The 164,707-nt window shown below is 43.4% G+C and carries 175 protein-coding genes, 1 pseudogene and 1 other annotated feature; of the genes and pseudogenes, 61 read left to right on the top strand and 115 right to left on the bottom strand.

The window, feature by feature from the left end; translation table 11 throughout:
- The first annotated feature begins 80 nt into the window (after positions 1-80).
- The 8 genes from RBI_RS09635 to RBI_RS09670 are packed head-to-tail and all read left to right on the top strand — an operon-like array spanning position 81 to position 5,842.
- Positions 81-491, top strand: coding sequence for a hypothetical protein (locus RBI_RS09635; protein WP_038672604.1), 411 nt, complete (start codon positions 81-83; stop codon positions 489-491).
- A complete protein-coding gene (locus tag RBI_RS09640; protein WP_038672606.1) occupies positions 488-805 on the top strand; it encodes a hypothetical protein in 318 nt (105 codons plus the stop codon). Before RBI_RS09635 ends, RBI_RS09640 begins: the two co-directional genes overlap by 4 nt.
- A gap of 33 nt (positions 806-838) precedes the next feature.
- A complete protein-coding gene (gene ureA, locus RBI_RS09645) occupies positions 839-1,519 on the top strand; it encodes an urease subunit gamma (protein WP_038672608.1) in 681 nt (226 codons plus the stop codon).
- Between the two features lie 3 nt (positions 1,520-1,522).
- Positions 1,523-3,235, top strand: coding sequence for an urease subunit alpha (ureC, locus tag RBI_RS09650; RefSeq protein ID WP_038672610.1), 1,713 nt, complete (start codon positions 1,523-1,525; stop codon positions 3,233-3,235).
- A gap of 15 nt (positions 3,236-3,250) precedes the next feature.
- Positions 3,251-3,739 (top strand): urease accessory protein UreE, encoded by a 489-nt coding sequence (locus RBI_RS09655; protein WP_051706758.1) that lies wholly within the window; start codon positions 3,251-3,253, stop codon positions 3,737-3,739.
- Positions 3,740-3,755: 16 nt separating this feature from the next.
- Entirely contained in the window at positions 3,756-4,430 is a 675-nt protein-coding gene (locus RBI_RS09660) for an urease accessory protein UreF (RefSeq protein ID WP_038672612.1), read from the top strand.
- A gap of 36 nt (positions 4,431-4,466) precedes the next feature.
- A complete protein-coding gene (gene ureG, locus RBI_RS09665; RefSeq protein WP_002851818.1) occupies positions 4,467-5,078 on the top strand; it encodes an urease accessory protein UreG in 612 nt (203 codons plus the stop codon).
- Positions 5,075-5,842, top strand: coding sequence for an urease accessory protein UreD (locus tag RBI_RS09670; RefSeq protein WP_038672614.1), 768 nt, complete (start codon positions 5,075-5,077; stop codon positions 5,840-5,842). Before ureG ends, RBI_RS09670 begins: the two co-directional genes overlap by 4 nt.
- An 84-nt stretch (positions 5,843-5,926) precedes the next feature.
- On the opposite strand, the gene RBI_RS09675 is transcribed toward RBI_RS09670, so the two are convergent.
- Positions 5,927-6,394 carry a DUF7832 domain-containing protein gene (locus RBI_RS09675; protein WP_038672616.1) on the bottom strand — a complete coding sequence of 156 codons (468 nt, stop codon included), beginning with the start codon at positions 6,392-6,394 and terminating at the stop codon, positions 5,927-5,929.
- Between the two features lie 190 nt (positions 6,395-6,584).
- Between RBI_RS09675 and RBI_RS09680 the strand changes: the two genes are divergently transcribed.
- The 9 genes from RBI_RS09680 to RBI_RS09720 all read left to right on the top strand — a co-directional run bounded on the left by RBI_RS09680 (position 6,585) and on the right by RBI_RS09720 (position 14,416).
- Positions 6,585-8,864 (top strand): glycoside hydrolase family 95 protein, encoded by a 2,280-nt coding sequence (locus RBI_RS09680; RefSeq protein WP_022286958.1) that lies wholly within the window; start codon positions 6,585-6,587, stop codon positions 8,862-8,864.
- Between the two features lie 30 nt (positions 8,865-8,894).
- Complete coding sequence (locus tag RBI_RS09685; RefSeq protein WP_038672618.1) at positions 8,895-10,607, top strand: glycosyl hydrolase; 1,713 nt, start codon at positions 8,895-8,897, stop codon at positions 10,605-10,607.
- Between the two features lie 324 nt (positions 10,608-10,931).
- Positions 10,932-11,255, top strand: a complete 324-nt coding sequence (locus RBI_RS09690) for a PadR family transcriptional regulator (RefSeq protein WP_002851767.1) — start codon at positions 10,932-10,934, stop codon at positions 11,253-11,255.
- Positions 11,252-11,881, top strand: coding sequence for a DUF1700 domain-containing protein (locus RBI_RS09695; protein ID WP_038672620.1), 630 nt, complete (start codon positions 11,252-11,254; stop codon positions 11,879-11,881). The genes RBI_RS09690 and RBI_RS09695 overlap by 4 nt, the downstream gene beginning before the upstream one ends.
- Positions 11,881-12,705 carry a DUF4097 family beta strand repeat-containing protein gene (locus RBI_RS09700; protein ID WP_038672622.1) on the top strand — a complete coding sequence of 275 codons (825 nt, stop codon included), beginning with the start codon at positions 11,881-11,883 and terminating at the stop codon, positions 12,703-12,705. The genes RBI_RS09695 and RBI_RS09700 overlap by 1 nt, the downstream gene beginning before the upstream one ends.
- Positions 12,706-12,717: 12 nt before the next feature.
- On the top strand, positions 12,718-12,900 hold the full coding sequence (locus RBI_RS09705) for a PspC domain-containing protein (RefSeq protein WP_038672624.1): 183 nt from the start codon (positions 12,718-12,720) through the stop codon (positions 12,898-12,900).
- Positions 12,901-13,129: 229 nt separating this feature from the next.
- Positions 13,130-13,363: a hypothetical protein gene (locus RBI_RS09710; protein WP_038672626.1), complete on the top strand. Its 234-nt coding sequence runs from the start codon at positions 13,130-13,132 to the stop codon at positions 13,361-13,363.
- Positions 13,360-13,557: a hypothetical protein gene (locus RBI_RS09715; protein WP_038672628.1), complete on the top strand. Its 198-nt coding sequence runs from the start codon at positions 13,360-13,362 to the stop codon at positions 13,555-13,557. The genes RBI_RS09710 and RBI_RS09715 overlap by 4 nt, the downstream gene beginning before the upstream one ends.
- Entirely contained in the window at positions 13,544-14,416 is an 873-nt protein-coding gene (locus RBI_RS09720; protein WP_038672629.1) for a glycoside hydrolase family 25 protein, read from the top strand. The genes RBI_RS09715 and RBI_RS09720 overlap by 14 nt, the downstream gene beginning before the upstream one ends.
- A 131-nt stretch (positions 14,417-14,547) precedes the next feature.
- Here RBI_RS09720 and rplQ read toward each other — a convergent pair whose 3' ends face one another.
- The 48 genes from rplQ to RBI_RS09960 form a co-directional block, all read right to left on the bottom strand.
- Positions 14,548-14,889 (bottom strand): 50S ribosomal protein L17, encoded by a 342-nt coding sequence (gene rplQ, locus RBI_RS09725; RefSeq protein ID WP_022286968.1) that lies wholly within the window; start codon positions 14,887-14,889, stop codon positions 14,548-14,550.
- Positions 14,890-14,907: 18 nt separating this feature from the next.
- A complete protein-coding gene (locus tag RBI_RS09730; protein ID WP_022286969.1) occupies positions 14,908-15,867 on the bottom strand; it encodes a DNA-directed RNA polymerase subunit alpha in 960 nt (319 codons plus the stop codon).
- 131 nt (positions 15,868-15,998) lie between these two features.
- Complete coding sequence (rpsD, locus tag RBI_RS09735; protein ID WP_022286970.1) at positions 15,999-16,595, bottom strand: 30S ribosomal protein S4; 597 nt, start codon at positions 16,593-16,595, stop codon at positions 15,999-16,001.
- Between the two features lie 92 nt (positions 16,596-16,687).
- Entirely contained in the window at positions 16,688-17,086 is a 399-nt protein-coding gene (gene rpsK, locus RBI_RS09740; protein WP_022286971.1) for a 30S ribosomal protein S11, read from the bottom strand.
- 14 nt (positions 17,087-17,100) lie between these two features.
- Entirely contained in the window at positions 17,101-17,469 is a 369-nt protein-coding gene (gene rpsM, locus RBI_RS09745) for a 30S ribosomal protein S13 (protein ID WP_022286972.1), read from the bottom strand.
- Positions 17,470-17,498: 29 nt separating this feature from the next.
- Positions 17,499-17,612 (bottom strand): 50S ribosomal protein L36, encoded by a 114-nt coding sequence (gene rpmJ / locus RBI_RS09750; RefSeq protein WP_022286973.1) that lies wholly within the window; start codon positions 17,610-17,612, stop codon positions 17,499-17,501.
- Between the two features lie 60 nt (positions 17,613-17,672).
- Positions 17,673-17,891: a translation initiation factor IF-1 gene (infA, locus tag RBI_RS09755; protein WP_022286974.1), complete on the bottom strand. Its 219-nt coding sequence runs from the start codon at positions 17,889-17,891 to the stop codon at positions 17,673-17,675.
- A complete protein-coding gene (locus RBI_RS09760) occupies positions 17,891-18,190 on the bottom strand; it encodes a KOW domain-containing RNA-binding protein (protein ID WP_022286975.1) in 300 nt (99 codons plus the stop codon). The genes infA and RBI_RS09760 overlap by 1 nt, the downstream gene beginning before the upstream one ends.
- Positions 18,187-18,933: a type I methionyl aminopeptidase gene (gene map / locus RBI_RS09765; RefSeq protein ID WP_022286976.1), complete on the bottom strand. Its 747-nt coding sequence runs from the start codon at positions 18,931-18,933 to the stop codon at positions 18,187-18,189. The genes RBI_RS09760 and map overlap by 4 nt, the downstream gene beginning before the upstream one ends.
- 16 nt (positions 18,934-18,949) lie before the next feature.
- A complete protein-coding gene (locus tag RBI_RS09770) occupies positions 18,950-19,582 on the bottom strand; it encodes an adenylate kinase (protein ID WP_022286977.1) in 633 nt (210 codons plus the stop codon).
- Between the two features lie 38 nt (positions 19,583-19,620).
- Positions 19,621-20,916: a preprotein translocase subunit SecY gene (gene secY, locus RBI_RS09775; RefSeq protein ID WP_038672632.1), complete on the bottom strand. Its 1,296-nt coding sequence runs from the start codon at positions 20,914-20,916 to the stop codon at positions 19,621-19,623.
- A gap of 2 nt (positions 20,917-20,918) precedes the next feature.
- A complete protein-coding gene (gene rplO, locus RBI_RS09780; RefSeq protein WP_038672635.1) occupies positions 20,919-21,359 on the bottom strand; it encodes a 50S ribosomal protein L15 in 441 nt (146 codons plus the stop codon).
- A gap of 15 nt (positions 21,360-21,374) precedes the next feature.
- On the bottom strand, positions 21,375-21,551 hold the full coding sequence (rpmD, locus tag RBI_RS09785; protein WP_022286980.1) for a 50S ribosomal protein L30: 177 nt from the start codon (positions 21,549-21,551) through the stop codon (positions 21,375-21,377).
- A gap of 14 nt (positions 21,552-21,565) precedes the next feature.
- Positions 21,566-22,066, bottom strand: coding sequence for a 30S ribosomal protein S5 (gene rpsE, locus RBI_RS09790; RefSeq protein ID WP_038672637.1), 501 nt, complete (start codon positions 22,064-22,066; stop codon positions 21,566-21,568).
- 15 nt (positions 22,067-22,081) lie between these two features.
- Positions 22,082-22,441: a 50S ribosomal protein L18 gene (gene rplR, locus RBI_RS09795; RefSeq protein WP_022286982.1), complete on the bottom strand. Its 360-nt coding sequence runs from the start codon at positions 22,439-22,441 to the stop codon at positions 22,082-22,084.
- A gap of 18 nt (positions 22,442-22,459) precedes the next feature.
- Positions 22,460-23,011, bottom strand: coding sequence for a 50S ribosomal protein L6 (rplF, locus tag RBI_RS09800; protein ID WP_022286983.1), 552 nt, complete (start codon positions 23,009-23,011; stop codon positions 22,460-22,462).
- Positions 23,012-23,024: 13 nt separating this feature from the next.
- Positions 23,025-23,423: a 30S ribosomal protein S8 gene (rpsH, locus tag RBI_RS09805; RefSeq protein WP_022286984.1), complete on the bottom strand. Its 399-nt coding sequence runs from the start codon at positions 23,421-23,423 to the stop codon at positions 23,025-23,027.
- Positions 23,424-23,439: 16 nt separating this feature from the next.
- Positions 23,440-23,625 (bottom strand): type Z 30S ribosomal protein S14, encoded by a 186-nt coding sequence (locus RBI_RS09810; RefSeq protein WP_022286985.1) that lies wholly within the window; start codon positions 23,623-23,625, stop codon positions 23,440-23,442.
- Between the two features lie 14 nt (positions 23,626-23,639).
- Positions 23,640-24,182, bottom strand: a complete 543-nt coding sequence (rplE, locus tag RBI_RS09815; protein ID WP_022286986.1) for a 50S ribosomal protein L5 — start codon at positions 24,180-24,182, stop codon at positions 23,640-23,642.
- A 16-nt stretch (positions 24,183-24,198) separates the two neighbouring features.
- Positions 24,199-24,522 carry a 50S ribosomal protein L24 gene (rplX, locus tag RBI_RS09820; protein WP_022286987.1) on the bottom strand — a complete coding sequence of 108 codons (324 nt, stop codon included), beginning with the start codon at positions 24,520-24,522 and terminating at the stop codon, positions 24,199-24,201.
- Positions 24,523-24,539: 17 nt separating this feature from the next.
- Positions 24,540-24,908, bottom strand: a complete 369-nt coding sequence (rplN, locus tag RBI_RS09825) for a 50S ribosomal protein L14 (protein WP_022286988.1) — start codon at positions 24,906-24,908, stop codon at positions 24,540-24,542.
- A gap of 73 nt (positions 24,909-24,981) precedes the next feature.
- The gene (gene rpsQ, locus RBI_RS09830; RefSeq protein ID WP_022286989.1) at positions 24,982-25,242 is read right to left on the bottom strand and encodes a 30S ribosomal protein S17; all 261 of its coding nucleotides are present in this window, start codon (positions 25,240-25,242) and stop codon (positions 24,982-24,984) included.
- Between the two features lie 21 nt (positions 25,243-25,263).
- Positions 25,264-25,461, bottom strand: coding sequence for a 50S ribosomal protein L29 (gene rpmC, locus RBI_RS09835; RefSeq protein WP_022286990.1), 198 nt, complete (start codon positions 25,459-25,461; stop codon positions 25,264-25,266).
- Entirely contained in the window at positions 25,461-25,892 is a 432-nt protein-coding gene (gene rplP / locus RBI_RS09840; RefSeq protein WP_022286991.1) for a 50S ribosomal protein L16, read from the bottom strand. Before rplP ends, rpmC begins: the two co-directional genes overlap by 1 nt.
- On the bottom strand, positions 25,892-26,674 hold the full coding sequence (gene rpsC / locus RBI_RS09845; protein ID WP_022286992.1) for a 30S ribosomal protein S3: 783 nt from the start codon (positions 26,672-26,674) through the stop codon (positions 25,892-25,894). The genes rplP and rpsC overlap by 1 nt, the downstream gene beginning before the upstream one ends.
- A 20-nt stretch (positions 26,675-26,694) precedes the next feature.
- Positions 26,695-27,030: a 50S ribosomal protein L22 gene (gene rplV / locus RBI_RS09850; RefSeq protein WP_022286993.1), complete on the bottom strand. Its 336-nt coding sequence runs from the start codon at positions 27,028-27,030 to the stop codon at positions 26,695-26,697.
- 19 nt (positions 27,031-27,049) lie between these two features.
- Positions 27,050-27,331 carry a 30S ribosomal protein S19 gene (gene rpsS, locus RBI_RS09855; protein ID WP_022286994.1) on the bottom strand — a complete coding sequence of 94 codons (282 nt, stop codon included), beginning with the start codon at positions 27,329-27,331 and terminating at the stop codon, positions 27,050-27,052.
- 23 nt (positions 27,332-27,354) lie between these two features.
- Positions 27,355-28,188, bottom strand: a complete 834-nt coding sequence (gene rplB / locus RBI_RS09860; RefSeq protein WP_022286995.1) for a 50S ribosomal protein L2 — start codon at positions 28,186-28,188, stop codon at positions 27,355-27,357.
- A gap of 193 nt (positions 28,189-28,381) precedes the next feature.
- A complete protein-coding gene (gene rplW / locus RBI_RS09865) occupies positions 28,382-28,672 on the bottom strand; it encodes a 50S ribosomal protein L23 (RefSeq protein ID WP_038672640.1) in 291 nt (96 codons plus the stop codon).
- Positions 28,672-29,295 (bottom strand): 50S ribosomal protein L4, encoded by a 624-nt coding sequence (gene rplD / locus RBI_RS09870; protein ID WP_038672642.1) that lies wholly within the window; start codon positions 29,293-29,295, stop codon positions 28,672-28,674. The genes rplW and rplD overlap by 1 nt, the downstream gene beginning before the upstream one ends.
- A gap of 17 nt (positions 29,296-29,312) precedes the next feature.
- Entirely contained in the window at positions 29,313-29,948 is a 636-nt protein-coding gene (gene rplC / locus RBI_RS09875) for a 50S ribosomal protein L3 (protein ID WP_022286998.1), read from the bottom strand.
- Positions 29,949-30,042: 94 nt separating this feature from the next.
- Positions 30,043-30,357, bottom strand: a complete 315-nt coding sequence (gene rpsJ, locus RBI_RS09880; protein ID WP_022286999.1) for a 30S ribosomal protein S10 — start codon at positions 30,355-30,357, stop codon at positions 30,043-30,045.
- 753 nt (positions 30,358-31,110) lie between these two features.
- Positions 31,111-31,758, bottom strand: coding sequence for a hypothetical protein (locus RBI_RS09885; protein WP_038672644.1), 648 nt, complete (start codon positions 31,756-31,758; stop codon positions 31,111-31,113).
- Between the two features lie 248 nt (positions 31,759-32,006).
- Positions 32,007-34,295 carry a cellulose-binding protein gene (locus RBI_RS09890; protein WP_038672645.1) on the bottom strand — a complete coding sequence of 763 codons (2,289 nt, stop codon included), beginning with the start codon at positions 34,293-34,295 and terminating at the stop codon, positions 32,007-32,009.
- 177 nt (positions 34,296-34,472) lie between these two features.
- Positions 34,473-36,683 carry an alpha-galactosidase gene (locus tag RBI_RS09895; RefSeq protein ID WP_038673469.1) on the bottom strand — a complete coding sequence of 737 codons (2,211 nt, stop codon included), beginning with the start codon at positions 36,681-36,683 and terminating at the stop codon, positions 34,473-34,475.
- Between the two features lie 229 nt (positions 36,684-36,912).
- A complete protein-coding gene (gene rplA / locus RBI_RS09900) occupies positions 36,913-37,608 on the bottom strand; it encodes a 50S ribosomal protein L1 (RefSeq protein ID WP_022287003.1) in 696 nt (231 codons plus the stop codon).
- 104 nt (positions 37,609-37,712) lie between these two features.
- A complete protein-coding gene (gene rplK / locus RBI_RS09905; protein WP_022287004.1) occupies positions 37,713-38,138 on the bottom strand; it encodes a 50S ribosomal protein L11 in 426 nt (141 codons plus the stop codon).
- 139 nt (positions 38,139-38,277) lie between these two features.
- A complete protein-coding gene (nusG, locus tag RBI_RS09910; protein ID WP_038672647.1) occupies positions 38,278-38,808 on the bottom strand; it encodes a transcription termination/antitermination protein NusG in 531 nt (176 codons plus the stop codon).
- A 44-nt stretch (positions 38,809-38,852) separates the two neighbouring features.
- Complete coding sequence (secE, locus tag RBI_RS09915; RefSeq protein ID WP_022287006.1) at positions 38,853-39,107, bottom strand: preprotein translocase subunit SecE; 255 nt, start codon at positions 39,105-39,107, stop codon at positions 38,853-38,855.
- Positions 39,108-39,128: 21 nt separating this feature from the next.
- Complete coding sequence (rpmG, locus tag RBI_RS09920) at positions 39,129-39,278, bottom strand: 50S ribosomal protein L33 (protein ID WP_002848320.1); 150 nt, start codon at positions 39,276-39,278, stop codon at positions 39,129-39,131.
- Between the two features lie 736 nt (positions 39,279-40,014).
- The gene (locus RBI_RS09925) at positions 40,015-40,662 is read right to left on the bottom strand and encodes an HAD family hydrolase (protein WP_038672650.1); all 648 of its coding nucleotides are present in this window, start codon (positions 40,660-40,662) and stop codon (positions 40,015-40,017) included.
- Between the two features lie 12 nt (positions 40,663-40,674).
- Positions 40,675-41,559, bottom strand: coding sequence for a YitT family protein (locus RBI_RS09930; RefSeq protein ID WP_038672651.1), 885 nt, complete (start codon positions 41,557-41,559; stop codon positions 40,675-40,677).
- A gap of 70 nt (positions 41,560-41,629) precedes the next feature.
- Entirely contained in the window at positions 41,630-43,198 is a 1,569-nt protein-coding gene (cls, locus tag RBI_RS09935; RefSeq protein ID WP_051706759.1) for a cardiolipin synthase, read from the bottom strand.
- 584 nt (positions 43,199-43,782) lie between these two features.
- Positions 43,783-44,979, bottom strand: coding sequence for a glycoside hydrolase family 5 protein (locus RBI_RS09940; RefSeq protein ID WP_051706761.1), 1,197 nt, complete (start codon positions 44,977-44,979; stop codon positions 43,783-43,785).
- A gap of 324 nt (positions 44,980-45,303) precedes the next feature.
- Positions 45,304-46,551: an SGNH/GDSL hydrolase family protein gene (locus tag RBI_RS09945; protein ID WP_038672653.1), complete on the bottom strand. Its 1,248-nt coding sequence runs from the start codon at positions 46,549-46,551 to the stop codon at positions 45,304-45,306.
- Between the two features lie 112 nt (positions 46,552-46,663).
- Positions 46,664-47,806, bottom strand: a complete 1,143-nt coding sequence (locus RBI_RS09950; RefSeq protein WP_022287011.1) for an ABC transporter ATP-binding protein — start codon at positions 47,804-47,806, stop codon at positions 46,664-46,666.
- Positions 47,807-47,959: 153 nt separating this feature from the next.
- The gene (locus tag RBI_RS09955; RefSeq protein WP_038673478.1) at positions 47,960-48,685 is read right to left on the bottom strand and encodes a pseudouridine synthase; all 726 of its coding nucleotides are present in this window, start codon (positions 48,683-48,685) and stop codon (positions 47,960-47,962) included.
- Between the two features lie 204 nt (positions 48,686-48,889).
- Positions 48,890-49,345: a DUF4830 domain-containing protein gene (locus tag RBI_RS09960; RefSeq protein WP_051706764.1), complete on the bottom strand. Its 456-nt coding sequence runs from the start codon at positions 49,343-49,345 to the stop codon at positions 48,890-48,892.
- Positions 49,346-49,804: 459 nt separating this feature from the next.
- On the opposite strand from RBI_RS09960, the gene RBI_RS09965 reads away from it, so the two are divergent.
- From RBI_RS09965 to aspS, 7 genes are all read left to right on the top strand, one after another.
- Positions 49,805-50,542, top strand: coding sequence for a P-loop NTPase (locus RBI_RS09965; RefSeq protein ID WP_022287014.1), 738 nt, complete (start codon positions 49,805-49,807; stop codon positions 50,540-50,542).
- Positions 50,543-50,650: 108 nt separating this feature from the next.
- The gene (mgsA, locus tag RBI_RS09970) at positions 50,651-51,058 is read left to right on the top strand and encodes a methylglyoxal synthase (RefSeq protein ID WP_022287015.1); all 408 of its coding nucleotides are present in this window, start codon (positions 50,651-50,653) and stop codon (positions 51,056-51,058) included.
- 14 nt (positions 51,059-51,072) lie between these two features.
- Positions 51,073-51,280: a binding site (T-box leader), on the top strand.
- Positions 51,281-51,427: 147 nt separating this feature from the next.
- Positions 51,428-52,021, top strand: a complete 594-nt coding sequence (locus tag RBI_RS09975) for a YdcF family protein (RefSeq protein WP_038672656.1) — start codon at positions 51,428-51,430, stop codon at positions 52,019-52,021.
- A 145-nt stretch (positions 52,022-52,166) separates the two neighbouring features.
- Positions 52,167-53,495: a histidine--tRNA ligase gene (hisS, locus tag RBI_RS09980; RefSeq protein WP_038672658.1), complete on the top strand. Its 1,329-nt coding sequence runs from the start codon at positions 52,167-52,169 to the stop codon at positions 53,493-53,495.
- Between the two features lie 3 nt (positions 53,496-53,498).
- The gene (locus tag RBI_RS09985) at positions 53,499-53,813 is read left to right on the top strand and encodes a hypothetical protein (RefSeq protein ID WP_038672660.1); all 315 of its coding nucleotides are present in this window, start codon (positions 53,499-53,501) and stop codon (positions 53,811-53,813) included.
- Positions 53,813-54,331: a hypothetical protein gene (locus RBI_RS09990; protein ID WP_051706767.1), complete on the top strand. Its 519-nt coding sequence runs from the start codon at positions 53,813-53,815 to the stop codon at positions 54,329-54,331. Before RBI_RS09985 ends, RBI_RS09990 begins: the two co-directional genes overlap by 1 nt.
- A 56-nt stretch (positions 54,332-54,387) precedes the next feature.
- Positions 54,388-56,151: an aspartate--tRNA ligase gene (gene aspS, locus RBI_RS09995; RefSeq protein WP_038673483.1), complete on the top strand. Its 1,764-nt coding sequence runs from the start codon at positions 54,388-54,390 to the stop codon at positions 56,149-56,151.
- Positions 56,152-56,215: 64 nt separating this feature from the next.
- Here the strand turns inward: aspS and RBI_RS14830 are convergent, their stop codons facing one another.
- The 5 genes from RBI_RS14830 to RBI_RS10015 all read right to left on the bottom strand — a co-directional run bounded on the left by RBI_RS14830 (position 56,216) and on the right by RBI_RS10015 (position 62,367).
- Complete coding sequence (locus tag RBI_RS14830) at positions 56,216-56,428, bottom strand: hypothetical protein (protein ID WP_148303599.1); 213 nt, start codon at positions 56,426-56,428, stop codon at positions 56,216-56,218.
- 137 nt (positions 56,429-56,565) lie between these two features.
- Positions 56,566-58,338: an ammonium transporter gene (locus RBI_RS10000; RefSeq protein ID WP_051706769.1), complete on the bottom strand. Its 1,773-nt coding sequence runs from the start codon at positions 58,336-58,338 to the stop codon at positions 56,566-56,568.
- 175 nt (positions 58,339-58,513) lie between these two features.
- The gene (locus RBI_RS10005) at positions 58,514-60,595 is read right to left on the bottom strand and encodes a glutamine synthetase III family protein (protein ID WP_038672662.1); all 2,082 of its coding nucleotides are present in this window, start codon (positions 60,593-60,595) and stop codon (positions 58,514-58,516) included.
- Positions 60,596-60,897: 302 nt separating this feature from the next.
- A complete protein-coding gene (locus RBI_RS10010; protein WP_051706771.1) occupies positions 60,898-61,500 on the bottom strand; it encodes an HdeD family acid-resistance protein in 603 nt (200 codons plus the stop codon).
- Between the two features lie 243 nt (positions 61,501-61,743).
- Entirely contained in the window at positions 61,744-62,367 is a 624-nt protein-coding gene (locus tag RBI_RS10015) for a V-type ATP synthase subunit D (RefSeq protein WP_038672664.1), read from the bottom strand.
- A gap of 283 nt (positions 62,368-62,650) precedes the next feature.
- Here RBI_RS10015 and RBI_RS10020 point away from each other — a divergent pair, with 283 nt between their 5' ends.
- Entirely contained in the window at positions 62,651-63,841 is a 1,191-nt protein-coding gene (locus tag RBI_RS10020) for an IS110 family transposase (RefSeq protein WP_038670590.1), read from the top strand.
- Positions 63,842-64,202: 361 nt separating this feature from the next.
- Here the strand turns inward: RBI_RS10020 and RBI_RS10025 are convergent, their stop codons facing one another.
- The 8 genes from RBI_RS10025 to RBI_RS10060 all read right to left on the bottom strand — a co-directional run bounded on the left by RBI_RS10025 (position 64,203) and on the right by RBI_RS10060 (position 72,255).
- Entirely contained in the window at positions 64,203-65,606 is a 1,404-nt protein-coding gene (locus RBI_RS10025; RefSeq protein WP_038672666.1) for a V-type ATP synthase subunit B, read from the bottom strand.
- Positions 65,603-67,366 carry a V-type ATP synthase subunit A gene (locus RBI_RS10030; protein WP_038672668.1) on the bottom strand — a complete coding sequence of 588 codons (1,764 nt, stop codon included), beginning with the start codon at positions 67,364-67,366 and terminating at the stop codon, positions 65,603-65,605. The genes RBI_RS10025 and RBI_RS10030 overlap by 4 nt, the downstream gene beginning before the upstream one ends.
- Before the next feature lie 13 nt (positions 67,367-67,379).
- Positions 67,380-67,961 carry a V-type ATP synthase subunit E gene (locus RBI_RS10035; protein ID WP_038672670.1) on the bottom strand — a complete coding sequence of 194 codons (582 nt, stop codon included), beginning with the start codon at positions 67,959-67,961 and terminating at the stop codon, positions 67,380-67,382.
- A gap of 19 nt (positions 67,962-67,980) precedes the next feature.
- Entirely contained in the window at positions 67,981-68,289 is a 309-nt protein-coding gene (locus RBI_RS10040; RefSeq protein ID WP_022287029.1) for a V-type ATP synthase subunit F, read from the bottom strand.
- A 1-nt stretch (position 68,290) separates the two neighbouring features.
- Complete coding sequence (locus RBI_RS10045) at positions 68,291-68,740, bottom strand: ATP synthase subunit C (protein ID WP_038672672.1); 450 nt, start codon at positions 68,738-68,740, stop codon at positions 68,291-68,293.
- Positions 68,741-68,884: 144 nt separating this feature from the next.
- Positions 68,885-70,831, bottom strand: a complete 1,947-nt coding sequence (locus RBI_RS10050) for a V-type ATP synthase subunit I (protein ID WP_038672674.1) — start codon at positions 70,829-70,831, stop codon at positions 68,885-68,887.
- 32 nt (positions 70,832-70,863) lie between these two features.
- Complete coding sequence (locus RBI_RS10055) at positions 70,864-71,910, bottom strand: V0D/AC39 family V-type ATPase subunit (protein WP_038672677.1); 1,047 nt, start codon at positions 71,908-71,910, stop codon at positions 70,864-70,866.
- A gap of 33 nt (positions 71,911-71,943) precedes the next feature.
- Entirely contained in the window at positions 71,944-72,255 is a 312-nt protein-coding gene (locus tag RBI_RS10060; protein WP_038672679.1) for a hypothetical protein, read from the bottom strand.
- A gap of 300 nt (positions 72,256-72,555) precedes the next feature.
- On the opposite strand from RBI_RS10060, the gene RBI_RS10065 reads away from it, so the two are divergent.
- Together RBI_RS10065 and RBI_RS10070 are read left to right on the top strand one after the other, a co-directional pair.
- Positions 72,556-73,002: an ACT domain-containing protein gene (locus tag RBI_RS10065; protein ID WP_022287034.1), complete on the top strand. Its 447-nt coding sequence runs from the start codon at positions 72,556-72,558 to the stop codon at positions 73,000-73,002.
- A gap of 52 nt (positions 73,003-73,054) precedes the next feature.
- Positions 73,055-74,293, top strand: coding sequence for a homoserine dehydrogenase (locus tag RBI_RS10070; protein WP_038672681.1), 1,239 nt, complete (start codon positions 73,055-73,057; stop codon positions 74,291-74,293).
- A gap of 45 nt (positions 74,294-74,338) precedes the next feature.
- Here the strand turns inward: RBI_RS10070 and RBI_RS10075 are convergent, their stop codons facing one another.
- Both RBI_RS10075 and RBI_RS10080 read right to left on the bottom strand, forming a co-directional pair.
- Positions 74,339-74,800, bottom strand: coding sequence for a hypothetical protein (locus tag RBI_RS10075; RefSeq protein ID WP_038672683.1), 462 nt, complete (start codon positions 74,798-74,800; stop codon positions 74,339-74,341).
- Positions 74,801-74,844: 44 nt separating this feature from the next.
- Positions 74,845-75,318 (bottom strand): hypothetical protein, encoded by a 474-nt coding sequence (locus RBI_RS10080; protein ID WP_038672685.1) that lies wholly within the window; start codon positions 75,316-75,318, stop codon positions 74,845-74,847.
- A gap of 120 nt (positions 75,319-75,438) precedes the next feature.
- Here RBI_RS10080 and thrB point away from each other — a divergent pair, with 120 nt between their 5' ends.
- Positions 75,439-76,326, top strand: coding sequence for a homoserine kinase (thrB, locus tag RBI_RS10085; RefSeq protein ID WP_038672687.1), 888 nt, complete (start codon positions 75,439-75,441; stop codon positions 76,324-76,326).
- Entirely contained in the window at positions 76,323-76,865 is a 543-nt protein-coding gene (locus RBI_RS10090; protein WP_038672688.1) for a DNA-3-methyladenine glycosylase I, read from the top strand. The genes thrB and RBI_RS10090 overlap by 4 nt, the downstream gene beginning before the upstream one ends.
- A 121-nt stretch (positions 76,866-76,986) precedes the next feature.
- Here the strand turns inward: RBI_RS10090 and RBI_RS10095 are convergent, their stop codons facing one another.
- From RBI_RS10095 to RBI_RS10115, 5 genes are all read right to left on the bottom strand, one after another.
- The gene (locus tag RBI_RS10095; protein WP_038672690.1) at positions 76,987-77,667 is read right to left on the bottom strand and encodes a ribulose-phosphate 3-epimerase; all 681 of its coding nucleotides are present in this window, start codon (positions 77,665-77,667) and stop codon (positions 76,987-76,989) included.
- 29 nt (positions 77,668-77,696) lie between these two features.
- Positions 77,697-79,556, bottom strand: a complete 1,860-nt coding sequence (locus RBI_RS10100; RefSeq protein WP_051706773.1) for a CDP-glycerol glycerophosphotransferase family protein — start codon at positions 79,554-79,556, stop codon at positions 77,697-77,699.
- A 112-nt stretch (positions 79,557-79,668) separates the two neighbouring features.
- Positions 79,669-80,742 carry a galactitol-1-phosphate 5-dehydrogenase gene (locus RBI_RS10105; RefSeq protein ID WP_022287040.1) on the bottom strand — a complete coding sequence of 358 codons (1,074 nt, stop codon included), beginning with the start codon at positions 80,740-80,742 and terminating at the stop codon, positions 79,669-79,671.
- Positions 80,743-80,756: 14 nt separating this feature from the next.
- Positions 80,757-81,461 (bottom strand): IspD/TarI family cytidylyltransferase, encoded by a 705-nt coding sequence (locus tag RBI_RS10110; protein WP_038672691.1) that lies wholly within the window; start codon positions 81,459-81,461, stop codon positions 80,757-80,759.
- Between the two features lie 112 nt (positions 81,462-81,573).
- On the bottom strand, positions 81,574-82,752 hold the full coding sequence (locus RBI_RS10115; RefSeq protein ID WP_038672693.1) for a CDP-glycerol glycerophosphotransferase family protein: 1,179 nt from the start codon (positions 82,750-82,752) through the stop codon (positions 81,574-81,576).
- A 353-nt stretch (positions 82,753-83,105) separates the two neighbouring features.
- Here RBI_RS10115 and RBI_RS10120 point away from each other — a divergent pair, with 353 nt between their 5' ends.
- A complete protein-coding gene (locus tag RBI_RS10120; protein WP_038672694.1) occupies positions 83,106-83,387 on the top strand; it encodes a hypothetical protein in 282 nt (93 codons plus the stop codon).
- A 327-nt stretch (positions 83,388-83,714) separates the two neighbouring features.
- Here the strand turns inward: RBI_RS10120 and RBI_RS10125 are convergent, their stop codons facing one another.
- From RBI_RS10125 to RBI_RS10140, 4 genes are all read right to left on the bottom strand, one after another.
- Positions 83,715-85,538, bottom strand: coding sequence for a UvrD-helicase domain-containing protein (locus RBI_RS10125; protein ID WP_038672696.1), 1,824 nt, complete (start codon positions 85,536-85,538; stop codon positions 83,715-83,717).
- Positions 85,538-87,592 carry an ATP-dependent nuclease gene (locus tag RBI_RS10130; protein ID WP_038672699.1) on the bottom strand — a complete coding sequence of 685 codons (2,055 nt, stop codon included), beginning with the start codon at positions 87,590-87,592 and terminating at the stop codon, positions 85,538-85,540. Before RBI_RS10130 ends, RBI_RS10125 begins: the two co-directional genes overlap by 1 nt.
- A 112-nt stretch (positions 87,593-87,704) precedes the next feature.
- Complete coding sequence (locus RBI_RS10135; RefSeq protein ID WP_038672700.1) at positions 87,705-88,820, bottom strand: HNH endonuclease family protein; 1,116 nt, start codon at positions 88,818-88,820, stop codon at positions 87,705-87,707.
- Between the two features lie 6 nt (positions 88,821-88,826).
- Positions 88,827-89,903 carry an adenine-specific methyltransferase EcoRI family protein gene (locus RBI_RS10140; RefSeq protein ID WP_038672702.1) on the bottom strand — a complete coding sequence of 359 codons (1,077 nt, stop codon included), beginning with the start codon at positions 89,901-89,903 and terminating at the stop codon, positions 88,827-88,829.
- 142 nt (positions 89,904-90,045) lie between these two features.
- Between RBI_RS10140 and RBI_RS14240 the strand changes: the two genes are divergently transcribed.
- Positions 90,046-90,405, top strand: coding sequence for a helix-turn-helix domain-containing protein (locus tag RBI_RS14240; protein ID WP_051706775.1), 360 nt, complete (start codon positions 90,046-90,048; stop codon positions 90,403-90,405).
- Positions 90,406-90,503: 98 nt separating this feature from the next.
- The gene (locus tag RBI_RS10150; protein ID WP_038672704.1) at positions 90,504-91,445 is read left to right on the top strand and encodes a hypothetical protein; all 942 of its coding nucleotides are present in this window, start codon (positions 90,504-90,506) and stop codon (positions 91,443-91,445) included.
- Positions 91,446-91,495: 50 nt separating this feature from the next.
- On the opposite strand, the gene RBI_RS10155 is transcribed toward RBI_RS10150, so the two are convergent.
- The 6 genes from RBI_RS10155 to RBI_RS10170 all read right to left on the bottom strand — a co-directional run bounded on the left by RBI_RS10155 (position 91,496) and on the right by RBI_RS10170 (position 94,270).
- Positions 91,496-91,720: a hypothetical protein gene (locus RBI_RS10155; protein ID WP_242843641.1), complete on the bottom strand. Its 225-nt coding sequence runs from the start codon at positions 91,718-91,720 to the stop codon at positions 91,496-91,498.
- Positions 91,717-91,839, bottom strand: coding sequence for a hypothetical protein (locus RBI_RS15450; protein WP_272111627.1), 123 nt, complete (start codon positions 91,837-91,839; stop codon positions 91,717-91,719). The genes RBI_RS10155 and RBI_RS15450 overlap by 4 nt, the downstream gene beginning before the upstream one ends.
- A gap of 14 nt (positions 91,840-91,853) precedes the next feature.
- The gene (locus RBI_RS10160; protein ID WP_242843642.1) at positions 91,854-92,711 is read right to left on the bottom strand and encodes a hypothetical protein; all 858 of its coding nucleotides are present in this window, start codon (positions 92,709-92,711) and stop codon (positions 91,854-91,856) included.
- Between the two features lie 13 nt (positions 92,712-92,724).
- Positions 92,725-93,147 (bottom strand): plasmid recombination protein, encoded by a 423-nt coding sequence (locus tag RBI_RS15300; RefSeq protein WP_242843643.1) that lies wholly within the window; start codon positions 93,145-93,147, stop codon positions 92,725-92,727.
- A 345-nt stretch (positions 93,148-93,492) separates the two neighbouring features.
- Positions 93,493-93,675, bottom strand: a complete 183-nt coding sequence (locus RBI_RS10165) for a hypothetical protein (protein WP_038672706.1) — start codon at positions 93,673-93,675, stop codon at positions 93,493-93,495.
- A 112-nt stretch (positions 93,676-93,787) separates the two neighbouring features.
- Positions 93,788-94,270 (bottom strand): hypothetical protein, encoded by a 483-nt coding sequence (locus RBI_RS10170; RefSeq protein ID WP_038672708.1) that lies wholly within the window; start codon positions 94,268-94,270, stop codon positions 93,788-93,790.
- A 121-nt stretch (positions 94,271-94,391) separates the two neighbouring features.
- Between RBI_RS10170 and RBI_RS10175 the strand changes: the two genes are divergently transcribed.
- Complete coding sequence (locus RBI_RS10175) at positions 94,392-95,009, top strand: hypothetical protein (RefSeq protein WP_038672710.1); 618 nt, start codon at positions 94,392-94,394, stop codon at positions 95,007-95,009.
- Between the two features lie 19 nt (positions 95,010-95,028).
- Here RBI_RS10175 and RBI_RS10180 read toward each other — a convergent pair whose 3' ends face one another.
- The 3 genes and pseudogenes from RBI_RS10180 to RBI_RS15605 all read right to left on the bottom strand — a co-directional run bounded on the left by RBI_RS10180 (position 95,029) and on the right by RBI_RS15605 (position 95,868).
- A complete protein-coding gene (locus RBI_RS10180) occupies positions 95,029-95,211 on the bottom strand; it encodes a hypothetical protein (protein ID WP_038672712.1) in 183 nt (60 codons plus the stop codon).
- A pseudogene (locus RBI_RS10185) lies at positions 95,208-95,534 on the bottom strand (plasmid mobilization protein). The gene RBI_RS10180 and the pseudogene RBI_RS10185 overlap by 4 nt, the downstream one beginning before the upstream one ends.
- Before the next feature lie 46 nt (positions 95,535-95,580).
- Entirely contained in the window at positions 95,581-95,868 is a 288-nt protein-coding gene (locus RBI_RS15605; RefSeq protein WP_038672715.1) for a tyrosine-type recombinase/integrase, read from the bottom strand.
- Positions 95,869-96,186: 318 nt separating this feature from the next.
- Here RBI_RS15605 and RBI_RS10195 point away from each other — a divergent pair, with 318 nt between their 5' ends.
- A complete protein-coding gene (locus tag RBI_RS10195) occupies positions 96,187-96,657 on the top strand; it encodes a DUF2798 domain-containing protein (RefSeq protein WP_038672717.1) in 471 nt (156 codons plus the stop codon).
- Positions 96,658-97,174: 517 nt separating this feature from the next.
- On the opposite strand, the gene guaA is transcribed toward RBI_RS10195, so the two are convergent.
- Positions 97,175-98,710 carry a glutamine-hydrolyzing GMP synthase gene (gene guaA / locus RBI_RS10200; protein ID WP_038672719.1) on the bottom strand — a complete coding sequence of 512 codons (1,536 nt, stop codon included), beginning with the start codon at positions 98,708-98,710 and terminating at the stop codon, positions 97,175-97,177.
- Between the two features lie 236 nt (positions 98,711-98,946).
- On the opposite strand from guaA, the gene RBI_RS10205 reads away from it, so the two are divergent.
- Entirely contained in the window at positions 98,947-101,010 is a 2,064-nt protein-coding gene (locus tag RBI_RS10205) for an LTA synthase family protein (RefSeq protein ID WP_038672721.1), read from the top strand.
- Positions 101,011-101,174: 164 nt separating this feature from the next.
- Here RBI_RS10205 and RBI_RS10210 read toward each other — a convergent pair whose 3' ends face one another.
- The 3 genes from RBI_RS10210 to murC form a co-directional block, all read right to left on the bottom strand.
- On the bottom strand, positions 101,175-101,882 hold the full coding sequence (locus tag RBI_RS10210; RefSeq protein WP_038672722.1) for a zinc ribbon domain-containing protein: 708 nt from the start codon (positions 101,880-101,882) through the stop codon (positions 101,175-101,177).
- Positions 101,883-102,018: 136 nt separating this feature from the next.
- Positions 102,019-102,606 (bottom strand): transcriptional repressor LexA, encoded by a 588-nt coding sequence (lexA, locus tag RBI_RS10215; RefSeq protein ID WP_022287046.1) that lies wholly within the window; start codon positions 102,604-102,606, stop codon positions 102,019-102,021.
- Positions 102,607-102,651: 45 nt separating this feature from the next.
- Positions 102,652-104,061, bottom strand: a complete 1,410-nt coding sequence (gene murC / locus RBI_RS10220; protein ID WP_022287047.1) for a UDP-N-acetylmuramate--L-alanine ligase — start codon at positions 104,059-104,061, stop codon at positions 102,652-102,654.
- A gap of 158 nt (positions 104,062-104,219) precedes the next feature.
- Here murC and spoVG point away from each other — a divergent pair, with 158 nt between their 5' ends.
- Complete coding sequence (spoVG, locus tag RBI_RS10225) at positions 104,220-104,507, top strand: septation regulator SpoVG (protein WP_038672724.1); 288 nt, start codon at positions 104,220-104,222, stop codon at positions 104,505-104,507.
- 147 nt (positions 104,508-104,654) lie between these two features.
- On the opposite strand, the gene RBI_RS10230 is transcribed toward spoVG, so the two are convergent.
- The gene (locus tag RBI_RS10230; RefSeq protein ID WP_038672726.1) at positions 104,655-105,725 is read right to left on the bottom strand and encodes a GDSL-type esterase/lipase family protein; all 1,071 of its coding nucleotides are present in this window, start codon (positions 105,723-105,725) and stop codon (positions 104,655-104,657) included.
- Between the two features lie 218 nt (positions 105,726-105,943).
- Here RBI_RS10230 and RBI_RS10235 point away from each other — a divergent pair, with 218 nt between their 5' ends.
- The 7 genes from RBI_RS10235 to RBI_RS10265 all read left to right on the top strand — a co-directional run bounded on the left by RBI_RS10235 (position 105,944) and on the right by RBI_RS10265 (position 109,984).
- A complete protein-coding gene (locus RBI_RS10235) occupies positions 105,944-106,876 on the top strand; it encodes an IS481 family transposase (protein WP_038672728.1) in 933 nt (310 codons plus the stop codon).
- Positions 106,877-106,961: 85 nt separating this feature from the next.
- Positions 106,962-107,234, top strand: a complete 273-nt coding sequence (gene yabP, locus RBI_RS10240) for a sporulation protein YabP (RefSeq protein ID WP_022287142.1) — start codon at positions 106,962-106,964, stop codon at positions 107,232-107,234.
- Positions 107,235-107,455: 221 nt separating this feature from the next.
- On the top strand, positions 107,456-107,905 hold the full coding sequence (gene yabQ, locus RBI_RS10245) for a spore cortex biosynthesis protein YabQ (RefSeq protein ID WP_038672730.1): 450 nt from the start codon (positions 107,456-107,458) through the stop codon (positions 107,903-107,905).
- Positions 107,906-108,018: 113 nt separating this feature from the next.
- Positions 108,019-108,378 carry an FtsB family cell division protein gene (locus RBI_RS10250; RefSeq protein ID WP_022287144.1) on the top strand — a complete coding sequence of 120 codons (360 nt, stop codon included), beginning with the start codon at positions 108,019-108,021 and terminating at the stop codon, positions 108,376-108,378.
- A gap of 66 nt (positions 108,379-108,444) precedes the next feature.
- Positions 108,445-108,999: a S1 RNA-binding domain-containing protein gene (locus tag RBI_RS10255; protein ID WP_022287145.1), complete on the top strand. Its 555-nt coding sequence runs from the start codon at positions 108,445-108,447 to the stop codon at positions 108,997-108,999.
- A 32-nt stretch (positions 109,000-109,031) separates the two neighbouring features.
- Complete coding sequence (locus RBI_RS10260; RefSeq protein ID WP_038672732.1) at positions 109,032-109,295, top strand: DUF4321 domain-containing protein; 264 nt, start codon at positions 109,032-109,034, stop codon at positions 109,293-109,295.
- Between the two features lie 17 nt (positions 109,296-109,312).
- Positions 109,313-109,984, top strand: coding sequence for a hypothetical protein (locus RBI_RS10265; RefSeq protein ID WP_038672734.1), 672 nt, complete (start codon positions 109,313-109,315; stop codon positions 109,982-109,984).
- Between the two features lie 163 nt (positions 109,985-110,147).
- Here the strand turns inward: RBI_RS10265 and RBI_RS10270 are convergent, their stop codons facing one another.
- The 6 genes from RBI_RS10270 to RBI_RS10295 form a co-directional block, all read right to left on the bottom strand.
- The gene (locus RBI_RS10270) at positions 110,148-111,914 is read right to left on the bottom strand and encodes a dynamin family protein (protein WP_038672737.1); all 1,767 of its coding nucleotides are present in this window, start codon (positions 111,912-111,914) and stop codon (positions 110,148-110,150) included.
- The gene (locus tag RBI_RS10275) at positions 111,907-112,896 is read right to left on the bottom strand and encodes a M48 family metalloprotease (RefSeq protein ID WP_022287149.1); all 990 of its coding nucleotides are present in this window, start codon (positions 112,894-112,896) and stop codon (positions 111,907-111,909) included. Before RBI_RS10275 ends, RBI_RS10270 begins: the two co-directional genes overlap by 8 nt.
- A 44-nt stretch (positions 112,897-112,940) precedes the next feature.
- Complete coding sequence (locus RBI_RS10280) at positions 112,941-114,992, bottom strand: dynamin family protein (protein ID WP_038673497.1); 2,052 nt, start codon at positions 114,990-114,992, stop codon at positions 112,941-112,943.
- 277 nt (positions 114,993-115,269) lie between these two features.
- The gene (gene araD, locus RBI_RS10285) at positions 115,270-115,959 is read right to left on the bottom strand and encodes an L-ribulose-5-phosphate 4-epimerase (RefSeq protein ID WP_038672739.1); all 690 of its coding nucleotides are present in this window, start codon (positions 115,957-115,959) and stop codon (positions 115,270-115,272) included.
- 151 nt (positions 115,960-116,110) lie between these two features.
- On the bottom strand, positions 116,111-117,685 hold the full coding sequence (locus RBI_RS10290; RefSeq protein WP_038672741.1) for a xylulokinase: 1,575 nt from the start codon (positions 117,683-117,685) through the stop codon (positions 116,111-116,113).
- 21 nt (positions 117,686-117,706) lie between these two features.
- The gene (locus RBI_RS10295) at positions 117,707-119,176 is read right to left on the bottom strand and encodes an alpha-N-arabinofuranosidase (RefSeq protein ID WP_038672743.1); all 1,470 of its coding nucleotides are present in this window, start codon (positions 119,174-119,176) and stop codon (positions 117,707-117,709) included.
- A 122-nt stretch (positions 119,177-119,298) separates the two neighbouring features.
- On the opposite strand from RBI_RS10295, the gene RBI_RS10300 reads away from it, so the two are divergent.
- The gene (locus tag RBI_RS10300) at positions 119,299-120,084 is read left to right on the top strand and encodes a helix-turn-helix domain-containing protein (protein ID WP_038672744.1); all 786 of its coding nucleotides are present in this window, start codon (positions 119,299-119,301) and stop codon (positions 120,082-120,084) included.
- 97 nt (positions 120,085-120,181) lie between these two features.
- On the opposite strand, the gene RBI_RS10305 is transcribed toward RBI_RS10300, so the two are convergent.
- The 11 genes from RBI_RS10305 to RBI_RS10355 all read right to left on the bottom strand — a co-directional run bounded on the left by RBI_RS10305 (position 120,182) and on the right by RBI_RS10355 (position 132,010).
- Positions 120,182-121,177, bottom strand: coding sequence for a diacylglycerol/lipid kinase family protein (locus RBI_RS10305; RefSeq protein ID WP_081856016.1), 996 nt, complete (start codon positions 121,175-121,177; stop codon positions 120,182-120,184).
- 327 nt (positions 121,178-121,504) lie between these two features.
- On the bottom strand, positions 121,505-124,060 hold the full coding sequence (gene polA, locus RBI_RS10310) for a DNA polymerase I (RefSeq protein ID WP_038672745.1): 2,556 nt from the start codon (positions 124,058-124,060) through the stop codon (positions 121,505-121,507).
- Positions 124,057-124,674, bottom strand: a complete 618-nt coding sequence (locus tag RBI_RS10315; RefSeq protein WP_207640608.1) for a transposase — start codon at positions 124,672-124,674, stop codon at positions 124,057-124,059. The genes polA and RBI_RS10315 overlap by 4 nt, the downstream gene beginning before the upstream one ends.
- Positions 124,622-125,638 carry a tRNA (adenosine(37)-N6)-threonylcarbamoyltransferase complex transferase subunit TsaD gene (tsaD, locus tag RBI_RS10320; RefSeq protein ID WP_038672747.1) on the bottom strand — a complete coding sequence of 339 codons (1,017 nt, stop codon included), beginning with the start codon at positions 125,636-125,638 and terminating at the stop codon, positions 124,622-124,624. Before tsaD ends, RBI_RS10315 begins: the two co-directional genes overlap by 53 nt.
- 267 nt (positions 125,639-125,905) lie before the next feature.
- A complete protein-coding gene (locus RBI_RS10325) occupies positions 125,906-126,619 on the bottom strand; it encodes a tRNA1(Val) (adenine(37)-N6)-methyltransferase (protein ID WP_051706778.1) in 714 nt (237 codons plus the stop codon).
- Positions 126,594-127,061 carry a ribosomal protein S18-alanine N-acetyltransferase gene (rimI, locus tag RBI_RS10330; protein ID WP_051706833.1) on the bottom strand — a complete coding sequence of 156 codons (468 nt, stop codon included), beginning with the start codon at positions 127,059-127,061 and terminating at the stop codon, positions 126,594-126,596. Before rimI ends, RBI_RS10325 begins: the two co-directional genes overlap by 26 nt.
- 10 nt (positions 127,062-127,071) lie before the next feature.
- Positions 127,072-127,695, bottom strand: coding sequence for a class I SAM-dependent methyltransferase (locus tag RBI_RS14245; protein ID WP_051706780.1), 624 nt, complete (start codon positions 127,693-127,695; stop codon positions 127,072-127,074).
- Positions 127,696-127,804: 109 nt separating this feature from the next.
- Positions 127,805-128,629, bottom strand: coding sequence for a 16S rRNA (cytidine(1402)-2'-O)-methyltransferase (gene rsmI / locus RBI_RS10340; protein WP_038672749.1), 825 nt, complete (start codon positions 128,627-128,629; stop codon positions 127,805-127,807).
- 3 nt (positions 128,630-128,632) lie between these two features.
- A complete protein-coding gene (gene dusB / locus RBI_RS10345) occupies positions 128,633-129,613 on the bottom strand; it encodes a tRNA dihydrouridine synthase DusB (RefSeq protein WP_038672751.1) in 981 nt (326 codons plus the stop codon).
- A gap of 366 nt (positions 129,614-129,979) precedes the next feature.
- On the bottom strand, positions 129,980-130,690 hold the full coding sequence (locus RBI_RS14970) for a hypothetical protein (RefSeq protein ID WP_038672753.1): 711 nt from the start codon (positions 130,688-130,690) through the stop codon (positions 129,980-129,982).
- 18 nt (positions 130,691-130,708) lie between these two features.
- Entirely contained in the window at positions 130,709-132,010 is a 1,302-nt protein-coding gene (locus RBI_RS10355) for a hypothetical protein (RefSeq protein WP_038672756.1), read from the bottom strand.
- 437 nt (positions 132,011-132,447) lie between these two features.
- Between RBI_RS10355 and RBI_RS10360 the strand changes: the two genes are divergently transcribed.
- The 9 genes from RBI_RS10360 to RBI_RS10400 all read left to right on the top strand — a co-directional run bounded on the left by RBI_RS10360 (position 132,448) and on the right by RBI_RS10400 (position 142,604).
- A complete protein-coding gene (locus RBI_RS10360; protein WP_038671142.1) occupies positions 132,448-133,380 on the top strand; it encodes an IS481 family transposase in 933 nt (310 codons plus the stop codon).
- Between the two features lie 135 nt (positions 133,381-133,515).
- Entirely contained in the window at positions 133,516-134,901 is a 1,386-nt protein-coding gene (locus tag RBI_RS10365; protein WP_038672759.1) for a glycine--tRNA ligase, read from the top strand.
- A gap of 143 nt (positions 134,902-135,044) precedes the next feature.
- Positions 135,045-135,833 carry a TatD family hydrolase gene (locus RBI_RS10370; protein ID WP_167539806.1) on the top strand — a complete coding sequence of 263 codons (789 nt, stop codon included), beginning with the start codon at positions 135,045-135,047 and terminating at the stop codon, positions 135,831-135,833.
- Between the two features lie 9 nt (positions 135,834-135,842).
- Complete coding sequence (locus RBI_RS10375) at positions 135,843-136,802, top strand: glycosyltransferase family 2 protein (RefSeq protein ID WP_038672763.1); 960 nt, start codon at positions 135,843-135,845, stop codon at positions 136,800-136,802.
- A 6-nt stretch (positions 136,803-136,808) separates the two neighbouring features.
- Positions 136,809-137,366 carry an SseB family protein gene (locus tag RBI_RS10380; RefSeq protein WP_038672765.1) on the top strand — a complete coding sequence of 186 codons (558 nt, stop codon included), beginning with the start codon at positions 136,809-136,811 and terminating at the stop codon, positions 137,364-137,366.
- A gap of 262 nt (positions 137,367-137,628) precedes the next feature.
- Positions 137,629-138,351 carry a hypothetical protein gene (locus tag RBI_RS10385; RefSeq protein WP_038672767.1) on the top strand — a complete coding sequence of 241 codons (723 nt, stop codon included), beginning with the start codon at positions 137,629-137,631 and terminating at the stop codon, positions 138,349-138,351.
- 77 nt (positions 138,352-138,428) lie between these two features.
- A complete protein-coding gene (locus RBI_RS10390; RefSeq protein WP_038672769.1) occupies positions 138,429-139,355 on the top strand; it encodes a DMT family transporter in 927 nt (308 codons plus the stop codon).
- 246 nt (positions 139,356-139,601) lie between these two features.
- Positions 139,602-142,043, top strand: a complete 2,442-nt coding sequence (locus tag RBI_RS10395; RefSeq protein WP_038672770.1) for a YfhO family protein — start codon at positions 139,602-139,604, stop codon at positions 142,041-142,043.
- 21 nt (positions 142,044-142,064) lie between these two features.
- Positions 142,065-142,604, top strand: a complete 540-nt coding sequence (locus RBI_RS10400; protein ID WP_038672772.1) for an NUDIX domain-containing protein — start codon at positions 142,065-142,067, stop codon at positions 142,602-142,604.
- Between the two features lie 159 nt (positions 142,605-142,763).
- Here the strand turns inward: RBI_RS10400 and nifJ are convergent, their stop codons facing one another.
- The 3 genes from nifJ to RBI_RS10415 form a co-directional block, all read right to left on the bottom strand.
- Positions 142,764-146,333, bottom strand: coding sequence for a pyruvate:ferredoxin (flavodoxin) oxidoreductase (nifJ, locus tag RBI_RS10405; protein ID WP_038672774.1), 3,570 nt, complete (start codon positions 146,331-146,333; stop codon positions 142,764-142,766).
- Between the two features lie 340 nt (positions 146,334-146,673).
- On the bottom strand, positions 146,674-147,588 hold the full coding sequence (locus RBI_RS10410; RefSeq protein ID WP_022287172.1) for a ParB/RepB/Spo0J family partition protein: 915 nt from the start codon (positions 147,586-147,588) through the stop codon (positions 146,674-146,676).
- A gap of 57 nt (positions 147,589-147,645) precedes the next feature.
- Entirely contained in the window at positions 147,646-148,437 is a 792-nt protein-coding gene (locus RBI_RS10415) for a ParA family protein (RefSeq protein ID WP_022287173.1), read from the bottom strand.
- A gap of 286 nt (positions 148,438-148,723) precedes the next feature.
- Here RBI_RS10415 and RBI_RS10420 point away from each other — a divergent pair, with 286 nt between their 5' ends.
- A complete protein-coding gene (locus RBI_RS10420; RefSeq protein ID WP_038672776.1) occupies positions 148,724-149,590 on the top strand; it encodes a ParB/RepB/Spo0J family partition protein in 867 nt (288 codons plus the stop codon).
- 57 nt (positions 149,591-149,647) lie between these two features.
- Here RBI_RS10420 and RBI_RS14250 read toward each other — a convergent pair whose 3' ends face one another.
- Positions 149,648-150,997, bottom strand: coding sequence for a CAP domain-containing protein (locus RBI_RS14250; protein WP_051706783.1), 1,350 nt, complete (start codon positions 150,995-150,997; stop codon positions 149,648-149,650).
- A gap of 81 nt (positions 150,998-151,078) precedes the next feature.
- On the bottom strand, positions 151,079-152,008 hold the full coding sequence (locus RBI_RS10430) for an NAD-dependent epimerase/dehydratase family protein (protein ID WP_038672779.1): 930 nt from the start codon (positions 152,006-152,008) through the stop codon (positions 151,079-151,081).
- A gap of 225 nt (positions 152,009-152,233) precedes the next feature.
- Between RBI_RS10430 and RBI_RS10435 the strand changes: the two genes are divergently transcribed.
- Genes RBI_RS10435 through rsmG form a run of 7 tightly spaced genes read left to right on the top strand, consistent with a single transcriptional unit; the run spans position 152,234 to position 159,371 of the window.
- Entirely contained in the window at positions 152,234-153,610 is a 1,377-nt protein-coding gene (locus RBI_RS10435; RefSeq protein WP_038672782.1) for an acyltransferase, read from the top strand.
- Positions 153,611-153,626: 16 nt separating this feature from the next.
- Positions 153,627-154,400: a hypothetical protein gene (locus tag RBI_RS10440; RefSeq protein ID WP_038672784.1), complete on the top strand. Its 774-nt coding sequence runs from the start codon at positions 153,627-153,629 to the stop codon at positions 154,398-154,400.
- A complete protein-coding gene (locus RBI_RS10445; RefSeq protein ID WP_038672786.1) occupies positions 154,393-155,346 on the top strand; it encodes a TIGR01212 family radical SAM protein in 954 nt (317 codons plus the stop codon). Before RBI_RS10440 ends, RBI_RS10445 begins: the two co-directional genes overlap by 8 nt.
- Before the next feature lie 12 nt (positions 155,347-155,358).
- A complete protein-coding gene (gene mnmE / locus RBI_RS10450) occupies positions 155,359-156,729 on the top strand; it encodes a tRNA uridine-5-carboxymethylaminomethyl(34) synthesis GTPase MnmE (RefSeq protein ID WP_038672788.1) in 1,371 nt (456 codons plus the stop codon).
- A 36-nt stretch (positions 156,730-156,765) separates the two neighbouring features.
- A complete protein-coding gene (gene mnmG / locus RBI_RS10455; RefSeq protein ID WP_167539804.1) occupies positions 156,766-158,649 on the top strand; it encodes a tRNA uridine-5-carboxymethylaminomethyl(34) synthesis enzyme MnmG in 1,884 nt (627 codons plus the stop codon).
- Between the two features lies 1 nt (position 158,650).
- Positions 158,651-158,833, top strand: coding sequence for a class I SAM-dependent methyltransferase (locus RBI_RS15455; RefSeq protein WP_272481041.1), 183 nt, complete (start codon positions 158,651-158,653; stop codon positions 158,831-158,833).
- A gap of 49 nt (positions 158,834-158,882) precedes the next feature.
- A complete protein-coding gene (rsmG, locus tag RBI_RS10460; protein WP_272481056.1) occupies positions 158,883-159,371 on the top strand; it encodes a 16S rRNA (guanine(527)-N(7))-methyltransferase RsmG in 489 nt (162 codons plus the stop codon).
- 383 nt (positions 159,372-159,754) lie between these two features.
- Here rsmG and jag read toward each other — a convergent pair whose 3' ends face one another.
- The 6 genes from jag to RBI_RS10490 form a co-directional block, all read right to left on the bottom strand.
- Entirely contained in the window at positions 159,755-160,651 is an 897-nt protein-coding gene (gene jag / locus RBI_RS10465; protein ID WP_038672792.1) for an RNA-binding cell elongation regulator Jag/EloR, read from the bottom strand.
- 43 nt (positions 160,652-160,694) lie between these two features.
- A complete protein-coding gene (locus tag RBI_RS10470; protein WP_046439590.1) occupies positions 160,695-162,032 on the bottom strand; it encodes a YidC/Oxa1 family membrane protein insertase in 1,338 nt (445 codons plus the stop codon).
- 65 nt (positions 162,033-162,097) lie between these two features.
- Positions 162,098-162,346, bottom strand: a complete 249-nt coding sequence (gene yidD, locus RBI_RS10475; protein ID WP_022287185.1) for a membrane protein insertion efficiency factor YidD — start codon at positions 162,344-162,346, stop codon at positions 162,098-162,100.
- A gap of 1 nt (position 162,347) precedes the next feature.
- Entirely contained in the window at positions 162,348-162,722 is a 375-nt protein-coding gene (gene rnpA / locus RBI_RS10480) for a ribonuclease P protein component (protein WP_038672794.1), read from the bottom strand.
- 227 nt (positions 162,723-162,949) lie between these two features.
- Entirely contained in the window at positions 162,950-163,084 is a 135-nt protein-coding gene (gene rpmH / locus RBI_RS10485) for a 50S ribosomal protein L34 (RefSeq protein WP_022287187.1), read from the bottom strand.
- Between the two features lie 380 nt (positions 163,085-163,464).
- Positions 163,465-164,397, bottom strand: a complete 933-nt coding sequence (locus RBI_RS10490) for an IS481 family transposase (RefSeq protein ID WP_038672795.1) — start codon at positions 164,395-164,397, stop codon at positions 163,465-163,467.
- Positions 164,398-164,707: the final 310 nt, after the last annotated feature.

Consider the following 164,707-nt stretch of genomic DNA (forward strand, 5'->3'; position numbering starts at 1 on the left):
GCCTGTCGGTTTATAAGGGCGTTGTTTTTTTATTATCACTATGTTAAACTCAGAAAACAATTTTGAAAGGAAGTTTTATTATGGCTTGTTTTTTAGTACCAGCAACAGAAGCGATCGTTACAACTATTGTGGCAAAGGCAGTAAAGTCTCACGAGGCAAAGGCAGAGGAGCAGACAAAGGTCAAAGCTCTTTCGGAGGACAAGCTTCCTCTTTCTAAAAAGATAACAAGGCTCTCAGGCTTTCTGTGGGGCGGCTCAGGACTTTTGGCATTTGAGCATCTGTGGCATGGCGAGATATCTCCGTTCTTCCCATTCCTGACAGCGGCTAACGACCCTTCGGAAATGGCAGTAGCATTCCACGAAATGGCGACTGTCGGAACATCAATGGCTGTTCTTGTGACAGCGGTATGGGCTGTGATGACTGTGGTGTCTGACAAGATACTGAAACGTAAGCCAAAAGAGACTGCAAAGCTGGGCGGTGACGCCGTATGACGCTTCTTATCACACTCATAGCAGCCGTTATCATTACCATAGTATGGTACACATCACCAAAAGCCAGAAAGCTTAAAGTGGGGCTGATGTGCTATATGTACTGGGGCGCATCTATAATGTGGCTCGTGGACGCACTTTTTGAATACAAAGAGCAGGGCGCAGGATATTTCACCCCTGCCACCGCAGACATGATAAACGACAGCTTTTTAGGAATCTGCGTTGTTGCACTCGGCACCGTCGTATGGCTCGGCACTATGCTCATAAGCGACCCTGAGGGAGTAGTAAGAAAAGCCCTTACAGAGAAAAAGCAGTAGATACACTATACTATATAAATAGGAGGAATAATAATGCGACTTGTTCCAAGAGAGCAGGATAAGCTTATGCTCCATTATGCGGGCATGCTTGCCCGTGACCGAAAGGCACAGGGATTAAAGCTAAACTACCCTGAAGCTGTGGCATACATAAGCATGGAAGTAATGGAAAAAGCAAGAGCAGGAGCGTCAGCCGCTGAACTTATGCAATACGGCACAAAGCTTCTTACTGCTGATGACGTTATGGACGGCGTTCCTGAAATGATACGCGAAATACAAATAGAATCCACAATGCCCGACGGCACAAAGCTTGTGACAGTACACAACCCTATCAAGGGTGCAAGCAAGCTTCACCCAGGGGAATTTATCGTTGAGGAAGGCACTGTCAAGCTCAACGAGGGAACAGAAAGCATTGAGCTTACAGTTTCAAACACAGGGGACAGACCTATCCAGACAGGCTCCCACTTCCACTTTTTTGAGGTAAACAAGGCTTTGGAGTTTGACCGCAAGGCGGCTTATGGTATGCGACTTGATATTCCCGCAGGCACAGCGGTAAGATTTGAGCCGGGAGAGAAAAAGACCGTCCGTCTTATACCTATCGGCGGCGACCGCATAGGCTATGGTCTGAATGGTCTTGTAAACGGAAAAATGGACGACGAAAACATCAAGCAGGCAGCCTTTGAAAAGGCTAAAAAGCTTGGCTTCAAGGGGGTGTAGGAAATGATCGAAATATCGAGAAAAGCTTACTGCGATATGTATGGCCCGACAGTTGGCGACAGGGTGCGCTTAGGCGACACTTCTCTTATTGCAGAAGTGGAAAAAGATTTGACAGTTCATGGCGATGAAGCAAAGTTCGGTGGAGGAAAATCTCTCCGTGACGGCATGGGGCAATCCTGCAAAGCCACTGACAAGGAGTGCCTTGACACTGTTATCACAAACGCTCTTATCATCGACAGCACAGGCATCATAAAGGCTGACGTTGGCATAAAGGACGGCAGGATAGCAGGAATAGGCAAAGCAGGCAACCCTGACATCATGAATGGCGTTGACAAAAACATGATAATAGGCGCTTCCACGGAAGCTATCGCAGGCGAGGGACTTATCCTCACCGCTGGCGGACTTGACACGCACATTCATTTTATCTCTCCAACTCAGGTGAGAACAGCCCTTTACAGCGGAATCACCACCATGATAGGCGGTGGTACAGGTCCTGCCGACGGCACCAATGCCACCACCTGTACACCTGGCGAGTTCAATATCCACAGAATGTTGGAAGCCTCAGAAGACCTGCCAATGAATTTCGGCTATCTTTGCAAGGGAAATTCAAGCGACATCACAACTCTTGAGGAGCAGATAAAGGCAGGCTGTATAGGCTTGAAGATACACGAGGACTGGGGCTCTACCCCTGACGTTATCGACCACGCACTTACTGTTGCGGATATGTATGACGTTCAGGCGGCTATCCACACCGACACTCTTAACGAGGGCGGATTTGTTGAAGATACCGTCAATGCTTTCAAGGGCAGGACTATCCACACTTATCACACAGAGGGTGCAGGCGGCGGACACGCTCCTGACATTATCAGAGCGGCGGCGTTCCCGAATGTTCTCCCTTCCTCAACGAACCCTACAATGCCTTACACCGCAAACACTCTTGACGAACATCTTGATATGCTCATGGTGTGTCATCACCTTGACAAAAACGTACCGGAGGACATTGCTTTTGCGGATTCAAGGATACGTCCTGAAACTATTGCCGCAGAGGACGTTTTGCACGATATGGGAATATTCTCAATGATGAGTTCCGACTCTCAGGCAATGGGACGTGTAGGCGAAGTTATCACACGAACATGGCAGACCGCTGACAAAATGAAGAAACAGCGTGGCGCACTCCCCGAGGACAGCGAGCGAAACGACAATTTCAGAATAAAACGCTACATTTCAAAATACACTATCAACCCTGCTATAACCCACGGCGTATCAGAATATGTGGGCTCAGTGGAAGTTGGCAAGGTGGCAGACCTTGTTCTTTGGAATCCTGCATTTTTCGGTGCAAAGCCTGACATGATAATAAAGGGCGGATTTATTTTCGCATCAAAAATGGGCGACGCAAACGCTTCTATCCCTACCCCTCAGCCTGTGTGTTACACAGAAATGTTCGGTGGTCACGGGCTTGCCCTTTCAAGCACCTGTATCACGTTCGTATCAAAATACGCCTACGAGGACGGCATAAAAGAGAAGCTTTGTCTTAAAAGGCAGGTGCTTCCTGTGAAAAACTGCCGAAACATCTCAAAGGCTGATATGGTATACAACAACGTCTGCGGTGATATAAGAGTAGACCCTGAGACCTACACTGTCACAGTTGACGGCGAAGTTATTACCTGCGAGCCTTTTGACGAGCTTGCATTGGCACAGCGTTACTTTATGTTCTAAAGCGAGGAAACAAAAATGATAGCAGAAAAAATATTAGGCAATCTTTCTGAAAGCACCCCCTCTGTAGAAGTAGACACAGTTGAGCTTGATTGGTTTGAAGCCGAGAAAAAGCGCATAAGAAAAACCACCGCAGGAGGACGTGACATAGGCATTGCCATTGACGAAAACCTAAAGGACGGGGATATCATCTATCTTGACGATAAGCTTTGCGTAGCAGTGAAGCTCACAAGATGTCCTCTTATCAAGATAAACGTTCACACTATGCAGGAAATGGGCAGGCTTTGCTTTGAGATAGGCAACAGGCATTTGTCACTTAAAATATCTGAAGACAACGTGCTTATCCCACATGACGAGCCTACAGAAAAGCACCTGAAAAACCTCGGCTTTGAGTGCGAGAACATCATAGGCAGATTTGACGATTTTATCGTCTGCAAAGCTCACGGACACTCACACAGCCACTCCCACGAGCATGGGGAACATCATCACCACGAACATTCACACTAAACGGAGCTGATAAAAAATGACCGATACCGCAGGACTTATGCACATTCTGCAAATATGCGACAGCCTTTTCCCAGTGGGTGCGTTCACGCTTTCAAACGGGCTTGAAACCTACGTTCAGCATGATATCATCACTTCGCCAAAAGGGCTTGAAGAATATCTCCATTCTTACATCTCAGTGCTGCCCTACAATGAGCTTGGTGCGGCGGCAGCGGCATACAATGCAGACGAAAAGGAACTTTGCCGTCTTGATGAGATATACTCTGCGGTGAAAACACCATTTGAGATACGAAGCGGCTCAGAAAAGGTCACAAGGCGTTTTTTCAAAATATGCAACAATGATCGGGAAAGCTTCACAGGGCTTTATAAAAGCCTGACTGAGCAAGGCATATGCAAAGGTCATCAGTGCATCGCCTATGGACTTTATATGCGTGACAATGGCATCGGGCTTTCAGAGGGGCTTGCGGTATACGGCTATTCCATATGCTCCGCCATAGTCACAAACTGCGTGAAGCTTGTACCTCTTAGTCAGCTTGCAGGGCAGAAAATTCTCGGAGAGAGCTTTGAGCTTATATCCTCCGCTTCAGAAGAAGCCCTTTTCACTGATATAAACGATATCGGCATAAGCGGCGCAGGCTTTGACCTGCGTGCAATGCAGCACGAGCGGCTGTATTCAAGACAGTATATGTCATAAGCTATGATTTATATAATATAATAAGGAGTACCAAAAATGAGCTATGTAAAAATAGGCGTAGGCGGACCTGTGGGATCGGGAAAAACCGCACTTATCGAACGCCTTACAAGAGAAATGTCAAAAGAATATTCCATATGCGTTGTAACAAACGATATCTACACCAAAGAGGACGCAGAATTTCTTACAAAAAACTCATGCCTGCCTGCTGACAGGATAGTTGGTGTTGAAACAGGCGGCTGTCCTCACACTGCCATAAGAGAAGACTGCTCAATGAACCTGGAAGCCGTTGACGAAATGGTGAAAAAGCACCCTGACACGCAGATAGTTTTCATTGAAAGCGGCGGCGACAATCTTTCCGCCACGTTCTCCCCTGACCTTGCAGACGCTTCTATCTATGTTATCGACGTTGCACAGGGTGAAAAGATACCAAGAAAAGGCGGCCCTGGCGTGACACGTTCCGACCTGCTTGTTATCAACAAGACAGACCTTGCGCCACTTGTTGGAGCTTCCCTTGAAGTAATGGCTTCCGACTCAAAGCGCATGAGGGGCGACAGACCGTTTCTTTTCACAAATCTCATGAGCCGTGAGGGCGTTTCTCAGGTCATAGACTGGATAAAAAAATCAGTGCTTTTTGAGGATCTGAAATGAACGGCAGACTAAGCCTGTCAACAGCCTTTGACGGACAAAAAAACGTTACTGAGGACTTATATTTCGCTCCCCCTTTCAAGGTGTATTCACCATTTTATGACCAAAAAGGCTGGGCGAAATATATCTCAATGTGTGGCTCAGCAGGAGTATTGGCAGGTGACAAAAACGAGATAAAGCTTTTTGTGGGGGAAAACTGCAAGGTCATTTTCACAGATCAGGGCTATCAAAAGCTTTTCAACACAAACGGCGGCGTATCAAAACAGAGCATAAAGCTTGTTGTGCGCAAAAACGCAAGGCTTTGCTATATGCCCCACCCTATTATGACTTTCACAGGCTGTGAGCATATCTCTATGGGCAAGGTGAACATCACAGAAAGCTCTGAGCTTATTTTCTCTGAGATATACTGCTGTGGCAGAACTGCAATGGGGGAGGAGTTTGGCTTGAAGCGCTTTCGCTCACGCACCGAGATAGCAATTGACGGCAGGGCGGATTTTATCGACAACACTCTTATCGACCCCGCCGCACTGCCCATACGGCAAAAAGGCTTTTTCGAGAGCTTCACCCACACGGGATTTATGTATATCTACACCCCTGACAAGACAATGCTGGAAAGCATTTACCAAGCCGACTACACAGGCGACCCTGACAGCGCACAGCTTTGTGCCACTCACACGGAACGTGGCATAGCCATAAGAGCCTTGGGACGTTCGGGAGAAGAGATTTTTGACGCTTTTCAGAACATTGCAGAAAAAATTCGCACATAAAAACAGCGTATAAAATATTGTTAAACTTTTTATAAATGATAAACAAAACCAGTGAAAGCCTGCTGTGGGCTTACACTGGTTTTGTTATTTCTCACGACAATATTCTTCGTATGCTTCGTCTATAAGAGGTCTCAAGGCGTTGTAGTCATCGTCACCTGATATAAAGCTATAGCACGGCACACACAGATCTTTAGCAGGACAAGTCTTACCATAATCATTAAAATACTGCTTATCGTAATAATTTACCGCAAAGTCACGGACATTGGGTTTTATATCATTCTCACAAAATGCACCGTCCAATATGTGCATAAGATATTCCGCACCGCTCATTTTGCCCTCACGGACCTGCACACAGGATTCCTCGTCACTTTCATCAATAAGCTCGTTAAAACCCCTGTCAATAAGCCACCTTAAAAATAATCCTATATGATTTGACGCCAACAGCCATATTTCTTCCTGCTGTTCCTCCGTGAGCTTGCCCTCAACATTATTTGTTTTCCTATACAGCTTTTCAGTATCGTCCCAATGCCAATCTGCCTTATCTATAGCCATATGCTCTCCCCCTTTTGTTATATACCTTTATTGTATCACAAACTCTCTTTCATGTCAACATTTTCCGAATGCCTCACAAGCACACCCCCTCCCCCCTTGTCAACCCAAACAAAATATGCTATAATATAAGGGATTGTAACCTACAACCATATTAAAATACAGATATATACAGATAACGAAAGGATTAGCTATGGATACTTCCGCACTTCTTTGGTATAAGACCCCTGCAGACGATTGGAACAAAGCACTGCCCCTTGGAAACGGCAGGATAGGCGCAATGGTGTTCTCTCAGCCACTTGAAGAGAGGATTCAGCTCAATGAGGACTCCGTCTGGTCGGGCGGCTTCCGTGAAAGAAATAATAAGTCCGCACTGCCTAATCTCGAAAAAGTGAGAAAACTGCTTTTTGAGGAGAAAATAAACGAGGCTGAAAAAATAATCTATGGCGCTTTCTGTGGCACGCCTGTAAATCAAAGGCACTATATGCCACTTGGCGACATGAACGTTATACATTATAAAGAGAGCGAATGTGACTTCAAGAGCAGAAGCCTTGACCTTAACACCGCTGTCTGCACCACAGAATATGCCATAAACGGCGTTGACTACACAAGAGAAGTGTTTATCTCACAGCCCGATCAGGTGCTTGTTATGCACATAACGGCTTCCGAGAAAAAAGCGATAAGCGTCCGTGTACGCATTGACGGCAGAGATGATTATTTTGATGATAACTCGCCCGTTCATGACAACGATATCCTCTTTTACGGTGGATGTGGCTCAGAGGACGGCATAAACTTTGCCGCTTATATAAAGGTACTCCACAAGGGCGGAAAGGTCTACCCATATGGAAGCTTCATAACCTGTGAGGACTGCGACGAGGTGACTATCCTCCTTGGCGCACAGACAAGCTACCGCTGTGAAGATTACAAGGGACAGGCTGTCTTTGACGTTGAAAGAGCCGAGGAAAAAACCTATGCACAGCTTAAAGCTGACCATATCGCAGACTACAAGTCATACTATGACCGTGCGAATATCTCCCTTTGCGACAACAGCTCAGGTAATTCCACCCTGCCTACAGACGAAAGACTTGCACTTGTGAAAGAGGGCGATCCCGACAACAAGCTTATTGAAATGTATCACAATTTCGGCAGATATCTTCTTATTGCAGCCAGCCGAGAAAAGACCCTGCCTACAAATCTCCAAGGCATTTGGAACAAGGATATGTGGCCTGCTTGGGGCTGTAAATTCACTATCAATATCAATACCGAAATGAACTATTGGTGTGCAGAGAACTGTAATCTCTCAGAGCTTCATATGCCTCTTATCGACCATATCGAGAAGCTCCGTCCAAACGGCAGAAAGACCGCAAGGAATATGTATGGCTGCCGTGGCTTTGTCTGTCACCATAACACCGACATATGGGGCGACACCGCACCGCAGGACTTGTGGATACCCGGAACACAATGGCCAATGGGTGCGGCATGGCTCTGCCTGCACATATGGGAGCATTATCTCTATGTTCAGGACAGAGAGTTTCTCAGCGAGAAATATGACACCCTGAAAGAAGCGGCAGAATTTTTCCTCGACTTCCTTATCGAGGACAAAAAAGGCAGACTTGTTACCTGCCCGTCAGTTTCCCCTGAGAATACCTATCTCACAGCTTCAGGCTCAAAAGGCTCTATCTGCATAGGTCCGTCTATGGACAGCCAGATAATCTATGAGCTTTTCACTGCCGTTGCGGAAGCTTCAAAAATACTTGAAACTGACGGAGGTTTCAGAAAGAAAGTCCTTGAAGCCAGAGACAGACTTCCTGCACCTGAGATAGGCAAATACGGTCAGATAATGGAATGGGCAGAGGACTATGACGAGGTAGAGCCTGGTCACAGGCACATCTCACAGCTTTTCGCACTCTATCCTGCTGACATCATAACAATGCGAAAGACCCCTGAGCTTGCCAAAGCCGCAAGGACTACCCTTGAAAGACGTCTTTCACACGGTGGCGGACACACAGGCTGGTCAAGGGCATGGATAATAAACCACTGGGCAAGACTTTTTGACGGCGAAAAAGTGTACGAAAATGTTATAGCACTTCTTTCAAATTCCACAAGCGAGAATATGTTCGATATGCACCCGCCTTTCCAGATAGACGGAAACTTCGGTGGCACAGCCGGTATCACGGAGGCACTTTTGCAAAGCGAGAACGGCGAGATAATTCTCCTGCCTGCGCTGCCGAAAGAATGGTCGGAGGGCAGCTTCAAAGGACTTTGTGCAAGAGGCGGCTTTGTTATCGACCTTGAGTGGAAAGACTCAAAGATAACAGCCTGCCACATTCACTCAAGGTGCGGAAAGAAGTGCAGGATAGTGTGTGACAGTGTAAAGGTACACACTGCAAGCAGCGAGGTACAGACCTTGTACACAGACGGCGCAGCAGAGTTTGACACGGAAACAGGTAAAACATACACGCTCACATTCTGAGCAAAAGACAAAATTTGAGAGGATATTGAAATGAGACATTATCGGATAATGGCAGCGGCTGTTGCAGCAATTTGCACGCTGTCAGGCTGCGGAGTGCAGATAGGCAGAAACGAGAGCATGACCGCCCCCGAAAAAACATCTGTTGTAACCACAACAAAGAAACAGACAAACGATGACAGCAAGGCTGACGAGCAGGCTTTAAAAAGCTATGAAGAAACAAAGATAGTGGCAAACGCCATACCTTATGTGAAGTTTTCAAAAAGCGTTGAAGCCGAAACAGGCTCAGTTTCAGGCAAGGCGAAAGTAAAAAGCGACCGCAAGGGCTACAAGGGCAAGGGTTATGTGACGAACATTTCCGCTGAGGAAGATTGGTCAAGAGAGATCGAGCTTACCGACTCACAGTATTATAACCTTACCATAACAGTGGCTTCCGATGTGCCGTGCGTGAACGGCATAGCTGTGAACGGCAAAAAGCTTCAGGATTTCTCAGCCAGCGGCTCGGGCAAGTTTGAAAAGGTGACTTTCAAGAACATCTACATAGAAAAAGGCAAGACGGCAATATCCGTTATCCCTGTGGACGGCGGACTTGACGTTGACTGCCTGACCCTCACCGCAAGCGAGGATATATCAAAACTTGACCTTACTATATCAAAGCCTGCTCTTTCAAACAAAGACTCCGACTACAACGCAAAAGCGCTTTATCAGTATCTTTGCGAAAGCTACGGCAAGCAGGTGCTTTTGGGTCAGCATGACACCATCGGCACATCTGCTGAAACAGACATGATATACAAAACCACAGGAAAATACCCTGCAATACGTTTTGGCGACCTTATGCTTGCCACTGAAAAGGACAGCATCACCACCGACACCGAGATGAACATCGCCATGGATTGGGCTTCAAAGGACGGCATAGTGGGCTATATGTGGCACTGGGCTGCCCCTGACGACAAGCGTGAATATTATGCCGACCAGACGGATTTTGACATCAAAAAGGCAGTTACAAAGGAAAATATCGCAGAACTCAGCCTTGAGGATATCAAAAAGCTTCAAAAGGACGGCAAGGTAAGCAAAGAATGTGTTGCTGTCGTTCAGGATATCGACACCGTATCTGAGAAACTCTCCACCCTCCGTGATGAGGGAATAGCAGTGCTTTGGCGACCGCTCCACGAGGCCAGCAACGGCGATTTCTGGTGGGGCAATGACAAGGAAGCCTACAAATGGCTTTGGAAGCTTATGTACGAGCGTCAGACGAAATACCACAAGCTGAACAATCTCATATGGGTATGGTCAGCACAGAATGCCGATTGGTATGTGGGCGACGAATACTGCGACGTGCTTTCCTGCGATGTTTATGACGACGGCAATAAGGACGCACAGGTGAACATAATGCTTTTCCTGCAAAGCATATCAAAGAACAAGCCTATTGCAATGAGCGAATGTGGAAGCTTCCCTGACATACAGAGCATTGCAGACGAAAAAGCCATGTGGGCGTTCATAGGTCAATGGGGCGGAAATTATCTTATGACCGATGACGGCAAGCTTGCTGAAGAAAACAACACCGCCGCCGAGCTTATCAAGACGTATAACAACAATCTCACTCTAACAAGGGATAAGCTCCCCGACTTCACCCACCTTGCAAGTTCCATAAAGGACACGGAAGAAAAATCCGCTGAGAGCAAAAAGAATGATAGCTCAAAGGCTGACAGCAAGACGAAGAAAGAAAATACTTCTAAAGCAGAATAGAAAAAGACCGCTGAGAGAGTTCTCAGCGGCATTTTTATACCCTATTTATCTTTCAACGCCTCAGAAAGCGTCCGCCAGCCAAGCATTGCACACTTTACTCTCGCAGGCATATGGGAAATATCCCTGTGCGCAGAAGCTTCTTCAAGGCTGTCTAGGAATTTTCAGCAAACAATTATTCTAAACTAACTCGCATAAAGTGATGATAACAAAAAAAATTCGATTTTACCCCTTGACAAATAATATTATATGACGTATAATATATTCAACGATATAGTATTATAGATCTATATAATAACCGAGCTTACTAAAGAGAGGAGAGAGTAAATGGGCTTTCCAATAAGTGCAGGACTGCTTGATTCCATGGTACTGTCAGTGGTAGACAGAGAGGATACCTATGGATATGAGATAACGCAGTTCATACGCAGTGCGGTGGACGTTTCAGAATCCACCTTGTATCCTGTACTGAAACGGCTTCAAAAAAACGAGCTGCTTGAAACCTATGACAAGGAATATATGGGCAGGAACAGACGTTATTATCACGTTACCCCAAAGGGAGAAAAAGCTCTTGAAGAATACCGCAGAGAGTGGAAGAAGCATAAGAATATGGTAGACCGTATATTATTAGAAAAAGGTGGAGAAAACACATGAACAGACTTGAGTATCTTACCCAACTGCGCAGATTGCTTGAAGACGGCGGACTTGCCGAAGATGAAATAAATGACGCAATGGGGTTTTATGAGGAGATATTCCTTGATGCAGGTGCAGCCCACGAAGCTGAAACTGCCGCAAACCTCGGCTCGCCCGAAGAGCTTGCCAACAAAATTTTGCAGGACAGTGGCATACACCCACAGGGCGACTCGGTATTTCAAATGGAAGCCGCCGCTGACCCCTCACAGGCTCGTGATACTGACAATAATGTGCCACATAACGGCAATTCTCTCTCAAAGCTTCTTGTTATCATCATCACAAGCCCAATATGGTTCAGCCTTATGTGTGCCTTTGCCGCAATAGCCCTGGCGATACTTTGCGCACTTTTAAGCATAATAATTGCAGTTTTCGCAACAGGCTTCTCCCTTACAATAGGCGGTATAGTAACGCTTTTCACTGTCTATCCCGCAGGCATTGCCCTTATCGGTGCAGGACTTATTTGTATCGGACTTGGAGGCATGATTGTAATGCCTGTTATAAGGTGCATATGGCGTGGCTGTGTAAGCCTTTTCAACAAATTCACAAACTTTGTCCATAGGTTTGTAAGCTCAAAGGCGGTGGCATAATGGCAAAATATGATAACACAGGCGACGTAAAACGCAGACGTTTCCCATTTTTTTTGACGATATTTATTATCGGCATAGTGCTTTTCATTGTGGGCGTGGTGCTTATCAAGGTCACAAACACCAAAAGCCTTGGCAAGCGTTATTCCTACAACGAAACTTTTGACGTTGCCACTATAGATAATATGGAGATCGACTTCTCCGCAGGGGATCTCAACATCAAAAAGAGCAGTGACGAAAATATCCACGTCACAGGAGAAAATCTCCCGGAGAAGATAAATTTCTCGTCATCAAACAGCAAGCTTCAGGTCAAGACCGCCGACAGCCTTTTGCACCTTAAAGGCGGATATATCTCCTTTGACGGAAGTCAGCCTACGCTGACTATAGAGCTTCCTGAAAAAGCGTTTGACACTGTAAAGATAGACGCAGGTGCAGGACAAATGAAGCTTTCAGATCTGACCTGTGAAAACCTCGACATAGATTTCGGTGCAGGAAGCTCAGAGGTCATTAACGTCACCTGCAAAAATGAAGCCGACTTTGACCTTGGAGTAGGAAAAACAGTTTTCAAAGACTGCACTTTTAACGATTCCGACTTTGACTGCGGAGTAGGCGAAACAGACTTTTCAGGAAAGCTTCTCGGCGACGCTGAGATAGACGGCGGCATAGGAAGAATAAATTTTGATATTGACGGCTGCAAAAACGACTATAAGATAAAATCAGACAGCAAAGTGAATATAAATAGCACAACAGAAGAGAACGAGCTTCTCTACAAAATAAAACTTGACATTGACAACGGTATCGGCGAAATTTCGCTTAATTTCAGATAAGGAGTGATAGAAATGGCAAAGCCACTTTACAAATTAAGAGAAGGCAGAATAATTTCAGGCGTTTGCGCAGGACTAGCGGAGTATTTCAACATCGACGTGAACATAGTCCGTATCTGTGCAGTGCTTATAGGCTGTGCAGGCGGTGCAGGAGTTATCGCATATATTGCGGCTGCAATGCTTCTGCCTGAGAGATAAGACCGTACTAAAAACAAAAACCACGGCTGAATGTAAACTCAGCCGTGGTTTTTTACGTCTTAACAAATATCTTTTCTGTTCATGAAAGTATGTGACCAATGCACAAAAGTGCCGCACCAAAACTGTGCAAACAAATGATTTATATTTTAATTTGGCAACAATTATGCAATTGTTGCATTTTTTATGCAACAAAACACCTCTTTTTCGGGATAAGTAGGAGGTGATAAACATGGAAGCAGTAATAGCGGCGTTCATAGCGGCGGCCGCCAGCATAGCCTGCCAGCTTATAATAGCTCGTTCGGGAGCTAAAGAAAACAAAAAATCACAGGAAGCCACCGAACGGCTTATTATATATAGAATAGATAGGCTGGAACAAACAGTTTCCGAGCATAACGCACTCATCTCAAGAATGGCGGCAGCGGAACAAAAGATAACAGACATGGAAAGGGAGAGATATTCATGAAAGAAAAACTCGCAAAGCTCATTGACGTAAAATCGCTTGTCACACTGCTTATGACAAGCGTGTTCTGTATCCTCACGCTGAAAGGGATAGTCAGCGGAGAGCAGTTCATCACAGTTTTCACCGTGGTGATATCATTTTACTTTGGCGTACAGACGGCAAAAAAATCTGGAGGTGACGGCAATGGAAAAAGCTAAGGGCATAGACGTTTCCCATTGGCAGGGAAAAATTGATTTTGAAAAGGTGAAGTCACAGGGTTACAGCTTTGTGATGATAAACGCAGGCTACGGCAAGTACATCAGTCAAAAAGACGAAAATTTCGAGAAGAACTATGCCGCCGCCAGAAAGGCTGGTCTTAATATCGGCACATACTGGTATTCCTACGCCCTCACAGAAGCCGATGCACTTGCGGAAGCGAAAACTTTTCTTGAAGCGGTCAAAGGCAAAATGTTTGAATATCCCCTCGCCTTTGATATCGAGGACGCTTCCCAAAGCGAACTTCCAAACGCTGCCGTAAACAAAATTATAGAAGCTTTCTGCGACTATCTCGAAAGCAACGGCTACTATGCGGCTGTCTACAGCTACGCAAACTTTTTCAAGCGCAAGGTATCAGACTCCGTAAAAAGCCGCTACGACATTTGGGTGGCACACTTTGACGTTGCAAAGCCTGCCATATCAAACTATGGAATGTGGCAGTATACAAGCAAAGGAACTGTAAATGGTGTTTCCGACCGCTGCGATTGCAACTACGCCTACAAAGACTACCCTGCCATAATGAAGAAAAAGTGCCTTAACCTTTACCCTTCCAACGCAATAGATCTCGATACCACAGGCTACAAAAAAGGCGATAAAGGCAATGGTGTCCTTGCACTGAAATATCTTCTTATGCTTGCAAAGAAAAAGGGTATGCACAATATCAACCTTGATAAAAACGATATTTTCGGTGCAGGTACTCAGAAAGCCATGAACAATATACTCAAAAACCACAGCTATTCACAAAACGGCATAGCAGGCAAAAAGTTCATTGACCTCATTGGCAATGAACTTCTAAAATAACCACAAACCATAGCCACACTTGTAGGGGCGAACAACGTTCGCCCGCATATCTTGATACCAATGCCCAAATATAACCACATAAAAAAGGCTGTACCCTTACGGATACAGCCTTGAATGCTATGCAAAATTTATTAAACCAACTGAATGATAGCCATTTCAGCAGCGTCGCCACGACGTGGTCCGATCTTGATGATCTTTGTATAGCCGCCGTTTCTGCCCTCATATGAAGGTGCAATGTTGTCAAACAGCTTCTTAGCTACGTCTTCCTTAGTTACATAAGAAAGTACCTGACGCTTTGAGTGAAGGTCGCCTGCCTTGCCGAGAGTAATCATTTTCTCAGTCATAGCAGCAACTTCCTTAGCTCTTGTTACAGTGGTTTCAATCTTACCGTTTTCGAGAAGATAAGTAACCATAGCTCTGAGCATTGCTTTTCTCTGGTCGCTAGTTCTTCCCAGCTTTCTTGTGCCTGGCATAGATTTTCACTCCTTACTTTAATTATCGTCCTCTGAATTAAGGTCGTAACCCAATGAATGAAGCTTTTCCTTGACCTCGTCGAATGACTTCTTACCAAGGTTTCTTACCTTCATCATTTCTTCAGCAGACTTTTCAATCAAATCGTTAACCGTGTTAATTCCTGCACGCTTCAGACAGTTAAATGAACGCACAGATAAGTCAAGTTCCTCAATGGTCATCTCAAGGATCTTTTCCTTGCCCTTTTCATCCTTTTCAACCATCATCTCTACAACGTTAGTCTCTTCTGAGAGATCAACAAAGAGATTCAGATGCTCGTTGAGGAGTTTGGCTGCCATTGATACAGCTTCCTTAGCGGAGATAGTACCGTCGGTCCAAACCTCCAATGTCAGCTTATCAAAATCGGTGATCTGTCCAACACGGGTGTTGTCAACCGTGAAGTTCACCTTTAATACAGGCGTATAAATACTGTCTACTGCAATAACACCAATAGGGGCGTTAGGCATAAGCGCCTTGTTCTTTTCCGCAGAAACATATCCACGACCTCTGTCGATGACAATTTCCATATAAAGCTTTGCGCCCGGTCCCAAAGTTGCAATGTGCATATCAGGAACAAGAATGTCCACCTCAGAATCTGTCTTGATGTCGCCGGCAGTGACAACGCACTCGCCCTCGGCCTCAATGTAGATAGTCTTAGGACCCTCGCCGTAAAGCTTTGCAGTTAAACCCTTGAGGTTAAGAATGATCTCAGTAACATCTTCCTTAACTCCGGGAATTGTTGATAGTTCGTGGTGTACACCGTCGATCTTTACCGATGTAACGGCGACGCCTGGCAAAGAGGAGAGCAGTACACGTCTCAGACTATTTCCGAGCGTAATACCATAGCCACGCTCCAGAGGCTCGAGAATAAACTTGCCGTATGTTCCGTTGCTCTTTAGCTCGGCTGTTTCGATTTCAGGCTTTTCTATTTTTTCAAGCATTTAAGACCCTCCTGTTTTCAAACTCGATTGTTTTATATGATCAATAACACATACACTTCCAAAAACATATCAAGTATTTCTCCGATACGCACTCTTGAAGAGTGCATACCGTAAGAACCACTATCAATACATTATTTAGAATACAACTCGACGATGAGGTGCTCCTCGATGTCATAGTCAAGGTCTTCCTTAACAGGCATACGAAGAACCTTAGCTGTCTGGTTGTCCTTGTTTACATCAAGCCATGTAGGAGCTGCCTTTGAAGCGTTAGCCTCAATGATCTGCTTGAACTTCTCGCTCTTCTTGCTGTTTTCCTTAAGTGAGATAACATCGCCTTCCTTGATTCTGTAAGAAGGAATGTCAACTCTCTTGCCGTTAACAAGATAATGACCGTGAACAACGAGCTGACGAGCCTCTCTTCTTGTCATTGAAAGACCCATTCTGTATACAACATTGTCAAGTCTTGACTCGAGAAGAGTAATGAGGTTAGCACCGGCCTGACCCTCCATTTTCTCAGCAAGCTCGAACAGGTGACGGAACTGCTTCTCAAGAACGCCGTAGATGAACTTGAGCTTCTGCTTTTCCTTAAGCTGCATACCATATTCTGAAACTTTCTTTCTCTTGTTAGCGTTAGGATCACGCTTTGTTTCCTTAGCGATACCCATAACTGCTGGGCTGATTCCGAGAGATTTACATCTCTTGAGTATTGGTTCTCTATTTACTGCCATGGTAAATACCTCCGTTTTCTAAATGTTATCGGGTCTTAGCCGAATTGCTTACCCGACTTTGAGTAAACTACAAACTCAAATTGTCTTATAAACTATACACGTCTTCTCTTTGGAGGACGGCATCCATTGTGAGGGATCGGAGTTACATCCTTGATAAGTCTAACTTCAAGATCCTCAGACTGCAAAGCTCTGATTGCAGCCTCACGGCCAGCACCAGGTCCCTTTACAAAAACTTCAACTGTCTTAAGGCCATGCTCCTTAGCAGCTCTTGCAGCAGTTTCAGCAGCTGTCTGAGCAGCGAATGGAGTAGACTTCTTAGAACCTCTGAAGCCGAGTCCGCCGGCAGATGCCCAAGAAATAGCATTGCCCTGCATATCTGTAATAGTTACGATAGTGTTGTTAAAAGTAGACTGGATATGAACCTGTCCCTGTTCAATGTTCTTTCTTTCACGACGACGACGAATAGTAGTCTTCTTCTTAGCCTGAGCCATTGTTCACACCCTCCTTACTTCTTCTTATTAGCGATTGTCTTTACAGGACCCTTACGAGTTCTTGCGTTGGTCTTTGTTCTCTGACCTCTAACTGGGAGACCTCTTCTGTGACGAAGACCACGATAACAACCGATTTCTGTCAATCTCTTGATATTGAGCGCAACATTTCTTCTGAGGTCGCCCTCAACAGTGATGTTATGGTCAATATATTCACGCAATTTAGCTACATCGTCCTCAGACATATCCTTAACTCTTGTGTCAGGATTTACGCCTGTTTCATTAAGAATCTTAGTAGCAGTTTTCTGACCTATACCATAGATATAAGTAAGAGCAATTTCAATTCTCTTATCCTTTGGCAGGTCGATACCAGCAATACGAGCCATTATTTAGCTGCACCTCCATTATTGGTTTGTTAGCCCTGACGTTGTTTGTGCTTAGGATTCTGGCAGATTACCATAACCTTGCCTTTTCTCTTGATTACCTTGCACTTCTCGCAGATAGGCTTAACTGAAGGTCTTACTTTCATTGAAATACCTCCTTTGAATTTAGCGACAAGAATTAAAAATTCTTAAACTTACGGGAAAGCTTACTTAGCTCTCCATGTGATTCTTCCCTTTGTCAAGTCATACGGTGACATTTCGACCGTTACCTTATCTCCGGGTACGATACGAATATAATTCATACGCAGCTTACCCGAAATATGAGCAAGGATTTTATGACCGTTTGAAAGTTCTACCAGAAACGTTGCATTTGGCTTAGCCTCAATTACCGTTCCCTCAAGTTCGATAACGTCTTCCTTTGACATTAAAAAACCTCCCCATCTAAAAGGTTTTGGTCTGCTGTAACACGGTTTGGGTCAAAACCTTGTATCAGCCGTCTTAATTTCCTGTTTGTCAGCTCATCAGTGCTGATGTTGACGCCCGCAGGTGAAATGTGTTTTATGTTTTTACGCTTTGGCTTTTCGAGCTTACGCTCCTTGCCGTCTGCGATATACACAAAACCGCCGCTGGCAGCTACCGCAACAAAATATCTGCCCTTATCACGGCCTGCGTTCGCAAGCACCACTGAACCGATCGGTATATCTACAACGCTTTTCTCCGTCATACTTTGGTCAGGATAACTGCCCCGTCAGGAGTAACTGCGATTGTATGCTCAAAATGAGCCGCCCACTTTCCGTCTTTTGTCTTGACAGTCCAACCGTCAGGCATTGTCTTGATATCAGCCGTACCCATGTTTATCATAGGCTCTATGGCTATTACCATACCTGCCACAAGTCTGATTCCGTGACCAGCCTTGCCATAGTTTGGAACTTCTGGATCTTCGTGCAGGTTTTTGCCCACACCGTGACCAACGAACTGTCTTACAACGGAGTAGCCGTTGTCCTCATTGTATTTCTGAATGGCCGCACCCAAGTCGCCAAGTCTAACGCCCGGCTTTACCATATCTATTGCAAGATACAGACTTTCTTCGGTGGACTTCATCAGAGCCTCTGCCTCAGGGGAAATCTTGCCTACAGCAAAGGTCTTGCAGGAATCTCCGTGATAGCCGTCAATGTAAGCACCAACGTCTACTGAAACTATGTCGCCCTCGCAAAGCTTGCGTGGGCCGGGGATACCATGGATTATCTCATCGTTGACGGAAATGCAGGCTGAGCCTGGAAATCCGCCGTAGCCAAGGAAGCTTGGCTTTGCACCATGAGAAGTGATATATCTGTGAACGACTTTATCAAGCTCGTAGGTAGTCATACCCGGTCTGATAGCCTCGCCCGCAGCGATCAATGCTCCGGCGGTTATTGCGCCCGCCTTCTGCATTTTTTCGATCTCTTTATTGGATTTAACGCATATCATTAAAAACGCCTCGGATCTATGCCTTAACAGCTTCGAGAACAAGCTTTGAAGTGTCCTCTACCTTATCCTGTCCCTCAACAGTAACGAGCTTACCCTGCTTACCGTAATAATCTTTAAGAGGAGCGGTTGATTTGTGATATGTCTGAAGTCTGCTGATAACTGTTGCAGGTTCGTCGTCCTTACGGATAACGATCGGCTTTCCGCAAACATCGCACACGCCCTCTACCTTTGAAGGCTTGAAAGCTGTGTGGTAAGTAGCACCACAGTCGAGGCAAACTCTTCTGCCTGAAAGTCTCTGCTGGATAGTCTCGTCAGGAACATATATCTCTATGACCTTGTCTATCTTAACGCCCATAGCGTCAAGAGCCTCAGCCTGAGGAACTGTTCTTGGGAAACCGTCCAGAATGAAACCGTTCTGAGCGTCAGGCTCAGCGATCCTGTCCTTAAGGATACCAATTACGATATCGTCTGATACAAGGTCGCCTGCGTCCATAGCAGCCTTAGCCTTGAGACCGTACTCAGTGCCAGCCTTAACAGCAGCTCTGAGCATATTGCCTGTAGAAATAGTAGGAATGTTCAGAGCCTTGCAGATGACCTCAGCCTGAGTTCCTTTTCCCGCACCGGGAGCACCTAAAAGAATGATATTCATTTTTAACTCCTTTTTATCTCAAACGTAAAGCCTATGGTTTATTCAAGGAAGCCCTTATGATGACGCATCATCATTTGAGATTCCATAGTTCTTGCAGTTTCAAGAGCAACTGATACAACGATAAGGATCGAAGTACCGCCCATTGCAATATTCATCTTTGTGATCGAAGTGAAGATAATAGGGAAGATAGCGATTATTCCGAGGAACACAGCTCCTACCAATGTTATCTTTGACAGAACCTTCTTAAGATAATCGGAAGTTGGTCTACCAGGTCTGATACCAGGGATACCGCCGTTGTTCTGTCTGAGGTTGTTTGCGATCTCAAGTGGGTTATACTGCATTGAAACATAGAAATAGTTGAAGCCGATTATCAGCACAAAGTACAGACAAGCGTAGAACGGATGAGTGTACTCGAACCAGTGAAGGAAGTGATCGTAGAAGCTTCCGCTCTTTGGTTCAATGAACATTTTGAGTGTTGAAGGCAGTGACATGAAAGCCATTGCAAAGATGATAGGCATAACGCCGCTCATTGCGATCTTGATCGGAATAAAAGTATTCTGACCGCCGTACTGTTTTCTGCCGACTACTCTCTTAGCGTACTGTATCGGTATTCTTCTTTCAGCCTCGTTCATAAAGATGATAAAGCCTATCATCAGAATGAATACAACAAGGATAGCAATTACGAGAATGATGTTCTTAGCCTCGCCTGTCTTCATGTAATCGAACAGACCGATAACTGCTGAAGGACCTCTTGCAATGATACCTGCGAACAGGAGCATTGAGATACCGTTTCCGATACCCTTCTCGTTTATCTCGTCACCAAGCCAGATCGTCAGTGACGCACCTGCTGTAAAGCAAGCGATAATAACTATCTCAGCGAATATCTTGCTAAAGCCCTCTGTGTAAACACAAGCACCCGCTTTCTTCATGGTGAGGTAATAAGCCCACGCCTGGAAGATAGCAATAGCAAGTGACGCATATTTTGTTATCTTGTTAAGTTTCTTTCTACCCTCAGGACCTTCCTTCTGGAGTCTTTCCAGCGGTGGGAGAGCGTAGGTCAGAAGCTGAATGATAATTTGTGCATTGATATAAGGTGAAACGGAGAGCGCCAAGAGAGTAGCTTTTGAAAAGTTACCTCCTGACAGAACGTTCAGATAGCTGAAAAAGTCACCTGACGAAGCACTCTGTTCAAACCATGCTGACAATGCGACTGAGTCAAGGTAAGGTACAGGAACTGTACCGCCGACTCTGTAGATGATGATGATGAAAAAAGTAAATAGAAGTTTTTTTCTTAATTCCGGAACTCTCCAGGCATTACGAAATGTCTCTATCACAATTACATCACCTCAACCTTCCCGCCTGCCTTTTCAATCTTTTCCTTAGCAGCTACTGAGAACTTAGCAGCCTTAACGGTAAGGTTTTTAGTTAATTCGCCGTTTCCGAGGATCTTGACGCCGTCAAGTTCCTTCTTGATGATGCCTGAAGCTTTAAGAAGCTCAGTATCAACAACTGTGCCGTCAACAAATCTATCAAGATCAGATACATTTACGATAGCATACTTTGTTGCGAAAATATTGTTGAATCCACGCTTAGGGATTCTTCTTGCGAGCATTGTCTGTCCGCCTTCAAAGCCCGGTCTTATTCCGCCGCCGGAACGAGCCTTCTGACCCTTGTGTCCCTTGCCTGCGGTCTTTCCGTTACCAGAACCGTGACCTCTGCCCTTGCGCTTGCTCTCCTTTACGGAGCCTGCAACAGGTGATAATTCGTGCAGTTTCATTCAGATTGCACCTCCTTATGCTTCAGTTACTTTAATAAGATGGGAGATAACCTTTACCTTTCCCTTTGTCTGAGGATTGTCAGGCTGACAAGTCTTATCCCCGATTTTTCTGAGACCCAGTGAATTAGCGGTAGCGACCTGCTTATCGCTTCTTCCGTTAAGGCTCTTTATCAGTTCGATGTTTATTGCCATAACTGTTATCCTCCTTAGCCTGTAATTTCTTTAACTGTCTTGCCTCTGAGAGCTGCTACTGTTTCAGCGCTTCTGATGTTAGCAAGACCGCTTATTGCAGCTCTTACTGCGTTGTAAGGATTGTTTGAACGGAGCTGCTTAGCTCTGATATCCTTAATTCCAGCAGCTTCTACAACGGCTCTTACTGTGCCGCCTGCGATAACTCCAGTACCTGGTGCTGCAGGCTTGAGAAGAACCTCGCCTGCACCGAACTTACCGATAATTTCGTGTGGGATCGTTGTTCCCTTAAGTGAAATTCTGATAAGGTTCTTCTTGGCGTCCTGGATTGCCTTTCTGATTGCGTCAGGAACTTCTCCTGATTTACCGATTCCGAAACCTACTACTCCGTTTCCGTCGCCTACTACTACGAGGACTGAGAACTTCATTATACGGCCGCCCTTAACAGTCTTTGATACTCTGTTAATTGCAACGACCTTTTCAGTAAGTTCCATGTTTGAAGCATCTATTAAAGCCAATGTTTACCCTCCTCTTTAGAACTTAAGTCCGCCTTCACGGGCTCCGTCTGCCAACTCCTGAACACGTCCGTGGTAAAGGTAGCCGCCTCTGTCGAATACGACATTCTCGATGCCCTTTGCCTTAGCCGCCTGAGCGATCATTTCGCCGACCTTACGAGCGCCTTCCTTGTTGCCGCCGTTGCCTTCAAAGTCCTTGGACATTGAGGAAGCGCTGCAAAGTGTTACGCCGTTTACGTCGTCGATAACCTGTGCATAAATATGCTTAGAGGAGCGGAATACGTTGAGGCGAGGACAATCAGCTGTTCCGTTGATCTTGTTGCGGACTCTCTGATGTCTTTTTGCTCTTGCCTTAGCCTTGTCAAGCTTTTTAACCATAGTAATTCTCTCCTTTTATTACTTCTTGCTGCCCTTACCAGCCTTACCTTCCTTACGGATAACATACTCGCCTTCGTAACGAATACCCTTACCCTTATAAGGCTCTGGTGGACGCTTCTCACGGATCTCACAAGCAAACTGACCTACTTCCTGCTTGTCGCAACCTGAAATTACGATGTGGTTTGCGTCAGGTACATCGATCTTGATAGTATCTGTTTCAGGTACGATTACCTGATGAGAAAAACCAAGGTTCATAACAAGGTTCTTACCCTGCTTCTGTGCTCTGTAACCTACACCAACGATCTCAAGCTTCTTTGCGAAACCCTCTGTAACACCCTCTACCATGTTGTGTACGAGTGTTCTTGTCAGACCGTGCAGTGACTTGTGGAGCTTATCCTCTGAAGGACGCTCTACTGTGATCACGCCGTCTGCACACTTTATGATCATATCCTTGTGGAACTCTTTTGTGAGTGAACCCTTAGGACCCTTTACTGTAACTACATTTCCGTCTGCAACAGTAACCTCTACACCTGCAGGAACACTAATTGGCTTAATACCTATTCTTGACATAACTTAGTCCTCCTTACCAGATGAATGCGAGAACTTCTCCGCCGACATTCAGCTCTCTAGCCTTCTTGTCTGTGATAACGCCCTTTGAAGTAGATACGATAGCAATGCCAAGACCCTTTATAACCTTTGGCATATCCTCGCAGCTTGCGTAAATTCTCAGACCAGGCTTTGATACTCTTCTGAGTCCTGTGATGACTGGATTTCTGTTCTCGTCATATTTAAGAGTAATTCTAATGATACCCTGCTTACCGTCTTCAATGATCTTGAAGTCCTTAACGTATCCTTCGTCTACGAGGATCTGTGTGATCGACTTCTTCATATTAGATGCAGGAACGTCAACTGTTGCGTGCTTCGCAGTACTTGCGTTACGGATTCTTGTAAGAAGATCCGCTATTGTATCAGTAATTTGCATGCGTGTTAACCTCCTTTTACCAACTAGCCTTCTTAACTCCCGGAATCTTACCCTCGTGAGCCAACTCTCTGAAACAGATACGGCAAACGCCGAATTTTCTCAGATAAGCGTGAGGTCTTCCGCAGATCTTACATCTGTTGTAAGCACGAGTGGAATATTTAGGCGTAGCCTGCTGTTTGTTGATCATAGCCTTCTTAGCCATTTTTTATCCTCCTCTTACTTATCAGCAAATGGAGCACCCATAAGTGAAAGCAGCTCCTTTGCCTCTTCATCAGTTTTTGCAGTTGTGATAAAGTTGATATCCATACCACGAACCTTATCTATCTTATCGTATTCGATCTCAGGGAAGATCAGCTGCTCCTTAAGACCAGTAGAGTAGTTGCCTCTGCCGTCGAAAGAGTTAGGGTTGATACCTCTGAAATCTCTTACACGAGGAAATGCTACGTTGAAAAGTCTGTCAACGAATTCATACATTTTCTCAGCTCTCAGTGTTACCTTAACACCGATGATCTGTCCGTCTCTGAGCTTGAAGTTAGCAACGGACTTCTTTGCCTTACAAACGATCGGCTTCTGTCCTGTGATAGCAGCCAGATCAGTCATGATAGCGTCGATAACCTTCTTGTTATCCTTATCTGCGCCGCAGCCCACGTTGATAACTACCTTATCAAGCTTTGGGATCTGCATAACGTTAGCGTATTCGAATTTCTTCATCATAGCAGGAGCTACGTCGCTAACATAATATTCTTTAAGTCTAGCCATCGTAATATCCTCCTAATTAAAATTCTTCGCCGCAGTCTGCGTTCTTGCAGACTCTAACTTTAGTACCGTCCTCAAGGAACTTATGAGCGACTCTTGTTGGCTTGCCGCACTTAGGGCAAACTGCCTGTACCTTTGAAGCGTACATTGCAGCCTCAGCCTCAACTATGCCGCCCTGCTCGCCCTGACGTCTTGGCTTAACGTGCTTTGTAGCAATGTTAAGACCCTCAACGATTACCTTTCCCTCCTTAGGGGAAACTTCCAGGACCTTGCCCTTCTTACCCTTGTCCTTACCGGAGAGGATAACGACGGTGTCGCCTGTTTTTACGTGTACCTTATTCATTGTTACGACACCTCCAATTAAAGAACTTCTGGAGCAAGTGAAAGGATCTTCATATAGTCCTTCTCTCTGAGCTCCTTAGCTACTGGTCCAAATATACGAGTACCTCTTGGGTTCTTGTCTTCTTTGATAATAACAGCTGCGTTTTCGTCAAAACGGATATATGTGCCGTCTGCACGACGAAGACCCTTAGCTGAACGAACGATTACTGCTTTAACAACGTCGCCCTTTTTAACAACTCCGCCTGGTGTTGCCTTTTTAACAGAACAAACTACAACGTCACCGATGTTTGCATACTTTCTGCGTGTTCCGCCGAGTACCCTGATGCACATAAGCTCCTTTGCTCCGGAGTTATCTGCTACCTTCAGGTAAGTCTGCATTTGTATCACAGTGCGTTCCTCCTTTCAGAATTTAACGTGCGGTCGGCAGAAGTTATCTGCCACCTGCACTATTGCGTTTTAATTACTTAGCCTTCTCAAGAACGTTAACAAGACGCCATCTCTTGTCCTTTGACAGAGGTCTTGTTTCCATAACTTCAACCTTGTCGCCTATATTGCAGACATTGTTTTCGTCATGTGCCTTAAGCTTAACTGTTCTCTTGATGATCTTCTTGTAAAGTGGGTGCTGTACGTTATCCTTGATAGCAACTACGATAGTCTTATCCATCTTGTTGGAAACTACAACGCCAACTCTGGTTTTTCTCAAATTTCTCTCTTCGCTCACAGTTAATCCTCCCTTCGAAAATTACTGAACATTGGACTCTTGCTTACGAATGAATGTCTTTACACGAGCAATATCCTTCTTCACAGCCTGAAGTCTCTTAGGATTCTCCAACTGATTTACAGCGTGCTGGAAACGAAGGTTAAAAAGCTCCTGCTTGAGCTCAGCGAGTTTGCTGTTGAGCTCGTCGACTGTCATATCCTTGATTTCATTAGCCTTCATTATTGCTCACCACCCGTTTCTTGAGTATCTCTTTTAACGAACTTACACTTGATAGGCAGCTTGTGCATTGCAAGACGCATTGCTTCTCTAGCTGTCTCTTCAGGTACTCCTGCGATCTCGAACATTACTCTGCCTGGCTTAACAACGGCTACCCAATACTCAGGTGCGCCCTTACCTTTACCCATTCGAGTTCCAAGAGGCTTTCTTGTTGCAGGCTTATCTGGGAAGATCTTGATCCAAACCTGACCGCCACGCTTGATGTATCTTGTCATTGCGATACGGGCAGCTTCGATCTGATTTGATGTGATCCAAGCAGGCTGAAGAGCCTGAAGACCATACTCACCGTGAGAAACTGTGTTACCTCTCATAGCCTTGCCTGTCATACGGCCACGGTGCTGTTTTCTGAACTTAACTCTCTTTGGAAGCAGCATTACTTGTTACCTCCCTCTTTTTTAGCCTTATTGAAGTCACGCTTACCATTTCTGTTCTGGCGTCTTCTGTCGTTTGACTCTCTCTTGTCTGAAGCAGCAACTTCGCCCTTAAGAACCTCGCCTCTGTATATCCATACCTTAACGCCGATCCTACCGTAAGTTGTGTGTGCCTCAGCTGTACCATAGTCGATGTCAGCTCTGATCGTCTGAAGTGGAATTGTACCCTCGTGGTATGTTTCTGCTCTAGCGATCTCTGCACCGCCAAGACGGCCGCCGCATCTAACCTTGATACCCTTAGCGCCGAGCTTCATTGCTCTGCCGATAGACTGCTTCATTGCTCTTCTGAATGAGATTCTATCTTCAAGATCGTGTGCGATCTTTTCTGCAACGAGCTGTGCATTGATGTCAGGCTGCTTTACCTCAACGATGTTGATAGCAACGCTCTTGCCGATCATCTTTTCAACGTTTGCACGGAGCTTTTCGATCTCTGCGCCGCCTCTGCCTATTACGATACCAGGCTTTGCACAGTGGATGTGGATTCTTACCTTCTGACCGCCGTCCTTATCGGCAAATCTTTCGATCTCTACTTTTGGAACGCCGGCGTATACGCACTTATCTGCTGGATTCTTTGATCTTGTATTCAGCTCTTTAAGAATAAAGTTACGAACGTTGTAATCCTCAACCAGTGTATCGCCAAAAGTACCCTTTTCTGCAAACCAGCGGGAGTCCCAATTCTTAATCACACCGACACGAAGTCCGTGTGGATTTACTTTCTGTCCCATAGTTTACCTCCTCTTTCAGCTTATTCCTTTTCCTTAAGAACGATCGTAACGTGTGATGTTCTCTTAAGGATTCTATATGCTCTGCCTTGTGCTCTTGGCATGATTCTCTTCATTATCGGTCCTGGACAAACATAGCACTCTGCAACGTAAAGGTTGTTCTTATCCATGTTATGGTTGTTCTCAGCGTTGTGAGCGGCGGACTTCAGAAGCTTCTCAAGATATTCACTTGCAGCCTTTGGTGTATGCTTTACTGTTGCCATCGCAACATCATAGTCTTTTCCTCTGATCAGATCGAGAACGATCTGTACCTTACGAGGAGCAATACGAGCATTTCTCAGAATTGCTTTTGCTTCCATTTGTATTCCTCCTTCCGCACTACTTACCGTTGTTTGAGGTCTTTGAACCTGCATGACCCTTGAATGTTCTTGTTGGAGCGAACTCTCCCAGCTTGTGACCAACCATGTCCTCTGTTACATATACAGGAACGTGCTTACGTCCGTCGTGAACTGCGAATGTGTGACCAACGAATTCAGGGAATATTGTAGAAGCTCTGCTCCATGTCTTGAGCACCTTCTTCTCGCCTGCATCGTTCATTGCCTTAACTCTCTTGTAAAGGACCTCCTGTACGTATGGTCCCTTCTTGACACTTCTACCCATTGATCATCTGCCTCCTTTCAGCATTACTTACCGTTTCTGCGTTTTACGATAAACTTATCGGAGCGATGATGCTTAGCACGGGTCTTGTATCCCATTGTAGGCTTACCCCAAGGTGTAACTGGAGTTGGTCTACCAACTGGAGCACGACCCTCACCACCACCGTGTGGGTGATCGCATGGGTTCATTACAGAACCTCTAACGGTAGGTCTCCAGCCCATATGGCGCTTTCTACCTGCCTTACCGATATTTACGTTCTCATGGTCGATGTTTCCTACCTGACCGATTGTAGCCATGCAGTTTACAGGGACCTTTCTCATCTCGCCTGAAGGAAGTCTTACAAGTGCGTAGTTGTCTTCCTTACCCATGAGCTGAGCCATGTTTCCTGCTGAACGAACGAGCTGTGCGCCCTTACCAGGATAAAGCTCGATGTTGTGGATGAAAGTACCAACAGGAATGTTTATCATTGCAAGTGCATTACCAGGCTTGATGTCTGCGTCTGCGCCTGCTCTGATAACGTCACCAACCTTAAGACCATAAGGTGCGATGATGTATCTCTTCTCGCCGTCCTCATACTCTACAAGAGCAATGAATGCTGAACGGTTTGGATCGTACTCGATAGTAAGAACTGTTGCGTTCATATCGAGTTTGTTTCTCTTAAAATCAATTACACGGTATTTTCTTCTTACTCCGCCGCCTCTGTGACGAACAGTGATTCTACCGTAGCTGTTTCTACCTGAGTTCTTCTTGAGTGGCTCAAGCAGAGACTTACATGGAGCAACCTTTGAAAGCTCGGAATAATCGGTAACTGTCATACCTCTTCTGCCGGCTGTTGTAGGCTTGTAGCTCTTTATTGCCATTTGAAATTCACTCCTTATCTGAGTTTTGCGAAAAGGTCAAAGCGTTTTCACGCCAAGCGCCCTTCCATACTTACGTCCTGCGGTGAAATGATGAGCGGTCCTCGCCGCCTCGCAAGACCTTTCCGAAGACTTCTCGGTATTCATGAAGTTCTTCGGAGCAATGCAGCCTTACGCTGCACCTCTTTTAGAGGATTTAGAACAAGCCCTCGAAGAATTCGATTGTCTTGTCACCCTCAAGAGTAACGATCGCTTTTTTCCAGTCTGGTCTGTAGCCTACGCTTCTTCCCATTCTCTTCTGCTTACCCTTAACGCTGATCGTGTTTACCTTAGCTACCTTTACGTTGAAAAGCTCTTCAACTGCCTTAGCGATCTCGATCTTGTTAGCGTCCTTAGCGACCTTGAAAGTGTATCTGTTAGCCTGAAGTCTGTCCATAGAATCTTCAGTGATAACTGGCTTTAAAATTATATCTTGAGCAGTTCTCATTATGCGTAAACCTCCTCAATCTTCTTTACAGCCTCTGAAGAAACGATAAACTTATCATAGTTCAGAATGTCGTAAACACTGAGAGTATTTACAGTAGCTGTCTTAACGCCAGGAATGTTGGCTGCACTCTTGACAACAGTCTTGTCAGACTCTGCTGTAACGATGAGAGCCTTACCCTCAGCACCAAGTGCCTTGAGCATCTCAACAACTGCCTTTGTCTTGTAGCTCTCGAGCTTGATCGAATCAACAACTACGAGATTCTCGTCAACGACCTTTGTTGAAAGTGCAGACTTCATACCGAGTCTTCTTTCCTTTTTATTAAGTGAATAGCTGTAATCTCTTGGCTTAGGACCGAGAGCAACACCACCGTGTACCCACTGTGGAGCTCTGATAGAACCCTGTCTTGCGTGACCTGTTCCCTTCTGTCTCCATGGCTTTCTACCACCGCCTCTTACTTCTGTTCTTGTAAGAGTTGACTGTGTGCCCTGTCTCTGGTTAGCAAGATAATTTACAACCATAGCGTGCATGATAGCCTTGTTTGGCTCGATACCGAAAATAGCATCGTTAAGCTCAGTGTCGGCAACCTTTTTGCCTGTCATATCAAATACTGAAATCTGTGACATTATGATTCCTCCTTCCACTAAGCCTTCTTAACGCAGTCGCAAATTGTAACTGTACCGTTCTTTGGTCCAGGAATTGCGCCCTTGATTGCGATAAGATTGTTTTCTGCGTCTACCTTGACGATCTCAAGATTCTGTACAGTTACCTTTACGTTACCGTACTGACCAGGCATACCCTTGCCCTTGAAGATTCTTGAAGGTGATGAACAAGCACCCATAGAACCTGCATGTCTGTGTACAGGACCTGTACCGTGAGTTTCCTTAAGTCTTGAGTTGTTGTGACGCTTGATCGTACCGGAGAATCCGTGACCCTTGCTTGTACCGCTGACATCAACGATGTCGCCTGCAGCAAATGTGTCAGCCTTTACGATATCTCCAACATTAAGAGCTGATGTGTCAGCAAGTCTGAACTCCTTAAGAGTTCTCTTCATTGCAACGTCAGCCTTCTTGAAGTGACCCTGAAGAGGCTTGTTTACTCTCTTCGCTCTGATGTCGCCATAGCCAAGCTGAACAGCCTCATAGCCGTCATTCTCAACTGTCTTCTTCTGAACGACAACGCAAGGACCAGCTTCAACAACTGTTACAGGAATTACTTTTCCTGCTTCATCGAAAATCTGTGTCATACCGATTTTCTTACCGATGATTCCCTTTTGCATTATGTTTTCCTCCTATGTGGTTATTGGTCGGACTTGTCCGACGTGACCTGCGTGTTAAATGTTTTTTGAGATCGCACGCGATCTCATTTGGAGATTACTTGATCTCCATAACAATGTTAACGCCTGCAGGAAGTTCAAGATTTTCAAGAGCTGCTGTTGTTTCCTTTGTAGGTCTCAGAACATCGATAAGTCTCTTGTGAGTTCTCATCTCGAACTGCTCACGGCTATCCTTGTACTTGTGTACAGCTCTGAGGATAGTGATTACCTCTTTGTCTGTAGGAAGTGGGATAGGACCTGAAACCTGTGCGCCTGAACGCTTAACAGCCTCAACGATCTTTGCTGCAGCTGCGTCTACAACCGCATGCTCGTAACCCTTGATCTTGATTCTGATCTTTTCATTGACTGCCACTTAAATCGCCTCCTTGTGCAAATTAAAAAAGTTTAGGGGGCAGCTTTCTTTCACTCAAGCCTCAGTCAATTGCGTAAATGATCGAGGCATGCCGATCGCTTACGCAATTGACAGGTTCGAGCTTTAAAAGCTTTCTGTTGATACCCGTTTACACTCTGCCGTGTGTTCCCTGCCGTTCTCATAAAAAATTCCGAAACCCACAAGGCTTTCGGACTCAGAAAACAGCGCACACAGCATCACACATACTCACGCTAAAGCAGACCTTGTCCGCTATCGCAAGAAGCATAAGCACATACTGTGTTCGGTATTAACAGTCGCCCGGTTTAAAATCGGACATACTCCACGGAAATTACCTGACCAACTGTCAGCAACCTTCCGCTTCATCGCATATCATCATCGTGTACATTAAATACACTGTGCAGTCACGCAAGTATTATTATACACTACTTTCAAGCCATTTGCAAGCGGTTACAGACAAATTACAATATAGAATTTTCACCTACTTCTCAACGTGTTTATATGCACATTGCACAAATTTCACTATGAGTATTATTTACCGCTACATTTTATTCATATTCGTTATAAAAGTCGGTTTTTCGGGGCTTTAGCGTGGTAAAACACAACTATTTATCGCAATAATTTTGCTATCGCCAAAAGAATGGGCGACCACAGATCGCCCCTGCAAGATGTATGGTGTAGGGGACGGCGTCCTCGACGTCCCATTTTGCTGTATCATGTTATACAAAGTTTATATTACGCCACTTTGTCAGTATTATAGTACGCCTTGACCTTTTCTTCCGTTTCAGCGATGATCTTCTTTTTGATCTCTGTTTCCTCATCGCTGAATATAATATCGGCCAGCTCAGAGGGGATAGTTTCCCTGATCGAGCCTTCATACATTGCTCCGCCTCTCGGCTCCCACAGATAATCACCCACCCATTGACCTTTCTGCTTTTCAAAATCTATCATTTTCACCACAAGACTGCCGCTTTGCAACACGCTGTCCTTATAATGCCCACAATCGCTCAGCAGATAGACCTTGCAATTTTTATTGTCGATATTCTGCACACCTAATAAATAGTGTGTTTCAACAAAGAAGTCGCTTTCGCCGGCGGTCGTATATTCGTGATCAAAGCCGTTATCGTATTCATCCTTTATAACAGCATTGGAGATATCCTCGTCAGTGAGACCCTCTGGCAGTTGGTGGACGACCTCCGCATCACAGCCCTTATAAAAATAGTGTCCTCCAATTCCATGGGTTCTGTAATAAAACAGCACGAACTTTGCCCCTAAAACTATGAACAGCGCCGTTATCAACGCAAGAAATATTATAAGCTTTACATACACCTTCTTTTTCGGCTCTTCATAAGCTGTGTTTGTTTCTTTATTTGCATCGTTCATATTAAGCACCCCTTTCTGTTGTCTGTATCTTCTGATTTGTTCTTACAGTAACATAATAACAAAAATCTGCACCAAATGCAAGCATTTGTAATTTTGCTAAGATGATTTTAAGATTTATCATAACAATGCACAAATTTGCACTTCCGATTTTATTCACTTATACAATGTGCAGAAATGCTTTGCATTCGGGCAAAGACAAAAACAGAGCGGCACTATCTGCACCGCTCTGTTCGCTATATTATAATGTATTACTGCTTAACGTTTCCCATAATGATACCACGTCCGTCAGTGCCTACATAAACTCTGCCGTATACCTTAGGGTCGCCGCTGATTATCTTTCTAACGTTGCCCCACTTCTGTGTGTCATCATTGATACGCTTCCATGTTACGCCCTTGTCGGTGGACTGGTAGATTCCGTAGCCGTCGCCGTTTGCCTCGCCCATCATGTAGAGTGCCATGTAGTCGCCGTCCTTTTCTGCCTTACCAAGACCGATAGCATCGCACAGTGTAACGTCCTTAGATGTAGGAGCGAGAGTGCCTGTTGATGAGTCAAGATAGTAAACTCCGCCCGCACCTACAGGTATCCAAAGGTCGCCCTCTTTATCAGGACAAACTTTTATTGATGTTGCTGAAACGAGCATATTTGCGATAGGGCTGAAAGTTTTTCCGCCGTCTGTACTCATATAGAACGTTCCGTCATATGAGCCGTAGAACTTATCAGGATTTACCTTATCTGTTTCAATAACTGCACCGGCAGGAAGTCCCTCGCAGGTAGTCCATGTTTTGCCAAAATCGCTTGTTACTGCCGCAGCAACGCCTGTTGTGCCGCTCTGATAGAAAATGGTCTTGCCGTCAGCGGAAAGCTTAGCTGTGCCGCCTGCTTTTTTGCCAACGCCCTCCGGAAGTGTTTCCACTGCCTGCCAAGTTTCGGCTGCGTCTGTTGAATAGTAAACCGAGCCGTCGCCATCGTCTGTCGCTCTTACTACTATCTTATAATCCTGTGCTGCACAATCTATAGAGGTCGCCTTAAAGTCGCCATAATGCTCCTGCGGAGCTTTTGTTACATCATCATGACGGAAGCCGTAAAGGTCACCCATTGTGGAATAAAGCTCAGGAGTACCCTCGCCATTATCGAGAGGTGAAACGAAGTCAAAGATAGCTGTCATTTCAATGCCCATTGCCTTTACGCTTATGTCAACAGGCTCGTCCTTTATCTTTGAAAGATTTGATGTGCCGAAGATAGTTGCACCTGTTGTGTAAAGAACTTCATCTGGGTTGAATGGGTTGATAGCAACACCTGTCATCCACCAGCCCGGCTTGAGCTGTCCCTGCCAATCCAGCCAAGGAGCATTGCTTATATCGAGATTAAAGTTGTTTACCTCTTTGCCGTTCTCGTCACTGCCCCAAATGCCGTTCCAAGTTTCGCCTCCGTCATAGGAAACGAAAAGGTTGTCGTAATATGCCCAAAGGTCAAGAGTTGTGCATACTATCATGTTAGGGTCGTTAGGGTTTACTGAGATACCATTGTAACCGCAAGTATAAGATCTCTCAGGAGTTATCTCTGTCCACTCGCCTGTTTTAAGGTTATACTTCTGAACTGCTCCGTCAGAAGCACCGTTTGGTCCTACCTTATAAGACCATGTTGAATAGAGATATCCGTCAGAAGATATCTCGCCCTGACAAGGCTTGAGCTTCTCGGTCTTGTCGCCTGTAGCCTCAGACTTTGGATTAGGGATAGCTGTCCAAGTTTCGCCTGCGTCATCAGAACGATAGAGATAATCCCCCTGAGTTCCTGCTGAGCCAACGATTATTGTCTTTGTTGCCTGACCCTTTTCAGAGCTTGATTTATCGAATGCCACGAATGTAAGTCCGATAGAATATCCGTCTTCAGTATATCCGCCCTTTGTAGGGAATGAAGTGACCTCGTTCCATGTTGCGCCATAGTCTGTGGACTTCCAAAGTCCGTCAGCTCTTGAGCCGAAGTAAAGTATTGAGTTATCGTTAGGGTCTACCTGAAGTCTTTCACCGCAGCCTCTTCCGACCTCGTTACCGCCCATGCCGAAAGGCATTTCGCAGATAGTCCAGTTCTTGCCGTAATCGTCAGAAGCAAATATTGCACCGTTGTTTGTGGAGTATGTACCAGCCGCAAGATAAACTCTGTTTGGCTCAACAGGGTCAGTTGCAAGGCTCTCTGTTCCGTTATAGTTCCAATCGTCGCCGCCAAAGCAATCTGTTATGCACTCCCAGCGCTGAGTATCTTTATTATACTTATAAGCGCCGCCCATATCTGTTCTGGCGTAGATAAGCCCCTCCTCAGTAGGGTTATAGATGACGTCAGGGATAAAACCACCGTCAACTATCTCGACATTTCCCCACTCCCAGCCAGTGTCAACAGGCTGAGCGTTGTAATACTCCTTCTTAGCGTCGCCCTTGCTGTCAGAGCCGCTGGAGGAATCGTTCTTTTTTGAGCAGCCTGCGAAAGCTGTCACTGTAAGGGCGGCGGCACAAACCACTGCCATTAGCTTTTTTAACCTCATAAAAATTCTCCTTATAAGTTGTATTCGTTTACATCTCTGTGTTATTTAAAGGCGGAAGAGCTCCGCCTTTAAAATTTGAACTTATTTCACAACTATTGTACTACAATATCTTCAAATTGTCAATAGTCTTTTGTGTATTTATCTAATCTTACCACAACTTTGATAAACGCTTTGCTCTTACACCTTTATAAAATGAAGAATCTTTGAGCAGAAGTCGCCATAAAGTCCGTCACCATTCCACATCTTTGCGATGTTGATACCTGCATTCATAAGTGCCGCACCTGATATCTTCTTGTCAGGCTCGTTCTCCTCATAATAGTAAGCGTCAGCTTCAAGACCTTTGAGCTTGATACGTCTTGATCTTTCGTTTGGTCTGCCAAGCACCTGAACGAATTCAAAGAGTGCTTCGCTCTTGTCCTTTGCAACGAACTCCCAAGCGTCCCAGGTGTTGTCCTCGAACATATTGCCTATTCTGTAGTGGTCGCCTGTTCTTACAAGCTTGTTGAACTTGTTGAACTCCTCTATCTGTGCAGGGATAGAGTCCCTGTCCTCCTGCGGTATCCTTGTTACGTCAAGCTCATAGCCGAACGTACCCACCATAGCAACGTGACCTCTTGTCTTGAAAGGAGTGTTTCTGCCAACAGTATGGTTAGGGCAATCGGAAACGTGCGCACCCATTGCTGAGCATGGATAGCACATTGAAGTGCCGTGCTGTATCTTCAGTCTTTCGATAGCGTCTGTATCGTCAGAGCACCATATCTGTGGGCTGTAGTAAAGCATACCAGGATCAAATCTTGCTCCGCCGCCTGAGCAGTTCTCCAGCAGGATATGAGGATAATCTGTTGTAAGTCTGTCCATAAGGTCATAAACACCGAGAACATATCTGTGCCAAAGCTCTCTCTGCCTTTCAGCAGGCAGGGTAGCCGAGCCGACTTCTGTAAGCTGTCTGTTCATATCCCACTTGATGTACTCGATATTCGCACTGTCGAGTATCTTCTTCATCATGCCGTAAACATGATCTCTGACTTCCTTTCTTGAATAGTCGAGGACATACTGCTCTCTGCAAAGTGTCAGAGGTCTGCCCTTTATCTGGATAGCCCAGTCTGGGTGAGCCTTATAAAGTTCAGAGTCAGGGGATATCATTTCAGGCTCGAACCAAATGCCGAACTTCATGCCAAGCTTATTTACCTCGTCAACAAGATATTTAAGACCGCCCTTGAGCTTCTTCTCATAAACGAACCAATCGCCCAGTGATGAGTTATCAGAATCTCTATGACCGAACCAGCCGTCGTCCATAACAAGCATTTCTATACCAAGCTTTGAAGCTTCCTTAGCGATATCTATAAGCTTGTCAGTATCGAAATTAAAGTAAGTAGCTTCCCAGTTGTTAATGAGTATCGGACGTCTTTTATCCTTATACTCGCCTCTGATAAGGTTGTTTCTATAGAGGTCATGGAAAGTTCTTGACATTTTGCCTATACCCTCGTCAGAGTGCACCATTACTACCTCAGGGCAAGTGAAGCTTTCGCCCTTTTCCAGAAGCCACTCGAAGTCAAGAGGATTTATACCCATAAGGAAACGAGTTTTCTTATGCTGAGTCACTTCTGCCTGAGCATAGAAGTTTCCAGAGTAAACAAAGTTGAAACCGAAAACCTCGCCCTTATCCTCGTCAGCGTTATTGTCGCAAAGAGCAACGAACGGATTGTTCTGATGTGATGATTCGCCCCTGCAGGAATCAACAAGCTGTTTACCATGGTGAAGTCTGCATCTTTCAACAGCTCTTTCTCTAGCCCATGAGCCGTTGAGTGTAATCATATCCATTTTGTCTGTATCAAAATCAACGCAAGCTGAAAGGGCTCTTGTTATCTTGAACGGCTTTTCGCTCTTGTTTGTGATAACAGCGGAACGTGTGATAACGTCAAGCTTATCGAAAGCTGTGTAGATAAGAACGACTTCGATATCGGCATACTTATCATACATTGTTATCTCGAGAGTTGAACAACCGCTTTCCTCAGTAGCGAAAGTAGCAGGCAGACCCTCAAGCTTTGGTTTGCCCTCATACATTTTATGAGAAACATATCTCAGATCGCTAGTCGACATACCGTCAGCGTCCATTATTTTGAAAGCAGACTCTCTGTAATCACCAAGACCGAAGCATGGATATTCAAAAGGCAGAGTATCCATAAAGCTTGCTCTGTCACGGTCGTTAGTGGCAGGGGTAAAAGGGCTTTCGTCAAGACGGAGAAGATAAGTCAGATCCTCGTCAGGGACTTTATTTCCATAGTAAACGTGAGCGAGGTAGCCCTCCTCGCAGACCTTCATCATATAGTCTGTATTATTGGCTCTCAGCTTGAAAGCCTTATCTTTTTCGTTATAAAAGATATTAATAATTATCACTCCTTGCAAAAATCTGAACCTTACGGCTCAATTGATATTATAACACATAGAAAAAATAATGCAACAGGGTAAAACGATTACTTTAAAAATTATTTTGTTAATTTTTCTTGATAATGCAAATATTTGAACATGGGTGGTTCAAATTGTGGGAATATATAAAAAAGGGACTTATGCATTTAGCACAAGTCCCTTAAAAATTCAATATTTATCTGTTATCAGATTAGTTGCCGTACTTAGCAGTGCTGATCTTGATACCAGGGCCCATTGTAGAAGCTACAACTACGCTCTTAAGGTACTGACCCTTAGCAGCGGCTGGCTTAGCCTTTACAACAGCGTTGATAAGTGTGTTGAAGTTCTGCTCGAGCTTCTCAACACCGAATGAAGCCTTACCGATAGGGCAGTGAATGATGTTTGTCTTATCAAGACGATACTCGATCTTACCAGCCTTAGCCTCTGTAACAGCCTTAGCTACGTCAGGAGTAACAGTTCCTGCCTTTGGGTTTGGCATAAGTCCTCTAGGTCCGAGGATCTTACCAAGACGTCCTACAACACCCATCATGTCAGGTGAAGCAACTACAACGTCGAAATCCATCCAGTTTTCCTTTGTGATCTTCTCAACGAGATCCATGCCGCCAACATAGTCAGCGCCTGCTGCCTTAGCAGCCTCGTACTTGTCTTCCTTACAGAATACGCAAACTCTTACAGTCTTACCAGTTCCGTTTGGAAGTACAACAGCACCTCTTACCTGCTGATCAGCGTGTCTTGAGTCAACGCCCAGACGAATGTGAAGCTCGATAGTTTCATCGAACTTTGCCTTAGCACCCTTAGCTGCAAGTTCCAGAGCCTCAGGAGCGTCATATTGCTTAGCCTTGTCGATAGCCTTGAAGCTGTCAACATACTTCTTGCCATGTTTCATTAATATTTCCTCCTCATTAAGTGGTAATACCGACAGTGGATATCTAGTCGGTTAGCGGAAAATTCCTCCCACCATTGCCGTGCATGAATGCACAGTACGATTGATTAGTCCTCAACTACAACGCCCATTGAACGGCATGTACCAGCGATCATGCTCATAGCACTCTCGATGTTTGCTGCGTTCAGGTCAGGCATCTTCTGCTCAGCGATCTTCTGAAGCTGCTCTTTTGTGATAGTTGCGACCTTAGTCTTGTTAGGAACACCGGAACCTGACTCGATCTTGCAAGCCTTCTTGATGAGAACTGCTGCCGGAGGAGTCTTGGTGATGAATGTGAATGATCTGTCTGCGTAAACTGTGATAACAACTGGGATGATAAGACCGATATCGTTCTTAGTTCTCTCGTTAAAATCCTTTGTGAACGCCATGATGTTTACACCGTGCTGACCAAGAGCTGGACCAACCGGTGGTGCAGGAGTTGCCTTTCCTGCTGGAATCTGAAGCTTAATATAGCCTACTACCTTCTGTGCCATTTGTTCGCACCTCCATAATTAAGTGGTAAGGCGAGCGCCATACGCTCTCCCACGTTTCCGGAAGCCGTATATCCGAACCGTCATTGACGGCTTTGCTTCCATTTTCACGAATGTTTGCGGAGTTTTACCGCCTTTTTCCTTATTCCTCAGACTTTATCTGTGTCAGCGGCATAGTAACGGTTGTTTCTCTGCCCAGCATAGATACTCTGACGTCTGCTGTCTGTGCTTCCATATCGAATTTCTCCACAACTCCTGTGAAGCCCTCGAATGAGCCTGCTGTTACAACGACGTTGTCGCCTTCCTTGAAGCCGACCTGAACGTTAGCGCTTCTCTGTGTGTCAACACCCAGCGCTGCGACCTCTTTATCGGTCAGCGGAACAGGCTTTGACGCAGGACCAACGAAGCCCGTAACGCCTCTGGTATTTCTAACGATATACCATGAATCGTCTGTAAGCACCATTTTTACAAGCACATAGCTTGGAAAAAGCTTTCTGTCGCCCTTGTCGATCTTATTGCCCTTTACTTCGGTAACTTCCTCCATTGGGATCATTACCTCAGGGATGAGATCCTGAAGGTTTCGGTTTTCAACAACCTTTTCAATATTGCTTTTTACCTTATTCTCATAACCTGAATAAGTGTGAACAACATACCACTTTGCTTCTTCTGACATGTTTCTTACCTCCATATTGATGTTGTCAAAACCGCTGTGACGGCTTAGCCGCCGATTTTAAGGATAGCCTTGATAGCTGCACCCAGACCTGAATCAACTCCGAAAAGGAACAGAGCCATAACGACCATTACCGAGAGAACAACTCCCGTATTCTTAGTCACCTGCTGTCTTGTAGGCCAAACGACCTTTTTCATTTCAGCTTTAAGCTCTCTGAAATATTTTCTTATTCCGCCCTTTTTCTTCTGATCCTTGCCGGTATCCTTTTTTGAAGACTTAGTAACATCTGTTTTTTTAGCCATTAGAAATAGCTCCTTTCAATATTACTTAGTCTCTTTGTGAAGAGTGTGTTTCTTACAGAACTTGCAATACTTGTTCATTTCAAGTCTGTCAGGGTCATTCTTCTTGTTCTTCTTAGTGTTGTAGTTTCTCTGCTTACACTCAGTACAAGCAAGTGTAATTTTTACTCTCATTTCGGCACCTCCTGACGAAATTTATACCCCGCAAGAACATTCAGGGTACGTCTGCCTCCCTCATACGTTTTCACGCAAGCTGTCACACAGCCCTGAGGTAACTTATGCTTTTTCACGCTCAAAAAAAGAGCGCAAAAAAATAGACCTCATAAAGAGGTACTACAATTATAACATCTGTGCTCTTCTTTGTCAATCATTTGTCAAAGAATTTTATTAATTTTTTGTAAATTTTATCGTTTGTCGAGTGAGGAATGAGGAGTGAGGAATGAGGAATTATGGTATCGCCTGTCGGCGATGATTTTCTGTAGGGGCGAACACTGTTCGCCCGTGTTGGTCGCCCGCTCAACTTCATGAAAACCCAAAACTCGCAACTCCCCGAAACGGGCTGTCGAGGACGCCAGCCCCTACACTTATGCGCTACTTTGCAATGCCGCAAAATCGCTGTCGCTCTTTGCGGACTTTACTCTGTATAAGGATATAGTATAAGCGGTGCAGTTTTGTTCTTCGATACAACTTTTTATTAAGTTGCAACGTTGCAATTCTTCTTTTCCTCTCTGCACCGCCTAATCGGCTTGCGCCGAATGAGGCTCTGCCTCAAACTCCGCAATGGGCTTTGCCCCTTGACCCCACAAGCCCTCTAACGCCGGGCTTGAGCCTGCGTTTTATCTCTCGCTACGCTCGGTGCTGGGGGCACAGCTCTGGTCAGCTATGCTCATTCCTAATTCCTCATTCCTCATTAAACCGGAAACTTTCCGTCCTCCACGGTCGCATCAGCGATCTCTCTCATCTCGTCCCAGTCATGCGAGTAATGGTCATTCAAGCAAGCCACAGCAAAGAACCCGCCTGCTTTCGCTCCTTTTATGCCCTCGACTATATCCTCATAAACCACGCAATTCTTCGATTCAAGCCCCAGTTTCTCAGCCGCCAGCTCATAAACATCAGGAAAGCCTTTTCCCCTCTCCACCTGCTCTGTAGACACGAAGCAATCAAATTGATCCAAAATGCCGTTTCTCTTTAGCACAGGCTTATAAAGCTCCTCAGTTGAAGCGGTCGCCAATGCTATCTTCCTGCCCTGTTCCTTAAGCTTTCGCACATACTCCCCTGCGTTTCCGCAAAGCTCGATAACGTTCGTATACTCATACACCGCCATATCGAACCATTCCTTCATTATATTCTGAATGTTCTCACCCAGAGAAAATCTATCGTTTGTATAAACAGCCGCCTGCTCGAAATTCATTGCAGACACCTGCTTGAAATAGTCCTCAGGCACTTTTATCCCACGCTTGCCGAGGAAATCCTCGTCTATCTTTGACCAAACGTGATTTGATCTTGTCAGAGTGCCGTCCAAGTCGAAAATGTGTCCCTTAAAATCTTTTATGTCCATTGTAATGTCCTTTCAGAAGTATTCATCAGAGAGCCTGAAACCCTCGCCTATTATCTCGCTCACGTCACCCACAAGTACGAAAGCCTTTTCGTCAGTTTCCGCCGCTATTCTGCGAACGTCCGTTATCCTGCGTTTTCTCACTGCGCAAAGTATAAGATCTCTGTCCTCTCCCGTGTATCCCGTTCGGGCTTTTATGACCGTACACCCCAAGTTGCCCTCATTAAGAAGCCTATGGAGTATCTTATCTGCGGCAGGGCTTATTATCAGCGCAAGCTTTCCTCTGTCGCCGCCGTAGAGTATCATATCCAGCGTTTTTGAGAACACCCACAGTGTAAAGAACGAATACAGTGCGTTGTCGATACTGCCGAAAACAAAACCGCTGAGCACACATATCACACCGTCTGCAAGCATAAAGATCTGACCTGCCGCCATGTAGGGCTTTTTCCTTTTGATAAGCTTAGCGGCGATATCAGTTCCGCCTGTTGTTCCCCCTGAGCGAAAAACTATCCCACAGCCTGCACCCAACAGAATACCGCCTGCTATTGCGCTGAGAAAAATATCATTTGTGGGTGGTGTAAAAAGCGTACACATATCCGCTGTCAGACCCGAAACTGCAATAGCTACAACAGTTCCCAAAAGGAAACGCCAGCCGAACACATAAAGGCTAACCGCCAACAAAGGAAGATTTATCGCCATTGTAAGCGAGCCGACACCAAGAGGCAGAAATCTTGACAACATGACAGCAAGCCCCGAAGCACCTCCGGGGGCAATTTCGTTAGGGCTTAAAACCAGTCCCACGCTCACGCCATATATGACCGCACCGAGAAGCAAGAGAGGATAGTTCACTCTGCCCTTTGCAGATTTTTCTGCCGAAAACAATTTATTCAGAAGTATCATAAAAGCCCTCCAAGCTATGCAAAAGCAAAGATAGGCTTATTTTTCCCCTGATACCTCGTAAAATACATTTTTACAAAAGAGGCGCAATGGTCCTGAGAATGACCGACATGAACCTTGACCAGAAGCTGCGGTTATTTATATCGTCATGTGTTATCCTATGACAGCGGTTTTCAAACATATCGTCAAAGTCCGCTTTTATATCCTTTATACAACTTGTTTTGTACATATAAGTTGCACACTCAAAATGGAGATACAAGCTTCTGTAGTCGAGATTTATCGTACCCACCACGGCCGACTTATCGTCCGAGAGGAACATTTTGGCGTGGTTAAAGCCGCCTTTATACTCATAGACTTTCACACCCAGCGTTTCAAGATCTCTGTAGAAAGACCTTGTTATAACGCTCACATACCATTTATCAGGTATCTCAGGAGTGATTATCCTAACATCAACACCGCTTTTTGCCGCATAGCCCAGGACGGTGAGCATTTCGTTGTCAGGAATAAGATACGGGGTAGAGATATAGATATAATCCTTGGCATTGTTTATCATATCCATATAGACAAGCTCGCCCACATTCTCGTCATCGAGAGGGGAGTCACCGTAGGGGATAACATAGCCGTTGTTCACAACGTTTTTTACAGTTGGGCGGTACATATTATACTCAGTTTTATCACCTGAGATGACCTCCCACATTTGCAGAAACATCATGGTAAAATTCCAAACGCCGTCGCCCTTTAGCATAACGGCGGTATCTTTCCAATGACCGAAACGCTCCTTGCGGTTTATATACTCGTCGGCGATATTAACGCCCCCGTTGAAAGCCACGTTGCCGTCTACAACGAGAATTTTTCTATGGTCACGATTATTCTGTATAGTAGAAAGCATAGGGCGGAAAGGGTTGAAAACAAGGCATTTTACCCCTTGGTCGGTAAGCTTTTTCTTATATCTGAAAGGCAAAGTGAACTGAGAACCCATTCCGTCATAAAGAAGTCTTACCTCCACGCCTGCCTTAGCTTTTTCAAGAAGTATCTTAACTATCTCACGCCACATTTCACCGTCGTCGATAATAAAATACTCCATAAAGATAAACTCCTGAGCTTTCTGAAGCTCCTCAAGCATAGCCTTATACTTATCTTCGCCAAGGGGAAAATAAGTGACCTCCGTATTACCGCAGACAGGGTAGCCCCCCGACTTATCCACATAGTTTGCAAGCTTATAAAAATCAGGCTCACTTTCATGGAGATAGCTCATTATCTGTTTATTTGTTTTAAGAAAAGGTCTTGTATTGGCGGATTTCTTAGCATAAAGGTTTCTGACCTTTCTTGTTGAAAACTGATTTTTGAATAATATATAAAGCACCACCGTAAAGATAGGCACGATAACAAGGGGTACTATCCACGCCAATTTATAGGCAGGGTTCTCGCTGCTGTTAAGGATATAGATAGCAAGCACGATAGCCACAGTAGAAAAAACGATATGCAGATAGGCATAATGCACAGCGAAGCTTTGGAAGATGATAAAAATGAAAATAAGCTGCAATGCAAGAAGCAGAATAATAGTGGTTTTCTGTGAGAATATCATATTTATAAGTTTTTTCGGTTTTTTCTTTTGTATTTTTTCGCTTATCTTTTCCGCCACATTATCCGCCTGCCTTTCTGAAAATAGTGATACACAACTGATTATAACATTTATTTTTGATTTTTGCAATACGCAAAAATGCAGTTAATCCGCCCTGATTTCACGAATTTCTGTGACAATGACACAACTTTTGTTATCTTATTGTTGACAACAATTTGCGAAACAACGCACGAACAATGCAGGGACGAACAGTGTTCGCCCGTTTAGTTCACCCACATGGTTTATGGAAACTCAAACCTCGCAACTCCCCGAAGCGGGACGTCGAGGGCGCCGTCCCCTACAATTGCGCTATGGGAGAGAAAAAAAGCGGTGCAGAGTTTTTGCTCCGACACCGCTTTGTTTTGTTCTTTACTTTTATATGCTTTTTAACTTTTTTCTGCACCTTGTCGGCTTACGCCGATTAAGGCTCTGCCTCAAGCTCTGACAGGGCTTTGCCCTGTACCCACAAGGGGTTTCACCCCTTGACCCTGACCAGGGGCGTGCCCCTGGACCTTTTGCTCGCTACGCTCGGTTCTGAATTTTACTTCATGCTTGGTCTTTACTCTGGTCAGCTATGCCCATTCCTCACTCCTCACTTATAACCCTCACTTAATGCGCTCTACAATATACTCCTCTCCACTCACCGCTCTATGCAAAGCGTCCAGCAGTCCCTCTTCCTGCCAAGTGAGATCAGTTCTATCAAACACTCCGCCGTCGTCCCACAAGAATGCCGGTATGCCAATGTCATGTGTGAGCTTCGTAAAGTACTCGTCAAAAAACACTCTGTCCACCTCGTCATTGCCCTTGCAGTTTCCATACTCTCCCACAATAACAGGTATGCCATTATCCACAAATGTAGTTTTAAGCTTATTCACGTTATTGACCATTGTCTTTATCTCAGGCTCAGTTCCCCAGTTATACTGATTTGTGCAAACGCAGAACTCCCAAGGCGTATAATAATGCACCGAAACTATGCACCTATTTTCAGGGTCATCGGGCATTTTGAAAAGTTTTGAGCAGGTCTTTTCCACGTCCGTCCAATAGCCTGCTATCAAAAGATGCCTTTTCGGATTGTTTCCGCCCTGTTTCCTTATAAGGTCAACAAAGTCCTGATTTATCTTGTTGAGCAGTTCGTAAGCCTGATTTGTTCCCATATCGTCAAAGCCCACCTCATTCATGGACTCGAAAATAAGCTTATCAGAATAGTTCTCAAACCTCTTTGCTATCTGCGTCCAGATCTTGTTATACTTTTTTGAAAAGTTTTCGTAATCAGCCTCGGCTTCCGTTCTTATCCATGCACCGAAGTCAGGGTCACCGCCACCGTCATGATGAACGTTTATGATAACATAGAAATCTCTGTCATAAGCATAATCAACGACTTCTTCAACTCTGTTCATCCAGTCCTCGTCTATGGTGTAATCGTCAGACAGGTGGTCACGCCATGTGATAGGTATTCTCACTGCGTTGAAGCCGTCCTTTTTGAGCTGGTCGAAAATTTCGGGAGTAGTTTTCACATTTCCCCACAGGGTTTCGTCAACTTTCTCTGAATTTTCGTCCACCTGACCGTCACCGTCACGGTCGGCGTTGCACACGTCAAGGGAGTTGCCCAAATTCCAGCACAAATTCATTTCTTTCACAAGGTCCATAGAAGAAATATCACGCATCTCGCCTTTTTCCGTAACGTGGGAGCTTCCGACATTTTCAGCCTTTGAAGAGCTGTCTGTATTTCCACAGGAAGCGAACACTCCCGCCGCCATTACAACGGCAGAAGCCGCCGCAAATATTCTTTTCATTTTTATCATAGATATCACCTTTCCGCTATCTGCCATACAAGTTCATATTTTCATATAAGATCAAGTATACAAAGACATTTTCCACTTATGTATCTTTACACAAGTCATTATAGCACCAAAATATAAATAAATTAAAAATGAACAGGGGATAATTTCTTTATTTGCGTATTAATTCAAATTCTTGTATACACTCACAAATCGAAGCCTTCTTATTTGTACATAACGCCACATAAATACACACAAAAAACAGGCAGACGGCTTTCCAGAGCAAGCCGTTCCCACAGCCGCTAAAAAAACCATCTGCCTTATTATTTTTGCTAAAATTTCAAACAGCTATTCAGTATAGCCAAAGGCAAGCACTTCTCCATGCTTGTCCTCATCGCCTGCCGCCATTGATATCTCAACGGTATAGTTAGTTGCTTCAGGCATCATGGCGATATTCTGTATCTGAGCATTTCCCCAGCCTGACGGGCTTATGGTATCGTAATCGCTTTCGTCATACACCTCTCCGTCTGCTGTTACCTTAACATGAAGCTTGCCGAACTCGCCCTGCTTCACCTCTTTGTATATCATGTACAAGAATTTTTTGTCCTTGAAGTCGAATACGATAGGGCTGTTATCTCCGGTGTTGTCGTAAGTCCAGCCATTTGTGAAGCTTGCGATAGTAGAGCCTTCCTTCCAACTTCCAAGGCTTGTTGGTGTAAGGCTGTCGCCCTCATACATATGAGCGTCCACCTCTCGTGGAGAGAAAACAGTGTCTGTGGGCATAACATAATCGCCCTCTGGTGCAACGTCCATAACAGTGTCAAAATAGTAGTCCACCATTGAAGCCACAAGCTTGTGACCCTCAGTGTTAGGGTGTGACTGATCGTCAGAGAAATCTTTCCAAGTCATTCTGTTGTTTGCGAAAAGATATCTTAGAGCGTCACAGTATGATATCATCGGCAGGTGATAAAACTCGCCTATCTGCTTCATATAATCCTGAGCAGAATGATCGTTTTCTGTCACCGAGAACAGCAGAACAGGAGTGATATTCTTCTGCAAAAGCGTTCTGACTATGGACTCGTAAGCGTTCTGATAGTCAGTCTCAGTGCCGTCATTTACTGCAAATTCGATAAAGCATATGTCAGGCTCATAAGCCAGCACATCTCTGTCGAGCCTGAGTATTCCAAGCTTAGACGGCGTACCGCTAAGACCTGCGTTCACATACTGGACGTTATCCCCCGTACCGAATTTCTGTGCAAAATAATCATAAGTGAGCTTAGCATAACAGCCGTCTGCACCGGCAGAAATACCCTCAGTGATAGAGCCGCCAAGATACGCCACAGTGACCTTTTCGCCTGACTGTGCTTTCTTTATAACATTCTGCATCATAGAAGTGTTGCCGTATGACACCATAGCCTTGTCATACATAGCCTGCGTCCACTCCTCGTCAGTTTCAGGCATTTTTTCAACCTGCGAGCTTGAAAACTCCGCTTTGCTTTCAGCCTTTGAGCTGTCCGCATTATTTCCGCAGCCTGCAAAAGCCGCTCCGCACATAGCAACACTCACAAGCACTGCCAACAATTTTTTTGTATTCATTATTTGTACCTTTCTAATCTATGATAGCGAAATCGGTTTCACACCGCATATAACACAAAAAGTACGGACAAAGCCGTACTTTTTGGTTATATCAATATGATAAAAATTCTTATTAGTTAAGAACTGCCTTCTCAGTTTCCTTATCGAAGATATGGATTCTGTTAGGATCGATAGCAACCTTAAGCTCATCCTGTGGACGAACGTCAGAACGAGGTGAAACTCTAGCTGTGAGCTGGATACCCTCGCAGTTGAGGTACAGATATGTTTCAGCACCCATCATTTCAGTTACTTCAACAGTTGTGTTGATAACGCCTGTTGTAGCCTGAGCGAGGAATGCAGGCTCATCGTGGATACACTCTGGACGAACACCAAGAACAACTTCCTGATCAACCAGTGGCTCAAGAACTTCAGGATCTACCTTAGACTCTGGAACTGTTACCTGATACTTAACGCCTCTTGTTGTCTTTGTATCCTCAGAACCGAACTCAACAACATACTTGCCGTCTACCTTGAGAAGCTTAGCGTCGATGAAGTTCATCTGTGGTGAACCAATGAATCCTGCAACGAACTGGTTTACTGGATCGTTGTAAAGATTTGTTGGTGTGTCGATCTGCTGGATGTAACCGTCCTTCATAACTACGATACGGTCACCCATTGTCATAGCCTCTGTCTGGTCATGAGTTACATAGATGAATGTAGTACCGAGCTTCTTATGGAGCTTAGAGATCTCAGTTCTCATCTGTGCTCTCAGTTTAGCATCGAGGTTTGAAAGAGGCTCGTCAAGAAGGAATACCTGTGGCTCACGAACGATAGCTCTACCGAGGGCTACACGCTGTCTCTGACCACCGGAGAGAGCCTTTGGCTTTCTGTCAAGAAGGTGAGCGATGTCAAGTATTCTTGCTGCTTCCTCTACCTTTCTTGCGATCTCGTCCTTTGGTACCTTTCTGAGCTTCAGACCGAATGCCATGTTCTCAAATACTGTCATGTGAGGATACAGAGCGTAGTTCTGGAATACCATTGCGATATCTCTATCCTTAGGAGCGATGTCGTTTACAAGTCTGTCGCCGATGTAAAGCTCACCTTCACTGATCTCTTCAAGACCTGCGATCATTCTAAGTGTTGTAGACTTACCACAACCAGAAGGACCTACGAGGATGATAAACTCCTTATCCTTGATCTCAATGTTGAAGTCTGAAACAGCGATAACGCCGCCTGCATACTTCTTATAAATTTCCCTTAATGATACACTTGCCATTAAAAAAGGACCTCCCTATTTGAATTTTACTAATATCCTAATTAGCTATGCTTTAATCATAACAAATTTTTAACATACCCGCAAGAGTTTTTTTTACTAAACTTTATTATATCTCATTATGAATATTGACGAAAATTCACATAGAATAGGTAATTACTTACATTTAAACGATTTCGCTGTCAATAATCTTTCAACATCTTTGTGCATTATTTCTAAACAGCTTCCAAGAGGCAGATCCGGATCTAAAGGCAGTTCTCCGATCTTTATCCGCTTAAGAAAAACTACTTTATTTCCCAGCTTTTCAAACATTCTCTTGACCTGATGATACTTACCCTCATGAAGCACAACGGTACATTCATCGGGACAGTTCACACTTGCGGAAAATTCCGCAGGCAGACATTTCTCTCCGCCGTCGATAGTCATGCCCTCAGCGAATGCCTGAGCATAATTTTCCTGCCAAGGGTCACGAAGTCTGACGAAATAGGTTTTCGGAACATGGGTCTTAGGGGACAACATTCTGTGGGCGAGGGCTCCGTCATCAGTGAGAAGCACAAAGCCCTCAGTATCCTTATCGAGCCTGCCCGCAGGGAAAAGTCCCTCCCTGAACATCTCAGGAGGTACCAGCTCAAGGACAGTTTTCGACTCTCCGTCACGAGTGGAGCAAACCACACCCTGCGGCTTGTTCATCATTATGTAGACAAACTTTTTATAGCATATCTCCACGCCCTTTACGGCAACAATATCGTTTTCGCTGACCTTAGCATCAGCCGCCTTGGCGACCTTTCCGTTTACAGTCACCTGACCTTTTCTGCAAAGCTCTCTCACCATGCTTCGGGAAATATCATTACGCTGTGAAGAAACAAATTTATCAAGTCTCATAGCAAAAGCCTTTCTGACAATTTTCTTATAAAGATTATAGCATACGATACCGCCAAAAGTCAAATATGCGAAAAAACTTGACCAAAAGCAAACGCCTGCAGATATGCTCCACAGGCGTTTTATTACTATTTGTATCGGTTTTTTTCGACCTATGAAGCATTAGTTTACCCTTGTTCATAATGCCGACGTTTCACGCTCAGTCGTCTACTTTTTCCTCAGCCCCTGCATAAATCCGTCCAGCTCCGCTGAGCATACATCTCCTCCCACAAGCTGTCCCTCACAGACGATAAGATTAGCCCTGACCTCCTGCTTCTTATTCCCATAATTCTTCACAGAATATGTATACACCTCAGCGGTTTTCCCTTTATAGTCCTCCAGATCAAAGCCCTGCTGCTTCTGAAGCTTATTATACTTTTCATACACCTCATTGAACTCTTTCGGTATGGTCACAGCCTTGCATTCATCGTATTCGTCAGACACCTCCCAGCCCATTTCTTTCAAAAACGCCTGTCTTTGCGCTTCGCTTTTCATCTCGTACACCGCAGGCGACGATATCCTCACCACTGTCACTATTATCACCGCCAACAGTGCCAACGCAGCCAGAACCGCCCCGATCACCGCAAATGTTGGCTTTTTTACTTTTATTGTCTTGATAAACATACCCTTTTCCTCGCTTTCTGTTTTCAAAGTTTGTACATTTATATGTATTGTCCCAAAAATTATAACTACCTGTCCGATTTTTTATTTTGTTATATAATTTTCAAAAATAATTTTTATAGCATTAATAATATTATCGTATAATAAATTTATCGGTTTGCTATGATTTATTATTACAAACTCTGTAGCGCTGATATGACATTGTGCAAAATTGACAAAAATAAAAGTGAAAATTAATGTGAATTAACGATTTTGTATTTTTTTGTACAAATGTCTTTGACAATTTCAAAATATGTGGTACAATATTATTAGGTAACGCTATGCTTCTCCGCATTGCCTGCGGAGGGTACTGAAACGTTTTCTTAAATCTGCCTTTTCACGGCTGTGAAGGGGCAAGCTATTATTGCTGATGCGTTCTGCGGTCAGCCGCAGGATTGATATATGAAAGGAGCAATGAGTTTTATGTCAAAAATTATTGCAGTTACTTCCGGTAAAGGCGGAACAGGCAAATCTTCTATAAGCGCCTGTCTCGGTTATGCCCTTGCTAAGCAGGGAAACCGTACACTTATAATTGAGCTTGACTTTGGTCTGAGATGTATGGATATCATGCTTGGTATGCAGGGTAATATTACATACGATCTAGGTGACGTTCTTGAGGGTACTTGCGACGTATACAAGGCAACAACAACTGTTAAGCTTGCTTCAAACCTGAGCGTTCTCTGTGCTCCGTCCGACCCGTTCGTTCAGCTCAAGGCTGAGGATATCGAAAAGATCACACAGGAAATGAGAAAGTATTTTGAATACATAATCATTGACACCTCTGCAGGTATCAACGGTTCTGTATTTGATATAGTTACTAATTCCGACCTTATTCTTATAGTTACAACTCCTGACCCTGTATGCGTAAGAGATGCGAGAATGATGTCAGACGAGTTCTATAAGAGAGGAAATCAGAAGCAAAGACTTGTTATCAACAAGGCAAACAAGAGAATATTCGAGTTTGACGAAATGGACGACCTTGACGCTATCATCGACACAGTCGGCGTTCAGCTTCTGGGTGTTATCCCTGAGGACAGTGCTATCCCTCTTGCAACAGGAAAGGGTGCGCCGCTTTCATCAAGCTCTATGGGCTTCCTTGCATTCTCTGCTATTTCAAGAAGAATAAAGGGCGAGCATATACCCCTCTCCATCAAGGTCTGAGTATATTATCAGCCGTGTGCGTGAGGATATCTGCGCATAGTGCGGCTGTTTTATATCACGAAACTTATTTGTTCATTAATATACCAATATATAAACGGGGGGTTTCCATTGAATATTGCACTTATTGCTCATGACACAAAAAAGGAACTCATGGTACAGTTCTGTATCGCCTATTGCGGTGTACTCAGCAAGCACAATCTTTGTGCCACAGGTACTACGGGAAAAATGGTAGCCGAAGCAACAGGCCTTAACGTTCAGCGTTATCTCAGTGGCTCACAGGGCGGCGACCAGCAGATCGCAGCGAGAATATCCTGCAACGAGATAGACCTGCTTCTGTTTTTCAGAGATCCTATCTCAGTGAAGCCACACGAACCTAATGATATGAATCTCCTCAGACTTTGCGATGTACACAACATTCCGGTAGCCACAAACATTGCCACTGCCGAAGCGCTTATCCACGCACTTGAGCGAGGCGATCTTGACTGGAGAGATATCGTTAATCCTACAAAGATATAATTGAAATTTCATATACAAAAGCGATGAAAGGGAGAGTATTCCGTTCTTATGTTTCAGCGAGAGCCGTTGGTGAGAGGGTTCACACAAAGGGCAGGAAGAAGGACACCTTGGAGCTTCCGTTTGTTCAAGAACGGACGTATAGCTGCGTTAAAGCGTTAGAGTGATCCGGCACGAAGATGTTCGGATAATTAGGGTGGTATCACGGTAAAAGTCGTCCCTTACTAGGGGACGGCTTTATTTTTTTATCCACCACCCGTAGGGGAGCGGCTCAATTTCTGCTTCACAGAAATGCAACGTCCCGCTTTTTCGCTCCTCACTTACTCTCGAATACCTTATCTCAGCACATCAAAAAGCAAAGGCGGTATGACAATGAAAGCCAGCCAGCTAACAAAAGAAAACATCACCCCCGAAATAGTAGACAAGCTTCTTTTCGAGGGTCTTGACTATAAAGGCGAAACTGCCGACGTTATAATAGTTCTGGGAAGCCGCAAAGCCTGCGACTATCGTGTTCCCCTTGCGGCAAAGCTTTTTCAGGAGGGAAAAGCCCCACATCTCATATTCTGCGGAGGAAAAGTGCAAAAGACTTCACAAGGCGAAATGGAAGAGTATAAGGCCATGCTCATCGCCGCCGAAAAATACGGCATACCGACCTCCGCCATAACTGTGGAAACACACTCTCTTGATACCGTGGAAAATCTACGAAACTCAGCCAAGCTTATTAAAGAGCATTTTCCAAACTGCAAAAGCATTATTATAGTCACTACCGCATATCATATGCGCCGCGCAAAAAAGCTTGCACAGCACTTTTTCACACAGAAAATTATCCCCTGCCCCGCCAGCCGTGGCAGCACTCAGCGAAATAATTGGTCAATGACCGAAAAAGGCAGCACAACAGCACTTGACGAATGCCTTAAATTCGGTTATTATATAAAAAAAGGTTTTATTGACGATTTTGAAATTTGAAACGTTGTAATTACAGCACCAAGGCTCTTTAATGTAGTGGTGAACAGTGTTCGCCCGTTTATTAACAACGTCCCGATATCACAGCTATTTAAACGATATCGGTATTCAAAAGTTCAAGACAAAATACAGAAAGGATCGTTATTATATGGCATTGATAGTTAAAAAGCCAAAAGGCACAGAGGACATCGTTCCTTCAAAGGTCTATAAGTGGCACACTGTAGAGAAGATAGTTTCCGAAGCTGCCGAAATATACGGCTTCAAAGAAATAAGAGTACCAACTTTTGAGGAAACAGGTCTGTTCGTGCGTTCTGTTGGCGAAACAACAGACGTTGTTCAGAAAGAGATGTATTCAGTTTCCGCAGCAGGCGACTCAAAGTTCACACTCCGCCCGGAGGGAACATCAGGCACAATGAGAGCTGTCCTTGAAAACGGCATTATGAACGAGGGTCTGCCGCAGAAGGTCTATTATATCCTCTCATTTTTCAGACACGAGAATACACAGAAAGGCAGACTCAGAGAGTTCCACCAGTTTGGCTGTGAAATGGTCGGATCTGAAAGCCCAAGAGCAGACGCAGAGGTAATATCTCTTGCAAAAAGCGTTCTTGACAGAGCAGGACTCAGAAACATCAAGCTCAACATCAACTCTATAGGCTGTCCAACCTGCCGTGCAGAGTATCGCAAGGCTCTGAAAGAGTATTTTGCCGCAAGAAAAGACCAGCTTTGCGAGACCTGTCGGGACAGACTTGACAAAAATCCAATGAGAATACTTGATTGTAAAATCAAACACTGTCAGGAGCTTGGCAAGGACGCCCCTGTTATCCTCGATTATCTCTGTGATGATTGCAAAGAACACTTTGAGAAGCTTCAGGAGTACCTCTCCGTAATGGGCATCGACTTTGACATCAACCCTAAGATAGTAAGAGGTCTTGACTACTATACAAGAACAGTTTTCGAGTTCATCACCGATGAGATAGGCGCACAGGGCACAGTCTGCGGTGGCGGACGTTATGACGGACTTATCCAGCAGCTTGGCGGCAAGCCTACCCCTGCCCTCGGCTTCGGTCTGGGACTTGAAAGACTTCTCATGGTAATGGACGCTCAGGGCTGCGACTATATGGAGCCAAAGACCTGCGACCTTTATATCGTACCAATGGGCGAGGACGCCCTTAAAAAGGCAATGGGCATAGCCTCCGAGCTTAGAGAAGAGGGCTGTTTCGTAGAATATGACCTTATAGGCAAAGGACTTAATGCTCAGATGAAGTATGCAAACAAAACAGGCGCAAAGTTCGTTATGGTGCTTGGCGACAACGAGATAGAATCAGGCGTTGCAAAGCTCAAAAACATGGCAACAGGCGAGCAGACAGATATTAAGCTTGACAACACCATTGCCGAGAACTTTTCAAACGCCCTCATGGCGGATATGTTCAAGGATATCGACGCTGATATAGAGAAATTTATCGGAAAGGAGAACTAAGCAATGAGATGTGAACAGTGCGAGAAAATACCTCTGGCAGAAATACACACTCCGCAGGAATATATGCTCTGCATAGGTTCTCTTGCAAGAATGCTGCTGGCAGGGGAAGTTGAAATGACCTATCAGACCTGCCCACTTGATAAGATAATGGATAACGACAACAAGTGGTATGCTGAAAAGCTTTTCCACCAGTTCAGGTGTACAAAATGCGGCACTATCTATGGTATGCTCTGCAACACCCACACAGGCGGACAGATAAAGATAAACGACAAGGTCTTTGACCCTGCTGATTATCCCGATAAAAAGGAAGATAAATAATGCTTGCAATAAGACCCATGACCTATGAGGTAGAGACCTCACTTTCGCCCAAAAGAGTTCTCAGAAAGCTTGACGGCGACCTTATCGAGCATAGACCGACCATAAACATTCTCTCCCAAAGCAAGTTCATGAAAAACCACCGTGACGATACCATTTTTTATGGCTACCGCACAGACGCCGAAAGCTTTCAGATATTCCACCATACCGCTAAAAAGCGTGACGGAGGCTCAACAGGCTTTTATGGCAAGGTAGAAAAGACCCCCAACGGCTCTAGGATATACGGCAAGTTCAGAAAGCCTATCTATGCCTATGTTGTGGACATCATATGGACGGTGATTGTGCTTTTCCTCACCCTTATGCTTGTGGCACTGGAAGAGAAAACAGGCGCAGTATGCTTTGCCGCAATATGGCTCGTGGGATTGTTCCTCATGTTCTGGGACAACAAGAAGAAGTTCGTCAGAGCCTATCTTGACAGCTTCCCGCCTGCCGTCAGCAAAACAGACGAAAGCGACGAATAATTTTTATCAATATAAACCCAAAGAAAAGGAAGTAATGTAAAATGAAACTTGATACAATGAAGGGCTTACGCAGGACCCATTACTGCGGCGAAGTGCCTGAAACAGAGCAGGAAGTCGTTGTATGCGGCTTTGCCGACAGAGTAAGAGATATGGGCAACCTTATCTTCATCAACCTCCGTGACAGAACTGGACTTGTACAGCTTGCATTCAATGATGAAACAGACAGAGCCGTTTTTGAAAAGGCTCAGCTTGTAAAAAGCGAGTATGTCCTCATGGCAAAGGGTATGGTACGTCCTCGTGAGAGCGTAAACGAAAAGCTAAAAACAGGCAAGATAGAAGTTGCCGTAACAGACCTGAGAATTCTCTCAAAGGCTGAAACAACGCCATTTGAGGTAACAAACTCAGATAAGGTAAACGATGAGCTGAAGCTCAAATACCGCTACCTTGACCTTAGAAATCCAAAGCTTCAGAAGAATATCATCACCCGTCATAAGATCGCTCAGATAACAAGAGAGTATTTCTATGACAATGGTTTCCTTGAGATAGAAACCCCTATGATGATGAAGTCCACTCCTGAGGGCGCAAGAGATTACCTCGTTCCTTCAAGGGTTCACGCAGGCAAGTTCTATGCACTTCCACAGTCACCGCAGATATACAAGCAGCTCCTTATGATATCAGGTTATGACAGGTATATCCAGCTTGCGAGATGTTTCCGTGACGAGGACCTGAGAGCTGACAGACAGCCTGAGTTCACACAGATAGACCTTGAGATGTCCTTTGTCGATCAGGAGGATATCCAGGCTTGTATTGAGGGCTATATCGAAAAGCTTTTCAAGGAGATACTCGGTGTAGAGGTAACGCTCCCACTGCCAAGACTGACATTTGCAGACGCTATGAGCCGTTATGGCTCTGACAAGCCTGATACACGTTTCGGCATGGAGATACAGGATATCACAGACGCCGTTAGGGATATCGACTTTGTGGTATTCAAGTCAGCTATCGAGGCAGGCGGCTCAGTTCGTGCAATAAACGTCAAGGGCGGTGCGGCAACATACACAAGAAAAGAGATCGACAAGCTTGTTGAGCACGCAAAGGGCATAGGTGCAAAGGGTCTTGCATATATCCGCTGGGCAGACGAGCCAAACTGCTCATTCAAGAAGTTTCTTGGCGAGGGCGATCTTGAAAAGATAAACGCAGCCGTTGGAGCAGAAAAGGGCGACCTCGTTCTTATCTGTGCAGACAAGAACAAGGTAGTTCTTCCAACTTTGGGCGCACTCAGACTTATCTGCGGAAAGCGTCTTGGCGTTATCCCAGAGGGCAAGTTCAATTTTGTATGGATAACAGAAATGCCTTTCTTTGAGTATGACGACGAGAACGACACATGGGTAGCAGCGCACCACCCATTCACAATGCCAATGGAGGAGTGCCTTGACTATCTTGACACCGACCCTGCAAACGTCCGTGCAAAGGCATGGGATCTTGTCCTCAACGGCACAGAGCTTTCATCAGGCTCAATGAGAATAACAGACTTTGAGCTTCAGCAGAAAATGTTTGAAGCACTGGGCATGACGGACGAAGAGATAGAAGCAAAGTTCGGCTTCCTCGTAGACGCCTATCGTTATGCCGCACCACCGCATGGCGGCATGGGCATAGGACTTGACAGACTTTCCATGATAATCTGCAATGCCGACAGCCTTAGAGATGTAATAGCGTTCCCAAAGGTACAGAACGCCAGCGAGCTTATGAGTGCTTGTCCGTCCACAGTAGACGAGAAGCAGCTTGAAGAGCTTCACATCAAGACCACAGAAATAGAAGAATAATTCGCATTAACGCAAACAGGACAGCTCATGAGGGCTGTCCTGTTTTTGTTTTATTGCACAAATCCTAATGACCGCACAATGTATATGTAGGGGCGAACACCGTTCGCCCCTCGAAGTAACAAGCCACGATGACAACATTGTCCGATAACCGCAAAAACTCTCCACTACATCTTATTCGGGCAAGTTCTTCCGCCGCAAAATCGCTACGCTCGATGCTGACTTTTACTTTGTGCTTGTTCTTTACTCTGGTCGGCTTTGCCCATTCCTCACTCCTCACTCCTCATTCCTCACTTATACTCCCCCTCATAGAAACTTGAAACCCGCAGCCGAATTACTCGACCACGGGTTCCAAGCTATAATTTATAAGTGGGATGGGGGCAATTTTATTGGGTAGTCACCCGTCATCTTTAAGGCTTAATCGTCCTGAAGTGCGTCATAACCCTCTTCATTCGTTCTGATCTTTACTACGTTCTCAATGTTGTATACAAAGATCTTTCCGTCTCCGATATGACCTGTATAAAGGGCTGCCTTTGCAGCATCAATAACTGCTCTTGTTGGTACCTTGCAAATAACGACCTCGACCTTTACCTTTGGCAGCAGATTTGTTTCAACAACTGCACCACGGTAATACTCAGGCTGTCCTTTTTGCATTCCGCAGCCAAGAACGTTCGTTACTGTAACACCTGTTACGTCGATGTCCTCCAAAGCTGTGATAAGATCGTTGAGTTTCTGCTGCTTGCAGATGATAGCGACCTTTGTCATCTTAGGTGTGCCGTCAGCAGACGGTGTGTCTGTTGCATAAGATTCTACCTTGATGGCCTTCTCAACAGGAACTACAGGCTCTGTTGACTTGTCTACCTTTACAACGCTCTTTGCGTCGTCCTTTGTATAGCTGAGCATTGCCTGTGACATTGCTGGTGCGAAGTCAGCGTAAGAAGATACAAGACCATGCTCTGTAACGTCAAGACCAAGGATCTCTTCCTGCTCGGAAGCTCTAAGACCGATCGTGTGCTTGATGATCTGGAATACGATAGTCATTGTGATAGCTACCCAAGCGATAACTGATACCATACCGAGAAGCTGGATACCAAGGAGATGTGCTCCACCGCCTGTGAAGAGTCCCTTTTCACCGCAAGTACCGTCTGAGAAAAGACCCACTGCGATAGTACCCCACATACCGTTGAGCATATGAACTCCACAAGCACCAACTGGGTCATCTATCTTGAGTACCTGATCTATAAACTCTACACCTACAACTACGAGGATACCTGCAACGATACCGATTATAGCTGCTGATACTGGTGAAACTGTGTCGCATGGAGCTGTGATAGCTACCAGACCTGCAAGTGAAGCGTTAAGTGTCATTGAAACATCAGGCTTCTTATACTTGATCCAAGTAAAAATCATTGTTGTGATAGTTGCAACTGCTGCTGCAAGGTTTGTTGTTACGAAAACTTTACCTGCAAGCGGGATAGCGTCGCCTTCCATTGAAGTTGTTGACGCACCATTGAATCCGAACCAGCAGAACCAAAGGATAAAGCAGCCAAGTGCGCCAAGTGTAAGCGAGTGACCTGGGATAGCCTTTGCCTTGCCGTTCTTGTCATACTTACCGATACGAGGGCCAAGGATAGCTGCGCCAACGAATGCTGCAACGCCGCCTGCCATATGAACGCAAGTCGAACCTGCGAAATCATGGAAGCCGAGGTCTGCGAGCCAGCCGCCGCCCCAGATCCAGTGAGCCTCGATAGGATAGACCAGAAGGCTTATAATTGCTGAATAGATACAATAAGAAATGAACTTTGTTCTTTCTGCCATAGCTCCAGAAACGATAGTTGCTGCTGTTGCACAGAAAACTGTCTGGAAGATAAGGAAAGCAAAGAAAGGCACTCCGTCTGGAGCAGCTGAGGCATATGTTGAATCTGCAATTCCCTTGTAAGCTCCGATGAACTTTCCGTCGCCAAACATTATACCGAAACCAAAGAGCCAGAACAGCGGAGTTCCGATACAGAAGTCCATCAGGTTTTTCATGATTATGTTACCTGCGTTTTTCGCACGGGTGAAGCCCGTTTCAACCATTGCGAAGCCTGCCTGCATAAAGAATACAAGTGCAGCTCCCAACAGTACCCATATAGTATTGACGGCACTGAAGCCTGTGCTTTCAGCCAATACTGTTACAGTGTTTGTCATATCTTTTTCCTCCTAAAATACAAAAAAGTGTATGACGACCAAAGCCATTCGGCTCGGTCTGTCATACACTTCATTGTGCATTCTGTATATTATTGTAGCTGTAGGGGAACAAAGTAGTAGATCTGTGGTTAGTTTGTTATAAAGTCCGTGTTATATTGAAAATTTGAATTGTCCCTTACTTAACGTAGAACAGCAGATCGCTGTATGTTGGATAAGGCCAGTAATCCTTGCCTACCAGTGTTTCGATCTTATCAGCCGGAACTCTGAGAGCACCCATATCTGCAAAGATAGTATCGTGGAAGAAGTTTGCCATTTCCTGTGTGTCCTCGATAGAGTGTACTTTCTGTACATCAGCTTCCAGTGTGCCAAGTGCCTTGTACATCTCAGTTACGAGAGCTGAAATTTCCTTAACGGTCTCTTCCTCAAATACAGTTTCAGCACCGCAGCTCTTTGCAAGCTCAGCAGTCTTTGCGATATCCTTGATATACTTAGCTGCAGCAGGAAGGATCTCCTTCTTAGCCATGTCGATCATTGTAAGAGCCTCGATATTGAGCGTCTTGCAATACTCGTCGAGGAGGATCTCAACTCTTGACTGAAGCTCAGCTTCTGTATAGACTCCGTACTTAGAGAATACGTCAACATTCTTTTGTGCAAGGAATGCAGGAACAGCTTCAGGAGTTGACTTAAGGTTAAGAAGTCCTCTCTTTTCAGCTTCAACAGGCCACTCGTCTGAATAACCATTGCCGTTGAAGATGATGTTCTGATTTTCCTTGATAGTTCTCTTGATAAGATCATCAAGAGCGTCCTGGAAGTTGTCAGCCTTTTCAAGCTCGTCAGCAAACTGATCGAGAACGTCAGCAACGATAGTGTTAAGAACTGTGTTAGGACCTGCTACTGAAAGCTTTGAACCAGGCATTCTGAACTCAAACTTATTGCCTGTGAATGCAAATGGTGAAGTTCTGTTACGATCTGTTGTATCCTTAGGGAAGTGTGGCAGAACGTCAACACCGATCTCCATCTCAACTCTCTTGTCCTCATACTTAACGCCGTTTACGATAGCATCGAGAACGCCTGTAAGCTCGTCGCCAAGGAAGATAGAAATAATAGCCGGAGGAGCTTCGTTAGCGCCAAGTCTGTGGTCGTTACCGGCAGAAGCAACTGAAGCTCTCAGGATATCCTGATAATCATTTACAGCCTTGATAACTGCTGTAAGGAACAGAAGGAACTGAGCGTTCTCAGCAGGTGTTTTACCAGGGTCGAGGAGGTTTACACCTGTGTTTGTTGAGATAGACCAGTTATTATGCTTACCGGAACCGTTGATGCCAGCGAATGGCTTCTCATGAAGCAGGCACTTGAAGCCGTGCTTTCTGGCTGTTCTCTTCATGATCTCCATTGTGAGCTGGTTGTGGTCGGTGGCGATATTTGTTGTGCCATAGATAGGAGCGAGCTCGTGCTGAGCAGGCGCAACCTCGTTATGCTTTGTTTTAGCGTAGATACCAAGTTTCCAGAGCTGCTCGTCAAGGTCTTTCATGTAAGCCTGAACTCTTGTCTTGATAGTACCGAAATAGTGATCTTCAAGTTCCTGACCCTTTGGAGCAGGTGCGCCGTAAAGTGATCTGCCTGCAAGGATAAGGTCCTCTCTCTTTGCATACATCTCTCTGTCTACAAGGAAGTATTCCTGCTCAGGACCAACGTTTGCTGTAACTCTTGTTGCGTCTGAGCCGAACATCTTCAAAATTCTGAGAGCTGACTTATTGATAGCTTCCATTGAACGGAGAAGCGGAGTTTTCTTATCAAGTGCTTCGCCATTGTATGAGCAGAAAGCAGTAGGAATACAAAGTGCTTTTTCCTTAATGAATGCGTATGAAGTTGGGTCCCAAGCTGTATAGCCTCTTGCCTCGAATGTTGCTCTCAATCCGCCTGAAGGGAAAGAAGAAGCGTCAGGTTCGCCCTTAACAAGCTCCTTGCCTGAGAACTCCATGATAACGTGACCGTCCTCAGTTGGTGAGATAAAGCTGTCGAGCTTTTCTGCTGTAAGACCTGTCATTGGCTGGAACCAGTGAGTGTAATGTGTGCAGCCCTTTTCAACTGCCCAATCCTTCATTGCATTAGCAACGATGTTTGCAACCTCGATATCAAGTGGATCACCGTTGTCGATAGTCTTCTTCAAAGCCTTATATGTAGCCTTTGGAAGTCTTTCTTTCATCACTGATTCATTGAATACGTCTGAGCCGAAATATTCAGGAACGTTTGCCATATTGAATTCCTCCTATTATAAATTATAGTCTAAGAAAAATAAAAAAAAGACACTGCGAACCTAAGTGGTTCACAGCGCCTTTGCTGTTTACAGTTATGAGTATATACCTTTTGACCTCATTTGTCAAGGCTTTTTTTAATTTTTATAGACTTTTACAAATCGACGCAAAAATATTTGTTGAAACTTGTGAAATCACATCTCATGTCAATAAAATGCACACATTTTTGTAAAGAAATACATCAAACTGCTAAAATAGTGAGAAAAAAAAGTGGGCGACCCTAGGTCGCCCCTACGATAATATCCTAAATATCTATATAATGATCCTTATCAGGTCTGTCTTTGAGCTCTTTTTTCATAAGCTTATTTACCTTTTTGAGCTTTGAGCCTGCGGTAAAACAGCCGAAGATATTTGTCACACCTGAAACGAGCAGAGCGATACCAAGGACTATCATTGCGGTTTCGCCTAAAATAAGAGGGTCAAAGAGGAGAAGTATACCAACGAGAGTGGTAACAGCGGCTGAGATACAGCTTACGTTCCAGCTTTCTACACCTGCACGTCTAAGGTTAAGGGAGTCCTGAATGTTCACGATGCCGCTTATGAGCATATAAAGTCCGCAGACAACGGCAATGACTTTCGGGATAAAATCAGGTCTTATGATAATGAAAATGCCTATGGCGGCGAGGATGATCCCTCTCACAAGGCTTGAAGAATAGCTCTGGTCGTCTCTGCCCATGGCGAAGTATCTTATAAGCTCCACTGCACCGAATGCGGTGAAAAGTCCACCAATAACATAGCCTATGGCGGCGGTGAAGAAATTAGGGTCGATTATGAGCGCAATGCCCAGCACTACGCAGAATATAGACAATATCCAATAGCTTCTGAATACTTTTTTGATATATTCCATTTTTATCTTTCCTTTCATGTTTTTATAATGCTGCAAGCTGGCGACTAGACGTGCGACCTCATGTCGCCCCTACAATTTATTTGTGCAGTACAAGGGTGTTGCATTAATAAATGCACAGCGTGAAATGCCCGTCACGGAGAGTGACCGCCCCCACAATAAACAAAACAACGTTGAAAAGCGGGCTGTCGAGGGCGCCAACCCCTACAATAACATTGCAGAAATTACGCTGCGCCATTACAAATATCATTTTGCCGACTTTAGCTTTGCCGCCTTTATTACTTTCATTCGTGAGAACTCCTCTCTGTCCTTTTCTTCAAGAGAGTCAGTAATGAATTTCACTATGTGTTCATTTCTTGGAATGATTATGTTTTGCAGGGCGTTTGCTCTGCGCTGTGTCTTTTTTATGGCTACGGACAGTCTGTAGATACTGTTTTCCACCTCTGCGAGGACTGCTGTGGTCTGTTTTACCTTTTCAAAGGCAAGATAGGCTCTGTCAAGCTGAGAATCGGTCTGAGAAAAGCCGTATGTGACTTTCAGAGGGCGTTCTTTAAGGGTGACCTTTGGCAGCTCAACGCCCATGACGCTTCTTGTGCTTATCTCAACGCCTGTTTCAACAGGGATACAATTTGCATAAGGTGTAACAAGACCCATGGAGATATTTGCAAGCTGAAGTGCGCTGTAGGCTTCCTTGTAGGTGTCCTCAATGCTTCCTCTAAGCTCCCCTGCTTTGTCAACAAGGCTCATAAGCTCTCTTATAAGGATATTTCTTTTTCTGTCCAGAAGCTCATAGCCCAATGCGGCAAGTTTAAGAGCCTTTTTATAAAGTATAAGATTTCCCTTTGTGGCAAAGACCTGCTGTTCAGCCATTGGTCACACCCTCTTTGGTATGATATTAGCATAGTCCAAACTGCTGACTACAGTGGTGACAGGCTATGCTTATTTTGATATAATAAGAAGGTAATGGACTGACGGTCATCTCCTTAGAACTAAGCGTTCGTAATAGAAAGTGTCAGCCGCCTTCTTGTTATAAAATTCGATTAAGCAGGTTGTACCTGCTGTGTTTACAGCAGCGTTCGCATCACTAACCAAAATGAATTTTAATAAGCTCCTGAGCGGAAACATTACAAAATATCAGAAAGAAGGATTTATCATGATTAGTGTAGGAATTGATGTATCAAAAGGAAAAAGTACTGTTTGCATTATGAAACCTTGCGGCGAAATACTTGAATCACCCTTTGACATTGGTCACACTGCCGATGAACTGGATTCTCTTATTTCTCTCATCAAATCATTCGATGAAGAAACCCGTGTTGTTATGGAAGATACAGGTCACTATCATCTTCCTGTTGCGACCTATTTATCTTCTCACAACATTTTTGTATGCTGTGTAAATGCCTTGCGTATGAAGAAGTTCTGCTCGCAAAGCATAAGACGAGCAAAAACCGATAAAATTGATTCGATTAAAATCGCATCTTTCGGTATTACATACTGGAACGAGCTTGTTAAGGCTTATCCCTCTAATGTTATATACGATGAACTTAAATTTCTTGCACGTCAGTATTATCAGGTTACAGGTATGCTTGTTAAATCAAAGGTGAACTTCTCCAATCTTCTTGACCAAGTTATGCCCAAAATCAATGATGTTCTTTCAAATCAAGGTGAAAATCACAAGCTGACCGAGTTTGTCAGTCGATATATTCATTTTCAGAATATTCTCGATATGGGAGAAATGAAATTTACATCTGATTACTGCAAATGGGCAAAGAAAAAGGGATACCGCTTAAACGAGCGTAAGGCAGCGGAAATCCTTGCCCTTGCTCAAAACGGTATCCCTACGCTTCCTAACTCCCAATCCGTCAAAATTGCCGTTAGTGAAGCCGTCAAGCTGATCCACTCAATAGAGGAATCACGCAATACCATTTTAGCACAAATGCAGGATCTTTGCAACACCTTGCCTGAATATTCTGTTGTCAAGGAAATGGATTGTATCGGAGATACACTTGCTCCACGTATCATTGCTGAAATTGGCGATGTACGCAGATTCAAAAACAAGCACTCTCTCATTGCCTATGCAGGCATTGACGCTCCGCCTTATCAGTCGGGTGCATTCCACGCTTCTGAGCGTCATATATCCAAGCGTGGAAACAGTTATCTGCGAAAAACAGGCTACGAGATCATGCAGTCCTTAATCAAACACAAACCTGCCGACAATGCTGTCTATGACTTTATTCAGAAGAAACGCAGCGAAGGGAAATGCGGCAAAGAAGCAATGATTGCGGGGCTTAACAAATTCCTTCGAGTTTACTACGGCAAGGTTATGGAGTTTTACTCCGAACATTAATTGTAGTCTCAGGTACATACTCATCGGGCGTTTGAATACTTCCTTCAAACGTCAGCTTTGCTATATCGTTTTTTCCTTTGCTTCTTTTCTCAACTTTGTTCATTTTGCCTATTGATTTTTCTTAGCAGGTTTCTATTATATCACTGTATATAAATAAAGTCCAGTAGGGGCGAACATTGTTCGCCCGATTTTTTCTTTGTGAGCCGTTTTATTCAGCATTGGAATAGTGATGTTGCAAATAATTTCAAAATCGCAAACAACAATATTGTGAGTGACGGCAATATCATAAATAACCGCAATATTGTGGAATAACGGGCGAACAATGTTCGCCCCTACATAATTATTTGTGCGGCACTGAATTTTAGTCCTCTGCAAAAAGTGCCTTAGCTTTTTCGGCACTGTAATAATGCTCCAGATGTTCTTCGTCAACACGGTCAAGCTCTGATTTCGGCAGGGTGGAGAGCAAGCTCCAGCCTAGGTCGAGAGTTTCGTCTATGGAACGGTTCACGTCAAAGCCTTGGTCGATAAAATGCTTCTCAAAAAGCGTACCGAATTTCAGATAGGCTTTATCGGTATCGGAAAGCTCCTCCTCACCGATAACGGAGGCAAGGCTTCTTGCGTCCTGCACCTTTGCATAGGCTGCAAAAAGCTGGTTTGACACCATTTGGTGGTCTTCCCTTGTATAGCCCTCGCCTATGCCGTCTTTCATAAGTCTTGAAAGGCTCGGCAGGATAGAAACAGCAGGATAAACGCCTGTTTGGTCGAGGTTTCTGTCAAGAACAATCTGCCCCTCGGTTATATAGCCTGTAAGGTCAGGGACAGGGTGGGTGATATCGTCATTCGGCATGGTGAGTATCGGTATCTGCGTAACAGAGCCTTTTGCACCCTTTACAATGCCTGCTCTTTCATAGATAGAGGCAAGGTCGGAATAGAGATAGCCCGGATAGCCTTTTCTTCCCGGTATCTCCCCCTTTGATGAGGAGAACTCTCGCAAGGCTTCGGCATAGGAAGTCATATCTGTGAGGATAACGAGAATGTGCATATCGTGCTCAAAGGCAAGATATTCGGCACAAGTGAGGGCGCATCTTGGGGTGAGGATACGCTCTATGATAGGGTCGTTGGAGAGGTTTAAAAACATTGCAACTCTCTGCAAAACGCCTGTTTCCTCGAAACAGCGTTTGAAATAATCTGCAACGTCGTTTTTTACGCCCATTGCTCCGAAAACTATTGCGAAATCCTGCCCGTTTTCGTCGGCAATTTTCGCTTGCCTTACTATCTGCACGGCGAGCTTATTATGAGAAAGTCCCGAACCTGAGAAGATAGGGAGTTTCTGACCTCTTATAAGGGTAGTAAGGGCGTCTATGGAGGATATTCCTGTGTTTATATAGTTTCGAGGATATGTTCTTGAAACAGGGTTAAGGGGCGAGCCGTTTATGTCACGGTACTTTTCGGGGAAGATCTCTCCCAGACCGTCGATAGGCTTGCCTGCTCCGCTGAATATCCTGCCCAGCATTTCGGTAGACAATGCAAGCTCCATAGGCTTGCCCTGAAAGCTTGTGGTGGTATTAACAAGGGAAAGTCCTTTTGTTCCCTCGAAAACCTGCAAAACGGCTCTGTCTTTTTCCACCTCTACAACTCTTGCAAGGCGGCGTGTGCCGTCATCAAGTTTTATTTCTGCCATTTCGTCATAGGAAATGCCGCTTACATGGTCAAGTGCAACGAGCGGTCCGTTTATTTCGCTAAGACCGATATATTTTACGTTCACGCTCCTGCACCTCCTGTCAAAGCCTCCATATCGGCTTTCATATTCTTTTCGTATTCATCAAAAAGCTCTATTTTATCGTTCGGTATATCATACTTGACTTTGATAAGCTTTTCTATCCAGCCGCAGCCTATTATTTTATCAACGTTCACGCCCTGTGAAAGTGCTTTCTTTGCAAGGACATAGAAATCTGTGATAAGCTTCATCATGCGGTACTGCTTATCAAGGGGGACGTAGGTATCGTCCTTATGATAGGCGTTTTGCTGTAAAAAGCCTACTCTTACGGCTCTTGCGGTTTCGATAAGAAGCTTTTGATCGTCAGGGAGGACGTCTGTACCCATGAGCTTAACTATCTCCATAAGGGTATTTTCCTCAACGAGGATATTTGATATCTCCTGTCTGACTTTCATGAAGTTCTCATTGACGTTTTTATTATAATAATCTGCAAGGTCTTCTGTATACTCGGAATAGCTTGTGTTCCAGTTTATTGCAGGATAATGTCTTGCATAGGCGAGGGATTTATCAAGTGCCCAGAAGCAACGTACAAACCGCTTTGTGTTCTGTGTGACAGGCTCGGAAAAGTCAGAGCCTTGGGGCGAAACTGCTCCGATTATAGTAACAGAGCCTTCCTTGCCGCCCAGAGTTTCAACATAGCCTGCACGCTCATAGAACTCAGAAATTCGTGACGGCAGATAGGCAGGGAAACCTTCCTCGGCAGGCATTTCTTCAAGTCTGCCTGATATCTCACGGAGAGCTTCTGCCCAACGTGAAGTAGAGTCTGCCATAATTGCGATATGATAACCCATATCACGGTAATACTCGGCAAGGGTTATGCCCGTATAGATAGAGGCTTCACGGGCGGCGACAGGCATATTTGAAGTGTTTGCGATAAGCACTGTTCTGTCGGTAAGCGGTCTTTGTGTTTTCGGGTCGATAAGCTCTGAGAACTCCTCAAGCACCTGCGTCATTTCGTTTCCACGCTCGCCGCAGCCTATATAGACGATTATATCTGCGTCACACCATTTTGCAAGCTGGTGCTGGGTCATGGTCTTGCCTGTGCCGAAGCCCCCAGGGATAGCGGCTGTTCCGCCCTTTGCAACAGGCAGAATAGTATCAACGATACGCTGACCTGTTACCAACGGCTTTGTAATAGGCAGGCGGTTTTTGCATGGTCTTGATGTTCTGATAGGCCATTTCTGGCAGAGGGTAAGCTCCTCTACTGCTCCGTTAGGGGCTTTTATTTTTGCCACAACGTCATTTATTGTATAGTCACCGTTTTCGGCAGTCCATATGACCTCTCCGCCTTTTGACAGAGGGGAAAGCATACACTTATGTGTGATAAGTGGCGTTTCGGGGCAGGTGCAATAAATATCCCCTGCGGAAAGCTTATCCCCTGTTTTCACTGTCATTGTAACGGGATACTTTTTCTCTGTATCAAGCGAGCTTACGTCTGCACCGTCAGTGATAAATGCGCCTGAGACTTCTTCAAGCTTCTTGAGAGGTCTTTCGATGCCGTCAAAGATGTTATTTATTATACCGGGGCCGAGGGTGGCTGACATCGGTGCGCCTGTTGAGGTAACAGGCTCGCCGGGCATAAGCCCTGTTGTTCCCTCATAGACCTGAATGGTGGTAAAATCGGACTGCACTCTTATGACCTCGCCGATAAGACGCTTTTTGCCCACATAGACCATTTCCTGCATGGCAAAGCTTTTCGTATCTGCAACCTTTACTACAGGTCCGTTTACCGAATATATTTTATCCATAAAAAACTCCTTATTACCCAAGCACAAGCTCGGCTTTTTCAGTAAAGGCTGAACGCTGCTCCTCAAATGCTGAATCAAAGGTATAATCAAGTGCTATACCCATATCCTCATAGACCATGAGCATACCGCCAAGCTCTATGGAATCTCGGCTTTTTACTTCAAAGTCTGCAAGGTCAGAGGCGTATTTCATATCCTCAGGTGAGAGGTAGATAACGCCCTTATGCTCGGGATAGGTCTGTTTGCATTTTTCGGCTTTTTCTTTTAGCCAAGACTTATAATCTCTGCTTGCTTTGAAAGTCGCAAGCCTGCTTTTTACGTTGTCAAAAACGCTGTCTATAAGCTTTTCTCTATGGCAAAGCACGTTTCTTTTAGCTTCAAGCTGTTTTGAAGATATTTCCCTTACGGCTCTTGCCTCCTCGGTCTTATCTGTGGCGGCTTTTTTTGAGTCTGCGAGGCTTTGTGCTTCTATTTTCGCCTGAGCAAGCTCGTTTTCACGCTGTTTATCAGCGGATTCGGTTATGAGCTTTGCCTGCTTTTCAGCGTCCTCAAAGACAGCCTGCTTGAAGCGTTCAAGTTTTATCGTCTGATTTTCCATTACTAAACTCCTATCAAAATCACAGCTTTATTCCCACTGCTTCTGCGAGATAGTGGGAAATGGTATCAGATATCTTTGATGTGGCATGGCGGTCGGGTATTTCAACTATGAGGGGCGTTTCTCTTGTGAGCTTATAGTCATAGACCTTTTCTCTGCACTGCTTGACTGCAAGCTCTGTCATAAGCACAACGCCCACGTCCTTCATTTCCATAGCCTTATCAAGTGCGTTTGACACCTCCTCGGAGGTATGCACCACAACGCCCTCGATACCTGAAAGTCTCATGCCCATTTGGGTATCTATATTATCGCTGATAAGATAAAATCTCATGTTAAATGCCCAATGCAGTGCCTACGTTTGAGATTATAAGGATAGCGATAAGAAGTCCATAGAGGGCGATACCTTCGCCAAGAACAACGAAGATAAGAGCCTTTACAAAGTTCTTAGGGTCTTCGGAGGTCGCACCGATAGCGGCTGGAGCGCCTGCGGCAACGGCTATGCCTGAACCTACGCAGGAAAGTCCAACGGCAAGGGCTGCTGCAAGGTAGCCAAGGCCTGCGCCTGTTGAAAGGGCGGCCTTAACGCCCTCCTCGCTTGCGGCTGAAACAAAATTACCTACAGGAACGATAAGAGCGCAGAGCATTATGCCGGCAAATGTACAGAGATTACCGATAAAAGCTCCCTTAGGGGACTTTCCGTTCTTTATTTTCTTTGCGGTGAAAATGAATGGTACACAAAGAAGTGCGACTGCTATAAGTGGGAGCAGGAAATAGATAAGCATAGTTGATTCCTCCAAAAAATTATTTTTACTTTAGATTTTACGAATTACATTGTACGGGTATGGATAATGGTCGGGGTAAAATGCCCATCACGGCGAGTGACTGAACGAAGTTCGCCCCTACAAAACAATACCACAAATTTGATATCATTCTGTTTGTGCGGTGAATTTTACGCCAACAGGCTCGAATGGTTTTCCGCCGCCCTCATAGAAACGGGAGAATATCTCATAAAACTCAAGTCTGATTATCTGAATAGCAACTATCATGCCCTCCATTACCATTACAAACAGGTTGCCAAGCACAAGCACGAATGGCTGTGCGGCGGCGGAACACATTTCCATAAGGGTCATTACCACTAGCATCATGCCTGCGTGGGAGAGGACAAATCCGCCCACACGGAGAAATGACATAGTATTTGAAACATAGCTCAGCAGGAACTCGAACATTTCAAAGAAATTTTCAACGATAAAGTTGCCCACGGTCATTTTTTCCTCGTCCTCGGACAATCGCCACTGTTTATACTTCACGGCGATAGAGAAAGGTGTTCGGCAGAATATGCACACAAGCGGTATTACTATAAGGAAGATTATGAACGGAGTGGACATGACTTTTACATCGAACATGAGCGTTCCCACAAGTCCTGCCGCAACGGAGCTATAGAACACAAGTCCTGCAATGCCGTTACAGCCGAAAATGGCTTTTTCGTAATCCTTATTTTTAAAGCCGATATAGATATTGAGTATCATTGAGATAACGATAAGTGCAACGCCTATGGCAACGGCAGTTATGAGGATAAAGTTCGTTTGCTTGAAAACCTTTAGGGGCAGGAAGTCAAGTCCTATATTCTCAAACACAGGGTCTAAAAGCTCTTCATAACCGAAGAACGAGCCATAGAGAGTACCGAATATCATGCTTGATATGCCAAGACGTGTGACAAGACCGCTTATTTTTGCTCCTAGCTTTTTCTTTAAGGCAAGTCCGCCAAGGACGATAAGAAGTCCTTGACCCAAGTCGCCGAACATTATGCCGAAAAGCAGAGTATAGGTTATTGCCACGAAGGCTGTCGGGTTATAGCCTTTATACTCAGGCAGACCATACATTTCCACAAGCATTGTGAAAGGTCGGGTCAAAAAGTTGTTTTTAAGCACTGTAGGCGGCTCACATGAGGCGTCTGCGTCAGGTGGGAGATAGACCACTGACACTGAACGCATATCCTCGAAAAGCTTATCAAAGCGGTCTTTTTCCTTTTCGGGGATAAAGCCTTTAAGATAAAACTTATCGTTTAGTGCGGCGGCATTTCGCCGCAGGTCAAAGGTATCGTGTATAAATCTCAGCTTTGAAAAAGCCTTTTGCAGTTCAGGCTCTGCTTTTGCAGCAAGCTCGTTTATCTGCTCGTTTATCTTTGCGTTCTCCACTGTATCTGCATCTATAGTTTGTTTTAGCTTTCCCAAGGCTTCGTCTGCGTCGCCTGATACATAGGACGGTATCCGTATCCTTTCAAAATACATTGAGTGGAAGATATCATCAACACGCTGTTTATCACGTTCAGGGACGAAATACATTCCCCAGCAGAAGCTTTTTCCCGTTTCAAAGGGGACAAAGAAGAAATTCTCGTCATAATAGTCAAGCTTCGGCAGGTTATCCACAGGCAGCTTTCCGATACGGACGGAAACATACTTCATTGAGAAAAGCTGCTGAAAGTCGCTGTGCATACCTTTCAGGTGGTCTATTTGTCTGACCGCCCCTCCAAGCTCTGAGATACGCTGAGTAAGCTCCAGCCGCTTTGTATTAAGCTCGCTGAAAGGGGTATTATACTTTTCAAACAGGGAGTTAAAATCCTGCGGAGCTGACAGGTCACAGTCAGTAAAATCAGTTTCCTTTAGAGTTATACCAAGCTGTGCGGAAAGCTGGGCAAGCTCTTTCAGAGGTCGGTCATACTCGTTTTTCTCGCTGAGGGGCTTCATTGCGCTGTCGGGAGAATTGCCCGCAGGCTCGATATGAAAACAGCCGCTTTCACAGCACCTTTTCAGGGTGGCATCAAGCTCGTCCATAAGACCTGCTATATTCACAAGGGACATTTTTTCTATAGCCAATCACATTATCTCCTTTCCTGAGAATTTACCGCTCAGGCGGTGATGATAAGATCCTTTTCAACTGCCGAGGGATCGGCATTATATCTTATCGCTTCGATTATATGCACGATGTTCAAGGCTTCCGTACTGCACAGTTTCATAAAGGCATAGAGGGAAACTGGTGCGGCGGTGCTTTGGGCTAGGATATGAGAAAGATAGCAAAACTGTGAACTTCGGACTATGCTTTCGATATATTCAGAGGTCTGTTTGCAACCCTTTGAATACTTTGATCTTTTCACCCATTCGAGCATATCCTCAGGGCTTTCAAGCTCATAATACTTATCAAGTCTTTTAGCTGAGCCTGTGCCTGTTTTTATTCTTATCTGCCGTTTTTTTATCTCCTCGGAGGAGTAGCCAAAAAAGGCTTTCATACGGTAGGCGTTTATTATGTTAAGGCAATCTATCTCTCGGCTTATCATTTCTGAGAGCTGTTTGCTCTGCATTTCGGAAAAATCATGCTTTGCGGTATTTAAAAGCTCGGTATAATAGGCTGTTCTCAGCCTTAGCTCGCACTCGGTATAATCCGCTGAGCCGTCCTCCAAAGGCGGTATTTTCACCAGTATCTTATAATACGGTGTATTTCTTAGTATTTTAAGAAGCTGTTCATAGTTCTCGGCTCGGCTCATTTCAAGAAGGCTCACCTTTGAATGTTTTATGACATAGCCGGGAAGATCGTTAAGGTAAGAATTATCAAGCCCTGAATTTATATTGTTTATCATGGACAGAATACATTCTATCTCCTTGCTTTTTATAAGGAAGTCATAAAAAGGCAGTTTATCAAGCTCCTGAAATCTGCACAGGCGCATATAGGTATTGAAATTCTCTCTTTGGAGAAGCGCCTCCACAAAACCTCTATGGACGGTATTAGGGTCAACGTCACGGAAAGCGTCTTTATATCTGGCTGAATGTGCAAGATAGTCTGCGGCTTCGGGGACTGTTCTTCGCATGAGCATTTCATGATAGTTCTCTTTAGTAAACATTCTGCCGTGGATATATTTTATTTTCGCCACTGTTCCGTTGGCAGACCAACTGTCAAGCATATTTTTCAGCCCCTTTCACGGAGAATTTTTGCTCTACTTCGGAGAGATGATATTATCAAATATCTCCTTCTCCCACTGAGTATGTTTTTCTTCAAATATTTTATCGAGAACCGTTGTTTTCTCGTTCTGTGCGGAAGTTATCTTTTCGCTTTCGGTATTTATACGCTCTGTGACCTCTTTGGCTTTCTGCGTTTTATAGGCCTCGGCTTCTTTCAGGGCGTTTTCTTTCAGCTCCTGCGCTTCTTTCACTGTGCGCTCCAGCAGTTCGCCGCTTTCCATATCTGCTTTTTCAAGCTTGCCTGCAGCGGCTTTATCTGTTTGCAGTATTTCTGCTATCATATCCATATTATTCTCCCCTTTCAGGCAGGATAGTTTCATAACATTAATTGTACACCTTTTTGTCTTAAATAGCAAGTTTGAAGGGGTACAAAGCCATACTTTTTATATATTTTGCACTATCTATATGACTTTTCTTTGGACAAATTGCTCTATGTGTAATGATTTTAGTCAGAATACACATTTTATTTTACCCTGAATTTGAAAAATTAGTTGAATATCTGCGGTCATGTCACTTGACAAAAGGGGACAAAAGTGGTAAACTTGTATTTATCACGCACACATCTGTACTTTGGAGGTGGACTAAAATTGGAGAACGGGCAAAACAAACTTGTTATCGTAAGCTCTGAGGTGCTTCCTGACATTGTGCTAAAGGTGCTTGCCGCAAAGCGCATGAGGGCAAGGGGCGAAGTTTCCACTTCATCGGAAGCCTGCCGCAAGGTTGGGATATCAAGGAGCGCATACTACAAATACAAGGACTCCGTATTCAATTATGAAGAACAGCTCACAAACAACATCGTTTCGGTATACTGCATACTGAGAGATGAAAAGGGAGTGCTTTCCTCCATTATATCACGGCTTTACGAGCTGAACACGAATATTCTGACCATAAACCAGAATATCCCTATCGACTCGGTGGCGACGGTGACATTCTCGGTAAGATTTGAGCATGACGCACTTAGCACAAATGTGCTGACAGAGGAGCTTTCTAAAGTTCACGGCGTTGTGGAAGTCAAGATAATATCGGGAGAGTAAGGGTAAAATAAGATTTTAACAATATATAATTTATTAGGAATGAGGATTTTTTATGTGTAAAGTAGCAGTTATCGGTTATGGCGTTGTAGGCTCTGGTACGGTAGAGCTTTTTATGAAAAACCGTGAATCTATCTCAAAAAAGGTCGGCAAGGAATGTGACATCAAGTACATTCTTGATCTGAGGGATTTCCCTGATTCTCCATTTGCAGACAAAATGATAAAGGACTTCAACATCATTCTCAATGATGCCGAGGTAGAAGTAGTAGCCGAGGTAGTAGGCGGAACGACTTTCGCTTATGACTACACAAAGAAGCTTCTTGAACACGGCAAGAGCGTTGTTACATCAAACAAGGCGCTAGTTGCGGAAAAGGGTGCAGAGCTTCTTAAAATAGCAAGGGAACACAACTGCAACTATCTGTTCGAGGCAAGCGTTGGCGGCGGTATACCTATCATCAGACCGCTTAACAAGTGTCTGGCAGGAAACGAGATACTTCAGATATCAGGTATTCTCAACGGCACAACAAACTTCATTCTTACAAAGATGATAAAAGAGCAGATGTCATTTGACGATGCTCTTAAAATGGCTCAGAAGCTTGGTTACGCTGAGGCTGACCCTACGGCTGACGTTGAGGGCGAGGACGCTTGCAGAAAGATCTGTATACTTGGCTCACTTGCATACGGCAAGCACATTTATCCTGAAATGGTACACTGCTCAGGCATAACAAAGATCACACTTGATGATGTTGAATATGCGGCAAATGCAGGATATGTTATAAAGCTTATAGGTTCTGTAAAGAAGCTCGATGACGGCAGAGTGAATGCTATCGTTTGTCCTAGACTTGTGCCAAAGTCAAATCTTCTTGCGTCTGTTGACGATGTATACAATGCTATCAGCGTAACAGGCGACGGTGTTGGCGACGTTATGTTCTACGGACAGGGCGCAGGCAAGCTTCCTACAGCTTCTGCGGTAGTAGGCGACATTATCGATTGTCTGAAGCATCATCACAGAGTGCTTGCTCTTACATGGGAAGATTGTGATGACAAGAACTTTGTTGCACCATACAAGGACATGGACGTTTCAATGTATGTTCGCATAAAGGCTGAAAATGCTGAGGCTCTCAAGTCTTCTATTTCTGAGATGTTCGGAAAGCTCATGTATATAGAGCGTTCGGGCAGGACAGAGAACGAGCTTGCGTTTATCACGCCGAACATGAAAGAGGCTGACATTGACGCTAACCTGACTATCCTTTCACACTCCGCTGAGATCGCAAGCAAGATAAGGATATACTGATGAAAAACAAGAAGCGGCGGATCAAAACTCCGCCGCTTTACATATTTAATCACGATCATTTAGTTTGAGATATGCTATCCAAACAGTGCCGTTCTCATTAATAGACATCAGAGCAAAAGGCTTGCCGTCCAAAGGTTCATTCTGATCATAATAGACCTTTGCATTATCACGAAGAATGGTGACCCTAAAATTCTCTGTTAAGCCACTGCAATCACTGCATTGTGTTGTTTTTCCAACATACTTATAGTCTTTTAACTCGGCTGTATCAAAGATCAGTCTGTCTTCAGGATTGACCGCAGGGATATACAGATCGCCCTCATAATACATATACAATGGACACATATCAGCTCCCCTGACCTCTGTTGTTTCCTCTGTGCTCTCCTCAGTTACAACACTCGCTGTTTTAACATATTCGGAGTCTATTCCGCTGTCATTTTTGCTTTTTGAACACGAGCAAAGACATACTGCCAGAAATGCCAGAATAATAACTGCTGTTTTCTTTTTCATAATAAGTCCCCCTCAAAGAAATCAATTGCGTTTATTACAGTATGTTATTCACTGAGCAAATTCATATAATAGAGGGTGGTTTGTCCGTTTTCTTCAAAGGCAATTATAAACGGGTCGCTGTCATCTGCTTTGTCAGGGTCATGGTAGACCTTGGCGTTATCAGGCAGTGAAGTCACATCAAAGTCTGACTTCATATCACCGATGTTAAAAAATTCGTGGGTGTTTCCTACGAACTCATAGCCGTTCAGCCTTTCGGTCATCTTATCGTCTGTTGACATAAGAGTTTCTTCGGCTTTGTAAAGTGAGGTATATGTTTTGCCCTCATAGTACATATACGGCGGCGGAGTGTCTGCCACAAGCTCTGAGGTGGTTGGGGTGGTGGTCGTTGTTGAAACTGTTGTCACCGCTGTTGTTTCGGTCGGTTTTTCGGACGAGTTGTTCTGTTCTTCGTTTTTACTGCATGAACAAAATGCACAGAGACACAATGCACACAGAGCGATAATTATTTTTCTATTCATTTGCTCGCCCCCCTTTCTTTAACTAAAGGATAGCATAACATTGACTAATTGTCAATTGATGTAAAATACAATTTTAACTGCGCTTATTCGTACATTTTTACATATAAAGGAGTTTTCACCATGATAAAAATACAGATACCTGCCACGTCGGCTAACCTTGGCGCCGGTTTTGACGCACTGGGGCTTGCGCTCACTTACTACAACTACATTGAAATGGAGGAGTGCGACAAGATAGACATTACAGCGGCGGACGGGCTTGACATTCCTACGGACGAGCGAAACCTTATTTACATTTCTGCCAAAGACCTTTTTGCAGTATGCGGAAAAAAACTGGAGGGACTTAGGCTTATACAGACAAGCAATATTCCTATGGCGAGGGGACTTGGCTCGTCTTCTGCCTGCATAATCGCAGGACTTGTGGGAGCAAACAAAATGCTTGGAGATCCCCTCACAAAGGACGATCTTGTTGACCTTGCGGCACAGATAGAGGGTCACCCTGACAACACTGCGCCTGCACTTCTTGGCGGAATTGTGACGGCGGTATTTGACGGAAGAAAGGTACACTGGGTAAAGCAGGAGGTTTTCACAAAGCTGAAATTCGTGGCGATAATACCTGATTTTGAGCTGAAAACTGAGGAAGCGAGGGCTTGTCTGCCTAAGGAAGTTTCACACAAGGACGCAGTTTACAACCTTTCCCGTGCGGCGCTTTTCTCGGCTTCCCTTCTTACGGGCAAGTTTGAAAATCTGAAAACGGCAGTTGATGACAGGCTTCACCAGCCTTACAGAATGGCGCTTATACCCCACTGCAAGGACGTTTTTGACATTGCGTACACTCATGGTGCTTATGCGGCATACATAAGCGGTGCAGGTCCAACTATCATGGCTATTGTAGATGAGAGCAATCAATATTTCGCAGGCAAGATGAAATTTTCTCTTGACAATGCAGGGCTTAAAGGCTGGCAGGTAAAGGAATTTCACATTGACAACGAGGGTACGAAGCTTATATGAACAGGTGCAAATGGTGCGACCTGAAAAATCCAAAGTATGTGGAATATCATGACAAGGAATGGGGCGTTCTCAGGACTGATGACAGCTATTTGTTTGAGATGCTTGTGCTGGAGTCTTTTCAGGCTGGGCTTTCGTGGGAGTGCATACTGAACAAGCGTGAGAATTTCCGCAGAGCTTATGATGAATTTAACCTTGATAAGGTCTGTGGATATGACGAAGAGAAGATCGCAGAGCTTTGCTCTGACAGTTCTATTGTGCGAAATAAGCTGAAAATTAGGGCGAGTATTTCTAATGCAAGAATATTTCGGGATATTGTGAAGGAGCAGGGGAGCTTTTATGATTATCTTTGCAAGTTTACTGACGGAGAAATATTGTATGAGTGCGATAAAACTACCAACGAATGGTCCGATAGGATCTCTGCAGACTTGAAAAAGCGTGGAATGAAGTTCGTGGGAAGCGTGATAATATATTCGTTTTTGCAGGCGGTGGGAGTGATATATTCCCATGATAGTGAATGTGGACTTTATAGAGAAAAATAAAGTAAAGATATAAGCAAAGCGGTGTCAGAGTGGAAACTCTGCACCGCTTTTTCGTATTCTCATAAACAATGTAAAAAACCGCCCTGCACAATATATACAGAGCGGCTGCATTTTTCATTTTTTATCCCAAAGGACAAATATTTTTGCGGTTTTCGGCTATCCTTTCGTCTATACCCTCTACCTGCGGCTTAACAAGGCTCGATGTTCCTGCAACAAACATTCTTGCACCTGCTTCGTAAAGCTTGCGGCAGTTCTCGTTTGACATATTGCCGTCAGTTTCTATGATGATGTCCTCGTGGCCGTTTTCGTCAAGCCACTTTCTAAGACGTCTTGCCTTATCCACCGTGTTAGGCACAAGCTTCTGTCCTGCAAAGCCAGGGTTTACTGTCATGACAAGCACACCGTCTATGAAGTCTACGGCTTCCTCTACCACGCAGATAGGTGTGCCGGGATTGATAGCCAGGATAGGCTTTGCACCGATAGAACGGAGATATTGCAGGCACTTTGCGATATGCTTTGTGCTTTCATAATGCACTGCCGCATAATCGCCCTCTCTGATATCAAACCACTGGAGCCTTTCCTCAGGCTTTTCTATCATGAAATGAAAATCAAATGGGATATCCGTCAGATCACGGAGCTGTTTTACATAATCAGGATAAAGTGTGAAATTCGGCACAAATGAGCCGTCCATTACGTCTATATGGAGATATTCGATATTGTTGCGCTTAAAAGCGTCAAGATATTCCTTTATCTGTCCCAGATGGACGCACATCATTGAGACTGATATCATACCATTGTCCATACTGATCCTCCTGTTTCTATTCATCTTTTTTATCTTCTGCTGTTATCTTCAGGCTCAATGCCCATGATAAGCTGGTCTATTACTCTGTCAGTGGACTTTCCGTCTGTATATTTGAAGTTCTTCTTTATGAAGCCCTCCATCTTTTCAAACTCGTAATCCTTATCTCTGAGAGCGGTCATAAGCTCATCAAAATCGTGGACGATCTTACCAGGAACAAGCTCCTCATACGGCTCATAGAAATCTCTTGTTGCTTCATAATACTTTTGGTCGAAAGCAAAGAAAAGCATTGGCTTTTTAAGCAGTGACATCTCATATATGATAGAGCTGTAGTCTGTGATAAGCACGTCAACTATAAATAGGATATCATTTACCTCTCTGTAGTCGGAGGCGTCAAGTATTCTGTGAGCATACTCGTCAGGTATTTCGATACGCCTTTTTACAAACGGGTGGAGCTTTACGATAAGAACGGAATCCGTTTCATCAAGAAATTTGCCCCATGCTGTAAGGTCAAGCTTATCAAATGGGAAATGAGCATTATTTGCGTTATTTCCTCTGAAAGTCGGCGCATACATATAAACTGTTTTTGCAGTTTTGCACTCAGGGAAAACTTCCAGCATCTGCTCTCTTGTTTTGGCTTTATATTCGTCATCAAAGAAGATATCCGTTCTTGGGATACCCACCGGATAGAATTTCTTTTCGTCGATAGCGAAGCCCTCTGCATGGTGGAGCGCAGAATGATAGGAGCTTACAGGAACGTGGGTATAGCACTTATGCACCCTTGTATTGAACGGAGGTGCGCCCGGCTTTCCCAGTCTTTCAAAGCCCAATGACTTGAACGCTCCGCAGGCGTGCCAAACCTGAAGCACCTTGACGTTCTTAGGATAATCCACAAGGTAGATGTCAGGGTAATAATCATCTATAAGAATGATATCGGAGGTTGCAAGATAGTAGACGAACCTTATCATGGCAGGTATCGACCTATTGACAGTGATACTTGCTTTGAAGTCAAATCTGAACTTATACTTGCTGTCAAGTCCTCTTTCTATCATGCGGTCATAGATGACCTTTTCGTTTCCGCCTATCTCGGCTCTCGAACCGCTGGCAAAGAGGATAATATCCCCGTTTTTCTTAGCAAAATGCTTAAAGAACGAGAAAGCCTTTTTAAAGCACCATATCTTTAAGCCGTAAACATCTCTTATGATAAGCTTCTTACGGTTTTGAAGCTTCTTCTCAATACGCTTTGGCAAGGTCTGGGAAGGCTTAGGCTCTTTATAGGTGACGGCAAGCTTATATTCGAGTGTATCCATATCGCTTGCAGACTCGGCATAGAAAAGGTTTTCTGCGCCTCGTCTGAGCTTGAAGTTCATAGGGTTCGCCTTTGTATCGTCCTCTATAGTTTCCACTTTATCGGATATGATACAAGGATACTCGTTCGTAAGCACCTGTTTTGACAGGCATCTGCCATCGTTATCATAGGTGAGCTTGAGAAGCGTACTGCCACTGAGGACATAATCCACTGTATCTGTTGATATCTGCGGTTTATTCATGCCCTTATACTTTGTGAATATTTTAAGGTCATAGTCGCCTGTGGCGATAGGAGCTTCGTTATTGGCGGACATTATATTCACTGTCAGATGAAAATGAGTTCCGCTTACTTCAAAATGCTGGGCAGGGAACATACAAGTTCTATCATGTGTGACAAATCTTGCTGACAAGTTTTCAAGCTCGTCTTTTTCAAAGCCCACAAGCTCGCCCTCGATATGAAGGATAACTCTCTTGAACTCTACTCTTGTAAGCTCTGCGAATTTTTTGTTTCTCTCTTTTAATCTCTCAATAGTCTTTCTTCTGTTCCCGTATATCTCTTCAAATTCGGGAGTCATATTTTCCATTTAAAACTATTCCTTACTTTCCGCCGCTTTTAAAGCTTCCCTTTCAACTTTCATTTCAGGTCTTGAAAAGCGGCTACAAAATTTTTACTCAAATTTACAAACAGCAGACTGTTTAATCGTCAAATGTGAACATTACCTTTAAGGTGAACTCGCCTGTGTTTCTGATAGCGGAGAATGCCTTTTCGTTCTCCTCTATTGTGAATGTATGTGTGATAAGATCGGCAAAGTTTACGTCGCTATGCTCGAAAACTTCAAGGGCTTTCTTCCAATCGTTCACTCTGCTGTTATAGCTGGAATTCCATGAGCCTTTGACTGTTATCTGCTTTCTCAGTATTGACCAATAGATATTCTTAGGCAGGATAAGGTCTGTTGACGGGTTGCCAACGAGAACGATACTGCCAAGAGCGCCTGTTGACTCGATAGCGGAAGCGATAGCTTCGTTTGAGCCGACAGCTTCAAATGTTACGTCTGCTCCGTCGATACCTATTATCTTCTTCACCTGTGCAGGGAGATCGTCAACGCTTGTATCAACAACGTCAAAGCCCAGCTTCTTTGCATACTCAAGCTTATTCTTTGAACGGCCTGCGATAACCACCTTACCGGTCTTTGTTCTCTCTTTTGCAAAGAGGGCTATCATAAAGCCTATTGTACCTGTGCCTATGATAACAACGTTCTGACCCTCTTTGATGTCGCCGATATTTACAGCGTGCATTGAAACAGCGGCAGGCTCGCAGAGCGCTGCTGTTTTATAATCGAGGGTATCGTCGAACGGAACTAAGTTCCATACTGGAACAACGAGGTACTCAGCCCATGCACCGTCCTGTCTTGAACCGAAATAGCTATAGCCTGAGCATTGTGCATATTCCTCCATTTTGCAGGCTTTACAATGCTTGCAAGGGAGCATAGGGAACACGCAGGAACGTTTGCCGAGAAGGCTTTCGTCAACGTCATCGCCAACTGCAACTATCTGACCTGAAAACTCATGACCAGGTATGGTCGGGAAGTGGTAAGTTCCTGTTACAAAGCATCTTGGCATATCGCTTGAACAAATTCCGCACGCCTTTATTTTCAGCAATACGGTGCCTTTTTCAAGCTTTGGCACGTCTACCTCAGTTACTCTCAGGTCGCCCACGCCATAAAGCACAAGTGCTTTCATCTTTTCGGGTATGTTTATTAAGCTTTTCATAAAAAAAGTCCTTTCTATTTACCGCCAAGCAGCGTTCTGACAATAAGCAGGTCGCTGTCTGTTGTTATCTTGAAATTAATAGCGTCGCCCTCTATAAGGTGGATAGGCTGGTTATTCATTGTGCATATCTGCGAAGTGCCTGTGATGACTTTTTTCTGCTCCTCAGTGAGGTTATCCTGCATTTGGATAAAGTGGGCAAGGCGGAAGCTGTCAGGAGCTTGTCCGCTGTAAAGCTCGCTTCTGGCAGGGATATCTTCAACATACTCTCCTCCCTTTGAATGGAGGATAGTATCTGCACATGGAAGTCCGCAGACGCAAGCACCGTATTCTGCGGCACAATCTATGGAATCGTTGAGTATCTTCTCTGTAACAAAAGGTCTTACGGCATCGTGGATAACGATAACATCGTCATCATGAAGTCCGTTATCATTTGTGATAGCGGTGGTGACATTATTTATAGTATCCATTCTTTCCTTGCCGCCGAGGATCACCCTTACCTTTTCGCTTTCAGGAATATTCTTTTTCACCTGCTCGTTCATATAGTCCTCATAGTCCTTATGGACGGCGATATAGATATAATCAAATCTCTTTACCTTGAGCATATTTTCAAGGGTATAGATTATGATCGGCTTACCTCCGATCTCGATAAACTGCTTTGGTATTTTTGAGCTTTTAACTCTTGTACCTGATCCCCCTGCGAGCATTGCACCGTAAATCATAAACAAACTCCTTACTGATATTTATATTATAATAATGTATCTGACAAATAGATCATTGTGATACGCCGATAAAGTATCGGCAGTCAACGGGCGAACGCTGTTCACCCTTGCATTAGTATTCGCTGTTTTGTGACACAATATAATCGGCTATCCTTTCGGTAGAACGGCCATCGCAAGCGCCCATAAATCTTTCTCTGAAATCAGAAATGACAGTAGGGTCGGCTTTTCCCTGCTTTATGGCGTTTATAAGCTCCTCATTGGTCTTAACTATTGGTCCCGGGAGGAAGCTATAGTCATAGGGATAATAAAAGCCTCTATAGTCATAAAACTGGTCAAGGTCAAAAGCGTAGAATATCATAGGTCTTTCAAAGAGCGAATATTCAAAAATAAGTGAAGAATAATCGGTTATGCACATATCGGCAGTAAAAAGAAGATCCTCGATAGGCATATGTTCCGTTATGTCAAAGGCGAAGTCCTGACAATCCTCGGGGATATCCCACTCTTTTTTAACAAAGCCGTGTCTTTTTACAAGAAGCACCCACTCGCTGCCGAAATTCTCTTTAAGGGCTTTTATATCCAACTTTTCGGGGATATAAGCCTTATCGGCGTCCCCACGATAGGTCGGGGCATAGAGCAGGACTTTTTTATACTGTGCGTTCGGGCAATTTTTATAGAGATTTTCAAAGGCTTTCACACGATTTTCCTCTTTAAAGAAAAAGTCGGTACGAGATACACCTATTGCCTGCACGCTATTATTATCAATGTCAAAGCCGAAAGCTTCCTTGAAAGCCCATATGCACTCTTTACTGCTGACGGTACAAAGTGTATAGCTTGTATGGGCAGGGAACTTTCTCAATTCTTCCAGCGACTCGCCGAAAGAGAGGTCGGTGATACTTTCTCCCCACTTTTTGAAAGCTCCGCAGGAATGCCATGTTTGAATGACCTTTGTGTCTTTTCTGAACTTAAAAGCGCCGAACAGATTACAGGTATCGTTAAGCAAAACGCAACCCACGTTTCCCATTAGCCAAGTAAGCTTCAGATATCTCAGCAGATAGCCCATTCCGCCCTTATTATTATGGACGTAATAGACCTGCGGATCAAGTCCTCTGGTCTTTATCTCCTCATAGATATAGCGGAAGCTATCCGTCAGCGTACCGCTTCTTATCTCGGCAAAGATGACCTTGTTTTTTCTCAAAGGTCTAAGGCTTGACACTTTATAGCAAAGGGGATATACTCCTTTGAACATTATGATCTTGGCGGTGTTTCTGACCGCCTGTTTTAAACCGCTCATTTCTCACCCTACATTATATCATATTATGCGCCGTTTGTCTACACTTTAACAAATAACAGGACACTTTTGCGGCACATCTCACAAAAAAGCTTATTTTCTGAGCTTTATTATGCTCATTTTAACGTATGCACAACGCTAAAAAAGTTCTCTTGTGTAGTATTATAGTGCAGAACGGGAGAAGTGTCAAGGGGGTATTTGTAATTTTGTAAAATTATTTGAATAATGTGAAGATGAGACTATTTCTGCTTTATTAACTGACAAAGTATTTTTTATTATATGAGGAAACAACTATTGACCCGCTTTGAACAACATGCTATAATGTAGTAAAATCATCATAAATAGGAAGTGATCTTATGTATGAAGTTCGTTGGCCTGATAAAGAAAGGTGGATATTCATATTTTGTGATTATCCTGGTGAGCCTGACGAATTTGTTGTGCTTTTAAAAGCATACCGAGACATGGTTCACGGCAAGATCAGGGAGATACCCGACTTAACGCAATACAAAGTAGACAATGATGAGCTTGGGCTGATTTTCCAATGGGACGATTGTTTTGGTATCACTGTAATTGTTCCCAAGTCAACTGATCTTGACAAGGCTTACAATACTCTTAAAGATTTGTGCGAGAATATTTAGGCGTTAAATTGCATAAAGCTGTATGCTATACTATTGACACATAAAAAGAGCTATCCGATTCGCAAATCGAATCAGATAGCTCTTATCTTTTCAGGCAATATCTATATTATTCCCACTCCTCAAATCGGCCTCCAGACTAAACAGTTTTGTTTAGGAGATTTGAGCTGTGGTATCTCAATTATACATTTTATTCTGTACTATACTGCCCACTGATGCCAAGTTATCATTTTATTAGCGCCATGATAACCAAAACCAGTGACTTATAGGAGAATATGTGCCCGGTGGCTTGCTTCTTATTTTGTATTATAGCGCAGATCGAGGCGGTTGTCAAGGGGGAGTTATAATATTTGCTATTCTGGGCTCCTGTAACAGATCAAAGAATTCATTAATATCATTATGCTTTTGCGTTTTATGATTTCGATTCTTACAAAAAGAAAATGACACTTCGCTCTTAGCGCGAGAAAGAGCAACAAAAAAAGCACAGCGATCTTCTTCAGGTTGATTTTTGAAGTTCCAAAAAGCTGCATCCTCTAATCCCACAAAAAACACGGTATCGTATTCCAACCCCTTGCTTTTATGTATTGTCATTATTGGAATTGAGTGTAGCCCCTTAAACTGCTCAATAGACATATTCAAATCAATAGATGTTTTTTCTAATTCATCCCAAAAGAGCTTTGCAAATCTATTAAGTACATCATTTAGATATTTGCCTTGACTATACTCTGGAAACACAGCTTTTATACAATCAAATTTCAAAAAAGATACTATCTTCTTTAATACTTCATAGAACTCCGATTTTGTCGTTACTAAACTAAACTGTTGTTTAATTCTTAATAACTCATCATCAATTTGATTTTGAACATTAAAGTATTCATCATCAGACTGTGTGCCCGAGATGTTCCATAATTCTATTATAGAAGATACTAATACTTGCCAATCATCAGGATGTTTCCGATTACAGGTAAGTGACAAAATAGAAAGAATGATTTCTATAATAGGTTCTTTGATTAAATCTTGATAATCATTTTCAATTCTTGCATATATACCTTTTTGTCCTAAATAATCAATGATTATCTGCGTAAAATCTTGTGGTTTTTGTTTGCAAAGAATACATATTTGTGTCGGAGAAATACCTGTTTCTATTTTTTTTATTATGCTATTAGTTATTGTTAATGCTTCTGATTCAGAGTTCTCTGAAATAATCAAGTTTATAATTCCGTCATCTTCTCTCCATTTTGCCGAATGCTGTACTTGACCGTCGCTTTCATTAAGCACGGAATACATTTTTCTCTGTAAGTCAACTAACCTCGGAGCGGATCTGTGGTTCATTATCAGCTTATACTTGATCGCATTAAAATCATTCTGAAAATCCACGAAAACTGTTTTTCTTGCTCCAGCCCATACCATTATACGTTGTTTATTATCTCCAACTGCTGTAATTATTGCTTTTGAAGATAAAAAACATCGCTTCACTAGTTCGTATTGAAGAGTTGTTGTGTCTTGGAATTCATCTAAGAAAACATATTTATATGTTTCTTGTAATCCGTTTCTTATCATTATATTAGTTCTAATAATATACTCAGCTAGCATACTAATCATTTTGAAAGTGAGCATCGATGTATGATCGTCAAATCCATGTAGCAAAAGTTTCCATATTCTTTCTCCCACCTCATCTTTGGCGAACGGAAGTGACACTGAGGATATAATAGCATCATAATATCTTGTATTATGATTATTATATTGTTCAAAAGCGGCTTTTAATATATCTTTATCTTCTACTATGTAATCTTGCTTTGGACGTAATTCCTGCGGAAGCGCTAAACGAAAATGATCAAGAAGGTTTTTGGCAAAAGCATCATATGTCATTGAATCGAAACGACAAGCTGTCTCTTTACCACATCTTTGTTCCACACGTTCTTTAAGATTTTTGGCTGCATCTTTCTTAAAACTGATTGCTAATATTCTATATGGTTCTTTGCAATTATCAGTTTCAAACAGATAGTTAGCTTTTTGTGCTAATAATTCCGTTTTACCTGCGCCTGGTCCAGCTACCACAAGAACATTTCTTTTCTGCCTTATTGCAACATCTGCATTTTTTTCAAGAATGATACTATCAGATGGTAACCATTTTTCATCAGCTATAATGGCCATCACATCGTCTCCTTTAGTTTCTTTTCAGCTGAAGCTATCAGCCTGCATAAAACATCTGGCATAGTCGTTTTTAATTGTTCATTATCAATTCTCGATAGTGCTTCAATGTGGGTGGATGGCTTTCCTCGATTTAAGAAAAAGTATGTATACCAGATCATCAATCGTTTCTGCTCATCTGAATATGTTGCTCCATCTCCGCCACATTCTTTCAATGTACTATGGACATCATTTTCTATTCTTTCAGTATACTCCGGCAAAGATGTTTTCCCTTGTGTTTCTATATCGATTATTTTATTCCTATGTTTTTTTCCCTCTTCTGAAACCATTAGTTGAGGACCCTCTGATGACTCAAGTGTAGAAATATATACATCTTTATATTGTTCGAGCATCAAAAAATCAATGTCTAATGGAGATGAGAAGAACACATCATTTTCTTCTAACCACTTAATCCATAAGTCCATATTATCCGATACATTCCATTTTTTCATCGCATCAAGACTAATCGTGCCTTTGTCTGATTGTAGCAACGATTTCTTCTCAGGATTATATTGGATTAATTGCTCTACTGCATATGCTATTCGTCCCCAACCGCCACCATCACGTTCTCGATCTAGATCCAAAAGGGTTATATGTGGAATTTTCAAATCATTGAGCAATCTCCAGAAATGATTAACATGGCGTCCGCCTAATGGAACGATTGATATCCCGCTTATATCAGTATCACCATTCTTTGCGTTCCATACCTTAGGTAAAATGATTTCTTCACTATCACCTTCACCTAAAATCACCAGTTTTGCGAAATATAATTCAGGATAAGCTTTTACCGCTTCCTTTATATATTTATACTGATCGGACAGCTTTTCCTTGTCAGGTAAAGTTAGCGAGCGGACAGAAGTTGTATCATGTCTAGAATCAATTCTAAAATATCTTAGGTTTTCTGGTTCTACTCGCTTGATTATTGAAGAAGAATGAGAACTTAATATAGTTTGTGCGTTGCTTTTTGAAGCTATGCTTTTTAAATTGTGAACCAACTTACCAATAAGATGTGGGGCAATGTGATTTTCAGGTTCTTCAAGAGCAATAATAGTTAATACAGGCGGAGTGAATGAAAATGATAGCTGTTCTGGATAAGAAGGCATTTCCTGTTTGATTTGTATTTCAACATTAAGGATGCTGTCCACTAGTGAAATATAAAACAACGAACGAAGGCCGTCACTCAATTCATCAATGGAACATTCTTTTGCCATAGGGGCAGGCGAGAATACTACTTCCGAATTCTTAATTGAAGAATCAATATCCGTGCTGTTAAATCTCAACTGTGCATTTGTGTAACGAGAATCTGAATCATACATCTTCCATTGGCTATTTATTGATTCACTAATCACAGAGATACCTTTTTCTGCTAAAAAACTTTGATTCAAGGCTTCAATTGAGTCGTTTATCTGCTTTTGAGATTCGTCACTCCAATTTACCTTGCTCATTATTTGGTTGATCATTGTTCCAGAAGTGTTCTTAAGTTGTTTTAAAGGATCTCGAACTGCTGGAACATAGATAACTCTGATCTGATCTAAATCTTTTCGATTTGCTGGGGATTTAGCACTTTCTGTAATTGCTTCTGATTCAGAACAAGTAATATAGTATACTTTGTTCTCTATTGCACCCTCAATATTGTTGCTTTTTTCCCATGATGCTTCTAGCCTTATTCGCAGATAGGGTGTTCCACCTGGTTCATCCACCACAAAACTCTTAAAAAATACAGGGATAGCTGAAAGATCAGCATCTTTTTCAGCTAATTCATCAAAAACAAAAACGGCTTCTATAAATAGTTCTTGATGATCGAGTGAGTTCCAACTCTTATCATGTGGAAGATGAAAATCACTGCGTTTAAGTATTCTATCGTTGCTATTATTTGAAAAAATACAATTAAGCGCAGACATAGCTGTTGTTTTTCCAGAACAGTTATTTCCAATAAAAGCAGTTAAGTCATCAAAATCTATTATTTGTTCTTCTCCAAAACAACGATAGTTCTGAATTTTTATTTTTGTAAGTTTCATAAGCACCTCCACAGCAAATAAATAATCCCCCTGAAACAACACAGTTATCCAGTATATCTACATTATACCACAATGCCTGTATTATTTCAAGGGAATTCGACTATATATTATATTATTCCTGCCCCGATTTCTTCAAATTACAATCCCTGCACAGCATCTGCAAGTTCTCCGGAACGGTCTTACCGCCTGCGTGCCAAGGCTTGATATGATCGCCGTGCATCTGAGCAAACTCATAGTGCTTGTTGCATATCGGACAGATACCTTTCTGACGTTCGTATGCTTCACGCTTCTGTGTATCAGAGAATGGTCTGATGCTGAGATTACGTTCATCACCGTTGAGGATGTAGGTATATATTCCTTTTTTATTGCTTACATCATCGTCAGCCATAAGCCTTGTTATAGCAGCTTCGAGAGCATCGGGATCAAGTTCTGCATCTTTGTATGTGTTATAGAGCAGTCCCCACTCTATGCCTTTCATTTCTTTGCGATATACGGGGAATATCGTTTCAACCCATTCAATCACACGCTTGAAATATATCCATATCTGGTTGGCGTTATCATCGTGCTGATGAAGCGCCATATATTCTTCTATCGTATCCAAGCCGTCACGGGCAGCGATCCACCTGATAGCGGTTTCGAGGTATTCCTGTCTGATAGGGGAACCCGACACATAGTTCTTCGCCATATTGTAGGCGGCACAGGTAGGCTTTGAAAAATGCAGTTTCGCATCTGAAAGCCAAGTGCCTGTATAGGCGGTATTGCGAAGCTCCTGAGCTGTCAGCGGTTTACCTGCTATATTTATGACCTTGAACCACTCATGTACCTCCGAGGGAGTACCATCGCATACATAAATATCAAGGACATAATCATCTATCTGCTTTTGCAGGTCTTTCTCCAAGTTGAAGTAGTATTTCTCATCTACCGCAAATGTTCTCTCACTTTCGGCAGCGTAACGACAGATAGAGATCGTTCTCTGCTGTCCGTCCATCAACTCGTAACGCCCGTCATCTATTTTTGCCCAGTACATAGTGTTCAGAGGAAAGCCTTTCTTGACGGTGCGAATAACTTCATCACGCTCTTTCGGAGCATAAACATATTCACGCTGATACGGTGGTCTGACATCAAGCAGTCCGCCATAGGCAACAATTCCTTCAATACCGTCTGTTCCACGTTCTTCATAGCCTTGACACAGCTCTGCAACTGAAATCTGAATACGGTCGATTTTCATTATGTATCACTCCTTTTCGGGATTTCGATTTCTAACCAATAACCTTGCATACGTTGCTTTTCCTTTGATAGTACCATCTTTATCTTTTATCAGTCCATGACTTTTAACGGGGACTTCATCGTATTTTCTGAATTGATTGGCATCTAATAATTCAAATTGATCTGGAGAGAAGGAACTTAGGAATGTAATAGGAACAGCAAGTGGCTTATCAGTATCACAGGGAATATCAGCAACAGTTTTTACAAAATAGGCATCATAATTATCATACTCAGGATACTCTTGAATACTAAAGTGTTTATACAAATCAAGAAATTGATGACGAATATCTATATCCATATTCGTAAACCAGCAGATATTACCAAGTCTGCGCCATTTCTGACCGTCCTCGTCCTGCTTGTAATCAGTATTCTTGGCTTCGTAGTAATCAGGCACTTTGAACCAGAAATGCCCTGCATTATATCCGAGCCACATCTTATTCTCTCTGAAATAATGAAATATCTCCTTAAACGTTATATGATTCATATTACCGAGGACAAGAAATTGCTTTCCGCTCTCAGCGAGTAAAGGGATATACTCTTTCATCAGAGAAAAAGGTGGATTCGTTACCACGATATCACATTCATTCAGCAGAGCTATACACTCTCTGGAACGGAAATCACCGTCCTCATTCAGAAGCGTAAGGGCGTTCTTATTGTTTCGCAGCAGATATTCCACATCACTCAGATCAACTGTTGCATCGCCGTTTGCATCGGTGACCTCTGTTATCTCTATCTTGTATGGCTTCTTTCCCTCGCCTGCGGGATAAGTGATCTCCTCATCAGCAAACAAATATAGCTGAGTATATGTGATAGGAGAAGTTGCATAACAAGTGGTTATCAGCTTTTTTAGTCCGAGAGCATTGAAGTTCAAAGCAAAATACTTAAAGAAATTGCTCTCGTAGGGATCATCACAGTTACAGAGTACCGTCTTTCCTTTGAAATATTTTCTATAATGACGCAGTTCTTCTTCTATTGTGGATAGCTGCGTGTAAAATTCATCGGTCTTTCCTGCCTTCGACATATGTAGATTACTGTTACCTGCCATATTACGCCTCCGAAAACTTGCATCTACTGAAACTTTTTACCCTGAAACTTTCGTATATAGAATATATTATAGCACAATCTATCGAAATTGACAAGTATATTTGGGTATAATATTCCAAAAGAGAAACTTGGAGGTGAGGCAAGTGTATGATCTTGGAGCTTTGATAAGATCATTACGCAAGGAACGGAAAATAACGCAGAAGAAGCTCGGAGAAATGCTCGATGTTACAGAGGGCACTATCAGCAAATATGAAGCTAATACAATGACACCGCCATTTGAGACACTTCGTTCTATCGCCAGTATCTTCAACGTTTCAATGGACACCCTATGCGGTATGAAGCATCAGGGGACACTCTCTACTCACGGGCTAACCGAAGCACAGACCGAGACTGTCAAAGCCCTGGTCGATGCCTATCGTATCAAAAACGCTCAGACGGGCAGGCAGCTCACGCATGAGCAGTATGCTGTTCTGGGGAAAATCACAGCCGAGCTGACAAAATAAAGCCGAAGGACTCACGCAGAATCCTTCGGCTTTATCTTGAAATTAGCATCAATCTGTGATACAATAGTAATAGAGCTTTTAGAAAGGAAGAAGTTAAGATGGCTGATAATTCTTTCAATTATTCGGAGTTGTTTGCTTTTGGAGATTATTCCGCTAAGTTGCAGGAAGCAATGAAACCGTTAATTAGTATGTCCCAACGGCTCCAAGAAATGACTGAACCAATTAATAAGATGACTCAGAACATAGAAACCATTGCTCGTCCTCTTATTGCTGTTTTGGAAAACTATAAGGGATTGTCCGATTCAATCCAAGCATCAATACAAGCATATAACGAAGTATTTAAGCCTATTCGTGAGGAGATAGCAAACTTTTCAAAGAATTATGGTGAGATTCTTGCAAAATTTGCTGATCGCATAAGACCGTTGTCAGCAATCCGAAAATTAGAAGAATCACAGTTTGTTTATTGGAAGCCATTACCTGAGTATTTAGTAGATCAATTGCTTTCAAATAAATCTACTGACACGGTTCTGCTTGAATTTGCACTCCAAGATGATGCCGAGTTAATCCAACATATTACATCTGAATGCGAAAAACATATCTTTCTAAAAGACAATAGTATACTGTTCAATCAAGCAATAAGTGCATACAATGGAGAAATGTACACTATCGCTGCTGTAGGATTACTTTCAGTTATTGATGGCGTATTGTCTGAAGCAACAAAGCAATACCGAAATACCAATATTTCTTCACGAGGCAGAACACTTTTAAAGAAATTAGAAGACACTGGCTCATTAGATGAAACAGAATATGCAGTTTTGACTCTTGAATTGACTTTTGAGGCTACTATGGATTCATTAGCAGCCCAAAGTGACTTTACGCAAGATGAACCATCAAATCTCAATCGTCATTTTATAATACATGGACATTCAAAAAAAGAAAAAACGCAGTTAGATTGCATTAAGCTGATGAATTTCTTGTATGGTATACTGCTCATTGATAAGATTGCGAACGAATCCACTTCGTTATCCATCGATAATTAATTATATTTATATGCCGCTCGATATAATATCGAACGGCATATATTAATATTTCACACATACACCATAGCCGCATACACCGGATCTCTGGCGATCAAGCGATCCATATTCTCCAGACCTCTCGCTTTTGCAAGATCACCGACCGCTACGGCTCTGAGATACTCAGTATCATTTTCGAGTATCGTGCCGTCGTTGACGAGCTTTTTCAGCCTTACAGGACGGTACTCCGCCGAGTAGTGCAGGTGATACTTGATGTGATCGGAGCTGAATGTTGTCACGCTCGGCTCGGCTCGGCATCGGCGGTGTTGTGGGTAACGGTCAGGGCATCGGTGTCAAGCACCCATACGGGCTTGCTCTTGCCGCACACCTGAACCTTGTCTTTGCTTCTGATGATCATAATAAAACCTTCTGTTATTCCAGTCCCCACGATTTTTTCTTTCTGGTGGCGGACTGCTGTATCTGTTCTTCCTCACGCTGAGCCTGAATATGCTCTTGAAGCTGTTTCACCTCAGCGAATTTCTGCGGTTCGCATTTTTTGGACAGACCGATAAATTCAGCCTGTACATCAGCCTTTGCTTGCAGAGTTGAAACCTCATAGGTAAGCTCGTTGATACGTCCCGAACGCTCCGCAGCCTTATGCCAAAGATCATCGTATTCATTATCTTTCTTCTGGAGAAGTTCACGCAGGTCATATATGGTAAGACTTTTCCTGTGCGAAGCATCAGCCGCTTTCGCTGCGATCTTGCCGAGCTTTTCAACTTTGGCAATGATATCGTCCTTGTGTTTCATGATAGACAGCTTACCGTCAAGCAGACTGTCAAGCTCCTGTCTGATAGCAAGGCAATCGTCCTCGACCTTGTTGCCTTTTTCAAGGTCGGGCAGATAGCTCATGATTGCATTGACCGTGGCAGTCTTTTTCTCAATCTGAGCATCGAGCTTTTCACTCTTTGCCTGCTTCTCCGAAAGCTCCGCTGCTGCCTGAGCATTCTGCACCGCCAGCTCGTCCGCCTGCCTGCGTTTTTCCTTGTATTCCGGTATCTGTAAAGTCCCTCTCGCCTTTTCGGGAGCGAGGGGCTGGATACCGTGTTCAAGGCAGATTTTATTCAGCACCTCGACCTCGGCAGCTCGCCAACGTGCAATAGCCTGCTTACCCTCACCGAAGCCCATTTCTTTCAGAGCCTGAGCGATACCGTTCTGAACGTCCTGCCCTCGCTTATAGTGACCGACAGGAATGTAGTCGATGTGCAGGTGTGGCGTGGCTTCGTCCATGTGCAGGACAGCGTTAAAAACGTAAAAGTTGGGGTTGCGATTCTGGAAACCTTCTATTGTACTCTTTTAGGCAGTCAGCCACAAGCTGAAAGTCCTCAGTGCCGTAACCCGAATCTTCTATCTTGCCGATCTGCACAACGTCCTCATAAAAGCTCTTGCGTTTGTCGGCGGCAGTGCGGACAGTGTTGCAGGGCTTCACACCAAAAAGGTGTTCGTAGTAGCTGCCGTGAACCTTGCGGTCATTACGCTTCTGTTTGGCATTGTAACGTTCGGTGGATTCAGCAAAAAGCTGATTGTATGCTTCGCCTATCGGCTGACGCACGAAGGTGATGTTCTGCGGAGTGCGGAGCGGATCAACATTGTCCGCCATGAACTCCCTGTTATTGTGAGTCAGAGAACCTTTTCCCTGACCGAATGAAATTCTTTTTTCTTTCATAAAATTACCTCTTTTGTTCATTGGATTTACTTCTCTCTTTCTACGAAATCCAATACAAAAATCATAGGCATCACTCCTTTCATGACCGCTAAGGCGGAAGGGCTATCGCCAGCCCTGACGGGCAAATTTTCCTTGAACGACGCAAGGAATGGTCGCAGGGAAAATAACTTCGGAGCAACCGAAAATGTGGGTACATTTATTCAAAAATCCGCATAACTTTTTTCAAAATCAGCATTTCAAAAATGATGATTCTATTCATGAACTTTTGCTCAAAAGTGAGCTAAAGTCTATGCGATTATCCTCAATTTTAACTCGGACAAAAATGTCCAAGTTCGCTATCCTGAATCAGAACGGCAGTTCAATCTCAACACCGAGCGTGTCAAGCAGATAGTCTGTCTCTTTATCGAAAATTCTGGTCTCCTCGATTGACAGATAATTGTAAAAACGAACCAGTGCTTCACGCACATCAAGACCACTTCTTTCTTCAAGCAGAGAAGTCAGCGCTTTTACCTTTTCCATATCGGGCATTTTTTACACCCCCTTCCCGTATATTTTTCTCTACCCGTGACGATGCGTGTCGATGGTGACGGTCTTTTTGAGACCTCACAAACATCGTCACGACCGTCACACATCGTCACGCTCAATAACTTGTAACGAGAAAGTTTTCCTTTTCTGCATCAGTCATATCATGAAAAGACTTGTTTCCGCTATCACCTCTGACATAGCACACCGTTGCTTTCGGATCGCCATCAACAGGCTGATACTGAAACTCATCCTCAGCAGTATCATCAGTATCCGATTCAGGCTCAACTATGATAGGGTGATCCTCGTCATAGCGGAGCGTGATCTTCCTGCCCTTGTGACTTCTGGAATTGCTGTACTGCACAAAGAAAAGATTGTACAGCTTTCCTGCATTGATATTCAGTTTCAGCGACAGGGCATTCGGCTTGATGTCAAGCTCCAGCTTTTCGATAAGCTCGGTCGCCGTACCCTCCCAAGTCGGATTGTCCGCAGTGATGAAATTGCCGATAGCTTCAAGCACAGGCTCAGGCGGCTCCGTGTATTCGGGAGACTTCTCACCGCTCAGTTCCCAGCACAGCGTTTCTTTATTTCGGGTGAGCACGAACTTCTTGTCGGGCTGGTCTCGCCCCGATACCTATATCTGATTCAAATCATTATTTGATTGACTTTATTTAGATTATGTGGTATAATTTTAACAATCAATAAAACATTAGGAGATTAATATGAATGACACTTTTCTAAAAATCGAATCCATTAGTTTAGCAGTCTTTGCCATAGGATCATTATTATTTATAATTGTAATAGTGGTTTCCTCTGCAATATCAGCCAAACGTGCTGAAAAGAAATTTCAAAAATCCGCCAGAGGTATTTTGGGAAGCGAGGCTGAACTCAAAAATATGGTTGAAAGCTTTAGAGAGATATTCACCACATATTCTACATCAATGGGATGTTATCTTACGATTATCCAGTTGATAGAACGTTTGATAACTAACTTTCATGATCCAAAACATCAACTTCCACCTGAAAAGAATGAACTACAAATAGCAAGATTACGGGAAATTTTGAAGACATTTAAGGAGGAACTGATTTACAATGACGAAAAACTAAATGCTGTTATTAATCAATTAGAAAATGACAATTTAAAAAATGAAATCAAATCATTATTTCGATGTATTAACTCGTATAATGATGGAAGACTATTTGAGAAAGATCAAGAAATATCAAAATTAAAAAATAAGATGAAAAAGGATAAAAAGTTAAAAATTATATCATTCTTTTTTGGTTTGATAGGTTTCATATCTTCGGTAATAACCATTGTAAATTTTGTAGGATTAAAATAAACAATGACTCCTTTTAGCTTCATTCTTTTGTCTGTGCCTGCATTTCCTGTTCATACTGCATCTGAGCCTCGAACATTTCCTCGGCTGTGGGGTTGAAATTCTCCCCGTAATCTGGTATAATATCAGTAGTAACATTTGGTGACTGCCCGACCTCTGTGCCAACAGAGGTCATAGGGGCGGTCATTTCTCTTTCTTCGGTCATTCTCTATCTCCTTTCAGACCATTCAGAGTTGTTGTAATGAGCTGTATCGTGGACAGCAGCTCATCGTTCACGGCAGAGCCGTTCTTGATTCTTTTCAGCTCGCTGAGGACTTCGGCAAGCTGATTTTTCAGAGCCTTGTATACTCTCGGATTGCCCTGCACTACCACATCACGGCACAGCAGCCGCTTCACGATGTAGTCCTATTTGGTCAGTCCTGAAAGTGCCACTGCTGAATTTATCAGCTTTTCTTCTTCGGAAGATACCCTAAATGCTATCGTCTGGGAACGAAAGCGGTTATGATTGTCGTTGTTTTTTGTTGACATATTATGCTCCTCTCCTGAGCTTGTCCAAATCATTGGCAATGCTCTTTTATACATCATAAAATAGATGACCGTAAATATCTTGTGTTGTCTTAACTGACTTATGACCTACTCGTTTTGACACCTCAAATATGTCATACTTCTTGCTTATAAGAAGCGAAACGTGCGAATGACGCAAGCCGTGAATTGTTATTCGTTTTAGTCCTGCTTCATCTGAAAGCAAGTGAAAATTGTTTGCCAACTTCGATTTTGATATTTGGAATATCCTTTGCTCTCTTGTAGGCTCGTATTGCAAACCAATGTACTCTTTGAGTTCATCACAGAAAAAAGCAGGCATACTGACTTTTCTAACAGAACTTAGCGTTTTAGGTGGTGACTTTGAAGAATGTCAGACGATTTTTTATAAAATCAAAAAAGAAACACTGACCGTTATAGTCATTGCTTAGTGCTAGTTATTCTGCAAAGCTTTCTCAAAGATCCCACAGAACTTTTTTACTTTTCATTTATATTTTCATGCAAAATCCCTATGACATTGAACCCCAATACTTGATATAATAAATATGACATAAAATGTCGTTTATCCATTGTCAGACGGATAGGCGACATTTTTGTGTTTATACGAAATTTTTTATTATTTTTATAAGGAGGGCTTACTATGCCAAAAACAAAATTTCAGGAATTCATTTTTACCCTTATCACATCCGGCTGTATGATTTTTATCATGGGCGTTTATAATGTCGCCATCCACACCGGCGAACTTCAGGCTGCTACCTTCAAACACGCACTGCATTCTTTCCCATTGGAATGGTTCATCGGGCTTCTCTGTGCATTCTTCATTGCCACCAAAACGTCCAAATACTTCGCATTCCGCGTGGCAAAACCAACTGACCGACCAATCTTCATCATCCTCTGCATCCAGACTTTCACAGTCTGTACAATGGTGCCGCTTATGAGCCTGCTTGGAACCATCGAATCCTCAGGAATCACTTCGAACCTGATTTTTATCTGGCTCCAGACCATTTGTCTAAATTTCATTATGGCTTACCCACTGCAGATCTTAGTTGTTGGTTCGTTCTGCCGCTTCATATTCCGTCACCTGTTCGCCTCCACCAACCAAGGAAATTAATCTAAAGTCGAATACGAAACGGAACAGCAGGGATTTGCAGAATAATCTATTGATAATACCGTATACTATAGTGCCTCCTGTGAGTTATCTATTTGCACACAGGAGGTCTTATCATTTATTTTTCCATATTTCTATTTTCAAATGTAACTACCTTTTGTTCAATCAATTTGTTTTTAGAATTATAAGGGAAGCAACAATTTCGTTTCTTTCTTTTGCACTTAAATATATATGGTTTTTTTCTGCTTTCATACTATCCACCTCGCTGTTTTTATCTGATTTGATGATATATTAAAAAGGGAATTTTATCAAATATGCAAAAAAGGCTTCTGCCCAAAGCAGGGCAAAAGCCTTAAAATTATGCGATTTTTAGGTTTAGTTGCAAGCCAAGGGGGACTATTTCATCTGCCCGAAAACACGTTTTTGAAAAAAAGTGTTGCAAAAACGGTTGTTCAAAAAGTGCCAAGTCCCGAGACCCGCATAAATACTGGGCTTTTCGGCACATCTAAACCAAAGGGAACTATTCCCACTCCACCGTTCCCGGTGGCTTTGAGGTTATATCGTAAACTACTCTGTTTACATGGTCTACTTCGTTTGTTATCCTGTTGGATATTCTTGCAAGAACATCGTATGGTATCTTTGCCCAATCAGCTGTCATGAAGTCGTCTGTTGTTACGGCTCTGATAGCTATAAGGTGGTCGTAAGTTCTGTGGTCGCCCATTACGCCTACTGTCTGGACGTTCGGGAGAACTGCAAAGAACTGGCTCAGGCTGCTTTCAATTCCGCTTTTCTTGATCTCGTCACGGAAAACGGCGTCTGCTTCCTGCAACACCTTTATCTTATCCTCTGTTATCTCACCGATTATTCTTACGCCAAGTCCTGGGCCTGGGAACGGCTGACGCCATACAAGCTCCTTTGGTATGCCGAGCTTTTCGCCGACTTTTCTTACCTCATCTTTGAAAAGGTCGCCCAATGGCTCTATAACGCCGTCAAAGTTGATGTCCTCAGGCATTTTCACCTGATTGTGGTGAGTTTTTATTGTGGCAGCGTCGCCCTTTCCGCTTTCGATTCGGTCAGGGTAGATAGTACCCTGTGCGAAAAAGCCGCCGTCTGCCTCTTCTCTGATCTTATCCCAGAATACCTTATAGAACTCTGTTCCGATAGTCTTTCTCTTTTCCTCTGGATCTGTTATGCCCTTGAGCTTTTCAAGGAACTGCTTCTGACAGTTTACTCTTACAAATCTCATATCGAAAAGTCTTGTGAAAGTTTCTTCAACAAAGTCGCCCTCGTCTTTTCTCATAAGGCCCTGATCTACGAACACGCAGGTGAGCTGTTTACCCACTGCACGGCTGATAAGTCCTGCGGCAACTGATGAGTCAACTCCGCCTGAAAGTCCCAAAACTACTTTCTTATCGCCTATCTGCTCTTTAAGCTTTGCAACTGTGTTCTCGATAAAGTTATCCATTACCCAATCGCCTTTACAGCCGCAGACCTCGTAAAGGAAGTTTTTCAAAATGACGTTACCATACTCACTGTGAGTTACCTCAGGGTGGAACTGAACGGCATATATCTTCTTCTCTGCATTCTCCATTGACGCACATGGGCAATCATCTGAATGGGAAGTGATAACAAAGCCCTCAGGTGCTTCGCTGACATAGTCGGTATGGCTCATCCATACTATGCTCTTCTCAGGAACGTCCTTGAAAAGCTTGCTCTCTGCGGAGACTGTTATCTCTATCTTGCCATACTCGCTCTTTTTACAGCTTTCTACCTTTCCGCCGCTCATCCATGAAATAAGCTGACAGCCGTAGCAGATGCCGAGGACTGGTATGCCAAGGTCAAGTATAGCCTTGTCATAATGCGGGGAAGTCATATCATAAACGGAGTTTGGTCCGCCTGTGAAGATTATGCCCTTATAGCCTGCTGCTTTTATTTCTTCAAGTGGAGTTTCAAAGCTTTTTATCTCTGCATAAACGTGGTGATCTCTCACACGTCTTGCGATAAGCTGATTGTACTGTCCGCCAAAGTCAAGCACCAGTATCTTCTCATGTGACATATATTTACCTCTTTTCCTTATGTTTTTTGAAATACATAAATATTATAACACGTTGCCGTCCCTTTTTCAAGAGCAATTTACACACTCTTTGAAGCATGGGGTAAATTAATTGTGAACACCTGACATCATGCAGGAAAATATTCGTTGATTTTAGCTGTTGTAATTTGCTAATAGCTATGCTATAATGAATAGGTATTGTAAAATGCGTGTAAATCAACAGAAAAGAGTATATTGTAATGAAAGAACAACAAAACATTCAAACACAGCAGGCAAAGGATAAAAAAGGCTTGCTGAAAAAGATAGGAGCATGGTTTGCGTCGCCTGACGGAATGCAAACATTACGATTTATAAGTGCCATAGCGGCAGTTATAGCGGTAGGAGTCATCTGTGCTTTGTTGGGCATATACATGGACAAAGACAACTTCCTGCCGAAAGAACGAAATTATGCGCTTATAGGGGCTTGCGCCGTTGAGCTGGCACTGGTATTTATTATTGCGAAATTTTTCTCAATGCAAAAGAAGCTGAAAAAGAGCGAAACAAAAGGCTGCATCGACCCTTTCACGGCGGCTTTTATGCTTGGACTAAATTCTTATTTTCTTCCGGACTTTGTAATGGGGTCATATTTTCCAAAGAGCAATGTGCTTTACATTCTCCTTGGAATATTGCTCTGCTGGCTTTTATATCTTATAGGTGCGGTGATATTCCCGAAGCCACACGCCTGGTTTTGCGGAGTGAACGTCATATTTGCCATATATGCTTTGGCACAGTATTATGTCACCGAGTTCAGGGGAAATCCTGTTCAGTTTGCCGACCTTGCCAACATAAAGTCAGTCAGTGAGATAAACGGAATGTACTCACTGTTTTTAGACGGCAACGTGATGTTTGTGCTTTGTGATCTTATTCTTATTTTCGCTGTAACGGTGACGACAAAAGTAAGGAAGATAAAAATACGCAGCAGGATAATATCAGGTGTGGCTGTTATCGCAGGGTGTTTCGTATTCGTATACGGCGGCAGGTTTGCCTATGACCTTGGTATAAAGAACAGATACATCAGGCTGAACTTTTCAGGTGCGGAAAATGCAGACACATACAGGTGCGTAGGCTATGACCTTATGTTCTGCTTTGACGGAATGTTTAACCGTGTGACGAAGCCTGATGGCTACTCCACTCAAAAGGCTGAGGATATCATAACTCAGTATGAGGTACAAAAGGCTGACAAAAAGCCTACTATCATTGCTATCATGAACGAATCCTTTGCAGACTTTGAGCATATCGCTCAGTTCAAGACTAACAAAGACTATCTGCCCAACTATCACAAATTGCAGGAGGAAAGCATAAGCGGATATGTTTCCGTTTCGGCATATGGCGGTTATTCCTGCAACTCTGAGTATGAATTTCTCACCGGCAACACTCTTGGCTTTTTGCCGTCGGGAAGTGCGGTATTCACCCAATATCTCAACGACAAACAAAACGGTCTTGTAAGCTGGCTAAACGAGCTTGGCTACACAACGCAGGCTATCTCGCCTTGCTCTGAGGGACTATGGGATATAGGCAACGCCTATGAACAGCTTCAATTCAAAGACAGGATATACAATTGTCAGGACAGAATGAGCGATATCCAATATTTCAACGGAAATATCACAGATGAAACCATTTTCAGATATATTGAAGAGCAATATGAAAGACACGCAGGCTCGCCTTATTTTGTATGGACAGCGACCATGCAGAACCATGCGCCGTATGATGACCTCAGTTCTGTTCCGTCTGAGATAACCTTTGAGGACTACAACAACCCTGCGGCACAGGAATATCTAAATCTTATCTATCAGTCTGACAAGGCGCTTGGAGAGCTTATAGATTACTTCAGGAACAAGGACGAAGAAGTCATAATCGTAATGTTCGGCGACCATTATCCGCATATCATAGACTTCACGGAATATCTCTATGGCAAGGACGTTGCTTTACTTTCAACGGAGGATTACTCAAGACTTCGACAGACTCCTTTCCTTATTTGGAGCAACAAGGGCGTTGAAGCGGAGAAGATAGACGATATAAGCCTTAACTATCTTTCAAACGAGGTCATGGAAGCGGCTGGACTTCCAAAGTCGAGATATCAGCAGGAGCTTGACAAGATACGCTGTGACATTCCGATAATAAGCTCTTACGGCTACAAGACGGCTGACGGAGAATGGTATTCTATAAATGATGTGGCTGACAAATACAAGGACACGCTGAACGAATATGAAACTGTGCAGTATTACAGAATGTTTGATGAAAAGCGTGACAATAGTATAAATTAGGCTGTTAAAAAACACAAACAACAAAAAAAGTGGGACGATCACCTACAAAGCAATAAACGGACGAAGCTTTTTTACTTCGTCCGTTTCGTTTTATAATGCGTGTCAAAATGCAGGCGAACACTGTTCGCCACTACAAATAACTACATAATTATGCGCTTATTTTTTTATCCTGTGACCTTTTTCTCAAACATGAACATTCCCATGACATCGTTCATTATGCTGTCGGAGGCGACCTTCTTGCTGTTCTTTGTCATTTGTCTTACGACAGTCTGACCGTCTTTCTTGCCAAATATCATAACATAATCGTCGCCACTTTCGGAAGTTCCCTCATAGGACACCTGATTTTTAAAGATGTTATATTTCCACTTGCCGTCTTTGAAATATGCGTCAACGGCTTCACCGTAATTTTCGCTTGCCAATTTCATTTCGGTATCGAAATCGTAGGTGGAATGTCTTACGCTGAATATTCTCACAAAGGCGATCACAAAATATATCACCAGTATTACCACTGTGATCTTAAACAGCGTCTTTAGTATCTTTTTGCCCTTACCATAATTCTCTTTGCCGCTGCTTGAATGTTCAGTTGGGGTGCGCCTATAGTCTGCCGCACTCATTTCTCTGTTTCGGTCTGTCTCTCTTACACGCTTTACCCTGCGAGCTTCCTGCTCTCGGCGCATTCTTTCCTCTGCTTCGGCTCTTTTCGGGTGTTCATAAACACGCTTCGGTATTCCCTGTATCCTTGAACGGTCTATAAACTCCTGCTCGCCACGTCTTTGGGTCGATGAGGCGATAGGTACCATTTTTCCGCAGTTGGTGCATATCTTAGCTCCGTCCTCCAGCTTAGAACCGCAGAATGTACAATGTCTGCTCATTATTACCAATCCTTTACACACTTAGAACTGTTTTGTTTGTCGAAGTTTTTTCTATATCTATGTTGGACTATCCGCCCGTTTTTTTTAATGACACGGGCGAACGCTGTTCGCCCCTACAAATCTTCTTTATCTATATTTACAGATATCTTACAACGCCCACAACCTTGCCAAGTATGCTTACTTCGTCTACTATGATAGGATCCATGGTGTCATTTTCAGGCTGCAGTCTGTAATGGCCGTCCTCTTTATAGAAAGTCTTTATGGTAGCTGACTCGTTGTCAACAAGCGCGCAGACTATATCGCCGTTTTCTGCATATGGGGTCTGCTCTATAACTACCATATCTCCGTCAAGGATAGCGGCGTTTATCATGGACTCTCCCCTTACCTTTAGGGCAAAAAGCGGATTGCTGTAATGCCTTGCAGGCTGGAAGCTTATATAGTCTGTTATCTCCTCAATGGCAGTGATAGGGATACCTGCGGTGACAGTTCCCACAAGGGGGATCTTCATGCCGTTGCCGCCTGTGAGCCTTATGGCTCTGTTCTGATTATTTCCCTTTTCAAGAAGACCTTTTGCGGTAAGATTATTTATATATCTATGGGCTGTTGAGGTAGACTTAAAGCCAAACTCCGCACAAATCTCCCTAACTGTCGGCGGATATCCCTCTTCTATGCGATCCTTTATGAACTCGAATACCATTTTCTCGTTCTCGGTTACTTTTCTCATAGCTCCGTCCTTTCTGTTATATCAATAAATCTTTATCTTCTAAACCTAAAGCTCTTTTGCAAGCCTTTTTGCAAGCTTATAGACATCTCCGCAGCCAAGAGTTATAACAAGGTCGCCCTCCTTGCAGTTTTTCTTTATATAGTCGATACACTGTGAGAAGTTATATTCCTTCTGCTGTGCAGTCTGCTTGTCAACAAGTTCATGGTCGGTCTTGAACCAAACTGCATTCGGTATCTTCTCTGCAAGCTGTTCAGCATAAACACCGTCGGTATTTTTCTCACGGCTTCCCATGATATCCGTTACAACGGCAATATCTGCAATAGAAAGCGCTTTCACAAAATCGTTCATGAGTATCTTTGTTCTTGAATAGGTGAAAGGCTGGAAAACTGCCCACACTCTGTTGAAATCAAGACCCTTTGCGGCTTTCAGTGTACACTCGATCTCCTTTGGATGGTGAGCGTAATCGTCAACGATAGTAACGCCCTTGACCTCGGCTATCTTCTCGAAACGTCTTATTGCGCCAAAGAAAGTATCAAGTCCCTTTTCGATACCCTCCCATGAAACGCCTGAATATCTTGCGGCGGCGATAGCTGCAAGGGCGTTCATGACGTTATGGTCGCCAGGAACATGGATAGTAAGCTCTCTGACAAACTCGCCCTTATGATAAAGCTCAAAGCGTGTCTGCAAGCCTTTTTTCGACTTTATAACGGCAGAATAATCGTTTTTCTTATCCCAGCCGAAAGATATCATTTCCTTGTCGACACCCTCAACGGCTTTCAGAGTATTTGCGTCATCGCCATTATAGATAACGGCTTTTGAAGCCATGGTTGCGAACTTATGGAAAGACTTTATGATATTTTCAATATTCTTGAAATACTCAAGGTGGTCTGCGTCAACGTTCAGGATAATTGAAACGTCAGGGAAAAGTCTGAGAAAATGGTCCTCGAACTCACAGGATTCACAGACCATAGTTTGTGATGAGCCTGCCTTGCCTGAGCCGCCTATGCTTGGGAGCTTTCCGCCTATAACGCAGGAAAGGTCAGTACCCTCCTGAACGAATATCTGTGTGAGCATGGAAGAAGTTGTGGTCTTTCCGTGAGTGCCTGAAACGCAAAGAGCGTTCGTATACCAGCTTGTGACAAGTCCAAGTATCTCGGCTCTTTCACAGCAGATCGCACCGCTTGCCTTTGCGGCGATAAGCTCAGGGTTATCTGCCATTATTGCGGCGGTATAGATTATTAGGTCTGCACCCTTGATATTCTCGGCTCTCTGACCGAGGAAAACTTCGATGCCAAGCTTTCTCACAGCCTCAAGAGTTTCAGTTTCGTTATTGTCTGAGCCTGTGATGAAATATCCCTTTGAATGGAATATCTGCACCAGAGGGTACATACCAGAGCCGCCTATACCGATAAAATGAACGTGCTTTATATTTTTCAAGATCTCATTTGTTATCATCTTTGTAATACTCCTTAGAATAATAGATAATTCAGAATGTATGTTTATTTTATTATATAACATTTCTAAAAAAAATAAACCCCTTTTTTGATTATTTTTCAAAAAAAGAGGCAAAAATATTACTACAGGCATTACATCACAAGAAAGGACGCATGAAAATGACTATAACAGAGGTAAAATTCAGAAGATTTATAAACGAGGGCAAGCTCAGAGCCGTTGTGAGCCTGACCTTTGACGGCAGTTTTGCGGTACATGATATCAAGATAGTGCAAGGGGAGGAGCGACTTTTTGTGGCTATGCCCAGCCGCCGTGATGACAACGGGGTTTTCCGTGATATTGTTCACCCCATCGACAGCGAGCTTCGCAATGAGATAGAGGGAGAGATACTTTCTGCTTACCGCATGGAGCTTGACAGGCAGTCGGCAGAACAGCAGGATTTAAGCTGACTATAGCAGGATAATAAGTGCAATAATAATGCATAGAAACGATAAGTTTGCGTAAAAAAAGGGCGAACAGTGTTCGCCCCTACAGATGCTTTTAAAGTCAGTGTAGGGGGAAGTGCTGTTCGCCCTATTATTTCTATCTTTTAGCTTTTAGCCCCAGATCTTATCGCCCATGTTTGAGAGATAAGCTGTAAGCTCCTCCGCCATTTCATACTGCTCAGGAAATCTTGGGTGACCGGGGGTCGCCTTGCCTGTTCTTGTGAACATAAAATGTGTTATCTTCTCGTCATTAAGCTCGTTTGCTATCTCGTCAACGGCTTTATCCCACTCCTCACCGTGGCAGAGAACTGTCAGCAGAAGCACGAATGTTGCGTTTGGATATTTGCTTCTAAGGTCAAGGATAATGCTCTTGTAGGCATTTTTCCACTTTGCTCTGTAGTCAGGGTCGGTGATATCGAAATCCTCGTGACCCTCGTTATGCGGGTCGTTCTGACCCACTGCAAAAAGCACAACGTCAGGGGTATAATTCTCAAAATCCCAAGGCGTTACGCCCTTTGCGCCCTCCGGGAAGTAGCAAAGCTTATCGTATACAGACTCCATTCCGATAAAATTCGGGGCATGATAATAGCCAGTGTTGTCGAAAATTGCGATACCTCCCTGTGCGATATTATGGATCTGTGCGCCAAGGTTTCTTGCAGTTATCATTGCATAGCTATGCCATGCGTTATCGTATACTCCCTGATGATCCTCAGGGTCACAGCTTGCAACAAAGTCAACTGCCTCGCACACTGCGCCTGCAGAAACAGAGTCGCCATAGCATTCTATTTTTCTTGCAGGGAGAGGAGGATTTTCGAAAACTTCTCCGTCGGGGTCTATTTCAAAGCCCACAAACTCAAAGTAATGGGAAGCGTCCTGCCTTTTAAAAAGGGTGACGGTATGAGTGCCTTTTTCAAGGTCACAAGCGATATCAAGGGTGATATCCTCGTCATTTTTATCGAAAGTCACCTTGCCCTCTTTGCCGTCCATAACAAAGCCAAGCTCCTGAATGTTGAAATACTTATGGTTTTTTATCACGGCGGATACGCTTGTGCCTGTGAAAGTCATTTTTACATTTGAGCCTGCGTAATAAAACTCAGGGCGTGTTTTGTCGGAAAAGTCTATTCTGCCCATATAAGTAAGAAAGCTGTTGTCTGCTGTTATAAGCTTTTTATTCTCTGCCATTTTTTCATATCCTTTCGATACTATGATTTTTTGCATATGTTTATTTTAGCTTTTCAAGGCGTTTTTGTCAAGGATATAAAACGTTTTCAGAGAAATATTTTTGTAGTGCTACAATAGATATTGGACAAAATTAAGAAAAAAGAAAAGAGAGATAGGCAAAAATCTGATAAAATAAAGTTACCACACCAAATTCAAATCAGAAAGGAAGCCTATCTCTCATGAATAGTATAACACAAGATATGAAGTTTCGTCAATCCTTAATGAATTACGCAAAGAAATATGGAGTGAGCCGAGCAAGCAGAAAATACAATAAATCACGTTCATATATATATTTCTGGCTGAAACGCTGGGACGGAAGTGTGGAGTCCCTTGCAGTTAAATCACGCCGACCGCATCATCATCCCAATGAGCATACCAAGGAAGAAATAGATCTTATCAAAAGGTATCACAAACGGAACCCGACACTTGAGCTTCCCGAACTATGGCATCGTCTCAGAAAACAAGGGTATACACGCTGTCTTGAAAGTCTTTACAGGGTTATGAAAAAACTAGGAATGCTTCCGAAAAAGCCGAAGAAAGCGACGTATAAACCAAAGCCATACGAGCAGATGACATACCCCGGAGAGCGTATTCAGGTGGACGTAAAGGTAGTTCCGAGAAAGTGTATAGCTGACCCTGAGATGAAGCTGTACCAATACACGGCGATCGATGAGTATACCAGGATAAGATTTTTATACGGATATGAGGAGCAAAGCACCTATTCTTCAGCAGACTTTGTAAACAGGCTGGTGAAATGGTACAAACGCAGAGGAATAACGGTGAAATGTATTCAGACCGACAATGGATTTGAATTTACTAACCGCTTTTCGCTAAGCAAAAGAGACAAGAAAACGCTGTTTGAGAATACGCTCTCACAACTTGGCATTGAACACAAACTCATTCGTCCATATACGCCCAGGCACAATGGCAAAGTAGAGCGCAGTCACCGAGAAGATCACAACAAATTCTATTCGTGCCATAGGTTTTATTCCTGCGACGACTTAAACGTGCAGCTAGCTGCACGTTTAAGTCGAACAAACAACCGTCCTATGCGTCCCCTCAAATGGTTTTCGCCTATCGAATTTCTTAATAATAGTGTCCAATATGATTGACAAACCTACAATAAAACGTTTTCAGAGAAATATTTTTACACGGAGCGAATATACATAGATAAGAAAAATATCAGGGGGTGCTTTTATGAATGATACTCAGGGCAGGCACAATGCCATTCTTGAAAACAGACAGCGTTTACAGCTTTCGGGCGTAACGGACGTTGACAGCTTTGACGAGGATGAGATAAGGCTTTTCACACAGCTTGGAGAGCTGACGATAAAAGGCAAAGACCTGCACATAAACGAAATAAGCGTTGAGTCGGGAGATGTTTCCGTGGAGGGAGATATCTGGGCTTTGGTTTATGGAGAAAAGGACAGAAAGAAAAAGCTCTCGGCGATAGGGAAGATATTCAGATAACATATGTAAGGGCGACCTTAGGTCACCCGTTGGCTGACCGCTAATTGTGGTCGGTATATCCGCATTTTTGTTGGATAGCTATTAACCGAAAAAACTGCGAACAGGCGGGCGAACGCTGTTCGCCCCTACAAGTGGGGGGTGTATATTCGGGCGGTTTTTAAGCCAAAAGTATATGCAATGTCATTGCATGGTGCAAGAGGTTGGAGAAAGGGGAAAGATAAATGGAAAAGATGCAGTTAAGCATAGAGCTTGAAAGGGAGCTTTTTCTGCTGTCTGTGGTTCTGGGCTGCGGGCTGGGGCTTTTATATGATATTTTCAGGGTATTCAGGGCGGCTTTGCCACATGGGAAGATACTCACCTTTTTTGAGGATATCATTTACACATTTCTTTACGGCTTTGCACTTTTCACATTTTGCACCGGGCTGACGGGGGCTATAAGAGGGTTTGTTTTAGTCGGTATGCTAACAGGCTCTGTGATAGAACATCTTACTGTAGGAAACGCTGTTGTATCCGTGCTGAGAAGCCTTTTTTTGATCATCAGAAAACTATTTGCTAAAACGTTTTCGCCTGTGGTTAAATTTATTACCAAAAGAGCGGACGGTTTCAGGGACTGTTTTGTGAAAAAGTGCAAAATTTCCTCTCTACGAAAAAAAACTTCTAAAAGCACTTGAAAACTCTCTTTTGATTAGTGTATAATAGAAAAGAGTATAGGTAACGCCTCATGACAGTTATTGGGGTATTGCTTATGGAAAGGTCGGTTTTGTAATCAAAAAAGGAGTACACAATGCTAGGTTTTAAAAATAAAACGTCCGAAACGGCTGACGCTGAAAAGGACGCTGCTAAAAAAAATCCAAAGCCGAAAAGATCAAGATTTGTTAAGCTTCTGACTATTTTTGCTGTTGCCGCTCTTGTTGTTTATTCAGGGGTGATTATCATCTCACAGCAGGCGCAGATAGCACAGCTCAGAAAAGAGTCAGACGCTATAAATAAAAAGATAACCGCCGCCAAGCAGCTCAATGATGAATACACAAGGCTGCTCAGTTCTGACGACGAGGCGGAGTATATGGAGAAGATAGCTATTGAAAAGCTGGGCTATGCTTATCCTAATGAGCGCAGATTTTATATTGTAAACAACAGCGACTAAGGCAAACACGGTCTTTTGACCGTTCATATAGCAGAATTTTTATTGCAGAGAGGACACAAAAATCAAATGCAGCTTGAAGTAGGAAAAATTTATGAAGGAAAAGTAACAGGTATCACAAAATTCGGAGCATTTGTGGAGCTTGACAAGGATACGACAGGAATGGTCCACATCTCGGAGGTTGCGAACACATTCGTAAACGAGATAAAGGATCATCTTACCGAGGGTCAGACCGTCAAGGTAAAGGTGCTTAATTTAGGCGACGACGGAAAGATATCGCTTTCTATCAAGAAGGCTCAGCCTGCGCCACAGAGAAAGCCAAGAGAGAACGGTCACCAGGGTGGCAGAGAGGGCAGACCTAACGGTGGTCAGAGAAATTTCAACCGTCAGGGAGGCAATTCTCAGGGCAGACCTAGAAACGACTATAACAGGGATCACAACAGAGACAGAGCGCCACAGGATTTTGCTAAAAATCCGCCTCCGGTGTACAATGCTGACAGCAATTCAGGAAATGCTGATTTTGAGGATATGCTCAGCAAGTTCAAGGCGTCAAGCGAGGAGAGATTTTCTGATCTGAAAAAAGTCATTGACAACAAGAGAAAATCTCCGTCAAGAAGAAAGTAGATACCGATACATAAAACAGAGGATATTCAGTCATGAAAAATTTCAAAAAGACTTTTGCGTTTATATTTTTCATGCTGGCAGGAATAATACTTGGTGCGTTCATAGCTTACGTCTGTGAGGGCAAGGATTATGTGGGCTGGCTTGCATGGGGAAAAAATGTAGGCGTTGAAAGCTTTGCTATAGACCTGTATGTGATAAAATTCAATATAGGTCTTATGGTCCATGCAACTATCTCGCAGATATTCACTATTGCTGCGGCGCTTATAGTGTTCTCAAAGACCTGCAAGGGGCTTTAAGGAGAGTAAATTTTAAAATGAGATTTCTAAAAACAGCAGCAGTAGCTTTAACAGTGGCTGTCTGCCTTTTATGCACTTCCTGCGGTACGCCTGAGCCAAAGCATGACACATTGGTATATCAGGCAAGGGAGGACTATGCGGCGCTTGACTCCGCAAAAGTCGTTATAACCAACGAGGACACTGGTGATATCGAGCAGGAGTTCACTTTCAAGTATGACGAAAAGGATGTGCTGACCTATTCTTACTACGGCAAGAACGGTGGAAAGGAATACGCTCAGTATAACAACGGAATCGAGAGCTACACCTATGATAACGGAGAATACTCACATTTGGTAAAGGGCGACAAGGGCTTTTCAAAGTACACAAGAAAGGCAAAGCACCCACAAGCTGACGAGGGTATGCTGATGTTTGCACCGAAAGCTGTTGAGTCTGTTTCTGACATTATCGGTGATGACGGCTCTGTTACTGTGACGTATGTTTATGACGTTTCAAAGCTGGGAAAGGACGCTGAGGAGATAGGCACAAAGGGCTTTTCCACAACCTATTTTTTCGATAAAGACGGTGAACTTGAATACTTCACTGAAAACACTGTCACAAAGAACGCTCAGTACAACTATCGTGTTGACATAACAGAAAGAAACTCTGTTGACAAGATAGAAAACAATGTTGAGCAATACAAAGACAAATAATTTACTGCATACAAAATGTAGCGGCGACCTGAGGTCGCACGTTGATCTGATACTTTTTAGACATTCCAAACAGGCTGCAAAAACAGCCTGTTTTTTTGTCAAGAAGCATATTTACGCCATTATCAAAAAAACGCCCCAACTTAATGGGACGTTTTTATTTTTGTTATAATTTGCTCTCTGCCAGTATTCTCTGTGGCTCGGCAAGCATTTGCTTTGCTTCCACAAGGGTCTGCCTTATCTCGTCATTATCATAAACCATCATGAGCTGCTGAGCCTGATTGAGGGCTTCTCTGCCCATTTCCACCTGATACTGATAAAGGCTGTCGAGCCTTGCGGCTGCCTTTGTTTCAAGGTCCTGATAAACTGTTTTTATATCCTTGACGATATTATTTCTGATATCGTCATAGTTTTCAAGAGCGATATCAATTATATCGGTCTGCTTTTTCTTTTTAAGGATAAGGCTGAAAACTGACATTGTGGCAGGAGGAAAGGTTTCGCTGGTGCCAAAAAGCTGAACGCCCATAACAGAACGTGTTACATTCTTGTTCAGGGAGGTCATTATCATTTCCACTGACGGAGCCTTTGCCGCCTTTGAAAGATCGTCTATGCCAAGGGCGGAGGCAAGTTCTCTGCCTGTGCCTTCCACTATCTCGGCTATCCTGTCTCTATGGCTCTCGATACAATTTCGATATGCTTCGCCCACCTTTTCCATAAGGAACGAATAGAAATGCTTTTCTATATCCTCAGAGCTGTAAAGGTCGTTTCCGTCTGCGTCTTTTCCTCGGCAATCCAAAATGCTTGCTCTCAGCTTTGAGAAGAACTCATACATCCAAGCTTCGGCTTCCTGCTGCATTTCGATAATAGAAAGATGCAAAGCAGGCTTTTTCTCCTCCAGAGCCTTTGAAAGCTTTTCACACTGCTCCTCAAACTCTTTTGCTCTGTCGGCAAGCTTCTGCTTGTCAAGCTCTGCCATATCGCTTATAAGTCTAAGCTTTGCGGCTGTTTCGTCGCACATCTGCGAAAGCATTGTAAGAACACGCTTTGATCGTATAACGTCCTTCTGCATGATTATATCACGCTGCAAAGACAGCTCGAACTGGAAAAACTGAGTTTCGTAAAACTCTCTTGTACCCTTGTCCAGCGGTCTTTCTCTGCCAAGCTTTCGGCTAAGCTCGTCTGCACCGCTTATGCCGTATACGATAGCGTTAGGCACTATCCTCTCGGATATGTTTCTCACACGCTTTAGTATTTTATCAGCGTCCTTCTGAGAGTTCATTGCGTCTATCATATTCACGAGGATATAGAGCATACCAAATCGCTGAGGCTGGACATGGCTTGCAAGGAACAACTGCTCGCTTTCAGAAAAAGGCAGCAGGCATGATGCCGCATACATGATAGCGTCGGCATTGACAATATAATCCATTACCTGCTTATCAAGGCTCTCCAAGTCAGAAAGGCCTGGGGTATCCACTATCCTTATCTCTTTGAGTATAGGGGCGTTGTCCTTTATCTGAACATAGCTTATTTTTGCAGGGAAAAGCTTCATTCTCTGCTCAAGCTTTTCTCTTGTAATATCCTCCAGCGACAGTGGCACTCTCATGCCGTTTTCAAGGATAGCTTCCACATACTGTGTATGGCCGAAAGATATCTCGTTTATAGTATAAGTTTCAGGTGTAACGTTTATAGGTGCAAGCTCCTTGCCCAGCAGGGCGTTTATAATGGTGCTTTTTCCCCTTTTGAACTCGCCAAGTATGACCAGCGTGAAAGGCTCTTCGCTTTTTTTCTCGATAAGAGCTTCCCAATCGTTCATTTCGCTGACAAAATCCTTGCCGAGCATTTTCGCTATCTTTTCATTTTCAACAAAGGCTTTAAGAGCGGTCTTTACCTGTGCAATATTCTGCTCCGCTGTATTGATATTAGCACTATCCACCTATCACGCCTCCGTTTCCGATTATAATACTGCTGCGCACATCACATATCTGACCTGAAACAAGGTGTCTGTCAGAATCTTCTGCGTCGCCACGCCATTCATAAAGAACTGAGCAATACAGAAACTCAGTAGCTGCGACAACAAGCTTTTCAAGCTCGCTCATAGTATTATCTGTTTTCAGATTTCTTGAAGAAACTGCATGGACGCTCTCAGCCTTTTTGATAAGTCCGTCGGTATCCATATTTTTCTGCTGTCTGCCATAAAAGTCGATATAGCCCTTGTTATAAAGCCCTGTTATGACGCTTATGAACATTCCCGGCTTATCGAGGCAGATAATGCCTGCTCTGTTTGCAGTTATATCAGCATACTTCACCCACTGAACAAGCGCTGTATAAAGCTGATTGTTCACAGTCTGCTTATATGACCTTTCAACTGGTCTGTAAGTATACTTATTGTAATTGAGATATGTAAATGCCATATTATAGGCACAATGATTGTTCTGTATTCTTCCACACTCGCAGCCTATAAGGAACATAAGCTCCTCCTTGCTGCACATTTCCACTACCTGCTTTGAAAGCACGATACAAGGCTCGATGATATCGCTTGCCACAGAGTAGACCTGTGCTTTATCCATATCCCCTCTGACAAAGACGATAGGCACAACAAGCTCTAACCGCTCGGCACACTTCTTCACAATGTCATAGATATCAGGATATTTCAGCGGGCCAACCTGCTCGCACTTAAGAAACAGGTGCTTTGCTTCGGCAGAAACGTCCTGCGAGCCTGCCGCCTTGACGAGCTTTCCCCAGCCCCCAAGTCCCATTATCTTCTGCCTTACGGCAAAGTCGGACTCAAAAGCATAGTCAAGCACGCCGTCAACTATATGGTTCTGATAGCTTCTTGTATAAGCGTTCAAATATGTGCGGAAGCTTGTGTCAATCTGTAGCAGCGGATTTTCCCTTTCCGTTGTATTTGTACTCATGACCTGTCCTCCCTTGATCCTAAAATAATATTTTTATATGACCGTCAGCTTTCCATAGCTTCGGTAAGCACACGTCTTACCTGATATGCTTCCTGAACTATAGCGCTTGCGCTCTCGGCAATATCATGGAGACGCTCCATTTCCTTCTGAGAAATGTTGCTCTTTTCTGTTTTAAGATCATTAAGATTATCAAGTGTTTCCTGAGTATCACGGAGGATTATCTCTGTTTCGCTCTCGATCTTGCCCTTCAGACCCTCAAATGCTGAGAATACCTGACGGCGGACAGTTTCAGTGAAGTCATTATTGAGCTTCATTTCGTGGAACTGCTTTCTCACCTGAGTTTTAAAGTTTGACTTATACTTATCTATTCTTTCCTTAACAAGTATCTTATCAACGGCAAAGTTTGAAGTAAAAGTACCTGCAATGCCTGCAAGAGCCATAAGGCAGAGGGTCACTGGCAGGGTAGCAGTGATGCCAAAGAAGCCTGCAAAGAATATAGCGGTATAATAAGTAGCATAAAATCCTGCAAAGCCTGTTGCTCCGCCCAAAAGTGCGCCCTTTACGCCAGACTCTCTGAAGCCCAGGAACAATCCTCCGACGCCGTAAGAGCCGATAGCAACGCCGATTATCTTATCCATTACGCCGCCGTTCTTTGAAACTCTGTCGGAAATAGTAAACATCTGCTGTATCTTTGTAACGGACTCGAAGAACTCGTCCTCAAATTCCTGAAGTCTTTCAGCCTCACAGGAAACAGCGAAGTTTATGCTGTTCTGTATCTGCTCGCAGATTATCTGCGCTCTTGCCTCTATACTCTCCTTTATTTTCTCGGTGAGCTTTGCGGTAACGAGCTTGAGCTGGTCTTTCTTGAAATCGTCTGATGACATCTGGAAGTTGTCTATAACCTCCATAGCTGTCTGCTCGATGTTTGTCCAATAGCTGTCCAGAACCGGCTGCAGGTCATTGAACACCTGATTTGCGGCGTCGTTGATCTTGACAAATTCCTGTCTTTTCTTATTTCTTATCTCGCCTATCTCTTTGATAGCCTCGTCATACTTTTCCATGAACTCATCGTTAGCCATCATGAGTGCGTTTTCCTGCATAACAACGCTTCTGAGTATCTCAGTACCCGAATTTGTTATCTTATTTGCAAGTATCTGCAATGCGATAACGCCACGCTCTTTTGTGAGCATGGTTTCAAGAGCCTTTTCAAACTCAGGGAAGTTACTCTTTTCAAGGGCTTCCTTATCCCCTGTTTCCTTGGCATTAAGAGCCTGCTTTGCATAAACGCCGATAACTCTCGGAGTTCCTATCTTTCTTTTATAGACCGCAAACTCACGGGAATCCTCGCCCATGACCTTTTTAGCCTTTTCCATAACGTATTTTCCAATACGTCCTCTTACAGTTTCGACTATCTTGTTCTCGTCTGCCTGTGAGAAAGTACCGAAGCAGTTTACAACAAAGATAATTCTTCCCACATCGGAAGTGAGCATTTTCTTTTCCAAAAACTCTTTCTCAAACTGTGAGAAAGGGGAGTTTGCACTGATAACGAAAACGGCTGCGTCTATTTTCGGCAGGATAGACAGAGTAACGTTGGTCATCTGATCATCATCGTTAAGACCCGGAGTGTCTATGATATCCACGTTGTTCTTACAGAACTCGGTATCATAATAAACAGTGGCTTCCTTGACAGTTTCGGCTCTTTCCTCCGACTCTGCTGTAAGCTTTGTTACATAGTCCTCCAGCTTGTTTATATCCACCCTTTCACTTTTGCCGTTTTTGTATTCCACCTGCACATACGGCTCTTCGCTATAAGTAACTCTGTTAAGGGTAGCCGTTGCAGGCAGCACGTCAGCAGGAAGTACCTCCTGACCCAGCATTGCGTTGATAAGGGTACTCTTTCCTCTCTTGAACTCGCCCACTATAGCGACCTCAAAATGCTCCTCGGCAGTTTTCTCCAATGTTTCCCGAATAGATTCCGCAGTATTGACAAGAGCGATCTCCTCGCTCAATCCAAGCAGCGATTTCAGGTTCTCTGTAAGACCCTTTACCGTTTCCTTATAGGACGCATAGCTGCCGTAATCAATTTGCTTTTTCATTACAAGCCTCCGTTCCTCGTTTCTAAGGCAAACCTTGCATGGCATTGCCTTGAGGTAATATCTATACTATATTCCATTCATTTCCGCTGTGACACAATAAATATTACCGTGACATTATTTTAATTATAACATATTATTAAAACATAAGTCAAGAATTTACTTATAACAAGTACAAAAAACTACCCTTTTGTACAAATCAGCGTACATATAATATACATTTTGCACAATATAGGGGCAAAGGCGCAAAAAAACGCCCAGAAAATCTGGGCGCTTGATATCAATTTTGTCCGTAATATGCGTTCTTTCCGTGCTTTCTAAGGAAGTGCTTGTCAAGAAGCTCCTGCTGCATATGACCTATCTCAGGGTTCAGCATCATTGCGTGGAAGTTCATAAATGCGGCTTCTTCGAGAACGACTGCATTATGAACGGCTTCTGCGGCGTCCTTTCCCCATGTAAAGGGGCCATGGCTTTTTACCAGAACGGCAGGTATCTGAGTTGCGTCAAGACCTTTGAAAGCCTCGATTATAACAGTGCCTGTTTCCTTTTCATACTCACCTGCAATCTCCTCAGGGGTCATTGCTCTTGTGCATGGTATCTCGCCGTAAAAATAATCTGCGTGAGTTGTGCCCATTGGTATTATGCCCTTTCCTGCCTGAGCAAAAGATGTTGCCCAGCGACTGTGGGTATGTACTATTCCGCCGATATCAAAGGCTTTGTAAAGCTCCAAATGTGTTGGAGTATCGCTGGAAGGCTTATATTTTCCCTCCACAACCTTGCCGCTTTCAAGATCAACTACCACCATATCATCGGCTGTCATGCCCTCATAAGGCACTCCTGAGGGCTTTATGACCACAAGGCCCTTTTCTCTGTCGATAGCAGAAACATTTCCCCATGTGAATGTGACAAGTCCATATTTCGGCAGAAGCAGATTTGCTTCGCACACCTGTTGTTTTAATTCTTCAAGCATAAAATTCTCCTTTCTCTGATTTGGTAAATGCACCTTTTGTCTGCCCATTTTCCGTACAAGCGAACAGCTCACCGACAATTTGAGAAGACAGTTGGTTGGCGGGCGACCTCAGGTCGCCACTACGATCTATCTATGAATTTCTATGATTTTTTCAGAACTGTGCGTTTTTTTCTGCCGCCAATCCCTTTTTATATCTTTCAAGGAATGTTTTATAGCCCTCTGAGCCTGTCTGCTCAGGCTGAGAAGTTGTCACTTCCATATCTGCGAACACCTTTTTGTCAAGGAAGTCTGCAAGCTTTTCGCCATTTGAAAGCTCCATATATGCCGCAAGGATAGCCATGCCCCATGCTCCGCCTTCGCCTGCTGTTTTCATTACTGAAACAGGGGTAGAAAGTGCGTCCGCCATAAGCTGTGAAGCCACTCCGCTGACCTTGAAAAGTCCTCCGTGACCTGTTATCTTTTCAGCTTTTACCTGCTCTCTGTCAAAGAGGATATCCATGCCTATTTTCAGTGCGGTGAAAGAAGAATAAAGCTGTGCTCTGAAAAAGCTGCCCAAGGTCAAAGTGCTGTCGGGAGTGCGGAAATACATTGGTCTGCCCTCGTCAAGCTTTATAACAGGTTCGCCAGAAAGGCAGTTATAGGCTGTCACTCCACCGCATGAGCTGTCGGCTGTCATGGCATTTTTATAGAGAGTTTCATAAAGCCTGCTCTTGTCTATCTCATTGCCTGTGAGCTTTGCGAACTCACCGAACATATTCACCCATGCGTCAAGCTCTGAACAGCAGTTATTGCAATGCACCATTGCCACAGGCGAGCCGTCAGGGGTGGTAACGACGTCTATCTCCTCGTAAACACCGTTAAGTGGCTTTTCAAGGACGAGCATTGCAAATATGGAAGTGCCTGCGGAGATGTTTCCGGTCTTTTTCAGCACGCTGTCCGTTGCCACCATGCCTGTGCCTGCGTCACCCTCAGGCGGGCAGACCGGCACGCCTGCTTTGAGGCGTCCCTCCGGGTCAAGGAATCTTGCGCCCTCCTCTGTAAGAACTGCGCCCTTTTCCCCTGCATTTCTTACCGCTGGGAGAATATCTTTCAGCTTATGGTCAAAGCCTTTTTCCGCAAGACTTTTTTCTGTAGGCTCGCAATACTCTTTTTTGTATCCTATGCCCTCCACAGGGAAGATACCTGAAGCTTCGCCAACGCCAACTTCAAAGCGGTCTGTAAGCCTTTTGTGCACATAGCCTGCAAGGGTATTGATATAAGCGATATAAGGAACATGGGATTCTTTGTTAAGCACCGCCTGATAAAGATGTGCGATGCTCCAACGCTGTGGGATATTGAATCCCAGTAGTTTTGTAAGCTCTCCTGCCGCCTGAGCGGTCATGGTATTGCGCCATGTTCTGAAAGGCACAAGAAGCTTGTCATTCTTATCAAAAGCCATATAGCCGTGCATCATAGCAGAAATACCCATTGCACCGTATGTTTCAGGATAAATGCCATACTGTGCCTTTACATTTTCTGCAAGGTCTTTATAGCAGGCTTGTATGCCCCCGTGGATATCATCAAGAGAATATGTCCAACAGCCGTTCTCAAAGCGGTTTTCCCACTGCTTCGACCCTGATGCGATAACAGAAAAGCTATCGTCTATAAGAACAGCCTTTATTCTTGTTGAGCCAAGTTCTATGCCAAGATATGTTCTTCCCTGCAAAATTTTATCTTTTACTGTCATTTTTGACTCTCCTTATAGTCCTTATCTCATTGTCACAACTACAACGGAGCATTTTGGCAGGTCTATCTCAAAGCCCTTTTCTGTCATTTTCGCACTGTACTCTTTTGGTGCGACCTTATCGCAGTTATCAAAATCATTATAGTCCCTTACTTCATTGTCAAGTATCCTGCACTCAATGTTCTGATAATTTTCTCCTGCTATATCACAGCAGATATGAGCGTCATCATCTATAGAGCAATTCGCTATAGTGACAGTGAGGACGCCGTCCTTTACTGAGGCAGATTGTGATATCATCGGAATCTTTCCGCCTGCCTGACAATTGTTGGCATAGCTGTAGCAAAGCTCGCCTCCCTGATGAGTTTTGAAAAGATCAAAGACGTGATAGGTAGGCGTCTTTACCATTTTCTCGCCCTCTGTGAGAATAAGAGCCTGCAAAACGTTCACAGCCTGCGCAAGGTTTGCCATTACTACCTTGTCGCTGTGGTTATTGAAGATGTTCAAATTGCAAGCCGCCACGATAGCGTCACGCATTGTGTTCTGCTGATAGAGGAAACCTGGGTTTGTGCCCTCTTCAACGTCATACCAACAGCCCCACTCGTCAACTATAAGACCTATCTTACCCTCTGGATCACGGCGTGACATTATCTCGCTGTGACGTTTTATAAGCTCGTCCATATATAGAGTTTTTGATATAGTTTCGTAATACTCCTCGTCTGAAAACTCAGTTGCACTGCCCTTTTTGTTCCAGTCACCTGTAGGAACAGTATAATAGTGCAAAGAGATAGCCTTTGTGTGCCACTCCCCAAGGTTTGACATTACAACGTCCGTCCAGTTATAATCGTTGGAATTTGGTCCGCAGGCAATTTTGTAAAGCTCATTGCCGCTGAAATTCTTGCAAAAGCTCTGATATCTTCTGTATTCATCGCAGTAATACTCAGGGCGCATCGAGCCGCCGCAGCCCCAGTTTTCGTTGCCTATACCAAGATATTTAAGCTTCCAAGGCTTTTCTCTGCCGTTTTTTCTTCTCAGGTCAGCCATAGGGGAAACGCCGTCAAAGGTGATATATTCTATCCACTCGGAAAGCTCCTGAACAGTGCCGCTTCCGAGATTTCCTGCAAGATACGGCTCACAGCCTATCTCTTCGCACAGGTCAAAGAACTCATTTGTGCCGAAAGAGTTATCCTCCGTCACGCCGCCCCAGTTGGTGTTTATCATTTTCTTGCGCTGTGTTTTTTCGCCGATACCGTCTTTCCAATGATACTCGTCAGCAAAACAGCCTCCCGGCCAGCGGAGAACAGGCATTTTTATCTCCTTGAAAGCTTCGATAACGTCTTTTCTTACGCCGTTTATGTTCGGTATCTCAGAATTTTCGCCAACGTACATTCCGTTATAGATACATCTGCCAAGATGTTCGGAGAAGTGTCCGTATATCTCCGGGTTGATGTGGGAACGTTTGTCTGCGGTATTGATAAGCATTGAAATCTCTTTCATTGTGACCTCCTAAAAGTATATGATTTTAGTTTCAATTATATTTTATCACTTGACAAAAAAACAACAATGATATATCCTATTATTATACTGATACATCATACGAAATTAGAAAAGGAAAACCTATGGAACTTCACGCTTTGGGACTAAACTACAGCCATGACGGGTCTTTTGATATACGCCGTCCAAACGGTTCGGGGGATAATCTTCTGCTTATATTCAAATCCTCTGCGGTGGTGCGTTTGCACGGCAGGGAATACTCAGTTTCCCCTGACAGCGCAATACTATACAAAAAAGGCACTGAGCAGATATACCGTGCCTGCAAGGGATTTTACATTAACCACTGGCTTCATTTTGATTGCGACGATATGCTCACCCGTGACTATTCACTCCCATATGATACGATTTTTATGTTATCAGACGCAGAGAAAACTGAGGATATTTTATCCACCATAAGCAGACTCAGCTTATCTGAAAGCGGCAGGCGTGAGGATTATATCGAGCTTATGCTCAGAATGCTGCTCATAAGACTTGGAGAGGAATATTCTCTCAGCAAGAGCGGTCAGCCGCCAAGAAAGCGCAGTCACTACGCTGACGCACTTGAGCGGCTCAGGGCTGACATCTACAGCTCTCCCTCTGGGAGCAGGAACATTGCCGATATGGCGAAAACTCTCAGCGTAAGCCCCTCCCACTTTCAGTATCTTTACACCTCACGTTTCGGTGTGAGCTGTTATGAGGATATACTCTGTGCAAGAATGAAAAACGCTGAATACTATCTTCTCAGCACTGACATGACAGTGAAAAACATTGCCGCCGTATGCGGATACGAAAATGACGTACATTTCATGCGGCAGTTCAAACGCAGATACAACATGACACCCTCCCAGTTTCGGCTAAAAAACAAAAAATAGGCATATGCAAAAAGCGGACGAAAAGAACTCGTCCGCTTTTGTTCTGTCAAAATTCTGTTAAAAGGCTGGCGACCAAAGTCCGCCCCTACAAAACAGCTTAATCTTCTATCTCATACTGGTCTTCAATGACAACAGGGTGACCGTCCTCGGTCATTATCATATCCCCTGCACTGCACTGAACAGCCGTCTGCTCTGCGGTTATGTCATTGGGTTTGAGTTTGAATCTTATTGCCTGCTTGCAGTTTTCTATCTCAACATATGTATGCTTTCCGCCCGACTCTCCGTCCAACGTCCAAGGAATTTCGTTCACGCTTGTGAATGTGACCTTTGAGGTCTTGAAAGTCACAAAATGCTTATCGTTGAGCTTATTAAGCACTGCTTCATTTATTGTGTTGCTAAGCTCGATAGCGTTCTTAGGTGTCTTTACCAAGACCACTTCAAACAGTCCGTCATCAAAGCATACGCCTGATGCGATAAGCTTTTTCATTCCGCCCACAGAGATAGTGTTTGAGATAAGGCCCAGTATAAAGCTGCCCTCTACTACCTCGCCGTCATGCTCCACTCTCATTTGCTGACCTGTTATCTTTGAAAGCCTTTTTATCCCCTCTGCCACATATGCGGCATGACCAAACTTGTTTTTCAGTGTTTGTGAGGTTTCATAGGAAACGTCAGTGAATGCACCAAAGCCTGCTACATACACAAAATACTGACCGTTGAACTTACCAACGTCATAATCAAAATACACGCCGTCAACTATCTCCCTTGCGGCGTCAAGCATTTTTTTCGGTATGCTCAAAGACTGCGCACAATCATTTGTTGAACCGGCAGGAATATATCCAAGCGGTATTTTCTTATCAAATGTCATCATTGCCTTGACAGCCTCAGACAATGTTCCGTCACCGCCTGATGTGACTATCATGTCATAATCCTGACCGCACTTGCAAAGCTTGTTATAGCCGTCAAGCTTAGCCTGCGTAGGGTATGTGACTACCTCATAGCCGCCCTTTGTAAAAATATCCACAATGTCGCAAAGGTTATCTTTTATCTGTCCCTTGCCAGCATGGGGGTTGAACACAAAAAGCAATTTTTTCATTTTCCCAGCCCCTTTTCGTTTTTCAAATTCCTATTATTCTACTTTTTATCTATCTTTCTTACACACTTTTTACATAGAGAATTATACCACAAATTTCACAAAAGTCAAGTATTATTGTGACAGCCGTCAAAAAGTTCGTCAACAATCACAAACAAGATGTCAGCCAAACCACGAAGATGACAAAGATAATAAGAGCAAAACATATAAAATAAGCAATACGGATAAACGGGTGATCGCTGTTCGCCCCTACATATAGAAATCAAGATCATCGCCGCAGGCGATACCTTAATTCCTCATTCCTCACTCCTCATTCCTCACTAAAAAAAATCAGTCTTTCGCTTCGTACCAGCTTCTGCCGCTGTTTACGTCCACTGTCATTGGCACAGCAAGCTTTACAGCGTTCTCCATTTCATCTTTGAGTATCTTTTCGGCTCTGTCCTTGTCTTTTTCAGCCGCTTCTATAATAAGCTCGTCATGCACCTGCAAAATAAGCCTTGCGTCAAGATCTTCTTCTCTAAGCTTTTTGTATACTCTTACCATCGCTATCTTTATGATATCAGCCGCCGCACCTTGGATAGGTGCGTTCATTGCCGCCCTCTTTCCAAAAGCCTGCAAGACCTTGTTTGAAGCAGAAAGCTCAGGGATATATCTTCTTCTGCCGAAAAGGGTGGTGACATAGCCGTTTTTTATGCCGTCATCAACTGTCTTATCCATAAATTCAGATACTTTCGGGAAGTTGTCAAGATAATTCTTGATGTATCTTTTTGCTTCCGCAACGGTCACGCCGATATCCTTTGACAGAGAAAATGCACCTATGCCATAGATTATACCAAAGTTTACAGCCTTTGCCGCACTTCTCATTTCAGGTGTGACGAAATCCTCTGGGATATCAAAGACCTGTGCCGCCGTTGAGGTATGGATATCTCTGCCCTCTGAGAAAGCTTCCTGCATATTTTTGTCACCGCACACGGAAGCAAGCACTCTAAGCTCGATCTGGCTGTAGTCAGCGTCAAGAAGAGTATAGCCGTCCTCGGCAACAAAGAATTTACGCATATTCCTGCCTATCTCTTTTCTCACAGGGATATTCTGCATATTAGGCTCTGTGGAGGATATCCTTCCTGTTCTTGTTTCGGTCTGCTTGAAAACAGAATGGACTCTGCCGTCAGGGTGGATAAGCTTCAAAAGTCCGTCAACATAGGTGGAATTGAGCTTTGTGAGTGTGCGGTATTCAACAATAAGAGGCACGATAGGGTGCTTGTCCATAAGGCTTTCAAGAACGTCCGCATTGGTGGAATAGCCCGACTTTGTTTTCTTCTTTGCAGGCAGACCCAAGTCCTCGAAAAGCACCTCCCCAAGCTGTTTTGTGGAAGCTATATTAAACTCCTTGCCTGCATACATATATATCTGCGAAGTAAGCTCGTCTATCTTTATTTTCAAGTCCTCACCGAAAGCCTTTATGCCCTCTGCGTCAGCCTTTACACCGTAAAACTCCATTGAAGCAAGCACTTCGCAAAGTGGCATTTCGATATCGTCGAATAGCTTTGTCATTTCTGTCATTTCAAGCTGTTTTTTCAGATTTTCACTAAGAGCAGGCAGGCTTGAAAGGTCTGCATATTCCCCCATATCAGAGCGGTAAAGGCACTTATATGAAAGGCAAAGATTTTCCGCTGTATACTCGCTTGACTGTGAATTGAGAAGATATCCTGCAAGGTCACAGCAGAAAGTTAGGTTTTCAAGGTGAGTGCCATTTGAGAACGCAAACTTATGGGCAGTTTTGCCCTCAAAGGTTATTTTTTCGCAGGCTGTTCCCATAAAAGCTGTGATAATTGCATTGTCCTCGGTGGTGTAGATAACATCGTTACAGAGGATAGAAAGCTTATTGTCGGCAAAGATAAAATACGCTGTTTTGTCCTTGCCGAGAACAGATATAACGCTCTCATCAAGTGGCTTGACCTCAAACTTAGGCAGGTCGGAAAGCTTTAGCTTGCTTTCCTGCACTGCGCTGTCAGCGCTTTCCACAGCTTTTCCGCTAAGACCCAATCTGTCTATAAGCCTCATCATTTCAAGGTCGGCAAGGAGAGCCTTTGTTTTCTCGGTATCAACCTCGCCCAGCTTATAAAACTCTGTTGCTTTATCAACAGGGGCTTCAAGACATATTTCGGCAAGGAAGCGGCTGTCTATAGCGTCCTGATGACCATTTTCAAGCTTTGTGCGCACAGACGGGGTAAGCTTGATATCTGCGAGGTGTTCATAAAGGGTCTTGACATCGCCCTCCTGCTTGATAAGGGAAAGGGCGGTCTTTTCGCCAATGCCCTTTACGCCTGAGATATTGTCTGAGGTATCGCCCATAAGAGCCTTTACCTCGATCATCTGACGAGGGGTAACGCCGTATTCTTCCATTATCCTGTCAGGGGTATATATCTTTGTTTCCTTTGTGGTGGCAAGGCGTACTGTCACACGGTCGGAAACGAGCTGGAAGCTGTCCCTGTCACCAGTGAGAATATAGCACTCGTTGCCTGAATCTGCGGCGGCTTTTGAGAGCGTACCAAGAATATCGTCTGCTTCATAGCCCTCGCACTGTACTATCTTTATACCAAGGTCGCCCAAAAGCTCTTTTATAACAGGCATTTGCTGAGCAAGCTCCTCAGGCATACCCTTTCGGTTGGCTTTGTATGCGGCATTCGCCTTATGTCTGAAAGTAGGGGCTTTAAGGTCGAAAGCCACTGCCACGCAGTCAGGCTTTACCTCGCCTATCTCCTTGAGGTAAATATTCATAAACCCCGTAAGGGCATTCGTGAACTGTCCCTTTGAATTTGACAGCAGCTTTATTCCGTAAAAAGCCCTGTTCATTATGCTGTTTCCGTCTATGGCTAGTAGTTTCATTCTAGTCCAAGCACCTCCGCTTTATTGTTCTCTTTTCTTGGATTATACTCGTCAACGTCCCACTTGATAGGGTTATTATGTATGTATTTTGAAATTGCTATATATTCTTTTTGGTTTCTGATGATATGGTCATAATATGAACGCTGAAAAATATTAAAACCAATATCCTTATTTATAAATCTTTTCAACATTGACACATACTGTGGAACTATCTCGTTTGTAGGGGACGGCGCCCTCGACGTCCCGCTGACTCCCGCACCGATTTTCAGTATAAAATGGATATGATTTGGCATTATGACATATTGCAATATCTTTTTGTCATCATAGACACTGTTTGCTCTGTGGATATTATCTCTGATAATTTTACCAAAGCTTGAAAGATAGACCTTTCCGACAGCGTGTGCGCAACATAACGGGACGTCGGGGGCGCCGTCCCCTACATCTGTTGCCCACAACAACTCGTTTTTTTGGACAGTACATATGGTAATAAAATAAAGTCCATTTTTTGAATAATCATAATTGTCAAGTCTTATGATTTTCCTTACAGGCTTATCCATAAGATTATTCCGAAATCTTATCCAGCGACAGCGTTGCAATGCCGTTAAGGCTTTCATCTGCTCGTCTGCCTGCAAGATAGTCAAAATATCCCTGACAAGCTATCATTGCACCGTTATCTCCGCAGTATTTAAACTCAGGCATATAAAGCTTATAGCCACGCTTGTCACAGGCTTTCTGAAGCTTCTCTCTTACCCCTGAGTTTGCCGAAACGCCGCCTGCAAGCCCTATGGTAATGTACCCAAGATCTTTTGCGGCAAGCATTGCTTTGTCTACAAGAATGTCGGATATTGTGTTCTGGAACGAAGCCGCCATATCGTTCACATTGACAGTTTCGCCCTTTTGTGCGGCATTATGCACAAGGTTTATAACGGCAGTTTTTAGTCCGCTGAAAGAGAAGTCATATTCACTGCCCTGCACCTTTGGGTGAGGGAGCTTATAGGCATTAGGATCACCTGACTTTGCGGCATTGTCGATAAACTTTCCGCCAGGGTATTCAAAGCCCAATGTTCTCGCTACCTTGTCAAAGCACTCGCCTGCGGCATCATCTCTTGTTCTGCCTATAACATGATATCTTGAATAATCAAGCACCTCTACAATATGTGAATGTCCTCCTGACACGACCAAGCAAAGATAAGGCGGTTTAAGCTCAGGGTGGGAGATATAATTTGCGGCAATGTGTCCTGCAATATGGTGAACAGGCACAAGAGGCTTGCCTGCACTCATGGCAAGTCCCTTTGCAAAGCTCACTCCCACGAGAAGTGCTCCGATCAGACCAGGGGCATAGGTCACTGCAACAGCGTCGATATCGTCCATTGTGCAGCCTGCTTCTTCAAGAGCGGCTTTTGTTACCCATGTTATGTTCTCCGCATGGCGACGTGAGGCTATCTCCGGCACAACTCCACCATAAAGCCTGTGTTCGTCTATCTGACTTGCAACTATATTTGAAAGCACCGTTTTTCCGTCTTCAACAACAGAGCAGGCTGTTTCATCGCAGGAGCTTTCTATTCCTAAAATCTTCATTTTATTACCCTCTTTTTATTTCGTAAATATACGCATATCATGTCCTTAGATTTACCCACAGAAAATTGGTCACTTCATTTCAACTCACACGCTTATGTGGAACGTGACTCGATAATCCGTCATAACACCATAATCCATAATTTGATTTCAACTCACACGCAGACAAATTGGAGCAAGCGGGCGAACAGTGTTCGCCCCTACGAAAAAATAATCATCGCCGCAGGCGATACCTTAATTCCTCATTCCTCACTCCTCATTCCTCACTTTTCAAGGAAGTCCGTATATTCTCTTCATTTCCGCCGAGTTTCCGCCGTCTGCGGAACGCACATACAAAGGCTTTTCTATCTGTACAAAAGGCTTTCCGCCCTTTTTGCCCTCAACGAGAATGAGCCACGGAGGACATTCTGGGTTTTTGTGAACTGTACGCAAACGCTTCGGCTCGATGCCACTGGCTCTCATTGCCGTCATTATATCGCATAGGCGCTCAGGGCGGTTGCATATGCAAAGCCTGCCACCGAATTTCAGATTTTTCTTTGCACATCTGCACACGTCATCAATAGTGCAGAGCATTTCATGCCGTGCGATAGAAACCGCTTCGCTGTCATTCTTCGCACCTGTGTTGTTTATCTTGTAGGGCGGATTGCAGGTAATAAGGTCAAGCTCTTTTTCGCTTCGCCAATCATTCAAGTCGCCCAAAACAGGCTGGATAGTGTCTATTTTCGACTTTTCCAAAGATATTTTCAGCTGTTCGTGAGCCTTTTCCTGTATCTCAACAGCATATATCTTCTGTGGCTTGTAAAATTTGTGCAGAAGAAGCGCTATTATGCCGCTTCCTGTGCAAAGGTCTGCGCAGATATCCTTGTGCCGTCCTGCTGAAAAATCCGCAAGCAGAAAAGCGTCAGTACCAAAACGGTGTTCGTCAGATATACATATCTCAATGCCCTCGCCCAAGGACTCAAATGTAAAATCGTTGTATGTCATTTATTTCTCCATTTTCAGTGGATTGAAGTGCCATTAAAACAGCATTTTCCGTGGGGGCGGTGTAGAAATCTTTTCTCATGCCTACCCTATCAAATCCCTGCTTTTCGTAAAATTGTATAGCCCCAAGGTTTGACTCCCGCACTTCAAGATACCATTTTTCAGCCTTTGCGGCATTGTATGCGCTGTCAAAAAGGGCTTTTGCAATGCCCATCCTGCGAAACTTCTCCAAAACGCCTATATTGTTTATCTCAGCTTCTCCGCAGACGCACCACACACTTATAAAGCCTGCGGCTTCGCCATTACAAAGGGCAAGAAACGATATATCGTCAGGGTTTGAAAGCTGTTTTTGGTAGGTTTCAAAACTCCAAGCTTCGGGCAGAATTTTCGCCGCAGTTTGTGAAAAAAGCTGTACGTTTTCCTCTGAAAGAGGCACAATGGTCACATCTGCCACCTTATTCGCCCTCTATTTTCGTGCCAATAAGGCAATACGCTTTGCAGTCGCTCAGAATTTTGACTTTTACATCATGGAAGCCACGCTCTCTAGCCATTGAACGCACCTGCTGAGGAGTGAACTTATCAAAACCTGAATCGCAGTATGGGAGCTTATCAAGGTAGCCCTTTGTATAGAATGTGCAGATAAAATTGCCGCCGTCTTTGAGAACTCGCCTTACCTCGTCAAGAACTTTTGCGGTGTCCTCCCAGAAATAAATGGTATTCACAGTGTAAACAGTGTCAAAAAAATCGTCATTATAAGGAAGCTCCTCAGCTTTTCCCTGCTGTAAGATCACCTTGTTGGTATTCACTCCGTCACGGTTTTCTCGCTTGGCTTTTTCCACCATATCCGCAGAAATGTCAACGCCATAGAATTTAGCGTTTATATTCTTGCTAAGCTTTTTGATAGTCACACCGTTTCCAAAGCCTATATCCAATATCCTTGCACCGTCAAGCTTGCAGACAAATTTTTTCACCGCTCTGTAGTGCTCTGCATTGAAAAAGTTCATGAATTTTGCACAGGCTATACCGCCCAATCCCTCTGGATTACCACACTGTCCGCCTATGTATTCTTTTATGCTCATAAAATCACCTCAAAAAATCTAAATTGATATATAATACAAATGCGAAAAAACAAGAAATAAACATCGCCGCAGGCGATACCTTAATTCCTCATTCCTCACTCCTCATTCCTCATTTAAACAAGCGTCCGTAAAGCTCCCCCTTAGAAAAACCCGTTGCCTTTGCTATCTCACGGCAGGCGTCAGCTCCACGCATACCCTTTTCCACAAGGGCTTTTACTTGTTCCAAAGCTTCCTCTATATTCTCCGCAGGGCAAAGCTCGTCCTCTTTTGCACCCTCGATAACAAGCACAAATTCGCCCTTTGGCTTGTTGGCTTCATAATACTCCACAGCCTGCGCAAGGGTGGTGCGGAAAACTTCCTCGTGTATCTTTGTAAGCTCCCTGCAAAGAGATATTCTTCTGTCACCAAAATATTCCAGCATATCCTTCAAAGTGTAAATGAGCTTGTGGGGTGCTTCATAGAAAATGAGGGTATTGGTGCAGTTTTTCACCGAGGCAAGATGATTTAATCTTTGCTTCTTGGTGGTTGACAAAAAGCCCTCGAACTGAAATCTTGCAGTGTCAAGTCCGCTTATGGCAAGTGCTGATACCACCGCTGACGGACCTGGTACTACCTCCACTTTCACACCGTTTTCAGCGCACAGCTTCACAAGAAGCTCCCCAGGGTCTGAAATGCAGGGCATACCAGCGTCTGTTACGATAGCGGCGTTCTCGCCTGCCATTATCCTGTTCAAAATGCTCTCGCCCACCTGCTTCGCATTGTGTTCGTGATAGCTCACAAGTGGCGTTTTTATGTCAAAATAATTGAGAAGCTTTGCGGTAACTCTTGTGTCCTCGGCACAGATAAAATCAGCCTTTTCTAGGGTCTCAACTGCACGGTATGTCATATCTCCAAGGTTGCCTATAGGCGTTCCTACTACGGATAAAATTCCCATTGTTTATTCTCCTAACTCGTTTGCAAGTATGTGGTCTATCATCTCATAAAGGTCAGAAATGGTATTAAGCCCACCGCACTGCGCTCTTAGCCTTGCAGAGCCTTTCAGCCCTTTAACATACCATGCGCAGTTTTTTCTGGCTTCTTTCATGCCCTGACGTTCGCCCTTGTATTTGCATATAAGCTCGCAGTGCTTTTTCATCACTGCCATTTTTTCTTCTATGCTCACCTCAGGAAGCTTTTCCCCTGTTTCAAGATAATGCTTCACGTCACGGAAAACCCATGGTCTGCCGTAGCTTCCTCTGCCTATCATCACAAGGTCACAGCCAGTCTGCTCATACATTGCCTTTGCGCTTTCTCCGTCAACAACGTCGCCGTTGCCTATAACTGGTATCTTAACGCTGGCTTTTACCTGCCTTATTATATCCCAATCGGCTTTGCCTGAATAAAACTGCGTTCTCGTCCTGCCGTGACAGGTGACGGCGCTTGCCCCTGCCTGCTCGATGAGCTTTGCGAATTCCACTGCATTTATGCTGTTTTCGTCCCAGCCTGCACGAAATTTCACTGTAACAGGGCAGTTTGCGTTTTTTACCACCTCTCTGCATATCTCTGCCGCAGTGTCAGGAAGCTTCATAAGTGCAGAGCCGCTGCCGTTGCCTACTATCTTAGGCACAGGACAGCCCATGTTTATATCAATGATATCAGGGGAATATTCGTTGAGCTTATATGCTGCTTTTCCCATATAATAAGGGTCTTCCCCAAAAAGCTGCAAAGCATAGGGGCGTTCCTCTTTCTCAATCTCGCAAAGACGTGCAGTCTTTTTGTCGCCAAAGCACAGACCCTTCGAGGATATCATCTCGCTCACAAGATATGAAGCCCCATACTCTTTGCACATAAGGCGATATGATTTATCTGCCACCGACGCCATGGGTGCTAATGCTGCGGTCTTTTCTATTTCAACGTTTCCGATAAAAAAGCTGTTCATCAAGTAAAATTCTCCTAATATGTTCCAATACATGAATAGTCATAGCGATACTATTTTATTATAGCACAATGCGTGATTTTTTGCAACGATAAAAAGCCATATATCAATAGTTAGTTGGACGTATTCGACTTCGTGGGCACAAAAAAACAGACGAAAACTGCTTAACAGTCTCCGTCTGTTTATCAAAAGTATTATTCAACGCTCGATACGCTCAAAGTTACTCTTCCAATTTTCTGAAATCTACGCTATATTGGATATCTCCCTCTTTATCGGCTCCTGTAAGCGTTTGATATGAGGAAGCAATAGTAAGGTTTTCCGCCTATCTCTGAGCTCCCAGATATAGGGGTATTCGCTGTTTTCTTGTTGCTATTGGTAATTGTGACCAATTATGAGTGCATTGGTTCCAGGCACCAAAGTGATATCGATATCGCCGCAATCTGCAATATAGCGACCACTGATATCTGGGGCTGTATCATATCCGTATGTTCCAATCTTTTTGTCCAGGAGAGAATATGTTTCATTATCACTCTCGTTTTTATTAAATGAAACGTTGTAGAGTGTGTCACCGGCCATGCTCACTGTCACACAATCGAATGCTACGCCTTCAATGGTTTCTTCTGATGAAAAATACCATGTATACGTGTCAACCTGCATAGAATTTCCGTCCGCATCACGTGTTGTGTATGCATTGATGGACTCTTCACATTCGCCGACCTGGAACGCACTTTCAATATAGGCCTTTGCGTCGTCCAATGTCTTGCCATTGAGGCTTGCAAAGAAACTGTCTACGTCAGTGATTGTCATGTCGCTGCCCATAGCAGCGTCAGTCTGCGCAGATGATTCAGATGCGTTATCTGCATCATTGTTGTCAGCACTTTCAGCAGCGATTGTCGTAGTAGTTTCTGCCGATTCTTCAGATGTGCTCTCTGTGCTTTCTTCTGTTGTTGCCTCTGTTGTAGCAGCAGAGGATGTTTCTGTCTTGCTGCTTTCGTCATTGCTGTTACTTCCACAGGCTGCCATTGACGCGCACATACTAAGTGCAAGTGCGAATACAAGAATTGATCTGATCTTTTTCATGTGATTTTCCTCCATAAATTAATTATCGAATACACAAACTATTTCTTCACCGTCAGGTCCTTTATCATAAGAACGCAGGAATACGCCCGCATTATCTATGAACAGATAATAAGTCTCATTGACCGGGAATATGCTTGCCTCAGTATCTGACGAATAAAGGTCAACAGTTGCATTTTCATCTACAGGGCTGCCGTCGATAGGAAGCTTGAACTTTTTAAATCTCTCTATATCATAAAAAGTGCCGCTTTCATGATCTGCATAAATATGCGAATCACCGCCAAAATATTCCGGGAAATAGCCCTCAGGATAAGAGAAAGTTCCTACTACTTCATCGGTCTCCATGTTATAGAGCTTATCCTGCTGCAAATTATATCCATTATAGGAAAAGAACATATATTTGCCTATAACGCCGGTCACTGTAATCCTTGAATTTTTGCCCGACAATACAGGCTCATCGCCCCATTGCTTACTGTCAAGGTCAAAGCAGTAGAGCTTATCTCCTTCATCATTGCCGTTTACTTTGAAATATAGCTTATTGCCGTATGAAGCCACCAGATCAGCAGAAACTTTCTGTTCAAGTCCGTGTGAATCCTTGATCGTCAATCCGGGATAAGTTACCTCGCCTGTCTCAGGTGAATAATAGTACAAAACATTATCCGTATCGTAATAACCCACTAATGCACCTGACGAAATGAGACTAGGGTCATAAGACTGTGATATCTCACAAGTATAGCTCTTGCTGTCATCTTCAAAATCAACGACTGTGCAATGTCGGCTAGAATCATCATACAAGATCTTTCCGTAAGCTACATCTATATCCGAAAGATAAAAATCGACCTGACGTTCTGTAGTTTTTTTAGTGTTTATATCATAACACATGATATAGCTTATATCGTCTTTTACCAATCCAAAATACAGCTTTCCGTTTTTATAATAGACTCTTTCCGAATCATGAGAAGAGAAGTCATTACCCCAGTTCATGAATTTTCCGTCCGTAACTTCAGCCTGACTAAATCCATTAGCCTCATACTCAGCTGCTAAGTCCTCATAATAGCCATACTTTGAAGCGTCGTCGTCCTCTTGCTCTGCTTTGCTTGACTCCTCAGGCTCTTCTGCTGCGGAATCTTCTGCCGTGGACTCATCGCTTGAAGATGTTTCATCAGAAGCCTTTGACTCATCGTCAGCTTTTGCCGCAGCGGAAGATGTTGTCTTATTGTCTGACTTATCATCGCTGTCGTCATCAGAACTTCCGCAGGCTGCCATTGAAGTGCACATACTCAGTGCAAGTGCGAACGCAAGTATTGATTTGATTTTCTTCATGTGTTTTCCTCCATTTTTCATATATTGCTCAAAAGAGCACAAAAAAGGCACAGCACACCCGAACTTATCGGGCATACTGCACCTTTGATATACAATATTTAACAGTTGTTAAAGAAACATAGTTATTCTGTCTGTCTGTCTGTCTGTCTGTCTGTCTGTCTGTCTGTCTGTCTGTCTGTCTGATTATATGCGATCTTCACAGATATGTCAACCCCTACATTGAAATATTTTTCCGAACAATTTATTAATTATGCTGTTAGAATTATATCACATATACCTAAAAAAGTCAAGGGGCAATTCACTTTTCTTTGCATTCAGATTGTAGTGCTACAATAGATATTGGACAAAATTAAGAAAAAAGAAAAGAGAGATAGGCAAAAATCTGATAAAATAAAGTTACCACACCAAATTCAAATCAGAAAGGAAGCCTATCTCTCATGAATAGTATAACACAAGATATGAAGTTTCGTCAATCCTTAATGAATTACGCAAAGAAATATGGAGTGAGCCGAGCAAGCAGAAAATACAATAAATCACGTTCATATATATATTTCTGGCTGAAACGCTGGGACGGAAGTGTGGAGTCCCTTGCAGTTAAATCACGCCGACCGCATCATCATCCCAATGAGCATACCAAGGAAGAAATAGATCTTATCAAAAGGTATCACAAACGGAACCCGACACTTGAGCTTCCCGAACTATGGCATCGTCTCAGAAAACAAGGGTATACACGCTGTCTTGAAAGTCTTTACAGGGTTATGAAAAAACTAGGAATGCTTCCGAAAAAGCCGAAGAAAGCGACGTATAAACCAAAGCCATACGAGCAGATGACATACCCCGGAGAGCGTATTCAGGTGGACGTAAAGGTAGTTCCGAGAAAGTGTATAGCTGACCCAGAGATGAAGCTGTACCAATACACGGCGATCGATGAGTATACCAGGATAAGATTTTTATACGGATATGAGGAGCAAAGCACCTATTCTTCAGCAGACTTTGTAAAAAGGCTGGTGAAATGGTACAAACGCAGAGGAATAACGGTGAAATGTATTCAGACCGACAATGGATTTGAATTTACTAACCGCTTTTCGCCAAGCAAAAGAGACAAGAAAACGCTGTTTGAGAATACGCTCTCACAACTTGGCATTGAACACAAACTCATTCGTCCATATACGCCCAGGCACAATGGCAAAGTAGAGCGCAGTCACCGAGAAGATCACAACAAATTCTATTCGTGCCATAGGTTTTATTCCTGCGACGACTTAAACGTGCAGCTAGCTGCACGTTTAAGTCGAACAAACAACCGTCCTATGCGTCCCCTCAAATGGTTTTCGCCTATCGAATTTCTTAATAATAGTGTCCAATATGATTGACAAACCTACACAATTCACTTTTCTTTGCATTCAGATATCAATACAAGTAATAAATCGCTGAAACGCCTTGACATTTGCGGAATTTTGCTATAAAATATAATGGTAGTATTATATTTTGTATAAGGAGAATGTTTCATGAATAATTCTGAAAAAACCATGGATAAGATCGTGGCTCTCTGTAAAAACAGAGGCTTTGTATACCCTGGAAGCGAGATCTACGGTGGTCTTGCAAACACTTGGGACTACGGTCCGCTTGGCGTTGAGCTTAAAACTAACATCAAGAACGCTTGGAGAAAGAAGTTCATTCAGGAGAACAAGTACAACGTTGGTCTTGACTCCGCTATCCTTATGAATCCGCAGACTTGGGTGGCTTCAGGTCACATCGGCGGTTTCTCTGACCCTCTTATGGACTGCAAGGACTGTAAGACACGTCACAGAGCGGACAACCTTATCGAAGATTTCGACGGCACTAACGTTGCAGGCTGGACAAACGAGCAGATGATGGACTACATCAAGGAAAAACAGATCCCATGCCCAGATTGCGGCAGCCACAACTTCACTGATATCCGTCAGTTCAACCTTATGTTCAAGACATTTCAGGGTGTAACTGAGGACTCAAAGTCTGAGCTTTATCTGCGTCCTGAAACTGCACAAGGTATCTTTGTAAACTTTGCAAATATCCAGAGAACAACAAGAAAGAAAGTACCTTTCGGCGTTGCACAGGTAGGTAAGTCATTCAGAAACGAGATCACTCCGGGTAACTTTATTTTCCGTGTTCGTGAGTTTGAGCAGATGGAGCTTGAGTTCTTCTGCAAGCCTGGCACAGACCTTGAGTGGTTCAACTACTGGAGAGGCTTCTGCAAGGATTGGCTCCTTAGCCTTAACATCAAGGAAGAAAACCTTCGTCTGAGAGATCATTCACCTGAGGAGCTTTGCTTCTATTCAAAGGCTACAACTGACTTTGAGTATCTCTTCCCATTTGGCTGGGGCGAGCTTTGGGGCGTTGCCGACAGAACTGATTATGACCTTAATCAGCACATCAAGACAAGCGGCAAGAGCCTTGATTACTTTGACCCTGAAACAAACGAGAGATATGTTCCATACGTTATCGAGCCTTCCCTTGGCGTTGAGAGATTGTTCCTGACAGTTGTTTGCGAAGCATATGACGAGGAAAACATCGGCACAGAGGAGAAGCCTGACGTTAGAACTGTTATGCGTTTCCACCCTGCACTTGCTCCTTTCAAGGCTTGCATTCTTCCGCTTTCCAAGAAGCTCAGCGAGCAGGCAGGCGAGCTTTATGCAGAGCTTTCAAAGCACTTCCTTGTTGACTATGACGAGGCAGGTTCTATCGGTAAGAGATATCGCCGTCAGGACGAGATCGGTACACCATTCTGCATCACATATGACTTTGATTCTGTTGAGGACGGCTGTGTAACAGTAAGAGACAGAGATACAATGGAGCAGGAGCGTATCAAGATCGACGAGCTGGTAGCTTATATCGAAAAGAAGATAGCTTTCTAGTAAAATAAAGATCTTTGCGGGCGAACGGTTTGTTCGCCCGTTTTTTATGCCCGTTTTTACAATAAAAAGCTTTACAAAATTGGCGAGTTGTGATATAATATGTTTGTATATTTTTACGAAAGGACGTCCTTGCCATAAAAAATATATTTGACTCACATTGTCACTATGACGATCACGCTTTCGATGAGGACAGATACGAAGTCCTTGACAGGCTTCTTTGCGACCCTGACTCTCCTGTAGACAAGGTCTGCCACGCTGCAACGGACGAAAGATCGTCTTTGTTCGGAATCGAAACTGCGAAAAAATATGAGAATTTCTATACCTCTGTTGGCTTTCACCCTGAGTGTATGGATACTCTTCCTGAAAATTATATGCAGGTGCTTGACGAGCTTTATTTGAAAGCCTGCTCTACTCACAAGCTTGTTGCGGTTGGTGAGATAGGGCTTGACTATCATTATGAGGGATATGACAAAGAAAAACAGATAAAGCTTTTTGACAAGCAGGTGGAATATGCTGTGAAGAAAAGTCTGCCTGTTATAGTTCACTGCCGTGAAGCCACTCAGGACTGCCTTGACGTGCTGGACAAATATGCGCCGTCAGGTGTAGTTCACTGCTTTTCAGGCTCGGCGGAGACCGCAGAGATAGTGCTTGGGCTTGGTATGTACATCGGGTTTACAGGTGCGCTTGCTTTTAAAAATGCTAAAAAAGCCAAACGTGCTCTTGAAGTTGTCCCAATGGACAGGCTTCTTCTTGAAACGGACTGCCCTTACATGGCGCCCCCTCCTTACAGAGGACAGAGGTGCGAAAGCCCTATGATAGAAGAAGTGGCAAAGGTCGTGGCTGAAATAAAAAAACTTGATCCGCAGGAAGTGCTTGACATTACAAATAGAAACGCTTGCCGCCTGTTCGGGATCGAATATGAGAAAGGATAAGAGAACAAAATGACAGAAACTATGTATGTAGTAATACCATGCTACAATGAGGAACAAATGTTGCCTATCACAGCGGAAGCGCTTATAAAAAAGTTCGATAAGCTGAAAGCAGAAGGTCGCATCGCACAGAACAGCAAGGTCATGTTCGTTGACGACGGCTCAAAGGACAAAACGTGGGAGATAATACAGAAGCTCCACGAAGCAAGCCCTGTTTTCACAGGTCTTAAGCTTTCAAGAAACAAAGGTCATCAGAACGCACTGCTGGCTGGTCTTATGACGGCGAGAAACTACGCTGATATCGTTGTTTCCATGGACGCTGACTTGCAGGACGATATAAACGCTATTGACGGCTTCCTTGATAAGAGGGCAGAGGGCTGTGATATTGTTTACGGCGTTCGTTCATCGAGAGAAAAGGATACCGCTTTCAAGCGTGGAACTGCTCAGGCATATTACAAGCTTTTGGAGCATATGGGCGTTGAGATAACATATAATCACGCTGATTACAGACTTATGAGCAAAAGGGCTATAGACGCTCTGGCAGAGTTTAAGGAAGTAAATCTGTTTCTAAGAGGTCTTGTGCCTATGGTCGGCTTCAAGAGCGACATCGTTAAGTATGTAAGAAACGAGCGTGTGGCGGGCGAATCTAAATATCCGCTGAAGAAAATGCTTTCCTTTGCAGTTGAGGGAATAACCTCACTTTCTGTAAAGCCTATAAGATTTATCACCACTATCGGTATAATAGTATTTTTAGTATCACTTATAATGCTTATATATTTCCTTATAACATGGGCAGTTGGGCACACTGTTCAGGGCTGGGCTTCAACTATCACGTCTATATGGGCGATAGGCGGACTTCAGCTTTTGGCTATAGGTATTATCGGAGAATATATAGGCAAGATCTATTTGGAAACAAAGGCTAGACCTAAATTTATAATCGAAACAAATCTTGAAGAAACAGACAAGGAGTAATTAAAAATGGCAGAACTCAAGGCTAACAATCAGAAACCAAATTTCGACAACAACCCTAAGCTTATAGAAGCTATCGCAGAAATGAGAAAGAATTTCTGTGCCGAAACTCAAAACAAGGTAATAAACACAGCACTTGCCTGCACATTTCTCGTGCCTGCAATGGTAGAAAAGACAACAGAGCTTGTTGCCGACGCTGAAAACCATGTTAATTTCGAGGACAAGAGCAAGGCTAAGTTCATTCTTCTCAACAACAACAAAACAAACGGCACATTTTTCCCTGTTTTCACTTCCCCAGAGGAAGCTAAGAAGCTCCAGTATGACAAGCCTTTCCAGAGCTTTGCAATGAGATTTCAGGATATAGCTGCTCTCACTGAGCAGACGCCAAAGGTACAGGGCTTTGTTGTAAACCCATTTGGCGAGAACCTTCCTTTCACTCAGGAAATGCTGGAGTCTATCAAGCAGACTCTTATAAAGGTAGCAAAGGAGCGCAAGGCGGCTAGAGAAGCTGCTGAAAATGGCGAAGCTCCTGACATTGCTGTTACAAACAACGAAACAGCAGAGTAAGATACTTAAGCATATCGGAGGACGGACTGTGTTCGTCCTCTTTTTTTACCTGTCTATAAAAATCTAATTACAGAAGTCCGTGTCTTATTTTTACGAAAACTATGCTTAATATGGTTGACAAAAATTATGCCGTGTGTTATAATTGTAGTAATATGGTGGGAAATAAAGCGTGTTATTTGTGCAGTGTTCACTATCACGCACCACGCAAAAGACTAAAAGGTTCTGCTTTTAGAAATTTTTTTCGTGATCTGAGGGAGTATATATGGCTAACGAAACTGAGCTTGAAAAAATTGACCGTGCTGCCGAATACTTTGAAAGATATTTTGAGTTTGAGGACGCTGTAACGGTCAGCATGGAAAATAAGGAATATCTCAAAACTTATATCCATGACAACGATTATGTTGTTAAAAACTTCAATATAAAAAATAAAATAATTAAATCTTTAGGCATAAGCATCGGCATTGGATTGGCAGCTTTCCTGTTGCTGTGGCTGCTCCTTGGCACAAAGCTTATTATAGTGGGCATTATTGCAGGTGCACTTATTTTTATCGGTGCAGGCGTTTTCGGTATCGCACTGAACAAATACAGACTTACAGCTGCTGAACAGAAGCAGGTTGAAGTGAACGAGGGCATAAACGAACAGATAATAATGCTTGATGACAGAATAAAGCAGGTAGAACGTCAGAGAGATGATTACTACAAGGCTCTTGAAAAGAGAGTGCCTTTCATGTCACTTGACTATATGAAGAACGTTCAGCAGATAAAACAGTTTCTTGTGGACGGCAAGGCTGACACCTGCGAGGAAGCTGTGGATATGTTCGAGGAGTCGATGCTTTTACAGCAGATGACGGATATCATGACAAAGAGCGAAACTATCGAGCCTGTCAAGGACGATAAGGAACGTTTCGGCGACCCTTTGAAGATAATAAAGGAAAACAAGAAGAAACGCAAAAAGGAAAAGAAAGCAAAAAAAGACAAAAAGTAACTTTCGACCGCAGCAGCATTTTACGCCGCTGCGGTCTTTCTGTGAAGATCCACAATTTGCTATAGATAGGATAATGTATGAACGAGAAAAAAGATATTCTGACAAAAACATGGGTAGTGGCTGTCCTTGCGTCCATATGCTGTATGCTGTGGGGAAGTGCATTTTCCTGCGTGAAAATAGGCTACAGCCTTATGAACATAACCACCAATGACAGCGGCTCTCAGCTTGTGTTTGGGGGCATAAGATTTTTTGTGGCAGGGCTAATGGCTCTTGCCATGGGAAGCACAGCGGAGAGAAAAATTCTCCTGCCAACAAAAACTTCCATACCAAAGATCATGATAATAAGCCTTTTTCAGACAATTTTGCAGTATTTTTTCTACTACATAGGTCTTGCCCACACAACGGGGGTAAAGGCAGCGATAATAGTTGGGGCGAACGTTTTTATTGCGATACTTGTGTCATCGCTTTTATACAAGCTTGAAAAGCTCACCGCTGTGAAAATAGCAGGCTGTATACTTGGATTTTCGGGTATCATTGTTATAAATCTCGGGGGACTTTCGGGGGTAAGCTTTAACTTTCTCGGGGACGGATTTATTTTTCTTTGCACCTGTGCATACGCTTTTTCATCGGTGTATATGAAGCGCTATTCCGAAACAGAAGACCCTGTTATGCTTAGCGGCTGGCAGTTCGTTTTCGGTGGAGCAGTTCTCACTGTCATAGGCTTTTTAATGGGCGGCAGGCTTGGTCACATGAGCGCAAAGGCTTTTTTGATGCTTTTGTATCTTGCCTTTGTATCAGCGGCGGCATATTCGCTGTGGGCAGTGCTTTTGAAGCACAACCCTGTTTCAAAGGTGGCGATTTTCGGCTTTATGAACCCTGTGTGCGGAGTGCTGCTTTCAACTATCCTGCTTGATGAAAAAGGCATTTTTGGCGTTCAGGGGATAGCCGCACTTATCCTTGTATGCTCGGGTATCTTCATTGTTCAGAGAAAAGGGAATAAATAATATTGTAACTATGCTCATATGCTTTTGCATATTCACGTTGTTTGTATGTAGGGGCGAACAGTGTTCGCCCGTTGATTTGACATTTTTGCAACAGACTGGCTCATATGCTTTTGCGTATGAGCTTTTTTATTCAAAATCGTCCTAAAGACTGTTTAAAATGTTGATTTTTATATGCAGCTGTGTTATAATGAATTGTGTATGGTTTTTTACCAATATATTATCAGTAAAGAAAAAGAGGACAAGACAATGTTTAAGAAAAACGGACTTTTAAAAAGCCCTGACAGCAAGCCAAAAGAAAAGTATCTGCTGCTGTTTGCGGTGGCTTTTATCGGCATGATGATCTCGTTCATTCCGTCAATGATAGTGAACAAGGGCATCTTTCTCTACTATGGCGACTTCAACTCACAGCAGATGATGTTCTATCAGCACTGTCATGACGCTGTTCGCAGCGGAAACATGGGCTGGGATTGGGGAACGGACTTAGGCTCGAGCTTTGTTGGCTCATATGCTTTCTATCTCCTTGGCTCGCCATTTTTCTGGCTCACTACACTTTTCCCGTCAGGTGCAGTGCCTTATCTGATACCATGGCTCCTTGCGCTGAAAACGGCTATCGCCGCAATAACAGCCTACGCTTACATCAGATTTTTTGTTGACAACACAAGCGCCTGCTTTATAGGCGGTCTGCTTTACGCTTTCTCAGGCTTCCAGACCTACAACGTTTTCTTCAACCACTTCCACGACGCAACTGCTTTCTTCCCTCTCATGCTTTTAGGATTTGAACTGTTGGTTCAAAAGAACAAGAAGGGTCCGTTTGCGGTAGCGGTAGCTATATGTGCGACCATAAGCTATTTCTTCTTTGCCTGTGAGGTCGTATTCGTTATTATCTACTTCTTCCTGAGATGCCTTGACAAGGATTTTGAAATTGACATGAAGAAGTTCGGTCTGCTTATTCTTGAGGCTGTTATCGGTGTGATGATATCCGCTGTTATCTTCCTGCCGTCAGCGCTGAGCGTAATGGGTAACTACCGTGTAAACGAAAGACTTTATGGACTTGACCTTGTTATATACGGTGAAAATGTAAGAATACCAAGAATTATCCAATCGTTCTTTATGCTTTCCGATATGCCTGCAAGAATAAATATCCTTAACTCGGACAAGGCAAGATGGGCTTCAATGGCAGGCTATCTGCCTATGTTCTCAATGGCAGGCGTTATAGCGTTTATGAGAACGAGAAAGAAAGGAAAAGACAGTTGGCTTACAAAGGCTATTATCGTGTTCGGCATAATGGCTTGCGTGCCTATATTGAACTCCTCTTTCGTCCTTTTCAATGCGTCATATTATGCAAGATGGTATTATATGCCTATACTGCTTATGTGCCTTATGACAGCAAAGGTCATCGCAGAAAACAAAGACGATCTGAAAAAGGGATTTGTGCCTGTTTGTGTAGTATGTGCGATATTTATTGGCATAGGTCTGCTTCCGACAAACGAAAACGGCGTTGTATCCTATGGCAAAGTCCCTGAATATATTGAACTTTACTACATTCAGGCTATCGTTACCATAGTAATGATAATAATGCTTGGCACGCTTATATATGTGGTCGCAGAGAAGAAGCTCGACTACATGAAGATCGCTTCTGCAATGACGGCGGTTGCGGTGGTCATCTGCATGACTTCTTCTATCGTATATGGTGTAAGCCAGGGTACTGACAACACCGACTACATCAACAGAGCAATAAACGGTGGCGACAACATCAACATGGATAAGCTGGAATCTGGATCAGAGAACTACAATGCTGACAACAATTTCTACAGAATAGATACCTCAGAAAATGTTGACAACTGGTGTATGTTCTGGAAGCTTTCATCAATGAGATGCTTCCACAGCGTTGTTTCAACATCTATCATGGATTTCTACAGCTCTATCGGACAAACGAGAGATGTTGCATCAAGAATGGAAACTAAGGTCTATCCACTAAGAAGCCTGTTTTCCGTAAAATACTATTTCAATGAACTTACTGAAAGTGAGAGAAAAGGTATCACAGAGGTATCGAAGCCAGAAACTCTTGCAAATCTCTACGGCTTTGAATATGTTGATACTCAGAATGGTTTCAACATTTACGAAAACAAATATTATGTACCAATGGGCTTCACATATGATTACTACTGCCTTGACAGCGACATTCAGAAGGCTTCAGAGGTAGACAAGACATCAATGCTCATGAAAGCCCTTGTGCTTACCCCTGAGCAGGCTGCAAAATACAATAATATCCTCAGCTACTACAGCTTTAAGGGTACCGACTACTCAACAGATCAGTATTATCAGAACTGCCTTGACAGACGTGCAAACAGTTGTTCATCATTCAGTTATGATTCTTATGGTTTCAACGCCAAGATCGACCTTGACAAGGATAACCTTGTGTTCTTCTCAGTTCCATATGATGACGGCTGGAGCGCAAAGGTGAATGGTCAGGACGTGGAGATAGAAAAGGTGGATTACGGCTTTATGGCTGTTCTTTGTCCTGCGGGATCAAACGACATCCAGTTCACCTACGAAACAAAGGGTCTTTTCTGGGGCAAGGTAATAACAGCCGTTGGCTTCGGCTCGCTTATCGTTTACCTTGGCGCAGTGAGATTTACAGGCAGAAAGAAAAAAGAAGAAGCTCAGCCTGTTGAAAAGAACGCATAAACCTGAAAGGGAGGATATAAAATGTATCAGAACGAAAAAACTATCAGTGAAAAAGAGATATACAAGGGCAGGGTCGTTCACCTGACTTGTGATGAAGTGGAGCTTGAAAACGGCTACAAGACGCTTAGAGAGGTCATTCATCACCCTGGCGGAGTTTGCATCGTTGCTCTTGACGAGGACGAGAATGTTTATTTTGTAAAGCAGTTCCGCTATCCTTTCAAGACCGCACTTATGGAGATACCTGCAGGAAAGCTTGAATACGGTGAAGATCATTTGGAGTGCGGAAAGCGTGAGCTTAAAGAGGAGATAGGTGCAACGGCAGAAAAAATGACTTATCTTGGCTGTATTTATCCTACAGTGGCTTATGATACCGAGATAATCCATATGTATATGGCAGAGGGACTTGATTTCGGTGAGCAGCACCTTGACGAGGGCGAATTCCTTGATGTAACAAAAATGCCTCTTGAAGAAGCTTACAAAATGGTCATGGAAAACAAGCTCCCTGACGCAAAGACAACTGCGGCTATACTGAAAACTTATCTTATCAAAAAGGATATGTAGTCCATAATATTTTAACCATGCGATAAAAGAAACGGTCGAACGCTGTTCGCCACTGCATACATAAAGGGTACTGTCAACGTGGCAGTACCCTTTTTTTGTGGTAAAAAAAGAGCGCCCACGCACCGAAGTGCATGAGCGTCTTTTTTATAGTAACTTAGATTACTTTTCCTCAGTATTGTAAAGCTTAGCGTATCTGAGCAGATAATCATATCTGTCCTTAGCGTTCTGAACAGCCTTACCAAAGAGCTTCTCAGCTCTCTCAGGATTCTGTCTAGCAAGTGCGTTGTAACGTACCTCGCCCATGATGAAGTCCTTATAGTCAGCTGTTGGAGCCTTAGAATCAAGGATAAATGGATTCTTGCCCTCTGCCTTAAGACGTGGGTCGAATCTGTACAGATGCCAGTAACCAGCCTGAACAGCCTTCTTCTCCTCTGTCTGAGCAATTGACATACCACCCTTGATACCATGGTTGATACATGGAGCATAACCGATGATGATTGAAGGGCCGTGATAAGACTCTGCCTCGTGGATAGCCTTGATGCACTGATTGTAATCAGCACCCATTGCAACGTGAGCTACATATACATAGCCGTAAGACATTGCGATACCTGCGAGATCCTTCTTCTTAACTTCCTTACCAGCTGCTGCGAACTGAGCGATAGCACCTGTTGGAGTTGACTTAGATGACTGTCCGCCTGTATTTGAGTAAACCTCAGTATCGAATACGAAGATGTTTACGTCCTCGCCCTGAGCGATAACGTGGTCAACGCCTGAGAATCCGATATCGTAAGCCCAGCCGTCACCGCCGAAGATCCACATTGACTTCTTTCTCAGATAGTCAGCGTCCTTAAGGATCTCCTCAGTAGCCTTATTCTTTGTCTTCTTAAGAGCAGCGATAAGGTTATCTGTAGCTGCTGAGTTCTTCTCGCCGTCATCTACTGTTTCAAGATACTCTTCGCAAGCCTTCTTAAGAGCTGCAGCCTTAGTTGTCTTAGACAGCTCAAGAACCTTAGCGATAGTTCTGTTTCTGATAGTTGACTGTGCAAGGAACATACCGTAACCATACTCAGCGTTATCCTCGAACAGTGAGTTAGCCCAAGCTGGACCCTTGCCGTCCTTGTTTACTGTGTATGGAGTTGAAGGAGCTGAACCACCCCAAATTGATGAACAGCCTGTTGCGTTAGCAATGTACATTCTGTCACCAAAGAGCTGTGTGATGAGCTTAGCATAAGGTGTTTCACCGCAGCCTGCGCAAGCGCCTGAGAATTCAAGCAGTGGCTGCTTGAACTGTGAGCCCTTAACTGTTGTTGCCTTGAACTTCTCGAATACTTCTGGCTTTTCAGCAAGTGTAAGACCATAGTTGAATACTTCCTGCTCAGCGAGCTGAGTTTCAAGTGGCATCATGCTGAGAGCCTTGTTGCCCTTCTTACCAGGACAAACATTTACGCAAGAACCGCAGCCTGTGCAGTCCAGAGCAGACATTGTCATTACGAAGTTGTAACCAGGCATACCTGTCATAGCTACTGCCTTCTCCTGAGCAAGCTTAGGAGCCTTCTTCAGCTCAGCGTCTGTCATTACAACAGGTCTGATAACTGCGTGTGGACATACATATGAACAGAAGTTACACTGGATACAGTTGTCACCATTCCATGCAGGAACGTCAACAGCGATACCTCTCTTCTCAAATGCAGCAGAACCCTGTGGGAATGTACCGTCTGCCATACCTGTGAATGTTGAAACAGGGAGCTTGTCGCCTTCCTGAGCGTTGCAAGGGATCTGAATGTTGTTTACGAAGTCCTGAAGTGTCTTATCTGCGCACTTAGCGGCAGGCATACCCATTGGAGTATCCTTGCACTTCTTCCAAGATGCAGGAACCTTAACTTCGTGAACCTGCTGACATCCAGCGTCGATAGCGTCATGGTTCATCTTAACGATAGCGTCGCCCTTCTTAGAATAAGAAGCTGTAGCAGCGTCCTTCATGTACTTGATAGCGTCGTCGATAGGAATGATGTTAGCAAGCTTGAAGAATGCAGACTGAAGAACAGTGTTTATTCTGTTGCCCAGACCGATCTCCTTACCGATCTTAACGCCGTTGATAGTATAGAACTTGATATTGTTCTCAGCGATATATCTCTTTACCTGACCTGGGAGGTGCTTATCCAGCTCTTCATGCTCCCACTGGCAGTTCAGAAGGAATGTTCCGCCTGGCTTGATATCCTGTACCATGTTGTACTTAGTGATATAAGACTCGTTATGACAAGCAACAAAGTCAGCCTGATTGATAAGGTATGTTGACTTGATAGGTGTCTTACCGAATCTCAGGTGAGAAACTGTTACACCGCCTGACTTCTTAGAGTCATATGCAAAGTATGCCTGAGCATACAGATCTGTATGGTCACCAATGATCTTGATAGAGTTCTTGTTTGCACCAACAGTACCGTCAGCGCCAAGACCCCAGAACTTACAAGCAGTTGTGCCTGCTGGAGCAGAGTCAAGCTTGCCCTCAGTTTCGAGAGAGAGGTTTGTAACGTCGTCTTCGATACCGATAGTAAATCTTGGCTTATATGTATCCTTCCAGCTTGCATTCCAGTAAACAGCCTTGATCTGTGCAGGAGTTGTATCCTTAGAACCAAGACCATATCTGCCTGAAGCGATAGCTACATCATGGAACTGTGTACCCTTAAGAGCAGCAACAACGTCAAGATAAAGAGGCTCGCCCTCAGAACCTGGCTCCTTAGTTCTGTCAAGAACTGAGATCTGCTCACAAGTTGAAGGGATAGCTTCAACGAGCTTGTCAGCACGGAAAGGTCTGTAAAGTCTAACCTTAACAAGACCGAGCTTTGTGCCTTCCTTCTCGTTGAGGTAATCAATTGTTTCTTCGATAGTGTCACAAACAGAACCCATAGCTACGATAACGTGTGTAGCGTCTGGTGCGCCGTAGTAGTTGAACAGCTTGTAGTTTGTGCCGATCTTTTCGTTTACCTTGTTCATGTAATCCTCTACGATGCCAGGGATAGCGTCATAGTATGGGTTACAAGCTTCTCTTGCCTGGAAGAAGATATCAGGGTTCTGAGCTGTACCTCTAAGTACAGGATGCTCAGGGTTAAGAGCTCTCTTTCTGAACTCCTCTACCTTCTCGAAGTCAACCATATCTCTTACGTCTTCCATATCCCATGTCTCGATCTTCTGGATCTCGTGAGATGTTCTGAATCCGTCAAAGAAGTGGATGAATGGTACTCTGCCCTCGATAGTTGAGAGGTGAGCAACTGTACCCAGGTCCATTACCTCCTGTACATTTGAAGAACAAAGCATAGCAAAACCTGTCTGACGGCAAGCATAGATGTCAGAATGGTCGCCGAAAATATTAAGTGCGTGTGAAGCTACACATCTTGCAGATACATGGATAACGCAAGGGAGAAGCTCACCTGCGATCTTATACAGGTTAGGGATCATAAGAAGAAGTCCCTGTGATGCTGTATATGTTGTTGTGAGCGCACCGGCTGCAAGTGAGCCGTGTACTGTACCTGAAGCACCTGCCTCAGACTGCATTTCTGCAAGCTTTACAGGAGTGCCAAACAGGTTTTCCTTACCCTTGGCAGCCCACTGGTCTGTTACTTCTGCCATAACAGATGATGGTGTGATTGGATAGATAGCAGCAACTTCTGTAAATGGGTATGACGCCCAAGCAGCAGCGTTGTTTCCGTCCATGGTTTTCATTTTTCTTGCCATTTTAGAATCATTCCTTTCTCGATATTTCAAGCAAAAGCTCAAAACTCAAATTTCCTTTTTAGCGTACTTTTTCAAGCACGTCTGTTTAAGGACAGCAGATATTTTCTTCAAAAGTAAGCTGTAACAAACTTTCTCAGGATACATCTGTTTTAACTCTTATAGTATACCACTTATTTTTCAATTTGTAAAGACCTTTTACCACATTTTTTCTTGATTTATACGCTGTAAACCCCCTATTTTCGGTTAGTTATGACTTCCTCATATTTCAGACGTGCTGTATTACGGAGATAAAAAAAATGCCTGCCGAAACAGACATTTTTTATATATATAAATTATAAAACTAGCAGTTCATAAGAAGTTCGGCGAGGGCATTGAGTATCTTATCCACGTCAACATCAGAGCTGAATTTTACATCAAGCTTTGAGCCGCCTTTTTTATCCTCGCTTAAACTTACACGAAGCTTATCGGTAGCTTGATTTACTCTTATCTCAAACTCAGTATACATAGGATTTGTGATAGTACGCTTTATTTTCTTTTCAGCTTTTTTATTTGTTTCCAAAGCGGCGATAGCTTTTTCAAGCTCTCTTACCGTCCAGCCCTTTTCTATACACTCTGTGGCAAGCTTCTCCTGAGTATCCTTATCCGCAACGCCTGCAAGCACCTTTGCGTGACCCTCGGTGAGCTTTTTGTCACGGAGCATTTTCTGCACATTTTCGCTAAGGGAAAGAAGTCTGATAGAGTTTGCCACAGCGGAACGTGAACGTCCAACAGCTTCTGCTACCTGCTGCTGAGTAAGACCATAGGTTTCCATAAGAGTCTGATAAGCTGCGGCCTCTTCAAGAGGTGTAAGGTCTTTACGCTGGATATTTTCAATAAGGGATATCTCAGCGGCTTCAAGATCGGTAAGCTCCTTTATATAAACAGGTATCTCATCAAGTCCAGCCAGACGTGCCGCACGCCACCTGCGCTCGCCTGCAACTATCTTATATCCCCCATTGTCAAGAGGTCTTACAAGTATAGGCTGCAAAACACCATGCTGTCTGATATTTTCCGCAAGCTCATTAAGAGCGTCCTCATCGAACTCAGAACGCGGCTGATTTTTGTCAGGCTCAATAAGAGATATTCTTACTGTGAAAATGCCATTATCGCCATCATCATTTTTTACCGATTCACTATCAGATCGTGTGACCTCATCTATAGAATTATCAAAGAACAGGCTATCCAAGCCTCTGTCCATTTTGCTTTTTTTAGCCATTGTATTTTCCTTTCACATTATAACATACAATGTTCCATGTGGAACATTATTTTTTTTTTATTTTTCTTTATTCTTTGCCGCTTTTTTCTTTTCTCTTTTAGCTATTTCTTTTGCAAGATTTTCATATGCCTTTGAGCCTTTTGCCTTCTTATCATAATAAATAGCCGGTTCACCAAAGCTTGGGGCTTCCGACAAGGCAACGTTTCTCGGAATGGTAGTTTCAAAGACTTCCTTTGCAAAGTGTTTTTTGACCTCGCTTATTATCTGACCTGTTATCTTGTATCTTTCAACGCACATTGTAAACAAAATGCCCTCAATATCAAGATCAGGATTGAAAGAAACCTTTACTCTGTTGATAGTATTGTGAAGCTCAACAAGACCCTCCAAAGAAAGAAACTCGCATTGGAGAGGGATAAGTACAGAATCAGCCGCCGCAAGTGCATTTATTGTGAGCATATCGAGAGTTGGGGGACAATCTATAAATATGTAGTCATAAAATTCTTTTGCAGGTATGAGAGCGTTGCGAAGCTTCATTGCTCTGTCCTTTTCGTTCACAAGTGACACAGAAGCACCTGAAAGGTCCTGAGTTGTCGGCACAACTGAAACTCCACGGCAGGAAGTTGGCACGACAGCTTCAAATATCGAACATTCTTCAAATATTACATCAAACACTGTATTTCTGATACTTTTTTTCTTTATACCAAAGCTTGTGGTAGTATTACCCTGTGGGTCAAAGTCAACGATCAGGACTTTTTTGCCCTTTAATCCAAAAACCGCTGCAAGATTTACAACAGTAGTAGATTTTCCAACGCCGCCTTTCTGATTTGAAACGGCAATTATTTTCCCCATATTCTTGACCTCTTTTCTTAGTAGAATTATATCATATTTATTATACTACAATTTTTCACTTTTGAAAAGACCCTTTTACAAATTTTCTTGAAAATGTTCCGCATGGAACAAATCAGATTTTTACTTTATCCGACAAAGCCCATGACAATTTAGAAAATAATACAAAGAATAAAGTACCAATATCAAAATCAAGGTCATAAAGAGCAGAAAAGTTTTCTGAATAAAATATAGAATTGAGGATCGTGAAGTGTTATGATTATTTTAAAACGAAACGGAGGTATAAAAAATGAGCATTTTCCCAAAAACATTAACAAAAGCTTTCAGCGAAGAAACTGACGAATCACAAAGGGCTTCACCCTATCAGACGTTAGGCAAAATAATCGACATTTCCATAGGAGAGATAAGGCCGAACCCTGTTCAGCCAAGGCGATATTTCTCACCTGCCGAACTGACAAGCCTTGCGAAAAGCATTTCTCAGGACGGTATCATTCAGCCTCTCACAGTACGGAGAGTGAATGGTACTTTTGAGCTTGTGTCAGGCGAACGGCGTCTGCGTGCGGCAAAGCTTGCAGGACTAAGGTCAGTGCCATGCATACTTATCAACGCTACAGAGGAACGTTCGCAGGTCATTGCACTTATAGAGAATATCCAACGTTGTGACCTGAACTTTTTTGAAGAAGCCGAAGCAATTTCTCAGCTCATCACAAAATATGGCATGACTCAGGAATCTGCGGCTATTCGTCTGGGACTTGCTCAATCCACAGTTGCAAACAAGCTTCGTATTCTGAAACTTAACGCTGAGGAACGCAAAATAATTCTCGATAACAATATGTCAGAACGTCACGCAAGGGCTTTGCTAAAGATCACAGATAATGACCGCAGGCTTGCTGTGTTGAACAAAGCAGCGGAAAGTGGGTGGACAGTTGACACATTGGAAAAATATATAGCCAAGCTTCTGAAAGATGATGAAAAGCGTGCAAGCTATCACAAAAGAGCGGCTATGTTAAAAGATGTAAGATTGTTTTTCAACAGTGTCAATAAGGCGATAGATGTTATGAGAATGGCAGGAGTGAATGCTGACGCAAAACGTATCGACCATGAGGATTATATCGAATATATTATAAAGATACCATCGGAAAAGCAGGCAGAATAAAATGTTCCACATGGAACAAAAAAAATTGGACAGGCTCAAAAGTCTGTCCGAATTTTTTTATATATCGCTGTAAAAAAGCTGTTCCCAATAGGTGTATTCCCCGTTTTCTGACTTTGTAGCTTTTGCGCACGCCATGTAACGCACATCAGGGTTGAGGATATTTTCTCTATGAGGCGGTGAATTCATCCATGCGTCAAAGGCTTCTTTTACTGTGGTCATGCTGTTCATACCATATGCGATATTTTCAGCCGCCGCACGCCATTCAGGAAGGTCAGTTTCTTCTATAGCTGTGATGTATGAATTGCCGTCAGGTCTGTCATGAGAATAATTTTCCAAAAGCTCGTTTGCTCGCACATCTGCCGCAGAGTCGAGAAGCTCAAGTCCCTCAAGCTCTCTTAAACCATACTGTTTTCTAACTTCATTTACATAGCCAAGCATTTCAGATGTTTCAGCAGAAAGATTTCTATTTGACATATTTGTGCTTGAATCAGGCTCAGTAGGCTCGGCTGGCTGAGGAGTAGAAGGCTGTTCTTCCTGCACAGGCTCGGTAACAGTTTCAGTTTGCGTTTGCGTTTTCTTTTCGGTTTTCTTTGAAGTCGTTGTGGTAGTAGTAGCCGTTGTCGTTGTTGTAGTAACAGTTGTAGTCACAGCTTTTATATCTGCACTGTGAGGTGGCCGCATGGTCTTTCCGTTTATGATAACCTTATCCCCTGACACGCTTATGTAGTTATTGCCTACCACTATGGATTCCATAAGCTCATTATCAGTGTTTGTTATCTCCATGCCCTTATCCATGGCTTCAAGCACATACTTTGAGCCGTTCACATCTTTTACAGTAGCTTTCTTTACTGTCTTGCCGTCTTTTACAATTTCAAACTTGTTCTCTGCGATACACCTTATAGTCACCTTGTCAGTTACGTTAAAGCTGCTGAAGCTTTCATCAACATATGTCACCTTTGTGTTTGCATAGTAGACCTCGTTGGCTGATATTATTATCCTTGTGCCTTTATAACTGAACGAGTTTACCTTTTTTCCGTTCTTAGTGACAGTGACAGTATTTCCGTCACAAGTCAGTACAAGCTTATCACCGTTATCATCGGTTATCTCAAAAGAGTTCACTATCTCATTTGAACTGTTTATAAGAGTATATCCACCATGCACATTTGCAAAAAGGGTATAGCCGCCATCAAAAACTATCTTTGTACAAGTCGCTGCTGTTTGTATAGTAGTCACTGAACCCGTGATAGTTTCGGCAGACTTTTTATTTGTGGTCACAGTTGTGGTGACTCCTGTGCTGACGCTTGAAAGCTTTTTGGGCTTTTCTTCCCCTGTGCTTCCGCAAGAGGAAAGACAACAGCCTGCCGCACAGACAACACATATTATTTTAACTAACCTATTGCTTTCCATGATATCTTAGCTCTCCTGTTTTATCAAATGTTCCACATGGAACAATACAAAAAAGGCAGCCCTAGGACTGCCTTTGTGAGTTTATTTTGTGTTTGAAAGTGTCCATCTGAAAGGTGCTATTCTCTTTGCCCTTGTGTTGTCTATGTTCCAGTTGTTGAATGTGATAGATGGGTCAAAATAGCGATAATCAGTTTTCATCTTACCTTTGTTGATGCTTAGTCCCATTCCAGGTGATTTCTGGATAACTGCACCTATGCGGTGATGTTCCTTTTCATAATCAATTATCTCTTTTGCCGTTATCAGCCTTGAATCAGCAAGATTGTAGATTCCCTCATATCTTCCTGACGGTACATTGATAATACCATTTATAAAGTCGATAAGATTGAATACACAGCAGAATGAAAAACCGTATTCTCCATCATTGAATATGTATGCAACATTTTCCTTTGCGTCAAATACTCTGTCTCTCAGATTTTGTGTATACTCAGCGTCATAAATAGGAGCTACTCTGGCAATAACAGGTATAGTTTCAGACTTTTTAAATTCCTTCTGCATTATCTTCTCAGATGTCATCTTAAGATCTGCATAGTTTGAATTTCCCTTTTCAGGAGCAGTTTCCCTTATTGGTTCTCTGCCTTTCTGTACACCATATATTGCTGTTGTGCTGAGCAGGATAAAACTCCTTACCTCAGCCTTGTTTGCAGCCGCATATATGAACTTATCACATATCTTGCTCTTTTTCATCTCAGCGTCTGTTACATATGGATCTATATCGTTATCTACAGAATTTGCCAGATGCACGACAACATCAATCTTGTTACTATCGATTACATTTGTAATAGCGTCCTTATCTGTAATATCACACTGGATAAAAGTATAGTTTGGATCAGTTCCAATAAACTCATTTTTGCGTGTATCTATACCGAATACACGATGCTTTTTGTGCAGTAAGCTGGATGTAAGGTACAAGCCTATCATTCCGCTTGCTCCTGTAACTAAAATTGAAGCCAACTCTGCCACTCCTTCCCCAAGTAGAATTGCACATTTATTTACTATAATTATACCACAGTTTTTATTAATTGCAAATACTTTTTGAAGAAAACTGAAAAATTTAGATTTTCTTTATAATTTTGCTTGCTATATTTAGTGAATTGTGATAAAATTATAGGTATAAATCATAAGTAAAAAAAATATAAAAATATTTTAACACATACAAATATTAAGGAGCAATTTATTTTGGTTTATTCCGATCTTATATTTATACTGGGAATGTTCCCGATAATGACCATTATTTCGCTTTTCGACAGAAGCGCAGAATATAAAAACCTCATTCTGATAGTTTGTTCCCTGCTGTTTTTCAGTTGGGGCAGACCTTTTGTGTTCTGTCTTATTTTCCTGTCAGTTATCCTCGATTGGATATTTGGTCTTATTATTTCAAAAAACCGTGAAAATAAAGCCCTTTGCAGGATATTTTTAGTGCTGGATATTATAATGAACGTATCTCTTATGCTGATATTCGGACAGAATATCCTTTATAATAAGGTAAAAAAGCTCAGTTTTGACGCTACCATACTTCCACTTGGTATGGGTTATTATATGCTCAGAGGAATTTCTTATGTCTATGACGTTTTCAAGGGCAACTGCAAAGCAGAAAAAAACATTTTCTGCCTTTTGACTTATATGGTGTCACTGCATTTCATGCTTGTGGGACCTCTTGTGAGATACGGTGATATTGAGCCACAGATAAGGCATCGTGAGATCACAGGAGCAAAGCTCAACCAGGGGCTTAATAAGATAGTTTTTGGTTTTGGCAAGGTGGTGCTTCTTGCAGGCGTTTTTGAACAGATAAAGCTTGCAGGACTTAACGGCAAAGAGATAACTACCCTTGGCTGTTGGCTTGGTATGCTGTCATTCCTGGCTCAGTATTATTTTCTTTTCACAGGACTTTCGGATATGGCAAATGGTCTTGGTCTTACAAACGGCTTTGTTTATCCTGACAACTATACAAATATCGAAGCTGACGGACTTTTCACTGGTATGATAAAAAGCTTCAACACAACTGTTGTTGACTTTTTCAGCGAGGTTTTCTGCTGCAAAAAAAACATGAACAAGGTCTTTACTTTTGTGTGCTATATACTTTGCGGTCTGGCTCTTTCTATATGGTATCAGGCAAAGGTGAATTTCATTATCGTCGGACTTTGTGCGGCTGTGCTTTGTATCCTTGAAAAGCTGTTTCTTGAAAGACCGCTTTCAAAGCTGCCTGACCTTGTGAAGTATATCTATCTTGTACTCACTGCACTCGTTATTTTTGGCGGACTTTATTTTGACAGCTTCTATGGCTACAAAAAATGGCTCTTTGCACTTGCAGGAGTAAATGTGAAATACACCTTGAGCGTGTCTGTAAAAAGTGCAGTGCTGAAAAATATCACCCTTATAGTAATATCGTTCTTTATTGTCTGCCCACCTGCAAAAAGGGCTTTCTGCAAGATTTTTAAAAAGCTTTCACAGAAGTCTCAGGCGGCTTATGGCAGAGTTATGATAACAAAGACCATTATGACAGTGCTTGTTTTTGCAGTGAGCGTTATAACACTTGCGGCGGAATATGCGGCATAAAAAGAGGAAAATACTAATGGATAAGAAAATTACACGATTCAATATCGTTCACGGTGACGATGAATATGAGATACCGGAGGAATGCGAGGCTGCGGAGGAAGCGGCTGAAGAGCTTGCCAAAACGAATTTGGAGGAGCATTACAGCTTTATAAATCTTCTTTCCATAGCGGTCATAATGCTATTTGCCTGCATATTCTTTATTTCAGTTTCAGGAAGCGACATTGTGGAGGACAACAATCTGTCTTTAACATTCAAGACTTTCTTTTCAGGGGATTACACTCAGGCATTGGAGGACTCTTATAATAATAGTATACCTTTTCCTGACGCCATGAAAGCTGTTGAGGAGCGTATCTCTCTTATTTATGGTATCGGCAATAAGGTCACTGACCCTATAAAGGAAACTCCTGACAATACTGATTCTAACCACAACAGCTTCGATCATCCGACTAATAATGACAGTGATGATCCTGACGAAAATGTTATCACCACCACTGCAAAACCGCAGGACGGTGAAGTAACTACCACAAAGAAAAAAGAGGACAAGAAAAAAACAACAACTACCACTGCTATTGACAGACCAGAGGAAACTAAAAGCACCACAACGACTTCAACGGCTTCCACTACCACAAATAATGACAAGCCTTACTATACTGTCACCGAAACTGAGCCTATAGTACAGCCTGGTCCTACTACTACCACGACCACAACAAAGGCAACTGAGACCACAACTCGGCCGACAGAAACTACAGAACCTACCACCGAGCAAACTGAGGGACCGTCAGATGAATAGCAGATTTGATAACCCTTTTCCTTATTCTGATGACAATAAAAGATATCATACCTACAATTATTATCTAAGGCACAAGTTCGGCACTAAGGTTTTCAAGATACCGCTTAATATTGACCTTGGCTGTCCGAACAGAGACGGCACAAAAGGTGTGGGGGGCTGTGTGTTCTGCTCGGCAAAAATGAGCGGAGATTTTGCAGGCGACCCTCATGAGGATATCCTTACTCAGTACAAAGAGATAAGGGAGAAAATGAGCAAGAAGTGGAGCAAGGGGCTGTGCATACCGTATTTTCAGGCAGGCTCAAACACCTATGCTGACGTTGAAACGCTGAGAAAAATGTTTTATACAGCCCTGTCATTTGAAAATACGGCAGGGCTTTCTATCGCAACAAGGGCAGATTGCATCAACGAAGAAAAAGCCGATCTCCTTGGTGAGCTTGCTGAAAAAACTTTTCTTACTGTAGAGCTTGGCTTGCAGACTATACATGACGAAACGGCTTTGAAAATGAACCGCTGTCATACTTTTGCGGATTTTCTCAAAGGCTATGAAATGCTGAGAAAACGCAACGTTAATGTGTGCGTGCATATCATCGACGGGCTTCCCGATGAGGATAGGGATATGATGCTTGAAACAGCAAAAACTCTCGGTCAGCTTGATATACAAAGCATTAAGATACATCTTCTGCACGTTTTAAAAGGCACTGTGCTTGCGCAGATGTATGAGCGTGGAGAGTTCAGAGCGCTTGAAATGGACGAGTATGTCAATATCGTCTGCGACCAGTTGGAGCTTCTGCCTGCGAAGATAGTAATACAGCGTGTGACAGGTGACGGTGCAAAGGACGACCTTGTTGCACCTTTGTGGAGTTTGAAAAAATTCTGCGTTATGAACGAGATAGACAAGGAAATGGGAAGAAGAAATTCATGGCAGGGAAAGGCTCTGTCGGAGTAAAAAGAGGTAAAAATGAAAGATATATGTGCAGTTTCGACACCACTCGCTGAGGGCGGTATATCAGTCATAAGAATAAGCGGTGATAATGCCGTTTGCATAGCGGCGAAAGTTTTTAAACCGCTGTCATGCAAAAGTGTTGAAAACATGGCAGGCTATACCTGTGCATACGGAAAAATAGTTGACAAAAACGGCAGAGAAGTTGATGACGGCGTTCTGACGGTTTTCCGTGCGCCTAAGTCATACACCGGTGAAAACGTCTGCGAGATATCATGCCATGGCGGAATATATGTTACAAAAAAAGTTCTCAGACTTTGCATTGAACAGGGTGCAGAGCTTGCTCAGAGGGGCGAGTTCACAAAAAGGGCTTTTCTCAACGGAAAGCTTTCACTTACTCAGGCTGAGGGTGTAATGGAAACTATCTCCGCTCAGGGAGAATATGCACTTAATTCTGCAAATCTTACAAAAGAGGGCAGGCTTTTCAGGCTGATTTCTGATATGTCAAGAAAGTTTGTCACAATACTAGGTGAACTTGCGGCATGGGTGGATTATCCAGAGGAGGACTTGCCTGAGATATCTGAGGATAATCTCAGAGAGAGCCTTAAAAACGCTTTGGCAGGGCTTGATAAAATAATAGCAGATCATGACAGCGGTATGATACTGAAAAACGGTGTTGACACTGTTATCGCAGGCAAGCCGAACGTTGGAAAATCGACACTCATGAATATGCTGTTGGGATATGACCGCTCCATAGTCACAAATGTGGCAGGCACTACACGAGATGTTATCGAAGAAAGTGCAAAGCTTGGCGAGCTTATTTTGAAGCTTTCCGACACTGCAGGTATACATGAAACTGATGATGAAGTTGAAAAAATAGGCGTTGATATCGCAAAGAAAAAGCTTAAAAACGCTATGCTTGTGATAGAAGTTTTCGACATTTCAAGAGAGCTTGACGAGGAAGACTTGGAGCTTCTTGAATATGTGAAAAAGCTAGGAAAGAAAGTTATCATAGTTCTCAACAAGTCTGACCTTGAAAATGTTGTTGAAAGGTCTCAGCTTGAAAAATATTCAGACTACGTGATAGAGATTTCTGCGAAGCTTGACGAGGGCAGAGAAGAGCTGCAAAAAGCCACAGAGAAGCTTTTGGGCATTGGCGGATATGACGCTGACAGCACGATTTTTGCAAACGAGCGTCAAATAGCCTGTGCAGAACGTGCAAGAAAATATCTTGCCATGGCTCTTGAAAGCCTTGATATGGGAGAGACTTTGGACGCTGTTACTGTGATGATAGACAATGGCGCAAATGCACTTTTGGAGCTAACAGGAGAAAAAGCTACAGAAGCGGTGGTAGACGAGGTATTTTCAAAATTCTGCGTAGGAAAGTAATTTATATGGTCTTATTTTCAGACAGGTGGTTTTATTATGCAAAAGGAATATTTTGATATTATTGTGGTAGGTGCAGGTCACGCAGGCTGTGAAGCGGCTTTGGCGGCGGCACGCCTTGGACTAAAGACGGCACTTTTTACCATAACACTTGACGGTGTTGCCAATATGCCATGCAACCCCTCTATAGGCGGAACTGCAAAGGGACATCTTGTTCGTGAGATAGACGCTTTGGGCGGAGAAATGGGCAAGGCGGCGGATAAAACTTTTCTGCAAAGCAGGATACTCAACCGTGGAAAAGGTCCTGCCGTTCATAGTCTGAGGGCGCAGATAGACCGTGTTGAATATCATAAGCTTATGAAAAAGACTATCGAAGATACTGACGGGCTTTATCTGAAGCAGGCTGAGATAACTGATATTTTATTTGAGGAGGACGGCAAGACTGTCCGTGGTGTGCGTACAAAGCTTGGCACTGAGTATGACTGCAAAGCTGTTGTTATCTCAACGGGAACTTACCTTGGCGGCACTGTCCATGTGGGTGCAGTATCATATTCAAGCGGTCCTGACGCAACTTTGCCTGCACTCAGTCTGACAGAATGTCTTAAAAAGGCAGGAATGACAATAAGACGTTTCAAAACAGGCACTCCTGCCCGTGTACACAAGCGTTCCATAGATTTTGACAAGCTTGAAGTTCAGTGCGGTGACGATGATATAACGCCATTTTCTTTTGATAATCATGAAAAACTTGAAAATAAAGTCAAATGCTATGTTGCTTATACAAATGAAGAAACACACAAGGTAATAAGAGATAACATACATCTTTCACCTATATATTCGGGTAGGATACACGCTATTGGTCCAAGATACTGTCCGTCTATTGAGGACAAGATAATGAGATTTTCGGATAAGCCAAGGCATCAGCTTTTTATTGAGCCAATGGGTCTTGACACTGACGAATATTATCTACAAGGTATGTCGTCATCACTGCCTGAGTTCGTTCAGCTTCAATTTTTGCACACTATAAAAGGACTTGAACACGTTGAGATAATGCGAAATGCCTATGCCATAGAATATGATTGCTGCGACCCTACAGAGCTTTCTGCTACGCTGGAGTTCAAGGCTTTTGACGGTCTTTACGGCGCAGGTCAGTTCAACGGCACTTCGGGATATGAAGAAGCCGCCGCACAAGGTCTTATCGCAGGCATAAATGCCGCACTGAAAATTCTCGGCAGAAAACAGCTTATTCTTGACAGAGCATCCTCATACATAGGCACTCTTATTGACGACCTTGTGACAAAGGGTTGTTCAGACCCTTACAGAATGCTCACATCAAGAAGCGAATACAGACTTTTGCTAAGACAAGATAACGCTGACATAAGGCTCACGCCTATAGGTCATGAGATAGGGCTTATCTCAGACGAAAGATATCAGCATTTGCTTGACAAAAATGAACAGATAGCCGCTGAGATAAAGCGTGTTTCAAAAATAAATATTGCGCCAAATCCTGAGATAAATGCCTATCTTGAATCTGTAGGCACTGACCCTCTCAACAACGGCATAAAGCTTGCTCAGCTTATCCGCAGACCACAGGTGTCATATGACGGTCTTGCTCCTTTCGATAAGGAACGACCTGAGCTTTCAGCAGAAGTAAAAGAGCAGGTAGAATTGCAGATAAAATATGACGGCTATATAAAGATACAGCTTGAACAGGTGGAGGCTATGCGAAAGCTAGAGAAAAAGGCTTTGCCTGCGGATATTGACTATAATGATATAAAAAGTCTTAGACTTGAAGCAATTGAAAAGCTCAATAAGATAAAGCCTGTATCAGTTGGTCAGGCTAGCCGAATCAGCGGAGTAAACCCTGCGGACGTGGGTGTGCTTTTGGTATGGCTCTCATCAAAGAATGACCATAGGGAGGAATAGTATGTCAAAGCTTATTTCTAAGGACGATTTTATAAAGCTTTTTGATAATTATGATATAACAATATCTGACAGTGATTATTCACGCTTTGAAGCTTATGCAGATCTGCTTTGTGAATGGAACGAGAAAATAAATCTTACTGCTATCACTGACCCTGAGGGAATTTCAATAAAGCATTTTTTTTGACAGCGTTTATCCTTTCACACTTTTCGAGGTAAAAGAAAATGCAACGGTAATAGATGTCGGCACAGGGGCAGGATTTCCGTCCTGTCCACTGAAAATCGTCCGTGACGATATAAAGCTTACACTTTTGGATAGCCTTAATAAGAGGATAAATTTTCTTGCACAGCTTTCAGACAGTCTTGACCTTGGTGCAACTTGTATACATGGCAGAGCAGAGGAGCTTGGCAGAAGCATGGAGTGCCGTGAACAATTTGACATTGCCACAGCAAGAGCGGTGGCAAACCTCAGCGACCTATGCGAGTATTGCCTGCCTTTTGTAAAAGTCGGAGGATATTTCGTTGCATTGAAAGGCTCAGGAGGAAATGATGAGCTGAAAGAGGCTAAAAATGCTATTAAGATACTGGGAGGAAAGGTCGAAGAGGTCTTTGACTATGAACTTCCAACAGGCGACGGCAGAACGCTTATCCTCATAAGAAAAGTATCTGAAACGCCTGAGAAATATCCACGCAACAAGGGTCAAATGAAAAAGAAAAAATTATAATACAAACTAAATCAAAATACAAAGCGGTGTCGGAGAACAAATCTCTGCACCGCTTTTGTAGTTTCTTATACAAAGTAAAATCCGCAAAGAGCGACAGCGATTTTGCGGCGGACAAACTGTAGACACAAATGTGTAGGGGCTGGCGCCCTCGACAGCCCGACATCGAAGCGGCTAGACTTGGATTGGTCACCAATGAAAAGAAGCAGACAATGTTATAAATTTTTACGCCGAACATTGTGTAAAAAAAATACAAATGATATTGAAACCGAAACATAGATAAGCGGGACGTCGGGGGCGCCGTCCCCTACAATAAAAACAAGCAAAATAGCAAAAAAAACACGCTGAATTTTTGTTCAGCGTGTTTTCTTATTGTCATTTTTAATTTAGAACTCTATCTTAGAGTAAAGACCTGAATCCTTCATTGTGTCCTCAGGCTTTGGCTTTTTGTAGTCCTTTTCAAAGCTTGTTGTGATGTCAAAACCTTTTGAACGGCGATTGTTATTGTTTCTTCTTCTGCCACCGTTCTTCTTGTATCCGCCTCTGTTGTCATACTTTCTAGGTGTTGTAGAGCTGATTATTACCTTTCTCCATGGCTCTTCACCCTTTGACTGAGATGTTACACCCTCGATCTCTGATACAGCAGCGTGAATGATCCTTCTCTCATATGGATTCATTGGCTCGAGAGCTGATGAACGACCGCTTCTCTTTACGTTGTTTGCTATTTTTCTTGCAAGCTCTTCAAGCTGGGTCTTTCTTCTTGCCCTGAAACCATTGCAATCTGTGGATATTCTGAAATATTCTCTGTCTATCCTGTTGCATACAAGTGATGCAAGATACTGAAGTGAATCGAGGATATCGCCCTTCTTGCCGATAAGCTTCTCGAACTCTTCGCTCTTTATCTCAAAAAGTGCGCCGTTTTCAAGCTTTGTTACCTCGATTTCTGTGTTTTCTATGCCCATTGCCTTTATAACATTGAGTATATATTCCTTTGCACAGTCAGCCTTTTTCTGCAAAGTGCCGCTCCACTCTGCCTCTGCCTTGACTTCTTCCTGAACTTCTGCCTTTTCTTCAACAGCCTCTGTTTTTTCAGTTACAGTTTCTACCTTTGTTTCAGGCTCATATTCAGCTTCTACCTTTGCCTCACCCTTGATCTTTCCGAAAAAGCCCTTTTTAGGCTCTTCAAGAACTGTGAAAGTGATCTTTTCTACTTCTGTTCCAAATTCAACTGCCGCCTTGTTCTTTGCTTCGTCTACAGTTGCGGCTGTAAAGATCTGTTTCATTTTTTTCTGCTCCTCTCGCTAAAAAAGTTTAGTCAACAACAGGTCAATCCTGTGAATCGTCATATTCGTCGCCATATTTCTCAGCCATTCTCTTTCTGGCTTCGTTAAGACGTCTTCTCTGCTCGTCTTTAAGTTCCGTCTTTGTTTTCTTCTTAGGCTCATCGTAATCCTCATCGTCAGAAAGTGACTTTCTGATCTCAGCAGGATCCTTACCAGCCTGTATCATCTGAGCCTCAGCCATTTTCTCCATAAGAGTAGGCTTGCCCTTCTTTTTCTGCTTTGCTATATCCTTCTGAACAAGCTCTGCAACGTGTTCAGGTGTGTAGATCTTATTGAGTACGATAGTCTGTCCCAGTGCAAACAGTGAAGAATAGCACCAGTAAAGACCAAGACCTGCCGGATAGCTGAAACCGATCCACAGTGAGAAGATAGGCATACCATAAAGCATTATCTTCATTCCCATTCCGCCCATATTTGCAGCGTCAGGATTGTTCTTTTTTGCAAAATGCTGTGAAACGAATGTCACTATAAGCTGTAAAAGTGCTGATACAATAGGGATAATGCATGAAAGATCCTTCATTGTTGGTATCTTTCCAAGGAAAAGTCCGAAAATGCTGTAGTTGAAATCTTCAGCCGCAGCCTTTACGCTTGTTGGAAGCACATCTGCATACTGTCCGCCCTCTTTTTCAGTGAAAACGAAAGTCATAAGCTCAGGTCTTGACTGAATGAGGTTTGTGGAGAAGTAATTCTCGTTAAGAATAAAAGTATCTATATCATTATGAGCCTTAATAGCATCCATAACGTTCGATATCTTGTTGTCATTAGAAAGTGCCTTTGCAGACTTCGGATACTTGTCCTTGTCTGTAAAAAGCTTTTCAAGCTTATCATAAGCTTCGTCCTCAGTAGCACCGTCTTTCTCAAACTTTTCAATAAGCTTTTCTATAGTAGTATCCTTGCTTTTTACCTCAGCACTGACAACATAAAGATTCGATATCATGTTGTTTGAGTCTGTAAGCTCCTCTTTATCTGCGTTTGAAACGTAGGTAAGAGGTCCGTAAATAACAGGGATAAGAGCGAACAGAATGACCATTGTGATGACCATTGGCAAACAGCTTGCCATAGGGTTTACGCCTGCCTTGGCGTAAAGGTTCATCTGCTCTTCCTGCATCTTCTGCTGATTTTTAGCGTATTTCTTTTTTATCTTTTCAAGCTCAGGCTGAAGCATGGTCATTCTTGCCGTACTTTTCTGCTGCTTGACGTTAAGCGGAAATACTATAAGTCTTGTAAGGATAGTGAAAAGCAGCAGTGCTATTCCGTAGTTTTTGCATACAAAATAGCAGCCCTTCATTATCCAGCCCAAAGGGGTCGCAATAATACCCATTTAATATCCTCCAGATCAATTATTTGTCATATTGATAACCTATATATCTGATTAAGCTCTCAGGCTTATTTTTTTCTGATTTTAAAATACTCAGTGGTAAGCTTGTCAGGAACATAGTCAACCCCTCCCAGACTCCACGGATTGCATCTAAGCAATCTCCATACAGTGAGCAGCGTGCCTTTAAAAAAGCCGTGTTTTCTGTAAGCCTCCAGCGCATATGCCGAACAGCTTGGATAATACTTGCACCTTGGTCCGAAAAGAGGACTTATAAATCGCTGATAAAACCTTATCAGCAGCTGAGCCAGTTTACTCATTTTACTTTCTCTTTGCCCTGCCTGACCTGTTATTCTTTGGAACAGGCTTATTCATCTCTTTTATGAGTCTTTTTTTTATAAATCTTTCAATATCCTGAGTTTTCTTTTCCCCTATATCGTTTCTTCCCACAAAAACTATATCATAGCCCAGCGGAAATTCCGCCTCGTTAAGTCTGTAGGCGGCTCTTACTATTCTCTTAATTCTGTTTCTCGTTACTGCGCAACCCTGCTTTTTGCCCGCCGTTATGCCAAGCCTGTTGTATGGGCTGCCGTTGGGATAAAAATATGCTGCTACAAAACTGTCTGCACAAAATCTTCCCTTTTTATAGCACCTTAAAAATGCCTTGTTATCCTTTAAAACCGTTGTGAACAGCATCTTCATTTCCCCATTGTGTACTGTTTTTACTCTTTTCGCCTTTTCACGGCAATTTTGCCAAAAAAAGATAAAGACCCAATACCATGCAAATCAATGAATGGTATATAGGTCATCTGAGGCAGCGTCCAACGACGCTTAAATACAACTGCCTAGGGACATCGATTCAGGCGTAACTAACCGCCTGAATAATGCCTGTCAGACTTATCATCAGAAACTGCCTGTATCTCTTAGTAGCTGAGTCTAGCTCTGCCCTTTGCTCTTCTTCTTGCGAGTACCTTTCTGCCGTTAGCAGTAGACATTCTCTTCATGAAGCCGTGAACTTTCTTTCTCTGAAGCTTTTTAGGCTGATATGTTCTTTTCATCGAATTCTCCTCCTTCCGCTTTCAACACTCCGTCATTTTATACAAAAAAACGTCCTCGGAGATGTTTAAACTTATAGGGTCACAGCAAATTACAATATCGCTATGAAAAAAGCCCTTGTAATTTAATATTATAGCTCATTCACACACCATTTGTCAAGCCTGTTCATAATATTTTTATATTTTTTTTGATATTATTTTTCTTTGCTTTGGAGGGCTTACTGTCCGAAAAACCTGCCGCTTACGTCCTCCTTTTTAATGAGCATACAATATATTGTGTGCCAAATATAAATTTTATCTGTATTAAGTGTTTTTTCTTATCTTTGAAAAACATACTTTTTCTCCTTATTTCTTTCCTTATATATAATATATATGTAGGTTTGTCAATCATATTGGACACTATTATTAAGAAATTCGATAGGCGAAAACCATTTGAGGGGACGCATAGGACGGTTGTTTGTTCGACTTAAACGTGCAGCTAGCTGCACGTTTAAGTCGTCGCAGGAATAAAACCTATGGCACGAATAGAATTTGTTGTGATCTTCTCGGTGACTGCGCTCTACTTTGCCATTGTGCCTGGGCGTATATGGACGAATGAGTTTGTGTTCAATGCCAAGTTGTGAGAGCGTATTCTCAAACAGCGTTTTCTTGTCTCTTTTGCTTAGCGAAAAGCGGTTAGTAAATTCAAATCCATTGTCGGTCTGAATACATTTCACCGTTATTCCTCTGCGTTTGTACCATTTCACCAGCCTTTTTACAAAGTCTGCTGAAGAATAGGTGCTTTGCTCCTCATATCCGTATAAAAATCTTATCCTGGTATACTCATCGATCGCCGTGTATTGGTACAGCTTCATCTCTGGGTCAGCTATACACTTTCTCGGAACTACCTTTACGTCCACCTGAATACGCTCTCCGGGGTATGTCATCTGCTCGTATGGCTTTGGTTTATACGTCGCTTTCTTCGGCTTTTTCGGAAGCATTCCTAGTTTTTTCATAACCCTGTAAAGACTTTCAAGACAGCGTGTATACCCTTGTTTTCTGAGACGATGCCATAGTTCGGGAAGCTCAAGTGTCGGGTTCCGTTTGTGATACCTTTTGATAAGATCTATTTCTTCCTTGGTATGCTCATTGGGATGATGATGCGGTCGGCGTGATTTAACTGCAAGGGACTCCACACTTCCGTCCCAGCGTTTCAGCCAGAAATATATATATGAACGTGATTTATTGTATTTTCTGCTCGCTCGGCTCACTCCATATTTCTTTGCGTAATTCATTAAGGATTGACGAAACTTCATATCTTGTGTTATACTATTCATGAGAGATAGGCTTCCTTTCTGATTTGTATTTGTGTGGTAACTTTATTTTATCAGATTTTTGCCTATCTCTCTTTTCTTTTTTCTTAATTTTGTCCAATATCTATTGTAGCACTACAATTTCTTTCCTTATATATAATATATAGGACTTGAAATTTTAAGTCAAGTGTGCTATAATAGTATAGAATTGATTAATTATGCCTGTTTATATTTTTTTTAAAACTCTGACCTGCCGTCTGTTTGACAGGGGTCACGGCGGACAGCGGAAACACCGCACAGGCAGAGCTATTTTCTAGGAGGTTATGGAGAAACA

It is taken from the genome of Ruminococcus bicirculans (ex Wegman et al. 2014) (assembly GCF_000723465.1).
Classification (GTDB): domain Bacteria; phylum Bacillota; class Clostridia; order Oscillospirales; family Ruminococcaceae; genus Hominimerdicola; species Hominimerdicola aceti.

What these genes read in the sequence shown, in the direction of transcription:
- RBI_RS09635 (WP_038672604.1), top strand. Translation starts at nt 81, where the DNA reads ATGGCTTGTTTTTTAGTACCAGCAACAGAAGCGATCGTTACAACTATT.
- RBI_RS09640 (WP_038672606.1), top strand. Translation starts at nt 488, where the DNA reads ATGACGCTTCTTATCACACTCATAGCAGCCGTTATCATTACCATAGTA.
- ureA (WP_038672608.1), top strand. Translation starts at nt 839, where the DNA reads ATGCGACTTGTTCCAAGAGAGCAGGATAAGCTTATGCTCCATTATGCG.
- ureC (WP_038672610.1), top strand. Translation starts at nt 1,523, where the DNA reads ATGATCGAAATATCGAGAAAAGCTTACTGCGATATGTATGGCCCGACA.
- RBI_RS09655 (WP_051706758.1), top strand. Translation starts at nt 3,251, where the DNA reads ATGATAGCAGAAAAAATATTAGGCAATCTTTCTGAAAGCACCCCCTCT.
- RBI_RS09660 (WP_038672612.1), top strand. Translation starts at nt 3,756, where the DNA reads ATGACCGATACCGCAGGACTTATGCACATTCTGCAAATATGCGACAGC.
- ureG (WP_002851818.1), top strand. Translation starts at nt 4,467, where the DNA reads ATGAGCTATGTAAAAATAGGCGTAGGCGGACCTGTGGGATCGGGAAAA.
- RBI_RS09670 (WP_038672614.1), top strand. Translation starts at nt 5,075, where the DNA reads ATGAACGGCAGACTAAGCCTGTCAACAGCCTTTGACGGACAAAAAAAC.
- RBI_RS09675 (WP_038672616.1), bottom strand. Translation starts at nt 6,394, where the DNA reads ATGGCTATAGATAAGGCAGATTGGCATTGGGACGATACTGAAAAGCTG.
- RBI_RS09680 (WP_022286958.1), top strand. Translation starts at nt 6,585, where the DNA reads ATGGATACTTCCGCACTTCTTTGGTATAAGACCCCTGCAGACGATTGG.
- RBI_RS09685 (WP_038672618.1), top strand. Translation starts at nt 8,895, where the DNA reads ATGAGACATTATCGGATAATGGCAGCGGCTGTTGCAGCAATTTGCACG.
- RBI_RS09690 (WP_002851767.1), top strand. Translation starts at nt 10,932, where the DNA reads ATGGGCTTTCCAATAAGTGCAGGACTGCTTGATTCCATGGTACTGTCA.
- RBI_RS09695 (WP_038672620.1), top strand. Translation starts at nt 11,252, where the DNA reads ATGAACAGACTTGAGTATCTTACCCAACTGCGCAGATTGCTTGAAGAC.
- RBI_RS09700 (WP_038672622.1), top strand. Translation starts at nt 11,881, where the DNA reads ATGGCAAAATATGATAACACAGGCGACGTAAAACGCAGACGTTTCCCA.
- RBI_RS09705 (WP_038672624.1), top strand. Translation starts at nt 12,718, where the DNA reads ATGGCAAAGCCACTTTACAAATTAAGAGAAGGCAGAATAATTTCAGGC.
- RBI_RS09710 (WP_038672626.1), top strand. Translation starts at nt 13,130, where the DNA reads ATGGAAGCAGTAATAGCGGCGTTCATAGCGGCGGCCGCCAGCATAGCC.
- RBI_RS09715 (WP_038672628.1), top strand. Translation starts at nt 13,360, where the DNA reads ATGAAAGAAAAACTCGCAAAGCTCATTGACGTAAAATCGCTTGTCACA.
- RBI_RS09720 (WP_038672629.1), top strand. Translation starts at nt 13,544, where the DNA reads ATGGAAAAAGCTAAGGGCATAGACGTTTCCCATTGGCAGGGAAAAATT.
- rplQ (WP_022286968.1), bottom strand. Translation starts at nt 14,889, where the DNA reads ATGCCAGGCACAAGAAAGCTGGGAAGAACTAGCGACCAGAGAAAAGCA.
- RBI_RS09730 (WP_022286969.1), bottom strand. Translation starts at nt 15,867, where the DNA reads ATGCTTGAAAAAATAGAAAAGCCTGAAATCGAAACAGCCGAGCTAAAG.
- rpsD (WP_022286970.1), bottom strand. Translation starts at nt 16,595, where the DNA reads ATGGCAGTAAATAGAGAACCAATACTCAAGAGATGTAAATCTCTCGGA.
- rpsK (WP_022286971.1), bottom strand. Translation starts at nt 17,086, where the DNA reads ATGGCTCAGGCTAAGAAGAAGACTACTATTCGTCGTCGTCGTGAAAGA.
- rpsM (WP_022286972.1), bottom strand. Translation starts at nt 17,469, where the DNA reads ATGGCTCGTATTGCTGGTATCGACCTGCCAAAGGATAAGAGAATTGAA.
- rpmJ (WP_022286973.1), bottom strand. Translation starts at nt 17,612, where the DNA reads ATGAAAGTAAGACCTTCAGTTAAGCCTATCTGCGAGAAGTGCAAGGTA.
- infA (WP_022286974.1), bottom strand. Translation starts at nt 17,891, where the DNA reads ATGTCAAAGGAAGACGTTATCGAACTTGAGGGAACGGTAATTGAGGCT.
- RBI_RS09760 (WP_022286975.1), bottom strand. Translation starts at nt 18,190, where the DNA reads ATGACGGAGAAAAGCGTTGTAGATATACCGATCGGTTCAGTGGTGCTT.
- map (WP_022286976.1), bottom strand. Translation starts at nt 18,933, where the DNA reads ATGATATGCGTTAAATCCAATAAAGAGATCGAAAAAATGCAGAAGGCG.
- RBI_RS09770 (WP_022286977.1), bottom strand. Translation starts at nt 19,582, where the DNA reads ATGAATATCATTCTTTTAGGTGCTCCCGGTGCGGGAAAAGGAACTCAG.
- rplO (WP_038672635.1), bottom strand. Translation starts at nt 21,359, where the DNA reads ATGAAACTGCACGAATTATCACCTGTTGCAGGCTCCGTAAAGGAGAGC.
- rpmD (WP_022286980.1), bottom strand. Translation starts at nt 21,551, where the DNA reads ATGGCAATAAACATCGAACTGATAAAGAGCCTTAACGGAAGAAGCGAT.
- rplR (WP_022286982.1), bottom strand. Translation starts at nt 22,441, where the DNA reads ATGGTTAAAAAGCTTGACAAGGCTAAGGCAAGAGCAAAAAGACATCAG.
- rplF (WP_022286983.1), bottom strand. Translation starts at nt 23,011, where the DNA reads ATGTCAAGAATAGGTATTAAGCCAATTAGTGTTCCTGCAGGTGTAGAG.
- rpsH (WP_022286984.1), bottom strand. Translation starts at nt 23,423, where the DNA reads ATGCAAATTACTGATACAATAGCGGATCTTCTTACAAGAATCCGTAAC.
- RBI_RS09810 (WP_022286985.1), bottom strand. Translation starts at nt 23,625, where the DNA reads ATGGCTAAGAAGGCTATGATCAACAAACAGCAGGCTACGCCTAAATAT.
- rplE (WP_022286986.1), bottom strand. Translation starts at nt 24,182, where the DNA reads ATGGCTAGACTTAAAGAATATTATGTTAGCGACGTAGCTCCTGCTATG.
- rplX (WP_022286987.1), bottom strand. Translation starts at nt 24,522, where the DNA reads ATGAATAAGGTACACGTAAAAACAGGCGACACCGTCGTTATCCTCTCC.
- rpmC (WP_022286990.1), bottom strand. Translation starts at nt 25,461, where the DNA reads ATGAAGGCTAATGAAATCAAGGATATGACAGTCGACGAGCTCAACAGC.
- rplP (WP_022286991.1), bottom strand. Translation starts at nt 25,892, where the DNA reads ATGCTGCTTCCAAAGAGAGTTAAGTTCAGAAAACAGCACCGTGGCCGT.
- rpsC (WP_022286992.1), bottom strand. Translation starts at nt 26,674, where the DNA reads ATGGGACAGAAAGTAAATCCACACGGACTTCGTGTCGGTGTGATTAAG.
- rplV (WP_022286993.1), bottom strand. Translation starts at nt 27,030, where the DNA reads ATGGAAGCAAAAGCAATTCTGAGAAATGCTCGTATTGCTCCTCGTAAG.
- rpsS (WP_022286994.1), bottom strand. Translation starts at nt 27,331, where the DNA reads ATGGGTAGAAGTGTCAAGAAGGGACCATACGTACAGGAGGTCCTTTAC.
- rplB (WP_022286995.1), bottom strand. Translation starts at nt 28,188, where the DNA reads ATGGCAATAAAGAGCTACAAGCCTACAACAGCCGGCAGAAGAGGTATG.
- rplW (WP_038672640.1), bottom strand. Translation starts at nt 28,672, where the DNA reads ATGAGAACTGCTCAAGATATAATTTTAAAGCCAGTTATCACTGAAGAT.
- rplD (WP_038672642.1), bottom strand. Translation starts at nt 29,295, where the DNA reads ATGTCACAGATTTCAGTATTTGATATGACAGGCAAAAAGGTTGCCGAC.
- rplC (WP_022286998.1), bottom strand. Translation starts at nt 29,948, where the DNA reads ATGCAAAAGGGAATCATCGGTAAGAAAATCGGTATGACACAGATTTTC.
- RBI_RS09885 (WP_038672644.1), bottom strand. Translation starts at nt 31,758, where the DNA reads ATGAACGATGCAAATAAAGAAACAAACACAGCTTATGAAGAGCCGAAA.
- RBI_RS09890 (WP_038672645.1), bottom strand. Translation starts at nt 34,295, where the DNA reads ATGAGGTTAAAAAAGCTAATGGCAGTGGTTTGTGCCGCCGCCCTTACA.
- rplA (WP_022287003.1), bottom strand. Translation starts at nt 37,608, where the DNA reads ATGAAACATGGCAAGAAGTATGTTGACAGCTTCAAGGCTATCGACAAG.
- rplK (WP_022287004.1), bottom strand. Translation starts at nt 38,138, where the DNA reads ATGGCACAGAAGGTAGTAGGCTATATTAAGCTTCAGATTCCAGCAGGA.
- nusG (WP_038672647.1), bottom strand. Translation starts at nt 38,808, where the DNA reads ATGTCAGAAGAAGCAAAGTGGTATGTTGTTCACACTTATTCAGGTTAT.
- secE (WP_022287006.1), bottom strand. Translation starts at nt 39,107, where the DNA reads ATGGCTAAAAAAACAGATGTTACTAAGTCTTCAAAAAAGGATACCGGC.
- rpmG (WP_002848320.1), bottom strand. Translation starts at nt 39,278, where the DNA reads ATGAGAGTAAAAATTACACTTGCTTGTACTGAGTGTAAGCAGAGAAAC.
- RBI_RS09925 (WP_038672650.1), bottom strand. Translation starts at nt 40,662, where the DNA reads ATGGACATAAAAGATTTTAAGGGACACATTTTCGACTTGGACGGCACT.
- RBI_RS09930 (WP_038672651.1), bottom strand. Translation starts at nt 41,559, where the DNA reads ATGATACTTCTGAATAAATTGTTTTCGGCAGAAAAATCTGCAAAGGGC.
- RBI_RS09940 (WP_051706761.1), bottom strand. Translation starts at nt 44,979, where the DNA reads ATGATAAAAATGAAAAGAATATTTGCGGCGGCTTCTGCCGTTGTAATG.
- RBI_RS09945 (WP_038672653.1), bottom strand. Translation starts at nt 46,551, where the DNA reads ATGAATACAAAAAAATTGTTGGCAGTGCTTGTGAGTGTTGCTATGTGC.
- RBI_RS09950 (WP_022287011.1), bottom strand. Translation starts at nt 47,806, where the DNA reads ATGGCAAGTGTATCATTAAGGGAAATTTATAAGAAGTATGCAGGCGGC.
- RBI_RS09955 (WP_038673478.1), bottom strand. Translation starts at nt 48,685, where the DNA reads ATGAGACTTGATAAATTTGTTTCTTCACAGCGTAATGATATTTCCCGA.
- RBI_RS09960 (WP_051706764.1), bottom strand. Translation starts at nt 49,345, where the DNA reads ATGTTTATCAAGACAATAAAAGTAAAAAAGCCAACATTTGCGGTGATC.
- RBI_RS09965 (WP_022287014.1), top strand. Translation starts at nt 49,805, where the DNA reads ATGTCAAAAATTATTGCAGTTACTTCCGGTAAAGGCGGAACAGGCAAA.
- RBI_RS09975 (WP_038672656.1), top strand. Translation starts at nt 51,428, where the DNA reads ATGAAAGCCAGCCAGCTAACAAAAGAAAACATCACCCCCGAAATAGTA.
- hisS (WP_038672658.1), top strand. Translation starts at nt 52,167, where the DNA reads ATGGCATTGATAGTTAAAAAGCCAAAAGGCACAGAGGACATCGTTCCT.
- RBI_RS09985 (WP_038672660.1), top strand. Translation starts at nt 53,499, where the DNA reads ATGAGATGTGAACAGTGCGAGAAAATACCTCTGGCAGAAATACACACT.
- RBI_RS09990 (WP_051706767.1), top strand. Translation starts at nt 53,813, where the DNA reads ATGCTTGCAATAAGACCCATGACCTATGAGGTAGAGACCTCACTTTCG.
- aspS (WP_038673483.1), top strand. Translation starts at nt 54,388, where the DNA reads ATGAAGGGCTTACGCAGGACCCATTACTGCGGCGAAGTGCCTGAAACA.
- RBI_RS10000 (WP_051706769.1), bottom strand. Translation starts at nt 58,338, where the DNA reads ATGACAAACACTGTAACAGTATTGGCTGAAAGCACAGGCTTCAGTGCC.
- RBI_RS10005 (WP_038672662.1), bottom strand. Translation starts at nt 60,595, where the DNA reads ATGGCAAACGTTCCTGAATATTTCGGCTCAGACGTATTCAATGAATCA.
- RBI_RS10010 (WP_051706771.1), bottom strand. Translation starts at nt 61,500, where the DNA reads ATGGAATATATCAAAAAAGTATTCAGAAGCTATTGGATATTGTCTATA.
- RBI_RS10015 (WP_038672664.1), bottom strand. Translation starts at nt 62,367, where the DNA reads ATGGCTGAACAGCAGGTCTTTGCCACAAAGGGAAATCTTATACTTTAT.
- RBI_RS10020 (WP_038670590.1), top strand. Translation starts at nt 62,651, where the DNA reads ATGATTAGTGTAGGAATTGATGTATCAAAAGGAAAAAGTACTGTTTGC.
- RBI_RS10030 (WP_038672668.1), bottom strand. Translation starts at nt 67,366, where the DNA reads ATGGATAAAATATATTCGGTAAACGGACCTGTAGTAAAGGTTGCAGAT.
- RBI_RS10035 (WP_038672670.1), bottom strand. Translation starts at nt 67,961, where the DNA reads ATGGAAAATCAGACGATAAAACTTGAACGCTTCAAGCAGGCTGTCTTT.
- RBI_RS10040 (WP_022287029.1), bottom strand. Translation starts at nt 68,289, where the DNA reads ATGAGATTTTATCTTATCAGCGATAATATAGATACCCAAATGGGCATG.
- RBI_RS10045 (WP_038672672.1), bottom strand. Translation starts at nt 68,740, where the DNA reads ATGCTTATCTATTTCCTGCTCCCACTTATAGCAGTCGCACTTCTTTGT.
- RBI_RS10055 (WP_038672677.1), bottom strand. Translation starts at nt 71,910, where the DNA reads ATGCTTGACAGTTGGTCTGCCAACGGAACAGTGGCGAAAATAAAATAT.
- RBI_RS10060 (WP_038672679.1), bottom strand. Translation starts at nt 72,255, where the DNA reads ATGGATATGATAGCAGAAATACTGCAAACAGATAAAGCCGCTGCAGGC.
- RBI_RS10070 (WP_038672681.1), top strand. Translation starts at nt 73,055, where the DNA reads ATGTGTAAAGTAGCAGTTATCGGTTATGGCGTTGTAGGCTCTGGTACG.
- RBI_RS10075 (WP_038672683.1), bottom strand. Translation starts at nt 74,800, where the DNA reads ATGAAAAAGAAAACAGCAGTTATTATTCTGGCATTTCTGGCAGTATGT.
- RBI_RS10080 (WP_038672685.1), bottom strand. Translation starts at nt 75,318, where the DNA reads ATGAATAGAAAAATAATTATCGCTCTGTGTGCATTGTGTCTCTGTGCA.
- thrB (WP_038672687.1), top strand. Translation starts at nt 75,439, where the DNA reads ATGATAAAAATACAGATACCTGCCACGTCGGCTAACCTTGGCGCCGGT.
- RBI_RS10090 (WP_038672688.1), top strand. Translation starts at nt 76,323, where the DNA reads ATGAACAGGTGCAAATGGTGCGACCTGAAAAATCCAAAGTATGTGGAA.
- RBI_RS10095 (WP_038672690.1), bottom strand. Translation starts at nt 77,667, where the DNA reads ATGGACAATGGTATGATATCAGTCTCAATGATGTGCGTCCATCTGGGA.
- RBI_RS10100 (WP_051706773.1), bottom strand. Translation starts at nt 79,556, where the DNA reads ATGGAAAATATGACTCCCGAATTTGAAGAGATATACGGGAACAGAAGA.
- RBI_RS10105 (WP_022287040.1), bottom strand. Translation starts at nt 80,742, where the DNA reads ATGAAAAGCTTAATAAACATACCCGAAAAGATGAAAGCACTTGTGCTT.
- RBI_RS10110 (WP_038672691.1), bottom strand. Translation starts at nt 81,461, where the DNA reads ATGATTTACGGTGCAATGCTCGCAGGGGGATCAGGTACAAGAGTTAAA.
- RBI_RS10115 (WP_038672693.1), bottom strand. Translation starts at nt 82,752, where the DNA reads ATGAGCGGTTTAAAACAGGCGGTCAGAAACACCGCCAAGATCATAATG.
- RBI_RS10120 (WP_038672694.1), top strand. Translation starts at nt 83,106, where the DNA reads ATGTATGAAGTTCGTTGGCCTGATAAAGAAAGGTGGATATTCATATTT.
- RBI_RS10125 (WP_038672696.1), bottom strand. Translation starts at nt 85,538, where the DNA reads ATGGCCATTATAGCTGATGAAAAATGGTTACCATCTGATAGTATCATT.
- RBI_RS10130 (WP_038672699.1), bottom strand. Translation starts at nt 87,592, where the DNA reads ATGAAACTTACAAAAATAAAAATTCAGAACTATCGTTGTTTTGGAGAA.
- RBI_RS10135 (WP_038672700.1), bottom strand. Translation starts at nt 88,820, where the DNA reads ATGAAAATCGACCGTATTCAGATTTCAGTTGCAGAGCTGTGTCAAGGC.
- RBI_RS10140 (WP_038672702.1), bottom strand. Translation starts at nt 89,903, where the DNA reads ATGGCAGGTAACAGTAATCTACATATGTCGAAGGCAGGAAAGACCGAT.
- RBI_RS10150 (WP_038672704.1), top strand. Translation starts at nt 90,504, where the DNA reads ATGGCTGATAATTCTTTCAATTATTCGGAGTTGTTTGCTTTTGGAGAT.
- RBI_RS15450 (WP_272111627.1), bottom strand. Translation starts at nt 91,839, where the DNA reads ATGATCATCAGAAGCAAAGACAAGGTTCAGGTGTGCGGCAAGAGCAAG.
- RBI_RS10160 (WP_242843642.1), bottom strand. Translation starts at nt 92,711, where the DNA reads ATGGACGAAGCCACGCCACACCTGCACATCGACTACATTCCTGTCGGT.
- RBI_RS15300 (WP_242843643.1), bottom strand. Translation starts at nt 93,147, where the DNA reads ATGAAAGAAAAAAGAATTTCATTCGGTCAGGGAAAAGGTTCTCTGACT.
- RBI_RS10165 (WP_038672706.1), bottom strand. Translation starts at nt 93,675, where the DNA reads ATGCCCGATATGGAAAAGGTAAAAGCGCTGACTTCTCTGCTTGAAGAA.
- RBI_RS10175 (WP_038672710.1), top strand. Translation starts at nt 94,392, where the DNA reads ATGAATGACACTTTTCTAAAAATCGAATCCATTAGTTTAGCAGTCTTT.
- RBI_RS10180 (WP_038672712.1), bottom strand. Translation starts at nt 95,211, where the DNA reads ATGACCGAAGAAAGAGAAATGACCGCCCCTATGACCTCTGTTGGCACA.
- RBI_RS15605 (WP_038672715.1), bottom strand. Translation starts at nt 95,868, where the DNA reads ATGCCTGCTTTTTTCTGTGATGAACTCAAAGAGTACATTGGTTTGCAA.
- RBI_RS10195 (WP_038672717.1), top strand. Translation starts at nt 96,187, where the DNA reads ATGCCAAAAACAAAATTTCAGGAATTCATTTTTACCCTTATCACATCC.
- guaA (WP_038672719.1), bottom strand. Translation starts at nt 98,710, where the DNA reads ATGTCACATGAGAAGATACTGGTGCTTGACTTTGGCGGACAGTACAAT.
- RBI_RS10205 (WP_038672721.1), top strand. Translation starts at nt 98,947, where the DNA reads ATGAAAGAACAACAAAACATTCAAACACAGCAGGCAAAGGATAAAAAA.
- RBI_RS10210 (WP_038672722.1), bottom strand. Translation starts at nt 101,882, where the DNA reads ATGAGCAGACATTGTACATTCTGCGGTTCTAAGCTGGAGGACGGAGCT.
- lexA (WP_022287046.1), bottom strand. Translation starts at nt 102,606, where the DNA reads ATGAGAAAAGTAACCGAGAACGAGAAAATGGTATTCGAGTTCATAAAG.
- murC (WP_022287047.1), bottom strand. Translation starts at nt 104,061, where the DNA reads ATGATAACAAATGAGATCTTGAAAAATATAAAGCACGTTCATTTTATC.
- spoVG (WP_038672724.1), top strand. Translation starts at nt 104,220, where the DNA reads ATGACTATAACAGAGGTAAAATTCAGAAGATTTATAAACGAGGGCAAG.
- RBI_RS10230 (WP_038672726.1), bottom strand. Translation starts at nt 105,725, where the DNA reads ATGGCAGAGAATAAAAAGCTTATAACAGCAGACAACAGCTTTCTTACT.
- RBI_RS10235 (WP_038672728.1), top strand. Translation starts at nt 105,944, where the DNA reads ATGAATAGTATAACACAAGATATGAAGTTTCGTCAATCCTTAATGAAT.
- yabP (WP_022287142.1), top strand. Translation starts at nt 106,962, where the DNA reads ATGAATGATACTCAGGGCAGGCACAATGCCATTCTTGAAAACAGACAG.
- yabQ (WP_038672730.1), top strand. Translation starts at nt 107,456, where the DNA reads ATGGAAAAGATGCAGTTAAGCATAGAGCTTGAAAGGGAGCTTTTTCTG.
- RBI_RS10250 (WP_022287144.1), top strand. Translation starts at nt 108,019, where the DNA reads ATGCTAGGTTTTAAAAATAAAACGTCCGAAACGGCTGACGCTGAAAAG.
- RBI_RS10255 (WP_022287145.1), top strand. Translation starts at nt 108,445, where the DNA reads ATGCAGCTTGAAGTAGGAAAAATTTATGAAGGAAAAGTAACAGGTATC.
- RBI_RS10260 (WP_038672732.1), top strand. Translation starts at nt 109,032, where the DNA reads ATGAAAAATTTCAAAAAGACTTTTGCGTTTATATTTTTCATGCTGGCA.
- RBI_RS10265 (WP_038672734.1), top strand. Translation starts at nt 109,313, where the DNA reads ATGAGATTTCTAAAAACAGCAGCAGTAGCTTTAACAGTGGCTGTCTGC.
- RBI_RS10275 (WP_022287149.1), bottom strand. Translation starts at nt 112,896, where the DNA reads ATGAGTACAAATACAACGGAAAGGGAAAATCCGCTGCTACAGATTGAC.
- RBI_RS10280 (WP_038673497.1), bottom strand. Translation starts at nt 114,992, where the DNA reads ATGAAAAAGCAAATTGATTACGGCAGCTATGCGTCCTATAAGGAAACG.
- araD (WP_038672739.1), bottom strand. Translation starts at nt 115,959, where the DNA reads ATGCTTGAAGAATTAAAACAACAGGTGTGCGAAGCAAATCTGCTTCTG.
- RBI_RS10290 (WP_038672741.1), bottom strand. Translation starts at nt 117,685, where the DNA reads ATGACAGTAAAAGATAAAATTTTGCAGGGAAGAACATATCTTGGCATA.
- RBI_RS10295 (WP_038672743.1), bottom strand. Translation starts at nt 119,176, where the DNA reads ATGAAAGAGATTTCAATGCTTATCAATACCGCAGACAAACGTTCCCAC.
- RBI_RS10300 (WP_038672744.1), top strand. Translation starts at nt 119,299, where the DNA reads ATGGAACTTCACGCTTTGGGACTAAACTACAGCCATGACGGGTCTTTT.
- RBI_RS10305 (WP_081856016.1), bottom strand. Translation starts at nt 121,177, where the DNA reads ATGAAAAAATTGCTTTTTGTGTTCAACCCCCATGCTGGCAAGGGACAG.
- polA (WP_038672745.1), bottom strand. Translation starts at nt 124,060, where the DNA reads ATGAAACTACTAGCCATAGACGGAAACAGCATAATGAACAGGGCTTTT.
- RBI_RS10315 (WP_207640608.1), bottom strand. Translation starts at nt 124,674, where the DNA reads ATGAAAGCCTTAACGGCATTGCAACGCTGTCGCTGGATAAGATTTCGG.
- tsaD (WP_038672747.1), bottom strand. Translation starts at nt 125,638, where the DNA reads ATGAAGATTTTAGGAATAGAAAGCTCCTGCGATGAAACAGCCTGCTCT.
- RBI_RS10325 (WP_051706778.1), bottom strand. Translation starts at nt 126,619, where the DNA reads ATGACATACAACGATTTTACATTTGAGTCCTTGGGCGAGGGCATTGAG.
- RBI_RS14245 (WP_051706780.1), bottom strand. Translation starts at nt 127,695, where the DNA reads ATGAGCATAAAAGAATACATAGGCGGACAGTGTGGTAATCCAGAGGGA.
- rsmI (WP_038672749.1), bottom strand. Translation starts at nt 128,629, where the DNA reads ATGGGAATTTTATCCGTAGTAGGAACGCCTATAGGCAACCTTGGAGAT.
- dusB (WP_038672751.1), bottom strand. Translation starts at nt 129,613, where the DNA reads ATGAACAGCTTTTTTATCGGAAACGTTGAAATAGAAAAGACCGCAGCA.
- RBI_RS14970 (WP_038672753.1), bottom strand. Translation starts at nt 130,690, where the DNA reads ATGAAAAAGATCAGATCAATTCTTGTATTCGCACTTGCACTTAGTATG.
- RBI_RS10355 (WP_038672756.1), bottom strand. Translation starts at nt 132,010, where the DNA reads ATGAAGAAAATCAAATCAATACTTGCGTTCGCACTTGCACTGAGTATG.
- RBI_RS10360 (WP_038671142.1), top strand. Translation starts at nt 132,448, where the DNA reads ATGAATAGTATAACACAAGATATGAAGTTTCGTCAATCCTTAATGAAT.
- RBI_RS10365 (WP_038672759.1), top strand. Translation starts at nt 133,516, where the DNA reads ATGAATAATTCTGAAAAAACCATGGATAAGATCGTGGCTCTCTGTAAA.
- RBI_RS10375 (WP_038672763.1), top strand. Translation starts at nt 135,843, where the DNA reads ATGACAGAAACTATGTATGTAGTAATACCATGCTACAATGAGGAACAA.
- RBI_RS10380 (WP_038672765.1), top strand. Translation starts at nt 136,809, where the DNA reads ATGGCAGAACTCAAGGCTAACAATCAGAAACCAAATTTCGACAACAAC.
- RBI_RS10385 (WP_038672767.1), top strand. Translation starts at nt 137,629, where the DNA reads ATGGCTAACGAAACTGAGCTTGAAAAAATTGACCGTGCTGCCGAATAC.
- RBI_RS10390 (WP_038672769.1), top strand. Translation starts at nt 138,429, where the DNA reads ATGAACGAGAAAAAAGATATTCTGACAAAAACATGGGTAGTGGCTGTC.
- RBI_RS10395 (WP_038672770.1), top strand. Translation starts at nt 139,602, where the DNA reads ATGTTTAAGAAAAACGGACTTTTAAAAAGCCCTGACAGCAAGCCAAAA.
- RBI_RS10400 (WP_038672772.1), top strand. Translation starts at nt 142,065, where the DNA reads ATGTATCAGAACGAAAAAACTATCAGTGAAAAAGAGATATACAAGGGC.
- nifJ (WP_038672774.1), bottom strand. Translation starts at nt 146,333, where the DNA reads ATGGCAAGAAAAATGAAAACCATGGACGGAAACAACGCTGCTGCTTGG.
- RBI_RS10410 (WP_022287172.1), bottom strand. Translation starts at nt 147,588, where the DNA reads ATGGCTAAAAAAAGCAAAATGGACAGAGGCTTGGATAGCCTGTTCTTT.
- RBI_RS10415 (WP_022287173.1), bottom strand. Translation starts at nt 148,437, where the DNA reads ATGGGGAAAATAATTGCCGTTTCAAATCAGAAAGGCGGCGTTGGAAAA.
- RBI_RS10420 (WP_038672776.1), top strand. Translation starts at nt 148,724, where the DNA reads ATGAGCATTTTCCCAAAAACATTAACAAAAGCTTTCAGCGAAGAAACT.
- RBI_RS14250 (WP_051706783.1), bottom strand. Translation starts at nt 150,997, where the DNA reads ATGGAAAGCAATAGGTTAGTTAAAATAATATGTGTTGTCTGTGCGGCA.
- RBI_RS10440 (WP_038672784.1), top strand. Translation starts at nt 153,627, where the DNA reads ATGGATAAGAAAATTACACGATTCAATATCGTTCACGGTGACGATGAA.
- RBI_RS10445 (WP_038672786.1), top strand. Translation starts at nt 154,393, where the DNA reads ATGAATAGCAGATTTGATAACCCTTTTCCTTATTCTGATGACAATAAA.
- mnmE (WP_038672788.1), top strand. Translation starts at nt 155,359, where the DNA reads ATGAAAGATATATGTGCAGTTTCGACACCACTCGCTGAGGGCGGTATA.
- mnmG (WP_167539804.1), top strand. Translation starts at nt 156,766, where the DNA reads ATGCAAAAGGAATATTTTGATATTATTGTGGTAGGTGCAGGTCACGCA.
- RBI_RS15455 (WP_272481041.1), top strand. Translation starts at nt 158,651, where the DNA reads ATGTCAAAGCTTATTTCTAAGGACGATTTTATAAAGCTTTTTGATAAT.
- jag (WP_038672792.1), bottom strand. Translation starts at nt 160,651, where the DNA reads ATGAAACAGATCTTTACAGCCGCAACTGTAGACGAAGCAAAGAACAAG.
- RBI_RS10470 (WP_046439590.1), bottom strand. Translation starts at nt 162,032, where the DNA reads ATGGGTATTATTGCGACCCCTTTGGGCTGGATAATGAAGGGCTGCTAT.
- yidD (WP_022287185.1), bottom strand. Translation starts at nt 162,346, where the DNA reads ATGAGTAAACTGGCTCAGCTGCTGATAAGGTTTTATCAGCGATTTATA.
- rnpA (WP_038672794.1), bottom strand. Translation starts at nt 162,722, where the DNA reads ATGCTGTTCACAACGGTTTTAAAGGATAACAAGGCATTTTTAAGGTGC.
- rpmH (WP_022287187.1), bottom strand. Translation starts at nt 163,084, where the DNA reads ATGAAAAGAACATATCAGCCTAAAAAGCTTCAGAGAAAGAAAGTTCAC.
- RBI_RS10490 (WP_038672795.1), bottom strand. Translation starts at nt 164,397, where the DNA reads ATGAATAGTATAACACAAGATATGAAGTTTCGTCAATCCTTAATGAAT.